Below are 226,539 nucleotides of genomic sequence, written 5' to 3'. Positions count from 1 at the left end.
GCAAGTGGGAGCGGCTCGCCGAGCGGCTGGGGAGCCCGACCAGCGTGCTCGAAGTCGGCTGCGGCTGGGGCTCGCTCGCGGCTTACCTTGCGCGCAGCGTTCCGCATGTGCAGGCGATCAGCATTTCGGACCAGCAGCTCGCCCATGCCCGCGCGCAGTGGCCCGATGTGGAATTCCGAAAGCAGGACTATCGCGATGTGACTGGCCAGTTCGACGGCGTGGTCAGCGTGGAGATGGTCGAAGCGCTGGGCCGCGAATACTGGCCAACCTTTCTCGACTGCATCGCGCGCGTGCTGCGCTCCGGTGGCCGCGCGGCGATCCAGTATATCGGCATCCGTGACGACATCTACGACGCCTACGCCGCCAGTGCCGACTTCATTCAGGCCTATGTCTTCCCTGGTGGGATGCTGCTGCGCACCAGCGAATTCCGCCGCCTTGCGGAAGAGCGCGGGCTGGCGTGGGACGATCAGGAGGACTTTGGCCTCGACTATGCCGAGACGCTGAAGGCATGGCGCGAAAGCTTCGACGCCGCCGTTGCCGAGGGGCGCCTGCCCGCCGGGTTCGACGAACGCTTCGTCCGCCTCTGGCGCTATTACCTGATGTATTGCGAGGGCGGCTTTCGCGGCGGCGGGATCGAGGTCAGTCAGGTCACGTTGGTGAAAAGATGAAGAGGGCGCTCGGCATTGCGCTGCTGGTGATCGCGCTGGCCGTGATTGCCGCGTATGCTTTGCTCACCCGCGAACAGCGCGCGGTGCTGCTCGACCCGCCGACCGATACCGACGTGCTGTTCTGGGATCAGGACACGCGCGACGCGATGTTCCGCGCGATGGACCAGTTTCCTTTCCTCGCCAAAAGCCATGTGGTCGCAGCGGGCGGAGAGGTACGGCCGCTGCCGAAAGGCGGGCCACTCGCCATCGATATCGATATGGCCGCGTTCGAGAAAAACCAGCGCAGCGCCGCCATCGTGATCCTCGTCGACGGCAAGCTGGTTTACGAAAGCTATGGCCTCGGCTTCGACGCGCAAGGCAAGTGGACGAGCTTTTCGGTCGCCAAGAGCCTCACCTCGACGCTGGTCGGCGCGGCCTTGCAGGATGGCGCGATCAAAAGCCTTGATGATCCGATCACCGACTATATCACTGACCTGAAGGGCTCGGCCTACGATGGCGTAACCATACGGCAGCTGCTGACGATGAGTTCGGGCGTGGCGTGGAACGAGGACTATACCGATTCCGCCTCCGACGTCGCCCGCTTCAACGCGCACAAGCCCGAAGGCAATATGGACGCGACTGTCTCTTATATGCGCACGCTGGGTCGCGCCGCGCCGCCGGGGGAGCGCTGGCACTACAACACCGGCGAGACCAATATGATAGGCGCGCTGGTGATGGCGGCCACGGGCAAGCCGCTGGCGGACTACATGTCGGAGAAGATCTGGCGGCCCTACGGGATGGAGGCCGATGCCTCGTGGTTGCTCAACTCTACGGGGCGCGAGATGGGCGGCTGCTGCTACCAGGCACGGACCCGCGATATGGCGCGGTTCGGGCAGTTCGTGCTCGATAACGGCATGGCGGGCGGCAAGCGCGTGGTGCCCGAAGGCTGGTTTGCCGAAGCGACCACCAAGCACTTCGAAACCGACCGCAATCGCGGCTACGGCTACCAGTGGTGGACCTATCCCGGCGGCGGCTTCGGTGCGAGCGGGATCTTCGGCCAGGGCATTTTCATCGATCCGGCGCGCAAACTGGTGATCGCCACCAATGCCGACTGGCCCGTCGCTAGCACCAGCGATGGCGTGATGGCCGAACGCACCCGCTTCTACGAGGCGGTGCAGTCCGCTGTGGATGCGCGGAAGGCGGGCGCTTCCCAATAAGGTGAACCGCCGGGTAGGACTGTTTTAACACGGCTTTGCTACGCGCATCGGCGTGACCTCATTTGACCCAATGCCGGAGTCCGCAGCGTGACCCCTGTCCTGCTCGTAATTGGAACCCGGCCTGAGGCCATCAAGATGCTGCCGGTGGTTCGCGCCCTGCGCGAAAGACCGGAGGTTGATCTGAAAGTCGTGACCACCGGCCAGCACCGCCAGATGCTCGATCAGGTCTTCGCGGTGTTTGGCGAGAAACCCGATATCGACCTCGACCTGATGACACCTGGCCAGACGCTGGGCGACATCACGGCGCGCGTGCTCAAGGAAATGGAGGGCCTGATCGCCGAGCATAAGCCTGGCCTCGTGCTGGTCCATGGCGATACCACCTCGGCGATGGCGGCAGCGCTCGCCGCCTTCTATGCCCGCGTTCCGGTCGGCCATGTCGAGGCGGGGCTGCGCAGCCATGATATTCACCGCCCATGGCCCGAGGAATATAACCGCATCTCCATCGACGCTGTGGCCCAGCTGCTCTGGTGCCCGACCGACATTTCGGCGCAGAATCTGCGGGGCGAACGCCCCATTGAGCGCGCCATCGAAGTCACCGGCAACAGCGGGATCGACGCGCTGCTTTATGTGGCCGAGCGGCTGACCGGCGACGAACTGGGCCAGCTTGGCCTCAAGCTCGATCCCGCCAAGAAGCTGGTGCTGGTCACTGGCCACCGCCGCGAGAGCTTTGGCGAGGGCTTTGCCCGCATATGCGATGCGCTCGCCGTGATTGCCGCGCGTGGCGATGCCGAAGTGGTCTATCCGGTCCACCTCAATCCGCAGGTCAAAGAGGTGGTCGAGGCGCGGCTGGGCGATACCGGCGCAGTGCATCTGATCCCGCCGGTCGACTATGTGCAGATGGTGGCCTTGATGAAAGCCGCGCACCTCGTGCTGACCGACAGCGGCGGCATTCAGGAGGAGGCCCCCGCGCTCGGGAAGCCCGTGCTGGTGATGCGTGATGTGACCGAGCGTCCCGAAGCCATTGCGACCGGCGTCGCCTCACTGGTCGGCACCGATGTCGATGTGATCGCGGGCGAGGTCGCCCGCCTGCTCGAAGATGAGACATATTACGCCAGCCGCGCCCGCGCGGTCTTTCCCTATGGCGACGGCACGGCGGCGCAGAAGATCGCCGCCTCGGTCGCGCAATTTGTGAGTTCTGACGCATGAAAGTCTGCACCGTTGGCCTCGGCTATATCGGCTTGCCCACCGCCGCCATGCTGGCGAGCCGTGGCCACGAGGTGATCGGCCTCGACGTCAAGCAGGACGTGGTCGACCTCATCAACGCTGGCCAGGCGCACTTTCAGGAGCCCGACCTTCAGATGCTGCTCAGCGCGGCGGTCGAGACCAAGCGACTACGCGCCACCACCACGCCCGAACCGGCTGAATATTTCATCATCGCCGTGCCCACGCCGATGGTCGATCAGGCCCCCGACATGAGCTTCGTGGAGAATGCCGCGCGCACGATTGCGCCGGTGCTGGCCAAGGGCAACGTGGTGATCCTCGAAAGCACCTCGCCGGTCGGCAGCACCGAGCGGCTGGCCGAGATTTTCGCCTCCGAACGCCCGGACCTCACCTTCCCGCGCTATCGCGATGAGGACGGCAGCGCTGATGTCGCCCTGTGCCACTGCCCAGAGCGTATCCTGCCCGGCCAGATGCTGCGTGAACTGGTTAGCAATGATCGCATCATCGGTGGCCTCACTATCGACTGCGCGAACAAGGCTGCGAGGCTTTACCAAAGCTTCGTCATGGGCACCTGTTACGTCACCGACAGCCGCGTGGCCGAATTGTGCAAACTCTCTGAAAATGCTTACCGCGATGTCAATATCGCCTTCGCCAACGAGCTTTCTATCATCTGCGACAAGCTCGGCACCGACGTGTGGCAAGTGCGCGAGCTGGCCAACCAGCACCCGCGCGTGAACATCCTGATGCCCGGCGCGGGCGTGGGCGGACACTGCATCGCGGTCGATCCGTGGTTCATCGTCGACAGTGCGCCCGAGGAAGCGCGGCTGATCCGCATGGCGCGCGAGGTCAACGACGACAAGCCGCACCGGGTGGTGGCGCAGGTCGAGCGGCTGGCCAACCGTTTTAAGGTGCCGACCATCGCCTGCTACGGCATCACCTACAAGCCGGACGTCGACGACGTGCGTGAAAGCCCGGCGCTGGAGATTGTTGAAGCGGTGGCAAGGCTGGAGGGGGCGCAGGTGCTGGTGGTGGAACCGAACCTGAGCGAGCTGCCGAACTCACTGGCAGACTTGCCCAATGTGAAGCTCGTGAGTGCCGATGAGGCGCGCGAGGAGGCCGATATCGTTACCTTCCTCGTCAGCCATCGCCAGTTCCAAAGGATGGATGCCGATAGCTTTCTGGCAAAGGCTATTGTCGACACCACCGGCATGTTCTCCACCCGCAAAGCCAAGGCGGTGGAGCGCGATTAGGCGGCCGACGCCGCCGCGAAGGCGGGCCAGAGCTTCCGGGTTGCTAAACGAAGGAGACAATGGCCCACCATCGCGGCGGCGGGGGCAGGTTCTTGGCGGCGCGCCTCAGGGGCGGCGCGGAATTTTCTCGCCGCGATAGCGCGCGAGGATCGTATCGTGGACGATAGTCGAGAGAAGATTAACGAAAGCACAACCGACTAGCGAATCCTCCCACCATATCACTTCGGCCTGCTGCGTTTCGAGGTCAGGCAGGCTGAGCCAGCACAGCGAGCCGGGGTGCATTCGGTTCACCGCCGTGGCCGAAAAGCCCGACAGCGAAATATCCTTCACTACGGTTTGAAACGAACGTGCGCCCGGCACGCGTAGCTGGGCCGGGATCATCAACTGCACCCGCTCGGCGCTGCGATCTTCCTGCGCGGCGAGATAGTAGATATCGGAGCGGTTCTGCAAACTCATGGGATAGATCCGGTTATGGTCGCGGCATGGATCGGCCCTAACGGCCAACCATCGCCCAGTATCTCGGCTATGCAGTTACATGAGTGTTACCAAAGGGGGTTAAGCCTCTGTTGACGCTCGTATCCGGTGCAAATTGGGGAAATCTTCACGCAACATATTTGCGATGAAGGTTCCGACCGCTTCGGGCGGCTTCACCGACTCGGGATCTTCACCTGGGTAGGCACGGGCGCGCATCGCGGTGCGCGTGGCACCCGGATCGAGCAGCGCCACCCGCGTTTCGGAGATGCGGGCGATTTCCTGACCATGGCACATCAGCAGGTTGTCGAAGGCGGCCTTGGTCGCGCCATAGGCACCCCAGAAGGCACGCGGCTCGGCCCCGACCGAGCTGGTCACGCCGATGACACGGCCTGCGTCGCTCCGCTTAAGCAGCGGATCGAAAGCCGACAGCAGCGCCTGCGTTGCCAGCACATTCAGCGTGAGCGCCTGGTTCAATTGCTTGCGGTCGATCTGCGTGACGGGCGTAAGCGTGGGCAGGGTCGCCGCATTGATAACGAGAACGTCGAGCTTGTCCCACCGCTGCGCCACCGCTTCGGCGAGGCGGGCGATGGAGTCGCTCTCGGTGAGATCCATTGGTGCGATGGTGGCGGCGCCGCCGGCGGAATGGATCGCATCTTCCACCGCCTCAAGGTCAGTGACCTTGCGGCCGGTGATCACCACATGCGCACCTTCGGCGGCGAGCGCCTTCGCCGTGGCCGCGCCGATCCCGCGCGAGGAGCCGGTGACGAGTGCGATCTTGCCTTCGAGCGAGCGGGGAGAGTTGTTGTCTGCCATCAGGCGACCTTTCCGACGGGAAGCGTCAGTTGTGCCGATTCACCGTTGCGGGCTTCCAGATCGGTGAGGCCGGTGGGGTACTCGCCGGTGAAACAGGCATCACAATATTGCGGGCACGCCTTGTCCCGTCCGGGCAGGCCCACGGCGCGGTAGAGCCCGTCAATCGAGACGAAGGCGAGGCTGTCGGCCTGGATGTGCTTGCACATGGCCTCGATATCCATCCGGCCTGCCAGCAGCTTCGAGCGTTCGGGCGTGTCGACGCCGTAGTAGCAGCCATAGCCGGTGGGCGGGCTGGCGACGCGGAAGTGCACTTCCTTCGCGCCCGCATCGCGCATCATCTGCACGATCTTGAGGCTGGTGGTGCCGCGCACGATCGAATCGTCGATCAGCACGATGGACTTGCCTTCCACCAGCGCCCGGTTGGCGTTGTGCTTGCGCTTCACGCTGGCGTGGCGCGCGCCGTCCGACGGCTGGATGAAGGTGCGCCCGACATAGTGCGAACGGATGATCCCCAACTCGAACGGGATGCCCGACTGCTGCGAATAGCCGATGGCAGCGGGAACGCCGCTATCGGGGACCGGCACGACGATGTCGGCCTCGCACGGCGATTCCTTGGCCAGCTCCATGCCGATGCTACGGCGGCTCTCGTAGACCGAGCGTTCGTTGAACACCGAATCGGGACGGCTGAAGTAGACATGCTCGAAGATGCAGGGGCGCGCCGGGTTGTTGCCGAAAGGGCGGTGCGAGCGGACCGAGCCATCGTGATCGACCTCGATCAGCTCGCCCGGCTCGACCTGGCGCACGAACTCGGCGCCGACCACATCGAGCGCGACCGTTTCGCTGGCGAAGACCGTGGCATCGCCCAGCTTGCCCATCACCAGCGGGCGGATGCCCAGCGGGTCGCGGCAGGCGGCCATGCCGCGCGGGGTCATCACGATCAGCGCATAGGCACCTTCGACCATGCGCAGCGCGTCGACCAGCTTATCGAGCATGGTGTGATAGCGGCTGGTGGCGACGAGGTGAATGATCACCTCGGTATCGGAAGTCGACTGAAAGATCGCTCCGTTCTTGACCAGGTCTTTCTTCAGCCGCATCGCGTTGGAAATATTGCCGTTGTGCGCCACGGCAAAGCCGCCGCTGGCAAGATCGGCGTAGAGCGGCTGCACGTTGCGCAGGCCCGATCCGCCGGTGGTGGAATAGCGCACGTGGCCAACGGCCATGTGGCCGGGCAGCTCGGCCAGCGATTCTTCGGTAGAGAAGTTCTCGGCGACGTGCCCGAGGCCGCGCCGGGTGTAGATTTCCGTGCCGTCGAAGGCGCTGATACCGACGGCCTCCTGGCCGCGATGTTGTAGGGCGTGGAGGCCGAGCGCGGTGGCGGCAGCGGCATCGGCAGCGCCGATAACGCCAAACACGCCGCATTCTTCGCGCAATTTGTCGCCGTCCGCGTCGTAGAAAGGATGCGTCGTGATCATGGGGTCCGTGGGGGTAGCTGCGGGCGCCCTCCCAATGGCGATATTACGGGAGGATTACAAGGGGCGCGGCGGGGTTTTGGTGCACAAGCGAAAGGCCCTAAGGCGCAATCCAGAGCCGCAGGCAATAGGCGACCGCGCCCAGCAGGGCCACGCTGCTCGCCCAGATCGCGGCCAGCCAGGCGAGTCGCCGCCACAAGGGGGCGCGGTCGGCAGGGATTTCCTCCGGCGCCATCAGTGGTAGCCTTCATCGGCCACCTTGCCGCGGAACACCCAGTAGGCCCAGCCGGTGTAGGCGATGATCAGCGGCATGGTGATCGCAACACCCACCAGCATGAAGACCTGGCTGCGCTCGGGCGCGGCGGCGTCCCAGATCGTGATTCCCGGCGGAACCACGTTGGGCCAGATCGTGAAGCCGAGGCCCGCCATGCCGAAGAAGAACAGCGCGATTGAAAGCCAGAACGGCTTGGAGTGGTGCGCCTTGAGGATCGCTCGCAGCAGAGAAATGGCGACGATCATCGTCAGGATCGGAACCGGGGCTGCATAATAGATCTCCGGCGCGGTCAGCCACCTTTCGGCATATTCGGCATTGAGCGCGACGTTATAGAGGCTCACCCCCGCCATCAGGATAAGCGTTGCCGCGCCGGCGGCGATGGCAAGCTTGCGGGCATGGGCCTGCGCCGGGCCATCGAGCTTCCAAATCAGCCAGGTGCTGCCCAAAAGCGCATAGCCTGCCACCACACCCAGCCCGGTCAGCAGCGTGTAGGGCGTAAACCAGTCGAACCAGCTTCCGGCATAGGCGCGGTCGACCACCTTGATGCCCTGCAGAATCGCGCCCAGCGTCATGCCTTGGCTCATCGCTGCAACCAGCGACCCACCGGTGAAAGCCTTGTCCCAAAAGGCGCGGTGGGCAGGATCGCGCCAGCGGTATTCGAAAGCCACGCCGCGGAACACGAGGCCCAGGAGCATCGCGATAATCAGCGGATAGGTTGCGGGCAGGATCACTGCATAGGCAAGCGGGAAGGCTGCAAACAAGCCGCCACCGCCGAGCACCAGCCAGGTCTCGTTACCATCCCAGACAGGCGCGATGGAGTTTATTGCGCGGTCGCGTTCCGGCCCCGGCGTGAAGGTGGGGAAGAGCACGCCGATGCCCAGATCGAAGCCGTCCATCACCACGTATGCAAACACGCCGAAGGCGATGATGAAGGCCCATACGGTGGTGAGATCGACATTAACGGCCATCGGTCGCCTCCTCGTGATCTTCGGGCAGGGCGGTAGGGTCGTTGGGGTTTTGCGTTGGCCCCGGCGTAATGCCAGCCGTTCTCACCGGCCCCTTCGCGGTGCTCTTCACACCCTTTTCACCCGTATGCGGCGGCTTCTGCATCAGCTTTAGAATGTACCACACGCCAAAGCCGAACACGGCAAAATAGACCAGTACAAAGGCGAGCAGACTGGCAGCAACTGCCGGCGCATCGAGTGGGCTCGCCGATTGCGCGGTGCGCAGCAGCCCATAGACGGTATAGGGCTGGCGGCCGACCTCAGTGGTGATCCACCCGGCGATTACCGCTACGAAGCCGGTCGGCCCCATCACGATGGCGGCGCGGTGCAGCAGCGGCCATTCATAGAGCTTGCCGCGCCAGCGCGCGAACAGGCTCCAGAAGCCGAGCAGCATCATGCCGGTGCCGATTGCGACCATGATGCGGAAAGCCCAGAACACCGGGAAAACCGGCGGCTGTTCATCATCGGGCACGGTGTCGAGACCGGCGAGCGGCGCATCGAGGCTGTGTTTGAGGATCAGGCTCGAAGCCTTCGGAATGCCGATGGCGTAGTCGAGGGTTTGCGTGGTGTCGTTGGGAATGCCGAACAGGTAGAACGGTGCCCCATCGGGGTGGCTCTCGTAGTGCCCCTCCATCGCCATCACCTTCGCCGGCTGATGCTCCAGCGTGTTGAGACCGTGCTGATCGCCGACGAAAATCTGCACCGGGGCGACCAGCGCAGCCATCCACATCGCCATCGAAAACATTTTGCGCGCGTGCTCGTTAGTCCTGTCTTTAAGCAGGTGCCATGCACCCACCCCGCCGACCACGAAGGCGGTGGTGAGATAGGCTGCGATCACTGTGTGGGCCAAGCGATAGGGAAAGCTCGGATTGAAGATAATATCGATCCAGCTCTCACCCGGCAGGAATTGGCCATTCGCGCCCATCTCGAAACCGGTAGGTGTGTGCATCCACGAGTTCACCGACAGGATCCAGAACGCCGAGACGAAGGTGCCTCCGGCCACCATCAGCGTGGCGAGGAAGTGGAGCTTCTTGCCCACCTTGTTCATGCCGAAAAGCATCACGCCAAGGAAGCCAGCCTCAAGGAAGAAGGCGGTGAGCACCTCGTAGGCCATCAGCGGCCCGATCACCGGCCCCGCCTTGTCGGAGAACACCGACCAGTTGGTGCCGAACTGGTAGGACATCACGATGCCTGAGACGACGCCCATGGCAAACGCGATGGCGAAGATCTTCAGCCAGTACTTGAACAGATCGAGATAGACGTGCCTGCCGGTCTTCAGCCACAGCCCTTCGAGCACTGCGAGATAGCTCGCCAGCCCAATCGAGAAAGCGGGGAAGATGAAGTGAAAGCTCACCGTAAAGGCAAACTGGATGCGCGCGAGGAGAAGCGCGTCTAGGCTATCGAACATGTGGCTCACCTTTTGTGAGTGAGAGCTGGATGCGGCCTAGGCCTTTCGTCCCAGTGAAACAATGGGACGTTCGCTTACGGTAAGTGATTATTTGAATGAGGGGTGATCGCTCGCGCCTTTCGCCAGCGATAGAAAGTTTGTTCTCCGAAATGCCTATGGCGCGGCAGCTCTGTGTAAGCGCGGCCCCATTGCAGGGTTGGAAACAGCCGCGCCAACAAGCTCGATGGTCCGTCAGTCCTGAAGTTGCGCGGCGATCGGCGAGAGGTCGTAGCCGGCATTGGCGGCGTTGCCGATCCGTTCGTCGACGGGAAGGCCATCGGGGTTGGCCAGCGTCTCCAGCGTCACGCAGCGCGTGCCCGAGCGGCAGTAGGCCAGCACCTTGCCCGGTGTTCCCCGGCGCACGGCGGCATAGGCTTCCACAGCGGGCCGGGTGAACTGGCCGCTTGCAATCGGGATGTGGTGATAGGCAAGTCCTGCCGCCTCTGCCGCGGCGCGCATGGTCGCGACATCGGGCTGGCCCGGCTCTTCGCCATCGGGGCGGTTGCAGATCACGGCGACGAAGCCCTGCTTGGCCAGTTCGGCCATATCCTCGGGCTCGATCTGCGGGGCAACGGCGACGTTATCGGAGACGGGGCGAATATCCATTATGCGTCCTTTTCGAACAGGCGAACCAGAACCATGCCGATGAGCATGGTCGCGACGAACACTGCCGCAGAAACGGGTTCGATTACCAGCGCTGCGATGCCCGGACCAGGGCACAGGCCAGCCAGACCCCAACCCACGCCGAACAATCCGGCCCCGATCACGAGGCGCGGGGTGATGTCGCGTACGCCGGGCAGGGTGAACACGTCAGCAAACAATGGGTGGATCATGCGCGGCTGGATCAGCCAGGCGATGGCCATCACCAGCACCGCGCCGCCCATCACGAACGCGAGCGTCGGGTCCCAGGTGCCGAACAGGTCGAGGAACCCCCGCACGCGGGCCGGGTCGGTCATGCCGCCCAGCGCGAGCCCCGCGCCGAACAGCACGCCCGAAAGCAGCGCCACGAGCGCCTCGGAGGTTACTTTTTGCCGCATGTGTTCATTCCCAGCAGACCATAAAGCGGGCAGATTGAGACGAGGCTCGTCACAACGAAGATGGCGGCGATCACACAGGCGCCAATGGCGAGCCCATCGGTGATCGTTCCGCTGACCGCAAGGCCTGCAAGCACCACGGCGACGATCAGGCGCTGGGTCTTGTCGAGCGATCCCATGTTCTTTGACATTGTCATCCCCCTTGTCAGATCAGGACATTCATGATCGCCACCGTGGCGATGCCAGTGGCCATGAAGGTGAGCGTCGCCACGATCGAGCGCGGCGACAGGCGCGACAGTCCGCAAACACCGTGGCCGCTAGTGCAGCCTGAGCCGAGCCGGGTGCCAATGCCAACCACAAGGCCGGCAACGGCGACCCAACGAAGCGACAGGAAGCTTGGCGTGAGCGGGCCGTTTAGCGCCATCACCACCTGCGCGCCCAGCGGCAGCCCGAGCACGAAGGCCCAGGCGGCCACACGCGGGAGCGAGCTGTTGGCGACTCCGGTGGCGCGAGCGAAAATGCCCGAGATACCGGCAATCCGACCGGACCCCAGCAGCAGCACCGCCGCCGCGAGCCCGATCAGCACGCCGCCAGCAAGTCCGGCAAGCGGCTCGGCATGAGGGAAGCCGGGCAACATCAGACGGCGTTCAGCGGAATCTTGAGGTAGGTAACCCCGTTGTCTTCCGCGGGCGGCATGTGGCCGGCGCGCATGTTTACCTGCACCGAGGGCAGGATCAGGCGCGGCATGTCGAGCGTGGCATCGCGCGATTCGCGCATCTCCACGAATTCGTCTTCGCTCACGCCGTCATTGGCATGAATATTGTCTTTTCGCTCGGCCCCCACGGTGGTTTCCCAGACGTAGTAGTCGCGCTCGGGTGGCTGATAGTCGTGACACATGAACAGGCGCGTCGCCTCGGGCAGTTCGAGAATGCGGCGTAGGCTGCGGAACAGCTGGCGCGCATCGCCGCCGGGGAAGTCTGCCCGGGCGGTGCCGTAGTCAGGCATGAACATGGTGTCGCCGACGAAGGCCGCGTCGCCCATCACATAGGCGATGCAGGCGGGCGTGTGGCCCGGCACATGCATAACGGTAACGGGTAACTTACCGATCTGGAACGTATCGCCATCGGCAAACAATTGGTCGAAGTCCGATCCGTCGCGCTGGAATTCGCTGCCAGCATTGAACAGCCTGCCGAACACGCCCTGCACGGTGACGATATGTTCGCCGATGGCGACCGTTCCGCCAAGCTTTTCCTTGAGATAGGGCGCTGCCGAAAGGTGGTCGGCATGGGCGTGCGTTTCGAGCAGCCAGGTGACGGTGAGATCGTGCTTTTTCACGAAGGCGATCAGCTGGTCTGCCGCTTCGACCTTGGTTCGGCCCGAGGCGGGATCGAAGTCTAGCACCGAGTCGATAATGGCTGACTCCCGCGTTTCCACATCCCACACGACATGGCTTGCGGTGTTGGTAACCTCATCGAAAAAGCTCGCGACTTCGGGGCGCGGGGCCTTGCCTGCGAGCACGGCTTCTACCTGCCTGGTGGCGGCGATAAGGGCCTGATCGGCGTTCTCCATGACCAGCTCCTCACTTAGTAAGATACACATATTATGTATATGTATTGCCTTTAGCCTGTCAAGTGATAGGAAGTGTCAATGAACGACGATCAGCTTTCGAATGGCCCATACTCGGGTTTGCGCATTGGCGACCTCGCGCCCGACTTCACCGCCCGCAGCACGGCAGGCCCGGTGCGCCTGGCCGACTTTCGGCAAAACTGGCTGATCCTGTTTTCGCACCCGGCGGACTTTACCCCGGTCTGCACCACCGAATTCGTCGCCCTGGCGCGCGGGGCGCACGACTTTGCCAAGCGCGATTGCGCGCTGATGGCGCTCTCGGTCGACAGCCTGTTCTCGCATTTCGCCTGGTTGCGGATGATCCGCGACCGGACCGGGGTGGAAGTGCGCTTCCCGATTATCGAAGACCCGACCATGGTGATCGCCCGCGCCTATGGCATGGTCGGCAAGGAGGATGCCGACAGCGGTACGGTGCGCACCACCTTCTTCATCGACCCGACCGGCACGATCCGCGCCATGACCTGCTATCCGGCCAATGTCGGTCGTTCGATCCCCGAGATGCTGCGCACGCTAGATGCCTTGCAGGCGGCGGGTGAAAAGCAGCTCGCTCCGGCCGATTGGCAACCGGGCGATGCCTTGCTCAACCCGGCCAGCGTGTCGCTCGACGAGGTGTTCGCCGCCGCCGAGCCGAGCGACTGGTTCCTGAAAGGGGGCGCGCAATGACCGAAGAAGAGCTTCCAGTCGAGGAACTGAAGGCGGTGGCCCACCCGGTGCGTTTGAAAATCCTCAAGATCCTGTGCGAGGGAGAACGCAATGTCGGCGAGATCGAGGAGATCGGCAGTATCGGCCAGCCGAGCCTCTCGCAGCAACTGGCGATCCTGCGGCAAGCCGGACTCGTTACCACCCGGCGCGAGGGCAAGATGGTGTTTTACGGTGTGGAGCGTGCAGCCTTCCGGCAGATTCTGGAATGCCTGACCAAGATTTGCGTCAAAGATGATGAGGCGGCTGCCACGCGCACGCCAACCCCGTCACCCGGCGCAGCGAATTTCGCGCGGCTCGCCTGAGCCTCAGTTTTCCTCAGCGCCGGCCAGCATCCCGCCGCCAAGCGCGATATAGAGACTGGCCGCGTTCTGGTCGGCCGCACGCTCGGTCGAGAGCAGCGTCTGGCGGGCCGAGAACAGGCTGCGCTCGGCATCGAGAACCTCGAGATATTCCGCCACGCCCTCACGATAACGCAGCCGTGCGATATGGGCGATCTGCTCCAGCGCCGCGATGTTGCGCTCCTGCGCGGCGATCTGTTCGGCAATCCAGCGGCGACCGGCCAAGGCATCGGCCACCTCCTGGAACGCGGTCTGCACCGCCTTGTCGTAGTTCGCGACCTCTTCGACTTCGGTCGCCTTGGCGAGGTCAAGGTTAGCCTCGCGTCCGCCATTGTCGAATATCGGCAGGCTGATGCTCGGCCCGAATGACCAGCCGAAACCAGACGAATCGAACAGGCCGGAAAGATCGGTCGAGGCGTAGCCGGCATTGCCGGTGAGGCTGATCGAGGGAAAGAAAGCGGCGCGCGCCGCGCCGATGTTCGCCCGCGCGGCGCGCAGTTCCTGCTCGGCTTGGACGATATCGGGCCGTGCCAGCAACAGGTCCGAAGGCAGACCGGCGCTGAGCCGTGCGGCGTTGACCTGTTCGGTCAGTTCGCGCCCCTCGGGAAGATCGCCGGGAATGCGCCCGCCCACCAGCACGCGCAATCGGTTGCGCAGAGTGGCGGCCGTTTGCCGTTCGCTGGCGAGTTGCTGTTCGGCAGTTGTCAGCAGCGAGCGCGCCTGCTCGCTAGGCAGGCCGGATTCGACGCCTGCCTCCAGCCGCAGTTGCTCGATCCGCAGCGCATCGCGGCGGCTTTCGGCGGTGGCTTCGGCCAATGCGATCTGCTGATCGGTTTCGGCGATCTCGAAGTAGGTGCTGGCAATATTGCCGATCAGCGAAAGATAGAACGCTCTCTGAGCTGCCTCGGTCGCCAGATAACGCGCCCGTGCGGCTTCGCTGAGGTTTGCCACGCGGCCCCAGAAATCCAGCTCGAAAGCGGGCACCGCCACGCCGAGCTGATAATTCGTTGCCTCGACGGCAGTCCTGCCGCCCTGTGCATCCGGCACCTGCGAGCGGCTTCTGGCCACGGAGCCGTTGGCATTGAGATTGGGGAGCCGTTCGGAATCCTGAATGCGATACTGCGCGCGGGCCTGGTCGATTCGCGCGGTGGCAGCGACCAGATCGCGATTGTTGGCAAGGCCCGACGCGATCAGCGTCTGCAGACGCGGGTCGACGAAGTAGTCCTGCCAGGCCAGCGTGCTGGCAACCAGCGTCCCATCGGGCCGCAGGTCTGCGTCCCACGCGGTGTCGCTCGCCGTGGCGAGATCGGGGCGCACATGGTCGGGCGCGAGATTTACGCAACCCGTGAGCGCGGTGCCCAAGAGGGCGAAGGTGATCAGGCGGCGCGTCATTGCGAGGTCTCCTCTGACGTGACGGGCGCGCCTGCCACCGCCGGTTGATGACGGCTGAGGTGCTTGCGCACCAACAGGTAGAGAACGGGGATGAGGAAGATGCCGATGGCCGTCGCCGCGATCATCCCGCCCATCACGCCGGTGCCCACTGCGGCGCGGCTGGCAGCACCAGCGCCCGAGGCGATCACCAGCGGCACCATGCCGGCGATAAAGGCCAGCGAGGTCATCAGGATCGGCCGCAGGCGCAGCCTTGCCGCTTCCTCGACCGCCTCCACGACGGATTTGCCCTGCTCCTCGCGCTCGATGGCGAATTCGACGATCAGGATCGCGTTTTTCGCGGCAAGGCCGATGATCGTGATGAGGCCCACGTTGAAATAGACGTCCGCTGAGAAACCGCGCAGCATCGAGAACAACACCGATCCCAGCACGCCTGCCGGAATGATCAGCAACACGGCAAAGGGCACGGCCCAGCTTTCGTAAAGCGCGGCTAGCAGCAGGAACACCACTAGCAGCGACAGACCCAGCAGGATACCGACCTGGCCCGCGCTCTGCTTCTCTTCGAAGCTGAGCCCGGTCCATTCATAGCTCATGCCCGCGGGCAGGCTCTTGGCGAGCTGCTCCATTTCGGCCAGCGCAGCACCGGACGAGCGACCCGGTGCGGCCTGCCCCGAAATCGTCATCGCAGGATAGCCGTTGTAGCGGGCAAGGCTTGGCGGCCCGGCGCTCCACTTGACCTGCGCAAAGCTGCTGAACGGGACCAGTCCGCCATTGGCGTTGGGCACGCGCAGCGCAAGGATGTCTTCCGGCGTCATGCGATAGTCGGCATCGGCTTGCACGATCACGCGCTGGATGCGGCCATCGCGCGGGAAGTCGTTGACGTAGAACGACCCGAAGTTGACCGCGAGCGCCGAGTTCACCGCATTGATTGACAGCCCTTGGGCGCGAGCCTGCACGCGATCGACGCTCACTTCCAGTTGCGGATTGTCGGCCTGTTCCTCGGGCCGGACGCCGGTGACGACGTCGCTTTGCATCGCTGCGCCGAGCAGCTGGTTGCGCGCTGCCTCGAGCTGGTCGCGGCCAAGTCCGGCGCGGTCCTCGATCTTCATCGTGAAGCCGCTGGCGTTGCCGAGCGACTGGATCGCAGGCCGCTGGATCACGAATACCGTTGCGTCAGGTATTCCGGCAAAGCGCTGCATCGTCCGCCCGGCAAGAGCCGAAGCGCTGTTTTCAGGTGCCGTGCGTTCGGACCAGTCCTTCAGACGAACGAACATCATCGCGTTGTTCTGGCCGCTGCCAAAGAAGCTGAACCCCTTCGCCGTGATGACCGTCGCGACTTCGGGCTGCTCGTCCCAATAAGCCTGCAGCTCGTCAAGCACCTCTTGCGTGCGCGCGGCCGTGGCGCCCGGCGGAGTTTGCACCACCGTCACGACGTCGCCCTGGTCTTCCTGGGGCAGGAAGGCGGTGGGCAGGCGCAGATAGAGAAAGGCAGTCACGGCACAGATAAGCACGAAGGCCATCAGCGCGCGAAACGGCTTCGACAGAATCTTGTCGTTTGTGCGGCCGTAGCGGCCCGTCATGCGCGAGAACCAGGTGTTGAACCCGTCGAAGAAGCCGTCGACCTTGGCTTTCACTTTGCCGAAACGCGTCGTCGGTGCCTCGGCATCGCTCTCGCGATCCTTGCGGTGGACCGGCTTGAGGAAGGTCGCGCACAGGGCCGGTGTCAGCGTGAGGGCGAGCACGGCGGAGAAGAAGATCGACGAGGCCAGCGTCACCGAGAACTGGCGGTAGATTCCGCCCACGGAGCCGCCGAAGAAGGCCATGGGTACGAACACCGCGATCAGCACCAGCGTGATACCGATGATCGCACCGGTAATTTCTTTCATGGCCTTCTGCGTGGCCTGCAAGGGCGGCAGGCCTTCTTCGGACATGATCCGCTCGACGTTTTCGATCACCACGATGGCATCGTCGACCAGAATACCGATCGCCAGCACCATGCCGAACAGCGTCAGCACGTTGATCGTGAAGCCGAACAACCACAGGCCAAGGCATGCGCCTGCCAGCGCGATAGGAACGACAAGCGCAGGGATGATGGTCGCGCGCCAGTTCTGCAGGAATATGAACATCACGAGGAAGACAAGCACCATCGCTTCGACCAGCGTGACGATAACTTCTTCTACCGAGAGTTCGATGAAGGGCGTGGTGTCGTAAGGAATCGTCGCCGCGACATCGTCGGGCAGCGTCTCTTCCAGCTCCTTTACCCGTTGCTTGACCGCAGCGGCGGTATCTAGCGCATTGGCGCCGGTGGCGAGCTGGACAGCCAGGCCTGCCGCCGGTGCGCCGCTCAGCGCGAAATCGCTGGCGTAGGTCTGGGCGCCCAGCTCCACGCGGGCGACATCGGCAAGCCGCACTGTGTTGCCGCCAGTTTCGGTGCGCAGGATGATCTGCTCGAACTCTTCCACCGTCGAGAGGCGGTCGTCGGTCACGATCGAGGCGGTGATCTTCTGCCCGTCGGTGAAGGGCTGGTCGCCGATGGCGCCGGCGCCGACCTGCGCGTTCTGCTCCTGAATGGCGGCCGTCACATCGCTCGGAGCGAGGCCGTAGGACGCGAGCTTCTGCGGGTCGAGCCAGATGCGCATGGCATAGGACGAGCCGAACTGGGTGATGTCACCCACACCGGGCACGCGGCGCAGTTCGTCGACGATATAACTCGAAGCAAGGTTGCCGAGTTCGAGCGATCCGGTCTCGCCGCTTTTCGAACTCAGCGCGACCACGAGCATGAAGCTGTTGCTGGCCTGCCGCACGCTCACGCCGATCTGGCGGACCTGCGCGGGCAGCCGCGATTCGACGCTGCTCAGCCGGTTCTGCACCTGCGTTTGGGCAATATCGATGTCGGTGCCCGGCGCGAAGGTGACATTGATGCTGGCGGACCCGTTCGATGAACTGGTGGCCGACATATATTGCAGGCCCTCGATCCCGTTGATTTCCTGTTCCAGGATCTGAGTAACGTTCTGCTCGACCGTGGCGGCATCCGCCCCGGTGTAGACCGCGCTAACCGTCAGCGAGGGCGGGGCGATGTCAGGATATTGCTCGATAGCGAGCGAGCGCAGAGCGAGCACGCCCGACAGCAGGATGCCGATTGCGAGCACCCATGAGAAGATGGGCCGCCTGATGAAGAAATCGGCCATGGATCAGTTCGCCCGCGATGCAGCCGGAGCCGCCGCCTTGGAAGAGGCAGCAGGCCTTGGGGAATCGGAGGGGACCGTCACCGGAGCGCCCGCTCGCAGCTTCTGGATATTGTTCGTTATCACCCGGTCACCGGCCTTGAGGCCATCCTTGACGATCCACTTGTCGTCGAACATCGCGCCGAGCGTGATCTGCCGCAGCTGAGCCGTGCCTTCCTTGTCGATCACGAACACGGTGCCACCCGTCTCGGTCATGCTAACAGCCACCTGCGGCACGGCAATTCCGTCGCTATAATAGCCTGCCTCCACCCGCACGCGCACGAACTGGCCGGGCAGCAAGATGCCTTCCGGATTGGCGAAGCGGGCGCGCAGCTCCACCGTGCCGGTGGCTTCGTTGACCGACTGGTCGAGAAAGTCGATCGTGCCGGGGATCGGATATTCCGACCCGTCGGGCAGAGTGAGAGTGACCGGTATGCTGCCACTATCGGACAGCGTGAGCGAGCCATCGGAGATCGAACGGCGGATAGAGAGCACTTCCTGCGCCGAGTTCGAGAACACCACATAGACCTGATCGATCTGTTCGATGGTGGTCAGCAAGGTCGCCTCGGTGGCGCTGACGAGTGCGCCTTCGGTCACCTGCGCGCGACCCGCGCGGCCCGATATGGGCGCGCGCACCGTGGTGTAGCCAAGCTGGAGCGAAGCCGCCTGCACCTGCGCGCGAATCTGCGCCACGTCGGCATCGGCGGCGCGAGAGGTGGCAACGGCGGCATCGAATTCCTGCCGGCTGATGGCGTTTTCCTCCACCAGCGGGCGATACCGTTCAACCACCGCGCGGGCGTTGGCGGCGGTTGCCTCGGCGCGTTGCAGGCTGGCCTGCGTCTGCGCGAGGCTGGCGCGCAGCTCGCGCGGATCGATCCGGAACAGCGGCTGGCCTTCGCGCACGTAGCTGCCGTCTTCGAGGAGCTGCGTTTCGAGAATGCCGGTGACGCGGGCGCGAACCTCCGACTTGCGCACAGCCGTTACGCGGCCGGGCAATTCGAGCACATTGGGAATCCGTTCGCCGGTAATCGTGACCGCCTCGACCGGAAGCGGCGGCGGGGCAGCCTGTTCCGCTTCGCCCCCGCAAGAGGACAGAAGAAGCAAGGGAATCACGATATTAAAGGCACGCATGAGGGAATCCGTTCTATTGTGCGGCGCAAAATTGTGTATTGCCTCTTACACATTCAAGCGGTGCATGATAGATTTTTTTATGCTGAAAGGTGTTCGGAGTGGATCGGAGCAAGCATTTGCAGGACCAAAGGCTCCAGGCGCGCCGCGTGGCAATGCTTGATGCAGCTGAGCAGCTGTTTGGCGAACAGGGGTTTGACGATACCACGCTGAGCGCAATCGTCGCGCGGTCCGGCGGCTCGTTGGCGACGCTCTATAAGTTGTTCGAAACCAAGGAGGGCTTGCTGGCGCAGGTGCTGCACCGGCGCCCTGATCAGGCGCGCGCGGTGATCGCCGAAGTGCGCGATCAGCGGTTGCCGTCAGCGCAGATGCTGCGCGAGATTCTGATGCGGCTGCGGGCGAAGGCTTTGAGCGAGGAGAATATCCGGCTTGTGCGCGCCATGGTGGCGCAATCGATCCGCGACGAGACGTTCTCGCAACAGTTCCGCGGCGAACATCTGGAGCGCGCGATTGCCGAAATGGCGGAAATTTTCGCCAAGCTTCAGGCCGCTGGGAAGGTTACGCCCGACGACGATCCCGAGGTCCTGGCAAGGATGTTTTTCTCGATGATCTCGTTCGACATATACACCGCCGTGGCGCGGTTCGAGATGTTCCACAAACGCACCAAGGAGCAGGTCGAGGCCGAGTTCGGGCTGTTCCTGCGCACTATCGGGCTGGAAGGCTCGGACTGAGGGAGCGGTGCGGCTGTCAGCTCCCCGGCTGTCTGCTATGGCGCTGTGACCAAGAACTGCACGGGCGAGGCGGTGCGGAGCGGGGTGGTCGGCCAGCGGTCGAAAGCCAGGGTGAGCCCACTTTTTTGCGATCTCCGCTTGGATCGCTGCTGCTACCTTAAGGTGACGTTCTAGAGAATTGTCAGTTCAGAACCGAAACGTAAGCCTCAATTATCCTTCGGTATTCGCCTCAAGCCAGGTCTCGCATAGTCTGTAAAACGCATAATCCTGAGTAAACCATTGCCGAAGATTGCGCTTTGCCTTTTCAGAAAGTGGAGGGGCTTCATCGTAATTGTTGGCATGAAGACGGCTGGCTGGCTCATCACTAGGCTTTTCTAACTGAGCGATTTTTAGAAAACGATCATAGTCCTCATCGAACCGCTCCTGCCTGATGATCCACATCGGGGGGCGCACCTCGAGCAGGTTGCCTTGTAGAAAGAACCAGTTAACCAGATTCTGGCCGGTGTGTCGGATAGAGATCATCGCTTGGGTAGCGGCGGTGCCCCTGTCGCTTGGATCGAACAAGGCTTCTGCCAAGTCGTTGGCGTGTGGAAAATCGCGAAACGCCACCTTCTCAAAGTCAGACCAGGGCACATCATAAACAGGCTGACCCTTGCGCTTTCGAGAATAAAAGCCAGAGTAAAAACGGCTGATCGGGTCTCGGATCGAAAAGAAATATGGCGCATCACGGGGTATATCCTTGAGGTATACATCGTGTTTGTGCACAACGATCTTATCAGAGTGCTGTTTGGCCAAGCGTTTTATCTGCGATCCAGCTGCCTTTCCGATATGTAGAAAGTGAAAGGCGTCGGCGCGATCGCTCTTATCTTGTTTTGATCGCTTGATTGTCTTGAAAATGCTCACTTCCGCACCCCACATCAGGAATGGCCAGATTGAGAGCAGCAAACGCGCAGATACGCAAGGACTGGTTGTCGCTTCGACTCGTGCCTTCCGCATCGCTGGCGTGGTGTTGTTTGCAATCTTCTCACGTAGTGCCGCCTCTTGGGTGATCGGCTTGGCCGAGTCCGGCGGCGCCAGCAGCGCAGAACGGAGCCTATCTGCCCCACGCGGGAGCTCCTGAATGGAATTCAGAGCGCATTGTTAGCTAAGACGTAAAATGGTCGGGGAGAGAGGATTCGAACCTCCGGCCCCTGCCTCCCGAAGACAGTGCTCTACCAGGCTGAGCTACTCCCCGACCGGAGCCAACAGACGTTGTGCTGTAAGGCAGGAGCGCGCCTATATGCAGGGCGCTCGCAGCACGCAAGGGCTTTGTTGCGAAATAGGCCGATAACTGTGTCGCCGGCTCATTCTCACACGGGTTCGGGGAGGTCGCTTGCATTCGTACCCCTATCCGGCGCAAGGAGTTCTCGGCACAGGCATCGCCCGCGACATTCGGCTTGTCCGTATCGCAGAGGCGTTATTTCAGGAGCGATCATGCGGGTTTTGATCACGGGCGCGGCTGGCTTTATCGGGGCCGAACTGGCCATGCGCCTGCTTGCACGCGGCGATGAGGTGATTGGCGTCGATAACTTCAACGACTACTATCAGGCCTCGCTCAAGTTCGACCGGCGCGATCGTTGGTTGGCCGCAGGCGAGGGCCGCGCCAAGTGCCTTACGCTCGACTTTGCCGATCACGACCAGCTCGAACGCGCTCTCGAAGGCGAACATTTCGACCGTGTTGTGCATCTGGGGGCACAGGCAGGGGTGCGCTATTCGATCGAGAATCCGCGCGCCTATGCTCAGTCGAACCTGGTCGGGCATCTCAACATGCTGGAAATTGCCCGTCATCGCCAGCTTGAGCATATGGTCTACGCAAGCTCATCGTCGGTCTATGGCGGGAACGACAAGCTTCCCTTCGCGGTGGAGGACCGGGTCGATCATCCGCTCAGCCTCTATGCCGCCACCAAGAAGGCCGACGAGCTGATGAGCGAGACCTACGCCCATCTTTACCGTTTGCCGCTTACCGGGCTGCGTTTCTTTACGGTCTATGGTCCCTGGGGCAGGCCTGACATGATGATGTGGATCTTCACCCGCAAAATCCTCGCGGGCGAGCCGATTCCTGTGTTCAATCACGGCGAGATGTTCCGCGACTTCACCTTTATCGACGATATCGTGACCGGCGTGGTGGCCAGCCTCGACAATCCGCCTTTCGATAATGGCGAGGCTAAGGCTGGCGGCAGCGTGAAGCCCCATGCGCTTTACAACATCGGCAACCACCGTAGCGAGCATCTTATGAAGGTGATCGGCCTGTTGGAGGATGCCTGCGGGCGCAAGGCCGAGATCGACATGCAGCCGATGCAAAAGGGCGATGTCGAGCGGACCTTTGCCGATATCGACGCCATCCGGGGCGATCTCGGCTACGAACCGACGACCAGCATCGAGGCCGGCGTGCCAGCCTTCGTGCAGTGGTTCCGCAACTATCACAAGATCTGACGCGAGGAACGTGCGATGAGCCACCCCGAGCAGCAATATCTCGATCTTATGCGCCGCATCTGGACCGAGGGCGACGAGCGGATCGACCGCACTGGCATCGGCACGCGTTCGGTATTCGGCCCGCAATTGCGGTTCGACCTCGGTGATGAGCGCGTTCCACTCCTGACAACCAAGCGGGTGTTCTGGAAGGCCGCGGCGCGCGAGATGCTGTGGTTCCTTACTGGCGAGACCAATATCCGCCCACTGCTCAAGCAGAAGGTGAGGATCTGGACCGACTGGCCCTTGGCGAAATACCGCAAGGCCACGGGCGACCAGGTCTCGCAGGAGGCGTTCGAGGCGCGGATCGTGGATGACGCCGAGTTTGCGGCCGAATGGGGCGATCTGGGGCCGGTCTATGGCAAGCAATGGGTCGACTGGCCGACCTACGACGCCCAAGGCGATGGTACCTATCGCGCAGGGCAGGGCATCAATCAGGTGGCGCAGCTTGTCGAGGGGCTGAAGACCAACCCAGGCGGCCGCCGCCATATCATCGAGGGCTGGAACGTTGCCGAGCTTGATGAGATGGCGCTGCCGCCGTGCCACAAGACCTATCAGTTCCACGTCGGGGCAGGGGGCACGCGGCTCAATTGCCAGCTTTACCAGCGCAGCTGCGACGTGGCGCTGGGCCTGCCGTTCAACCTGTTCGGCGCGGCGCTGCTCGCACGGATGGTGGCGCAGCAGGCGGGTCTGGAGCCGGGTGAACTGGTCTGGACCGGCGGGGATACACATCTGTATCTCAACCACGAGGAACTGATCGACGCGCAGCTGGCGCGTAAGCCCGAGGGCGAGCCGAAGCTGGCGATCCTGCGCCGTCCCGAATCTATCTTCGATTACCGAATCGAGGATTTCGAGGTTCGCGACTATGTGCCGCAGGGCCGTCTGACCGCGCCTGTCGCGGTGTAATTTCAAGGGTCTGCAAAAAGTCTGGAAATGTGCGTTGACAGCCCCGGATAGCTGGCTTAGAGGCGCGCTTCCCAAGAGGCGCTGCCGCCGCAAAATGCGCGGGTGTAGCTCAGTTGGTTAGAGTATCGGCCTGTCACGCCGAGGGTCGCGGGTTCGAGTCCCGTCACTCGCGCCACTTGGGACTTTCCTTCGCAAGAAGGGCTATGAGGGCGACCTTCGGGTCGCCCTTTTTGCGTTGCGCTCAAGGCTGGCCGAGAGCGGGTGCAATGCGTGACCTGCGCTGAAGCGCGGAACGACAGGTGAGAATGCGAGGTTTGTTCATCATGTCCGATCTAGGCTTATGGCAATGGCTCGCCGATAACAGCCAGGTGATCAGCATTCTGCTGAGCCTGCTTATGCTCGTCGTCTGGGCGACCTACTTGCAGCTCATTCTGGTCCAGTACCGCGCAACAAGGCGGTCTTCCATCCTGATTACCCGTGCAGCGGGGAAAGGTATCCGAAGCCGCTGCCTGATCACCAATATGAGCAGTCTGCCGATTTACGTCACAAGCCTGATCGGTAAGCTGCACATTGGTGAGCGGGAGATAGAATTGCCGCTCACCGACCTTCAGGAGCAGCCGGAGGATCTCGGCAGCGACCCGCGTTCGAGCATGGCCCAGGGAAGTCTAAACACCGGCGAATATATGAACATCGGCCATTTTGACGACATCATTCGGCGGATGCTGGATGCCAATGATGAGGGCCACGTCCAGGTTACCGACGTAGATCGGATCGAGCTGACTGTCGTCGCCTTTCATGGCTGGCGGGACTTGCCAGTCGGCGCGGTTCGCAACTTCAAGATCGAGCTAAGCAGTGGAGGCGTGCCCAAAATCCTGCCGCTTAGCCTCGCAACCGAGCAAATCAACCAACGTCATCTTCGGCGTCAATTGTCCAAAACATTGGAAGCCCACCTATAGCGGTTGGGGCGAGTTGCCGCTGACCTCTGCTACGCCGCAGATCGCGGCCTCTCAGCCCCAGCGCCCGGTTTCCATCCAGATCAGGAAGCGCTTGAGCGGCAGCAGCCACACTAGCCCGAGCACGATATAAACAGGCGTTTGCAGCAGCGCATTCCAGCTACCAATCAGCTCCGGCACATAGCGTGCCACCACCAGGCAGTAGAGCCCGATGGCAATGGTCAGGCCGATAACCCCCACGGGGATGCGCCAGGTCGGCTCTGTGCGCATCAGAACGGCCCGTAGATGCGGGTGGAGGTGACGATGGCCTTCAGCGGCATGTCGTGGTCCTCCACGGGCAGATTATCGACGCGCTGGATGTCCCAGGCCATGCCGATGGCCGTAGTGTCCGGGTGCGCAGCCAGCCAGCGGTCGTAGAAGCCGCCGCCTTGGCCGAGCCGGTCGCCATCGGCGGTGAAGCCTACCAGCGGCATGAAAAGCACCTCTGGCACGACCACAGGCGCATCCTCCGCGGGCTGGCGCAGGCCGAGCGGCCCGGCGATGAGATCACTTTCCTCATATGGGTCGGTGTGGGTGTGGAATGTCATCGGCGCGTCCAGCGTGGTTACGCGGGGGAGGGCGATTGGATGGCCGCGCTCGTGGAAGAACCGGATGTAGCCGCCAGCCGGCGCCTCGCCCGTATCGGCACGGTAAAGTCCGATGGTCGCGCCCTCAGGCACCATGTCTAGCACAGGGGCAGGCGGACGCGCGAAAACCAGCGCGGAGACTTCGCGCGGAAGCGCGGCGGCATGGTCCCGGCGGGCCTTACGCAGCTCTTTGCGCAGCGCGGCTTTCTGTTCGGCTATATTCGTCACAAAAGGGGCACCCGCATTATTACCTTTGTCCGCTCATCCTGAGTTTGTCGAAGGATCGTCCTTGCTCTTGCTCCTAGCGCATGAAGAAAAAGCGGCCCTTCGACAAGCTCAGGGCGAGCGGTTTCTGGATATCTTCCGCTGGAGGAGGTAGATCGAGTGGCGGAACCATCATGGGTCGTTTGCCGCGAAATCCTCTGACGCCTTCACGTCAGGTGGGCGCCGTATATCCGGAACCAGGGTTCCAGTAGGGACAGCTCCCTTGGATTGCTTATAGCCTCAGGGATGTTCATGGGCTCGTGCCGGACAGTCCCGCCAAAACCTATTTAGGAATGTTGCCCGGCATTCTCAAGCTGTCCGGCAAGCGCTTCGAGCCGCGCAGCGGTCGCTTCGTAATCTTGCGCCTGGGCTTCTTCGGCGGCGCGTGCACGTTCCGTCGCTTCCTGCGCCTCGTCCGCGAGCAGCAGCGCGGCATAGAGTAAGGTGCGCGCTTCAGGCTGGCCGGTGGTGTTGCCCATGCCGGCAATCTTGCCGTCGATCAGCGCGCCGAGTCGCTCCACATGGGCTTCCTCCCCGGCGTCGCAGGCGACGGTGTATTGCCGACCCGCGATAGCGATTGTCACGTTGCTCATTGATCGTTCCTCACCGCCGCAGAGGCATCATCGCTGGTGGATTGATCGTAGGTATCCGGGTCCAGACGCGTAATCAGCATGTCGAGCCCTGCCAGCGCTTCCTCGGCCTCTGCGCGCAACGCGTTGTAGCGCGCCTCAAGCTCCGGATCGCCTGACGTTTGCCGAGCGCCTGCCAATGCCCCCGCAGCAGCCTCGATCCGGGCAGCTGCGGCCTCGATCCGGGCTTTGGCCCGCGCGATGCGATCTCCTTGCATTAACTCTATATAGCGGCCAATTCCTGCGGCAGGCAAAGGTAGCCTGCGCAAATGTGTGAATAATCGGACTGTGCCGCGCCAGCACTTGCGGTCGATCGCTGGCCCTCCTGCGCTTGACGAGGGGCCTGTGTCTGCTCACACAGCCGCCATCCGATTCGGCCACCTTATACCTTACGGCCAGAACCAACCGGGGAACTAGCGAATGAGCGAAAAGGAAGTCAGCTTCACGGATATGGCCAATGCCATCCGCGCGCTGTCGATGGACGCGGTCGAGGCCGCCAATATTGGTCATCCGGGGATGCCGATGGGCATGGCCGACGTCGCGACCGTGCTCTATTCCGACTTCCTGAAATACGATCCGGCCGATCCGGCCTGGCCCGACCGCGACCGCTTCGTGCTGTCGGCGGGCCACGGCTCGATGCTGATCTATTCGCTGCTTTATCTTACCGGTTACGAATCGCCGACGCTGGAAGACATCAAGAACTTCCGCCAACTCGGCAGCCCCTGCGCTGGCCATCCGGAGAACTTCCTGATCGACGGCGTAGAATGCACGACCGGCCCGCTGGGGCAGGGCCTTGCCATGGGCGTGGGCATGGCCATTGCCGAGCGGCACCTTAACGCCAAGTTCGGTAACGAGGTGATCGATCACAAGACTTGGGTGCTGGCGGGCGACGGCTGCCTGATGGAAGGCATCAACCACGAGGCGATCGGTCTTGCCGGCCACCTCAAGCTCGGCCACCTCAACGTGCTGTGGGACGACAACAATGTCACCATCGACGGCAAGGTCGGCCTGTCGTCTTCGGAAGACGTGCTCGCCCGCTATCAGGCGACCGGATGGCACACCACCAGCTGCGACGGCCACGATCCGGCCGATATCAAGCGCGCGCTGGCCGAGGCTGCCGCCGATCCGCGTCCGTCGATCGTCGCCTGCAAGACCGTGATCGGCAAGGGCGCTCCCAACAAGCAGGGCACTTCCGGCATTCATGGCTCGCCGCTCGGCGCTGACGAGATCGCTGCCGCCCGTGTCGAGCTGAACTGGCCGCACGAGCCGTTTGTAATCCCTGAGGAAATCGTTTCGGCCTGGCGCAAGCTGGGTGCGCATGGCGCGGAGACGCGTCGTGCCTGGGAAGATCGCCTCGCACAGAGCGGTGAGAAAGATGCCTTGGTCGCGCAGCTCGCAAGCATTGACGACAAGGCTGCCCCGGCTTTGCAGGAGCATATCCGCGCGCTCGCTGCTGAGCCGCCCAAGGTCGCCAGCCGCAAGGCCAGCGAAATGGCGCTCGGCCCGCTGACGGAGAAGATCGAGCAGCTGATCGGCGGCTCGGCCGACCTTACCGGCTCGAACAACACCAAGACCAAGGCCACCACGCCGCTCACCGCTGAAGACTACGCCGGGCGCTACGTTTATTACGGCATTCGCGAGTTCGGCATGGCCGCGGCGATGAACGGCATGTTCCTGCATGGCGGCGTGGTGCCCTATGGCGGCACCTTCCTGATCTTCTCCGACTATGCGCGCAACGCGATCCGTCTGTCGGCGCTGCAGCAGGCCGGCGTGGTCTATGTGCTGACGCATGACAGCATTGGCCTGGGCGAAGACGGGCCGACTCATCAGCCGGTCGAGCAGGTCATGTCGCTGCGCCTGATCCCGAACCTCAACGTGTTCCGCCCCGCCGACGCCATCGAGACGGCCGAATGCTGGGCGCTCGCGCTGCAAACGCCAGGCACACCCTCGGTGCTGGCACTCTCGCGTCAAAACCTGCCGCCGGTGCGCGGCGAGGGCGATGCCGAGTGGACGCCGGAGAGCAACCGTTCGGCCAAGGGCGCTTACCGCCTCAAGGGCGCCGAGGCTGCGCGCAAGGTGGTGCTGATCGCGACCGGTTCGGAAGTTTCCGTGGCGCTCGACACCGCCAAGGCGCTCGAAGAGCAGGGCATCGGTGCCGACGTGGTCAGCGCGCCGTGTCTCGACCTGTTCGGCGCGCAGGACGCTGCCTATCAGGACGAACTGCTGCCCGCCGATGCGCTGATCGTCTCGGTCGAGGCAGGCGTGACGCAGGGCTGGGAGCGCTTTACCGGGCGTAATGGTCTCAACATCGGGCTCGATCGCTTCGGCGCGTCGGCTCCGGCGGCCACTCTGTTTGAACACTTCGGTTTCAGCGCGGACAAGATCGTCCCGCAGATCATCAACAAATTGAACGCATAAGCAGGAGTTCTTACCATGGCGACTAAGGTATCGATCAACGGTTTCGGACGTATCGGACGCCTCGTGGCGCGCGCCATTCTCGAGCGCGACGATCACGATCTCGAACTGGTTGCAATCAACGACTTGTCGGACACCAATGCCAATGCTTTGCTGTTCGGCTTCGACAGCACCCATGGCCGTTTCCCCGGCACCGTTTCCGTCGATGGCGACAAGCTGGTCGTGAACGGCAAGTCCATCGCCGTCACCTCCGAGCGCGATCCGGGTAAGCTTCCGCACAAGGACATGGGCATCGATATCGTGCTGGAATGCACGGGCTTCTTCCAGAGCCACGATGCCGCCAAGCCGCACCTCGATGCAGGCGCCAAGCGTGTGCTGATCTCGGCCCCGGCCACGGGCGTTTCGGCCACCGTCGTTTACGGCGTGAACCACGATGTGCTGACCGCCGACGACATTATCGTTTCGAATGCGAGCTGCACCACCAACTGCCTCTCGCCGGTTGCCAAGGTGCTGAACGACCTCGTCGGGATCGAGCGCGGTTTCATGACCACGATCCACAGCTACACCAACGATCAGCGTATGCTCGATCAGATCCACAAGGATCTGCGCCGTGCCCGTGGCGGTGCGCAGAACATGATCCCGACCACCACCGGCGCTGCCCGTGCGGTCGGCCTCGTGCTGCCGGAGCTGAAGGGCAAGCTCGATGGCTCGTCGGTGCGCGTGCCGACGCCGAACGTCAGCCTCGTCGATCTCGTCTTCACCCCGGGCCGCGACACCACTGCCGAGGAACTGAATGAAGCGCTGAAGGCTGCTGCCGAAGGCGCGATGAAGGGCGTGCTCGACTATACGGATCAGCCGCTGGTCAGCTCGGACTTCAACCATCACCCGGCCAGCTCGACCGTCGACAGCTTGGAAACCTCGGTGATGGAAGGCAAGCTTGCCCGCGTGGTGAGCTGGTACGACAATGAATGGGGCTTCTCGAACCGCATGATCGATACCGCCGGTGTGATGGCGAAGTTCCTGTAAATAACGCCCGCTCGTCCTGAGCCTGTCGAAGGACTGCTTTTCTTCGGCACAGAGTTGCAAAGGAAGGGCGCCCCTTCGACAAGCTCAGGGTGAGCGGAGTATTTATGTCTGATTTCAAAACCCTCGACGACCTTCCTGATGATCTTTCTGGCCAGCGCGCACTGGTGCGGGTCGATCTCAACCTGCCGATGGCGGATGGGCTGGCCACCGATCTTACCCGCGCCCGTGCGGTCGCGCCGACGATTCTCGAACTGGCCGATCGCGGCGCCAAGGTGCTGCTGCTCGCCCACTTCGGCCGCCCCAAGGGCCAGCGCAATTCGACCATGTCGATGAGCATGGTGCAGGGCGCAATCGAGGATGTGCTCGGGCGCGAGGTGATGTTCATCCCCGAGGTCGCCGGACCGGTGGTGGAGCAGGCCGTCGATATCCTCGGCAACGGCGATATCGGGATGCTGGAAAACACCCGCTTCTGGCCGGGTGAAGAGGCGAACGATGCCGACTTCGCCAAGGCCATCGCCGCTAATGGCGACTTCTACGTCAACGATGCTTTTTCCGCCGCGCACCGCGCCCATGCCAGCACCGAGGGTCTCTCGCATCTGCTGCCTGCCTATGCCGGTCGCTCGATGCAGAAGGAACTGGAAGCGCTTGATGCCGCGCTGGGCAACCCCGAGCCGCCGGTGGCGGCGGTGGTCGGCGGGGCCAAGGTCAGCTCGAAGCTGGCCGTGCTCGAAAACCTCTCAGCCAAGGTGCAGCACCTGATTATCGGCGGCGGCATGGCCAACACCTTCCTCGCCGCCAAGGGCGTCGATGTCGGCAAGAGCCTTTGCGAGCATGATCTGGTCGATACCGCCACTGCGATCATGGCAGCGGCAGACCGGTCTGGCTGCACCATCCATCTGCCTTATGACGTGGCCGTGGCGAAGGAATTTGCCGCCAATCCCGAGAGCTTCCGCATCTGCAACGTGCACGAGGTCAGTGCCGACGAAATGATCCTCGATGTCGGCCCGCAGGCGGTCGAGGCGCTGGGCGATGTGCTCAAGACCTGCCGTACGCTGGTCTGGAACGGCCCGTTGGGGGCGTTCGAGATGGAGCCGTTCGACGCAGCCACCGTCACCCTTGCGCGCACTGCGGCTGCTTTGACGCAGGAAGGCTCGCTCATTTCGGTGGCAGGCGGCGGCGATACCGTCGCGGCCATGGCCCATGCCGGGGTTACCGAGCAAGTGACTTACATCTCGACGGCGGGCGGCGCATTCCTTGAATGGATGGAAGGCAAGGAATTGCCCGGCGTCTCGGCGCTCCAACGCGGCTGAATGCGCGTTTGATCGGCTCCGCCAATGTGTCCCGTCGTCAGACGGGGCGTAAGGAGGTCATATGCCCTGTTGTGCAGGCGCGAAATGCGCCATAACAGGCCTGTGCCAATTACTTGAGGAGAAGTAGGCACTATGAATACCGATCAGATCACGCAGAAGATTGCTGCCGGGCAGGGCTTTATCGCCGCGCTCGACCAGTCGGGCGGCTCCACCCCCAAGGCGTTGCGCGCCTATGGCGTGGCCGACGAGGAATGGAATGGCGACGACGAGATGTTCGCCAAGATCCACGAAATGCGTTCGCGCATCATCTCGAGCCCGGCTTTCACCGGCGACAAAATTCTCGGCGCGATCCTGTTCGAAAAAACGATGGACGGCGAAGTTGGCGGCAAGCCCACGCCCACCGCGCTGCTCGACAAGGGCGTCGCCCCGTTCATCAAGATCGACAAGGGTCTCGAAGACGAGGCGAATGGCGTCCAGCTGATGAAGCCGATGCCCGAGCTCGATGCGCTGCTTACCCGTGCGAAGGCGCTCGGCGTCTATGGCACCAAGGAACGCTCGGTGATCAACGCCGCCAATCCCGAGGGCATTGCCGCGATCGTCGCGCAACAGTTCGCCGTGGGAGAGCAGGTGATCGCGCATGGTATGATGCCGATCCTTGAACCGGAATACACCATCACTGCGGATGACCGCGAGGCGGGTGAGGACATTCTCAAGGCCGAGATCCTCAAGCAGCTCGATGCGATGGACGATGGCAAACAGGTGATGTTGAAGCTTTCGATCCCCGCCAAGGCCAACCAGTACAAGGAGCTGGTCGACCACCCCAAGGTGCTCAAGGTCGTGGCGCTTTCGGGCGGCTTCACCCGTGACGAAGCCTGCGAGGAGCTGGCCAAGAACACCGGCATGATCGCGAGCTTCAGCCGAGCATTGCTCGGAGACCTGCGCGCGCAGATGAGCGACGCCGAGTTCGACGCCGCTCTGGGCGAGGCGATCGGCTCGATCTGCGAGGCGTCTGTCGCGAGCTGATTACTCGGCCAGTTCGAATGTGAAACGGTAGTCGCGCGCGGCGAGGGTGGTGTTGGTCATCCTCGCCGGCGTGACGCTCGACAGCAGCACCGGGTAGCCGAAGGCCTGCGCTGGTTCGCCCAATTTCAGGTCGATCGTGCTGGTGGTGTTGCCGTCGCTCAGACGCGTGGTGACTTTGGCGTCCCCTGCGCGGATGCACCGCGCGTTCATCGGGCAGCGGCTGTCCTCCACAACAGCAAGCGGGGTGGCGACCAGCGGGCGGACCGCTACGCTCTCGTTAAGCGCGACGGCGCTGCCTGCTGGCAACACGGGCGTGCTGGCCTGGGGGATGATCGTGCAGCCACTCAGGGCGGTGGCGAGGGCGATTGGCGTCAGAAGAGTCTTCAAGGTCATTTGCCTGTCGCTGCCCGATTGCTAATGGCCTGAGGATGAACGCACCAACACCCAGCTGCTCGCTCTATCTGATTTCGCCGCTTGACGTGGGGGGCGATTTTCCCGCCCGGCTCGAGCGCGCGCTCGAAGCAGGCCCCGTCGCGGCCTTCCAGTTCCGGGTGAAGGATCTCGACCAGCACGAGGCCGCGCGTCTTGCCGCGCCGTTGCAGGAAATCTGCCGCGCGCGCGATGTCGCCTTTGTGGTCAACGACTTGGTGGCGCTGGCCAAGCGGATCAAGGCCGATGGCGTGCATCTGGGGCAGAGCGACGGCGATCCGCGCGAGGCGCGCGAGGAACTGGGGCGCGAGGTGCAGATCGGCGTGACCTGCCACGCCAGCCGTCACCTCGCGATGGAAGCGGGAGATGCGGGAGCCGACTATGTCGCCTTCGGGGCCTTCTTCCCCAGCACCACCAAGCAGAGTGAGCACAAGCCCGATCTCGACCTCTTGCGCTGGTGGTCGAACCTGTTCGAGATCCCCTGCGTTGCCATTGGCGGGATCACGCCCGACAATGCGCCCGCCCTGATCGAGGCGGGAGCCGATTTTCTTGCCGTCTCGGGCGCGGTCTGGAACGGTGACGAGGTTGCGGCAGTTAAGGCCTTCGCCAAGCTGCTGACGTGAGTCGCCGCTGGCGGATCGGACTGCTCGGGGCAGTCGGCCTCGTTCTGGTCTGGCTTGCCTTGGTGCTGGGCTGGATCTGGCACGGTTTGCGAGAGAAGGCCATCCTCACGGAAGAGGCCTCACGCACGAAAATGGAAAACCTCGTCTTCGCGCAGCCGGGTAATATGGGGCGAGGCGGTGGGACAGTGCTGCTTGTCACCGATCCGCTGCATATGCGCCGCGCGCTGACCATGGCGCGCTGACCATGGCGCGCTGACCATGGCGCGCGATTTGGGCTACGAAGCGCAGCCCGCGCCGACACCGCTCACTCGCTATCGCTCGCTCGGCACCAAGCTGCCATTCGCCCTGCGTGAGCTGTGGCTCATGCATCAGTACTGGCTGATCGGCGAGTAGGCTCAGCGCCCTCGTCGGATGCAGCGGAGCTTACCTGGGGTGCCATCATCATCGAGCAGGCGCAGGAAGTTGCGGCTTATCATGCGGTAGGCATCGCCGTGGCGTGGGCCGCTGGTCATGCGCACCACGTCGCCGCGGCGCAGGTAGGTGCCGCCGCCTTGAGGGCTCGAATAGCGCGAGGCGCTGATGATCGTGAAGTTCGCTTCGGGTTGCGCGATGCCCGCCGCGCCGCGTACGTCGCCGGGCAGCTCGCAGACATAGGTCCCGCGCTCCATCGTGCCGATCCCGTTCTGCGCCAAGGCAGGACCAGCGAGCATGGCCGAGGCCAGCGCCAGCGTGATAAAGGTTCTGTGCATGGGTGGCCCCTTACGCGATTGGCGCTGAACCTTAGCTTGACGGGCCATCAATCGAACATCCAGCCGCGTTCGCCGTGGCTGGTCTGGTCGAGACCTTCGACTTCCTCTTCCGCGCTCACCCGCATCGGAATGAACAGCGAAACCGCCAGCGCGATGAGGGCGGTGACAATCGCCGAGAACAGCGCCACCGCTCCCACGGCAGCAACCTGCACCGCGAGCATCCGCGCCATGCCCATACCTTCGGCATAGCCGGTGCCGCCGAGATCGACCGACAGGAACAGCGCCAGCAGAACCGAGCCCAGCATTCCGCCCACGCCGTGGACTGCGAAGACGTCGAGCGAATCGTCGATCCGGAGGCGGTTTTTGACCAGCGTGATGGCCCAGAAGCAAACGATTGCGCCCAGCGCGCCGAACAGGATCGCGGCGCCCGGCGAGACGAATCCGGCGGCAGGCGTGATCGTCGCCAGCCCGGCGATAGCGCCGGTGGCGAAGCCCACTGTGGTCGGCTTGCCGAACTTGATCTTCTCGATCAGCACCCACATCAGCGCGGCCACGGCGGCAGCGGTATGCGTGGCGATGATGGCGCTTGCCGCATCGTCGGTAGCGGTAAGGGCCGAGCCGCCGTTAAAGCCGAACCAGCCGACCCACAGCAGCATCGCGCCGAGCATCGTCATGCCGGGAGCATGAGGCAGCAGCGAGGCGGTGGGAAAGCCCTGCCGCCGCCCGAGCAGCAGAGCCACGATCAGCGCGGAGACGCCGGCCGTGGTGTGCACCACAATGCCGCCCGCAAAGTCGAGCGCGCCGAGGTGGGCGAGCCAGCCGCCACCCCAGATCCAGTGCGCCACAGGGGCATAGACCAGTAGACCCCATATCGCGGTGAAAGCCATGACCCAGCCGAATCGCGCGCGGTCCACCCATGCGCCCACCATCAGCGCCGGAGTAATCGCGGCAAAGGTCATCTGGAACAGCACGAAGGTGCTTTCAGGGATGGTGAGTCCGCTGCGCACAGGGCCGAGACTGATCAACATCCATGCGCGGCCATTGCCCAGCACGCCGCCGGTGGTCTCACCAAAGGCCAGCGTGTAGCCAACGATCACCCACAGCACCGATGCAAGACCCGCCACGGCGGCCACCTGAATGAGCACCGAGAGGAAGTTCTTGGCGCGCACCAGCCCGCCGTAAAACAGGCCGAGGCCGGGCAGACACATCAGCAGCACCAGCGCCGAGCAGACGAGAATCCATGCCGTATCGCCGCTATCGCCGGCGGCGGGTACAAGGTCTTGCGCCAAGGCGGCGTCAGAAGCGGCGGCGAGCCACAGACCGGCGGCTAGTTTGCGAAACATGCGATTTTCTTCCCCTGCAATCCGCCCCGGCACGCTGCGCCGTGGGCGGTTCTCTCCCGTGGACGCGCCTGTTAGAGCACAAAGGCCGTTGCGGGCAAGATCGCGTAGCCTGTTGCACCGATTGTGCGCAGGCGACTATCACGTGGCCATGTTTTCCAGGCAGATCATTTCGGTCGTTGGCGCCGTCGCTTGTGCGTTCGGTGCAGGGTTCTCGGGCACCCAGGCCTACGCGCAAACCAGCGAGACGCCCTATTGGGCCAGCATCTCGGTCAGCAAGGTTTACATGCGCGTCGGCCCGAGCATGAATTACCCGATCGAATGGGTCTATCAGCGCGAAGGGCTGCCGGTGAAGGTGCTGCGCGTGAACGAGGGCTGGCGCTATGTCGAAGATCCCGATGGGATGCGCGGATGGATGGCGGCGCGCCTGCTCACCCGGTCGCGCGGGGCAATCGTGATCGGCGAGGACGCAGCGGACATAAGGGGTGAGGGCAGTGCTTCCGCACCTTTGCTTTGGCATGTCGAGCCGGGCGTAGTCGGCATGTTGGGTGAGTGCGCAGATGGCTGGTGCGAGTTTTCGGCGCGCGGGCACAAGGGATTTGTCGAGGCCGAACGGCTATGGGGAGATGGCGAGCCCTGAGCGCGACCACCTTTCAGCCAAAGAAAAGGGCGGCACCAGGGCCGCCCTTTTGGTTTTTTGCGATGGGTCTTTCGCTCAGTCGTCGCCAGCGGTGACCGCGTCTTCAGCCGGAGCCGGGCGCACGGTCGAAACGTTGCCTTCCTCCGAAGTGGTCTCCATCGAGCCGTCTTCCTGCACCGGGCCATCGGTGAAACAGGTGTGGCCGTCGACCCCTTCCACCACGAAGCAGGTCTCGCCGTCCTGCATGAAGATGGTGCCGCCCGTGGGCGTGCCATCTGCGGCGATGCGCGAGAAGGTCATGCCGGGATGGATAGTGATCGTATCGACGTCGCCATTGGAATGCTCGACCGAATAGGTGCCAGGAGCCACGGCTTCGAAGCCCGGCTCCTCGCCCGTCAGCATATCGCCGCTGTCGCTGGCAGTGGCTTCCGGTGCATCGGCGGGCGCTTCGGCCTCACTACAGGCGGCCAGTGCAAGCACCGCGGCGGCGGCGAAAACAGTATACTTCATATCCATGCTCCCTCTGTTGAGCGGGACATTCGTTGATTATGTCCGACGGGTCAACGGATAACCCGTCAGACCAGTTCCACCGCAATTGCCGTGCCTTCACCGCCACCGATGCACAGGGCCGCAATACCGCGCTTCTTGCCCTGCTGCTTCAGCGCATTGATAAGGGTGACGATGATGCGCGCGCCGCTGGCGCCGATCGGGTGGCCGAGAGCCGTGCCGCCGCCGTTGACGTTGATCTTGTCGTGCGCGATGCCGATGTCCTTCATCGCGAACATCGCGACGCAGGCGAAGGCCTCGTTCACTTCCCACAGATCGACATCGTCGACGCTCCAGCCTGACTGTTCGAGCACCTTGTTGATCGCCCCCACCGGCGCAGTGGTGAAGGCAGCAGGGTCCTGTGCATGGGCGGCGGTGGCGATCACCGTGGCGACCGGAGTAAGGCCCTTCTCATCGGCCACGCTCTTGCGGGTCAGCACCAGCGCTGCTGCGCCATCGGAGATCGAGGATGAGGTGGCGGCGGTGATCGTGCCGTCCTTGGCGAAGGCGGGGCGCAGCTGCGGAATCTTGTCAGGGCGGCCGTTGCCGGGGCCTTCATCGGTGTCGACTGTCACCTCGCCCTTGCGGGTGGTGTAGGTGACCGGAACGATCTCATCGGCAAAGGCCCCGTTGGCGATGGCCGCATTGGCGCGTTCGAGCGAAGTGATCGAGTAGTTGTCCATATCCTCGCGCGAGAGCTGATATTCGTTCGCCATCTCCTGGGCATAGGCACCCATGGCGGTGCCTGCCTTGTAGGCATCTTCCAGTCCATCAAGGAACATATGGTCATAGGCGGTATCATGGCCGAGGCGCGCGCCGCTGCGGTGCTTCTTCAGCAGATAGGGGGCATTCGTCATGCTCTCCATACCGCCCGCCACGATCACGTTGGCCCCGCCTGCGGCAAGCGCTTCGGAGCCCATGATGACGGTCTGCATACCGCTGCCGCATACCTTGTTGACGGTGGTGGCCTGCGCCGAAAGCGGCAGCCCGGCCTTCAGCGCCGCCTGGCGCGCCGGAGCCTGACCGAGCCCTGCCGGCAGCACGCAGCCCATGTAAACCCGGTCCACATCCTCGCCCGCAACGCCGGCCCGTTCCATCGCCGCCTTGACTGCGGTGGCGCCCAGATCGGTGGCAGCTACCTCGGCGAGGGCGCCCTGCATCCCGCCCATCGGGGTACGGGCATAGGACAGGATAACGATAGGATCGGCGGAATTGAAAGTGGCCATTGGACGGTCGCTCCGTTGAGGTAAAATGCGAAAGGTGACTGGCGTTACGGTGTCGTACTAACGCCATGCCACATGGGGGCCAAGCGCCATGCTCGCAATGACTTCTCGGGTCGCCGAACCTTGAGAACGATTCGCATCATGCTGCTTTGCGACAAGAAACGCACAGGAAGGCCTGAAATCTGGGCCTGGGGTGCCTTGCGCTTGGCCCGACCATTGCCTAGACGCGCTCAAATCGTCGCGCCGAACAACCGAGTCCGTAACCTATGGCTACACCCATTGATCTGACCGAATATCTGCCGATCCTCATCTTCCTGGGAATCGCGGTGGTTCTGTCTGCTGCCTTCGTCTTTTTGCCCATGGGCGTGGCCCGGCTGACCGGGGCGCACAAGCCGACCGCGGCCAAGCTCAGCGAATACGAATGCGGCTTTCCCGCCTTTGAGGATCCACGCAGCCAGTTCGACGTGCGCTTCTATCTGGTCGCGATCCTGTTCATCATTTTCGATCTTGAGGCGGCCTTCCTGTTTCCGTGGGCGGTCAGCCTCGATCTCACCGGCTGGCCGGGTTGGATCACCATGATGGTGTTCCTCGGCGAATTGGCGATTGGCCTGGCCTATGCCTGGAAGAAAGGAGCTCTCGAATGGGAGTGAACGAAACTCTGGCTCCGGCGGCGCAGGGCGGTGAAGTCCGTCAGCCCGATCAGGACTATTTCAACGCCCTTTCCACCGAGGTGAACGACAAGGGCTTCCTTGTCACCAGCACCGAAGATCTGTTCCAGTGGGCGCGCACGGGTTCGCTGTGGTGGATGACCTTCGGGCTCGCGTGCTGCGCGGTGGAGATGATCCACGTGAACATGCCGCGCTATGACATGGAGCGGTTCGGCGTCGCCCCGCGCGCTTCGCCGCGCCAGTCGGACGTGATGATTGTGGCGGGCACCTTGTGCAACAAGATGGCCCCGGCGCTGCGCCGCGTGTACGACCAGATGTCGAACCCGAAATATGTGATTTCGATGGGCAGCTGCGCCAATGGCGGCGGCTACTATCACTACAGCTATTCGGTGGTCCGCGGGTGCGACCGCATCGTGCCGGTCGACATCTATATCCCCGGCTGCCCGCCGACAGCCGAGGCTCTGCTTTACGGCGTGATGCAATTGCAGCGGAAGATCCGCCGCTCCGGGACGATCGAGCGTTAAGATGGCTGCTGTCCTCCACTCCGCCCCGCGCATTGCCTCGAACGAGGGTGTGCTCGACACGCTGACCACCGCGCTTGGCGACAAGGTCGTTGCCGGCAAGGAAGAGCATGGCGAAGTAGTGCTCACGATTGCCCGCGGCGAAATCGAGAACGCGCTGCGTGCCTTGCGCGACGACCATGCATACCAGCAGCTGATGGAAATCGCCGGGGCCGACTATCCGGGCCGCGCCGAGCGGTTCGAAATCGTCTACATGCTGCTGAGCCTCACGAAGAACCACCGCATCATGGTGAAGGTTCAGGCCGCCGAGGATACCCCGGTGCCGACCGTCACCACGCTGTGGCCGGTCGCAGGCTGGCTCGAACGCGAGGTGTTCGACATGTACGGCGTGCTGTTCGAGGGCAACACCGACCTGCGCCGCATCCTCACCGACTATGGCTTCGAAGGTCATCCCTTCCGCAAGGACTTCCCGCTGACGGGCTATCAGGAGCTGCGCTATTCCGAAGAGGAAGGACGCGTGGTGTATGAGCCGGTCGAGCTGGCGCAGGACTTCCGCAGCTTCGATTTCATGAGCCCTTGGGAAGGGGCGGAATATATCCTCCCCGGCGACGAGAAAGCGAGCGAGACTCCCGCTCCGCCGCCGGTCAATGAACCCAAGACGACCGAGAGCGCCAAGGATACAGGCGCTGGCGAGAAGGCGGACAAGAAGGCTGCCAACGGCACCCCTGCCGATCCGCCTGCCGAGGTTGTCAGCGAGAAGGGCGATGCCGATGCCCCCGAGCCGACCGAGGATCGGCCTGACCGTGCGCCGCGCGAAGGCGGGGCGTCCGACACCAAGCCGGCGACCGAAGTGGACGACGACAAATGAGCGGCCTGCAACTGGAAACCTCGCCCACCACCGGTGACGAGGAAATCACCAACTACACGATCAACTTCGGCCCGCAGCACCCTGCCGCGCACGGCGTGCTGCGCATGGTGATGGAGCTCGACGGCGAAATCATCGAGCGGATCGACCCGCACGTTGGCCTTCTGCATCGCGGCACCGAGAAGCTGATCGAGTACAAGACCTACCTCCAGGCTCTGCCTTATTTCGACCGGCTCGACTATTGCTCGCCGCTCGCGATGGAGCACTCCTACGTGCTGGCGATCGAGAAGCTGCTCAATCTCGAAGTGCCTCTGCGCGGGCAGTATCTGCGCGTAATGTTCGCGGAGCTGACGCGCATCTGCAATCACATGCTCAACATGGGCAGCCACGTGATGGACGTCGGCGCGATGACGCCGAACCTGTGGATGTTCGAGCTGCGCGAAGACTGCCTCAACTTCTTCGAGCGGGCTTCTGGTGCGCGGATGCACTCGGCGTGGTTCCGCCCCGGCGGTGTGCATCAGGATGTTCCGCTCAAGCTGCTGACCGACATTGCCGACTGGTGCGACAACCGTCTGCCCGAGCTGTTCGGCGATGCGATGAGCCTTGTCACTGACAACCGCATTTTCAAGCAGCGCAACGTCGATATTGCCGTCGTGAGCCAGGAAGATGCGATCGCATGGGGCTTCTCCGGCCCGATGATCCGGGCTGCCGGCATTCCGTGGGATCTGCGCAAGAGCCAGCCTTACGACGTCTATGACCGGATGGAGTTCGACATTCCCGTCGGCACCAATTCGGACTGCTATGACCGCTTCATGGTGCGGATGCAGGAAGTCTATCAGTCCGCGCGCATCATCAAGCAGTGCGTGGCCGAGATGCCCGAAGGCCCGGTGGCCAGCACCGACCGCAAGATCGTTCCGCCGAAGCGCGGCGAGATGAAACAGTCGATGGAAGCGCTGATCCACCACTTCAAGCTCTACACCGAAGGCTTCCACGTGCCAGCCGGTGAAGTCTACGTGGCGACCGAAAGCCCGAAGGGCGAATTCGGCGTCTATCTGGTGAGCGACGGCTCGAACAAGCCCTACCGCTGCAAGATCCGCCCGACCGCGTTCAGCCACCTTCAGGCGATGGACTTCATGTGCAAGGGCCACATGCTGCCGGACGCGACCGCCATCCTCGGCGCAATCGACGTGGTGTTCGGGGAGTGCGACCGGTGAGCAATCTAGCAACCGCCGAAAAGATGATCGCGGCCTACAATGCGCAGGAGGTCGACACTTACGTCTCGTATATGACCGACGACGCCTGCGAAGCGAACTATCGCGGTGCTGTGGTGCGCGAAGGCAAAGAAGGCACCCGCTCCGGGCTCGCCGCCGCTTTTGCCAAGTGGCCGCAGAACCATGCCGAAATCGTCGAGAAGCAGGCCATCGGCGACTTCGTGATCTTCCGCGAACACGTCACGCGCGGCCCGGCTTCCGATGGCTCGGAGCTGGTCGAGCCGTTCGACGTGGTTGCCGTGTACAGCTTCGAGGGCGACAAGTGCTCCCGCGTGGAGTTCATCCGCTGATGCTGCGCGAGATCATCATCCTCATTGCCGCGCTGGCGGGTTTTGCCGCTGCGGTTGCGGGCTATCTTGCCGTGTTCCATGGCGAGGCACCGCTCAAGGAAACCCTGTCGACCGCCTTTGCGGCGGTGATCGGCCTCTATGCGGGCCGCTATCTGGAACGGAGGCTGGCCGATGGCCGCGCGTAAGATCGCCCCTGATACGCCCGAACTGCGCGAGCGCTGGGGCAGCTGGACCTTCAACGAAGAGACCAAGGCCAAGGCCGACAAGGCCATCGCCCGTTACCCTGAGGGTCGCCAGCGCTCGGCCACGATGCCGCTGCTCGATCTCGCCCAGCGTCAGGTCGGCGCCGAGACGAACACGCAAGGCTGGCTGCCGCTGCCGGTGATTGAATACGTCGCCGCCTATCTCGATCAGCCGGTGATCCGCGTACTCGAAGTCGCGACCTTCTACACGATGTATAACCTCGAGCCGGTGGGCAAATACCACGTGCAGGTCTGCGGCACGACGCCGTGTATGCTGCGCGGCTCGGACGAGATCATTGCCACCTGCAAGAAGCGCGGGATGACAGCGGGGCACGTCTCGGACGATGGCCTCTGGTCGTTCACCGAGGTCGAGTGCATGGGCAACTGCGCCACCGCGCCGATGGTCCAGATCAACGACGACAACTACGAAGACCTGACCGCCGAGCGGATGGACGCCGTGCTCGATGCGCTGGCCAAGGGCGAGCAGCCCAAGACCGGCACGCAGGAGCCGGGCCGCCACACCAGCGAGCCTGCCGGCGCGCTGTCGAGCCTCAAAGAGATGGTCGAGGAAAACCACGACTATCGGGGTGAGTGGTAAGATGGATCAGATCCTGCCCATCGTCATTGCGCTCATCCTGGTGGCGATCGCGTGGAAGGTGCTCACGGGCATCGTCAAGACGGTGGCGCTGGTGGTCATTCTGGCACTCGCCGCAGTATTTGTATTCGGAGGACTGGGCGCATGAGCCTGGCTGACAAAGATCGCATCTTCACCAACGTCTACGGCTTCCAGGACTGGGGCCTGAAGGCGGCGCAGGCGCGCGGGGACTGGGATGATACGAAGAAGCTGATGGAAGTCGGGCAAGACGCCATCATCGACGAGATCAAGGCCTCGGGCCTGCGCGGCCGGGGCGGGGCGGGCTTCCCCACTGGCATGAAGTGGAGCTTTATGCCGAAGGAAAGCAAGGACGGTCGTCCAAGCTTCCTTGTAATCAATGCCGACGAATCCGAGCCCGGCTCGTGCAAGGATCGCGAGATCATCCGCCACGATCCGCACAAGCTGATCGAAGGCGCTTTGGTCGCCGGTTTCGCCATGCGCGCGCGGGCTGCCTATATTTACATTCGCGGCGAATATATCCGCGAGGCGGAAACGCTGTTTGCCGCCGTCGAGCAAGCCTATGACGCTGGCCTGCTGGGCAAGAACGCCGCCGGTTCGGGCTACGACTTCGACGTTTACGTCCATCGCGGCGCGGGGGCCTACATCTGCGGCGAAGAGACCGCGATGATCGAGAGCCTCGAAGGCAAGAAGGGCCAGCCGCGTCTCAAGCCGCCGTTCCCGGCGGGTGCGGGTCTCTATGGCTGCCCGACCACGGTCAACAACGTGGAATCGATCGCGGTGGTGCCGACGATCCTGCGGCGCGGGGCCTCGTGGTTCTCGTCCTTCGGGCGCGAGAACAACAAGGGCACCAAGCTGTTCCAGATTTCGGGGCATGTGAACAAGCCCTGCGTCGTCGAAGAGGCGATGAGCATCACCTTCGAGGAGCTGATCGAGAAGCACTGCGGCGGCATTCGCGGCGGGTGGGACAACCTGCTGGCGGTGATTCCCGGCGGTTCTTCGGTGCCATTGGTGCCGGGCGAGCAGATCCGCAATGCCTTCATGGATTTCGACGGGCTGAAAGAGCTTGGCTCCGGCCTCGGCACGGCGGGCGTGATCGTAATGGACAAGAGCACCGACGTGGTGCGCGCGATCAGCCGCATCAGCTACTTCTACAAGCACGAGAGCTGCGGCCAGTGCACCCCCTGCCGCGAAGGCACCGGGTGGATGTGGCGCGTTATGAAGCGGCTTGAGACCGGCGATGCATCGGTCGAAGAGATCGACATGCTGCAACAGGTCACCAAACAGGTGGAAGGCCACACGATCTGCGCCTTGGGCGACGCCGCCGCCTGGCCGATCCAGGGCCTGATCCGCCACTTCCGCCCCGAAATCGAGCGCCGCATCACCGAGCGTGCTGGCGCTATGCAAGAGGCAGCAGAGTAATGCCGAAAGTCACCGTAGACGGACAGGAAATCGAGGTTCCCGCTGGCGCCACCGTGCTCCAGGCGTGCGAGCTGGCGGGCAAGGAAATCCCGCGTTTCTGCTATCACGAACGTCTCTCTATCGCGGGCAACTGCCGCATGTGCCTCGTCGAGGTGAAGCCGGGGCCACCCAAGCCGCAGGCCTCGTGTGCGCTGCCCGCCACCGATGGCCAGGAAATCCGCACCGATAGCGAGATGGTCAAGAAGGCGCGCGAAGGGGTGATGGAGTTCCTCCTCATCAACCACCCGCTCGACTGCCCGATCTGCGATCAGGGCGGCGAGTGCGACTTGCAGGACCAGTCGGTAGCCTATGGCCGCGGCGGTTCGCGTTATCACGAGAGCAAGCGCGCGGTGACGGCCAAGAACATGGGCCCGCTGATCAAGACGATCATGACCCGCTGCATTCACTGCACCCGCTGCGTGCGCTTCTCGGAAGAGATCGCCGGCGTGGACGAGATCGGCGCGCTCTATCGCGGCGAGGACATGCAGATCACGACCTATCTCGAACAGGCTGCAAAGCACGAGATGAGCGCCAATGTGATCGACCTGTGCCCGGTCGGTGCGCTTACCAGCAGGCCCTATGCCTACGAAGCGCGCCCGTGGGAGCTGAAGAAGACGCTCAGCATCGACGTGTCCGACGCGATTGGCGCGAATATCCGGCTCGACAGCCGTGGCCGCGAAGTGCTGCGCGCGCTGCCGCGCGTGAACGACGATGTGAACGAAGAGTGGATCAGCGACAAAGCGCGCTATCAGGTCGATGGCCTGACCCGCCGCCGCCTCGACAAGGTGTGGGTGCGCAAGGACGCCAAGCTGGCACAGGCAAGCTGGGCCGAGGCGTTCGACACCATCGCTGCCGCCAAGCCCGGTGCGTCGATTGCCGCCGTCGCGGGCGATCTGCTCGATTGCGAGACGATGTTCGCGGCCAAGGCGCTGCTGAAGGCTTCGGGGTCGGACCTGATCGAGAGCCGTCAGACCGGCATGGATTATGACTGCGCGAACCTCGCTGCGATCAATTTCAATTCGACGCTGGCCGGGATCGAGACCGCCGATGCGGTGCTGATCATCGGTGCGAACCTGCGCTGGGAAGCGCCGCTGGTGAATGTGCGGCTGCGCAAGGCGGCCAAGCGCGGGGCCAAGGTCTTCGTGGTCGGGCCCGAATGGGAAACCACCTATCCGGCGACCTTCCTCGGCGCCGACGCCTCGGCGCTGGGCAATCTGCCCGCTGAGCTGACCGACGCGTTCAAGGCGGCCGAGCGTCCCGCTGTGATCTTGGGTGCGGGTGGCTTTGCCGCTGGTGCCCATGCCAAGGCGTTGAGCCTCGCGCACGAACTGGGCTGCATGAAAGACGGCTGGAACGGCTTCAACGCGCTCCACACCGCGGCGGCTCGGATGGGTGCGGTGATGCTCGGATTTGCGCAAAAGGGCGGCATCGCCGATCTGGTCGCGGCCAAACCCAAGGTGCTGCTGGCGCTGGGTGCGGACGAGGTCGACTTCACCAAGTTCGATGGCAGCCTCAAGGTCTATGTCGGTCACCATGGCGACAAGGGCGCTCATGCCGCCGACATCATCCTGCCGGCCTCGGCCTTCTCGGAGAAGGCGGGCACTTACGTGAATACCGAGGGCCGTGTGCAGATGGCTGACAAGGCCGTCTTCGCACCGGGTGACGCGCGCGAGGACTGGACGATCCTGCGCGCCCTGGCCGATGCGCTGGGCGTGACGGTCGGGTTCGACAGCTTCGACCAGCTGCGCGCCGCCATGATCGCCGAAGTGCCCGCGCTGGGCGAGGAAGGGCTCGCCGACTATGGCGCGCTTGCCGCTTCGGTTGCGGGCAATACCTCGCCCTCGGGCCAGATCCCGAGCCCGATCAAGGATTTCTACCTCACCAACCCGATCGCGCGCGCCAGCGTGGTGATGCAGCAATGTTCGAACGAACTACTGCTGGGTGATGCCCTGAAGGAGGCCGCGGAATGACCGCCACTTTCATCGAATGGGGCATGGACGCGGGCTGGGCGATGATCGTCGCCGCCATCATCGGCTCGCTGCTGATTGCGCTGCCGCTGATGCTGGCCGTGGCCATGATCATTTACGTCGACCGCAAGGTCTGGGCTTCGATCAACCTCCGGCGTGGTCCGAACGTGGTCGGCCCCTTCGGCCTGCTGCAAAGCTTCGCCGACGGCCTCAAGGTTATGCTGCAGGAAACCATCATTCCGGCGGCCGCCAACAAGGGCATCTTCCTGATCGCGCCGATTGTCACCTTCACCGTGGCGCTGGCCGCCTGGGCGGTGATCCCGTTCGATGCGGGTGTGGTGCTGGCCGATATCAATGTCGGGCTGCTCTATATCCTCGCGATCAGTTCGCTGTCGGTTTACGGCGTGGTGATGAGTGGCTGGGCGTCGAACTCTAAGTATCCGTTCTTCTCCGCCATGCGCGCCTCGGCGCAGATGATTTCGTATGAAGTCTCGATCGGCTTCATCCTCGTCTGCGTGGTGCTTTATGCCGGATCGTTCAACCTTTCGGCCATTGTCATGGCGCAGAAGGGGCACGGCCTCGGGATCATCAACGGCTACTGGTTCAACCTGCTGCTGTTCCCGATCTGGGTGATGTTCTTCATCTCGGCTCTGGCCGAAACGCAGCGCGTGCCGTTCGACCTTACCGAGGCGGAATCAGAGCTGGTGGCAGGCTATCAGACCGAATATTCGTCGATGAGCTTCGCGCTGTTCTGGCTTGGCGAGTATGCCAATATCCTGCTGATGTGCTCGTTGAACACGCTGCTGTTCTGGGGCGGGTGGCTGCCGCCGCTCGATATTCCGGTGTTGTATTATGTGCCCGGCATCATCTGGTTCCTGCTGAAGACGTTCTTCTTCTTCTTCATGTTCAGCTGGGTGATGGCGACGGTGCCGCGCTACCGGTATGACCAGCTTATGCGGCTGGGCTGGAAGGTGTTCCTGCCGCTGAGCCTGTTCTTCATCGTCGCCATCTCGGGCTGGCTGATGTTTACGCGATATGGAGGTGCGGCATGACCGCTGCCCAGCTCATCAAGAGCTTCACCCTGTGGGAATTCGTAAAGGCCCACATGCTGACGCTGAAGTACTTCTTCAAACCGAAGGTGACGATCAACTACCCCTTCGAGAAGAATCCGCTCAGCCCGCGTTTTCGCGGCGAGCATGCGCTGCGCCGCTATCCCAACGGCGAAGAGCGTTGCATCGCCTGCAAGCTGTGCGAGGCGGTGTGCCCGGCGCAGGCCATCACCATCGAGGCCGAACCGCGTGACGATGGCAGCCGCCGCACCACGCGCTACGACATCGACATGACCAAGTGCATCTACTGCGGCTTCTGTCAGGAAGCCTGCCCAGTAGACGCCATCGTCGAGGGGCCGAACTTCGAATACGCGACCGAAACGCGCGAAGAACTGCTTTACGACAAGGCAAAATTGCTGGCGAACGGGGACAAGTGGGAGCGGGCCATCGCCGCGAACCTTGAAGCCGACGCGCCCTACCGCTAACCGCGCGACCAGACTGACGGGGCACCATGCTACAGATCATCGCCTTTTACCTGTTCGCCGCGCTGGTGATCGCCAGCGGAGCGATGACTATAATGTCGCGCAACCCGGTTCATTCGGTGTTGTGGCTGATTCTCGCTTTCTTCAACGCGGCGGGGCTGATGGTGCTCGTGGGCGCCGAATTCATCGCCATGCTGCTGGTGATCGTTTACGTCGGTGCGGTCGCGGTGCTGTTCTTGTTCGTCGTGATGATGCTGAATATCGACTTTGCCGAACTGCGCGCCGGGTTCGTGAAGAATGCGCCGCTTGGCCTGGTCATCGCGCTGGTGTTGGTGTGCGAGCTGGTGCTCGGCCTCGGCGCCTACCGCGCCGGTATCATCGAGCTGGGTACGCCGTCGGGCGAAGTCCTGCTGGGTGAGACCAACATCGCCCAGATCGGCGAGCTGCTCTATGGCCGCTACCTGTTCCTGTTCGAGAGCGCGGGCATTATCCTGCTGGTCGCAATGATTGGCGCGATTGTGCTGACCCACCGTGAGCAGCGCAGTGTGCGCGGGCATCAGAACATTGCCAAGCAGAATGCGCGCCGTCCTGAAGAGGCAACCGAATTGAAGCAGCCCGGTATCGGGCAGGGGGTCGAACTGTGATCGGCATCGAACACTACATCGTCGTCAGCTCGATCCTGTTCGTGCTGGGCGTTCTGGGGATTTTCCTCAACCGCAAGAACATCATCGTGATCCTGATGGCGATCGAGCTGATCCTTCTCAGCGTGAACATCAACCTGGTGGCGTTCAGCGCCTTCCTGGGCGACCTTACCGGGCAGATCTTCGCCATGTTCGTGCTCACCGTTGCGGCGGGCGAGGCGGCCATCGGCCTTGCCATTCTCGTTATTTACTTCCGTTCGCGCGGCACGATCGCGGTGGACGATGTCAACCGGATGAAGGGATAGACCTTTGCAGACCTCCATCCTGATAATTGTGTTTGCGCCCTTGCTGGCGGCGATCATCGCCGGGCTGGGCAACCGCAAGCTCGGCAACATGCCCGCCAAGGTGATTACAACCGGCGGCTTGTTCCTGTCGTGCGCACTGAGCTGGCCGATCTTCCTTCAGTTCCTCGGCGGTGATGTCGCGGCGACCGTGGTGCCGGTGCTCAAGTGGGTGCAGTCGGGCTCGATGAGCTTCGACTGGGTACTGCGGGTCGATACGCTGACCGCAATCATGCTGGTCGTGATCACCAGCGTTTCGGCGCTGGTTCACCTCTACAGCTGGGGCTACATGTCCGACGACCCGGACCAGCCGCGCTTCTTCGCCTACCTGTCGCTGTTCACCTTTGCGATGCTGATGCTGGTGACCGCGAACAACCTGGTGCAGATGTTCTTCGGTTGGGAAGGCGTGGGCCTCGCCTCGTACCTGCTGATCGGCTTCTGGTTCCAGAAGCCCTCCGCCGGAGCCGCCGCGATCAAGGCCTTCGTGGTCAATCGCGTTGGCGACCTTGGCTTCATGCTCGGCATCTTCGGCACCTTTCTGGTTTTTCAGACCACGTCGATCCCCGAGATTCTCGCCGCCTCGCCTGAGATGGCAGGCAGCACGATCACCTTCCTCGGCGCGCGCTGGGATACGATGACGATCCTGTGCCTGCTGCTGTTCGTCGGCGCGATGGGCAAGTCGGCGCAGCTCGGTCTGCACACCTGGCTGCCCGACGCGATGGAAGGCCCCACCCCGGTTTCCGCGCTGATCCACGCCGCCACCATGGTGACGGCAGGCGTGTTCATGGTTTGCCGCCTGTCGCCGATGTTCGAGGCCGCACCTGCCGCGCTCACCGTGGTGACGATCGTTGGCGGCGCGACCTGCTTCTTCGCGGCCACCATCGGCACCACGCAGTGGGACATCAAGCGCGTGATCGCCTATTCGACCTGCTCGCAGCTCGGCTACATGTTCTTCGCCGCCGGCGTCGGCGCCTATGGCGCAGCTATGTTCCACCTGTTCACGCACGCGTTCTTCAAGGCGCTGCTCTTCCTGGGTGCCGGCTCGGTGATCCACGCGATGCATCACGAGCAGGACATGCGCTATTACGGCGGTCTGCGTAAGCACATCCCGATCACCTTCTACGCCATGCTTGCGGGCACGCTCGCGATAACGGGCCTGGGTGTATATCATCTCGGGGCGGGCTTTGCGGGCTTCTGGTCGAAGGACGCGATTCTCGAGGCGGCCTATGCTTCGGGTACCTCGGCCGGCAATGCCGCCTTCTGGCTCGGCACGGTCGCTGCGCTGCTTACCAGCTTCTACTCATGGCGCCTGATGTTCCTCACCTTCTGGGGCAAGCCGCGCTGGATCGAGAGCGAGCACATCCAGCACACGGTCCACAAGACGCCGGAACAGGCAGGCGCGGACACCACCGGCGGCTACCATCCGCATGAGAGCCCGTGGGTCATGCTGACCCCGTTGGTCGTGCTCAGTGTGGGCGCGGTGCTGGCCGGGCAGGTGTTCCACGATGCCTTCCTTAACGAAGAAGGTTTTTGGAACGGTGCGATCTATTACAACGAGCATCTGATGCACGCGATGCATGAGGTTCCGACGCTGGTGAAATATGCGGCGTTCATCGTGATGGCTCTTGGGCTTCTGGCTGCCTGGTATGCCTATATTCGCAAGCCGTCAGTGCCTGCGGCGGTGGCCCAGCAGCTCGGCCCGATCTATCGCTTCGTCTACCGCAAGTGGATGTTCGACGAGCTTTACAACTCCGTGTTTGTGAAGCCTGCTTTCTGGCTCGGCCGCCTGTTCTGGAAGGCTGGCGATGAAGGCACGATCAACCGCTTCGGCCCCGATGGTGCGGCATGGCTTGTCATGCGCGGCTCGGGCCTCGCTGCCCGCGTGCAGTCGGGCTATCTCACCAGCTACGCGCTGATCATGCTGCTCGGCCTTGTTGCCGCCATCACCTGGGTGTTGTTCTGATGGGGGGCTTTCCGATCCTTTCCGCCATGCTGCTGGTTCCGCTCGTCGGTGCCATCGCCTGCCTGTTCTCCGAGGCGAAGACCGCCCGGGTGATCGCGCTTATCGCCACGCTGGTCGACCTTGCCCTCGGCATCGTACTGTGGATGAACTTCGACGTGGGCGGCGCCCAGTGGCAATTCACCGAGCGCGCTTCGCTGTTTGCTGGCTTCGACTATGCACTCGGTATCGACGGCATTGCGCTGATGCTGATCATGCTCAGCGTGTTCCTGATGCCGGTTTGCATCGGGGCGAGCTGGGACTCGATCACCAAGCGCGTGGGCGAATACATGTCGGCCTTCCTGCTGATGGAAGTGCTGATGATCGGCGTCTTCGCGGCGCAGGACATCCTGCTGTTCTATATTTTCTTCGAAGCTGGCCTGATCCCGATGTACCTCATCATCGGCATCTGGGGCGGCGACAACCGCATCTACGCTTCGTACAAGTTCTTCCTCTATACGCTACTCGGCTCGGTGGTGATGCTGATCGCGATGCTATGGATGGTGATCGAGGCAGGCACTTCGAGCGTGCCCGCGCTGATGGTCTACGACTTCCCGCCTGAGGCGCAGACCTGGCTGTGGCTGGCCTTCTTCGCCAGCTTCGCGGTGAAGATGCCGATGTGGCCGGTCCACACTTGGTTGCCCGACGCGCACGTGCAGGCCCCCACCGCCGGTTCGGTGATCCTGGCGGGCGTGCTGCTCAAGCTCGGCGGCTACGGCATGATCCGGTTCAGCCTGCCGATGTTCCCCGAGGCTAGCGCGCAGTTTATGTGGCTGGTGCTGGGCCTCTCGATGGTGGCCGTGGTGGTCACCAGCTTGATCGCGCTGGTGCAGCGCGACATGAAGAAGCTGATCGCCTATTCTTCGGTCGCGCACATGGGCATCGTGACGGCGGGCCTGTTCGCCTTCAACACCCAGGGGCTCGAGGGCGCCATGGTGATGATGCTGAGCCACGGCCTCGTTTCGGGCGCGCTGTTCCTGTGTGTGGGCGTGATCTACGATCGGCTGCATACCCGTGAGATTTCGCGCTACGGCGGCATCGCGATCAACATGCCGGCCTATGCCGCCGTGTTTCTGTTCTTCACCATGGCCTCAATCGGCCTGCCGGGCACCAGCGGCTTCGTCGCCGAGTTCCTGAGCCTTGCGGGGGTTTACCAGATTTCGAGCTGGGCCGCCTTCGTGTGCACCACCGGCATCATTCTGGGCGCTGCCTACATGCTTTACCTTTACCGCCGCGTCGCTTTTGGCCCGCAGGTCAACGCCGACGCCGCTGCCATGCCCGACCTTTCGATGCGCGAATACCTCCTGCTGGTTCCGATCGCGCTCGCCGCGCTGTGGATGGGCGTTTATCCGGAGAGCTTCCTCGCCCCGATGCGGCAGGATATCGCCGTGCTCGACGCGCGCCTTTCGCGCGCCGCGCCTGAGAGCGATGCTCACTTCGTGATGGGGGAGGGCACGCCTGCCCAAGAAGCCCATGCTGAAGGGGAGGCCCACTGATGGAACTCTCGAACTCGCTCGGCCTCGTCCTGCCCGAACTGATCCTGTCGCTGTCGGGCCTGATCATGCTGCTGTTCGCCGCCTGGGGCGGTGACCGGCTCTCCAGCGCCATTTCGATTGCCTGCTGCGTGGCGCTGGGTGCTGCCTTCGCGCTGGTCGCGCCTTCGGTCTGCGCCGGTGCTTCCGGGCCCGACACAATCGCCTTCTTCGGTCAGTTCCGTGCCGACGCCTATGCTGGCATGGCCAAACTGATGATCTATGCCGCTAGCGGTGCCGCCCTGATCGTCGCTCCGCGCTACTTCGACCGGCTCGGCGAGATGCGCGCCGAATATCCGGTGCTGGTGCTGTTTGCCGCGCTCGGCATGAGCATCATGGTTTCGGCCAGCGACCTTCTCACGCTGTACATCGGCCTCGAACTGAACTCGCTGTCGGCCTATGTGCTGGCAAGCTTCCTGCGCACTAACGAGAAGTCGGCCGAAGCGGGTCTCAAGTATTTCGTGCTGGGCGCGCTCGCCTCGGGCATCCTGCTGTTCGGCATGAGCCTGACCTACGGCTTTACCGGCGGCACCAGCTTCGCTGCGATCCAGGCTGCGGCGGCTGCGGGCGAGATGAGCACGGGTATGCTGTTCGGCCTGATATTCGTTCTGGCGGGCCTCGCCTTCAAGATCAGCGCGGTGCCGTTCCATATGTGGACGCCCGACGTCTACGAAGGCGCGCCGACCCCGGTGACGGCGTTCTTCGCCAGCGCGCCCAAGGTGGCGGCGGTGGCTTTGCTTGGCCGGGTCGCGGTCGAAGCCTTCGGTTCGCAGGCTGACGCTTGGCGGCAGGTTGTGATCTTCGCTGCGCTCGCTTCGATTGTGGTCGGTGCGCTGGGCGCAATCGGTCAGCAGAACCTCAAGCGTCTGCTTGCCTATTCCTCGATCAACAATGTCGGCTTCCTCCTGATCGGCCTTGCCGCCGCGACGCAGGCCGGGCTCGCGGCGATGCTCGTCTACCTCGCGATTTACGTCGTGATGACCGTTGGCAGCTTTGCCGCGCTGTTGCTGCTGCGTGATGCAGAGGGCAACCAGCTCGAAACCTTTGCCGACATTGCCGGTCTTTCCACTACCCGCCCGGCGCTGGCCTGGTGCCTGCTGCTGATTATGTTCTCGCTTGCTGGCATCCCGCCGTTGATGGGCTTCTGGGGCAAGCTGGTGGTGTTCTGGGCGGCGGTGGAGGCTGACCTGCTGGCGCTCGCCGTGCTCGGCATGGCCGCCTCCGTGATCGGCGCGTTCTACTACCTCAAGTTCGTGAAGGTGATGTTCTTTGACGAGGCCGCCGACCGGGTGACAGGTGAAGCCGACAAGGCGAACTGGGTGTTGCTGGCGATCTGTGCAGTGCTCATCTCGCCGATAGGCTATCTGCTCACCGGATGGCTTGTCTCCATCGCCAACACGGCCGCAGGATCGCTGCCGCTGGCAGGCTAGGGCGCTGGTGCAAATCGACACCATCGGCGAAACCGGCAGCACCAACGCCGATCTCGCCGCGCACCTTGCCCGCGGGGACACGCTGGCCGAGGGTTACTGGCTCGTCGCTGACCGCCAGACGTCCGGACGCGGTCGGCAAGGGCGGCAGTGGCGCGATACGCCCGGCAACTTCATGGGTTCGACCGTCGTCGAGCTGCGCGAAGGCGACCCCCCGCCGATGCAGCTCAGCATGGTTGCCGCACTGGCGCTGCTGGAGACCGTGCTGCAACGTCTGGCTGATCCCTCGCGGGTGCGTCTCAAGTGGCCGAACGATGTGCTGCTCGACGGTGCTAAGTTCTGCGGCATCTTGCTGGAACGGGTGAAGGACCATGCTGTGATTGGCATGGGTGTGAACCTTGTGGCAGCGCCGCCGATTGAGGGCCGCGAGACGCGTGCTTTATCGGCGCTGGGCCCCGCTCCGCAACGCGACGCCTTCGCGCGCGACCTGGCCGCCGCTTTCGCCAGCGAAGTCTCCCACTGGAGGGCGCATGGCGGAGACGATCTGCGCAGCCGCTGGCTGGCCGCCGCGCATCCGCTCGGCACCGCGCTTTCGGTTCACGATGAGCACGGCGCCGTGATCTCGGGCCAGTTCGCAGGCCTCGCCGAAGACTTTGCGCTGATCCTTCGCTTGGACGACGGCAGCCAACGTGTCATTCACGCAGGCGACGTGACCGAGGAGAAAGCCTGATGCTGCTGGCGATTGATGTTGGCAACACCAATGTCGTGTTCGCGCTGGTCGAATATGGCGAGCGCGGGCACAAGATCCGCACTCGCTGGCGCATCGCCACCGAGCCGCGCCGCACGGCCGACGAATATGCCGTCTGGTTGGTGCAGCTTATGGCGATAGAGGGCATTGACCGTTCGCAGGTGAGCGCTGTCATGATCGGTTCGGTCGTGCCACGCGCAGACCATAACCTTACCGTGCTGGCGCAGAAGTACTTTGGCGTCGAGCCGATGTTCGCCGGGCAGGGAAAGGCCGCCTGGCAGTTCGAGATCGACGTCGAACAGCCCAGTTCGCTCGGCGCTGACCGGGCACTCAATTGCATCGCGGCACACGCGCTGATCGGCGGTGATCTGATCGTGGTCGACTTCGGCACTGCGACCAAGTTCGAGGTGGTCGATTTCAACGGCGCTTATAAGGGCGGCATCATAGCGCCGGGCATCAATCTCTCGCTCGACGCGCTGGTCGGCAAGACCGCCAAGCTCCCGCGCATTGCCATCGCCGCGCCGCCAACCGACGGCGTGATCGGGCGCAACACCGAGAGCCAGATGCAGATCGGCGTCTATTGGGGCTATGTCGCGATGATGGAGGGCCTCATCGGGCGCATGAAGGAAGAGATCGGGCGGCCCGTGAAGGTGCTGGCCACCGGCGGGCTCGCCGTACTGTTCGACGAACACACCCAGGTATTCGACATGATCGAGCCCGAGCTCACGCTCCACGGGCTCGCCATTCTCGCAAAGCAGGCAAAGGCCGCATGAAAAAAGATTATACCCCCGAAGACGAACTGCTGTTCCTCGCGCTTGGCGGCTCGGGCGAGATCGGGATGAACCTCAATCTCTACGGTTGCCGCGGCAAGTGGCTGATGGTCGACCTCGGCATGAGCTTCGGCGCGGCCGAATATCCGGGCACCGAGCTGATGTTCCCCGATCCCGATTTCATCGAGGACCGGCTCGACGACCTTATCGGCATCGTGCTCACCCACGCGCACGAGGACCATATCGGCGCGATCCCCTATTTCGCCGCCGATTTCGGCGTGCCGCTTTATGCCACGCCCTTCACCGCCGACCTGATCCTGCGCAAGCTGGAGGAGGCGGGGCTGGTCGATGCGGTCGAGCTGAACGTGATCCCCGACGATCACGGCTCGATCAAACTCGATCCTTTCACCATCACTTACATCCCGCTCGCGCACTCGATTGCCGAGGGCAACGCGCTGCTGATTGAGACCCCGTTCGGCCACGTGTTCCACACCGGCGACTGGAAGCTCGACGACGAGCCGCAGATCGGTACGCCCGCCACCGAGGCCGAGCTGACCGATATCGGCAACGAAGGCGTGCTGGCGCTGGTCTGCGATTCGACCAACGTGTTCAACGATGCCACCTCTGGATCGGAAGGCGAGGTCTATCGCGGGCTGCTGGAGGAGGTCTCGCTCCATCGCGGCAAGCGGGTGCTGGTCACCACCTTTGCTTCCAACGTGGCGCGGTTGCAGACACTGGGCGCGATTGCCGAGCAGAGCGAACGGCGGCTCTGCGTGGCGGGGCGCTCGCTTGATCGGATTATCGAGGTCGCGCAGGACAACGGCTATCTCGAAGACCTGGCCGAACTGGTCGATTTCGACACCGCCATGGGCTTGCCGCGCGGCGAAGTGCTGATCCTCGCCACCGGCGGGCAGGGCGAACCGCGCGCTGCGCTCGCCCGGATCGCGGAGGACAACCACCCGCTGCAACTTGTGTCGGGCGACGTGGTGCTGTTCTCCAGCCGTCAGATCCCGGGTAACGAGCTGGCGATTGGCCGCGTGCAGAACATGCTTGCCGAGCGCGGCATCACCATGGTTACCGACCGCCAGAGCGAAATCCATGTCTCGGGCCACCCCGGGCGGCCCGACCTGAAAGCGCTATATGGCTGGTTGCGGCCCGACATTCTTGTGCCTGTCCACGGCGAGATCCGCCACATGCAGGAGCAGGCGCGGTTCGGCAAAAGCTGCGGGATCGAACACAATGTGTTCCAGAAGAACGGCGATATTGTCCGCCTGGCACCCGGCGCGCCGGGCAAGATCGGTGAGATTCACACCGGGCGTCTGGTGCTCGATGGCGACATCATCGTTCCCGCCGATGGCGACGCGGTCACCATGCGCCGCCGCCTTGCGCGCGATGGTATCCTGATCGTGGTGCTTGGCCAGCGTGACGACGTTCGTGTGGAGGGGATCGGCTTGCCGCTCGATGAGGACTACCCCGCCTTCGTGGCCGAGGCGCGAGCCGATGTGCTTGCTGCCATCGGCAAGCTGCGCGGTCCTGAGCGCAAGAGTGAGGACGCCATCGCCGAGGCTGCGCGTCTTGCCGCGCGCCGCTGTGCGCAGCGCTGGTCGGGCAAGAAACCGCAAACCCGGGTGATCCTCGCCAAATCAGCGGAAGCCTGACATGCAATTGACCTCGATAATCGCGATCTATGGCCTGTTCTGGGTGATGAGCGCCTTCCTCATGCTGCCGTTTGGTGTGAAAACAGCCGATGAGGCAGGTATCGAGAAGGTGCCCGGCCAGGCCGACAGCGCACCGGCGAACTTCAGGGGGTGGAGAGTCGTCTGGCGCGCGACCATTCTTGCCGCCGTTCTATGCGGATTGTTCGTCGCCAATTACGTTCAGGAATGGGTGGTACTGGAAGACATCAACCTGTTCGGCCAACCGCCCGAATAGGCTGATGCCGCCTGAGCCGCGTCAGTCGCGCAGGCGGTCGATGGCCTGCGCGAGCATGACGTAGAGCTTGCCTACATCCGATGACAGCAGCGTCACCGCCACGGCATTGCCGTCGCGGGTGGAAAGCACGTTGCGCAGCATCGCCTCGAAATCGTGGATGTAGCGGTTGACCGTTTCGCGGAACTCGCTGTCATCGACATAGATCGCGTGGACCGAGCGCGCCTCCTGCTTGTCGAGCAGGCGCACGGCGCGGCGGGTGAAAATGCCGCGATCACCGCGCAGATATTGCGCCCACTGCGTATCGGCGACCTCGTCTTCGAAAGCGCGCGAGATGTCGATGGCCGAGGAGTTGAGCGCCTCGGTGATGGCGGCCATGCGGCGGGTAAAATCGTGATCGACCCGCTCCTCGGCCTTTTCGCGGGCGGTGGCGACGCGCTGTTCGAGATTGCCCGTCAGTTCGTTGACGGCCGCCAGCTGATTGCGCAGTTCGCGTGCGCTTTGCCGGCTGATCTCGCTCGCGCGTTGGGCAGAGCTTTCCAGCTCGGCAATGGTTGATTGCGCCTCGCGGCCAAGCGCTTCGGCGATGACGGCATTGCTGTCGCGGGCGATGGTGTCGGCCACTTCGCGAATGGCCTCGTTCTGATCGGTACGCAGGCTTTCCACTGCCGCTTGCGAGCTGGCGGTGAGCGCTGCGATAGCATCCTGCAACTCGCCGCGGGTCTGCTCCGCCAATGCCTTCGAGCGCTCGGCCACTTCGGCAAGCTGCGCTTCGAGCTTTTGCAGCACGTCGACCGCGCCATTGCCGTCGGTCTTTGCCGTTTCGACATGGCCTGCAACCACGGCACCGCGTTGCTCGGCATCTTTCAACAGTGCGGCCAGCCGCTCAGCATGACCGTGGAAGCCGGTCAGCCGCTCCTGAGCTGAGACGATGGCGCCGCTCAGTTCGCCCTCGGCGTGGATCTTGCCGGCTTGCAGCAGCTCGAGCAAGCGCACGCTCTCGCCGGTCAGATCGTCGACGGCTCTGCTGTTATCGTCGAGCGTCTGCCTGCTGGCGTGAAGGCGTCCTTCCAGCTGCTCGATCGAACTGGCAATGTCGGCATTCGTTTCGCTGAAGCGGGCACCCAGGCTGGCGATGTCGGTATCGATGGCCGCCAACCGCGCGGCGAGGCTTTCGCCGCGCTGCGCCAGCTGCTCCACATGGGCGAGGTGGGCTTCCTGGCGGTTGCCGATCTGCTCGTCGAATTGGGCCAGTCGATTCTCGAGCGCAGCGAGCGCCTCGCGCTCGCGGCGGTTCGATTCCTCCTGGCGCTGAGCAAGCTCGGCCTCGAAACTGGTGATGCCCTGGGCGAGCGAGGCATCCATCCGCGCGGCTTCATCGGCCAGGGCGGCGAGGCGGGTCCGGGCATTAGCGATCGCGCCTTCATCGGTTGCCGATACCCGTTCGATCGCGTCGGAAAGGCGGACTTCCATCGCTTCGATCATCTCACCCAGTTCCTGCCCGGCCTGTTCGCGGCTCTCGCGCATGTGGGCGAGGATGGTGTCGCATTCGTTGGAGAGCGTGTTCACCCGCTCCCGGATTTTTGCGATGGAGCGTTCCTCGATCTCGATCAGCTTGGCGTTGCGCTCGTCAAGGAAGGTCACGAGCTTTTCGGCCCGGGCTTCGGTCTCGGTCAGTGCCTCCCTGTCTCGCTCCACGATCTGGCGCTGGAAATCGGCGCTCTGGCGGTTGATTTCGGCAAAGGTCGACAGCGCGGTGCTGCCCAACTCGCTGGACTGCAGCTCGAACTCGGCGAGGGTTTCGGCCACGCGCGCAGTGATTTTCTCGACATGGGCCTCTCCGGCTGCGCCGTGCTCCTCCAGCTGCTTCATTGCAGTGACGAGGCTTTCCAGCTGACGGTCGGCGGCGTTGCCGACGCTGCCTATCTGGTTGGTCATGTCCCGCGCCGAATTTGCGAGGACGGGCAACTGATCGCGCAGCCGTTCCATGTTGGCGACGGCGCTATCGCTGACCACGCCAATCCGGTCGACCTTGTCGCCATTGGTGGAAATCAGGGCCTGCAAGGTCTCCGCACTGCCCGAGAGCCGCTCGGTAGCCACGCGGCCGAGCGATTCCAGATCGCGCGATTGCGAGGCGATGAAATCACGCGCGAGGCTGAGTTCGCGATTGATGACCGTGAGCCGCTGTTCGAGCGCCGAGCTCTCCTCCGCCAGCGTCCGCGCGGTATCGGCGAAGCGGCGTTGCTGAGCCCGCCCCGTGCGCATCAGCGCCTGCCACAAGAGAGCCAGCAGCAGCACCGGCACCATCAGCTCGAACAGGCTCGATACCCAGTCCGAAGGCGCTGTTGCCGCGGTAAGACTTTCGCGCCGGGCCCAGATGAAGAACCCGATCCAGCCCGCCATCAGCAGACCGAACAGCGCGGTCAGCATCCGGTCGCGAGAGGATGGACCGGACATGTCCTCTTCCACCCACGCTTCCTCGTACTCAGGCTCACGCTCATGTGCAGCCTCGCCAGTCTCGGGCTCGTGGCCAGCGGTGATGCTGTCATCAGCCGTGTTTGCCGAACTGTCGGTCATGTCAGTATCGCCTAGCACGAGGACTCGTTTCCGGTTTGTCATCGCGTGAATTTATCACACCCGACCCGCGGAGAAACCCCGACTTAACTCCTGATCCCCATATTAAAGGGAATGGCTTACGAATCAGGCAGTTTTGAAGCGGCTATTGCGGCTGCCTCCGGGCAGGACGCCGAATTGCGTGCGCAGATTCTCGCCGGCTTTGTCGAAAGTGTGGTGATGCAGATCGATCTGCTCGGCCGGGCCAGATGCGATGGCAACTGGGAGGTCGCCGCGCATCGCCTGAGAGGGCTGGGCGCCAGCTTCCACGACGGCGAGCTGGTGGCACTGGCCGAAAGGGCGCTCGACAGCGCTCCGAGCGACCCGGTGGCCGTGCGTCATCTTATGGATTACTCGGCCCGGCTCACTGCCAAGATCTAAGCATTCGGGGCGCTTGGCAGGGCGAGGGCAAGCGCCTAGCTAGGCGCCGATGAATTGCCCTGAGTCCTGTTGAATGCGCGCTGCTCTTATTATCATGCAACCCGTCGGGGCCGAGCCCGCACCAGATGTGCTTGGGCGCAGCCTTGCCCTGCGTCAGCTCGATTTTGCCCGCCATTGCCAGTGCGACGTGCTGTTGCTGCTTGCGCGCGGTGTCACCGCCGAGGCCAACGAATTGCGCCACGCGGCAGAGGACGCCGGTATGCGCGTGCAACTGCTTGGCGCAGCCGATGCGCTGTCGGGCGTGGTCCAGCCGGGTGACAGCCTGCTGGTGATGCAGGAAGATCTGCTGCCCTTCTGCCATGAGGCGTCTTCGGCGCTGGCAGAGGGCAATTGTGTGGTCATTCTCGACGCCGGGGCGGGAACGCGCGCCGGATTCGAGCGGATCGATATCGACCGGGCCTGGGGCGGCGCGCTGACGATCGACGGCGCGGCGCTACGCCGCCTGTCCGGTCTAGGCGAGGGTTTTGCCCCCGCCTCCGCGCTTTTGCGAGCAGCTCTGCAACAGGGCGTCCGCCAGCAACGGCTCGACACGGGCACGCTGCGCAGCGGCGAGTGGCAACTGGTCGCGAACGATGAAGATGCCGTGCGGGTCGAGCAGTTGTGGCTCGATCATATGCTGGAACGGCCTGGCTTGGTGCGGCCGACAGCCTGGCTCGCCCATCGCTTGTTGAAACCCTTTGCCGCGAGGCTTGCGAGTCGCCCGTCGACCCGGGGCTGGATCGCTGGGTTGACGGTGCTGGTGCTGCTCGCGGCGCTGGCTGCGGTGTACATGGGCTATGTCGCGGCCGGTCTTGGCGGCATTCTTGTGGCCACGCTGCTGCCAGAGATCACACGTCAGCTGGCGCAGGTTAGCGCTACGCCCTCTGCGCCGGCGCGCAACTGGCCCTGGGTTGGCTGGCTGGTCGACGCCGCATTGGTGGGCGCGCTGGCGCTCTCGGTGGAGGCACCGTGGTATCGCATGGCCTTCGCTCCCTTGGTGGCGGGCGCAGCGCTGTTCCTGCTTGACCGAGCGAGCGGGCCGAAATGGCTGACGCTGGCGCGCGATCGCGGCATTGTGGTTGCGGTGGCGATGGTTGCAAGCGTGCTGCTGCCTGCGGAAGTGGCGGCGATGCTGCTGGCCGCATTGCTGATGATCTTCCTGCTAATCGTCCGAGCCCGCGAACGCGAATAACGCAGAATTAACAAAAACCGCATAAGGCCGGTGTAATGAGCGGAAGTTCACCCGACACGCCGTCCATCGATCAGGTCGAGGACGTGATGCGCTTCGAACTGTCGCGCGGCGATGCCTTGCTGGCATCCGCGCGGCCCGTGCTTGCGCATCTGCTGAACAGTGGCGACCATCTTCAGTTCAGCGACGAGATCATCGCGCGTGTTCGCGGCATGGCAAGCCACGCCGCGAGGCAGCTGCTCGATGCCGTGGGCGAAGCTGATGATAGGCTTGATCGTGACGATCTGCTTGCCAGCAACCGTGAGGCGCTGACCGAGACGATCCTGGCCGATAGCGGCTTTCTCTCGCACGCCCACGCCCTAGCGCTGGAAGTGCAGTGGGCGGACACGCTCCACCAGCGCTGCGGGCTCGACCCCGTGTTGACGCCGTTCCTTCAAGAGCTGGCCGCCTCAACCGATTCAGAAATCGCGGGCGCCGCCATGCATGTGCTGGCGGCTCAGGCCCGGTTCGTGCAGCAGCAGCGGCGCATGGAGCTGACGCTTGGCGAATTGCCGGGCGGCCTGTTTCATCGCGTGCTGCTGGCCATGCGCAGCTGCGCCGATGTGCCTGAAGGTGCGGGACAACAAGCGGAAGCACGCCTGCGACGCGCCTTCGACGAAGGGGGCAGCCGTGCCGGGCAGATGGCCCGCCTGCTGCTCGCGCTTGGTCACCGGGCCGAGCGGGCGCTGGCGATCGACCATGCCGGCCTCGCGCTGTTCGTCAGCGCGTTGGCAATGGCCTCGGGCCAGAGCCGTGACCTTGCGACCCATGCGCTGGGCGAAAACCAGCTTGCCCGTTTTGCTCTTGCCTTACGCGCAGCGGGCCTGCCGCAAGGCGCGGTGGAAGCCCAGTTCTTGCTGCTCCATCCCGAAATTACCTTGCCGCCCGGTTTCGACGGGCTGAGCGTAGAACGCGCCGCCGCCTTGCTTGCTTCGGGGCAGGTTCAGGGCGAGGACTGAGACCATGCCCGGCAGCGCTACCCTGCAGACCTTTGCCCGAACCGATGGCGCAGACCGCCTGATCGCGGCGCAGGAGCCATTGGCGGGCCTGCACGCGCGCTGCGGTGGCGAGCTGCCCGGCGAAATTGTCGCCCCGGCCTTGCGCGAGGTGGTTCACATGGCACGCGAATATGGCCTCAGGCTGGCGCGGCGCCTGCGCATGTCCGATGACCGCGAGGTATTCAGCATGTGGGTCGAGGTTGAGCCTGACGGCGAGGGCTGTCACGTCGCCATCTCGAACTGGCGCAGCGAAGGGCGACCGCCTGCCAGCGTCAATTGCGACGAGCACCGGATCGCGATGGCGCGCCATATGGCCGGGCTCAGCGCCCGGCTCGGGCCGAAGCAGGATTTGCTTGTGGTCGAGAGCCACGATGCGCAGCTTGCCGCGCTGGCCCAGGCGATGACCAAAGGGATCGGCCGACCCTGGACCGATTTTGTCACGCTGGAGGGCAATGTCCATCAGCAACCGCTGCACTGGCGGCTGCTTGACGGAGCGCGGTTGCGCGTCGCTGGCTTGCCGCAGGTGTGGACCGCGCACATTGTCCCGCTTGGCGGCGGCGAGCCGGGCAGTGGCGGCTTCGAGTTACTGCTGGTCTCCGATGCGCCGGCACCTGCCGCAGCGAAGACGAAGCCCGCTGCGCCGTTGCGCCAGAGCGGGATCGACCGCAAGATCGCACCGGTGCTGCGCCAGCCGGTTTCGCGCATCATCGCCAATGCCGAGACGATCCGCTCGCAGCTCTCCGGCCCGCTGGCAGACGAATATACCAACTATGCAGCCGACATCACGGCAGCGGGCGAGCATCTGCTGGCGCTGATCGAAGATTTGACCACGCTCGAACTGATCGAGGATGAGAACTTCTCTCCCGCGCCCGATCAGATCGACCTTGCGGATGTGGCGCGCCGTGCTGCGGGGATTCTCGGGATGCGTGCGCGCGAGCGCGCGATTTCGGTCGATGCGCCGAGACACGGCGAGGCGGCTCCTGCCATCGGCGAATTTCGGCGCGTGCTGCAGATTCTCCTGAACCTGCTCGGCAATGCGATCCGGTATTCGCCCGAAGGGTCGTCGATCTGGCTGCGCGTCGAAAGCGAAGATGGCGTGGCCACCATCACCGTCGCAGATCAGGGCGAGGGATTGAGCGCAGAGGAGGCCGACCGCGTCTTCACCAAGTTCGAGCGGCTCGGCCGCAGCGGCGACGGCGGATCGGGGCTCGGCCTCTATATCTCGCGCCGTCTGGCCGAGGCGATGGGTGGGGCCCTGACAGTCGAAAGCGCGAAGGGGCAGGGTTCCCGCTTCACGCTTTCGTTACCGGCGGACCAAGCCGCCACGTCCTGATTATGGCGAGCGCCGTAGCGCCCGCCATAACCGATTAGCGCTTTTCGACCGGCACGTAGTCGCGCTGCGTCGGCCCGGTGTAGAGCTGACGCGGACGGCCGATCTTCTGGCCGGGGTCGGAGATCATCTCGTTCCACTGCGCCACCCAGCCCACGGTGCGGGCGAGCGCGAAGAGCGCGGTGAACATGGTGGTCGGGAAGCCGATCGCGCTGAGGATGATGCCCGAGTAGAAGTCGACGTTCGGAAACAGCTTCTTCTCGGCGAAGTAGTCGTCCGACAGCGCCAGCTCTTCCAGACGCAGCGCGGTTTCGAACACCGGATCGGTGACCTTGAGCGCATCGAACACCTCGCGCACGGTCTTCTGCATGACCGTCGCGCGCGGGTCGTAGTTCTTGTACACGCGGTGGCCGAAGCCCATCAGGCGGAACGGATCGTTCTTGTCCTTCGCACGCTCGATATAGTGCGGGATGCGGTCGGGCGTGCCGATTTCCTTCAGCATGTTGAGCGCGGCTTCGTTCGCGCCGCCATGCGCGGGGCCCCACAGGCAGGCGATGCCAGCCGCGATGCAGGCAAACGGGTTCGCGCCCGAGGAACCGGCGAGACGCACGGTGCTGGTCGAGGCGTTCTGCTCGTGGTCGGCATGGAGGATAAAGATCCGGTCCATCGCCTTTTCGACCGCCGGGATCACCTCGTATTCCTCGGCCGGAACGCCGAAGGTCATCTTGAGGAAATTGCCGGTGTAGCTCAGCGAGTTGTCGGGATAGAGGAACGGCTGCCCGACCGAATACTTATAAGCCATGGCGGCGATCGTCGGCATCTTGGCGATCAGGCGATGGCTCGAAATCCGCCGGTGAACCGGATCGGAGATGTCGGTGCTGTCGTGGTAGAACGCCGAGAGCGCGCCCACCACGCCGCACATGATGGCCATCGGGTGCGCGTCGCGGCGAAAACCCCGATAGAAGGTCATCAGCTGCTCGTGCAGCATGGTGTGGTGGGTGATGGTGTCTTCGAAGGTGTCCAACTCGTTCTTGCTCGGCAGTTCACCGTTCAGCAGCAGGTAGGAGACCTCCATGAAGCTGGAATGCTCGGCCAGTTGCCCGATCGGATAGCCCCGATGCAGCAAAACGCCTTCTTCGCCGTCGATGAACGTCAGCGCGCTTTCGCAGCTGGCGGTCGAGGTGAAGCCGGGATCGTAGGTGAAGGCACCCGTTGTGCCATAGAGCTTGCGAATATCGACGACGTCGGGTCCGCAGCTTCCCTGCAGCACCGGAAGTTCGAGCGAGTTGCCGCCGAGTTCGAGGTTCGCTTGCTTGTCCGCCAAAGCTTTTACTCCTGTGTTAATAGTTGTGTCCCTGCCGTCAGGAGAGCGCCTGCGCGTCGATCCGCGCGAGGCTTTCTTCCCTGCCGAGCAGGACCAGCACATCGAAAATTCCGGGCGAAGTCGTCTGCCCAGTCAAAGCTGCGCGCAAGGGCTGCGCGAGCTTGCCGAGGCCGAGGCCCAAGTCTTCTGCGTAGGCCTTGAGATTGGCCTCCAGAGCCTCGGTTGTCCAGTCCTTCTCGGCGCGCAAACGCTGCGAAATTGTCGCCAGACGGCCGCGCGCTTCGTCGTCGAGAAGTTGTGTCGCTTTTTCGGTCAGTTCGAGCGGGCGCTGCACGAACAGGAAGCGCGCGCCATCGGCCAGCTCGCCCAGATCGCGCGCCCGCGTCTTGAGCACAGGCATGGCTTCGGTCAGCAGATTTTCGTTAGCCTCAGGCCCGATACGAGCCGCCACCAGCTTGGCAAGGCGGGCATCGTCAGCCTCGCGAATGAAGTTGCCATTCATATTGGCGAGCTTCTTCATGTCGAACCGGCTCGGCCCCTTGTTCACGCCCGAAAGATCGAACAGCGCGATGGCCTCCTCGCGGGTAAACTCTTCCTTGTCACCGTGGCCCCAACCAAGGCGAAGGAGGTAGTTGAACAGCGTTTCCGGCAGGATGCCCAGATCGTCGCGATAGGCATCGACCCCGAGCGCACCGTGCCGCTTGGAAAGCTTAGCCCCGTCGTTGCCGTGGATCAGCGGGATATGGGCATAGACGGGCTCGTCCCAGCCGTCCTCAATCCCCTGCATCGCCCGGATCAGCTGAATCTGGCGAAAGGCATTGTTGAGGTGATCGTCGCCGCGGATGATGTGGGTGACGCCCATGTCGACATCGTCGACCACCACGGCCAGCATATAGGTCGGCGTGCCATCGGCGCGCAGGAGGATGAAGTCATCGATCTCCTTGTTGGCGACCTTGACGCGGCCCTGCACGGCATCTTCGATCACGGTGTCGCCGCCGGTATCTGCCTTGAGGCGGATCACGAAAGGCGCCCCCTCGGGCGCCTCGGAGGGATCGCGGTCGCGCCAGCGGCCATCATAGCGCATTGGCTGCTTGTTCGCCCGCTGCTGCTCGCGCATTTCGGCAAGTTCTTCGGGCGAAGCGAAGCACTTGTAGGCCTTGCCCGCTTCGAGCAGCTTCATCGCCACTTCGGCATGGCGCGGCGCGCGTTCGGACTGGAACACCGGCTCGCCGTCGAACTCCAGGCCGAGCCAGTTCAGGCCGTCAAAGATGACATCGATGGCTTCCTGGGTGCTGCGCTGCTTGTCGGTATCCTCGATTCTCAGCAAGGCCTTGCCGCCGCAATGGCGGGCGTAAAGCCACGAGAACAGCCCGGTGCGGGCGTTGCCGATATGGAGAAAACCAGTCGGGCTGGGCGCGAAGCGGGTGACGACCGGACGGTCTGCCGAGCTGCCTGCGCTTGCCATATTCACGTAATCCTGTCCTAATCTCATTGATGGCCACACATTCGGCACCGCTGGTCCCGCTGGGAGACGATACCGGTAATGCTGCGACGCAGCAGCCGCATTGGCTGAGCCGTGTCTCTTTGTCCAGTCTTGGCGACGGGGCCGAGGAATTCCTTGCCGATGCCGGCTTTGATCGCGGACCGTGGTTGGCGGTGGCCTTTGCCGGGGGCGTGGCCGCCTGGTTCGTGCTGCCAGGGCCTGCCGCCTGGATTGGCGCGATGGCGGCAGGGTCCATGGCGGCGCTGGGAGCGCTTGCCGCATGGCGCGGGCGCGAGGACCGGGCGCAGCTTTTGCTCGCGATTGTCACTGTCGGTCTGCTGATCGCGGCCGGGGTGGCGACGGGGTGGGCGCGCTCGGCATTGGTCGGGACGGAGGCGTTCGAACGCCCGCTGTCGGCCGACCTCGAGGGGCGGGTGCTCGAAAGGATCGAACAACCGGCGGACGAACGGGTGCGGCTTGTGCTCGCCATCCGCGATCCCGACACAGGCGAACCCGCCAAGGTGCGCATCAACGTGCCGCTTGCCGACGACGACCCGGCCTATCGCGAAGGCGCTCTGATCGCCTTCACGGCGCGACTGATGCCGCCAGCCTCGCCGATGTTGCCCGGCGGCTACGACTTTGCGCGCAGCGCCTGGTTCACCGGCTATGCAGCCACCGGCAGCGTGCAGGGTGACATCGCGCTGGTTCAACCGGCAACCGGCGGAGAGGGCTGGCTGGCCGAAGTGCAGCGACGCCTCTCGGCCCATGTGCGTGGGCAGCTTGGCGGAGCCTCGGGCACCATCGCTGCCGCCTTTGCCAGCGGCGATCGCGGCGCAATTGGCGCGGCCGACGAGATTGCGATGCGCGATGCCGGGCTTACCCATCTGCTTTCGATCAGCGGGCTTCACGTCAGCGCTGTGATCGCGGGGACTTACTTGCTCGCTATTCGCCTGCTGGCGCTGTGGCCCTGGCTGACCTTGCGGATGCGACTGCCGGTTGGCGCGGCCGCGCTCGCAGCGTTGGCGGGGGTCGGTTACACGCTGCTGACCGGCGCTCAGGTCCCCACGGTTCGCAGCTGCGTGGCCGCATTGCTGGTGCTGGGCGCGCTGGCCTTGGGCCGGGCGCCGCTGTCGCTGCGGATGGTGGCGGTGGCGGCGGTGATCGTGCTTCTGCTGTGGCCCGAATCCATAGTCGGGCCCAGTTTTCAGATGAGCTTTGCCGCCGTGATCGCGATTGTCGCGCTGCACAATTGCGGCTGGGCCAAGGCCTTCCTCGCCCCGCGCGAGGAGCCACGCCTGACGCGGCTCGGGCGGCAGACCGCGATGTTGCTCATCACCGGCTTCGTCATCGAACTGGCGCTGATGCCGATTGTGCTGTTCCACTTCCATCGCGCCGGGGTCTACGGCGCGCTGGCCAATGTGATCGCTATTCCGCTCGTCACCTTCATCTCCATGCCGCTCATCGCGCTGGCTCTCGTGCTCGACCTGATCGGGGCGGGGGCGCCCGTGTGGTGGCTGGCCGGCCAGTCGCTCGACCTCATGCTTGCCATCGCCCACTTCACCGCCGCTCAGCCCGGTGCGGTGAAGCTGTTTCCGCATCCCGGTGCCTGGACCATGGCACTGTTTGTCGCAGGCGGGCTTTGGCTCGCTCTTTGGCAGGGCCGGGCGCGCGCCTGGGGTCTTGCGCCGGTGGCGCTTGCGACCGTGCTGATGCTCGCCACGCCCGTTCCCGACGTACTCGTTTCGAGCGACGGGCGACATGTGGGCATCACCACCGCCGACCGGCGGCTCATCATGCTGCGCGACACCGACAGCGCCTATACCCGCGACAACCTGATGCAACTGGCCGGGGTCGAGGCGGAGCCGGTGGCGCTGGCTGACTGGCCCGGCGCACGGTGCAGCCCCGAGTTCTGCTCGGTCACGCTGGAACGCGCAGGGCGGGCCTGGCATTTCCTGCTCGCGCGCAGCGACCTCATCGTGGAGGAGCGGGCGCTGGCTGCGGCATGCCAGCGAGCCGATATCGTCGTCGCCGACAGGTGGTTGCCGCGCTCATGCCGGCCGCGCTGGCTCAAGGCCGACCGGCGGATGCTCGCGGCAAGTGGTGGCCTTGCCATCCTGCTCGATCCGCCAGAAGTCACCACAGTGGCGCAGGGGCAGGGCGAACACGGCTGGTGGCGCGGCGAGGCCGAGGATTGATCGGCCCGCCAGCGCCACCAACCTGGTCAATTAGTGGTAACGCCGCAGGAGCCCGGCGAGCTTGCCCTGCACTTCGACTTCGGTATCGGCATAGACCTGCGGTTGCAAAGCCGAGTTTGCCGGATCGAGCCGGATCTTGCCGCCATCGTGGTGCAAGTATTTGAGGGTTGCCTCTTCACCGCGAATAAGCGCGACCACGATCTCGCCATCGCGCGCGGTGTTGGTCTTCTTCACGAGAGCGAAGTCGCCATCGAAGATGCCCGCCTCGATCATCGAGTCGCCCGAGACCTCCAGCGCATAGTGATCGCCCGAACCTAGTAGCGCGACGGGGACAGGCAGACTGCGGCTATCCTCCAGCGCTTCGATCGGTTGCCCCGCGGCGATCTTGCCGTGGAGCGGAATTTCGATGACGTCGTTTGCCGGAGCGGGTGCGGCAGCGGGCGGTGTGGTCGCCTTGGCCACAGCATCCTTGGCGGCGCGACCGGCAGCCATGTTCTCAGGCATCTTCACCACTTCGAGCGCACGCGCACGGTTGGCGAGACGCTGGATGAAGCCGCGCTCCTCCAGAGCCGAGATCAGTCGGTGTACGCCCGACTTGCTCTTGAGGTCGAGCGCTTCCTTCATCTCTTCGAAGCTGGGCGAAATGCCCGTTTCCTCAAGCCGGTGGTGGATGAATAGCAAAAGCTCGTGCTGTTTCGCGGTCAACATGGGCCACTCCGTCAAACAGTCCCAAATCGGGAACCAATGCGGAACATCTATGGAACGATTGCGGCCAAGTCAAGTCCATCCGCCACCGCTAAGCAGATAGACGGGCACCATGTCGCCCGCCATTGCCTCGTCCGCATGGGCAGGGCGCGCGATCAGCGCTTCGCTCGCGGCTAGTGCGCGCAGCGCCGAGGAGTCCTGCTGCCCGAGTAGCGTCACGCCGCCATCCCCCATCCGCGCGCGCACGAACTCGGCGCGGCCGCCGGTAGCGGGCAGGGCATCGCGTGTGGGTAGCGTAATCGCTCGCGGCAGGGGCTGTGCCGCGCCCGCCAACCGCCGTAGCAGCGGGAGCAGGAACAGGTAGGCTGTGACCATGCTCGAGACCGGATTGCCCGGCAGTCCGACCACGAACTGCGCCCCCTTGCGCGCGATTAGCAGCGGCTTGCCGGGCTTCATCGCGATCCGCCAGAAGGCGATCTCGGCGCCCCATTCCTCCAGCGCGGGCCTGACGAGGTCGTGGTCGCCCACCGAGGCTCCGCCGCTGGTGACGAGCACATCGGCCTCGCCTGCCTGAGCCAGTGCGGCGCGCATCGCCTCCATCGTATCGGGCACCGGCCCAAGCCGGTCGATCCCGCTGACCAGTCCCTTGCACATCGCGGCGAGCATCGCGCCGTTGCTAGCCGGGATCTGGTGCGGTTCGACGGCTTCCGGGTCGGCGGCCAGTTCGTCGCCGCTGTCGAGCACGGCAATGCGGGGCAGACGGCCCACGTCGAGCGCGCCATGTCCGCCGGCCAGCGCCAGCGCCACGGCGGCGGGCGTGAGCCTTGTGCCAGCGTCCAGCAGAGCCTTGCCTTGCGCGAAGTCGAGCCCCTTGCGGCGTATGTGGCGCGGCGTGGCGGCGTCGTCGCCGGTCAGACTCAGCGCGTCGCCCTCGCGCTCTGCGTTCTCTTGCAGCAACACTGCGGCCTCGCCCGGTGGCATCAGCGCGCCGGTCGAGATGCGGATCGCTTCACCAGGTGCCAGCGCCCGCCCGAACGGATGGCCCGCCGCGCTTTCGCCCACCACCTGCCACGGCCCGGACAGCTCGTCGGCACGCACGGCATAGCCATCCATCGCCGAGAGGTCCGCCGGGGGCTGGGTGCGGCGCGCCAGCAGCGGCTCGGCCAGGTACCGTCCCGCAGCCGCGTCGGTCGGCACGCGCTCGCTGCCAAGCGGCGCGGCCATGGCGAGCAGGCGGGCCTGTGCTTCCTCGTGCGGGATGGGCGGGGGCAGGCTCATTCGGCGCGCCAGTCGCCGCTCTTGCCGCCTGTTTTGGCGAGCAGGCGGACCTGTTCGATCACCATGCCCTTCTCCAGCGCCTTGGCCATGTCGTAGATCGTCAGCAGCGCCATCGAAGCGGCGGTCAGCGCCTCCATCTCCACCCCGGTTTTGCCGGTGAGAGCGGCGCGCGCGGTGACGCGGATTGCGCTGTCCTCGAAGGCGAAGTCCACGCTTACGGTATCGAGCGCGAGCGGGTGGCACAGTGGGATCAGTTCGCCCGTACGTTTGGCCGCCATGATCCCGGCGATGCGGGCTGCGGCGAGTACGTCGCCCTTGGGGCCGGAGCCTTCGCGCACGGCCTGCAAGGTGGCAGGCTGCATGGCGATGCGGCCTTCGGCAGTGGCGCTGCGCTGGCTTGGTGTCTTATGGCCGACATCGACCATGCGCGCTGCGCCGGTCTCGTCGAGATGGGTGAGCTTGCTCATCGGATGGCGGTCTCCGTCGGTGTTGCGTTCGCTGCAAGGTGGTACAGGTGTGACACTGTCCTGAAGAGAATTTCCCGGCCGCGCGCAAGGGCGCTGCGAAGCGCGGTTTTGCACTGGTTCTGTGTCATCAGAGTCATGCCGCTCTGATGGCACAGGCGCGGCCTGTAGGACAGGGGCCAGTAGGAAGAGGCCTTTAGGAGAGTGGCGGCTTTTGCAGCTTCGCTCTGTCGGACCTTGCCGACAGCAGGGCGATGCTCGCTAAATCGCGCGTGCGATCATATAGCCGGCAGCGCCGACAAGCAGCCAGGTGGTGACTGTCAGCCCGCCAAGGATCACCAGACGCGTGCGATAGCCGAGCTTTTCGACGTGCGGCTCGGGATAGACCGGTTGTTCCAGCTGCGGACGCGAAAGCGGTGGAGCGGCAAGCAGAGCAGCGCTCACCGCTCCTTGGCTGATCGGCTCCAGAAACTCGGTGCCATACTCGTTTTCGGCATCGCCCCGAGCAATGCGGACGACGATTGCCGAAACCGTACCGGCCTGCGGAAGCGCGACCTCGAGGTATTCGCCCAGTTCGAGATTTGCTGTCGAGCTGATGCGCATACCGGTCTGCGACAGATCGAGAATCGACACAGGCGTGGTGCCCGGCCGTTCGGTCGCATCGAAGCTGAGAGTGAAGGTCCGCCGGCTGGCGTTTCTTCGATCAAGTAACGGCGCCGGTAGTGACAGGGCGGCAACTCTGGGCAGCATGATGGACCTCCATCACCGCCATCGACTATTTTGATTGAGAAGCGGTAAAGGACCGTATGTAGGCGATTGCGCTAGTCTGTACCGGCAAAACTTAGCTATGCGCCGCCAAGCCGCTAAAACAGCCGCACTCCGTTCGCCAATGGTTTGTCAGGTGCGAACAGCACGACCTCGCCATCGGCATCGGGAAAGCCGAGCACTAGGACCTCGCTCATCATCGGGCCGATCTGGCGCGGCGGGAAGTTCACTACGGCGGCGACCTGCCGACCGACCAGCTCTTCGCAGGTGTAATTCACGGTGATCTGGGCCGAGCTTTTCTTCTCGCCAACGACTGGGCCGAAATCGAGCGCCAGAATGTAAGCGGGTTTGCGTGCCTTTTCGAAAGGCTCGGCGGCGATGATCGTGCCCACACGGATGTCGACAGCGAGGAATTGGTCGAAGCCTATCTGCTCGGCGATCGGGGCATCGGCGTCGTGCAGCAGGTGCATTGCGTTATCCCTCGAGCAATTTGCGGGTTGCCGCCGTCACGTCATCCTGCCGCATCAGGCTTTCGCCGACGAGGAAGCAGCGCACGCCCGATTTGGCGAGCCGCTGGCAGTCGGCATGATCTCGGATGCCGCTTTCTCCCACCAGCAGAGCGCCTTCGGGCGCCAGCGCCGCAAGTCGCTCGGTGTTGGCAAGATCGGTGGTGAAGGTCTTGAGGTTGCGGTTGTTGACCCCGATCAGGCGCGATGTGAGGTGCTTTGCTGCACGCTCCATCTCGGCCTCGTCGTGGACTTCGACCAGCACGTCCATCTGGTGTGCCAGGGCGGACTGCTCGATTTCGGCCATCATCGCATCTTCCAGCGCGGCGACGATGATGAGGATCGCGTCAGCCCCGATGCTGCGCGCCTCGGTCACCTGCCAGGGATCGACCATGAAATCCTTGCGCAATACCGGCAGATCGCAGGCCGCACGGGCTTGCTTGAGATAGTCCTCGTGGCCCTGAAAATAGGGCGCGTCGGTCAGCACCGAAAGGCAGGCCGCGCCGCCAGCGGCATAGTCGCGCGCATGGGTGGCGGGGTGGAAGTCCTCGCGGATGAGGCCTTTCGACGGGCTTGCCTTCTTGACCTCCGCGATAAGGCCGAAACCGCTTTCGGCCTTGGTGCGCAGGGCCTTTTCGAACCCGCGCGGGGCCGTTTGCTCAGCGGCGGCTTCGTCCAGTGTGGCAAGGCTCGTCGACGCCTTACGGGCGGCGACTTCCTCGCGCTTGGTGGCGCAGATTTCCTGTAACTTGTCCAAAACCAGTCTCCGGCTCGGCCTAACCTTTGCTCGCGGCAATCCAGCAGTCGAGCAGCGCCTTGGCCAGCCCCTTGTCGATCGCCTCGGCAGCCTCTTCCACGCCATCGCGCAGGGTCGTCACCTCACCCGCCACCACCAGCGCGGCAGCGGCATTAAGCAGCACCGCATCGCGATAGGCACCCTTTTCGCCTTGCAGCAGGCGCGCGAGTGCCGCAGCATTATGGTCTGGGTCGCCGCCCCGGATCGCGTCGAGCGAGTGGCGCGGCAGGCCGGCATCCTCGGGCGTGATGACATCGCCAAAGCCTTCGATGCCAAGCGTCGCCACGCGGGTCGGCCCGGCGATGGAAAGCTCGTCGAGCCCTTCGAGCCCCGAAACGATCATGACCTTGTCCATACCCAGCAGCTTCATCGCATCGCGATAGATCGGCACATAGTCGGGCCGGGCAATGCCGATCAGCTGGCGCTGCACGCCCGCCGGGTTTGCGATGGGACCGATCAGGTTGAAGATCGTGCGCCGACCCAGCTTCTTGCGGATCGGCATCACGTATTTCATGGCGGGGTGATAGGTTTGCGCGAACAGAAAGGCGATGCCGATCTCGCCCAGTGTCAGTTCGGCATGGAGGCCCGCGCCGTCCAGATCGAGGCCCAGTGCTTCCAGCGTATCAGCGGTGCCCGCCTTCGAGCTGGCCGCCCGGTTGCCGTGCTTGGCAACCGGCACCTCGCAGGCGGCAAGCACGATGGCGACGGTGGTCGAGATATTGAGTGAATGCTGCCCGTCGCCGCCCGTGCCGCAAACGTCGATGGCATTGGCGGGCGCTTTGACGCGCAGCATGGTCTCGCGCATGGCCTGCGCGGCGCCGGCGATTTCCTCTGCCGTTTCGTTGCGCTGGGTCAGCTCGATCAGGATCGAGGCGATCTCATCGTCGCCCAACTCGCCGTTCAGCATCCGCGTGAACAGCGCGTGGCTTTCGGACATCGTCATGCTCATGACAGCGCTTTCGGTTCCAGTCCGGTGATGCGCAGGAAGTTCGCCAACAGCGCGTGGCCGTGTTCGGTGGCGATGCTTTCGGGGTGGAACTGCACCCCGTGAATCGGCAGGCTCTCGTGGCGAAAGCCCATCACTGCCGCGCCATCGATCCCCGGCGTCTCGCTGGTGGCGTTGACCACCAGACACTCCGGAATGTCTTCGACGATCAGCGAGTGATAGCGGGTGGCGGTGTAAGGCGAGGGCAAGCCCGCGAACAGACCAGTGCCGTCGTGTGTGACCGCGCTGGTCTTGCCGTGCATCAGGCCGCCGCGCGTCACCATGCCGCCGAAGTGCTGACCGATCGACTGGTGGCCAAGGCACACACCCATCAGCGGCCGCTCGGCATCAGCGCAGGCCGCGACCAGATCGAGCGAAATGCCCGCTTCATTCGGTGTGCAGGGGCCGGGCGAGATCAGGATGCCCTTGGCTCCTGTCGCCAGCGCCTCGGCAGCGGTGAGCGCGTCGTTACGCACCACTTCGACCTTCGCCCCGAGCTCCATCACATAGTGGACGAGGTTGAAGGTGAAGCTGTCGTAGTTGTCGACAACGAGGATGTCGGGCTGGCTCATGGTTGTGCTCTTGCCTTGTTTTTCACCACGATCAAGGGGCCGAGCGGGGCACGTTTGTCCATGCGGCCCGCCACCGGGTCCCACAGGCTCGACACCGTGCCGTCGAGGAACAGCGCGTTCGGGGTCTTCAGCCGGTCGCGATAGAGGCGCGCAATTACCCCGAAGCTGATCGGGCCTTGCGAGATGACGAAGTGCGCGCGGCCCTGCTTGTCAACGCCGACCGCGTTGCGCAGAAGGCGGCTGGGGCCGTTCTCGGTGATCTCGGGGTGGATCTCGCCGTCGATCACCAGCATCGGGCCGCTCTGGGTGCCAAACTGTGGGCGTTCAAGCACGGTGCTGTAGAACTTTTCGGTGTCGAGAACCTGCCAGGTGGAGCCGCTGCCGAAGAACACGCCGTTGGGCTTGAGGTGGAAGTTGCCCCCGCCATTGGCGCGGTTCAGCTCTTTCAGCCGTTCGCCATCTTTCACGAAATAACCGACCGGCATCCCCGCATCGTCGAACATGCCGCCGTTCATGGCGAATGCGACATCGGCTTGCGGGTTTGCCTTGCGGTAGGATGCGAAAGAACGGAATGGCGCGCCGCCGGCCGGGCTGAGCGCGGTGGCGATGCTGTGCTCCGCAGGATCAGCGATACAGTCGACGAAGCGCTGCTCTTCGAAGGTGATGACCTCGCAGGCATCGAACGCCGCGGCTGACGAGGATGCGGAGGGAGAGGCCGCGCCGCCATCCTCGCTCCCGCCATCGAGCGCGATGCGCACGACCGGTTCGCCGCCTTGCGGTGCGTCGCCGCAGCCTGCCAGCAGCAGGAGCGCGGCCAGCAGCGGTGCGCGGGTCACTGGCCGAAGCCCGGTTCGCTTGCCACCCGCACCGCCTCGCGCGCGGCGGCGATCAATGCGCCCGCCTTGTGGCGGCACTCGGCAGCCTCATAGGCCGGATCGCTGTCAGCCACGATCCCTGCGCCCGCCTGTACGTTCATCACCCCGTCCTTGATGACGGCGGTGCGCAGCACGATGCAGCTATCGACTGAGCCATCGGGCGCGAAATAGCCGACGCCGCCGGCGTAAGGCCCGCGTGTTTCGGGTTCGAGTTCGGCGATCACCTGACAGGCGCGAATCTTCGGCGCGCCCGAGACGGTGCCTGCCGGGAAGCCTGCGAACATTGCGTCGATAGCGTCGTGATCGGGCGAAAGCTTGCCCACCACGTTCGAGACGATGTGCATCACATGGCTGTAACGCTCGACGATAGAGCGTGCCGTGACGCGAACCGAATCCGCCGCCGCCACCCGGCCCACGTCATTCCGTCCGAGGTCGAGCAACATCAGGTGCTCGGCGCATTCCTTGGGGTCGGCGAGCAGGCTTTGCTCGTTCGCCACATCCTCCTCAGGCGTCTTGCCGCGCGGACGGGTCCCGGCGATGGGCCGGATTGTCACCTCACCATCGCGCACTCGCACGAGAATTTCGGGGCTAGACCCGACCACGGCGAAACCGGGCAGGTCGAGGAAATAGAGGAATGGCGAGGGGTTCACCCGCCTTAGCGAGCGATAGAGTGCAATCGGCGGCACCGGCAGCGGGCAGGTGAAGCGCTGCGCCAGCACTACCTGGAAGATGTCGCCCGCCGAAATGTACTCCTTCGCGGCCAGAACGATCCGCTCGTACTCGGCCTCGTCCATCACCGGCTCGAGGTCTAGATCGGGGGGCACGGCCAGCTGCGGCGAGGGCGGCACTGCGCCCGAAAGCTGACGTAGCGCCTCGTCGATCCGTTCGCCTGCGCGTTCGATAAGCATGTCGGGCTCGCCCGCGCCCGCCCATAGCGGAGCAATCACGAACAGCGCGTCGGTCAGCGAATCGAACACCAGCACCAAAGTGGGGCGGGCAAACAGCATGTCGGGCAGGGCGAGTTCGCTCTGCGGCGCGCGCGGGAGCTTCTCGACCAGGCCGATGGTCTCGTAACCGAAATAGCCGACCACGCAGGCGAGCGCAGGCGGCAGCTCGGCAGGCACGTCGATCCGGCAGCTCGCCACCAGCGCGCGCAGCTCGCTGAGCGCATCGCCATCGAGCGGAGCGAAGGCCTCGCGGTCGTGCTGCCACTTGCGGTTGATCTCGGCGCTCGGCCCCGTGGCGCGGAACATCAGGTCAGGGTCGAGCCCGAGCAGCGAATAGCGCCCGCGCACTTCGCCGCCCTCGACCGACTCGAGCAGGAAATCACCCCGGCCCGGTTCGATCAGCTTCAGCGCGGCGCCAATCGGCGTCTCGGTATCGGCCACGATCCGGCGCCAGACGAGCGCGTTCTGGCCAGCGGAAAGGCTGGCTCGTGCCTGCGCAGCGTTGAGCGGCTGTGCGCCCAAGTTAGCCTCCTCTTACTGCTGGTTCTGGCCGGTGAGCTGCGCAATCACAGCATCGACCGCCGACTGGTTGGTCTCGACTTCCAGGCCCTGCTGGATCGCACGGACCAGCTGCTCGGTATATTCCTCGCCCGCACTGCGCGAGAGCTGCTGGCGGGTTGCACCCACGAGCGGATCGTCCGCGGCGACTTCGGGTGTGGTGATCTCGTCGAGAGACACCACGAACCAGGCCGATGAGGGCGCCTGCTCGACGCGCTTCGTTGTGCCTTCGGCCATCGAGAAGAACAGCATCGTGGTGGGCGTGACTTGCTGCTGCTGCGCCAACTCGCGACGGTTAAGCGTCACGTTCTGCGGCTGAGGCAGATTCTTGGTCTCGGCGGCGACGGCTGCGGCCAGCGTGGAGCCACCCTCAACACGCTTGAGGATCCGGCCCGCAGCCTCGCCAGCTGCCTTCATGCCGGTGTCGCGGCGCCAGGAGAGCGTCACGTCGTCGCGGATTTCCGCCAACGGGGCGGGGGCCGATGCGGTGATTTCGCTGACTTCGAACAGCACCAGACTTTCGCCGGCGACGGTTTCGGCCAGCTGCGGATCGGCTTCATCGACATCGAACGCCAGTTCGAGAACGGGCGCCAGCGCGATCGGAGCCTCTTCGCCTGTTCCGTAGATCCGGCCATCGGCGGTGAGCGGCTGGGTGGACGTCAGCTCCAGCTTATATTCGTCGGCCATGTCCGACAGGCTGCGACCATCGGCAAAGCCATCGTCGAACGCCTCTGCCGCAGCGATGAAAGCCTGGCGGCGCTGCTCGGTCCTGAGTTGCTCGGTGATTTCGCTGCTTACCTGAGCCAGCGCTTTGCCGGGCCGATTGGTGACCTCGTTTACGCGCACGACATACCAGCCGAGCGGACCCTGCGCCGGCGCGGAAAGCGCGCCCTGACGGGCCGCAAAGGCGGCATTAGCCACGGCCTGCGAGGTGCGCGAGGCGAGCGCCTCCTTGCTCAGTTCTTCGACCTTGGTTGCGGCGAGCCCCTTGGCCCGCGCCGCTGCTTCCAGCGATGCACCGCCGGAGACTTCGTTGACCAGCGCCTGCGCGGCTGCCTGCGTCGGCACGACGAGCTGGGTCAGCCCGCGCATTTCCAGGGCGGCATACTGATTCTTGTCGCGCTCGTAACGGGCGGCGATTTGCGCCTGCGTGGGGGCGGGAAGCGTGCCGAGCGCGCTGTCGTCGAACACGGCATAGCGCAGCACGCGCCGTTCGGGACGGATGAAGCGCGACTGGTTTAGTGTGTAGAAGGCCTGCAACTGTTCGTCGCTCGGATCGCCTTCGGGGGCGAAGGCGGCCGCAGGAATCGGAGCGATCGCGCCGCTGCGGCTCTCGCCCAGAAGCTGTGCGTAACGCTGCGCGAGCGCTGTCGGCATACGCGAGGCGAGCGCGGCCGGGGTCACCAGCTGGCGCGCCATCAGGCCCATGGCCAGATCCTCGCGCACCGCGCTTTCGCTCAGGCCCCGCTGGGTGAGCGCGCCGCGGAAGGCATCTTCGGAAAACTTCCCGTCGACCCCGCGGAAGGCCGGGATCGAAACGATCTCGCTGTCGACCAATCGGTCACCTGCACGCAGGCCCAGTTTTTCGGCGAACTCGGCAATGCTCCAGCGGCTGATCATGCGCTGAAGCACGTTCGCCACGCCGCCTTCGGCTGCAAAGCTCTGAATTGTGAGAGTCGGATTCTGCTGGCGCAGCTGCTCGACCTCGTTGCTCACACTGGTGGAAAGGTCCGCCGTGCTGATTCGCCGGTCGCCGACCCGAGCAACCCGATCGCCGCCCGATACGCCGCCGAACACGCCGGTGCTCGACACGTCCATGCTGGCAAAGGCCAGGGCGATCAGGCCAAGAAAGCCCAGTGTCACCACCACGCCGACCTTGGACTTGAAGAAATTACGGAAGAAAGTGAGCATGAAGCAGCTTTATCTGTCGCCTGCGATCCAAGGGATCTGTTGGGAATTGGTCGCGCCCCCCGCTTGAGGGCACACTGGCTGCGCCTTATCCCGGCTGCGACCCGCCCGCAACAGCCAGTGTGCGGATTGTCGTCGGGGGAAAAAGCGGCTTTGACAAGCTCGCCGCGTCTGACTAGCCGCTTTGATCTTGATGGCGATGCAGCTGCTATAGCCGCCACGCTCGACACACACAGATTACAGGAATTTCAATGGCCCAGCGCCCCTACATCGTTGGAAACTGGAAGATGCACGGCACGCGTGCCATGCTCTCCGAAGCCCGCGCAATCGATCGCGCCGCCGAACGGATGGTTAAGGTCGAGGTCGCGCTGGCCCCGCCGTTCACACTTATCCACGCCACCCGCAAAGAGGCCGAGCTGATCGGCGTCGGCGCGCAGGACTGCCACACTGCCGAAGGCGGGGCACATACCGGCGATATCTCGGCTGCCATGCTCAAGGATGCCGGGGCCGGATTCGTGATCGTCGGCCACTCCGAACGTCGCGCCGATCATGGCGAGACCGATGAGATGGTGCGCAGCAAGGCCGATGCCGCCATCGCGGCAAACATGAACGCGATCGTCTGCGTCGGCGAGACCGAGGCTCAGCGTGACGCGGGCGAGGCCGAGGCCGTTGTGACCGCCCAGCTCGCCGCCTCTTTGCCCGGCGGTGAGCAGACGGCCGAACGGCTTACCGTCGCTTATGAGCCGGTATGGGCGATCGGCACCGGTCGCACGCCGACGGTGGACGATGTCAGCGCGATGCACCGGGCTATCCGCGCCAAGCTGGTGGAACTGCTGGGCGAAGCGGGCGAGACCGTGCGCATCCTCTATGGCGGCTCGGTCAAGCCCGACAACGCGTCGGAGCTGCTCTCTGCCGACGAGGTTGGCGGGGCGCTCGTGGGCGGCGCAAGCCTGACTGCCGAGAGCTTTCTCGGCATCATCATCGCCGCCGCTGAAGCGCAGGACAGCTAAGGCGCGAACAGGGCAGGGCGGCGCGGTCGGGGCCGGTGACTTGTGCAAACGGGTCGAAACGCCTAGATCGCCCGCTTTGATACAGGCGCGAAGGCGCTCAGCAGCAAAGAAGTCATAATGGGTCTTTTCCTCTTCCTCACCGTCGTGCAGGCGCTTGTCGCCTTCGTGCTCGTGATCCTCGTGCTGATGCAGCGGTCTGAAGGCGGCGGGCTCGGCATGGGCGGCGGCGGCAGCCCCGGCGGCGTGATGAGCGCGCGCGGTGCGGCCGATTTCCTCACCCGTGCCACCAAATGGGCTGCGGTGCTGTTCGTGGCGTTGGCCATCGTGCTGGCGGCGGTGGCGGTCGATGCCTCGGGCACGCGCTCGATCGACGATTCGCTTGATCGTTCGGTGACCGAGCCTGCTGGCGGCGCGGCAGAGGGCGTTCCCTCGGCTCCGTCGGCGAATGAGCAGGCCCCTGCTCAGGCTCCGGCCGACGATCCGCTGGCAGGCGTCAGCGAATAACAATCTTCATTTGACGTGGTTATCCCCCGCAGGCTCGGCCTGACGGGGGATTATTGCAAGCTTTGCGCTTGCGTCGAATCCACGAGGCAGCTTAAGGCCCACCTCCCATGGCGCGGTACATTTTCATCACCGGCGGCGTGGTCTCCTCGCTCGGAAAAGGTCTCATGGCGGCAAGCCTTGCCGCCCTTTTGCAGGCGCGTGGCTACAAGGTCCGCATTCGCAAGTTCGATCCCTACCTGAACGTCGATCCGGGGACCATGAGCCCCTATCAGCACGGCGAGGTCTATGTGACCGACGACGGGGCCGAAACCGACCTCGATCTCGGACATTATGAACGCTACACCGGCGTCTCGGCGCGGCAGAGCGACAACATTACCTCGGGCCGCGTCTATCGCGACATCATCGCAAAGGAACGCCGGGGCGACTATCTCGGCGCCACGGTGCAGGTGATCCCGCACGTGACCGACGCGATCAAGGAATTCGCGCTCGCCGATCAGGAAGATCTCGACTTCGTGCTGTGCGAAATCGGCGGCACCGTCGGCGATATCGAGAGCCTGCCGTTCATCGAAACCATCCGCCAGCTCCGCAACGAGCTGGAACCCGATCAGTCGTGCCTCATTCACGTGACGCTGGTGCCCTATGTCTCTGCTGCGGGCGAGCTGAAGACCAAGCCCACGCAGCACTCGGTGCGCGAGCTGACCAGCCTTGGCGTGCAACCCAACCTGCTGCTGTGCCGCTGCGAACACCCGCTGCCCGAAACCGAACGCGCGAAGATCGCGCTGTTCTGCAATGTGCGCAAGGAAGCGGTGATCCAGGCGCTGGATGCCTCCAGCATCTATGCCGTGCCCTTGCAGTATCACCGCGAGGGGCTGGACGAAGAGGTGCTGCGTCACTTCGGGATGCTGTCCAAGTCGCCGCAACCCAATCTGGCGGTATGGGACGATATCATCGACCGCTACGAACATCCCGAGGGCGAAGTGACCATCGGCGTGGTTGGCAAGTATGTCGGTCTGCCCGATGCCTACAAGAGCCTCAACGAGGCGCTGGTGCATGGCGGCATGGCCAACCGGGTGAAGGTCAACATCCGCTGGATCGACGCCGAGGTGTTCGAACTCGACGATGCCGACATCGCCGCCCAGTTGGAGCCGCTGCACGGCATTCTCGTGCCTGGCGGCTTTGGCGAGCGCGGCAGCGAGGGCAAGATCGCCAGCGTCCGCTTCGCGCGCGAGCGCAAGGTGCCGTTCTTCGGCATCTGCCTCGGGATGCAGATGGCTTGCATCGAAGGCGCACGCAACACAGCCGGTATCGCCACCGCCTCTTCCACCGAATTTGGCGAGACCGACGAACCTGTCGTGGGAATCATCACCGAGTGGATGAGCAAGGAGGGCCTGCAACAGCGCAGCGCCGCGACCGATCTGGGCGGCACCATGCGGCTTGGCGCTTTTGATGCGGTGCTGGCCGGCAACAGCCATGTCTCGCGCATCTATGGCGGCGAGACCGAGATTTCCGAGCGCCACCGCCACCGTTACGAAGTCAACTCGGCTTACAAAGAACGGCTGGAAGATGGCGGCCTGATCTTTTCAGGCATGAGCCCGGATGGATTGCTGCCCGAGATCGTGGAGCGGCCCGATCATCCATGGTTCGTGGGTGTGCAGTTCCACCCGGAACTCAAGAGCAAGCCGTTTGACCCGCATCCGTTGTTCGCAGGGTTTATAGCCGCCGCGCTGGAGCAGTCCCGCCTCGTTTAATTGTCTGGGTAATACAGTCTATTATCGTAGAAATCGGGCTTGATTGTCGGTCATAGTCAGGCATATTTCTGCGAACCCGCGAATCCACGTTAAGCGCAACCGATGCAATCGGCCTGGCGCAACAAGCTTGCCGCTCGAACATTCGCCCTACTGCGACCCGGGGTGCGTGTTTTTTTGGGGGGGTGAGTCGGCCATCAAGCCGAGGGGGCGGGTGCCCATGAACCCGCCCCCAAACTTTTCAAGCTATCAGATCAGCTGAAGATCAGGCCGCGTCGGCGGACTTATCGCCTTCGCTGTTGTCGCTGACCACTTCGAGCGTGTTTCCACCGATAGCGATCTTTTTGGGCTTCATCGCCTCGGGCACTTCGCGCACCAGATCGATCACCAGCAGGCCATCGGCGAGGTCGGCATTGTCGACTCGCACATAGTCGGCCAGCTCGAAGCGGCGCTCGAACCCGCGGTTGGCGATGCCGATGTGCAGCATGTCGCCTTCGGCGTGCTCGGCGCGCTTGCGGCCCTGCACGACGAGCAGGTTCTGCTGCGCGGTAATGTCGAGATCCTCTCGCTTGAACCCGGCCACGGCCACGGTGATGCGATAGGCGTCTTCGCTGCGACGCTCGATATTGAACGGGGGATAGTTGTCGCCGCCAGCGTTGCGGGCGTTGTTCTCCAGCAGGTCGAACAGGCGGTCGAATCCGACGGTGGAGCGGCGATAGGGGGTAAGATCGAAACGATTCATGTGAAACAAATCCTCTTTTGAGCAATTTGACTATGTGCGGGCCCGGTTGCGGCGCCCCCAGCAAAAAAATAGGGTCGGCCAAACCGCTTTCAAGAGGAAGCGCGCCACCAGAAAGGATCAGAGACGATGAGTACGCCGCGCGTGGAAATCTATACCAAGGCTTATTGCGGCTACTGCCACCGCGCCAAGCGCCTGCTCGACAGCAAGGGCGTCGACTACGAAGAGTATGACATCACGATGGGCGGCGAGAAGCGGCAGGAAATGCTGAACCGCAAGCCGGATGCGAGCACGGTGCCGCAGATATTCATCGACGATAAGGCCATCGGCGGTTCTGACGATCTCGCTGCGCTTGAATCGGCGGGCAAGCTCGACGCGATGCTCGGACTTTAGGCTGACACGTGAGCGCCCCCACCTCCATCGCGGTCTTGCAGATGACCACCGGGATCGATCCCGATTCCAATGCGCGCAGCATAGCGGCAGGCATGGAGCGCGCGGCGGGGGAGGGGGCTTCCATGCTCTTCACGCCAGAAATGGCGCTGCTGCTCGATCGCAACCGTAAGCGGGCGGCCGAGCATGTCGTGCCCGAGGCGAATAACCGGCAGCTTGCGCGTCTGCGCGACTGCGCGGCGCGGTATGGTATCTGGCTGGCGCTGGGCTCACTGCCCGTGCAGCGGCTGGAGGATGAGCGCTGGGCCAATCGCAGCCTCGTGATCGACGACAGGGGCGAGATCCGTGCCCGCTACGACAAGATCCATATGTTCGATGTGTCCCTGTCGAGTGGCGAGAGCTGGCGCGAATCGGCGCAATATGCCCCCGGCGAGAAGGTGGTGGTTGTGCCCGATACGCCGGTGGGCCGACTTGGTCTCGCGGTCTGCTACGATATCCGCTTTCCCGCGCTGTTCGAGGCTCTGGGCCGCGAGAAGTGCGACTGTATCGCGATTCCCGCTGCATTTACCGTTCCGACCGGTGACGCCCACTGGCATCTGATGCAACGCGCCCGAGCGGTCGAGGCCAGCGCCTATGTCGTGGCGGCGGCGCAGGTGGGCGAGCACGCGGACGGGCGCAGCACCTATGGCCACTCGCTGGTGGTCGATCCTTGGGGTGAGGTGGTGCTCGACATGGGCGCAAGCGCGCAGGATCAGCCCGGCCTCGCCAGGATCGACCCTGTGCGCATCACCGAGGTGCGCGCGCAGCTGCCCAGCCTTGCCAATCGGCGCGATCTGCCTAGATGACAATCTGATGATAGTGTTCGAACTCAGCTGTGATTTGGGCCACGCCTTCGAGGGGTGGTTCCGCTCGTCAGATGACTTTACCGCGCAGCAGGACAAGGGCTTGCTGTGCTGCCCGCAATGCGGATCGAGCGCGATCGCGAAAGCGCCGATGGCGCCAGCCGTGCCGCGCAAGGGTAACCAGTTCGTAGAACGGTCACTCTCCGCCGAACCTCAGGCGCCTGCCGAGCCGCAAGCGCCGGTCGCCAACGCGCCGATGCCGCCCAAGGTCGCAGCAGCGCTGGAGCATCTGGCCAAGGCCCAGGCCGAGGCGCTTAAGAACAGCACCTGGGTCGGCAAGGGCTTTGCCGAGCAATCGCGTGCGATGCACTATGGTGAGCGCGAACAGGCGGCGATCCATGGTGAAGCCAGCATCGAGGAAGCACGCGAGCTGATGGAGGAAGGTGTGCCGGTTGCACCTTTGCCGCTGCCCATTGCCCCGCCAGAGGAATTGAACTGAGCGTCAAGGTTCGGCAGCACGTTGATCGTGCTGCTGCTGCCCCGGCCTGTGTTGGGTTTAGGAATCGAGCCCGCAGGCCTGTGCCGCTGCGCGGCTTCGGCTCCGAACGAGGGGCGAACCTGACGGGGACAAACCAATAGGCGCCCCCCCTTGCGGGATGCCGCCCATTGGTGCGCCCGACAGGATTCGAACCTGTGGCCCCCGGATTAGGAATCCGATGCTCTATCCTGCTGAGCTACGGGCGCACGCCAGGTGCGCTTTAATCGCAGCGCTGGAAACGCACAACCACCTTGCCGATCTGCTGGTTCGATTCAAGATAGGCATTGGCTTCCGAAAGGGCTTCGAGACCATCGAAGATCTTGGCGATAACTGGTTGTAAATGGCCGCTTGCCAGACCCTTTTCGATCCGCTTTCTCGCGCGATCAAAGCGTTCCGAGTGGTTCCAGATCTCGCTTGCAACCCAGCCCCGCATTGAACAGCCCTTGAATGCCATCGGCCAGTGAGGATAGGGCGTGGGTTCGCCAGATAAGCCGCCGTAAACGAACAGAATTCCGCGCGGAGCGAGCGCGCGTGCCAGCGTGTCGACATAGGGCCCACCCACCGGATCGAACGCGCAGCGTGCCCCTTCGCCGCCGGTGATGTCCATCGCGCGCTCGACGAGGTCTTCCTCTTCGGTTGCGATCACGTGCTGCGCGCCCAGCGCCTCGAGCGCCTCGGCCTTGGCGCTGGTGCGGGTGGCGGCGATGGAGACGCCGCCGGCCCAGTTGGCGAGCTGGATCGCTGCTAGGCCCACACTGGATGAGGCAGCCGGGATGATCGCCGCCTCGCCCACACCGAGCTCGGCCACCTCGATTATCGCGGAGGCCGTCATGTATTGCATCCAGATCGCGGCCGCCTGCTCGTCGCTCAGGCCTTCGGGCGCGGGAAGGAGGATGCGCGCGGGCACGATCGCCTCGTCGGCCCAGATGCCGTAGTCGCCCTGCGAAATCATCGGCAGCACGCAAACGCGCTGGCCGACGGCATAGTCGCTCACGCCTTCGCCGAGAGCGGTGATCGTGCCCACGCCCTCGTAGCCGATCCGGCTCGGGAGCTTGGGCTGCACCGGGTATTTGCCCGCGCGGTACATCGCCTCGGCCCGGTTAACCCCGACCGCCGAGACAGCCAGGCGCACTTCGCCGGGGCCGGGCGCGCCCAGTGGCAGGTCTTCGATAATGAGCTGTTCCGGGCCGCCGGTGGCGTGAAAACGAACGGTGCGGGTCATGGTTCTCTCCTTTGGAGGGCAGGGTGCAGGAGCAGTGGAGCAAAGAAAAGGGGCCGCCTCCGGTTGGAAGCGGCCCCTGATCTTGTGGCGGTCGGCTGGATTAGAACTTTACGTTCGCACCGAGGTAGAAGCGACGGCCAATCGTGTCGTAGGCGCCGGGCGCGAACGAACCGCCCTGAAGCTGACCGGGAGGCGGATTAGTGTTCCGGCCCGACAGTGGCGGCTCCTCGCCAAACAGATTTTCAACACCGAAACGGATCGTAAGGTTGTCAGCCACCGCGGCGCTGCCGTTGAGGTTGAACAGGTTGTATGATTCGGTCACGCCCTGGATCGTTGTGTTCGGGAACTGCGCCGAGGTCGCCGAATCAATGCTCGGCAGGTGGCTCCACTGGAGGGCCAAGCGATAACCATCGATGCTGTACCCGAGCGTGGTGAACGCGCGATACTCGTAGGTATTGCCATTCAGACCGTTGTTGTTCGGACCCTGCGTGCCGACATAGTCGATACGATCATCGATCGGCAGCTCGTTCGCTTCCATGCTGATGATGTAGTTAAACAGAGTGCTGAAAGTAACCGTACCGGGGCCAGCATCCATCGCCCAGTCAAGCGCGATATCGATGCCGCTGGTCTGGAACGAGCCCGAGTTCTGATACGTCCGGAACACGTCATCAAGTCCGCCGGTCTGGTTCCGGTTGGCGCGCTGACAGGCGACGGCGTTCGGATCGAGGCCGGGGTTAAGGGCCGGATCGAAGCACTGACGCTGGACGATATCCACCGTCGTCAGACCGATCGCGTCAGTCAGCTCGATGTTATAGTAGTCGACCGCCAGACGCAGGCGCGAGAGTGCAGGCGACGTGAAGGGCGACTGAATTACCGCACCGGCGGTCCAGGTATCGGCCTTTTCCGGACGAAGGTTGGCGTTACCCTCAGTAGTCGGGAAGGTGAAGGCAGGGCCCGCACCTTGCGTGTTGGGGTTTGCCACCAGTGCGGCCAGCTCATCCCGGTTCGTTGCACCCAGCAGGTTGCGATAGTCAGTGCCGTAGAAGATGTCGTCGGACGTCGCGGAGCCCGATGCTTCCATGAGCGCGCCGCACAGTGCGATTGCGTCGGTGAAGTTTGCATTCACGTCAGGGTTGGCGGAGAAGCCGTTCGGGTTATTGATCGAGCAAACGTCGCCGCCCGGCGCCACCGCGAAGGTCTGCTCCGGAGCCAAGAAAAGCTCGGCAATGTTAGGCGCACGCTCAGCACGGTTGTAACCGCCACGGAAACGGAGCCAATCGGTCACTTCCCACTCACCCAGCACCTTGTACGTGTAGCTGGTACCGGTCGTCGAGTAGTCAGAGAGACGACCGCCGAGTTCGAGGTTGAACTGCTGGATGCCCGGAATATCCGAAAGGATCGGGATCAAGAGTTCACCGTAAACCTCGCGAACCTCAATGTAGCCTTCCGAGTCGCCGCTGGGATAGATACCCAGCGCCTGATCGTTGAACGAACGCCCTTGCGTGGTGAGGTTATCGTTGATGAACTCGTAATCCGTCTCACGATAGCTCACGCCGGTTGCCATGCGAACCTCGCCAGCGGGCAGCTCGAATAATGCACCCTGCAGGTTCGTTTCGACAATCGTCTGGCGGACGGTCGACTTGTTCTGCAGTCGCGCGCCGATGGCATCAAAGCAATCCTGCGTGATTGTCTCGGGAGCGAAGAAGTTCAAGCCCGAGGTGCAGGAAGCCGAAGCACCGCCGAAGCCGCCGAATTCTTCGTTACCGGTGGTGGAGAAGCCTTCCCCGAAATTCGGGCCGCCAATGATCGTACGCATGCGTTCAAGCGAGGCCACACCGCTCAGAACAGCCGACACCTGCGTTTCGCCGTGCTGGACGAAGGCTTCGTAGGTCCAGTCGTTCAACGGCAGATTGCCGCGAATACCGGCGGTGAGGTTGATCGTATGCACGTCAGTGTCGCTGGTGCGGTTAAAGGGCAGCAGCGCACGCAGCTCGAACGGCGCGTCCGCATCGGGACGGCTGTCGAGGATCGTGAGAAGATCGTCAGGAATGACGTCGCGGTTGATAGTCGGATCGATTCGCGCCGCCCAGCCGCCGGTCAAAGGGCCCGGCTCCTGCACGGTCTGCGTTTCCGTCTTCGAGAAAAAGCCTGTCGCGAAAACGCTCAGCCAGTCGTTAACCTCGTAATCGCCGTTGGCGTAGAGGTTGTAGCGGGTCAGCGGGAAGACCAGATAATTGAACTGGTTGTTATAACCAAGCTGACCGTTAGCCTGCCGGAAGAACTCGGTGCCATCCAGCAGGCCGTCCGCTCCCGAGGTGCCCGGAATGCCGAAAGCATCGCCAAGGCCCGAGAAGGTGTTTCCGTCATAGTCTGAGTAGATCACCGTACCGAACACCGGTCCAGGTGCAAAGGTGGCGCCATCGATGACTGAGTTAACAGCTCCTGCATCCGGAAAGTTGCCGCCGAAGCCGATGTTCACGCCTGCGTAAGGTGCAAAGAAGGCAGTGCCGCCGATGGTGGGGTCTGACCACAGGTCATTATAGTAATCGCGATCGCGCTGCAGTGCGCTTTCGCGAGTGTTCATTGAGAAGGCAATCGAGACGTTGCCCCGGCCATCTTCGAAGTCTGCTCCCATGATGCCGGAAAGCTGGTATTCGAAATTATCGCCCTGCTCGGTGATACCCATCTGGCCGTCGAGCTCGAGACCCTCGAAGTTGCTCTTCAAGATGAAGTTGGTCACACCGGCAACGGCATCAGCGCCGTATGTCGAAGATGCACCACCCGAAATGATTTCGACGCGCTCGATCGCGGCGGACGGGATGGTATTGATATCGACGATGCCGGTGGCGTTCGACGGAGTGGCTCGGCGACCGTCGACCAGCACCAGCGTACGGTTGGCGCCGATGCCGCGAAGTGCGACGGCTGCGGCGCCGGGGGTGTTGCTGGCGTTAGGCTGGATGTCGCCGCCGCCGGTGGTCGGCGTGCGGTTATTTACGGCCGTGAACTGCGGCAGCTTGTTAAGGTTTTGTTCGATTGCTGCGGTGCCTGAATCTTCGAGCAGTCCCTCATCTACGGTCACGATGGGGCTGTTCGCTTCGAAGTCACGGCGAACAATGCGCGAACCGGTCACAACGATACGGTCGCTCTGCGCGCTTGCGGCGGTTGGGGCGCTATCCTGCGCCAAAGCGGGGCTGGCTGTAAGCAGTACGCCAGTGCCGCTTGCCATGAGTGCAGCCTTGAAGACTGCCTTCTTATTGAACCTTGTCACTTCGTGCTCCCTTCACAAAGATTGCGGATCGGGCACATCCGATCGCGCAAACCAAATTATCGTTCTCCGGTGCGGCTCTCACGCGCTGCAAGCACAGCGAGTGGCGGTGGTGCAGCATCCGCGCCGGATGAATTTCGTTCATGGGGGGAGAGGCGAGGGTCACTCGCCGACTGGCAATAGCTATCGCTGAAGCGCGAACACGCCATACATCCTCCCATGTGCCGGAACTTGACTCTGTCCCGATCTCAGCCTGGGTTCATATTCAGGGAAATTGATAGTGTCTATACCAGTGTGACATCAGCGCCTTGAAAAGCGGCTTTGCCTAAGCTGGCTTTGCACGCGAGCGTGGCCTCCGTGCGTCGGCTCGTTAAGGTTGATCTGCCACCTTGCTCTAAATAAGGCTATGTATAACAATCATATAATGCCCAAGTTAGTGATGTTCGGGCCAGAACTGTTGCGCAGATGCATCGCCTTGATGAAAGATCAACGGGCCCGCTCATGATTGTTGATCATGTCCGCCGGTGCGGGCGCCAAGGAGGAGCGGGGCTGCGCGGTTGATCAAGTCCGCCGCAGCCTTCCGGGCGCGATGGAGACTTAACGAAAAGCGACAATCGGTAGTGAGTGCGCTTTTCTTTTGCTCTGCCTTGCGCAATACCCGCCCTTCACGGGCAACGCGGATGGCCATTCGGCATCGGCAAGCAATCCGGGGGATGAGTGGAAGAAGGCAAGCAAGGCTGGCGTCGCGTACTCACCGATCTGGCGCGTAACTGGTATCTGGCCGGAGGCGAAGGCTCTGCCGAACCTGCCGGGGATGACGCGCTTGTGCTCGCCAAGTCGCTGGGCCCGCTGGCCGAAGAGGCGATTCAGATCGTGGAGGCCTATGCGCTTGGCGCCCGCGCCTTGGGCGGAAACGCCTCTGGCACGCTTCCGCCGGGGTTCGAGACGCGGTTGGCGATCATTCTCAACGGCCTGATCCCGCAGGCCGAAGAACAATCGGTGGAGCCTGCCGTCACCGACGATCCCCCGCCGGTGTTCCAGAGCGAACTGTGGCAACTGCTGACCAAGGTCCGCGAAAGTGCCGAACTCTCCTATGCGCGCGAGATTGCTCTGGTCGAGCTTGACCGGCGGATATTGCTGCTGCTGGGCAATGTCGGGCCGCTGGTTCCGGCCGAACTTTCGAACGGGGCAGGGGTCGACAAAGCGCAGGTCAGCCGGTCGGTCAAGCGTCTGCTCGAGATCAAGATGGTCGAGCGCACGCAGATCCGCTCGCCTGTCAGCCTTACTCGCAAGGGCAAGACGCTGGCCGATCGCCTTTCGCGGCTGGCCGAACTGCGCAACCGTGAGCTGACGGTCGATATTCCCGATAGCGAGCTGGCCGATTTCCGGCGCGTGGTGGAAAAGTTGCTGGAACGCGCGGTCTCGCTTTACGAACAGGAGCGGGCGCTGGCGAACGACGAGCCCAATGCGCCGAGCCGTTTCCCGGTTGTGGCGCAGGACGAACCGGGCAAACCTTTGGTGCTCGACCGGACTCGCATAATCTCGCCGCTGATGACGCTCTCGGCCTATTTCAGCCGTTCGGCGGCGCTGATCTTCAAGCGCCGAACCGGCCTTTCGAACTTCGAGACCTGGGTGCTGAACGAGATCGGGCGCGATCAGCCGATCGAGTGGAACACGCTGGTCGAGCGGCTCGACCGCGATCACAGCCAGGCCGGGCGCACGATCAACAGTTTAATCGAGCGCGCTCTGGTCGACCGGCAGGGGCGTCCGGGGCGGCGGCACGGGCGTTTCACCCTCACGTCGGAGGGCGAGCGCATATATGAGATCATTCAGGACGCCAGCCGCCAGCGCAGTTCCTACCTGATGGCTCCCCTCAGCGGCGACGAGCGCGACCGCTTTCTGGCCACCTTTGGCAAGGTTCACCGCAATGCTGCTGTACAGCTTGAGCGCGAACGGGCCTTCGAGGAAATGGGGCACCGCTAGCCGCTAGCCGCTAGCAGCGCCCCACCTTGGGGCCGGGTCAGCGAATGCGGCGAACGCGCACGGCCATCTGGTTATCGAACACCATCAGGAAGCTGCCCAGAGCAGCGCGGTCGATGGTGACAACCGAACCTTCGCGTGGCGGGCGATAGGAGTTCGGCACGCCTTCGGAGAACTGCCACTCGGCGCCGTCTTCCAACGTGAGGCGATAGATCCCCGGTTGCAGCATTCTCACTGCGGTAACGCTGGTCGTCAGCTCGTCGGGTTCGTTCGACTGGGTGCTGGCAAAGCGTTCGGGCGTGCGCACGTCTTCGCTGCCGAATCCGGTTACCGCGCTACCACGCGTAGGGGCGGGAGCAGTGTCTTGCGGAGCCACCGCCCGGGTGGGCGCGGCGGCTTGGGCGGGGACAGAGCCCGACTGACGCACGTTGTTGTCATAGCAGGCAAGGCGGGCGCCGGTGTCGTCGATACGCGCGCACTGGCGCAAAATCTCGAGCACGATCGCATCGTCGACCTGCGCTTGCGCCGCTTGGGGCAGGGCCGCCAGCGGCAGGGTCAGGCCCGCGGCCAGGGCGGCTAGGCGATAGGCTTTCATGCTTTCAAAACTCCCTCTCTTTGGCTTCATCCATGACGCGGAGCAGCCAGCCGCGCAAGGGGCTTGGGCTGATCCCGGTGCCCTTGGCAGGAGGCTCGGTCAAAGGCATCCACGCAAAAATTCGCACGGCTGATGATTTGCTGCTTGAATCGCTTGGATTCGTGTGATTCAAGGGGCCATGATCATATCTCCCCGTAAACCTGATACCGGCAAAGTGAATGTCGGCGAGCGCTTGGCCAGTGCCTTTGCGCTGGTCGTGTTGCTGTTGATCGGGGCGCTGGCGCTGTTCGGCCCGGCGGGCGTTGTCGCCTGGGGCGAGGATGCGGCGCTGCTGGAAGCGCATGGCAAGCGCATCGCCGAGTTGCGCGAAACCAAGTCTGCGCTGGAGAATCGGGTGCGCTTGCTCGATCCCGACAATGTCGATCCCGATCTCGGGTCTGAATTGGTCCGCCACAACCTTGGTGTGATGCACCCCGATGAGTATGTCATCGAGCTGGATATGCCGGACAAGACGGCGAAGAAATAACCAATCTGGTTTTGTGGTGCGGAATTTGTACCCATATAGGCAATTCTCTCCGCGACCACATTGCGTGCTCTGGAAATAGCAGCCATAGGCCGATTTCAGATGCGCGCGCTAACAGCGCCGCCCCGCGTAACAGAGGAAACCCTGAGCCTTGGCCAAATCCCCCAGCGCCCGTTCCGCCTCGTCCAAGCGCAGCCCTGCGCCCAAGGCGAGCGCCGCCGAAAGCAACACCTCACTCGACTTGCTGCAAAAAGAGTTTGAGAAGGACAAGCGGTTTAAGGCCGATGTCGATACCCTGCTTCACCTTTACGAGCAGATGTTGCTTATCCGCCGCTTCGAAGAAAAAGCCGGCCAGCTTTATGGTCTCGGCCTGATCGGCGGCTTCTGCCATCTCTATATCGGTCAGGAAGCTGTTGCTATCGGCCTGCAAAGCGCGGCCGAACCGGGCAAGGATTCGGTCATCACCGGCTATCGCGACCATGGTCACATGCTCGCCTACGGCATCGACCCCAATGTCATCATGGCCGAACTGACCGGCCGGCAAGCTGGCATCAGTCACGGTAAGGGCGGCTCGATGCATATGTTCAGCACCGAGCACAAGTTCTTCGGCGGCCACGGCATCGTCGGCGCGCAGGTGTCGCTGGGTGGTGGCCTCGCTTTTGCCCATAAGTACAACGAGGACGGCGGCCTGTGCATCGCTTATTTCGGCGATGGCGCGGCCAACCAGGGGCAGGTGTACGAGACGATGAACATGGCAGCCCTGTGGGATCTGCCGATCGTCTTCGTGGTCGAAAACAACCAGTATGCGATGGGCACGGCGGTCAAGCGCAGCTCGGCCGAGGTCGAGTTCTACAAGCGCGGCGCGGCCTTCCGCATCCCTGGCATGGACGTTGACGGCATGGACGTGCTCGAAGTGCGTCAAGCCGCCGAGGTTGCCTTCAAATATGTGCGTGAGGGCAATGGCCCGGTGCTGATCGAGTGCAACACCTATCGCTATCGCGGACATTCGATGTCCGACCCGGCCAAGTACCGCACCCGCGAGGAAGTGCAGGACATGCGCGAGAAGCACGACCCGATCGAGCGCGCCAAGGCGGATCTGCTCGAACTGGGCGTCGAAGAGGACAAGTTGAAAGAGATGGACAAGGCCATTCGCGCGCGCATCGGCGAGGCGGCAGACTTTGCGGAGAATTCGCCGCAGCCCGAGCCGAGCGAACTCTACACCGATGTTCTGGTGGAGGAGTATTGAGCCATGGCGATTGAACTGAAGATGCCCGCGCTCTCGCCCACCATGGAGGAAGGCACGCTGGCCAAGTGGCTGGTGAAAGAAGGCGACACGGTAAGCTCGGGCGACGTGCTTGCCGAGATCGAGACCGACAAGGCGACGATGGAATTCGAATCCATCGACGAAGGCACGGTCGGCAAAATCCTCGTGGCCGAAGGCACCGAAGAGGTGAAGGTCGGCACCGTGATCGCGATCCTCGCTGCCGAGGGTGAAGACGTCTCCGACGCCGAACCTGCGCCGACGCCGTCTCCCGCTCCTGCCGAGAGCGAAGACAAGGCCGAAGAACCCGCCAACCCGCTTCCGGTCTCATCCCCCGAGGCCAAGCCGCGCAAGGACGACCCGGAAATTCCCGCCGGCACCAATATGGTCACACTCACCGTGCGCGAAGCGCTGCGCGATGCCATGGCCGAGGAAATGCGCCGCGACGACCGCGTGTTCGTGATGGGCGAGGAAGTCGCCGAATATCAGGGCGCCTACAAGGTTACGCAGGGCTTGCTCGACGAGTTCGGCGCCAAGCGCGTGATCGACACCCCAATCACCGAATATGGCTTTGCCGGCATCGGCACGGGTGCCGCGATGGGCGGCCTGCGCCCGGTGGTGGAGTTCATGACCTTCAACTTCGCGATGCAGGCGATTGACCACCTGATCAACTCGGCGGCCAAGACCAACTACATGTCGGGCGGCCAGATGCGTTGCCCGGTGGTGTTTCGCGGCCCCAACGGCGCGGCCAGCCGCGTTGCCGCGCAGCACAGCCAGAACTACGCCCCCTGGTACGCCAGTGTGCCGGGCCTGGTGGTGATCGCGCCCTATGATGCGTCCGACTGCAAAGGCCTGCTGAAGGCCGCGATCCGATCAGAAGATCCCGTGATCTTTCTCGAAAACGAGCTGGTCTACGGTGAGAAGTTCGAGGTTGCCCAGCTTGACGACCACGTCCTGCCCATCGGCAAGGCGCGCATTATGCGTGAAGGCGCCGACGTCACCATCGTCAGCTATTCGATTGCCGTTGGCATTGCGCTCAAGGCTGCCGATGAGCTGGCGGGCGAGGGCATCGACGCCGAGGTTATCGACCTGCGCACGATCCGTCCGCTCGACAAGCAGGCCGTGCTCGAAAGCCTCGCCAAGACCAACCGCGTGGTGATTGCCGAAGAAGGCTGGCCGACCTGTTCGGTCGCCTCCGAGATCGTCGCACTGTGCATGGAGGAGGGCTTCGACCACCTCGATGCGCCGGTCACCCGCGTGTGCAACGAGGATGTGCCGCTGCCCTATGCCTCCAACCTCGAAAAGCTTGCGCTGATCGACAAGGACAAGGTGATCGCGGCGGTAAAGAAGGTCTGTTACCGCTGACCAGTCTGGCGGCGCCTGGCCTGAAGGTCAGGCGCCGCAGTTTGCGATTGGATCGGGAGCGTTGGCGTTGCGCTGCTTCACTCCCGAAAGGTCGCGGTTGTTGCGCACATTGAACGCGGCAATGGCCACGATCGGTTGGGAAGCATCGAACAGATCGACCGCGATCGGTTGATAGGTCATGGCCACCTCCACGAACATCACGGCTTCGCCCCTGAACGCGTAGATCTCCTCGCCAGGCGGGCCCATACCCTCCATATTGGAAAACTCGCCGTCGCCTTCCTTGCCATAGCTTGAAGGATGATCGAGATCGCCCATGCAGCGCTGCCAGTGGATGTATTGCTGGTCTTCGCTCTCTTCGAGCACTTCGAGGCTCGACAGGATGATGCGGCCATTGTCTAGCAGCGCGAACCTCTCGCCCGCCTGAATGTCCGCGCCGATGAAGATGTCGTTGATATCGCTCTCATAAATTGACACCTCGCCTAATAGCGAGTTCTCGCCGACACGGCTGGCGTTATCGGCCACCAGCACCGCAATCTGGTTGACGCGCATTTGCGTAATGGCGCGGTTGGCAGCCTCGGCACCAAACAGTCCGATCGACAGCAGCAGCGGCGCAGAGAGCGCAAATTCGAGCATTGCGGTGGCGCGTGTGTCGCGCAGCAGCCTGCGCCAAAAGACGAAGAGGGTCAGTCGCATCGCCGCGCCACCGCGATGATCTCCTGATCGTCGTAAGGCTGGTTGCGCAGCACGCTCGAGGCTTCGAATTCCACCCTATCGGAAAAGCCGAACAGCTTGCTGATCCCGAAAGCGCGCGGATAGCCGACCGTCACCTTGTAGAGCACGACATCGCGTGCCCCGCCCAGGCCTTCCTTGCCGCGATCCTCGTCCCACACGCCGTTGCCGTTGGCGTCTTCGAACTGTTCGCCATTGTCGCAGATGCCGTTGCCATCGACGTCGGTGAAATCTTCGGCCTGGGCGACATCGGAGAAGGTGGCGTAGGACTTGCGCGAGAAATCGACGTCCGCGCGCGGAGCAATCAGTTTAACTGCCCGCTCCACCCTCTCGTCGATCGCAGCCTTGCCCTTGCCCGCATTCTCGATGGACGAATCGCGGGCAGCCCTCTGGATCGTGCCTTGCAGCTGGGCCTGCGTGTACATGTTGTAGCCGATCTCGAACAGGCCGAGCAGCATGGCCACCAATACCGGCGCGATCAGCGCAAATTCCACCAGCGCAGCGCCATTTTCGTTGCGGCCAAGAGAGAGGGGCGAGCGCATCACTGAATGATCCGCAATTCGCTAACGTTCTTGGCGATGGCGCCGAAGGCCGTGTTCAGTTCGGCAGCGTCGGCGGCTTCGAAATAGCGGCCCCGCCCAGCACAATCGCGCATGATCTGGTTGAGTTCTACCCCGAAGCCGATCACCCACACGGTCACGCCGCGCTTCTTCACTTCCGAGCAAGCGAAGGCAAAGCGCTTCTCGATGGTTTCTACGAGAGAATATCTGGAAGAGGGCGACCAGCGGCGCTGATCGACCGGCTCGAAGCCATAGGTTCCATAGCTTATATCGAGCGCCGATGTTTCTCCGTCGGTCAGGAAGATCAAATTGCGGCTGGTTGGCGAAACGGCAGAAACGTCACGATTCTCCGCCGCGAACAGACCGGTCGGCGAGATCATCCGTCCGCCCCAGATCATGCCGATATCGTGATAGGTGCTGCCATCGGCGTAAAGCGTATTAAGATAGTCGTTAAGTTCGCTTCCGCTCATGGTGGAGAGCTTAGCGGCGGGGGCGGGGCAGGCGTCCGTCCCCATAAGGCGGGGCGAGACGTATTCGCTGGAGGTTTTTACTGGGTCGGCGGTGAAGTTGCCCCGTCCATTATATTCCTTTGCGCGCCCGTAGATCAGGTCGGGATACATCGGGCGCCACTTGGTAATGGCGGACGCGCCGAATTCGACTGTTGAACTGTGGCCGTTGTTGTTAGCGTGGACACGCACCGACAGATCCTCGCCGACGTTTATGCCGAGTGCCGCCGGATTGTCTGTTGGTACGAGATCGATATCGAGATCGAGCGCTTTCTTCAGATCGACGTTGTCATAGTCGTCGATTTCGTAGGTCTGTCGCTCTTCCATGCAACCTTCGGTTTCGCTGCGCCAGTTGCTGACATCGTGTTCGAAGCGGTCGTAGGTCCATTTTCCGCGCCGATCCCAGCTCGGTTCGGTCACGGCGTTGTAGGTGTCCTTGTAGTTGCGGTAGGCTGTCTTCACGACGGTGCATGTTCCACCGTCCTGCGTGACTTCGTACGAATCACCGTCGCGTGTCCGCTCATAGGTCTTGGTGGTGCGGGTGCCGGTGGGCGGGCCAACAACGAGTTCACTGGTTTCGTCGGTCTGGCGTGTGGAACCGCTCACAGTATCGCTTGGCTTGCTGGTGCAGCGGTAGTTGCCCCAGTAATCCTTGGTCGCAGAGTAGGTCTCTTGGCTGGTTTTTGTGATGCTGCCGGAAATCGGGCTGCTGGCGGTGTAGAAGGTGGTGTAGGTGATGCCGCCCTTCTCTTTCATCTGCCGCGACTGGTATCCCCAAACGTCCACGACCCAGTCGTCATGGAGGATGCCGCCCACATTGACGTTGGTCGCATAAGGCAGGAAGCCATAGCGGATGCGCGAACCTGATTGGGCCGTGGCCTGAAGCTGCTGGTGGAAGCTGCGGATGGTCTCCTTCAGCACTTCGAGCCGCGACTGGCTATCGCCCGGATTGCTGGTCGCCATCGAGCCGGTAACGTCGAGCACCATCATCACATCGGTGTTCGCAGAGTTGAGCTGAGCGCTGCATTCCACGCGCACATCCATGCTGTCTTCGCCGAACGCGGCCATCAAGGTCGTCGGAGTTTGGGCGCTGGCAACGCCGGTGATGGAAAAGTCTTCCTCCAATGACATCTCGAAGCTGCGCCCTGTCGTGCCGTATGCGCCAGAGGTGAAATTGGTGCGGAAGAAGCGGTCGCCGATTTCGGCCGTCTGGCTTGGCATTTCGCCCGAGGTAACGCTTTCGGTGCCCAGCCGTTTGCGTGCTGCCAGCACGCCGGCATCGCACGCCTGTTGCAGCCGGGCCTGAACAAGATAGCCACGCCCGATATCGAGGCCGCCACCAACCATCCCGACCAGCGGCAGAAGCGCGGCGGCAATGATCATAAGCGCATTGCCCGCCTGGTCGTGAACCAGACGGCGCAGAAAGGGCGCTCGGCCGCGCGTTTGGCTCAAGGCTACCGCCATGGCGATCTGGATAGTGAAGGTCGCTTCACATATCCTTTTCTCTCGTGGTTAGGCGAAAGATATCAGCGCACTGCATCAAATCACGTGGCCGTGGTTAACCCCTTGGAAATGAAAGGCGCCGCGTTCGTGAAGCCTAATCATTTTGTGAAGAGCACGCGCGTGGCCATGCAACGTTCGTCATGGCTCGCCAGCCGCCGCAAATGGCGGCGCTTTACGAAATTCTAAGGAAGATTTTGCATCTTGGCGACTGGAGATAGCTCGCCATGGCCAGACCGCATGACCAGATTTCGGACGACCCGTCGTTCGCGCATCGGCGTCGATCGCTTTTGCGTGACTGCTCCGGCGCGGCAGCTGTCGAATTTGCCATCGTCGGCACGGCTTTCATCGCCTTGTTGATGGCCACGCTGCATCTGATGATGATCTATCTCGCGCAGCAGATGCTGGAGACCGCTGCCGAGAGCGCTTCGCGCCTGTTCCTGACCGGCTATGCGCAGACATCGATCCTGTCGAACGGACACGTCGGCATGGACAGCGCCGACTTCAAGAACGCTATTTGCAATGGCGCCAGCGGCATCACTGCCAGTGGCAATGTTTTCACAACAGATCCGCTTCTGCCCCCCATGCTGAAATGCTCGCGTCTGACGGTCAATGTCAGCAGGGCCTCGGCCTATAGCGCCAGCGCAGCCGACCGCCCCACTTTCACTTACGACAGTAGCGGCAATATTGTTTCGACCGGCACCGGCTACAATTACGCGGCTGCCGGGGCGGGCCAGAACCAGATCGTCGCGGTGCAGTTGATCTATCTCTGGCCGACCGGCACCGGGGCGCTCGGCAGCAGCCTGATCAACGAGCCGAACAACAACCGGATGCTGACCGCCACTTCGGTGTTCACCACCGAGGATTACTCGTGCGCCGCAGGGCAGTCGACGTGCTGAGGCGGCTGCTATCCTGCACGCGCGGCGTGGCCCTCGTAGAGTTTGCCTATGCCTTGCCGCTGATGCTGTTGCTCTATTTTGGAGCGATGACCGTTTCCGAGCTGATCGCGGTCAATCGCAAGGTGACGGTGGCGACGCGCTCGCTTGCCGATCTGGTCAGCCGCACAATCTCGCCTGCGATCATCTACAACGACCCGAATGCAGTCGGCGCGAACAACCTCTTGAGCGCGAGCGCGGTGGCGATGGCGCCTTACAAGCTGGATGCGGCAACCCAGCAGATCTCACTGCTGCGAGTATGCGATGCAACGCGCGCCTACGTCGTGTGGACAAGGGCGCGCACCCAGAACGCCGATGGCACCACAGGTTCGGCAATCGCTTCCACCGATATTGCCGGAACCTTGCCGAATGCCGAGACGCAGCCGGAAGACGCAATTGTGGCGATCCCCGGTAATATGGTTTCGCCCAACATGATCCCGGTTTCGCCCGACGGCTCGAACGTTTGCGACAACCTCGACCCGGGCACGAGCAGCGCCACCCAAGTGGGAACCGCCGGCGCATATCTCTACCGCGGGACCGTGACCTACACCTACACCCCGCCGATCGACTTCCTCTCGTGGGGCGCCACCGACCTGTCCGACACGATCTACATGGCCCCGCGGCTTTACTAGGAACCGGCTGATGTTTGCTCGCCACACCAGCAAGACCATCTCCGGATTCTTCCGGCGTCTGAAGTCCGATTGCAGCGGCAATGTGCTGATGATTTTCGGCTTTGCTGTGATCCCGCTGACCTTCGTGGCCGGATTCGGGATCGACTATGGCCGGGCGATGCGGTTGCAGACCCACCTCAACGCGGCGGCCGACGCGGCCGCCCTGGCGGCGGTTTCGCCGACGATGATGTTCGAATCGAATGACGCCTCGAAGGCGGCGGCGAACAAGATGTTCAATTCGCAGGCGGCGGAGATGTCGGGTCATCGCGGTTTGGTTTATGACACGGAAATCGACAACATCACCACAGGCAGCGGCAGCACGCTCGGCTTCTTGCGCAAGGCGACGGTGACCTACACCGTCGAATCGGTCAATTTCTTTGGCGGCATACTTGGGGCCGATACGCTTACTGTCTCCGGCTCGGCGGCGGCGAGCGCGGCCCAGCCGCCGAATGTCGATTTCTATCTGGCGATGGACAATTCGCCATCGATGCTGCTGCCTGCGACCAGCGATGGCATTTCCAAGGTGATTGCGGCGACGAAAAACGAACACAACGCGAATGGTTGCGCCTATGCCTGCCACGCGCAGATACCGCACAGTGATCGTATCTGGATAGAGGATACCGCCGGGCGCGATGTGTTGCTCTCGACCAGCTACTATAATGCTGGTTCGTCGAAAAAGGGCTGGTGGTATCGCTGGGATGCCAATTCTAATCCCAAACAGCTCTATGACAACAACGGCAACCCGATGAATGAAGGGCCTACGATCAGCTCCGGAACCGAGCGGGAGATCAAGCAGGGCTCCTATACTTGCGGCTGGTTCTGGAAACAATGTTACTATGATATTTATGTCGACACTACGGCGGTCAAGACAACGACCGTCCACTACTCGCTCGTCGATAGCACAAGCGGGCCGGTAGAGATCAGACGTAACGTCACCACCAAGATCGATGCATCCCAGCTTATCACCAATACGTACACCGGGGTGACAACCCCAGGGGAGACTTTCATCGGGAAGCCTACTACCACCTCAAGTATTTACGATTACGGCTACTGGGCCGATGGTTTCTGGCTTACGCACAATTACGGCAAAATCTACGGTAGCCCGGCGCGCATTCCGTTGCGCAAGGATGCGATGGTGTCGGCAGCCACGCAGCTGATCCCGTTCGCCGCCAATCAGGCCGCCAATTATCACGTCACTTACCGGATGCAGATGTTCTCGTTCGACTGGACACGGCCGGGCAAGAGCACGCCGGTACGACAGCTCACCGGCTTGACCGACATATCATCCTACAACAACGGGTTCTCAGTCGAAACGGTGTTCCCGGCGGATGACTACTGGTACAAGAACAGTATGCCCACGAGCAGCCTCAATGTCGGCGACCGGACGACCGAAATGCTGAACATGCTCAATTACATGAACAGCAATATTCCCAATGCCGGCAATGGCGCGCCCGGCAACACGCCGCAGAAAATTTTGTTCCTCATCACCGATGGGATGCTCGATCAACCCGATGGCGGGCGCGTGATGGGGCCGATGCGCGACGACGCCAACAAGGAACTGGCCAAGTGTAGCGCGCTGAAGGCGCGCGGGATCAAGATTGCGATCCTCTATACCCAATACCTGCCCGAGTCGCTGGTTGGCGACGGCTGGTCGCAAACCAACGTCGCCCCTTGGCTGCCGCCGCCGCCGGCACCCTATCCGGCGGGCAATGCTGGCAGTTCCGACAAGATCCTCACCGCGCTGGAAAAGTGCGCTTCGCCCGGCAACAACGGCGCCCCGCTGGTGCAAACTGTGACCTCGGACGACGATATCGGCGCGGCCTTGCGCACGCTGTTCTCAACCACGTTGCAGACGGCGCGCCTGATCAAGTAAGGTCGGCACGCTCGCGAACGGGCTTGCATTCCTTCTCTGCGGTTGGGAATGACCGGCGCGATGTCCCACGATCTGCTCGAAACCTTGCCTCTGCCGCAGCGACTGGCACTGTCTTACGCCCCTGCCAGCGCGCGGGCCGCCACGCTTGCGCTGCTCGCGCTCGATACCCGGCTGGCTGGCGTGGTGCTGGGCGGGGGCGAACCGATGCTGGCGCAGATCAAGCTCGCCTGGTGGCGCGATCGGCTCGGTGAGCCTTGCGACAAGTGGCCGAAGGGCGAACCGCTACTGGCCGCATTGGAAAAGGATTTGGGCGACGGGCGCGGCCTTGTCGCTTTGGTCGACGGCTGGGAAAGCTTGCTGGGAGAGCAATTTGACGTGCAGGAGTTTGCCGCAGGACGTGCAGCGCTGTGGGAAGCCCTCGCGCGTAGGCTGGGGGCTGACGCGAGGCACGTATCACCCCCGGCGCGAACCTGGGCCCTGACCGATCTGGCGTTGGGAATGCCGCCGGGCGACGAGCGGACGACCATTATGCGTGCTGCCGAGGCGCAGAAGCAAAGGCAGCGCCTGCCGCGCGCCTTGCGTCCCTTGGCGGTGCTTGAAACGCTGGCCCGCCGGGCGCTGTCGGGCAACCGCGATGCACTGCTTGATGGGCCTGGAGCAATGTTGCTGGCAATGAGGGTTGGAATTTCCGGACTCTAAGGTATTTGGCGTAAGTCTCTGGGTCGCTTTGGGAGACGGCGATGAATCGCCTGATATTGGGTGCGGTGAGCGCGCTGTTACTGGTGAGTGTGGGTCTGTTCTGGATACAGGGCAGGGCTGAGGTTGAGCGGGCCGCGCCGCCACCCGATCCCGAAGCGCTGGCGCAGGAAGGCCGCGACCCCGATGCTTTGCCGAGCGCCGACGTCGCCGACCTGGTCGGCCCCGAGCCGCCCGAAGCGAGCGAACTTACGCGCGAACAGCGCCGTTTCTTCCGCTACGATCGCAACCGCGATCTGAAGATCACACGTCAGGAAATGCTTTCGAGCAGGACCGACGCCTTCCGCAAGCTCGATGTCGACGGCAACAACCTGCTCACCTTTGAGGAGTGGGCGATCACCACCGCCACGCGGTTCGATGAGATGGATGCCGATGGCAACCGCGAGCTGACCGCGGACGAATTCGCCACCAGCGCGCCGAAGCCGCGGCCCAAACCGCGATGTGACTGTTGAGCGACGTTGGGCTACGCGGGCACTCGTTCCAGATCCGCCAGCCATTCGCCGAAATCGGCCTTGGCGCGGTCGGTATAGGCTTCCTTCCGGCGCTTCTTGTGAACTTCGTGCAAGGGCGGGAACAGGCCGAAGTTGATGTTCATCGGCTGGTAGCTTGAAGCCTCCGCGTCGCCCGTGATGTGCGAGAGGAGCGCGCCCAGCGCCGAGGTGGGCGGGGGCGGCGTCCAGTTGGTGCCCGCCAGTTCGGCCGCCGCCATCATCCCCGCGACCAGCCCCACGGCCGAGCTTTCGACATAGCCCTCGCAGCCGGTTACTTGCCCCGCAAAGCGGATATGCGGCGCGCTTTTCAAGCGAAGCTGCCGGTCAAGCAGCTCGGGCGAGTTGATGAAGGTGTTGCGATGCATTCCGCCCAGCCGCGCGAACTCGGCGTTCTCTAAGCCCGGAATGGTGCGGAACAGTTCCACCTGCGCGCCATATTTCATCTTGGTCTGGAAGCCGACCATGTTCCATAAGGTGCCGAGCTTGTTATCCTGCCGCAGTTGCACGACCGCATAGGGCCAGCGGCCCTGCGGGTGCTCCTCGTTAGTGTCATAAGGATTATCCAGCCCCACGCCCTTCATCGGGCCATAGCGCAGCGTTTCCACCCCGCGCTCGGCCATGACCTCGATTGGCATGCAACCGTCGAAATAGGGGGTGTCGGCCTCCCATTCCTTGAATTCGCCCTTTTCGGCATCGAGCAGGCCCTGGTGAAAGGCGAGGTATTGCTCTTTCGTCATCGGGCAATTGATATAGTCGCCGTCCTCGTTCGAGGCCTCGGTGCGTTTGTTCCAGCGGCTCTGAATCCAGCACTTCGACATGTCGATCGAATCGCGGTGCACGATGGGGGCAATGGCATCGAAGAAGGCGAGCCTGTCTTCGCCGGTGGCTTGCACGATGGAACTCGCCAGTTCGGCGGCGGTGAGCGGCCCGGTGGCGACGATGGTGAGGCCGCTCTCGGGCAGGGCCTCGACCTTCTCGCGCACGATTTCGATATTGGGATGTTCGCTCAGCACGCGTTCGACCGCGGCGGAGAAAACGTCGCGGTCCACGGCCATGGCACTGCCCGCCGGAACGCGTGCCTTTTCGCCCGCTCGCATGACCAGCGAATCCAGCCTCCGCATCTCGTGATGCAACAGGCCGACTGCGTTCTTGGTGTCGTCGTCTGAGCGGAACGAGTTGGAGCAAACCAGTTCGGCCAGCCCCTCGGTTTCGTGCGCGGCGGTCTTGCCGCCGCCGCCGCGCATTTCCGAGAGGCGAACCTTTACGCCGCGCTGGGCAAGCTGAAACGCAGCTTCCGATCCGGCGAGGCCGCCGCCGATGATATGTACCTGATGTGTCATGGGAGGCCAGATAGGCGTTTCGAGTGCTGGCGCAAATAGCTGCGCGCGGCTAACTGAGCCTATGCCCAAACGCGCGCTTGCCCAGAAACGCCCTTTCCTGCTGCTTTCCATCGCTGCGGCGCTGGCGTTTCACTATCTTCGCGTGAGCGAATTGCCCGAACTGTATCTCGTGCCTTTGAAGGGCAGCGCGGTGGGCTTGCTGGCGGTCTATGCCTTCGTCCGCCATGCGAGCGCGGATGCCCGGCTCTACGTATGGGCGCTTGGAGCCGCCGCGTTTGGCGATATGGCGATGGAGATCGATCTGACGGTGGGCGGCCTGCTGTTCTTTCTCCATCATGTATTGGCGATGGGGCTGTTTCTCAAACACCGCCGCCCCGCGATGGGGATCCACAGCTGGATTTGCGGCGTAACGCTGATCTGCGTGCCGCTTGCGGGCTATCTGCTGCCTTACGATCCCGATGCAAAGCTGGAAACCGCGCTCTATGCGCTGTCGCTTGGGGCAATGGCGGCAAGCGCCTGGGCGAGCGACTTTGCCCGCTTCCGGGTGGGGGCGGGCGCCATGCTGTTTGTCGTAAGCGATCTAATCCTTTTTGCCGAAATGGGGCCCCTGTCGGGCACACAATGGCCGCAGCTGCTCGTTTGGCCGCTCTATTACCTTGGCATGTTCCTGATGTGCACCGGCGTTATCCAGACGATGAGAAAGCGCGATCCGCAGTTGCGTGTGGTGAAGTAGGGGGCGGTATACCTTCCCCGCTCGCGTCACCTTGGATCAAGTTCGGGCTGGCGAGAGCAGGGTTACTTTTCGCAACCGACTCTGGGTTACTTTCTGTAACTAGGGTTACCTTCCGTAACCCGTCGGCAGGCACGCGGAGTTACCTTTCGTAACCCCGCGCACGTAAGTGACTGATGCGAAGGCCTATTCCTCGCCGTCGTCACGCTCTTCCTGCGGCCCGACCTCATCGTCGCCGTCGCGCCGGTCGATCATTTCCTCGATCACAGCCTCTTCCGCGAGGTTCTCGGGCGCTTCTTCCTCGTCGATTTTTACTGCCGATACAACATGCTCGTTCTTATCGACATCGAACAGGCGCACACCGGCACTGTTGCGGCCGATGATGCGCATGGTGTCGAGGCCGATGCGAATGAGCTTCGCCTTGTCGGTCACCAGCATCAGCTGATCGGCGCGGGTAGCGGTGAAGCTCGCCACCACGGGGCCGTTGCGCTTGATGTTGTCGATATTGGTGATGCCCATGCCGCCACGGCCCGACTGGCGATATTCGTAGCTAGAGCTGATCTTGCCGTAGCCATTGGCGCAGACGGTGAGGATAAACTGTTCGTCCGCCGCCATGGCCTCGTGTTCGGGCGAGAGCCGGGCCGCGTCCTCGTCCGCCTTCCAGGGGGCCACGCGCAGGTAAGCGTCGCGCTCGTCAGGCGTTGCCGAACCGGCACCAAGGATTGACAGCGAGACGACCTCGTCGCCCGACTCCTTGAACTTCATGCCGCGCACACCGGTCGAGGTGCGCGACACGAATTCGCGCACATCCTCGCCCGAGAAGCGGATTGCCTTGCCCATCCTGGTGGCCAGCATCACGTCGTCGCCCGGTTCGAGCAGCTGGACGCCGATCAGCCGATCCGTGCTGCCATCTTCGAACTTCATCGCGAACTTGCCGTTCGAGGGAATGTTGGTGAAGGCATCCATCGAATTGCGGCGCACATTGCCTTGCGCGGTAGCGAAGACCACGTTGAGCGCGCCCCAGCTGTCCTCGTCTTCGGGCAGCGGCAGCACCTGCGCGATGGTCTCGTCCTTCTCCAGCGGGAGCAGGTTGATAATCGGCCGCCCGCGCGTGTTTGCCGCGCCCTCGGGAAGCTTCCATACCTTGATGCGGTAAACCTTGCCGTGGGTGGAGAAGAACAGCACCGGATTATGCGTGGAGGTGACGAACATGGTCGACACCGCATCGGCATCCTTCGTGCTCATGCCCGCGCGGCCCTTGCCGCCACGGTTCTGCGCACGGAAGGTGGAGAGCGGGGTGCGCTTGATATAGCCGTCGAGCGTCACCGTCACGACCATCTCGTCGCGTTCGATCAGATCTTCGTCGTCAAGTCCGGCCCAGCCGGGGGCGATCTCGCTCTGGCGCGGGGTGGCGAACTGGTCGCGCACTTCCTGCAATTCGGCGCGCATCACGCCGTAAAGCTTCACCCGGTCGGCAAGGATCGAAAGGTAATATTCGATCTTGTCGGCCAGCTCCTGCAACTCGCCGCCCAGCTCCTCGCGGCCCAGCGCAGTGAGGCGGTGCAGGCGCAGGTCGAGGATCGCTTTCACCTGCCGCTCGCTCAACTGGTAGGTGCCGCCGCTTTCGTCCTCGCTCGGGTCGATGGCTTCGACAAGGCGGATATATTGCGCGATGTCGCCGATCGGCCACTTCTTCTCAAGCAGCTTGCCACGCGCCTCGGTCGGGTTCTTCGAGCCCCGGATCATCGCCACCACCTCGTCGAGGTTGGAGACGGCGACCACCAGGCCAAGCAAAACGTGCGCCCGGTCACGCGCCTTGTTCAGTTCGAACTTGGTGCGGCGGGTGATCACTTCCTCGCGGAAGGAAATGAACGCCTGAATGAAATCGCGCAGCGTCAGCGTTTCGGGGCGACCGCCGCGGATCGCCAGCATATTGGCGGGAAAGCTCGCCTGCGCCGGGGTGTGCCGCCACAGCTGGTTGAGCACCACGTCGGCGGTGGCATCGCGCTTGAGGTCGATCACCACGCGCACGCCGCCCCGGTTGGAGCTTTCGTCGCGGATATCGGAAATGCCTTCGATCCGCTTTTCCTTGGCGGCGTCGGCAATTTTCTCGACCAGGCTGGCCTTGCCGACCTGATAGGGTATCGAGGTCAGCACGATCGACTGGCGATCACCGCGCGAGGTTTCGATCTCGTGGCGGCAACGCATCAGAATCGAGCCGCGCCCGGTAGTATAGGCCTGCCGCGCGCCCGCCTTGCCGAGAATCAGCGGCGCTGTCGGGAAATCAGGCCCCGGAATGATCTCGTGGAGCTGATCAGAGGTGATTCCCGGATCATCCATATAGGCGAAACAGCCGTCGATCACTTCGCCCAGGTTGTGCGGCGGAATGTTCGTGGCCATGCCGACCGCGATGCCGCCCGCGCCGTTGACGAGCAGGTTCGGGAACCGCGCCGGCAGCACCGAAGGTTCCTTGCGGCTGCCATCGTAGTTATCGACGAAGTCGACCGTGTCCTTGTCGAGATCGTCGAGCAGCGCATTGGCCACGCGCGCAAGGCGGCTCTCGGTGTAACGCATGGCAGCTGGCGGATCGGGGTCCATCGAGCCGAAGTTGCCCTGACCATCGACCAGCGGAACGCGCAGGGACCAGGGCTGCACCATGCGTGCCAGCGCGTCATAAATCGCGCTGTCGCCGTGGGGGTGATATTTACCCATGACGTCGCCGACGATGTTGGCCGACTTGCGATAGGGCCGCCCGGCGACATAGCCGCCTTCCTGCGCGGCATAGAGGATGCGCCGGTGGACAGGCTTCAGGCCGTCGCGCACATCGGGAAGTGCGCGGCTCACGATCACGCTCATCGCGTAATCGAGATAGCTCGTCTTCATTTCATCGACGATGTCGATCCGCTCGAACTCGGGCGGAGACATCGGGTTGGGGTTAGGGGTGTCCTCGTCGCTCACTGCGATGGATATTCCGTTGTTGTTCTGGTTGCCACCGGACTAGGCCATAGGGCGCCAGACTGCCAGTTACGGGTGGCCCCAGCGGGCGAAAGCACGTGCTTTTTCCACATTTGTCCGCGCTCGTGTCGTCAATAAGCTGCAAAGAACGTTCAAATGCAGTTCACCGGCCCTCGTTTAGGAGCGATTTGCAATCTCGGGCATTCCTATGCAGTACGCACAACCGGGAGCGACGATGGCCCCCACGGCCTTTGTTTCGCCACTTCAGGAGAGATTATCAATGATTCACAAGTTCGCCTTTAGCCGCTTCACTTCGCGCGCCGCGATGGCGCTGGCTTTGGCCGGTGGCGCGATGTTCGCCACTACGGCGCAGGCGCAAGACTATTCGCGCAGTTTCCGCGAGGCCTATGCCCCGGTTGCTGAAGCTACCAGCGGCGAGAATGCCGACTGGGCCGCCGCCCGCGACCAGTTCGATGGCGTGCTTGCCGCGATTGAGAACGACGATGACCGCAACGCTGCCGGCAACATGGCGCTGATGATCGGCAACAACCTCAACGATCCGACCTGGCAGCGCCGCGGCCTCGAACTGATGCTCGAAAGCGGCAAGGTCGAGCCGGAGCGTATCGGCCAGTTCCAGTTCTTCGTCGGCAACCTTGCCTATAACGCCAAGGACTATGAAGCCGCGCGCACCGCGCTGCAGGCAGCTCTGGCGGCTGGCTACACCGAAAACGATCCGCAGGGCCTCATCATCGAGACCTATCTGCAGGAAGACAACGTGCCGGCTGCGGTCAGCTACATCGAGGAATTGCAGCCGCAGTTCGCCGCTGAAGGCCGCACGATCCCCGTTAGCTGGATCGAACGCACGCTTGGCGCGGCATACAGCAACGACATGTACGACGAATCGATTGCCCTTTCGAAGGCGCTCGTGAAGGCCGATCCGAGCAAGGACGGCTGGCTCAAATCTCTTCAGGTTGTAGGAGCGATCCGTCAGCTCGATCCGCAGGTTGAACTCGATCTGCTGCGCCTGATGCGCGAGACCGACGCACTGTCGAACCGTGCCGAGTACATTCGTTACATCGAGGCGCTCGATCCGCGCATCATGTCGAACGAGGTGCTGCCGGTGATGACCGAGGCGGTCGATGCAGGCCTGATCGACACTGGTGACAATTACTACGTCGAAGTGAAGTCGATCGCCGATGCGCGCGCTTCCGCAGACCGCAGCAACACTGATGCGACGTTCTCCGAAGGGCAGAGCGGCGATGCGCTCGATGCGATGGGCTCGGCGAACGTGATGTGGTCGATCGGTGACTATGCCCGCGCCGAGACGCTCTATCAGGCCGCTGCCGACAAGGGTGGCGACGTGAACGAGGCGATGACCCGCAAGGGCATGGCGCAGGTGATGCAAGGCAAGTACGACGAAGCCGTTGCGACCCTCGGCCAGGTGACTGGCGCGCGTAAGCCCGTGGCCGACATGTGGGTTCTCTACGCTGAGCAGAAGGCCGGCTAAGCACTGCCGCCGGAAGGCACAAACAATAACGGCGCGGGAGCTTGGGTTCCCGCGCCGTTTTTTTTGCTTATTCCGTCCTAATCAGACGTTGAACTTGAACATCATCACGTCGCCGTCTTGCACGACATAGTCCTTGCCTTCCTGCCGCAGCTTGCCAGCGTCACGCGCGCCGCTTTCGCCGCCCAGCGTGATGTAGTCGTCGAAAGCGATGGTTTCGGCGCGGATGAAGCCGCGTTCGAAATCGGTGTGAATTTCGCCAGCGGCTTGCGGGGCGCGGGCGCCATCGTGGAAGGTCCAGGCGCGCGCTTCCTTGGGGCCCACGGTGAAGAATGTCTTCAGGCCCAGCAATTCGTAACCGGCGCGGATCACGCGGGCGAGGCCTGATTCCTCCAGCCCCAGCTCGGCAAGGAACTCGGCGCGGTCTTCGGGCTCCATCGCCACGATTTCGCTTTCGATGGCGGCCGAGACCACCACCGCCTGCGCGCCTTCGGCGGCCGCCTTCTCGAACACCTTCGCCGATAGCTCGTTGCCCGTCGCCGCATCGCCTTCGCCCACGTTGCATACGTAAAGCACTGGCTTGGCGGTGAGCAGCTGCGCCTGTTCGAAAAGCCGCTCTTCGTCGTCGCCATTCGGCTCGGTGAGGCGGGCGGGCTTGCCGTCGCGCAGCAGTTCTAGTGCCTGCCCTAGCACCGAGGCGAGCGCCTTAGCTTCCTTGTCGCCTGCCGTCGCGCGGCGTTTGGCATTGTCGACGCGTTTTTCGAGGCTTTCGAGGTCCGACAGCATCAGCTCGGTTTCCACGACCTCGGCATCGGCCAGTGGATCGACCTTGTTGGCGACGTGCTGGATGTCGTCATCCTCGAAGCACCGCAACACGTGGACGATGGCATCGACCTCGCGAATATTGCCGAGGAACTGGTTGCCCAGACCTTCGCCTGCGCTGGCGCCCTTCACAAGGCCCGCAATGTCGACGAACGAAAGCTGGGTGTGAATGACCTTGGCGCTCTTCGAAATCGCGGCCAGCTTATCGAGCCGCGGATCGGGCACGGCGACTTGACCCACGTTCGGCTCGATGGTGCAGAACGGGTAGTTCGCAGCCTGCGCGGCCTGCGTTTCGGTGAGAGCGTTGAACAGGGTCGACTTGCCGACGTTGGGCAGGCCGACGATCCCGCATTTGAAGCCCATGGGGCTGATCCTTCGTATTGGGGCGCCGCAACCGGCGCGGATGACAGGCCGTGGCCCTTAGCCGCGCACGGGCCGCTTGGCCAGCTTCGGGATGGAACGGGGCCGGGCATCTTTCATCGATTCTTTCCGCTTTTCGGCTAGAAAGCGTGGTCATGATGACCAATCGCCCTTTTGCCGCCCTGAGCATGGCCCTGCTGCTTGCTGCTTGCGACGCACCCGAAGCCGAGCAGAAGGTAGACGCCGCAGCGGCATTCGCCGAGCAGGACTACTTCGCCGCTCGCGATGCGGCGCAGCAGGCGCTGCGCGACAATCCCGAGGATGCCGAGGCACTTGAGATCCTGGCTCGCACGCAGATCGCGATGGGGCAGGGCGGCGATGCGCTACTCACCTTGGATCGGCTCGCGAACCTCAAGGCAAGCCTGCCGGATGAAACCCTGCTGCGCGCAGAAGCGCGGCTTCAGGCGGGCGACACGCGCGAAGCGTTAGAAATGCTTGCGAACGAGCAAAGCGCTGAGGCGTGGCGTCTGCGCGCGCTGGCGGCGGGCCAGGGCGGCGACGAGGCGCAGATGCTGGCCGACTTCGCGAAAGGGCGCGCGGCCGCGGGCGACAAGTTCAAGCTGATCGTGGCCGAAGCCTCCTATTATCTGGAGCAGGGCGATGCCGAAGCGGCGCGTCCGCTAGTCGCTCAGGCGCAGAAACAGGCGCCGGAGCGGGTCGAAACCCTGTTTGTCACCGCGCGGCTGGCACAGCTCGATGAGGACAGCGAACTGGCCTCGCGCGCCTATCTGGGCATTCTTGAGATTACGCCGCTCGACCGGCCTGCGTTGCTTGGCGCGATTACCGCGATGGGTAATCTGGGCCGCATCGACCTGCTGCGCCCGCTGGTGGCGCGCGGGATCGAAGCCTATCCGAACGATGTCGAGTTCATCTTTCTCGATGCGCGGGTGAAGGCCGAGGACGGCGAATGGGAAGCGGTGCGCGATGAGCTGCAGAAGCACGAAAGCGCGATTGCCGGCCATCCCGATGCCCGCGGCCTTTATGGCAAGGCGTTGCTCGAGCTGGGGCAAGGCGAGCTGGCCCGGGCGCAGCTGGCGCCGGTTTTCCGGGTAGTCCCCGATGATCCCGATCTGCGTCGCAGCTATGCCAAGGCCTTGCTTGATACCGGAGACAGGGAGGAGGCGCGCCGTGTGATCGAACCGCTGGCGAACGGTCCCGACGGCACGGCCGAGGATCGGTCCTTGCTCGCCAGTGCGCGCTGACCCTGCGTTTTCCGTACGGCAAAACAACATCGGCCCGCTCTCCTGCATCCTTCCGTCGGTGACGGTGCGGATGCCGGAGGCGGGCCGATGCCTACCGGAGATCTTGAAGGGCGATCAGGCCCTGTAGGGGATTAGCCCTTGTTGCGGCGGCGACGGGCGAAGCCGATGCCGATGGCCGCAGCGCCGAACAGGCCGAGCGCGCCCGGAGCCGGCACCGGGGTGCCGCCCGACGAACTGCTCGACGAACCGCCGGTGCTCGTGGAGGTCGAGCTGCCCGAAGTCGACGAACCGCTGCTGCTGGAGCTGGAGCTGGAGCTGCTGCTCGAGCTGGTGCTGCTGCTCGACGAGCTGCTGTGGCCGCAGCCGTGGTAGTGCTTGTGACCCCAGCCGCCCCAGCCCCAGGTGGCGTGAGCGGGCGCCGAAGCGACCAGCGCGCTGAGAGCGAGAGCGACGGCGGTGGCAGTAGTCTTGATCTTCATTTTCGTTTCCCCCCTTGGGTGTAAATCCTTGCTGCCGGATACAACGCAATCACCGTGCCAATCGCAGATTTCTGCGGATTACGCTGGTTAACGCAAAATTATGCATATCGCAGGTGTAAAAAGTTCCGACGACATCGGGGCTGCTAACCTTGCTGGCGCAGCGCCACATCGTTCATGAACCTGGCGTCGTCGCCCGCTGCCAGCCAATCGGCCTCGGCCGCGACGGCGCCGAGCATGTCGGCAAGCTCATCCTGCTCGGCCTTGGCGTAGTTGCCCAGAACATAGCCGTGAACGCGGTCCTTGTGGCCGGGATGGCCGATGCCAAGCCGCACGCGGCGAAACTCTGCCCCGCAATGCTGGTCGATCGAGCGCAGGCCGTTGTGCCCGGCATGGCCGCCGCCCTGCTTTACCTTGACCTTGAACGGAGCCAGATCCAGCTCGTCATGCCAGACGGTGAGCTGCTCGGGCGCGAGCTTGTAGAAGCGCATGGCCTCGCCCACGGAGCGGCCGCTTTCGTTCATGAAGGTGGCGGGTTTGAGCAGCAGGATCTTCTCGTTGCCGATCCGCCCTTCCTGCAACCAGCCAGAGAACTTCTTCTGCACCGGCCCGAAGCCGTGCATGTCGGCAATGACGTCCACCGCCATAAAGCCGACGTTATGCCGGTTCATCGCATATTGCGGACCGGGATTTCCAAGGCCAACCCAAAGCTGCATAGCGCTGCGCCCTTAATCGAAATGCCCTTAAATGCAAATTGCGGGGGCAAAGCAAAGCGCCGGACCTCTCGCGAGGCCCGGCGCTTGCTGTGGGTCCCGAAAAGGGGGGCAGGATTACTCCTCGCCTTCCTTCTCTTCGCTCTCTTCTTCGCCATCTTCAGAGGCGGCTTCGTTGGTCGCACGCTTGAGGGCCGAAGGGGCCACCACGGTGGCGATGGTGAAGTCGCGATCGGTGATCGCGCTTTCCGCGCCATCGGGCAGTTTCACATGGCTGATGTGGATCGAATCGCCGACTTCGAGGCCGGTCACGTCGATTTCGATCTCGGACGGGATCTTGCTGGCTTCGCACAGCAGCTGGAGCTCGTGGCGAACCATGTTGAGCACCGCGCCCTTCTTCAGGCCGGGGCTGGCTTCCTCGTTGATGAAGACCACCGGAATCGCGACTTCGATCTTCGCGTCCTTGGCAAGACGCAGGAAGTCGGCGTGAAGCGGACGGTCGCTCACCGGATGCAGCGCCACATCCTTGGGCAGCGTGCGGACGGTCTTGCCGTCAACCTCGAGCATCACGATCGAGTTCATGAAGTGGCCCGTGCCAAGCTGGCGCGAGAGCAACTTTTCCTCGATGTGGATCGGAGTGGGTTCTTCGTTGCCGCCATAAATGACAGCGGGTACACGGCCTTCGCGACGCAGCGCACGGGAGGCTCCCTTGCCAGCCCGTTCGCGCAGCTCGGCCGGCAGGTTCAGAGCTTCGCTCATGAGGAATGCCTTTCGGTTGCGTTGAGTTATCTTCCCGCCACGCCTCCAGGGATGACCATGACCGGAAGCGCGCGCCTATAACGCGAATGGCCGCAAAAGCAACTACTGTATACGGCTCACACGCATTCCGCGCGCCTCCAACAGCGCGGGCAGGCCCTGTTCGCCGAGCATATGCGCAGCGCCCACGGCCACGAACGGCTTGCGGCCTTCTTGGATCAGCGGCGCGATCTGTCCGGCCCAGGCCTGATTGCGCTGCTCTAGCAGAGCCGCACGCAGCCCCGGTTCGGTCAGCATCCCCGTCATCGCCAAATGCGATAGAGCCTCAAGATCGCCGCTGAGCCAGGCCGCGCGCATCGCGGCTTCGTCCTTGGCGCTGTCGTCGTCCATCACCGCGCGCAGTAGCGCTTTCTGATCGGCTGGCGAAAGCGCGTCGAAAATGCCGAACTGCGCCACGTAGCTTTCCAGCCCGACCACCGGCTTGCTCCCCGCCAGAAGGGCACGGTCCACGCCGTTCTCGCCCCTATCCTCGGCCGAGGCGCTGGCGATCCGGAGCGCGGCGGCCCAGTCCTCGATATCGGGGGGGAGGATGGCATCGTTGTCGCCGATTTTCCCATCGAGCCGCTGGTTGAAGGCACGGTCCTGGCGGGCGCGAAACGGGCCGAGGCCGGGGGTATAGGCGAGGCTCGCGAAAGCCTCTGTTGCTGCCTGCGCATCGCCGAGGTCGGCGATTTCGACCACCAACAGGCCGGATTCGTCGAAGGCGTTATCAAGCGCGGCGCTGTGCCAGCGGGCATCGTCGGGCAGCGCGTGGATGGTGCCGAACAGCCAGGCCTTCTGGCCGCCTTGCGCAGTCACTTCCCACAAGGCGGGGGCAGGGTCGCCGGGCGCGATCCGCTCGGGTTCGGATTCCAGCAGGTCGCACGCGGCCAGCCCGAAGGCTAGCAGCAGCGCGGAAAGCAAGGCGCGGATCAATGGACCCGCTCGACCTTGTATCCACGTTTGCTGAGCTGCTCCTGCACGCTGCCGTCTCCTGCCAGATGGCCCGCGCCAACGGCGATGAACACGGTGCCCGGTTGGGCAAGCCGGTGCTCGATCCAGCCGGCCCAGTTCGTGTTGCGGTCGGTCAGCAAACGCTGGTGAAGCGCCGGATCTTCGAGCCCCTCGTTCATCTTGGCGGCAAGCCCCACCGCATCGCCGACCACCCACAGGTCGATCAGCTCGCGCAGGGACTTCGCCGCCTCGGGCACGGCATCCACCGTCGCGTCGAGGAAGGTCAGCTGGGCGGAAACGGGCATGTCATCGAACAGCGCCACCTGCTCATCAAGCGTTTCGAGCGCGTCCTTGCGCTTGTTCGCGCCCGCGCGGGTGAGCGTCATGTCGACCCCCGCCGCCGGATCGATCCCCGCCTGGACCAGCGGCAGGACCGACAGGTTCATTGCCGCATACCACGGCTCGACCGGGTCAAGCGCGCCCGGTGGCAGGCCAAGGTCGATCATGGCCTGCTCGTATTCCTTGCGGTCTTCGGGCGTCATCATCTCGCGCAGGTTCTGCCCGTCAGCCAGCATGGCCGACCCGGTGAGCGCCTGGGTGAGGGCGAGCTGGTCGTCCATGGCGATTTCGGTGACGAGTTCGTCGGACTCTTCGAACGCGGCGGCGATATGCCCGTCGTACCAGTCGACATCGCTGGGCAGCGCGTGAACCGTACCGAACAGGTAGATCGTGGTGTCCGCCTCGGCGAGCTTCCACAAGGCGGGCCCGTGTGTAGGACGTTCAGCCGTAACCTGCGGATCAGCATCGGCCACAGCGCAGCCGCTTGTGAGCATAAGGGCGAGGGCGCCAGCGGCGCGGGCTAGGGACTTGAGGATCTGCATGGGGCGATTGTATCCAGACTGTCCCGCGCGAGATAGGGGGTTGGGGGCTGGGTTTCCAGTGGGGCAGCGGGTCGATTGGGGTCAGCCTGTTCCGCCATCGAAAATGTCTTCGATGGGCATTGCGAACGGGCGGGGTATGCGGAAGGCAGGCGGCAGTGAGGGATTGTGCTTGCCAGTTTCGATGCCGTTGACCGTCTGCCGCGAAACCTCCAGCCGACTGGTCAATTCGGTCGCGCCCAGTCGCGCTCCGCGCGCAGCAGCTTCAATGGGTCCTTCATACCCGCATACTCAGCCATTTGAGATGAAAGCCCAAGAAAAAGGCAAAGATTGTAACCAGACCTTCTGTCTGCGCGGGCAAGTCGAGCAAGATGGCCATCGCACAAAGGTCGAGGCGAGCCGTTTCGGTGTGATCGCACTTTATGCCGAGTGCAATCCTCGATCTTCCATGCCAGAAACGACATAGTCGACCAACGCCGGGCTCGGATCGAGAAACATCGACTTGTCGATCAGACCGCCCTCTCCGCGATTACACAGAACGACAGATTGATTCTGAAAAAATCCGTGCTGACGAAAGTCCTTCCAACCAATCCAGCTGGCGCTGATTTCAGATTCGTCAACTAGCCACATCTTGCCAATATTTGTACTCCACTTTGCATCCAACCCACGCCTCAGAAGGAAATCGTAAAGGGCTAAAGCTTCGTTAAAAGCAAATTCTGGATAATTTATAATCTCATCAAAAACAATCACAACTCCTTCTGAAAGAAATTCACCTATAGCATTGAAGACGGTTAACGTCGATGAATATATATCGCAATCAATATGCACTAGGCCAACTCTATTTCTTATATCGTTGCCGTGTCTCTCAATGAAAACAGGCAGAGTTTTCTCGAAATACCCCACTTGCAAATTTACATTTCTGCGCACCTTTGGAAGGTGATCGACACTGAAATCCTGTTGCCAGTCGCTTCTTCCATCAACGGGAAATCCGCAGAAGCTATCAAATGCATAAACCGTTGCATTCGGAAGCATTCGAGCCAATAAGTTCGTCGACCTCCCTTTATAAACGCCGAACTCCAAAACAACGTCTTTATGACGCCCAAACTTCTGAGCCTCCGTCATTAATATTTCACGCCAAGGCTTGTTGCCGGTAATCCCTACCTTTCTCAGAAATTTTGTAAGAAAATCAATCCTCTGATGTGCGATGCCCTCTGACCCGAAAGTCGACTGCATAGCCAAGAGAAATTTACAAAACTCACGGGGCTGATATTGATTTCCTTCTGCGTCAAAATCCTGTGCGACTCCCACTACACGCCCCCGTAAGTTCAATTTTTCTCGTGCGGTTTCCGAGCCACTGACTAACCAGTGGGCAGGTAATCGCGTTCATCATCCATACTTCAGATTGGGTATATTTCCACCACAACAGGCTCAAAGATTTCCAACCACCTTCGGCGACTGCTGTGTTCCCTTTCCGTGCGGCCGGTGTGGCGACACCGAGATTAAGCTCCTTCAAGCTGCCTCAGCTTGTCTCGCTCCGCCATCAGCTTAGCTGTTTTGCGACGTAAAGCTGCCAATTGAAGTAAGCAGCCCCACCTCACTCAATCCGCTCCACCCGCAACCCCCGCGCCTCAAGCATAGCCAGCACCGAGCGCGGCCCCTCGAAATGCCCCGCGCCCACCGCCACCAGCACGGTGCCCGGCCGCTCAAGCCGCGCATCCAGCCATCCGGCCCAGGCGCGATTCCGGCGCGCCAGCAGAACATTGTCGAACGCCGCCGCGAGCTTGCCGTGGCCGAGCCCGAGGTCGAACTCCTTGCCGACCACGCCGCGCGCCCAATCGTGCTCCATCTGAAACGTCTCGGGCTCGTAAAGAAAGGCCCCGGCACCGTCATAGTTCTTGGGCGACTTCCCGTTCCAATGCGCAAGGTCGGCCTCCAGCTCGCCGATTAGGGCTCGCTCGTCGATGCGCATCAGGCTGAGCAGCACCGCGCCGTGGTCCTCGATCGAACCGACCGGCTTGCCCGCCGCCATGAACTCGGCTTCGAGCACGCTCTCCACCCCCAATTCCGGTCGCGAGAGGCCCGGCTCGCCGCCGGTGGTATAGCCAAGCCCCATGGCCATCAGCGGCAGGGGCAGCACGTCGACCTCGTCGAACCATGCGCCCGAGCTTTCGATCAGCGCGCGCCATTTGCCGCGCACCGCAGGCGCAAGCTGCTGCGAGGTGGGCGCGCGTGCCTCCCCGATCTTGCCATATTTGCTCTCGTAGGCGGCGAGGCTGGTCATCGCATCCTCGCTGCTGCTTTCGAGCACCAGTTCGTCGGCCTCATCCACAATCGCATCGAATGGCGGGCTGCGCCAGCGGAAGCCCGGCGGTAGCAAATGAATGGTGCCGAACAGGTAGATCGTGGTGTCCTCGTCGGCCACTCGCCAGATTGCAGGGGCGGGGGCATAGTCCTGCTCCAGCGCTGACGGCTCCTTCGCGCGCACCAGGCTTGCCGCGAGCGCTCCGCAGACGAGCAGCAGGGCGGCCAGTCGGGCCAGCAGAGAAAGTGTGCGCGGCATGGATATGCGAGGGAACTGCAACAGTCCCGGCCTGTCAAGTGCGCGGGCTTGGCTCGCCCATTGACGCCCCCGCGCGCATGAGCCATGCGCCGCTGCCATGATGCCCGAGACCGCGCGCAACCCGCAGACCAGCTTTCAGGACATGATCCTGACGCTGCACGACTTCTGGAGCCGGAATGGCTGCCTGATCCTCCAGCCTTACGACATGCGCATGGGCGCGGGCACGTTCAATCCCGCCACCACCCTGCGCGCGCTCGGGCCGGAGCCGTGGAACGCCGCCTATGTCCAGCCGTGCCGCCGCCCGACCGATGGCCGCTATGGCGAGAACCCGAACCGGCTTCAGCACTACTATCAGTATCAGGTGATCCTGAAGCCGAGCCCAGCGAACATTCAGGAGCTGTACCTCGAAAGCCTCAAGCTGATCGGGATCGACCCGCTGGCGCACGATATCCGCTTCGTGGAGGACGACTGGGAATCGCCGACGCTGGGCGCCTGGGGGCTGGGCTGGGAGGTCTGGTGCGACGGGATGGAAGTGACCCAGTTCACCTATTTCCAACAGATGGGCGGGTTCGACTGCAAACCCGTCGCAGGCGAGCTGACCTACGGGCTTGAGCGGCTGGCGATGTATATTCAGGGTGTCGACAACGTTTACGATCTGAACTTCGACGGGCGCGGCGTGAGCTATGGCGACGTGTTTCTCGAAAACGAGAAGCAGATGTCGAAGTGGAACTTCGAGGTCGCCGAGACCGAGGCTCTATTCGACCTGTTCGAGAAGGCCGAGGCCGAGTGCAAGCTGAGCCTTGAAAACAACGTCCCCATCGCGGCTTACGAGCAGGCGATCGAGGCGAGCCATGTGTTCAACCTGTTGCAGGCGCGCGGCGTGATCTCGGTGCAGGAACGTGCCAGCTACATGGGCCGCGTGCGCGATCTCGCGCGCGGGTCTTGCGAGAAATATGCCGAGAAACTGATGCCCGAATGGCAGGCAAAATATCCGGAGTGGTCGCTGTGATGGTCCTTGCTCTCCATCCGCTCAGCCTGAGCCTGTCGAAGGCCACGCGCGACGACAGCCCCGTGCGTGTGCTTCGACAAGCTCAGCAAGAGCGGGCTTTTGTGCGGGAGGCCGCGCATGTCTGATTTCCTTCTCGAACTGCGCTGCGAGGAAATTCCCGCCCGGATGCAGGCAGGCGCGCGCGCTGAGCTGCAAAAACTGTTCGCCCGCGAGATGGACGCCGCCGGCGTGTCGGTGGGCGAGGTGCAGGTTTTCTCGACCCCGCGCCGTCTAGCGCTGATCGCTACGGGCCTGCCGCAGGCGACCGAGGCGGTGTGCGAGGAGGCCAAGGGCCCGCCGGTCGGCGCGCCCGATGCTGCCGTAGACGGCTTCTGCAACAAGAACGGCGTGACCCGCGACCAGCTCGAAGAGCGCGACGTGAAGGGCCGCGCGACGTGGTTCGCTGTGATCGAAAAGCCGGGCCGTGCGACCAGCGAGGTGCTGGCCGCTGCGATCCCGGCGATCATCCGCGATTTCTCGTGGCCCAAGTCGATGCGCTGGGGCGCTGACTCGCTCTCCACCGAGAGTTTGCGCTGGGTGCGCCCGCTGTCGGGCATCGTCGCGCTGTTGGATGATGAGCTGGTGGCATGCGAAGTGGGCGGGATCGCCTCTGGCCGTGTGACGCGCGGGCACCGTTTCCATTCTTCGGGAGACATCGAAATTGCGAACGCGGATGACTATGCCGCCAAGCTGCGCGCTGCCCATGTGATCGTCGACCACGAGGAGCGGCAGAACATCATCCGCGAGGGTGCCGCCAAGGCTGCTGCCGAGGCGGGCCTGACGCTGGTCGCCGACGAGGGGCTGGTGGTGGAGAACGCAGGGCTGACCGAATGGCCGGTGCCCTTGCTTGGCCGGTTCGACGAGGCGTTTCTCGATGTTCCGCCCGAGGTCATCCAGCTCACGGCGCGGGTGAACCAGAAGTATTTTGTTTGCGAAGACAGCGCGGGCAAGCTCGCCAATGCCTTCGTCTGCACCGCCAATATCGTCGCCTCCGACGGCGGCGCGGCGATTGTCGATGGCAACCGCAAGGTGCTGGCGGCGCGCTTGAGCGATGCGCGGTTCTTCTGGGAGCTCGACCAGAAGACGCCGCTTGCGGTTCATGCAGAAAAGCTGGCGCGGATTACCTTCCACGAGAAGCTGGGCACCGTAGCCGACAAGGTCGAGCGCGTGGCGAAGCTGGCGGAATGGCTTGCCACCGAGGGGGTAGTGTCCAATTGCGATCCGGCGCTGGCGAGGCAGGCAGCCGAGCTGTGCAAGGCCGATCTGGTCACCGAGATGGTCGGCGAGTTCCCCGAGTTGCAGGGCCTGATGGGCGGTTACTACGCCGAGAAGGAAGGCCAGCAGCCGGAAGTGGCTGACGCGATCCGCGATCATTACAAGCCGGTCGGCCAGGGCGATGAGGTGCCGACTGCGCCGGTGACGGTTGCGGTTAGTCTGGCGGATAAGCTGGATACTCTTTTTGCATTCTTCGGCATCAATGAGCTTCCCACCGGCTCAAAAGACCCGTTTGCCCTTCGCCGCGCTGCGATCGCCGTTATCCGGCTGATCGAGAGAAACTCCATGCGCGTCCTCGTCAGCGAGATTGCGCGGTTATGGAAAGGCGATGGGACTGTCGGCTCGGGCCTTCAGGTGGAAGCCTTCCTGCATGATCGGCTGGGCGTCATGATGCGTGATGGCGGCGTTCGTTATGACGTCGTTCAGGCGTCGACCGATCTTGGCACGCGACTGGACGGCGACATTTGGCGCGTCAGACGCCGTGCGCAGGCCTTGCAAGAGTTCATGACGACCGAAGACGGCACCAACCTGCTCGCCGGCTACAAGCGCGCGGCCAACATCCTCAAGAAGGAAGACTGGCACGGCATCGAGGGCGAGATCGCGCAAACTGGTGAGGAAGATCCGCTCGCGCTGGTCGACGATCCCGACATGAAGGCGGTGATCGACGCCAAGATGAGCGAACGCCACGCATCGGAGCTTTCCTACACTCCCGAAAAGGCCGAAAAGGCGCTGATCGACGCGCTCGATGCAGCCGAGCCGAAGGCTTCGCAGGCCATCGCCGCAGAGGATTTCGGCGCCGCCATGGCCGCGCTAGCCAGCCTGCGTGCGCCGATCGATGCCTTTTTCGAGGAAGTGACCGTAAATGACACAGACGGCACAAAACGCTCCGCGCGGCTTGACTTGCTTGCGCGATTCCGTGTTGCAGTGCACAACGTGGCCGATTTCTCCCGCATCGAAGGATAGGCGCACTTTGGTTCGCTTGGGTGTCAGCTTCGGCATTGTGGGGTAAGTCGTACGAATTCAGGGGGATGAGAGGCGGTTTGGGCATCGTCACGATGTCAACTTTGTCATCTTCGAGTTGAGGAAACCGATAGAGCACATGAACACGGTCTACACTTTCGGCGGCAGCGCCAGCCATTCCGATCCGCGTCAGAAGGACAAGACGATCACCGGCGGCAAGGGCGCGAACCTTGCCGAGATGGCCGGGATCGGCCTGCCGGTGCCCCCCGGCTTTACCATCACCACCGAAGAATGCGTGCGCTACCTCGCCGAGGGCGCGGACTTCTCGGCTGACCTGCGCGCCGAAGTCGCCGCCGCGCTCGCCCATATCGAGAAAGCGGTCGGCAAGAGCTTCGGCGATGCCTCCGACCCGCTGCTGGTTTCGGTCCGTTCCGGCGCGCGGGTGTCGATGCCGGGCATGATGGACACCGTGCTCAACCTCGGCCTCAATGCCGAGACGGTGGAGGGCCTCGCCGCCGCCAGCGGTGACGAGCGGTTCGCCTGGGACAGCTATCGCCGCTTCATCCAGATGTACTCCGACGTGGTGCTGGGTCTCGACCATGGCCTGTTCGAGGAAGCGCTCGAAATCGCCAAGGAAGACAACGGCTACTTCGCCGATACCGAGATGAGCGCCGACGACTGGCGCAAGGTCGTGGCCGAATATACGAAGATCGTCGAGCGCGAGCAGGGCAAGCCGTTCCCGCAGGACGTGAACGAGCAACTGTGGGGCGCAATCGCCGCCGTGTTCGACAGCTGGGATTCGGACCGTGCAAAGGTCTATCGCCGCCTTAACGGCATTCCGGGCGATTGGGGCACGGCGGTCAACGTGCAGGCGATGGTGTTCGGCAACATGGGCGAGACCAGCGCCACCGGCGTCGCCTTCACCCGCGATCCCAGCACCGGCGAGAACGCCTATTATGGCGAGTTCCTGGTCAACGCGCAGGGCGAGGACGTGGTGGCGGGCATTCGCACCCCGCAGTACCTCACCAAGGCCGCGCGCGAGAAGGCGGGCGCCCAGTCACCGAGCATGGAAGAGATCATGCCCGAGGCTTATGGCGAACTGGCCCGCGTGTTCGACCTGCTCGAAACGCATTACAGGGACATGCAGGACATCGAGTTCACCGTGCAGCAGGGCAAGCTGTGGATGCTGCAAACCCGCTCGGGCAAGCGCACCGCCAAGGCGGCGCTGCGTATGGCGGTAGAGATGGTCGACGAGGGCCTGATCGACGAGAAGACCGCGATCCTGCGGGTCGATCCGATGGCGCTCGATCAGCTCCTTCACCCGACGCTCGATCCAGATGCGCCGCGCGACGTGCTCTCGAAAGTCGGCCTGCCTGCCTCTCCCGGTGCGGCCTCGGGCCAGATCGTGCTCGATTCGGACAAGGCCGAGAAGCTTGCCGAACATGGTATCGCGGTGATCCTGGTGCGTGTGGAAACCAGCCCTGAGGACATTCACGGGATGCACGCGGCACGCGGCATTCTCACCGCACGCGGCGGCATGACCAGCCACGCCGCCGTGGTAGCACGCGGGATGGGCCGAGCATGCGTTTCCGGCGCGTCGGACGTTTCGATCCGGCTGGCCGATCGCACCCTGCGCATCGGCGGCACCGAGCTGAAGGAGGGCGATGTGATCACGCTCGACGGCAGCACCGGCGAGGTGATGCTGGGCGAAGTGCCCACGCTCGAACCTGAGCTGGCGGGCGATTTCGGCATTCTGATGGACTGGGCGGACAAGCACCGCCGCATGAAGGTGCGTACCAATGCCGAAACACCGGCTGATTGTCGCACCGCGCGTGGCTTCGGGGCCGAGGGGATCGGTCTGTGCCGCACCGAACATATGTTCTTCGATGCCGACCGCATCCTGCACGTGCGCGCAATGATCCTCGCCGATGACGAGGCTGGTCGGCGTGCGGCGCTTAAAAACCTGCTGCCTGCACAGCGAGCCGATTTTACCGAGATATTCCAGACCATGGCGGGGCTGCCCTGCACGATCCGTCTGCTCGATCCGCCGCTGCACGAATTCCTGCCGCAAGGCGATGCCGAGTTCGCCGATCTGGCCGACAAGCTGGGCGTGAGTGAGGATCATCTGCGCCGCCGAGCAGGCGAGCTGCACGAGTTCAACCCGATGCTTGGCCATCGTGGTTGCCGCCTCGGCATCACCTTTCCCGAAATCTACGAAATGCAGGCGCGGGCGATCTTCGAGGCAGCCTGCGACGTCACTGCCGAGGGCGGCGATCCGGTCGTGCCCGAGGTGATGATCCCGCTGGTGGCGACCAGGCGAGAGCTGCAGATCCTGCGCAAGCTGGTCGTCGACGTCGCCGCGCAGGTCTTCGCCGAGAAGGGCCGCACGCTCGACTATCTGGTCGGCACCATGATCGAGCTGCCGCGCGCCGCGCTGATGGCGGGCGAGATCGCCGAGGAAGCGACCTTCTTCAGCTTCGGCACCAACGACCTCACCCAGACCACGCTCGGTGTCAGCCGCGACGATGCCGCGCGCTTCCTGGCGCCCTATGTCGAGAAGGGCATCTATGCCCGCGACCCCTTCGTCAGCCTCGATGTTGATGGCGTGGGCCAGCTGGTGAGCCTCGCCGCCGAGCGCGGCCGCGCGACCCGGCCCGACATCAAGCTCGGCATCTGCGGCGAGCATGGCGGTGATCCGGCCTCGATCGCGTTCTGCGAAGAGACCGGCCTCGATTACGTCAGCGCCTCGCCCTACCGCGTGCCGATCGCGCGGCTGGCGGCGGCGCAGGCGGCGCTGAAGTAAGCCTTATTTGCGGAACCCGCTGAGCGTCAGAATTTCGAACTCTTCGGTCCGGCGCTCGGCTCCGCCCATGAAGGTGGTGGCCGCCAGCGCGGCCTTATCCCGGCTGAGCCTGGGCACCGGCGAGGCCAACGCGCGGCTGAGGCCTTGGGCCCGCAGGTCGCGCAGAAGCTGGCCAAAGCTGCGGTAGCTTACCGAGAGCGGGCGCGAATCGACCACCGGGCTGGCATAGCCGCAGCGTGTCATGAGCTGCCCGCCCGCGCGCACATCGACCATCGGGTGCATATGCGCAGCGGGCCGCTCGCCATCTGCGGCGAGCATGGCTTCGCGCAGGGTGGGAAGGCTGCCCGCGCCGGGAAAGCTGGCGATCATCAAGCCGCCAGGCGAGAGCGCAGCGCGCAGATGGATCAGTGCGCCAGGCAGATCGTTCACCGTGTCGAACGTGCCGAAGCTGGCGATGAGGTCGAACCCGCCGACCGGGAAGGGGGCCTCTTCGTCGAACCCCTCCTCCGGGTGAACAGAGACTACTTCGCAGGCAGGCGGCAATTGCGGCGCAAGTGTGCCCGACCATTCGCCTATCAGCAGGACGCGGGCAGGCACGTGGCGCAGGAAAGCGAGGCGTTCGACTACGTCGTCGACCATATCCTCGAGCAGGAAGCGGGCTTCATCGCCCTGAAACTGCATGGCGCGCATCCGGCGGCGGATGGCGAGGCGGCGGGCGGGTGAGAAGATCGTCGGTACGGGGGCAGTCATGGCGCTTGCCTACAGCCACCTTGGCGCGCAGCATAGGTGCGATGACTGTAGCGCAGGCTCTTGCTCCACTGGTTGATCTGATCTGGCCGCCGCGCTGCCCGCTGTGCGGGGAGGGGATCGGGGCGCAGACCGGGCTGTGTACGCCCTGCTGGTCGAAACTCGAATTTCCGCAAGCCGAGGACGGGGTTCTTGCTGCCGTGACTTACAACGATCCTGCGCGTGAGCTGGTGCTTGCGTTCAAGCGGGGCGGCAGGATTGCGCTCGCGCCGGTGCTGGCCCGGATGATGGCGGCGCGCCTCGGCCAGCTGGAGGGCGGCTGGCTCGCTGTGCCGGTTCCTCTCCACCGCTGGCGGCTGTGGCAGCGCGGCTATAACCAGTCGGCGCTGCTTGCGAGCGAGCTGGCGGGGCTGACCGGCGCGCGGCTGGTGGTCGATGCGCTGGTGCGACGCAAGCATACGCCGAGTCTCGGCAGGCTGGGTAGCGTGGCCCGTGCTCAGGTGCTTGAAGGGGCCATCGCGGCAAACTCCTCGCGATTGGCGCAGATGGCGGGGGCGAATGTTTTGCTGGTCGACGATGTGCTCACCAGTGGTGCGACGACGCGGGCGTGCAGTGCGGCGCTGAAAGCGGCAGGCGCGGCGCAGGTTCAGGTGGTCTGCTTCGCGCGGGTCGCGCTCGACTAGCGAACAAAAACGCCCGGAGGCGGTGCCCCCGGGCGTTAGCGTGACGAATTTTCTAGAAGCTCGCGCTGCTCCCCCCTCAAGGCGCGCGCCGCTTCTAACCCTCATGAACTGGCGGTTACCGCCGAATTCCCCCCATTTCCCTGGCCATGGCCTGAAATGAAGACGGCCCGTCCAAGCCGCATGAGCATGATTCCACTTGCGGGCCTCGTGCGAAACACTCATCGCACCGCAGCAAGGATTTTGCCTAACGGCTGTGTTCATCCTGCAACAAACGTATGCATGAAGCGTCCCAAAAGCGCGCAATTCGGAGGAAATGATCATCTCGAAGAATGATTTGGATCGCGAGAGCGGCAGAGCATTCCTGCCACGGTTCGATGCGCAGGGTCTTGCAGGCGCGATTGTGCAGGACGAGACCACGGGTGAAGTGCTGATGTTTGCCTTCATGGACCAGGAGGCGCTCGACGCCACTCGCGCCACGGGCTTTGCGCATTTCCATTCGCGCAGCCGCGGCAAGCTGTGGAAGAAGGGCGAGACCTCTGGCCATTTGCTCGAGGTCAAGGCGATGTTGGTCGATTGCGATCAGGATGCCTTTGTGTTGAAGGTGCGCCCGCACGGCCCCGCCTGCCATACTGGCGAGCGCAGCTGTTTTTACCGTCAGCTCGGCCCCGAAGGCCTGAGCCGGCTGGACTGAACCGAGCTCGGAGAAATTGAGTGACCCCTTACTATCCGCCCGTGCGCGATACCCTGTTCGTGATCGAGGACGTGCTCGAATTCGAGAAATATCGCGGCATCGAAGCGTTCTCGCTGGTCGATGCGGAAACGATGGAAGCGGTGGTGAGCGAGGCAGGCAAGTTCTGCGCCGAGGTCATCGCGCCGCTGAACCAGAATGCCGACGCACAAGGCTGCACCAGGCATGAGGACGGCTCGGTCACTACGCCTGATGGCTTCAAGGAAGCCTACGAATCGCTGGTCGAGGCGGGGTGGGGCACGCTAGCTCAGCCCGAGGAATTCGGCGGGCAGGGTATGCCGCATGTGCTCAACTCGGTGTTCGAAGAATATATGAACGGCGCCTGCGCCGGGTTCACGATGTTCTCCGGCATTATGCAGGGCGCGGTGGCGACCGTGAACAGCGCAGGCAGCGACGAGTTGAAAGCCGCCTATCTGCCGAAGATGGTTGCGGGTGAATGGCTTGCCACCATGGCGCTTACAGAAGCCCACGCCGGGACCGACCTTGGCCTGATGCGCACCCGCGCCGAGAAGCAGGAAGACGGCAGCTATACCATCACCGGCGAGAAAGTGTTTATCTCCGGCGGCGAGCATGACCTGACCGACAACATCATCCACCTCGTGCTGGCCCGCGTGCCAGATGCGCCGGTGGGAACGCGCGGGATCTCGCTGTTCCTGGTGCCCAAGCTGCTCGACGATGGTTCGCGCAACGGCGTGAGCTGCGGTTCGATCGAGCACAAGATGGGCCTGCATGGCTCTGCCACCTGCGTGATGAATTTCGACGGCGCTAAGGGCTGGCTTTTGGGTGAGGAGAACATGGGGCTGGCCGCGATGTTCATCATGATGAATGCCGCGCGGCTGGGCGTGGGCACGCAGGGGCTCGGCCATGCCGAGAACTCGTATCAGAAGGCAGCGGCCTACGCGCTTGACCGCAAGCAGGGGCGTGGGTTGGCCGAGCGCGACAAGTCGGCTGCGGCCGATAGTCTGATCGTCCACCCCGATGTGCGCCGGATGCTGATGGACGCGCGCGCCTTTGCCGAGGGTTTCCGCGCACTGGTGCTATGGACCGCGCTTCACCTCGACCTTGCACACCATGCCGAGAGCGAGGAAGAGCGTAAGCAGGCCGATGCCATTGTCTCGTTCATGACGCCGGTGTTGAAGGGCTTCGGCACCGATCGCGGGTTCGAGGTCGCTGTGAACATGCAGCAGGTTTACGGCGGGCACGGCTACGTCACCGAATGGGGCATGGAGCAGATCGTGCGCGATGCGCGTATCGCCATGATCTACGAAGGTGCAAACGGGGTCCAGGCTCTAGACCTTGCCGGTCGCAAGACGGCCAAAGACGGCGGCGCGGTGGCCATGGCCTTCCTCGCGCAGATAGCTGCCGACTGTGATGCGGCGGGTGACGAACTGTCGTTCATCGCCGATCCGCTGGGCAAGGCCGTCCACCATGGTGAGGCGGCGGCCAAGATGCTGGTGGAGCAGGGCGCATCGAATCCGCAGGACATGGCGGGCGCGTCCTACGCCTGGATGCAGCTGGTAGGCGTGCTCGCAATCGGCTGGATGTGGCTGAAGCAAGCCAAGATCGCTCAGGCGAAACTCGCTGCGGGTGAGGGCGATGAGGGCTTCCTGAAGGCCAAGCTGGTGACCGCGGAGTTCTATGCCGAACAGCAGCTGCCGCTCTGCACCGCGCTGCGCCATCGGGTGAAGGCTGGCGCAGGGGCGATGCTGGCGATCGAGCCTGAGCAGTTTTTGCGGAGCTAACCTCTTAATTCGTCGATCAGTGCGCGACACGGGGCTGGGCTTCCTTGGCGCTCAGGTAATAGCCCAGGCCCGCATCAAGTGCGGGCCGACGCGTTTCTTTATCCCAGCACCTCGTCGAATAGCGAATGCATCGCCGCCCAGCTTTGGCGGTCGGCGCTCTCATCGTAGGCGGTAGCCGGGTTGTCTGTCGGTGCGGGGTTGGTGAAACCGTGCTTCACGCCCGAATAGGAATGAAAGTGCCAGTTGGCTCCGGCCTCGTCCATTTCCTCCCAGAACGCTATAACCTGACTGCGTGGCACCATCGGGTCGGCATCGCCGTGGCAGACGAGAATGCGCGCGCGCACGTCGCCTTTTTCTGCCGGATGGTCGGTGCCGAGCAGGCCATGAAAGCTTACCGCCGCGAACAGCGGTGCTCCTTCGCGAGCCAGTTCCAGCGCGGCCTGACCGCCCATGCAAAACCCGATTGCACCGACGGGCGAACCGGAAGCTTCGGGCAGCTGCACGAGCGCGCGCAGATTGGCGCGCAGGCGTTGGCGGTAAAGCTCCACCGTGCTGCGCACTTCCATCGCCAGATCCCGCGCGGCGGCAAAATCGTCCGGCATCTGGCCGTAGAAATCCGCCACCAAGGCGACATAGCCCGCCTCAGCCAAAGCCTGCGCCTTGGTCTCGACCGACGGGGTGATGTTCATGATCGTCGGCAGCACCAGCACGGCGGCGCGTGCCCGGCCTTGCGGGCGTGCTACGTGGCCGGTCAGCGCGGTGTCTCCATCGTTGAAACAGATGGGGGCGAGCATAAGGCGACGCTCCTATTCGGTGGGCAGGAAGTCGGGCACAGAGAGGTAGCGCTCGCCGGTGTCGTAGTTGAAGCCGAGCACGCGGGTGCCCGGTTCGCATTCCTTCAGTTTCTCCGCAATCGCCGCCAGCGTGGCCCCGGAGGAGATGCCGACCAGCAACCCTTCCTCGGCAGCAGAGCGGCGCGCCATTTCCTTCGCCGCCTCGGCATCGACCTTGATCACCCCGTCAATCGCCTGGGTGTGCAGGTTGCCAGGGATGAAGCCCGCGCCAATGCCCTGAATCGGATGCGGACCGGGCTGCCCGCCCGAGATAACCGGCGACAGTTCCGGTTCCACGGCGAAGGCCTTGAGGTCGGCCCAGTGCTTCTTCAGCGCTTCGGCGCAGCCGGTGAGGTGGCCGCCCGTGCCAACGCCCGTAATCATGAGCTGCGGCGGCGCATCGGCGAAGTCGGCGAGGATTTCCTTGGCGGTGGTCTCGACGTGGACCGAAACGTTGGCCGGGTTCTCGAACTGCTGCGGCATCCACGCGCCATCTGTTTCGCTAACCAGTTCCTCGGCGCGCGCGATAGCGCCCTTCATGCCCTTTTCCTTGGCCGTAAGATCGAAGCTCGCGCCATAGGCGAGCATCAGACGGCGACGCTCGATGCTCATGCTCTCGGGCATGACCAGCACCAGCTTGTAGCCCTTGACCGCCGCGACCATGGCCAGGCCGACGCCGGTGTTGCCGCTGGTCGGCTCGATGATGGTGCCGCCGGGCTTCAATGCGCCGGACTCTTCGGCGGCTTCGATCATAGCAAGCGCAATGCGATCCTTGATCGAACCGCCCGGATTGCCGCGCTCGCTCTTGATCCATACCTCATGGTCGGGGAACAGGCGAGACAGGCGGATGTGCGGGGTGTTGCCAATGGCGCCCAGGACGTTGTCGAATTTCATGCGCTTTTCCTCTCAGCTATTGCTTTGCGCGAGTCACGATCAGTCTAGCAGATCGCGCGGCGGATCGAAGGTCTTCGTGTTGCGCAGAACCGGGAACAGTTTGGTCCATGCCGCAACGGTGGCAATGGCCCCGGCGCCGCCGACCACCACTGCGGCTACGGGGCCGATCAGGAAGGCGAGGCTGCCGGAAAAGAAATCGCCGAACTCGTTGGAGGCAGAGATAGTCATCTGCGATACGGCCGAAACGCGGCCGCGCTTTTCATCCGGTGTATGAAGCTGAATCAGCGACTGGCGGATATAGACGCTGAACATGTCGGCAGCGCCCACGATCACCAGCATGGCAAGGCTCAGCGGCATCCAGCGTGAGAGGCCGAAAACGATGGTCGCCCCGCCAAAGGCCGCCACCGCGAGCAGCATCTTGAGGCCGACGTTGTTCTTGAGCGGGCGAAAGGAAAACCACAGCGCAACGATTGCCGCGCCGATGGCGGGCGCCATAGCCAGCTGCGATAGTCCGCGCGAGCCAACTTGCAGAATGTCGCGCGCAAACACCGGAAACAGCGCGGTTGCGCCCGCCAAGAATACCGCGAACAGGTCCAGCGTGATCGAGCCGAGCACCATCTTGTTGTGGACGACATAGGCCAGCCCTTCGCGCACCTGCTGGAGCGGTCGCCCGGTCGAGCGCGCCGGTTGCGGCACCTTGCCGATCAGCGACAGCAGCAGAATGGTGAGCACGAACAGCCCTGCCGAGGCGGCATAGGGTATCCATTCTCCCGACACATAGAGATAGCCGCCCAGCGCTGGGCCGATGATCATCCCGCTCTGCCAGCTGATCGACGAGAGCGCGATGGCGTTGGGCAGGATTTGTTTGGGAACCAGATTGGGCGCGAGCGACGACAGCGCCGGTCCGGAAAAGGCACGTGCCACACCCAGCAGCACGGCCACGGTGAAGATGATCCACAGCTCGATATGGCCGCGATAGGTCGCAAAAGCGAGCGCCACAGCGCAGAGCAACTGCAGGCCCACGGTGATCCGCGCCAGGCTGCGCCGATCGAATCGGTCGGCGGCGAGGCCAGAAAAAGGCGTGAGCACGAACAGCGGCACGAACTGGAGCAGGCCGATCATCGCTAGCTGGCCCGATGCATCGCCCACGCTCATCCCATCGGCACGGGCGATATTGTAGGTTTGCCAGCCGATGATCAGCATCATCGAATATTGCGACAGCGTCATGCACAGGCGCGCGGCCCAGAACACGCGATAGTTGTGGATGCGAAACGGGTGGTTGGGGATGGCGGTTGCGGTGCTCACACAGAGCGCAATGGCAGGGCGCGAAGACCTTGCCAAGACAATCGCTTTATGCGGACTGACAGCTTATCTTCGCAGCCGCGCGCGGCATGATTTCACACGCGCCTGCGCAGAGCGGGGTTGGGCTGCAATTCCTTGATCAGCTTAGAGAAATCATCCAAACGGATGAGTCGCTCGAACTGGAATCCGGCGCGGTTGTCCTTGCACCAGATGCAATAGGCCTCGATCCGCCCGATCACCGGCAGGCGCACGATCAGGCGATCGCCGCGTGCGACGTCGCTTGCGCCCTCATCGATCATGAAACCGTGGGACGAAATATTGGCAATATGGAGCTTGAGTTCGCCTTCACGAAGGGACTCGGCAACCAGCGAATAGCTCACTGGGTGCCGCGTCGAGCGACGCATATCGGTGGCACTCAGCTGTGCGCCAGATGCCATGATGCGATTCCCTTCATTGTTGCAGCTGGAACCGGTTTTCGCAGACAATGTTGGAGAAAGTCTTAATCGCCACCACCGCGAAGTATCGCGTGGCGCTTTTTGCCAAGGCTAAGGCGCGCCTCCGCTCCTGGTTGCAGAGCGATCAGCTGACCGGGGTCGGACAGCACCACATCGTTCAGCTTCACAGCGTTTTCAGCGATCTTGCGCTTGGCCTCGCCGCCCGATGCGGTGAACCCGAGCGCGGTCAGCACCGCGCCCACGCGCATCCCCTCGGCAGGCAGGTCGAGGCTGGGCAGGTCTGCACCCATGCCGCCTCCGGCGAAGGTTTGCTCGGCGGTGGCACGGGCGGTTTTCGCTGCATCCTCGCCGCGCACCAGCTTCGTCACCTCATCGGCGAGAACCACCTTGGCATCGTTGATTTCGCTGCCTCCGAGCGCTTCGAGCCGGGCCACTTCGTCAAGCGGAAGATCGGTGAACAGGCGCAGAAACTTGCCCACGTCGCGATCGTCGACATTGCGCCAGTATTGCCAGAAATCGTAGGCGGGCAGCTGATCTTCATTCAGCCAGACAGCACCGGCCGCGGTCTTGCCCATCTTCGCCCCGTCCGCCGTAGTCAGCAGCGGAGTGGTAAGCCCGAACAGCTCGGCCCCGTCCATGCGGCGTCCCAGCTCCATGCCATTGACGATATTGCCCCACTGGTCGGAGCCGCCCATCTGCAATCGCACGTCCATTTCTCGCGAGAGATGGCGGAAATCATAGCCTTGTAGGATCATGTAGTTGAATTCGAGGAAGGTCATCGGCTGCTCGCGTTCGAGCCGCAGCTTGACCGAATCGAAGGTAAGCATCCGGTTGACGGTGAAGTGCGTGCCCACTTCCTGCAGCAGCTCGATATAGCCGAGCTGGCCGAGCCAGTCCTGATTGTTGACCATCACCGCATCGGTCGGCCCGTCACCGAAAGTCAGCAGCTTGTCGAACACGGTGAAGATGCCGCGGATATTGGCTTCGATGGTCTCGTTCGACAGCATCTTGCGGCTTTCGTCGCGCCCGGTTGGGTCTCCGATGCGCGTAGTTCCGCCGCCCATCAGCACGATCGGCTTGTGGCCGGTCTGCTGCAAACGGCGCAGCATCATGATCTGCACGAGGCTGCCAATGTGCAGCGAGGGGGCGGTGGCATCAAAACCGATGTAGCCGGGAACGACTTGGCGCGCGGCAAGGGCGTCCAGTCCCGCTGCATCCGTCATCTGGTGGACATAGCCGCGTTCGTCTAGCACGCGCAGCAAATCGGATTTGTAGCTCGTCATCGTTCCCTCGTTTTGGCGGTGACGGCGCTTAGCACGAGGACCCCTGCTTGCAAACGTACCAACTTGTTTCCCACCCCTCGCATCCCCCTCTTGCCGTGGCCCGTGTCGAAGCCCGGATGATCTCTGCCAGCGATAACTGGCTGAGGGTCCGCTGGCGTGTCGACGGGGTGTCGAAGATGATCGTCCCGCCATTTGCCGGCAAGGGCAGGGCCGACAACCTGTGGCAGAGCACCTGCTTTGAGCTGTTTATGCAGCCCGATGGCGCGAGCGGCTATTCGGAATTTAACCTCTCGCCGTCCGAGCGCTGGGCGGCCTACGACTTCACCGGTGTGCGCGAAGGGATGACCGAGCGCCGGTTCGAACGCGAGCCGACCTGCACCATGCGGATGGGCACGGCGATGGCGATCTTCGATGCCGAACTGCCGCGCGCGCAGATGCCCGATCCGCCTTGTTCGATGGGTTTTGCCGCCGTGATCGAGGAGCAGGGCGGGGTGAAGAGTTACTGGGCGCTTGCACACGGCAATTCCGAGCAGCCCGACTTTCACGATCCTGCTTGCTTCACGGCGGAGTTTGCGCGAACCCGCGCTGCATGACTTTCGGTATCGACCGCCTCCTCGCCGACGCTGCGCTGCGCGCTCCGCTGGAAGGCAAGCGTGTCTCGCTTGTTGCGCACCCGGCCAGTGTCACCGCTGACCTCACCCACAGCCTCGATGCGCTGATTGCGGCGGGGGTGAATGTGACCAGCGCCTTCGGCCCGCAACACGGGCTGAAGGGCGACAAGCAGGACAACATGGTGGAGACCGAGGACGAGATCGACCCCGTCCTCGGCATCCCCGTGTTCAGCCTCTATGGCGAGGTGCGGCGGCCCACCGCGGCGATGATGGACACGGCTGACGTGTTCCTGTTCGACTTGCAGGACCTCGGCTGCCGTATTTACACCTTTGTCACTACGCTGCTCTATCTTCTCGAAGAGGCGGCGAAGTCGGACAAGAGCGTGTGGGTGCTTGACCGGCCCAATCCGGCGGGCCGTCCGGTCGAGGGAACGCTGCTCGCGCCGGGGCAGGAGAGCTTCGTCGGTGCAGCGCCGATGCCGATGCGGCACGGGCTGACCATGGGCGAGATGGGGCACTGGTTCGTGCGCCACTTCGATCTCGATGTGGACTACCGCGTGATCGCGATGGAAGGCTGGGAGCCGGACGCCGCGCCGGGCTACGGCTGGCCGAAGGATCGCATCTGGATCAACCCGAGCCCCAATGCCGCGAGCCTCAACATGGCCCGAGCCTATGCCGGAACGGTGATGATCGAGGGCGCGACGCTCTCCGAGGGGCGGGGCACCACGCGCCCGCTCGAAGTGTTGTTCGGCGCGCCCGATGTCGACGCCAAGGCCGTGCTGGCCGAAATGCGCGCGTTCGCGCCCGAGTGGCGGGCGGGTTGCGCTTTGCGCGAGTGCTGGTTCACCCCGACATTCCACAAGCACGTGGGCGAGCTGTGCCACGGGCTGATGATCCACGCCGAGGGTCGGTTCTACGACCATCAGGCCTTCCGCCCTTGGCGCTTGCAGGCGCTGGCCTTCAAGGCGATCCGGCGGCTCTATCCCGATTACGAAATCTGGCGCGATTTCCCCTATGAATACGAGCTGGAGCGGCTCGCTATCGATGTGATCAACGGCGGCCCGGCCTTGCGCGAATGGGTCGACGATGCGGCGTCCGAAGCGGGCGACCTCGAACGGCTCGCCGCGATTGACGAAGCGCAATGGCGCGAGGACGTGCGGGGCATAATGCTCTACTGATACGATCACCGCATGAGGGAGAGAGATCATGCTGACCTATTATAGCTTCGGGCCCGGGGCCAATTCGCTCAAACCGATGCTTGCGCTCTATGAGAAAAGGCTGGAGTTCGAGCACAAGCTGCTCAATCCGGCGAAGTTCGAGCATCACGAAGAATGGTACAAGGCGATCAACCCGCGCGGGCAGGTGCCTGCGCTTGATGATGGCGGCAGGATCGTCACCGAAAGCACGGTGATCTGCGAATATCTCGAAGACGCGCACCCCACCGCGCTGAAGCTGCGCCCCGACGACCATTTCGACCGCGCGCAGATGCGGATCTGGACCAAGTGGGTCGATGAATATTTCTGCTGGTGCGTGTCGACCATCGGCTGGTCGCGGCACGTCAGCAAAATGGTGGAGAAGCTGTCGGACGCCGAATTCGACGAGGTAGTCGCCCGTATCCCGGTGCCCGAACAGCAGCTGAAGTGGCGCCGCGCGCGCGAGGGTTTTCCGCAGGAGATGCTTGACGAGGAAATGCGGAAGATCGGTGTGTCGGTGCGCAAGCTCGACGATCACCTTGCCGATCACGAGTGGCTGGCAGGCGGGACGTATTCGCTGGCCGACATCTGCAACTTCTCGATCGCGAACGGGATGCAGTTCGGTTTTGCCGAGCTGGTGAACAAGGACGATACTCCGCACCTCGTCCGCTGGATCGAGCAGATCAACGCGCGGCCTGCGGTGAAGCAGGTTTTCGCGGAGGTGCCAAGGGAGTTCTAGCCGTCCTTCAGCGGGCGGGGTTTCGCTACCAGCGTCACCAGCACGAAGCTGATATACATCAGCAGATACCAACTCCCCAGCTTGGCCGGGCTGACCATCTGCCAGCCGTCGTGCTGGTCGGGGTAGGTCCATGCATTGGCGAAGGTGGCCATGTTCTCGGCGAACCAGATGAACAGCGCCACGAGCAGCCAGCCGACCAGCAGCGGCATCCAACGCGGTTCGCGCCAGCAGGTGAAGTAGATCCGCGTGCGCCAGAACAGCACCGCGATGGCCGCGAACAGCAGATAGCGCATATCGGGCAGATAGTGGTGTGCGAAGAAGTTGACGTAAATCGCGACCGCCAGGAGCCAGGTTAGCCGTGCGCGCGGGTAGGCGGAAAAGCGGAAGTCGAAGATGCGCCAAACGCGGGCGATATAGCTGCCGACCGAGGCGTACATAAACCCTGAGAACAGCGGCACCCCGCCGACCCGCAGCAGCGCCGCCTCGGGATAGACCCATGACCCGGCGGCGGTCTTGAACACCTCAATTGCCGTGCCAATCACGTGAAAGGCGAGGATGACCTTCGCCTCATCGAGTGTTTCCAGCCGCAATGCCAGCATCGCAAGCTGGATCGCCAGTGCGGCAATGGTGAGGAAGTCGTAGCGGTTTAGCGCCGCGTCGTCAGGGTAGAACAGGTGTGTCGTCAGCAGCAGCGCCAGGATAAGCCCGCCGAACAGGCAGGCCCAGGCCTGCTTGAATCCGAACAGCGCGAATTCATAGAGCCAGCTGGCGGGGCCGGGTGGAGGCGCGAATTGTTCGAGCTGCGCGCGAACCTGCGCGAACCGGGTGTGTCGCAATGGCGTGGTCATCGCGCGCGGAAGGATCAGGCGTCGATCATCTCGCGATCAATCTCGCCCGCGCGGTTCTGGATGAAGTTGAAGCGGTGCTCCGGGTTGCGGCCCATCAGCTGGTCGACCAGTTCCTTCACCGCGAAGCGCTGTTCGTTCTGCTCGGGCAGCGTGATCCGCACGAGGCTGCGCGTCTCCGGGGCCATCGTCGTTTCGCGCAATTGGCCGGGATTCATCTCGCCCAGACCCTTGAAGCGGCTCACCTCGACCTTCTTGCCCTTGAACGGCCCGTTCTCGATTTCCAGGCGGTGCTCGTCGTCATGAGCATAGATGCTCTGCTTGTTCGCGGTCAGGCGATAGAGGGGCGGCTGGGCGAGGTAGAGGTGGCCGCGCCGCACCAGCTCGGGCATCTCCTGAAAGAAGAACGTCATCAGCAAGGTGGCAATATGCGCGCCGTCGACATCGGCGTCGGTCATGATGATGATCCGGTCGTAGCGCAGCTGTTCGGGGTCGCAGTCCTTGCGCGTGCCGCAGCCGAGTGCCAGCGCGAGATCGGCGATTTCGGAGTTGGCGCGGATCTTGTCGGCGCTGGCGCTGGCGACGTTCAAAATCTTGCCGCGGATCGGCAGGATCGCCTGCGTCTTGCGGTTGCGCGCCTGCTTGGCGCTGCCGCCCGCGCTGTCGCCTTCGACGATGAACAGCTCGGTCTCGCCTTCACCGTCGCCCGAACAATCGGTGAGCTTGCCGGGCAGACGCAGCTTCTTCGCATTGGTGGCCGTCTTGCGCTTGATCTCGCGTTCCTGCTTGCGGCGCAGGCGCTCGTCCATCCGCTCCATCACCGCGCCCAGCAGCGCGCGGCCCCGGTCCATGTTGTCGGACAGGAACATGTCGAAGTGATCGCGCACCGCGTTCTCGACCAGCCGCGCGGCTTCGGGCGAGGTCAGGCGGTCCTTGGTCTGGCTCTGGAACTGCGGGTCGCGGATAAACACCGAGAGCATGATTTCCGAGCCGGTCATCACGTCGTCGGCGGTGATGTCCTTGGCCTTTTTCTGGCTGATCAGCTCGCCAAACGCGCGCAGGCCCTTGGTGAGCGCTGCGCGCAGGCCTTGCTCGTGCGTGCCGCCATCGGGGGTGGGCACGGTGTTGCAATACCAGCTCGTCGAACCGTCCGACCACAAGGGCCAGGCAATCGCCCATTCGACGCGGCCTTGCGACACGCCTTCCTCGTTCTCGGGAAAGTCCTGGTTGCCGGCGAAGAAATCGGTGGTCACGCATTCGCGAGTGCCCACCTCTTCCTTGAGGTGATCGGCAAGGCCACCGGGGAACTGGAACACGGCCTCAGCCGGAACATCGTCGTTTGTCAGCGCGTCTGCGCATTTCCAGCGGATTTCGACGCCCGCGAACAGATAAGCCTTCGACCGGGCCAGCTTGAACAGGCGCTTGGCGGAGAACTTGCGTTCGCCGAAAATCTCGGGGTCGGGAATGAAGGTGACCGAAGTACCGCGCCGGTTGGGCGTATCGCCGATCTTGGCGATGGGGCCCTGCGGCACGCCCTTCGAAAACTCCTGCGCATGGACCTCGCGGTTGCGCGCTACTTCCACGCGTGTGAGCACCGAAAGGGCATTGACCACCGAGACGCCGACGCCGTGCAGGCCGCCCGAGGTGGCATAGGCCTTGCCCGAGAACTTGCCGCCCGAGTGCAGCGTAGTGAGGATCACCTCCAGCGTCGACTTGCCGGGGAATTTGGGGTGCTCGTCGATCGGCATCCCGCGCCCGTTGTCGGTGATGGTGAGCTTGCCGGCGGTGCCGGGCGGGCCTTCTTCCAACACCATCTCGATGCGGTTGGCGTGACCGGCCACGGCCTCGTCCATTGAGTTGTCGAGCACCTCTGCGGCGAGGTGATGCAGCGCGCGGTCGTCGGTGCCGCCGATATACATGCCGGGGCGGCGGCGTACAGGCTCCAGCCCCTCCAGCACCTCGATGGAGGAGGAATCGTAGTCGCCGCCGGTGGCCGGGGCATTGTCGAACAGGTTGTCGCTCATAAGAGCGGACTATAGGGCCTGACGATTCCCGGCCACAAGCGGCTTAGGGCAGTTTTCCGACTTCAGAAGCGCGTGGGGGCGGGATCGGCGACCGAGAAGGTGCCATTGCCGACCTGGCGCACTTCCATCGCCCGCTCACCCGAGCCGGTGCCGAGGAAGCGGAACGCGCCATCGAGACCGATGAAGCCGCCTTCGTCGGTCAGACGCTCCGTGGGGAAGCGAGTGCCGGGTTGCCAATCGCGCGCGATGCGCAGCGACAGCAGCACCGCATCGTAGCCGAGCGTGGAGATGCGATAGGGCTGCGCGCCGAAGCGGCTCTCGTAGCTTTGCGCGAACTGGCGATAGCGCTCGTCGGGCACGGCGGAGAACCATGCGCCGCGCATTTCCGCGTCTTGCGTGAGGTCGATTTCGCCCGCCCACAGTTCGGTGCCGATCAGCGAGGGCAGGGCCTCGCCAACATCTTTCAGCTCGCCTGCGGCCATGATCGCGAGGCGCGCGCCATCGCCGATCAACACGGTGTCGTAGCTGCCGCGCTCACGCAGGCGGCCCGCCGCGCTGATGATCGAGCGGTTGCCGCGGTCGAACCGTTCGAGCGCCACGAGCCGGGCATTGCGCGATTCGAGCGTAAGGCGCAACGCGGCCAGCACCCGGTCGCCATATTCACCCGCTGGCACAAGAGCGGCGAAGTTGCGAGCGCCCTGGTCGATGGCGAAGTTGGCGGATCGCTCCACCGACTGTTCTGGCGCGTGGCCCATCACGAACACGTCGGGCCGGGCGACTGAGAGGTCGTTCGAAAAGGTAATCAGAGGCACACTGGCCGGACGCGCCAGCGCCAGCACCGCACCGACATTGTCGCGCAGCAGCGGGCCGAGGATCAGCTTGTTGCCATCGGCCAGCGCGCGGCGGGCGGCAGCTTCGGCTCCGCCGGCGGTGTCATAGGTGGTGATGCGCAGGCCGTCGGCGCTGGTATCGAGCAGGGCCATGGTGGTGGCATTGGCAATCGACTGGCCGACTTCGCCGTTGGCACCTGACAGCGGCACCAGCAGAGCCACGCGGTTGCGCGCTTCGTCGTCGGGCAGGGCTTCTGCATCGGGCAGACCGGCGTTCGGGCCATCGACCGGCGGAGCGGTATCGACCGGCCCGCCGCCCGGGATCACCTGACAGGCCGCCAGTGTGAGCGTAGCCATGGCCACCGCAAGACTGCGCTTCAAATACCCAAACATTGCTTGTCGTCTCCGCCAATTCTGGTCATGACCGCGCCTGTGATCGACTCTGTGACAGACGCGATAAGTGATAAACCCGATGCTTTAGCTGCGGGGCTGTATATTGTCGCCACCCCGATTGGCAATCTTGGCGACATTACTTTGCGCGCCATCCGCGTGCTGACCGCGTGCGAGCTGATTGCCTGCGAGGATACGCGAATTACCGGCAAGTTGTTGAACCACCTCGGTATTGCGAAGAAGATGTGGCGCTATGATGACCATAGCGAGGCGGGCACGCGGGCCGGACTAATCGAGCGGATGCGCGCAGGGTCTGTGGCGCTGGTGTCGGACGCGGGGATGCCGCTGGTGTCCGATCCGGGCTACCGTCTTGTCGAGGATGCGAGGGCGGCAGGGGTGCCCGTGACGGTGGTGCCGGGGCCGAGCGCGCCGCTCACCGCGCTGGCGCTGTCGGGTATGCCGAACGACCGGTTTCTGTTCGCAGGGTTCCTGCCAGCGAAGGACAAGGCGCGCGGCGAAGTGCTGGCAGAGCTGGCCCCGGTGCAGACCACGCTGATTTTCTTCGAGACCGCGCCGCGACTGGGGAAAAGTCTCGCCGCGATTGCCGAGACCCTGCCGGGGCGCGAAGTGGCCGTCGCGCGCGAATTGACCAAATTCTATGAGGAATGCCAGCGCGGGAGCGCCGAAGAGGTCCTCGCCCATTTCGAGGCGCACCCGCCCAAGGGCGAGATTGTGTTGCTGGTCGGCCCGCCGGTCGAAGTCGAACCGAGCGCCGACGACGCCGACACCATGCTGCGCGAGCTTTTGAAGACCGAGAAACCCTCGCGCGCGGCGGGCGAGGTGGCGAAGGCTACCGGGCTCGACCGCAAGGCGCTGTACGCCCGTGCCATTGAATTGAAAGGCGCATGAAGCGCCAGCTGGCAGAGGCGCGCGGCCGCAAGGCCGAGGATGAGGCGGCGCAGTTTCTTGAGGCGGAGGGATACGAAATCCTCGCGCGCCGGGTGAAGGTGAAGGTGGGCGAGATCGATCTCGTTGCCCGCGCGCCTGGAGTGGTCGTCTTCGCTGAGGTGAAGTTTCGGCGCACCGTGGCCGATCTCGACCTTGCTATCGACGAGCGCCGTCTCGCGCGGGTCGCGGCGGCTGTGGAGGCGGTTGCGCATGACTATGCCAGCGGCGGCGAAGACATCCGGATCGACGTTATCCTCCTTGCACCGGGCGCTGAGCCTCGCCACATCGTCAACGCCTGGATGCCTTGAGGGCGGTCCGGTCGAACCCACCCGCTCATCCTGAGCTTGCCGAAGGATAGGCGCCACCTTAACCCAGCCATGGGGCCGATGTCGTGGGCATTCTTCGACAGGCTCTGCATGAGCGGCGCTGGAAATGAAGCCGGAGTAAAGTCATGTCCTTGCGTGTAGCCGTCCAGATGGACCCGCTCGAAACAATCAACATCGCCGGCGATTCGAGCTTTGCGCTGATGCTCTCGGCGCAGGCGCGCGGGCACGAGGTGTTTCATTACGATGTGGCCACGCTTGGCTACGACGAAGGGCGGATCATCGCCTGGGGCCACCCGGTGACGCTGCGCAATGAGGTGGGCAACCACTTTGAGAAAGGCGAAAAGCGCCGCCTCGATCTCGCCGAAGATATCGACGTAATCCTGATGCGGCAGGATCCGCCGTTTCATCTCGGCTATATCAGTGCCGCGCTGCTGCTCGATCGGCTTAAGGGCCAGACGCTCGTTTCGAACGACCCGCGCGAGGTGATCAACGCGCCCGAAAAAATGTTCGTGCTCGACTATGCGCGCTTCATGCCGCCAACGCTGGTCACCCGCCAGCTTGAAGATGTGCGGGCCTTTATGGGCAGGCATGGCTCTGTGGTGGTGAAGCCGCTGCACGGCAACGGCGGAAAGGCAATCTTCAAGCTCGACGCCGAGGGCACCAATCTTTCCGCGCTGTTCGAGGTGTTCAACCAGACCTGGCCCGAGCCGCATATGGTCCAGCCGTTCCTCCCCAGCGTGGCGCAGGGCGACAAACGCATCGTGCTGGTCGACGGCGAATATGCCGGCGCGATCAACCGCAAGCCGGGCGAGGGCGAGTTCCGCAGCAACCTCGCGCAGGGCGGCTCCGCCGAGGCGACCGGGCTGACCGCGCGCGAGGAAGAAATCTGCGCCGCGATGGGGCCGGAGCTGAAACGGCGCGGCCTCGTGTTCGTCGGGATCGACGTGATCGGCGGCGAATATCTCACCGAGATCAACGTCACCAGTCCGACCGGCATCGTCGCCATCGACAAGTTCAACGGCACTGACACGGCTGGCCGCATCTGGGACGCGCTCGAACGTCGCCACGCGGAGATGCAGGGGCAGGCCTGAGAACTTCCGCGCCTCTCGCGCATTGCTGAGCCATGGCAGAAATCATCATCCGGGCAATCGAGCAGGGAGGCTATCTCGGCATCTTCCTGCTGATGGCGCTTGAGAACATTGTGCCCCCTGTCCCTTCCGAGGTGATCATGGGCGTGGGCGGGGTGCTGGTGCAGCGCGGGACGATGGAGTTCTGGCCGCTGCTGCTCATCGGCACGGCGGGCACCTTAGCGGGCAACTGGTTCTGGTTCTGGATCGGCGAAACCTTCGCGCGAAATCGGCTTGAACCTTTTGTGGAGCGCTGGGGCCGTTGGCTGACGATGGAGTGGGAGGACGTCGAGAAGGCGCAATCCTATTTCAAGAAGCATGGCCATTGGGTGGTTTTCGTCCTGCGCTTCTCGCCATTCCTGCGCACGATCATCTCGCTGCCCGCCGGCCTCGCGCATATGCCGAAGTGGAAGTTTGCCGTCTTCACCTTCGCCGGCTCGCTTGTGTGGAACGCGCTGCTGATCAAGGGCGGCGAGTGGCTTGGGCACTGGCTGGCCGATTCGCAGGAATGGCTCGGCTATATTCTGCTGGGCTGCATCGCGGTTATGCTGGTTGGGTATGTGTACCGTGTGCTGACCTGGAAACCGCGCGCAGAGCGTTAATCGCGTTCCCTTGGATGGGCGGCACGGTAGGTTTCCAGCATCTGCGCCGCATCGACTCGCGTATAAATCTGCGTTGAGCCGAGGCTGGCGTGGCCGAGCAACTCTTGCAGGCTGCGCAGGTCCGCTCCAGCGCTGAGCAGGTGCGTCGCGAACGAATGGCGAAGTGCATGGGGCGTGGCGCTGGCGGGCAGACCCAATGCCTTGCGCGCCCGCGCCATGGCCTTCTGGACCATGCCCTGCGACAGCGGACCGCCCTTCGCCCCGCGAAACAACGGCTCCTTTGCAGCGAGCGGGTAGGGGCAGGCCTTGGCATAGGCGTCCACAGCATCTCGCACTACGGGCAGAAGCGGGACCAACCGCTGCTTCGCTCCCTTGCCGGTGATCGTCACCGTTTCACCGAGCGGGAGCATGTCCCCAGTCAGCGACAGCGCCTCGGCAATGCGCATCCCTGCGCCGTACATCAGCAGCAGCACGGCCGCGTCGCGCAGGCCGGTCCATTCGTCTTTCGCATCCGCGGCGACCATATCGGCGATATTGGAAACGTCGTCGGGCGTGATGGGGCGGGGCAGACCCTTCTTCAGCCTTGGCCCGCGCATACGGGGGGCATCACCGGGTTCGCCGCCGGACTGTTCGCGGGCAAAGGCAATCAGCGCTTTGAGCGCCGACAGCTCGCGCGCTGCCGAGGCATTGCCGATCCCCTCTGCCCGGCGCGCGGCGAGGTGCGCGCGCAGCGCGCGCGCCTCCAGCGCTCCGACATCCTCCCAACCTTTGACATCGCGATCGCGCAGCAACCGCTCCGCCGCCGCGACATAGGCGCGCACCGTATGCGGTGAGCGGCGGCGGGCAAGCGCAAGATGGTCGCGCCATTGTTCGAGCAGGTCGTGCCGCGTCATGCCGCGACCAGCGCCGCCGATACGATCTCGCCCAGCACTGCGTCGAGCACGCCCATGCCTTCGGGCGTAATGGTGATCCGATCGCCGTGCTGACTCAGCAGACCAAGCTTACGGCAGCGCGCCACCGCATCGGGATCGACCAGCGCATCGGGCGCGAAGCCGAACCGCGCGGTGAGGGTTGCCAAGTCCACTCCCTCGGCCAGCCGCAGCCCCATCAAGAGCGCCTCGCTCGCCTGCTCACTGACGCCGAGCGCGCGCTCTTCCTGCGTGCCGTGGCCGTTGCGCTCGATGGCGGCGAGCCAGTTTTCGGGCTTCTTGTGGCGGGTGGTGGCAAAGCCGCCGCGCCGTCCGTGCGCACCGGGGCCGATCCCGACATAGTCGCGATAGCGCCAATAGGTGAGGTTGTGGCGGCTCTCCTCGCCGGGTCGGGCGTGGTTGCTGATCTCGTAGGCGGGCAGACCCGCGCCGCGCATAGCCTCTTGCGTGAAGGCGAAGAGGTCCGCGGCGTGGTCGTCGTCAAGCGGAGTGAACTCGCCGCGCCGGACCATGCTTTCAAACCGCGTGCCCGGCTCGATGGTCAGTTGGTACAGCGACATATGCGTGGTGCCGAAGGTGAGCGCTTTTGCCAGCTCCTCGCGCCAGAAGGTGAGTGTGTGTTCGGGGCGGGCATAGATCAAATCGAACGATACCCGGTCGAATACTCTCTGCGCGATGGCGAGCGCCTCGAGACTTTCCGCTACATTGTGCAGCCGTCCAAGGAAGCGCAGCATCCGGTCGTCGAGCGCTTGCAGACCAAGCGAGGCGCGGTTCACACCCGCAGCGGCGATGCCGGCAAATTTCTCCGCCTCGACCGACGAGGGGTTGGCCTCCAGAGTGATCTCGATGTTGTCGGCAAAGCCCCAAAGCCGCTCGGCCTCATCCAGCAGAGCTGCCACCAGTGTGGGCGGCATCAACGAGGGTGTGCCGCCACCGAAGAAGATCGAGGTGAGTTTATCGCCACCAGCAAGCTCAGCCTCGTGGCGCATGTCGGCGAGCAGGGCCTTGCGCCAAAGCTCCACGTCCACGCTATCGCGCACATGCGAGTTGAAGTCGCAATAGGGGCACTTGGCGAGGCAGAAAGGCCAGTGAATGTAAAGTGCGCGCGCCATGCGCAGCCTTTTAGCTGCCGAACTGGTCCGCGACCAGCTTGGCGAAGGCATCGGCGCGGTGGCTGACCTTGTGCTTTTCCTCCGGCGGGATCTCGGCGAAGGTCAGCGCGCTGCCGCTTGGCACGAACACCGGGTCGTAGCCAAAGCCCATTTCGCCGCGCGGAGGCCATGTCAGCGCGCCATCCACACGGCCTTCGTACACGGTGTTTTCACCCTCGGGCCAGGCGATGGCGAGCACACAGGAGAACCACGCATCGCGCGGCGTGTCTGGCCCGAGCGCTTGCAAGCAGCCCTCGACCTTGCCCATCGCCATATACCAGTCGCGCCCTGGTTCACCCTCGAACCACTGCCTTTGCGCCCAGTCGGCAGTATAAACCCCCGGCTTGCCATCCAGCGCCGCGACCGACATTCCGCTATCGTCCGCCAATGCGGGCAGGCCAGAGGCCTTGGCGGCGGCCTCGGCCTTGATCAGCGCGTTTTCGATGAAGGTGGTGCCCGTCTCCGCCGGCTCTGGCAGGCCGAGCGCGCCAGCCGAGATGCACTCCAGCCCATAGGGCGCGAGCAGAGCCGAAATTTCCTTCAGCTTGCCTGCGTTATGGGTGGCAATAACAAGCTTTCCGCCGCCGAGTTTCCGGGTCATTTCCTGAGCTTCCATGGTTGCGTGAGCCCCGAGACGATGAGCCGCTCGCGGACAAAGTCGATTATCTCGGACGAAAGATCGCGTTTGGGCAGGATATGTGCCATCGCCCGGTTGGGGAACACGGCGAAGATCGTCTCAGCCTCGTCCCAGCGCGCGGCTTCGCACCATTTAAGCCGCCAGTTGCCGCTTTCTTGCGTGAAAGTGATCGCCTCATCATCGCATGCGATGGTCGTCCTTTCACGCAAGGCAGCGCTTTCGCGGTAAACCTTGCGCACGTGGTATGGCATGGTGACAAAGTGCCATAGGGCCCAGATGAGCAACCAGCCCGCCACCGCTCCACCGGCAGCGCCCAAAGCGACCGGGCCGGACAGGACACCGGTCAGCCGGAGCACCCCGATGCCTGGCAAAACCACGCCCACGAATATGGCCATTCGCCGGATATTGCGACGAATATACAGTCGCTGGAAAGCCAAATAGTCGCTTTCCAGAATCTGCATCTCGCCGCACAATTGATTCAACGACCCGTCGCCTTATCCTGCGCCTTGAAGATCTCGCTGCAGCCCATCTGCGCGAGGCGCAGCAGGCGCATGAGAGCCTCCTCGTCATAAGTCGCGCCTTCGGCGGTGGCCTGCACCTCTGCGATGCGGCCGCCTTCGATCAGCACGAAGTTAGCGTCGGCATCCGCGCTCGAGTCCTCGTCGTAGTCGAGATCGAGCACCGGGGTGCCTTCATAAATCCCGCAGGAGACGGCAGCGATCTTGCCGGTGATCGGGTCTTCCTTGATCTCGCCCGCTTCCATCAGTTTGTCGACTGCCATGCGCATGGCCACCCAGGCGCCCGAAATCGAGGCTGTGCGGGTTCCGCCATCGGCCTGAATCACGTCGCAATCGAGCGTGATCTGGCGTTCGCCGAGCTTCTTCATGTCGACCACGGCGCGCAATGAGCGACCGATCAGGCGCTGAATTTCCTGCGTGCGGCCTGACTGCTTGCCGCGTGCGGCCTCGCGGCTGCCACGCGTGTGGGTGGCGCGGGGGAGCATCGAATATTCGCCAGTGACCCAGCCTTCGCCTTTGCCGCGCAGCCACGGCGGCAGCGATTTTTCGACGCTGGCGGTGCAGATCACTTTAGTATCGCCGAAGCCGATCAGCACAGAGCCCTCGGCGTGGCGGGTGAAGCCGCTTTCAATGGTGATGGCGCGCATTTCGTCAGGCGCACGGCCGGAAGGTCGCATGAATTTCTCCGCTTGGAATCACGATTTGGATGTGCGGGCCCTAGCGACTAGATAAGACACTGTCATGGTTTCTCCGCCGATCACCGAACTGACCACCCGCGCGCGCGACATCTTCCGGCTCGTGGTCGAGGGCTATCTCGAAAGCGGGCAGCCGGTCGGTTCGAAAGCGCTGGCCGGATCGGGCGCAATCGACCTGTCACCGGCTTCGATCCGCTCGGTACTCAGCGATCTTGAACAGCTCGGCCTGCTGGCCGCTCCGCACACCAGCGCCGGGCGCCTGCCAACCGAGCAGGGCTTGCGCCTGTTCGTCGACGGCATCATGCAGATGGCTGAGCCTTCGCCGGAAGAGCGCGCGGTGATCGAGCAGCAGATGCGCGAACCCGGCCCGATCGAACAGGCGCTGGAGGCGACCAGCGCGCTACTCTCCAATCTTTCCGGCGCAGCGGGCATGGTGATGGTGCCGCAGCGCGAAAGCCGGATCGCGCAGATCAGCCTTGTTCCTCTCGATGAAAGGCGCGCGCTGGTGGTGCTGGTCGGTACCGACGGCCACGTCGAAAATCGCGTTCTGGAATTGCCACAAGGCGTGTCCACGGGCGACCTTCAGCAGGCGACCAACTATGTCACTGCACGGTTGGCCGGACGCACTTTGGCCGAGGCATCGCGCGATATGCGGGCGGAAATCGCATCGGGTCGCAGTGCGCTTGACGAGGCGGGGCAACGGCTGGTCGAGGCGGGGCTGGCGGTGTGGAGCGAGGATGCCGCCGCGCGACCGGTGCTGATCGTGCGCGGGCAGGCCAAGCTGCTCGACGAGAGCGCGCTGACCGATATCGAGCGCGTTCGCTCGCTGATCGACGACCTCGAAAACAAGCAGCAGGTGGCGCAGCTTCTCGACAGCGCGCGAGAGGCCGAATCGGCACGTATATTCATCGGTGCGGAGAACCGGCTCTTTTCTCTGTCGGGGTCTTCTGTCATTGCCGCACCCTATCGCAACAGCGAGGGCAAGGTGGTCGGCGTGCTCGGCGTGATCGGGCCGACGCGGTTGAATTACGCGAGAGTGGTTCCCATGGTGGACTTTACCGCCCGCTCGCTGGGCCGAAGACTTGGATAATTGGACGATAAAACGGTGATGGAAAACACAAACGAACCTCGCGACGAAGCCGCCGAAAAGGAACTGGCAGGGGTTCCCGAAGAGCTGCTCGACAATGACGAGGACGCTTCCGGCGAAGATACCGCCGCGCAGAAGATCGCCCAGCTCGAAGCCGAGCTTGAGACAGCCAAGCAGGATGTCCTCTATTCCCGCGCGGATACGCAGAATGTGCGCCGCCGGCTGGAGAAAGACGTCGCCGACGCGCGCAACTATGCCGCCAGCGGCTTTGCCCGCGACATCCTATCGGTGGCCGACAACCTCGCCCGCGCAATCCAGTCGGTGCCCGGAGAACTGCGCGAGGACGACAAGTTCAAAGGGCTTGTCGCCGGAATTGAAGCCACCCAGCGCGAGCTGGACAAGGTGTTCAGCCAGCATGGCATCACGCGCATTGCCGCGATGGGTATGCCGCTTGACCCGAACCAGCATCAGGCGATGATGGAAGTGCCGAGCCATGCCGAACCGGGCACGATCGTGCAGGAAATGCAGGCTGGCTACATGATCAAGGATCGTCTGCTGCGCCCGGCCATGGTCGGCGTGGCCAAGAAGGCCGACTGACGCCGACCTTCGCCGCACGGTGCTTCGCTATTGGCGAGGAATCGTGCGCGGATCGCGCTGTGCCGATTTGGCGGGCGGAACCTTTGATCGGCCTTTCCGTAGGTAATTCACAGTTACCCATCGGAGGACCACATGAAAAATCGGATCGCAACATTCTCGGCTGCCATCGTCGCATCGCTGTCTTTGGCGGCTTGTGCGGATAACTATGCAGTTGAGGGCGGCCTGGCTGGCGCTGCTGCGGGTGCCGGAATCGGTGCCGCCACCGGCGGCGATGTGGCTACGGGCGCAGCCATCGGTGCTGCCGCTGGTGCCGCAGGTGGTTCGCTAATCAAGAAGGACGGCAAGTGCTACCGGGTGGATTCGCGTGGTCGCGAATACGAGGTGCGTTGCAACTAAGCTTATCGGAGGCCCGGCGCATTCAGTTGTCGCCGGGCCTTCTTTGTTCTGGAGCTTTTCGACCGACGCGCGCTTTGTCGCGGTGATTATCATGCCATGGCGAATGGCAATATAGCGCGATAAATTTCCAAAGCTGGTGCGCCGGGCACCTTCCCGCCTTCGCGCAGCATAAAGGCGTGTTGCACAATCATTGCCTGCTGCTCGATGCCATAGCGATCAAGCTTCCATCCTGGCTTGATCGTATAGTCGTATCGGCACCACGGGTGGCGGTTGAGCACCAGATACCATTCCCCCTTGGTCTGGCTCTGCCAGACATGGGTCATCTCATGAATGAACAGGGCCTGCCGCGCGAGCGAGGCTGAGCCAAAGTCGTCGCAATAGACGTTGCCGAGCGGGTGAAAGTGGAGATGGCCGCGCGGTGCCATTGTTACCTTGCGCGGTTGAAACGGGAAGAATTTGCGCCGCCGGATCGTCACCCGCGCCGTATCTATCGCATCAGCGAAAACCGACTTGGTAAGCGCCACCTCCCCGGGGGTCAGCGGCCGTTCGCCGCCGACAGGGCAGGGGAGCGGCGCTGCCTGCATCGTTTGAATTACATGCCTTCCATCGCAGAATGGTCCATGTCGGCCATGCCCGGTGCCATCAGCTTGGCCGGGAAGCTCACCTTGTCACCGTTGACGAATATCAGCGTCACCTCCGTTTCGCCTCCGGGAGCAAGGTCGTCGCTGAGGTCGAAGGCCATCACGTGCTTGCCGCCCGGCTCGAACGCGACTTCGGCGCCCGCTTCGATCGGGAGCTGAAACAGCTCCTGCATATCCATTTGCTTGTTCCATTCGCTGGTCTCGTGGAGCTGCGCGCTGGCCGCTCCTGCCACATCGACCGCGCGGATCGTCACCGGCTTCTCGCTGACATTGCGGATCGTGAAGTAGATCGCCGCCGGATTGCCCTTCACTGCGGGAAGCGACATGCGGCCATCGGTCACCGAAATTCCTGCTGGCGCCTCGGGCGAGGTGGTTTCGGCAACATCGTCGCCGCTGCCCGAACAGGCGGCCGTACCCAGCGCGAGGGTGATGGCGGCGAGCGTAGCGGCGAAGGTCTTGTTGGTCATGGCATTCCTCATCTGAGACAGGTCGGCTTTCTAGTCACGCACCTCCCTTGTGCCAAGCAAAAGCGCGCCTATATCGCGCTTCGCAACACACCTTTTAACGAGCTGCCGAAGCGGACTTGCCGCCTTGCGGGGGACCCGAAAGCGCAGCGTCAGACCTGAAGGAAGAGAACGGGAAATATGAGCAAGATTATCGGCATCGACCTTGGCACGACCAACAGCTGCGTAGCGGTGATGGAAGGGGGCAAGCCCAAGGTTATCGAGAATTCCGAAGGCGCACGCACCACGCCGTCGATCGTGGCCTTCACCAAGGATGGTGAGCGTCTGATCGGCCAGCCGGCCAAGCGCCAGGCGGTGACCAACCCCGACAACACTCTGTTCGCGATCAAGCGGCTGATCGGCCGCCGGTTCGAGGATCCCACCACCAAGAAGGACATGGACCTCGTCCCCTACAACATCGTCTCGGGCAAGAACGGCGATGCCTGGGTGAATGCTGGCGGCGAAGACTATTCGCCCTCGCAGATTTCGGCCTTCATCCTGCAGAAGATGAAGGAAACCGCCGAAAGCTATCTCGGTGAGACCGTCACCAAGGCTGTGATCACCGTGCCCGCCTACTTCAACGACGCGCAGCGTCAGGCGACCAAGGACGCCGGGCAAATTGCGGGCCTCGAAGTCGAGCGCATCATCAACGAGCCGACTTCTGCCGCGCTTGCCTATGGCATGGACAAAGACGACGGCAAGACCATCGCCGTCTATGACCTTGGCGGTGGCACCTTCGACATCTCGATCCTCGAGATTGGCGACGGCGTGTTCGAAGTGAAGTCGACCAACGGCGACACCTTCCTCGGTGGTGAAGACTTCGACAACGCGCTGGTCGAATATCTGGCCGACGAGTTCAAGAAGAAGGAGAACATGGATCTCCGTTCGGACAAGCTCGCGCTGCAGCGCCTGAAGGAAGCCGCTGAAAAGGCCAAGATCGAGCTTTCCAGCTCGCAGTCGACCGAAGTCAATCTGCCCTTCATCACCGCGCGCATGGAAGGTGGCTCGTCCACCCCGCTGCACCTGGTCGAGACGCTGACCCGTTCGAAGCTCGAGCAGCTCGTCGGCGACCTGATCAAGCGCACTCTCGCGCCGTGCAAGAAGGCGATGGAAGACGCTGGTGTTTCGAAGGATCAGGTCGATGAGGTGATCCTCGTCGGCGGTATGACCCGGATGCCCAAGGTGCGCGAAGTCGTCGAAGATTTCTTCGGCTCCAAGCCGCACACCGGCGTGAACCCCGACGAAGTCGTGGCCATGGGCGCCGCCATTCAGGCTGGCGTGCTTCAGGGCGACGTGAAGGACGTGCTCCTGCTCGACGTGACCCCGCTGTCGCTCGGCATCGAGACGCTGGGCGGTGTGTTCACCCGCATGATCGACCGCAACACCACGATCCCGACCAAGAAGGCGCAGGTTTACTCGACCGCTGAGGACAATCAGCAGGCGGTGACGATCCGCGTGTTCCAGGGCGAGCGCGAGATGGCGGCGGACAACAAGCTGCTCGGCCAGTTCGACCTCGTCGGCATTCCGCCCGCTCCGCGCGGTGTGCCGCAGGTGGAAGTGACCTTCGATATCGACGCCAACGGCATCGTGAACGTCAGCGCGAAGGACAAGGGCACCGGCAAGGAACAGCAGATCCGCATTCAGGCCTCGGGCGGCCTTTCGGATTCCGACATCGAACAGATGGTGCAGGATGCCGAAAAGTTCGCTGACGAGGACAAGAAGCGGCGCGAATCCGCCGAGGTGCGCAACAACACCGACAGCCTCATCCACGCGACCGAGAAGCAGCTCGAAGAGCATGGCGACAAGGTCGATGCTGGTCTCAAGTCGCAGATCGAAGCGGCCGTGGCGGAAGCCAAGACCGCGCTCGAAGGTGATGATCTCGAGGCGATGAAGGCCAAGAGCCAGGCGCTGACCGATGTTGCCATGAAGATGGGCCAGCAGATCTACGAGGCCGAGCAGGCCAATGCCGGTGCTGCCCAGGCCGATGCGGCAGCGGCTGCTGCGGAAGGTGAGTCTGCGGACGACGAGGTGGTCGACGCCGAGTTCTCCGAAGTGGACGACGAAAAGAAGGGCTGAGCCCCCGATTGAAAATCCGGGCCGTTGCCGCTGCCGCAGCTTTCGCTGCGCATGGCGCGGCGCGGCCCGGACTTTTACGGAGAAGCTGAATGTCCTCTACAGAAGTTGATTTTTACGAGCTGCTCGGCGTCGAGCGGACCGCGGACGGCGCGACGATCAAGTCCGCCTATCGCAAGCTCGCGATGAAGTATCATCCGGATCGCAATCCCGGCTGCGCCGATAGCGAGGCCCGGTTCAAGGCGATCAGCGTCGCCTACGATTGCCTGAAAGACCCGCAGAAACGCGCGGCTTACGACCAGTATGGCCACGAAGCGTTCACGCAGGGCATGGCTGGCGGGCGCGGCGGCGGCCAGCACGCCGATTTCGGCGACCTTGGCGATATTTTCGAGACCATTTTCGGCAGCGCCTTCGGTGGCGGTGCCGGGCGCGCACGCCCTCGTCGCGGTGCCGACCTGCGTTATGACATGCAGATCTCGCTCGACGATGCATTTCATGGCAAGAATTCGGAGATAGAAGTCGAAGTCGCTGCTTCGTGCGACACCTGCGAGGGAACCGGCGCGACGCCCGGCACTTCGGCGAAGCGCTGCGGCACTTGCGGCGGCCACGGCAAGGTGCGCGCGCAGCAGGGCCTGTTCGTGATCGAACGGCCATGCCCCGCGTGCCACGGGCGCGGCGAGGTTCTCGAAAGCCCCTGTGCAGATTGCCGCGGCGAAGGCCGGGTCGACAAGCTCAGCAAGCTGACGGTGGAAATCCCGCCGGGGGTCGACAATGGCACGCGTATCCGCCTCACCGGCAAGGGCGAGGCGGGGCCCCATGGTTCGCCTGCCGGCGACCTTTATATCTTCATTCACGTGCAGCAGCACCCGGTGTTCCAGCGCGAGGGCACGACGCTTGCCACGCGCGTGCCGATCAGCTTCACCGCCGCGGCGCTTGGCGACACTATCGAAATTCCCGGGCTCGACGGAAAGTCGCACGAGATCGACATTCCGGCAGGCATCCAGTCGGGCCATCAGCTGCGCAAACGCGGCGCGGGGATGCCGGTGCTTCAGGGTCGCGGTCGCGGCGATCTCGTTGTCGAGGTTGTCGTTGAAACGCCGACGAAGCTGACAGGGCGCCAGAAAGAACTGCTGGCCGAGTTCCGCGAGACCGAGACCGGGGAGGAATGTCCGGAAAGTCGAGGGTTCTTCGACCGATTGAAGGATGCGTTTTCAAGTTAGCCTAAAGTTTCCGTTCGCCCTGAGGGGGCGTTGAATCCGCAGGTTGAAGTGTGCCGTCTCGAAGCGCTTCCGCGGCGCTTCGAGACGGGCTCTGACTGCGCTTTCACCCTCATCAGCACGAACAGATATGGGCAAGATCAGTTGGGCAAGCCTGCCTCGATCTCGGCGCGCAGACCCTCCACCAGCTTGGCATCGCACAGCCCCCGCTCGATTTCCTCGTCACAGATGGCCAGGAACAGTTCGCGCTTGAAACGAGTGATCTCGTCTGTCGCAAGCCCCTCGGGGAGGGTGGAGCAGACGAGGTCGACCATTCGTTCGGCTCCGTGAAGGCGGCCCCACATATAGTCGTTCTCGCGATAGGCGCGGCTGAAGAAGCCACCGAAGTTGAAGAATTCGATCCCCCGCAGCGTCGCGCTGGTGCCGCCAGGGCGGATCGAGCGTGCGTCTTCGGGGCTGATCCGGTCGACCTTTACGGGGTCGAATTCGGTCAACCCTTCGTTGCGCAGCAGCGGCAGGGTCGCGACATCGTAGAACGGGAAGCCGAGATAGGCCATCAGCACGCGGCGACGCAGGTTGGGCGACATCGCCTCCAGCGCATCGGCCAGGATCTGTTCGGCGGCAAGGTCTGTGGCTGGAAGGTCGCGTGCGGTGGCGAGCCAGTCGAGCGCTTCGCCCGGATCATCCATTGCCTTTTCGGCGATTGCGGCAAAGCCCGGCCCGAGTGTTTCGGCGCTCTCGTGCTCGAAATAAAGCGATAGCGCGCGGTAAACCGCGTCGCGTGCTTCTTCGAGCCCGTCATCTTCAAACTCCGGGTCCGCTTCCCAATCGCGCGACAGCCGCCGGGCGATCAGCCGCAGGCGGCGAATGCGGAAGGCGAGATCATGCGAGCGCAGAAAGGTGATCGCGTCTTGCGATGCGCCCGTGCCCTTCTCCGCCGCTAAAGACGCAAGGCCCCTGCGCTCCAGCTCGTTGCGTATCCGGGCGTTCAGGTCCTCGATATCGTTGCTCCCCGGCTCGCCAAGCCCTGCGCTGAGCAGGCGCGCGAGCTGTTCAACCACCAGCGCCATCTTGGCCTGGGCGTAGGACTGGAAAGCATAGCCGGCCTGTTCGGCAGCCGCTTGCTGCGCCTTGGCGCGCCAGCTGGCGAGCCGCTTGGGCGTGGGCCGGTCGAGAAACAGCGTGCGGCCGAACAGCCTGTCGACCACCGCCTCGATCTCGGGGCGGAGCGTATGCACCATGTGCCGCAACCGCGCCGCCTCGCGCGACTGGCGTTCGAGGTGTTCGAGATTGTCGCGGATCGGCTGCTCGCGGGGGATCGTGGAAAGCGAACCGAAGATGGCGGAAAAGAACCCAACCGGCTGCGCAATGTCGTTTTGCAGCGCCCTCACGCGGTCAGGGCGCGGATCGATATAGGCGATGCGGCGATCGACCTCGCGCTGTGCCGGGCGGGCCGGAAGGGCATTGATCGCGCTGCGGAACGGCGCATTCACCAGCACCGAACCGTCGATTAAAGAGACTTCTTCGCTGGTGCCCTGATCGAGGTGGCTGGGCATGACCCGGCGCAGGAAGGCTTCGCGTCCGGGCCAGCCACGCTCGCCTGCGGTGTCCTCCACCATGGCATCGATCTCGGCTAGACGCAGCGGGGGAAAAGCGCCGGGGAAGCTCGCGGTGGCCCGGGCCGCGAAGGTCAGCTCGCAGCGCTCGGCAAGGTTATGCCCTGGTGCCGATGGGGTGCGCTTGCGGAACCCGATCGGCATTCGATGTTCGCTTTCCTCGACCACCGGCGGGCTGTTCATGCGCAGCAGCTCGCGGTGGCCGCGAAAGTCGGTTGCGGTCACCACCAGGTCAATCGGATGGCCGGGCGGAAGCAGCGGTTTGCTTGCCGGAGCTGCCGCCATCGCCGCCAGTGCATCGTTAATCAGGCGCGAGAAATGCGGGCCGGAGAAGGGCGGGGCAAACCAGCGGCCGCGCACCAGATGCGAAACCTTGCGCCGCACCTCTGCCCGCGTCTCCGGGGCGACGCTTTCGCTCACCGCGCTGTCGGGTTGGCGCAGCATATAGAGCACGGCGGGCATGAACCAGAACTTGGCCGCCTTCGACCACGGGCGCGCCTCGGGCGCGATCAGCTCCTCCACATCGGCATTTTCGAGCCACAGCTCGGTCAGCGGTTCGAGGCTTTGGCCCGAATGGATCGCCTGGGCGAGAAACACCGCATTGATCCCGCCTGCGCTGGCCCCGGTGAGAATATCGGGCAGTACCCTCAGCCGAAGGCCGTACTCGCTCTCGATATGGCCGAACCAGCGCTGCCACACGGCCTCGACCGGGCCAGATGCGGGCTCGTGCCCATGATAGGCGCCACTGGCGCGGGCGAGCTTCCACAGCTCTTTCGTAACGCCGTGCATGTAAACTGCGAGGCTCACCCCGCCATAGCATACCAGCGCGATCCGCAGTTCTTTCTGCCGCATGACACGGTACCTGCCAGATGGTGCGGGAATTGGCTAGGAGTGCTTGCGTTCCGCTTTCGTTCCGGTTAGCGAATGCACATGGCAAAGCCGAAGAAGCGTTATGTGTGTTCCGAATGCGGCAGTGTGTCGACGCGCTGGCAGGGCCAGTGCCCCGATTGCGCCGAGTGGAACACGCTGGTGGAAGAAGTGGGCGAGACGAAGTTTGCCGCCCGGCACGATCTTTCGGGCGGCGGGCGCACGATCCTCTTCGAAACGCTCGACGCGCCGACCGCGCCTTTGGAGCGCCGGACCACCGGGCTCGCCGAATTCGACCGGGCGCTGGGCGGCGGGATCGTTCCCGGCAGCGCAATCCTGATGGGCGGCGAGCCGGGCATCGGCAAGTCGACGCTGCTGCTGCAAGCCGCTGCGCGGATTGCCAAGGCAGGCGGAGAAGTCGTCTATATCAGCGGCGAAGAAGCGACCGGGCAGATCCGGATGCGCGCCTCGCGCCTCGGCGTTTCGGACAGCCCGCTGCGGCTCGCGGCGGCGACCTCGGTGCGCGATATTCTCACTACGCTGGGGCATGGCGCGCCGCCGCAGCTGCTGATCGTCGATTCGATCCAGACCATGCATTCGGACCAGATCGAGGGCGCGCCTGGCACCGTCAGCCAGGTTCGCGCCTCGGCATTTGAGCTGATCCGCTATGCCAAGGAGCAGGGCTGTTGCCTCGTGCTGGTGGGCCATGTGACGAAGGACGGCTCCATCGCCGGGCCGCGTGTTCTCGAACACATGGTCGATACCGTGATGAGCTTCGAGGGTGAGCGCAGCCATCAGTACCGCATCCTCAGATGCCTGAAGAACCGCTTCGGCGCGGTCGACGAGATCGGTGTGTTCGCGATGGAGAGCGAGGGGCTGGCCGAGGTCGCCAATCCCTCTACGCTGTTCCTGTCTGGCCGAGAGGAAGCGATTGCGGGCAGTGCGGTGTTCCCTGCGATAGAGGGCACGCGACCGGTGCTGGTCGAGATTCAGGCACTGATCGTGCGGCTCCAATCGGGCGCTACGCCCCGGCGCGCAGTGGTGGGCTGGGATTCGGGGCGACTGGCGATGCTGCTGGCGGTGCTCGAATCGCGCTGCGGGCTGAGCTTCTCCACCGCCGAGGTCTATCTGAACGTGGCGGGTGGCTACCGGCTCACCGATCCGGCGGCCGATCTTGCCGTGGCCGCCGCGCTTGTCTCCGCGCTGGCCGACAAGCCGCTCGCCGCCGACAGCCTGTGGTTAGGCGAGCTTTCGCTTTCGGGCGACGTGCGCCCTGTTGCTCACGGCGCCTTGCGCTTGAAAGAAGCGGAGAAACTGGGTTTCCGCCGCGCCACCGGGCCTGAAATGACCGGGCGCGGAAAGAGTACGCTCGCCTATGGCGCAATCGCCAGTGTCAACGCGCTCGTTGACCGGGTGGTGGGCGCGGCCTAGATTTCAGCCGATGGTCGGGTTCGACATAATTGTTCTGGTGATCGTGGGGCTCTGCGCGATCGGTGGCTTCCTGCGCGGCTTCGTTCAGGAAGTGCTGTCGCTTGGTGCATGGGCGGCGGCGATCCTTGCGATCCATTTCCTCCACCCTGACCTCACCGCAGCGATCTATGCCTTTATTGGCTCGCCCACCACCTCTGCGATTCTCGCCTTTGCCCTGCTGCTGCTGGTGCCGCTCGTGGTGATAAAGTTCAGCGCCAACTGGCTGGGGAAGAGATCGCGCGCATCGGTGCTTGGCCCGCTTGATCGGGTGCTGGGTTTCGGATTCGGCGGCCTGAAAGGCGTGGTGATCACGGTCATCGCCTTTTCGCTGCTGGTGCTTGGCTACGATATGGTTTGGGGCACCAAGGGGAGGCCGCTTTGGCTGATCGAGGCGCGTAGTTACCAATTCGTCGATGCTTCATCCAAGGCGCTGGTGGAGATCATCGCCGAGCGGCGCGCGCGCCTGACAGACGGCGAAGCCGAGACAGACCTGTGAGCGCGGCGAAGCTCTACACCCCCGACCTGCTCGCCGCTACGCTGGAACTGGTGCAATACCCGCCGCTCGAAAACGCGCTGCTGCGGGGCGAGGCGCGCTCGCCAACCTGCGGCTCCACCCTTGCCATTGACCTGTCGCTGGCGAAGGATAGCACTATTGATCGCATCGGCCTGACCGTGCGCGCCTGCGCGGTGGGGCAGGCTTCGGCAGCTGTGTTCGTGCGTCATGCGGCGGGGCGCAGCGAGGCAGACATTGTCGCTGTTGCTGACCGCTTTTCGGCCTGGCTGGACGACGAGGCGCCGATGCCCGACTGGCCTGATATTGCTCTGATCGCGCCAGCTCAGGCCTATCCGGCGCGCCATGGTGCAATGCTGCTTCCCTGGAAAGCGGCGATGGCAGCCCTTTCTCCTCGCCCCGGTGCGCGCTAAGCCTGCCTGAGGACAGGGAAAAGAGGGGAATCCGATGGCTATCAGCGCCGCTGCCGCGCATCATGAGCCGAGCAAGAGTGAAATTCGCATGGTCATCGCCGCTTCGAGCGCCGGGACCGTGTTCGAGTGGTACGATTTCTTCATCTACGGCACGCTTGCGGCTCTGATCGGCAAGGCCTTCTTCCCCTCCGACAATGAGACGCTGTCGACCTTGCTGGTGTGGGCCGGGTTTGCCGTGGGCTTCGGTTTCCGCCCGCTTGGGGCGATCCTGTTCGGCTTTCTTGGTGACCGGCTCGGGCGCAAATACACATTTCTCGTGACGGTCACCCTGATGGGCATCGCAACCGCCGGGGTGGGCCTGGTGCCGAGTGCCGACAGCATCGGGCTTGCCGCGCCGGCCATCGTCTTGCTGCTGCGCATTGCGCAAGGGCTGGCGCTGGGCGGCGAATATGGCGGTGCGGCGGTCTATGTCGCTGAACATGCGCCGCCCGACAAGCGCGGGCTGTACACCAGCTTTATTCAGGCCTCCGTGGTCGGCGGCTTCGTGTTGTCGATCCTGGTCGTGATCCTGTGCCGCTTCCTGATCCCGGCTGACGACTTCGCGGCATGGGGGTGGCGCCTGCCGTTCATCCTCTCGCTGGCGCTACTGGCAATTTCCTTGTGGATGCGCCTCAAGCTGTCGGAAAGCCCGGTGTTCGAAGAGATGAAGGCCGCAGGCGAGATTTCGGGCAATCCGTTTGTCCAGTCATTCACCTATCCCGGAAATCACAAGCGTATCTTCGTGGCGCTGTTCGGCGTCACAGGCATTCTAACCACGGTCTGGTATACGGCCTATTTCTCCTCGATGTCGTTTCTGCGGGGGCCGATGCGTCTGGACGAAAGCGTCGTGGAGCTGCTGATGCTGGCCACAGGGCTGGTCTCGATGGCGTTCTATGTGCTGGTCGGCAAATGGTCGGACAGGGTGGGGCGCAAATTGCCGATCGTGCTCGGCGCGGCGCTGACGCTGGTGCTGCTTTTCCCGTTTTACTGGGGGCTTGGCGCTCTGGCCAATCCCGGGCTTGCCAGTTCCGCGCGCGCGGCGCCGGTGGTGGTGATGGGCGAAGGCTGTACCTACGATCCCTTCTCCGACCGGCAGGAGACCGAGTGTGGCCGCCTGCTGGCCGACCTGACCTCGCTCGGCGTCAGCTACGATGTGCGCGATCCCAATGGCGCGGCACGGATCGCTATCGGCGGCGAGGAGCCGCAGATCGCCATGGCGGATGAAGCCACGCGCAAGGCGTCGGTGCAGGCAGCGCTCGAGGCACGGGGCTATAGCTTTGCGGTACAGACCCCGCCGCTTGCCAACCTGCTCGCCATTGCTGTGCTCCTGCTCGGGCTTGGCGCGCTTTCGGCGTTGACCTTCGGATCGGTGGCCGCGGTGCTTACGGAGATGTTTCCGCCCCAGATCCGCTATTCCTCGCTTTCGATACCCTACCATATCGGCGCGGGCTATCTCGGCGGTTTCCTGCCGTTGATCGCCGCCTATATCGTTGCCACCACGGGCAACGCCTATGCCGGGCTGTGGTATACGATTGCGGTGGTGGGTTTCGGATTGCTGGTTGCCCTGTGGGGCCTTAAGGGCGGCCCACCGCGTGACTTTGCCGATGACCATTCCTGAACCACCGCCCGCCACCCTTCGCCTGAAAGTCGACTATGAGGCGCTGGCCGCCAACTGGCGCGCGCTTGACCGCCTGTCTGGCAGGGCGGCAGCGGGCGCGGCCGTGAAGGCCGATGCCTACGGGCTGGGCGTGGCGAAGGTTGTGCCGACATTGCTGGATGAGGGCGCGCGGCAGTTCTTCGTTGCGCATTGGAGCGAGGTCGCACCGGTGCTGGCGGCGGGCGCTTTGCCCGAGCAGATCGCCGTGCTGCACGGGGTGAACACGCCTGCCGATGCGGCTTACGCTGTTGCGACCGGAGTGCGTCCGGTGATTAACTCGCTGCGTCAGGCGGCGCTTTGGCGCGAGGCGGGCGGCGGCGCGTGCCATTTGATGATCGATACCGGCATGAACCGGCTCGGCCTTCCGCCATCCGAGATCGGTGGCCCAGCCATCGGCGCGCTCGATATCGATATTGTCCTGTCGCACCTTGCCTCAGCCGAAGACGACACCGACCAGAGCGCGCGGCAACTCGCCCTGTTCGAAGAGGTACGCGCCGGGGTCACGGCTCGCCGTGCGAGCCTCGCCAACAGCGCCGGGATTGCGCTCGGCAGCGGGTTCCATTTCGATCTCACCCGTCCCGGTCTTGCGCTCTATGGCGGGGTGCCCTGCGCGGCGCTGGCGGGCGATCTGGCGCAGGTAGCCTATCTGCAAGCGATGGTAATGCAGGTCCGTTCGGTGCCTCAAGGCGGGCTTATCGGTTATAACGCCGCGTTCCGCGCGCCGCACCCCATGCGTACGGCCACGCTGTCGCTCGGTTATGCCGACGGCATTCTGCGCTGCTGGGGCGAGGGCGGGGCACTGTCGCACGAGGGGCGCACGCTTAAGATCATCGGGCGGGTCTCGATGGACATGATCGTGGCCGATTGCACCGACATTCCCGACCTTGCCGAGGGCGACTTCTGCGACTTGCCGTATAACCTTGTGGCGGCGGCCAAAACCACCGGCCTGTCGCAATACGAATTGCTGACTCTGCTTGGCGATCGTTTTGCACGCTAAAAATATAGCTGCACAATTGCCAGCCTCATGCTGCAAGTGCTAAAGCTGGTGCGCCGCACAATGGGATGCAGGTCGCTAAAAGGATTGTCGCCCGATGGCAGATGAATCGAATACCGCCGATGACACGATCATCATCAAGAAGTACGCCAACCGGCGGCTCTACAACACCAAGTCGTCGAGCTACATCACGCTTGACGATCTGGCCAAGATGACGCGCAACGGTGTCGATTTTCAGGTGCTCGATGCCAAGACGGGCTCCGACATCACCCATTCGATTCTCACCCAGATCATCATGGACGAGGAAAGCCAGGGCGAGCAGCATATGCTTCCCGTGAGCTTCCTGCGCCAGTTGATCGGGATGTATGGCAACTCGATGCAGGCGATGATGCCGAGCTATCTGGAGGCCTCGATGGAGACCTTCCGCGCCAATCAGGCCAAGCTGCAGGAAACCTTCAGCGCCAGCGTGGGCCCGCAGGCCTTCGCCAAGCTGGCCGAGAACAACATAGCCATGTTCGAAGCCGCTACGCGCGCCTTTATGCCCAAGCCGGGTGAAGAAAAGCCCGCCGACGCCGATGCCTCGGACGATGATCTTGATGCGCTGAAGGCGCAGATGGCGGCAATGCAGGCCAAGCTCGACAAGCTGGGCGAATAGGCGGCGCGTCACGCAGGCACTCGACTTGGCGAGGCTTCCTCGCCATGGGGGCGGGATTGATTCTCACCCAGCCTGCGGGACTTTTCAGATATGTCAGCCATTCGCCACGCCCTTAACACCAAGCGCGAAGACGACTTTGCGGCCTGGTATCAAGAGGTCATTTCCGCTGCCGACATGGCCGAGGAATCGGGCGTGCGCGGGTGCATGGTGATCAAGCCCTGGGGCTACGGCATCTGGGAGCGCATCCAGCGCCTGATGGACGACCGGATCAAGGCCGCGGGCGTCCAGAACTGCTATTTCCCGATCTTCATTCCACTGGCGAACTTCACCCGTGAGGCCGAGCACGTCGAGGGCTTTGCCAAGGAAATGGCGGTGGTCACACACCATCGCCTGATTTCTGATGGCAAGGGTGGGCTGATCCCCGATCCCGCGGCCAAGCTCGAAGAACCGCTGGTGGTACGCCCGACTTCGGAAACGATCATAGGCGATGCGATGGCGCGCTGGATTCAGAGCTGGCGCGACCTGCCGATGCTCACCAACCAGTGGGCCAACGTGGTGCGCTGGGAAATGCGCACGCGCATGTTTCTGCGCACCAGCGAGTTCCTGTGGCAGGAGGGCCATACCGCGCATGAGGGCCGCGAGGATGCGCTGACCGAAACGCATCGTGCGCTCGAAATGTACCGTGCCTGCGCCGAGGACGATTTGGCGATGCCAGTGGTCGCGGGCGAAAAGCCTGAGAACGAGCGTTTCCCCGGCGCGGTCGAGACCTGGTCGATCGAGGCGATGATGCAGGACGGCAAGGCGCTGCAAGCGGGCACCAGCCACTATCTCGGCACAAATTTCGCCCATGCTGCGGGCATCAAGTATCAGGATCGCGAGGGCACCGAGACGCTGTGCCACACCACCAGCTGGGGCGTTTCCACCCGGCTTGTGGGCGGTGTCATCATGACCCACGGCGACGACGATGGCCTGCGCGTGCCGCCGAAGATCGCGCCGCAGCAGATCGTGATCCTGCCGATGCTGCGCGACAAGCCCGAGGACGAGCCGCTGCTCGCCTATTGTGAGGAAGTGCGCGCGGCGCTGGCCGGGCTTTCGGCGCTGGGTGAGCCTGTGCGTGTGTTGCTCGACAAGCGTCCGGGCAAGGCGGCGGCCAAGCGGTGGGACTGGGTCCGCAAGGGCGCGCCGGTGATCATCGAGGTTGGCTCGCGCGATATGGAGGGCGGCAAGCTCGCCGTGCTGCGGCGTGATGCGATCTGGAACATGGAAACGGGCAAGAGTGCGTTTACCTATCCCCAGCGTGAGGATTTTGTCGCCGGGGCCGCTGGGCTGCTGGCCGAGATCCAGAGCGCGCTCTATGCGGAAGCGGCCGCGCGGCGCGATGCGAACATCACCCGCGGCGTGACCTCGATGGACGAAGTCGCCGCACACTTTGCCGACAATGTGGTCTATCCGGGCTGGCTCGAAGTGCAGTGGGCGAAGCCGACCGGCGCAGCGCTCAAGACGGTGGTCGAACAGTTGAAGGCGCTGAAGCTCACCTTACGCAACGTGCCGCGTGATGCAGAGGCCGCGGACGGCACCTGCATCTTCACCGGCGAACCGGCGGTCGAGCGGGTGCTGGTGGCACGGGCTTACTAAGGCCAGCCAACAAGGCCCGCTCAGGGCGAGCGGGGACGGGTAGGGTTAGTCCACCAGCCCCTTCGCCAGTTCCTCACGATAGGCGTCCAAACTCACGTCGCGCCCAAGAAAATCGCGCACCAGCTCAGCGGCAGGCTTCGTGCCGCCCTGATCGAGCACCGCGCGGCGATAGTCAGCCGCCGTCTGCGGATTGCGCAGGCCCTCGGCGGTGAAGCGGGTGAACAGATCGTCCGCGATCACCTTCGACCAGCGGTAGGTATAATAGATCGCCGAATAGCCATCGAGGTGGCTGAACGCGTCTTGGAACTGGACGTAGTCCGGCATCGGGATCATCGCATATTCATTCGTCCAGCCGCGCGTCGCCGCGCCCAGATCCTCCGGCACCGGCTGCATGTGGAACTGCAGCGAGACATTGGTGTAGCCGAGCTGCCCCATGTCGCCGAGCCCTTCATTGAAGTAGCGCGCCGCGTTCATCTTATCGACCAGCTCGCGCGGGATCGTTTTGCCCTCGGCATTGCGGGCGAAGGTCGCCAGCGTGTCGTAGTCGTAGACCCAGTTCTCCAGCATCTGCGACGGAGCCTCGACAAAGTCCCACTCGGTGGAAATGCCCGCTTGGCCGAACCACTGCTGCGTACCGCCGAACATGCCGTGGAGCATATGGCCGAACTCGTGCAGCAGGGTGGTGACGTCGCCATGCTCCATCAGGCCGGTGTCGTGCATCCCCTTGGGCAGGTTCTGCACCAGCGCGCCGACCGGCACCTGGTCCGCGTCGCCTGGCACACCCGGATAGATCGGGATCATGTTGGCGTGGGTATATTTGCCCGGGCGCGGATGGTTGTCGAAGTAGAACCGCCCGATCACAGTGCCATCGGCGTCGGCCATCTCATAGGTCTCTACGTCCTCGTGCCAGACGGGCGTATCCCAGTGCGAGATGGTGACGCCGAACAGATCTTCGGTCAGCTTGAGCACCCCGTCGCGAACCAGATCATATGTGAAATACTGGCGCGCTTGCTGCGGATCGTAGGAATAGAAATACTCCTGCGCTTTAGGAGCCAGCCAACCGCTTTCCCAATAGCGAATTTCCTCCGCGCCGGGGCGATACTGCTGCAACACTTCGACGTTGCGGGCATAATCGCGCTCGGCCACCGGGCGGGCGATGGCGGCCATATTGGCAATCAGCGTTTCGACCTTCTCGGGCGTGTCGAGCATCTTATCCTCAAGCACGAGCGCCGCATAGTTGGGCCGGCCGAGCAGCTCGGCCAGCTCCTGCCGCAGGGTGAACATCCGCTTGAGCAGTGGATCGTTCTGCGGGTAAGCGCGCTGGGCATAGACCTCAGAGAAGCGGCGGCGCAACTCGTCACTGTTGGCATAGCGCATGACCGGGCGATAGTCGGGGTAGGCGGTGGTGAGTGTGACGAGGCCGTCCCCGCCCGCCGGGTGCGCGGCGAGGAAGTCGGCGGGCAGGCCCTCCAGCTCCTCGGGCGTGGCGGTGATTGTGCGCTGGTCCTCGGCGATGTTGCGCGCGAATTCGGTCGAGATCTGCGACAGCTCCTCGTTGATCGCCTGCGCCCGCGCGCGGCCTGCATCGTCAAGCGCTACGCCAGCGCGCTGATAGGCGGCGAGCACATCGTCCAGCAGCGCACGCGCCAGTTCGTCCGCACTTTCAGCGGGGATCGCAGCAAGCTTGTCGTAGATCGGCCGCGACAGGTTCAGCTCGCTGTCGATGGTGGAGAGGCGCACCTGGCACTCGGCACCGGCATTGCGCAGTTCGCTCGTGGCCATCACCTGCTGGTAGAGTGTGAACTCACCTTGCCCGGCATTGATCAGCGCCTTCATCTGATCATAGGCGACCAGCGTCGTTTCGACCGAAGCGGGCGCGGTGCCCTGTTCCAGCGCGGCGCGGCGGGCTTCGATCGCCGCCATATAGTGATCGCACTTGGCCTCAATCTGAGCCGGATCGGTGGCGGCGGTGAGGACGCTGCCCATGATCGCGCGCGTTTCGCTCGCGCTGGCAGGGGCGGTGAGGGAGGTGGTGGCAATGGCTAGGGTCATGACGGCAGACTTCATAGTGGGCCCCGATCTGGTGAAAAGCGCGAATACGGTTGCAATGGAAACCTTGCCCAGGCCCGTCAAGTGTGGGAGGCCTGCGGCACCGGGGTTTTCAGGAGGCTATCGACCGATGCGCTATTTCGCTTTGCTGGCGGCTTTGCTGGCGGCTCCGGCCATGGGGCAGGTCTCGCAAGAGCGCCTGCTCAGCGATGTCGAAACCATGGTAAGCTTCGGCACGCGCCACACGCTGTCCGACCCGGACGGCGAAACGCGTGGGATCGGCGCGGCCCGGCGCTGGGGAAGGGCGCAGTTCGAGGAGGCCAGCGCGGCCTGCGGCGGCTGCCTCGAAATCTTAGAGCCGGAGCGGGTTTTCACCGGCAGGCGCATCCCCGATGGCGTGCTCATCCGCGACGTGGTGGCGATCCAGCGCGGCAGCGAGCGGCCCGGTGAGGTCGTGATCATCATGGGCCATATCGACAGCCGCGCCTCCGACGTGATGGACGCGGTCAGCGATGCGCCCGGCGCCAACGACAACGCCAGCGGCAGCGCTTTGGTGCTGGAGGCGGCGCGGGTGCTGAGTCAGCAGCGATACCCCGGCACCATCGTCTATGCGCTGCTCTCGGGCGAGGAACAGGGGCTTTATGGCGGGCAGCTGCTGGCCGACTACGCGAAAGAGCAGGGATGGATGGTGAAGGCGGCGTTCAACAACGATATCGTCGGCGGTTCCTGCGGATCGGACGGGGTCTGCGACAATGCCCATGTGCGGGTGTTCTCGGAAGGGTTGCGCGCCGATGCCAGCGAGCAGGACGCGGCCCGGATGCGCTCGCTCGGAGGGCAGGACGACAGCCCCAGCCGCAACGTGTCGCGCTGGCTGGACGGGCTGGCGGATGATTTCGTGGGTGGCCTCGACGTGCGGCAGGTTTTTCGCGCTGACCGCATGGGGCGCGGCGGCGATCACCTGCCGTTCCTCGCGCTGGGCTTTCCCGCCGTGCGCTTCACGGTCGCCATCGAAGATTACGAACACCAGCATCAGGATGTGCGGGCGGAAAACGGCGTGACCTATGGCGACACCGTTGACGAAATGGACTTTCCCTATCTCGCCCGCGTCACCGACCTCAATATCCGCGCCGCCGACCGGCTGGCCCGAGCGCCGATGCCGCCGGTGGTGACGGCTGACGGGCTGGTGCGGCCCGACGTGCTGCTCGAATGGGAGCCGGTGGCGGGGGCGGCGCTCTATCGCATCTGGCGCCGCGCGACTGACCAGCGCGACTGGCAATGGCGGATGGACCTTCCCGCTGACCCGGCAGCCGACCTCAATTCCGTGGTGCTCGCACCAGACCGAGGCGATGACTGGATCTTCGGCGTAAGCGCGGTCTCGGCAGACGGTGCGGAAAGCCCGGTCTCCAGCGCGGTGCCGGGCGGTCAGTTCGCGCCGCTGCCGGTGGAACAGTAATCTCGCTTTCCGCTCGCCCTGAGCCCTTCGACAGGCTCAGGAGAGCCTTGTCGAAGGGCCGCCCTTCCTTCACAGCGGTCACAAAGACACCCACGTGGGCTTCGAAAAGCTCAGCCCGAACGGATATTTGATGTGAACAAGAAGCCCTTCAAGCGCCGCGCCGGCCTGCCCAGCAAGGAGCAGGTCATGGAATTTATCCGCTCGTCCGAAGTGCCGGTGGGCAAGCGCGAGATTGCCAAGCACTTCCGCCTGACCGCGCAAGACAAGATCCTGCTCAAGGCACTGCTCAAGGATATGGCCGAAGAAGGCCTGATCGACGGCAAGAAGAGCGCCTATCACCGCATGGGCGGTGTGCCCAAGGTGACGGTGCTGCGCGTGGTCGATATCGAGGGCGGCGAGGCCATCGCCATTCCCGACACCTGGCAGCCAGACGATAGCGCGCCGCCGCCGCGCTTGCGGGTGCTGGAGAAAAAGGGCCGCTTCGCCGCGCTGCGCAAGGGCGACCGGGTGCTGGCGCGCACCGAGGAGGCGGGACGCGGAATGGTCGCGCACCCGATGAAGAAGCTGCCCGCGCGCGAGGATTCGCTGCTCGGGGTGATCGAGCTAGACAACGCGGGCGGTGTCTGGCTCGCGCCGGTGGACAAGCGCATCCGCAATTCCACGCGTGTTTCGGATCGTGGCGAGGCCGAAGAGGGCCAACTGGTGCTGGCCGAGCCGGTCGGGCGCGGCGCGCGCTCTACGGCGAAGGTGGTCGAGGTGCTGGGCGATCCGCTCGCGCCGCGCAGCTATTCGCTGATCGCGATCCACAAGCACGGCATCCCGAACATTTTCCCCGAGGAGACGCTGGCTGAGGCGCAGGCGGCGGCCAAGATCCCGCTCAGCGAGGACAAGCGCGAAGACCTGCGGCACTTGCCCATCGTCGCCATCGACCCCGGCGACGCGCGCGACCACGACGATGCGATATGGGCCGAGCCCGACGATAAGGGCGGCTTCCGCGCCGTGGTCGCGATCGCCGACGTGTCGTTTTATGTCCGCCCCGGCGGCGAGCTGGACCGCGAGGCGAGGAAGCGCGGCAACTCGGTCTATTTCCCCGACCGGGTGGTGCCGATGCTGCCCGAGGTGCTCTCGGCTGACGTATGTTCGCTCAAGGAGGGCGTGGATCGCGCTTCGATGGTGTGCCACCTGACGATCGGCGCTGACGGCAAGATTACCGACTGGCGCTTCACCCGCGCCCTGGTGCGCATTTCCGAGGTGATCGCTTACGAAGACGCTCAGGCGCGAATTGACGAGGGCAAGGCGGGTGAGAACCTTCAGCACCTGTGGGCCGCGTGGAAGCTGCTCGCGGCGGCGCGCGATGTGCGTGATCCGCTCGAACTTGACTTGCCCGAGCGTCGTGTAGTGCTCGACGAGAAAGGCCGCATTGCCGATATCGCCGTGCGCGAGCGGCTCGATGCGCACCGGGTGGTCGAGGACTTCATGATCTCGGCCAACGTTGCCGCCGCCAAGGCGCTGGAAAGCAAGGCCTCGCCAGTGGTTTACCGCGTCCACGAGGCACCTACCCGTGACAAGCTGATCGCCCTGCGCGACTATTTCGATAGCATCGGCAAGAAGCTCGCGCTGGGGCAGGTGATTACGCCGGGCCTGTTCAACCGGATGCTCAAGGACATTTCCGATCCGGGCGAAAAGGCGCTGGTGATGGAGGCCGTGCTGCGCAGCCAGACCCAGGCCTATTACGGCCCGAAGAACGCCGGCCATTTCGGTCTCGCGCTCGGCTCCTACGCCCACTTCACCTCACCGATCCGCCGCTATTCCGACCTGTTGGTCCACCGCGCGCTGGTCGATACCTTCGGCCTCGAGCAGCCTGCACCCAAAGGCGCGATCCCCGACAAATCGGGCCTTGCCGAGCAGGACCGCACCGATCTTTCGAAGATCACCGACGCCATCTCGCAGACCGAGCGCCGCGCGATGGAAGCCGAGCGCGACACTATCGACCGTTATGTCGCGGCATGGTTGTCAGGCAAGGTCGGCGAGGTGTTCCGCACCCGGATCACGGGCGTGCAGAAGTTCGGCTTCTTCGCCACCATCGTCGATCTTGGCGGGGACGGGCTGGTGCCGGTATCGACACTAGGCCGCGAATATTTCTCGCACGACGAAGGCGGCCACCGGCTGGTCGGCGAGGGCAGCGGCACAGTCTATGCCGTGGGCGACATGCTCGAACTGCGGCTGGCCGAAGCCAATCCGCTGACTGGCGCGCTCAAGTTCGAGCTGCCGGAGGGCGGCTATGGCGGCAAGCGGGTCGAGCCGCGCGGCAAGCGGCCCGAAAAGAAGGTGCGGCCCAAGCGTGATAAGCAGGGAAAGCACCAGGTCGGCCAGCGCGGGCGGCCGGGCAATATCCGGCATCAGGGGCGCGGCAAGAAAAAGTGACTTCGCGGGCGGAGCGCCCGCTCAGCTCAGCCGTTCAAGATCCTCGGCACTCATTCCGCCGGGCACGATGAACAGCGGGCAGGGCAGGCTGCCCGATTTCGCGGTGAAGTGCGTGACCAGCGGTCCGGGAGGGCCTTCCGCCGCCGCGCCCAGCACCAGCGCGGCGATCTCGGGATGCTCGGATAGGTAGTCCGAAATCACGCCTTCCTCGTTTACGCGCACGGCGATCTGCGGCATCTTGCCCATCTCGTCCATCAGTTCGCCCGCCGCGCTGGAAGCCAGCACCTCGGCCCGGTCGCGCGCTTCTTCCTCGATCGTCGCTTGCACCCCGCCAAAGGCGTTAAAACCCTGTTTGGGTACGAGCGCGAGGATTTGCACGAGGCCGCCCGTCTTCGCCGCGCGTCGCGCCGCAAAGTGCAGTGATACTCGCGATTCTTCGGTTTCATCGACGATTGCCAGATAGACGCGCATGGTAGTGGTTCTCTCGCTCCCCTGTCAGCGAATATCGAACCAAATCGGTGTTTGTGCAAGATGCGATGGTGCTGACCGGCTCTGCCCCTTGCTTGGCGGGCGCAAATTGGCCAGAGGGGGACAGCGACCAAATCCAGCAGGGAAACGCTCAAGACCATGCCGATTGCGATCAAGATGCCCGCCCTTTCGCCCACGATGGAAGAAGGGACGCTTGCCAAATGGCTAGTGAAGGTGGGTGACAGCGTCTCCGCCGGTGACATCATGGCCGAAATCGAAACTGACAAGGCGACGATGGAATTCGAAGCCGTGGATGAGGGCGTGATTGCCCATATCCAGGTGGATGAAGGTGCCGAGGGTGTGAAGGTCGGCACGATCATCGCCACGCTCGCCGAAGAAGGCGAGGATGCCGGTTCGGTCGAGCCGATGGGTGATGGCTCTGCCGCACCCGCTCCAACGCCCGCCCCCTCCGCCGAAGAGGCTCCCGCCCCCTCGCCAGCACCTGCCGCCGCACCAGCGCCGGCCTCGGCTCCTGCTCCGTCAGGTGATCGACTAATCGCCTCGCCGCTGGCGCGCCGTATTGCCGAGCAGAAGGGCGTCGATCTGGCGAACGTGAAGGGCTCCGGCCCCAACGGCCGCATTGTGAAGGCTGACGTCGAGAACGCGAAGCCGGGCGAAGCTGCGGCCCCGGCGGCCTCCGCACCGGCTGCTTCTCCTGCGCCCACGCCGGCCCCCGCGGCCGCGCAAGATTTCGGCATCCCGCACGAGGTCGAAAAGCTCTCCAACATGCGCAAGACGATTGCGCGTCGCCTCACCGAGAGCAAGCAGACCGTTCCGCACATCTATCTCACCGTGGACATTCAGCTCGACAAGCTGCTCAAGCTGCGCGGCGAGCTGAACCAGGCGCTCGAACCGCAGGGCGTGAAGCTCTCGGTCAACGACATGCTGATCAAAGCGCTTGCCAAGTCGCTCGAAGCGGTGCCGGTATGCAACGTGCAGTTCGCGGGCGACAGCCTGCTTAAGTTCGAGCGCGCCGATATCTCGGTGGCGGTCTCGATCCCCAATGGCCTTATCACTCCGATCATCAAGGATGCGGGTGCCAAGGCAATGAGCAAGATCAGCACCGAGATGAAAGATCTCGCCACCCGTGCGAAGGAAGGCAAGCTCCAGCCTGAGGAATATCAGGGCGGCACCGCCAGCCTTTCGAACATGGGCATGTTCGGGATCAAGCAGTTCGAGGCGGTGATCAATCCCCCACAGGCAATGATCATGGCCATCGGCGCGGGCGAAAAGCGCCCCTATATCGTCGACGATGCGCTGGGCGTCGCTACCGTGATGAGCGCCACCGGCAGCTTCGACCACCGCGCCATCGACGGTGCGGACGGCGCGCAGCTGATGAAGGTGTTCAAGGAGCTGGTTGAGAATCCGCTGGGTCTGGTGGCTTGATCGCGATGACCCCGCGCTCCGCATCCATTGCGGCGGCGGCTTTGCTGTTGACCGCTTGCAACGCCGACGGCGCGCCTGCCGATGACGGGGGCCAGTCGCCTGCGCCCGAGAGAAGCGAGAGTGCTAGCCCGGCCCCCACCGCCGCCGCCGGAGAACCTGCGCAGGCTGCCATATGGGGCACTTGGGAAGTTACCCAAGCGCGCCTCAGCGATCCCGACGGTGCGGTGCAGGCCTATGGCGATGCCGAGTTGGCCGCGCTGGCGGGCCTTCGACTGGAGTTTACCTCCGCATCGGCGCGCTGGATCAACCCTCAGGTCGACGGCGGAGAATCTGAGTATTCCGCCTTTCGTATGGCCTGCGACGATCCCCGGGTCGAACCCGGCGACGCCACTGACAAACTTGTGATTACCTGTGGCGATGGCAGAGCTTTCGGCCCTCCTGTAGACGCTGCCGCGGATCAGCCGCAGCTGACGGGCGATAATCGCCTGACACTGCGCTGGTTCGATGGCATCACGCTCGAGCTACGGCGCGCGTCATGACCGAAGCTGAAATCCACGCCGGACGCGATCCCGCCATCCGCGTCACCGCCATGCCGCGTGACACCAATGCCTATGGCGATATTTTCGGCGGCTGGCTGGTCTCGATCATGGACAATGCCGCGGGGCTCGCCGCCGCGCGCCATTCGAAGGGCCGGGCGGTTACCGTGGCGATGGACGGGATGCAGTTCCTCCAGCCGGTCAAGGTCGGTTGCGAGGTCTCGGTCTATGCCGAGATCGAGAAAGTAGGTCGCAGTTCGATGGTGATCGCTGTCGAGGCTTGGCGGCGTGAGCGGCATACCGAAGAGGCCTGCAAAGTGACGCAGGCAAAGTTTACTTTCGTGGCGGTGGACGACGAAGGCCGTCCGCGCCTGATCAAGGGTTGAACAAGCCCCGTTCGTCCTGAGCTTGTCGAAGGAATGTATTGGTCGCGGGCGGGGCGTCGAAGGAACAGGGCGGGGCTTAGACAAGCTCGGCCCGAACGGATTAGAGGTTAGGTTATGGCTGACAGCAAGTACGACGTTATCGTTCTGGGTTCGGGTCCGGGCGGCTATGTGGCCGCCATTCGCGCCTCGCAGTTGGGCCTGAAGACCGCCATTGTCGAACGCGAGCTGCTCGGCGGGATCTGCCTCAACTGGGGCTGCATTCCCACCAAGGCGCTGCTGCGCTCGGCCGAAATCCTGCACTATGCCCAGCACGCCAAAGATTATGGACTGAAAATCGCCGGTGCCATCGAGGCTGATCTTGAAGCGGTGGTGAAGCGCAGCCGGGGCGTTGCCAAGCAGCTCAATCAGGGCGTCACGCACCTGATGAAGAAGAACAAGATCACCGTCCACATGGGCGAGGGCACCCTCAAGAGCGCCACCTCGATCGAGGTGAAGGGCGAGAAGGGCACCGAGACGATCAGCGCCAAGCACGTGATCGTCGCCACCGGCGCACGGGCGCGCGAGCTGCCCTTCGCTCCGGTCGACGGCAAGCGCGTGTGGACCTATCGGCACGCGATGACGCCCAAGGAAATGCCGACTAAGCTGCTCGTCATGGGCTCGGGTGCAATTGGCGTCGAGTTCGCTAGTTTTTACAACGACATGGGCGTCGATGTGACCGTGGTCGAGATGCTCGACCGGATCATGCCGGTGGAGGACAAGGACGTCTCCACTTTCATGACCAAGGCGCTCACCAAGCAGGGCATGACGATCCTCACCGAGGCGGCTGTGCAGGAAGTGAAGGCCTCCGATAAAGAGGTGAAGGTCACGATCAAGGACAAGGCCGGCAAAGTCACTACCGAGACCTACAGCCACGTGATCTCGGCGGTCGGCATCGTGCCCAACACCGAGAACATCGGCGTGGAGAAATATGCCGATCTCGATCGCGGGTTCATCCAGATCGACGATCTTGGTCGCACCAAGACCAAGGGTCTATGGGCGATTGGCGACTGCACCCCCGGTCCTTGGCTGGCGCACAAGGCAAGCCACGAGGGCGTGACCGCCGCCGAGGCCATCGCGCAGGAACTGGGCAACAAGGATGTCCACCCGCACGGGCTCGATCGCAACAATATCCCCGGCTGCACCTACTGTCACCCGCAGGTGGCGTCGGTCGGCATGACGGAGGCCAAGGCCAAGGAAGCTGGCTACAAAGTAAAGGTCGGCAACTTCCCCTTCATCGGCAACGGCAAGGCGATTGCGCTGGGCGAACCCGAGGGCTTCGTAAAGACGGTGTTCGATGCGGCAACCGGCGAGCTGCTGGGTGCGCATATGGTGGGCGCCGAAGTTACCGAGATGATCCAGGGCTATGTTGTCGGCAAGACGCTCGAAACCACCGAGGCAGAGCTGATGCAGGCAGTGTTCCCGCATCCGACAATCTCCGAATCGATGCACGAAAGCGTGCTCGCTGCTTATGGGCGGGTGGTCCACGTTTGATCTGGATAGGCCTCAGGCGCCTGAGGCAATAAAGCGGAAAGTGTGGCAGCGAGTTCGGAACGAAGTCCAAACACGGAGCCAATAACCTCAAGCAACGGAGTGGTAGGCCGCAAGAGAATGGCGGACAGGGTGGGATTCGAACCCACGGAGGACTTGCATCCTCGCCGGTTTTCAAGACCGGTGCATTCAACCGCTCTGCCACCTGTCCGTGGAGCCGGTCGGGGCGAGCTAGCGGCAATTTAGACGAATGTCATCAGGCCTGTTGAAAATGCTTGAGGCGGGCCGTTTGGACAAGGTCAACTTGTTGGTGACACCCTTTTGCCCTTTGGCTATCCAAGGGGGAAGGGGCCAGGTCGCTCCGTGAGGTTTTCAGCGCATCAAAGTGCGTAGAGAGAGGATTATACCCACCATGGTTCGCAAGATTTCCGCATTCCTTTTCGCCAGCGCAGCCTTGGCCGTGGCTTCGCCCGCCGCTGCGCAAGGTGGGTGTGACCGTGCCGTGCTGCAAGGCATCGCCGATGATTGGGTCGAGGGCATCGAGCAAGGCACGATGATGACGATGAAGCTCGGCGAGTGGGTCGATTATAACGAGAACGGCAAACGTTCCTCGCTCGGCAGCTTCCTCTATCCCGAGCGTGAGGTCGACTGGCATATGGCCCTGCTCGATACCACGCAGTGCAAAGTGTATGTAGAAAGCGTGATGCTCGATGAAGAGCGGCCAATCGTTGCGGCAACGCAGATCGGCAACGGCTTCTTCGGCGTAGGCCCCTTCGACAACATCGTGACCGACGAGGGCGACTGGCTGTTCGATGCCCAGGCCACCTACGAATATGCCCGCCGCGAGGACTGGAGCGAAATTCCTGAGGCCGACCGCAACACGCGCGAAGAGCTGATTGCCGCCGCCAATGCCTATCTCGATCTGTTCAACGACCCAAGCGTCGAGGTGCCCTGGGGTATGCCCTGCGCGCGGCTTGAGGGGGGCACCTACACCGGCACCGGTGCCGCCACTGATAGCTGCGATGTGGGCGTGCCTTCGGGGGTAGAGCTGACCAATCGCCGCTTTGTGGTCGACGAGGCGAAGGGCGCGGTAAACGTGTTCCTCGATTTCGGCGAGAACGGCAGGCCCGATAGCCACACCTTCCGCATTGAGGATGGTAAGATCCGCTACGTTCACACCGCGACCTACTGCGCGGAAGAAAACTGCGGCTTTAAGCCTTTCGCCGAGATGCTTGCAGAAAACCCCGGAATGCAGCCGCCCTACGCGGACTGATGGGCGTTTTGCGACGAATTGGGCAGGTAAGGGCAATTAGCCGTTTGCCCAGCCTGCCCGGCAGCCTACAATCCCCACCATGACAATCAGATTGCTTGCTTCGGTCGCCGTATTTTCGCTCCTCGCCTCGCTCGGAAGCGCTGCTTCCGCCCAGCAGGAGACTTTTAACGCCTATCTCGAGAGCGTAGGGCAGAAGGCGCGTTCGGAAGGCGTGCGTGACAGCACGATTTCCAACGTGTTCGCCGGGTTGACCCCGAACGAGCGTGTTATGGCGCTCGATCGCGATAACGTCTCGTCGAGCGGCAGCGGCACCAGCACCGGCTTTCCCTCGATGGCGAACTATATCGCGCGCCACAATTCGCAGTCGCGGATCGACGGCGGGCGCTCGGCCTACCGCTCGCTCGGGGCGCTGGCTAGCGAGGTGGAGCGCGAATACGGCGTTCCTGCGCAGTATCTGGTGGCCATCTGGGGCCATGAGACGGCCTATGGCGCGGTGAAAGGCTCGTTCGACTTGCCGCGTTCGTTGGCTACCCTGGCCTGGGAAGGGCGCCGCCGCGACCTGTTCGAGCGCGAGCTGATCGACGTGCTCAAGATTGCCGATGCCGGCATTCCACGGTCAAGCCTTGTCGGCAGCTGGGCTGGAGCCTTCGGCAATCCGCAGTTTCTGCCGAGCGTTTATCTTCGCCTTGCACGCGATGGCGATGGAGACGGAGTGCGCGATATCTGGAATTCGCGCGCCGATACGCTTCATTCGATTGCCAACTATTTCCGCGATGCGGGCTGGCGGGCAGGGCAGCCCTGGGCCGTGCGCGCCTATGTTCCCAATTCGGCGGATCGGAGTGGTATCGAAAGCGACACCGCCTCGCCAGTTTGCCCGCGCGTTCATAGCCGCCACAGCCGCTGGTTGACCGTGCGCGAGTGGAAAGAGCGCGGGATCACTCCGGCAGCGCCGATCGGAGACGATGTGCTAACAGCGCTGTTCGAGCCCGATGGTCCGTCGGCTCCGGGATATCTCTTAACGCAGAATTATAGGGTTATCCTCGAATATAACTGCTCGAATTACTACGCAATGAGTGTGGGGTTGCTTGCAGATGAGATTATTCGATGACAGGCGCACCCGCCTGCTGGTGGGGCTGACTGCCGCCAGCGCACTTGCCATGTTGGGCGGGTGCTCCGCGATAGGCGGCGGCCCCGGTCCGGTTGCGAAAAGCGCCGTTGCCGCAAAGAACGGGCCGCAGGCCGACTATCCGGTGCTCGTAGGCGAGCCTTATACTATCGACGGCATCACCTTCACGCCCAACGATGTGCTCAATTACGACGAGGTCGGCTACCTTGCCGCCGCGGATGACTTGACCGGGATTACCGCTGCGCACCATACGCTGCCGGTGCCTAGCTACATCGAGGTTACTTCGCTCGACACAGGTCGCACGATCCTGGCTCGTGTCGAACAGCGAGGCCCGATGACTTCGACAAGACTGCTAGCGCTGTCGCCCGCTGCCATGTCCCAGCTTGGTGCCGGTGCCGATTTGCCGGTGCGTGTGCGCCGAGTCAATCCGCCTGAGGAGCAGCGCGCGGAGCTGCGAGCGGGCGGCGAGGCGCCCTTGCGGATGGATACGCCGATGTCGCTCGTCGCTGTGCTCAAGCGCCAATTGCCCGCAGCTCCTGCAACGCTCGCATCTGTCGAAGCGGCGCCGGAAGCCGTTCAACCTGAGCCGGAGCCGGCCTCCGAGTATGTAAACACCGCCGTCGCGCAGAGCGAGCCGGAAACGCCTGCCGCCGCACCCGCTCCGCCAGCAACCGGTGTTTTCTTGGTCCAGGTTGCAGCATTTGCCAATCCCGACAACGCGGAACGCGCCGCCCAAGCGCTCGATGGCACTGTCTCGCAGTCAGGCCGGTACTACAGCGTTCGCACGGGGCCTTTCACAAGCCGTGCAGAAGCGGAAGGCTCGCTCGCCAAGGTGCGGGCTGCGGGCTATAGCGACGCACGAATCTTCACCAACGACTGAGCGGCGACCAAGCGCGTCCGCCGCCAGGCAATGCGGAGTGGGCGTGATAAAAGTTAAGGTCTGGCTTGTTGTCCTTGCCGTCGGCATGTCGCTGACGGCGCCTGTCCGCGCCCAGCCAGCCACGCCCGCGCCGGTGCCCGACGAGATTCCGGTCGCACTGCTGGTCGATCTGTGGACGGGGCAGCAGCTCTATGCGCGTGAGCCGCACCGGCGTTTCGTGCCTGCGTCCGTCACCAAGGTTATGACCGCCTATACCGCCTTCAAGCTGGTGGGTGAGGGCAAGCTTAAGCTCGATCGGCACTTCCTTTATACCCAGGCGCTGGAAGACGAATGGTATGCCGAAGGCTCGAACATGTTCCTGCGCGCGGGCGAGCGGCCTACCATCGGCCAGCTTTTGCTCGGTATCACCACCGTTTCGGGCAATGACGCGAGCATGGCGATTGCCGAAGCGGCCACCGGCTCGACCGGGGCCTGGCTTGATCTGATGAACGAAAATGCCGCTGCGCTCGGCATGAACGACAGCCATTTCGGCTCGCCCAACGGCTATCCCGATGGCGGCAAGACCTACACCACCGCTGACGATCTAGTGAAGTTGGGGCAGGCGGTCACGCAGGACTATCCCGCGCTGTTTCATCGCTTCTTCGGTCACCGCCGGCTGAAATGGGGCGATATCACGCAGGCCAACCACGATCCGATTACCGGACAGGTGGAGGGCGGAGACGGTCTCAAGACCGGCTACACCTCGGAAGCGGGCTATACACTGATTGGAACGGCGGCGCGTGGCGGGCGCAGGCTTATCGTGGTCCTTGCAGGCTCCCCTACCGCGCGTATGCGCGATGCGGCCGGGCGAAACCTCATCGACTGGGGGTTTCGCGAGTTTTCGCCGACGCGCTTGTTCGCCGCCGGGTCCGAGATGGGGCGGGCGCAGGTTCAGGACGGCACGAAGCGATCGGTCGGCCTTGCGCTCGACAAAGACTTTGCAGCCGCCCTCCCGGCCGATCCGGCCAGCAAGATGGGTCTAACCATATCTTACCGCGGCCCCGTGGAAGCGCCGATTGCGAAGGGTGACACGGTCGCGCGGCTGCAATTGCGCAACGCGAACGGGACGGTGGTGGTCGACGCTCCGTTGCTGGCCACCGAGGCCGTGCCCAAGGCCGGTCTGTTGCGGCGTATCGGCAATGCCTTTGCCAAGTGGTTCGGCTGATGCGCGGCCGGTTCATCACGCTTGAGGGCGGGGAGGGCGTCGGAAAATCGACGCAGGCACGTATGCTCGCCGAAGCGCTGCAGGCGGCCGGACACAACCCGCTGCTTACCCGCGAGCCCGGTGGCACGCCCGGCGCCGAAGCCATCCGCGCGTTGCTGCTTGACCCGGCGCAGCACTTCAGCCCGGCCAGCGAGACCTTGCTGTTCGCCGCAGCCCGCGCCGACCACGTATCGCAAGCCATCGAGCCGGCACTGGCTGCGGGCCGGTGGGTGGTGTGCGACCGTTTTCTCGATTCCACCCGCGCCTATCAGGGTGGCGAAGGGGGTATGACCGACACGGAAATCTGCACCCTCCACGCCGTTGGTTCACGCGGCCTTCTGCCAGACCTCACCTTGCTGCTGAGCGCCGCACCCGAGCAGGTCGCCGAACGCCTTGCGGCGCGCGATGGTGATAGCAGCGACCGGATCGGCGGTCGCCCGGCTGACTATCACCGTGCGGTTGCGAGTCGCTTCGCCGCGCTGGCTTCGATGGAACCCGAGCGCTTCCGCGTGATTGCAGCCACCGGTACGCCCGAGGAAGTCCACACGCGGATTATGACCGTGGTCGAGAGGCTAGCGTGAGTTATATCGGCCACGAGGAAGCCTGGGCAGAGTGGCGCCGCGCGCTCTCAGGCAGCCGGATGCATCACGGTTGGATTCTCTCTGGACGGCGCGGAGTGGGCAAGTCGGCCTTCGCGCTGGCCGCTGCGCGCGAACTGGTGGCCGAACCGGGCGTGCCGCAACCTGCTGGCGAGCACCCGGACGTGCTTTACGTCACCCATCCGCCGAAGGATGACAAGGAAGCGCGCAAGAAGGCCGACGGAAAGCCGTTTGAGCTGGCGCGCAACATCAAGATCGACCAGATCCGCGCGCTGCAACAGCGGCTCAACACCCGCCCGAGCCTCGGGAGCCGCCGCGCGGTCATCATCGACCCTGCTGACGACATGGAGGCACCTACCGCGAACGCGCTGCTCAAGAGCCTTGAGGAACCGCCGGTCGGCACGTTCTTCCTGCTGATCGCGCACCGTCTCAGCCGCTTGCTGCCGACCATCCGCTCGCGCTGCCGGGTGCTGCGCTTTCCTGAGGTCGGGCCTGAGGACATGGACGCAGTACTCGCCCGCGAGGCTCCGCAGGCCGATGCCGCCATGCGCGCCGCCGCGATTGCCGCCGCGGGTGGCTCGCCGGGAGTGGCGATCGATTTCGTCGAGCTCGACCTTGGCGCCATTCACCAGCTCATGCAGCGCATCCTCGCCGAGGGTGACCGAGACTTCGCGCTGCGCGGCAAGCTCGCCGCCGCGATGGGCGCGCGGCCCGATCGCCAGCGCCAGCAAGCTGCCATCGAACTGGCGCGCGCGGTTGTGGCGGAGCACATGCACCATGTGAGCCGGACGGAAATCCCCGCGCTGGTGACAGCGCACAGCGAGCTTGTGCGTCTGGCAGGCGAAGTTCCGACCTACAATTTCGACCCAGGCCTGCTGGTAATGGAGATCGGCACCTTGCTCAGCCAGTTCGCCGCTTCTAGAGCATCGACCAATGGCTGATCCCTTCTATCTCACCACCGCGATTCACTATCCCAACGGCAAGCCGCACATCGGCCACGCCTATGAGACGATTGCCTCCGACGTGCTGGCGCGTTTCCATCGCCAGATGGGGCGCGAGGTCCGCTTCCAGACCGGCACCGACGAGCATGGCCTCAAGATGGCGCAGAAGGCGCGTGATCTCGGGCAGACACCGCGGGAACTTGCTGACGAAATGTCCGGGTATTTCCGTAGCCTGTTTGACGATCTTGACATCTCGTATGATCGCTTCTTCCGCACGACGGAAGACGATCACCACCGCGCCAGCCAGGCGATCTGGCAAGCGATGGAGGCCAATGGTGACCTTTACCTCGACCGGTACGAGGGGTGGTACTCGGTCCGTGACGAAGCCTATTACGACGAAAGCGAACTGACCGACGGCGAGGGCGGGGAAAAGCTCTCACCGCAGGGCACACCGGTGGAATGGACCGTAGAGGAGAGCTGGTTTTTCAAGCTATCGGCCTACGGAGAGAAGCTGCTCGCGCTTTACAACGAAAACCCCGATTTCATCCGCCCGGAAAGCCGCCGCAACGAGGTGATGCGGTTTGTGGAAGGCGGCTTGCGGGATCTCTCGGTGAGCCGCACCAGTTTCGACTGGGGTGTGAAGGTGCCCGGCTCGGACGAGCACGTGATGTATGTGTGGGTGGATGCGCTCACAAACTATCTCACCGGTGTTGGCTACCCCGATGATTGTGAAGAATTTTCCAAGTTCTGGCCTGCCGATCTGCATCTGATTGGCAAGGACATCACTCGCTTCCACACGGTGTACTGGCCCGCCTTCTTGATGAGCGCCGGAATCGAACTGCCCAAACAGGTGTTCGCCCATGGCTTCCTGCTCAACCGCGGGGTCAAGGAATCGAAGTCGCTTGGCAATGTTACCGATCCGGGTGAGCTGGCGAACCTCTATGGCGTTGATACGCTGCGCTATTTCCTGCTGCGTGAGTTCAGCTTCGGACAGGATGGCGGGTGGTCGCGCGAAGCGATTGTAAACCGCAACAATTCCGAACTGGCGAACAGCTTCGGCAATCTCGCTCAGCGGACGCTGAGCCAGGTGTTCAAAAACTGCGACGGCGCGTTGCCGCCGGTCAACGGCCTTAGCGAGGCGGACGAGGCATTGCTCGCCCTAGTTGCGCGAGTGGTGGGCGAGGAGATGCCCGCGCACTACACCGACCTTGCCTTCTCACAGGCGCTTGAGGCCTGGATGGGCGCGGTCTTTGCCTGCAACGCCTATATCGACGCCGAGGCACCGTGGGCGTTGAAGAAGACCGACTTCGCCCGGATGGAGACCGTATTGGCCGTGCTCTACCAGTGCATCGCGCAATTGGCGGTCGCAGTGGTGCCGGTCATGCCAGGCTCGATGGGCCGCTTGCTCGATGCGATGGGGGTGGGCGAGGATCTGCGTACCTTTGCCGCCATCGGTTCCGATTGGTATGCGCCGCTGGCTGGCAGTGAATTTCGCCTTACCAAGCCCGAGGGGCAATTCCCACGCCTCGACATGCCGCAAGCCGAGGACGCAGAAGCGTGAGCACTGCCGCCGCCGCTTTGATCGACAGCCATTGTCATCTGAATTACAAGGGCTTGGTCGAACAACAGGATGCGGTGTTGAGCCGCGCCCGTGCGGCGGGTATTGCTGGTTTCCTGAATATCTCCACTCGCCAGAGCGAGTGGCAGGACGTTGTCGGGACCGCCGAACGCGAGCCAGATGTCTGGGCCACGGTTGGCATCCACCCGCACGAGGCCGACCAACATGCCGATCTTGGCCGTGAGGTTCTGCTTGAAGCGACCCGCCATCCGCGTGTGATCGGGATCGGCGAAAGCGGGCTCGACTACTATTACGACAAATCGGATCGCGAGGTGCAGCAGGCGCTGTTCCGGATGCACATCGGCGTCGCGCGTGAGACCGGCCTGCCGTTGGTGATCCACACCCGCGATGCCGATGACGACACCGCCGCGATCCTGATCGAGGAAATGGGGCAGGGGGCCTTCCCCGCGCTGATCCACTGCTTCACCGCCTCGCCCGAATTTGGCCGCAAGGTTTTGGAGCTCGGCCTGACCATCTCGATCTCGGGCATCGTGACGTTCAAGAATGCCAGAGAGCTACAGGAATTCGTGAAAGAAGTTCCAGAAGAACGGCTTTTGGTGGAGACCGACAGCCCGTTCCTCGCGCCGGTCCCGCATCGCGGCAAACCGTGCGAGCCCGGCTTCGTTCGCAACACCGCGCAATTTGTGGCCGATCTGCGCGGCGAAGATGTTTCCGACCTCGCCGCGAGCACGAGCGCCAACTTTTTCCGCCTGTTCTCTAAGGCCGCGCCATGAAATTGGTGATGCTGGGTTCTGGTACGTCGACCGGCGTCCCGCGCGTGGGCAACAATTGGGGCGAGTGCGACCCGGGCGAACCAAAAAACCGCCGCACCCGCGTGTCCATCGTGGTCGAGAGCGAGGAGGGCAACCGCCTTCTCGTCGACACCTCGACCGATCTGCGCCAGCAGTTGCTCGCCAATGGGATTGATCGGCTCGACGGCGTGTTCTGGACCCACGATCATGCCGATCACTGCCACGGCATCGATGATCTGCGGCCGCTTAGATATGGCCGCGCGGCGGCTATTCCGGGTTTCGCATCCCAGGAATGTGCGCGCAGGCTGCGCCGGAGGTTCGACTATGTGTTCGCAGGGCAGCACGGCTATCCAACCATCGTCGAGTTGAACACGCTCGACACACTGCGCATCCATGCCGGATTCAAGGTTGGCTCGGTGGAAATGCCGCATGGACCCACGATGAGTACCGGATATCGCTTCGACGCGGACGGAAAATCAATCGCTTACACGACGGACTTCAGTGAAATTACGGATAAAATGCTTTCGCTGTTTGCGGGCGTAGACATCCTCGTATGCGATTGCTTGCGCCGCGCGCCGCATCCCACGCATTGCCATCTCGATATGGCGCTGGACTTCGGCAAACGCATTGGCGCTGGCAAGACGGTCCTGACGCATCTCGATTTCAGCATGGATTATCAGAGCCTGTGCGCCGAAGTTCCGGCCGGTGTGCTGGTCGGTTACGATGGGCTCGAGCTGCTGGCATGAGCGAAGGAAGCGTTCTTCAGATCGTTGTGCTTGTCGGTTGGCTGGCGCTGGTGGTGACGGGATACCGCAACTGGCGCGTCAGCCGCGGGAAGACGCTGGCGATGGCTTTGGTGTGGCTGGTGATCTTCGGCATTGCGGCCCTGATTTTCGGAGCCATTAGCTAAGCTCCTGCCGCGCTAAGACCAGCGGTTATTTAACATAATATATATTATCAGTTTCTAGTTAATCAGGAAGAGGGCCCGTGTCAGAGCAACTCACCCGCCTCCTCACGATCATGGCCACCTTGCGCGACCCCGAGCGCGGCTGCGACTGGGACAAGGTCCAGACCTTTGCCACGATCGCACCGTATACGATTGAGGAAGCCTACGAGGTCGCCGACGCCATCGAGCGGCAGAGCATGGTCGATTTGCGCAGCGAACTTGGCGACTTGCTGTTCCAGGTCGTGTTCCACGCGCGCATGGCCGAGGAAGCCGGTCACTTCGCCTTCGATGATGTCGCCCGCGCCATTTCCGACAAGATGGAAGCGCGCCACCCGCACATCTTCGGCGACGAAGGCGGCGCAATGGACAACACGCGTTGGGAAGACATCAAGGCCGCCGAGCGCCAGTCCGAAGGCGCAACTAGCGCGCTCGACGGCGTAGCACGCGCGCTGCCGGCTTTAATGCGGGCCGAGAAGTTGCAGAAGCGCGCAGCCCGTGTCGGATTTGAATGGCCCGACGTTAGCGGTCCGAAGGAAAAGCTCGCCGAGGAACTGGACGAACTCGACGCTGCCGAAACAGAGGACGAACGTCTGCTTGAAGCGGGCGACGTGCTATTTGCGGCGGTAAATATCGTGCGGCGTTATGGCGTCGATGCCGAACAGGCGCTTAAAGCCACCAACGCCAAGTTCGAGCGGCGCTTTCTCGCTATGGAAGCAATGTCTGCCGCCGAAGGAGCCGACTTTGCCGCCCTTCCGCTCGATGAGCAGGAGGAATACTGGCAGCGCGCCAAGCGAGCAGAGCTTAACATGAAGTCTAAGGATTAGTCCGTAAGTGCTTCGAACCGGCCGAATTCTTTCTCGGTCAACCGAACGCGGACTCTCCGCATTGGTCCATCTGCACTCTCGCCGCCGTCCGCATCTTCCAGCACCTCGCCATGGGCATGGAGCCAGGCGATTCGCTGACCGTCAGAAGCCGGCAGCGCTAGTTCATGAAGACGCGCACCTTCGGTGAGAACCTGGCCTAGGTGTGTGAGGAGGTCATCGACGCCCTGCCCGGTGATCGCCGAAATTGGCAGGATGTTCTTATCGTTTGCTGCAAGGGCTTCGAGTTCCGACCGCCGTTCTTCGTCGATCAGATCCCATTTGTTCCATACCTCGACGATGGGCATGTCGCTTTCGCCCCCCTCCCCGTCGATGACGTCGAGTTCGGTCAGCACGTCTAGGACGTGCCGCTTCTGCGCGGCACTGTCGGGATTGGCCATATCGCGCACATGGAGCACGATATCGGCAGCCGTCACTTCTTCGAGCGTCGCGCGGAAGGCCGCGACCAGCTGGGTCGGCAGATCGGAGATGAAGCCCACGGTGTCGGACAGGATCGCCTTTTCCACCCCCGGTAAGCCGATCGCGCGCATGGTTGGATCAAGCGTGGCGAACAACATGTCCTCGGCCATCACGCCTGCGCCGGTCAGCCGATTGAACAGTGTCGATTTGCCAGCATTGGTGTAGCCGACCAGGGCCACCACCGGCCACGGAGCCCTGCCCCGGCGCTTGCGATGCAGTTCGCGTGTCTTGCGGACCTGTTCGAGCTCGCGACGCAGTTTGGCCATGCGATCGCGGATCATGCGGCGGTCAGCCTCGATCTGCGTTTCGCCAGGGCCGCCGAGGAAGCCGAAACCGCCGCGTTGGCGTTCGAGGTGAGTCCAGCTGCGCACCAAGCGGCTCTGCTGGTAATCGAGGTGCGCGAGTTCGACTTGCAACCGCCCTTCGGCCGTCGCCGCGCGTTCGCCGAAGATTTCGAGGATTAGCCCGGTGCGGTCGATTACCTTGTGCTTAAGCTTTTCCTCAAGATTGCGCTGCTGGATTGGCGTCAGCGCGCCATCGACGACGACAAGATCCGCTTCGTACAGCTCGCAATCGGTTGCGATGCGCTGTACCTGGCCTTCGCCGAACAGCGTGTTCGGGCGAATCTCGCGGATAGGGATGATGGCCGCATCGGCAACCACCAGCCCGATCGCCAACGCCAAGCCTTTGGCTTCTTCCAGACGCGCTTCAGGATCAGCGCCAGAGCGGTCGCGCCGGATGTCGGGGCATACGACAAGGGCCCGTGCACCACGGGTGACCTCGCCAGCAATCTCATCGTTTTCGAAAATGGGCTCTACCTAGTCCTCGTCACCATCGTCGTCGAAGTCACCGGACAGATCGACCGGGCTCGCGGGTTGAATGGTGGAAACTGCATGCTTGTAAGCCAGCTGTACATAGCCTTCACGCTCGAGCATCATGCAAAACAGATCGAATGATGCGATACGGCCCTGAAGCATCACACCGTTAACGAGGAACATGGTGACCTGAACGCCCGCTTCACGCACGCGGGTGAGGAACACGTCCTGCAACAGACGCTGCTTGCGGTTGCCCTCGGCGCTAGAGAATTGCTCGGCATCGACCGGGTCGCCCGGCATGATTGTCGAAATCGCGTGCTTGTAAACAAGCTGCGACTGGCCATCGCGGCGCAGCAGAATAGAGAAATTGTCGAACCACGTGACGATGCCCTGCAACTTCACACCTTTGACCAGAAACATGGTCACCGGCATTTTCTCGCGACGCAGGTGGTTTAGGAACTGGTCCTGCAAGTTGCCGTTACCGTTGCCCTTGGCAGGCGCAGGTGTGGCTGTGCGAGCAGGCTTTTCCACCTTCGGTTCAGGTACCGGATCCTTGCGGACGCGTGCGGAAAGTGTGCCCTTGGTCATTCTTATGACTCCATCGTCTTTATGGTTTTGGCAACTGGTTAGGCGGCAGGCCGTTCCAGATACATTCTGGTGAGACCACATTTCTCTATATGGTCGCACCGGTAACTTGTGTTCGCAAATGCAGCATTGAAACCGCGGTTGCAACAAACTTTGTGATTACTCTGCCCCGTTTCCGTCGCGCTCGGTCATTCCGAGCAACTTCAATTTACGATGCAGCGCTGAGCGCTCCATCCCGATGAAACTCGCGGTGCGCGAAATATTTCCCGAGAATCTCCGGATTTGGATGCGCAGGTATTCGCGCTCGAAGCTTTCGCGCGCCTCCCGCAGCGGAACGCCCATCAAGGCGGCAATCCCGCCCCCGCCCTCGCCCGTAGAGCCGGTGACTTCGGGCGGCAGCATGTCGGCGCTGATGGTCGAGAACTTTTCGCGCGGGGCGAGTATCACTGTGCGCTCGATCACATTGCGCAGCTGGCGCACGTTGCCTGGCCAGTCATAGGCCTGCAGCGCGGCATTGGCCTCATCCTCGATGGAGCCGGGCTGAAGGCCCTGTTCGCGCGCATAGCGGGTGAAGAAGTGATCGGCGAGCGCGGGAATGTCCTCCCGCCGTTCGGAGAGCGCCGGGATCGCAATCGGCACCACGTTGAGGCGATAGAAAAGATCCTCGCGAAAGCGGTTCTCGGAAATCTCGGTTTCAAGGTCGCGCGCGGTCGATGAAACGACGCGGACGTCAACACCGATCTGCCGGTTGCCGCCCACGCGCACGAAGCTCTGGTCGGTCAGTACCCGTAAGATTCGCGCCTGCGAGCTTCCGGGCATGTCGGCAATCTCGTCGAGATGCAGCGTGCCCTCGTGGGCGAGTTCCAGCAGGCCTGGCCGCACCAGCTTGCCATCGACTTCCTCGCCAAACAGTTCCTGTTCGAAGCGCTCGGGCGTGATGCGCGCGCAGTTGACCGAAACGAAAGACTTGTCCGCACGCGGGCTCCATGCGTGGAGCAGGCGCGCGGCAACTTCCTTGCCCGATCCGGCCGGGCCGCTGACCAATACCCGGCTGCCGGTCCCCGCGACGCGTTTCAATGTCGCTCGCAGCTGATTGATGACTGAGGAATTGCCGGTAAACTCCTCCACCGACGCGACATCCTCACGCAGCCGTGCGTTTTCGCGTCGCAGGCGCTCGGTCTCGGTGGCGCGGGCCACCAGATGCAGCAGCCGTTCGGCCTCGAACGGTTTCTCGATGAAGTCCATTGCCCCGCGGCTCACGGCGGCAACGGCGGTGTCTATGTTGCCATGGCCCGAAAACACAATCACTGGCAGATCGGGTTCGCGCGCCTTGATCGCCTCCAGCACTTCGAGCCCGTCCATGGGGCTGCCGTGCAGCCAGACGTCGAGCAGCACCAGGCTCGGGCGGCTTTCGTCGATCATCGCCAGCGCGCTCACGCTGTCGCCGGCGGTACGGCTGTCGTAGCCTTCGTCGCTCAGCACACCAGCCACCAGATCGCGGATGTCGCGTTCGTCGTCGACCACGAGGATATCGAGGGCCATTTCAGATTACTCCGCTGCTAATCATTCCGCCGCCCCGTTGTCAGGGCTGCGGTCGGGCGCGGCCGGATCGACCGCAAAACGCAAGGTGGCCTTCGCTCCGCCGTCGGGCAGATTGGCAAAACTCAGATCGCCGCCATGTTCCTCGACGATCTTCTTCACGATCGCGAGGCCGAGCCCCGTGCCCTTCTCGCGCGTGGTCACATAAGGTTCGATGATGTTGTCGCGCCCCTGCGGCAGGCCGATGCCATTATCGCACACGTCGATCTGGAGCGTTCGGCCATGGAGGCTGACTTCGACATCGACACGCCCACGCCAGTCCAACGGAGCATCGCGGCGGCGCGCCTCTATCGCTTCGGAGGCGTTCTTGAGCACATTTGTCATGGCCTGACCGAACTGATGCCGGTCGCATGCGATGTGCGGGATATCGCCCGAGGCGGAGAAACCATAGCTGATTTCAGGGTGCCCCACTTCCTGCAAGAACAGCGCCTGCCGGGAGAGATCAAGCGGGTCTTCGGGGCGGAACACGGGCTTGGGCAGCCGGGCGAAGCTGGAGAACTCGTCGACCATCTTGCGCAGGTCACCCACTTGCCGGATGATCGTGCCGGTCAGTTCGTCGAACAGCGCGGTGTCCTCCACGATCTGGCGACCATAGCGGCGCTTGAGCCGTTCGGTAGCGAGTTGGATCGGGGTGAGCGGGTTCTTGATTTCGTGCGCGATGCGTCGCGCTACGTCAGACCAGGCCGCCTGCCGCTGGTCGAGCAGTTGGCGAGTGATATCCTCAAAGGTAATCACGGGACCACCCGCCGAGCGGGTCAGCTTTACGGCCAGCGTCAGCAACTCGTTGTCGCGACTGATCTGGAGGATGCCGCTATCCTTGCCGCTTTCTACCAGTTCGGCGAACTGCGGGGCGACATCAGCCAACGCGGCGCCGATGGGAGGCTCCCCCTCCCCGCTTAGCAGAAGCTCCTGCGCAGACTGGTTCATCAGCAACACCTTGCCCGCCGGATCGACCGAAATGATCCCGGCGGTGATGGACTGCAGCACGGCTTCGATAAACGTGCGCCGTTCGTCGAGCTGGTGGTTGGCGCCGATCAAGGCGTCGGTCTGGCGCTCGATCTGCTGGCTCATGCGGTTAAAGGCACGGTTGAGCAGACCGATCTCGTCCGGTCCGGTGCGTCCATCGACGCGGATGGCATAGTTGCCGCTGCCGATCTCGCGCGCGGCGGAGGCGAGTTCGGCCAGCGGCTTCACCTGCCGGTCGGCAAAGCGCAAGGCCGCCCACACGGCAATGCCCACCAGCGCCAGCGACATCGCAAACAGCGCCAGATTGTAGCGTAGCTGCAACGAGCGCATCCGGGCGATCAGCGCGTCATAATCGCTCACCACATTCTCGGCGCGGGTATAGAGCGCCATCACATCGGGATCGGAGTTGCGCGCGGCGTAGAGATAGACACCAAGATCGGCATCAAGCACGCTCACCGCCTCGACCCGCTCGGGCGTGGCATTAATCACTACCTGCTCGCCGCTTTGCAGCCGTTCTATCGTCTCCGGAGTAACGCGGATGCGGTCAGGATCGTCTTGCGGGTCGACAATCGCGGCAGTGCGCAAGGTGCCATCGGGAGCGAGTTGCAGGATCGCGCTTTCGTTCAGCTCACGATAGTAGACCTGAAGCCCGAAGAACTCCTCGAATTCGGGGCTGGTGACGGAATTTTCCTCAAGGAAGTACCTGAGGTCGACCGCCATGGCCGTGGTGTTGTTGCCGACGTCGAGCTGGTTTTCGTTATAGAAGCCTTCCGCCACCCGGTTTGCGTTTTCCATGATCCCGCGCGAATCGCTCGAAAACCAGAACTCGACGCCCGACTGAAACAGCAGGCTCGCAAACACGGCCACGATGAGCGTGGGGATCGCCGCGACCAGCGAGAAGAAGAACACCATGTTGACATGCAGGCGCGCGGTGGTGCCGCCAGCCCGCCGGATTGCGATGCGGCGACCCCAGAGGACCACCAGCGTCAACGCGGGGATGAGCGTGCCCACCAGCAGGATCGCTGCTTCGACCGAGGGGACCAGTTCGTCGGGGTCCGAGCGGCCGGTAAGGTAGAACCAGGCCGCGCCAAGCATCGCCACCAGCGAGACCGCTGCCAGCACTTCGAGCCAAAGAAACAGGTTCATCCGCCGCGCCGCGATCTGCGTGCGCCGCCACCAACGCGGAGAACGCCGACCGGCGCTTTCTTCTTGGCGGGAGGAGCTTACAGAGTTCACGTTGCAATCGTACAACACTGCTGTTGCCGGTGAGCAAGCTCTTTTTTGTGCAGTGCGGCTAGCCTTGCGAATAGCGTTCTGGATCGATGTCCAGCTCACCCAGACGTTTGCGCAGAGTGTTACGATTGATTCCAAGCAGTTGCGCAGCCTTGAGCTGGTTGCCTCCGGTTCGGCGCAAAGCGTGGCGCATCAAGGGGCGTTCGAATTGCGCCAGCGCCTCATGGTAGAGCACGCCCTCGCCAAACTGCTCCTGCGCGAGCCAGCGTTCGACGGTCGAAGCAAAGTCGGCAGGCTGTTCCGCCCCGGCCGGGTCGTTGTCGTCGACCAGCAGTTCCTTGATGGTGGCTGCGTCGATCTCGTCCTGCCGGGCGAGCAAGGCGGCGCGATAGACAAAGTTCTGCAGCTCGCGCACGTTGCCGCGCCATGGCTGCCGCGCCAGCAGCGCGGCCGCCTCGCGCGAGAGGCCGCGCCTAGGCAGGCCCTCGTCTGCCGCGCGGGAAAGGAAATGGCGGGCCAGCGGCTCGATATCGTCCATGCGGTCGCGCAACGGAGGCAGGCGGATCGGGACCACGTTGAGCCGGTAAAACAGGTCTTCGCGGAACGTGCCCGCAGCGATCATCGGCGCGAGATCACGGTTAGTGGCGGCGACGATGCGGACATCCACCGCGATTTCCTCACTGCCGCCGACTCGCCGAATCCGTCCCGATTGCAACGCGCGCAGCAGGCGGGTCTGCGCTTCGGCGGGCATATCGCCAATTTCGTCGAGAAACAGCGTGCCTCCGTGCGCTTGCTCGAACTTGCCTACACTGCGCGCGGTCGCGCCGGTGAAAGCGCCTTTCTCGTGTCCGAACAGCTCGCTTTCGATCAGCTCGCGCGGAATGGCGGCGGCGTTTAGTGCGACGAACGGACCGCTCTTGCGCTTGCCAAGCTGGTGGATTGCTTCGGCCACCAGTTCCTTGCCAGTGCCACTTTCGCCCAGCACCAGTACCGACAGATCGTTTCCGAGCAGGCGTGAGATCAGTCGGTAGACCTCCTGCATCGCCGGGCTGCGTCCGATCAGCGGCAGGCCGTCGCCCGGCTCTTCGCCCTCGGTGTCGCTTGCCTTGCGGTTTGCCACCGCCTGGGACGCCGCACGGACCAGTTCGTCGAGATCGAACGGCTTGGGGAAATACTCGAAGGCCCCGCCACTGGTCGCGCGCACGGCAGTGTCGAGCGTGTTCTGCGCCGACAGGATGATGACCGGCATATCGGGATAGGCCTCGCGCACTGCTCCGAGCGTGGCGATCCCATCGCCGTCGGTCAGCATCACGTCGGTAAGCATCACACCATAGGCATTGCCCACAAGCAGCCGGTCGCGTTCGGCAATGCTGTCGCAAGAATCGACCGCAAACCCTTCGTCTTCCATCGCACTGCGGATCACGGTGGCGATGGCGTTATCGTCTTCGACCAACAGGGCCTTGCGGTTCATGCAGTCTTCTCCGGTTTCGCCATCGGCAGATGGATCCGGAAGTGGGTCCACCCATCCGTTTCGTCGCGTTCATGAGTGATGCGGCCATCCATGTCGCGCACCAACTTCTGCACCAGCGCGAGACCAAGGCCCTGTCCGTTGGGCTTGCTGGAGACGAAGGGCTCGAAAATATGATCGCGCAGGCTCGCATCGATCCCCGGTCCGTTGTCGCTCACGGTGATCTCGATGGGGAGTTTGATCGAGCGGCCCAGCCGCATGACGTTCATCACCAGCCCGCTGACAAAGCGCGTGCGGACCATGATCTGCGGATCGTCGGCCGAGGCGCAGGCATCGCAGGCATTGGCCATCAGGTTGACCAGCACCTGCACCAGTGCGCCCTCATTGGCCATCACCGGCGGCAGTGAGGGGTCGAACTCTTCACGCCAGGTGACCGAAAGGTCGGTGGCGATCTCGACGGTCTCGTATGCGCGGTGGATTGCGGTGTGCAGGTTTACCGGCCCGATCGGCTCGGCACGCTCGCGCCCCAGCCGCTGCATCCGGTCGATCAGTGCGGCGATCCGGTCGACCTCATCGGCGATGAGGCGGGTCCATGCCAGTTCCCCCTCCTTCGCCTTGCGCCCGAGCAACTGCGCAGCCCCGCGAATGGCGGCCAGCGGGTTTTTGATCTCGTGCGCAAGAACGGCCGGCCCACGCAGGTTGGAGCGGCGTTCCTCGTCGTCAAGCAATTCGCCCTGCCCCTTCTCGGACAGCGTAACAACGCGCCAGCCGGGATGAACCGGCATTGGCGACACCGTGAGATTCGTGCGGATTCGCGCATCGCCGAGCTTGAGTTCAAGACCGCGTACGATCAGCTGCGTTTCCCCTTTGCGCAGCTTATCGACGAGGTGCTTCTGTTCGAAATTCACAATGTCGAGCAGGCTTCGGCCCATAAGACGGCGGGCGCTGATCCCGATCATGCTTTCAGCGGCCGGATTGGCCTCCACGATTGCAAGATCGGGGCCGACCAGCAGCAAGGCAAAGCTCACCCCGGCGATCTGGTCGCGCGCATCGGGGCGCGTAGCGGACTGGGGGCCGGAGCTATCGCTCACGCGGCCCTTCGGTGCAGGAAGGGATCGTAAAACTCGGCAAGGTCCGCCAGCACCTGGCGCGGATCGTCGACGAAGTTCACCTTGTTACGGAACTCAGCAGAGCCGTGCATTCCCTTGGTATACCATCCCAGATGCTTGCGCGCGATCTTCACGCCCACATCCTCGCCATAGTGATCGAGCATCATGAGATAGTGCTCGACCACGAGGCGATATTGCTCGTCGAAGCTGGGCGTCTCGCGTTTTTCTCCGGTCTGCCACCAGTGCATGACCTGACCCAGCAGCCAGGGTCTGCCATAGGCGCCCCGCCCGATCATGATGCCATCGGCGCCCGACTGATCGAGCGCCTTGGCTGCATCGTCGATGGTGCAGATGTCGCCATTGGCAATCACGGGGATCGTCACCGCGTCCTTCACCTTGCGGATGAATGCCCAGTCGGCGCTGCCCTTGTACATCTGGTTGCGGGTGCGGCCATGCACGGTGATCAGCTGTACGCCGAGATCCTGCGCTATGCGCCCCAGTTCGGGCGCGTTGAGGCTTGCGTGATCCCAGCCCATGCGCATCTTCACGGTGACGGGCACCTTCACCGCCTTCACCGTCGCTTCCATCAGCTTGATCGCCAGCGGCACCTCGCGCATCAGAGCGCTGCCCGCGTACTGGCCCACCACCTTGCGAACTGGGCAGCCGAAATTGATGTCGATGATCGCTGCGCCATTGCCCTCTTGCAATTTGGCCGCCTCGGCCATGCTGGCGGGGTCGCAGCCGACCAGCTGCATCGAGACCGGCTCTTCCGTCGCGTGCCAGGCCGCCTTCTGTACCGACTGACGCGTTTCGCGGATGGCCGCCTCGCTGGCGATCATCTCGGTGACATTCAGGCCCGAGCCATACCGGCGCACAATACGGCGGAACGGCAGGTCGGTCACGCCGGTCATCGGCGCGAGCACGACAGGGCAGCCGACCTCGACGGGGCCGACCATGATCGGCTTCAAGGCCGGTGGAGGGGGCAATGTGCTCATGCTGGAAGGTGTGCCTAAAATATGGGCAGGCGCATAGTGGATTGCGAGCGGCGCGGCAAGCCGCTAGCCCGCGCCCGGCCTGACATGACCCATTCGCCTACCCCTCCCCCGCCCGGATGCGCCGCCGTGATCGTTGCCGCTGGCAAAGGCCTGCGTGCGGATCAGCCGCTTCCCAAGCAGTTCGCCCCGTGGCGCGGCAAGCCAGTGTTGCGACACGCGGCTGACGCGCTGGCAACTGCTGGAGTGGCGCCCATCGCCGTGGTGATTCCGGAGGGCGCAGATGTTCTGGCCGCCGGGATTCTGGCCGGGATCGCGGATATTCTTCTCGTGACAGGCGGCACCACGCGGCAGGAAAGCGTTGCGCTCGGTCTAGAGGCTCTCGCTCCGCACAATCCGCAAGCCGTCTTGATACACGATGCAGCCCGCCCCGATTGCCCGCCCGAGGTAATTGCGCGCCTGACCGATGCTCTGGCCCTGTATCCCGGCGCGATTCCGGTGCTGCCGGTGGTCGATTCAATGATCCTTGCGCACGAAGGGTTGATGCACGCAGACGCCAAGCGTGAGCAATTGCGCCGTGTGCAGACCCCCCAGGCTTTCCGCTTCGCCGATATTCTCGGCGCGCATCGGGCTTGGGAGGGCGAGCCTGACGCCGGTGACGATGCGCAGGTGTTGCGCGCGCATGCGGGCGAAGTGGCGCTGGTCGATGGCGACGAGCGTCTTGCCAAGCTCACCTTCAAGGAGGATTTCGTGGATCATCAAGCAAACGCCTTGCCGCCGGTTCGCACGGGCATGGGCTATGACGTCCACCGTCTGACCTCGGGTGAAGAACTGTGGTTGTGCGGGGTGAAGATCGCCCACGACAAGGGGTTGGCGGGCCACTCAGACGCCGACGTAGCGATTCATGCGCTGGTCGATGCGATCCTCGGCGCGGTGGCGGCCGGGGATATCGGCCAGCACTTCCCGCCATCCGACCCGCAGTGGAAAGGTGCCTCGTCCGACCGTTTTCTTGTTCACGCGGTAAAACTGGCGCAGCAGCGCGGCTATGGTATCGGCAATGTCGACGTGACCATCGTCTGCGAGGCGCCGAAGATTGGGCCACACCGCGAGGCGATGCGGGCGCGGCTGGCCGAGCTGCTGGGCGTTGCGCAGGATTTTGTTGCCGTGAAAGCAACCACCACCGAAAGACTGGGCTTTGCCGGACGCGGCGAAGGTATCGCCGCGCAGGCGATTGCCACTATGGTCCGGCTGTGAAAGGATCAGGAAGATGAGTTTCGCGAAGTCCTCTGCGTTGGCGGTCGCCGCCCTCGCGCTTGCAGCCCAGCCGGCAATGGCACAGGCGCAGCGTGATTGCATAAGCGAGGCTGAAGTCAGCGCCTTGATAATCTATGCGGTTCCCCATGCCATGCGCGGCGTGCGTAACCGATGCGGAGCAAGCCTTGCCGCCGATGGCTTTCTCGCCACTCGCGGGGCGCAGTTTTCCCAACGTTATGCTGCTTTGGCAGATGCGAATTGGCCCAGCGCCTTTCGCGCGCTCACCCGCATGACAGCAGATGGTGAAGGCGCAGCCAAAGGTAAGCTCCAGCTCGACCAACTGCCGCCCGAACTCGTGCGCCCGCTGGTTGACGAGATGATTGCGCAGATGGTTGGGGGAGAAGTTGCCCAGGCCGATTGCGGCAGGATCGAACGCGCTGCAGAGGTGTTCGCACCGCTCGATCCCGCCGAGCTGGGAGAGATCGCTGCCGTTTTCCTGAGCCTGGCCGGCGTCGATAAACCCAAGATCTGTGCGGTGAATTGATTATGCCAGAGACCGTTCTCCCCAAGCAAATCGCCGATCTGGCCAAGCGGGTTATCGCCGAGAATGCCGCTGCCGGGCGCAAGGTCGTGCTGGCCGAAAGCTGCACTGGAGGGCTCGTCTGCGCCGCGCTCACCGAGGTGCCCGGCTCCTCCGCCGTGCTTGAGCGCGGCTACGTCACCTATTCAAACACGGCGAAGACCGAAGATCTCGGCGTTTCTCAAGACATCATCGATGCCTTTGGCGCGGTGTCCGTGGCCTGCGTCTACGCCATGGCGCAAGGCGCGCTGGAACGCAGCGATGGGGCGGACGTCGCGGTTGCGATCAGCGGGATCGCCGGGCCGGAAGGCGGATCGGCGACCAAGCCGGTCGGCACTGTGGTGTTCGCGTGTATGGTGCGCGGAGAAGAGCAGCCCACTGCGGAAGAGCGCCTGTTCGATGAACACACCCGCGCCGGGGTGCGCTATCAGGCGACGCTGTGCGCGTTGGAGCTGTTGCTGCCGTAAAGCTCGGCGGCGCGCGCTTCGAAGGCGGTCACCATCTTGCGGAACGCCCGGTCGACATACTGACCGGCGAGCGCCTCAAACATGCGGTTCTTGAACGCGAAGTCGACGCTGAAGTCGATCTCGCAACCGTCTTCGCCCCTGTCGTGAAACAGCCAGCAGTTATCGAGGTCGCGCATCGGCCCGTCGACATAGTGAACCTCAATCCGGTTCGGCCGGTCGAGCGTGACGCGCGAGGTGAATTTCTCGCGCAGCGCCTTAAAGCCGACCAGCATGTCGGCGGTCATCCCCTCTTCGGTGCGATCACGCACTCGCGTTGCCACGACCCAAGGCAGGAACTTGCTGTAGTTGCCGACGTCCGCGACGAGGTCGAACATCTGCTCTGCGCTGTAGGGCAGCGCGCGGGTCTCACGAATGGACGGCATCAGCTGCTCTTCTGCGCCTGCTTGGCCAGCTTCGCCTCACGCGCGGCGCGCATTTCGGCAAAATCTTCGCCCGCGTGATAGCTTGAGCGCGTAAGCGGGCTGGAGGCGACCTGTAGAAAACCTTTGGCCCGTGCGATCGAGCCATAGGCGTTGAACGTTTTGGGTTCGACGAACTCGATAACCGACGTGTGCTTCGGCGTCGGCTGAAGATACTGTCCCATGGTGAGGAAATCGACCTCGGCAGAGCGCATATCGTCCATCACCTGATGCACTTCGAGCCGCTGCTCGCCCAAACCGAGCATGATGCCCGACTTGGTGAAGATCATCGGATCGTGCCGCTTAACCTCTTCAAGCAATCGCAGCGAGGCATAGTAGCGCGCGCCGGGGCGGATCGTCGGGTAAAGCCGAGGCACCGTTTCGAGGTTGTGGTTGTAGACATCTGGCCCGGCGGCGCAGATCGCCTCCACGCTTGCACGCATTTTACCCCGGAAATCGGGCGTGAGAATCTCGATAGTGGTGTTCGGTGTCTCGCGGCGTAGCGCCTCGATCACCTTCACAAACTGCCCTGCCCCGCCATCGGGCAGATCGTCGCGGTCGACGCTGGTGATGACGATGTGCTCGAGCCCCATTTCGGCGGCGGCGGTGGCGACATGCTCGGGTTCGAGCGGGTCGACCATGCGCGGCATCCCGGTCTTCACGTTGCAAAACGCGCAGGCGCGGGTGCAGACATCGCCCAGAATCATGACTGTGGCGTGCTTTTTCGTCCAGCACTCGCCGATGTTCGGACAGGCTGCTTCTTCGCAGACCGTGTTAAGGCCGAGATCGCGCATCAGTTTGCGCGTCTCGTTATAGCCTTTGGACACGGGAGCCTTGACGCGAATCCAATCGGGCTTGCGTCGTCTTTCGGGGTTCGGTGCGGCGGAAAGGTCGTTCATCACGCCCCCACTTAAGCAAGCCTCTTGCCATAGGCAATGCCGCTGGGGCACAGGATTGCCGCATGACCAAACTCACGCCCGATTTTGCCGCTCTCCTCGATGGCTACACACGTTTCCGCCAGAACGGCTATGTTGAAAGTCGCGAGCGCTGGGAGGCGCTGCGTGAAGGGCAAGAGCCCAAGGTGATGATTATCGCCTGTTCCGACAGCCGGGTTGATCCGACGCAGATTTTCGACGTTTCGCCGGGCGAGATTTTCGTCGTGCGCAATGTCGCTGCGCTTGTCCCCCCGTTCGAGACGACGCCGGGCCAGCACGGTGTTTCGGCCGCGCTAGAATTTGCGGTGCAGTTCCTTAAAGTAACCGAGGTGTTGGTGATGGGCCACGGCATGTGCGGCGGTTGCAACGCCGCGCTGACGCAGGCCTTGCACGGCAACCGGCTTGGCGAAGGTGGCTTTGTCGCCTCGTGGATTTCAATGCTCGATCCGGTGCGCGATTCGATTGTCGCGGAGCATGGGACCAGCGGGCGCCACGCCGAACGGGCAATGGAACACGAAGCGGTCAAGGTGAGCCTCGCCAACCTGCGGACGTTTCCGTGCGTGCAGGAAAAGGAGCCGACCGGCGAGCTGACGCTGCGCGGAGCTTACTTCTCGATCAACGAAGGCGTTCTCCATCTACTTGATGAAGCGGAAGGAAAGTTCAAGCCTGCTTGAGCTTGATCGCGCTTGCCTTTGCGGCGAGCCAAGGCCATCTGGGCCTCATGCCTGAAGCAGCACTGAAAAATATCGCCCTGTTGATCGACGCCGACAATGCCAGCCACGCCGGGATTGATCCTGTGCTTACGGTTCTGGCCGAAATGGGGCAGGTCAACATTCGCCGCGCCTATGGCAACTGGGCCAAGCCTGCGCTTTCCAAGTGGAGCAAGATTACGCACCGCTTTGGCCTGCAGCCGATGCAGCAGTTCGACCTTACCAAGGGCAAGAACGCCACCGACATGGCGATGACGATCGACGCCATCGACCTGCTCTATCGCGGCAAGGTCGACGGGTTCGGGATCATGAGTTCGGACAGCGACTTCACTCCGCTCGTCACGCGGCTGCGGCAGGACGGGCTGATCGTCTATGGCTTCGGCAGCGAGAAAGCGCCCGAGGCCTTCCGCACCGCCTGCACCCGTTACATCGATGTCGACCGCCTGATCCGCACTGCCGCCAAGGAGGATGACGACCGTTCCGAGCAGGGACCGGAAAGCGAGGCGCTCGATGACGACCTGATCGAACTGCTGGGCAGCGCATGGAAGGCCGCCAGCCGGGACGAGAACGGTTTCGCGCGTCTGCAGGAGGTCGGCCAGATCGCCGGCAACCGGTCAAGCTTCGACGTGCGCAACCATGGCTACAAAAAGCTCGCAGATCTGGTTCGCGCCAAGAGCGACCGCTTCAAACTCGAGAAGCGGGATAACGGTCAGCTTTATGTGAAGCGGCTACGCTGAGGCACCATTTGGCTCGTCGAGCGTAGGTTCCTCAAGTTACAGGGGAACTCATGATGGTCGACAAATCCGAAAAATTCGAATGGCTCGTGCGCGTCGGCTATTTCAGTCGGGCGATACTTTATGCAGTGCTTGGTCTGATCGCGCTCACCAGTGCGGGGCAGATCAGCCGGGGCACTGAAGGAATCTTCGCAGCGGTCGAAAACTTTGCGTTCGGACAGTTTATACTCTGGATCATGGTTGTGGGCCTGTGCGCCTATGCGCTGTTCCGCCTTGCCTCCACGTTTTTCGATATCGAGCACAATGGCAGTGATACAAAAGGGTGGGCCAAGCGCATCGGTCACGCTGGAAGCGCCATCGGCCATTTCGCGCTGGCCTGGACCGCCTATGAATTCGCCACCGGGCCTGGCTCTGGCGGCGGGGGCGCGCAGGATGCTGCAGCCGGACTCATGAGCATGAGCTTCGGCCCCACCCTGCTTGGATTGTTGGGCATTGCCTTTGGCCTTACCGCGCTGTTCCAGCTGAAGAAGGCTATCTCCGGCGAATTCATGCACCGGGTAAGCTCGCGCGCGCCTTCGGCCACGCGTTGGCTCGGTGGCCTGGGTTATGGCGCTAGGGCGGTGGTTTACGGCGTGATCGGGTGGTCTCTCGCCAAGGTCGGCTTCATGTCTGGCGGAAGCGATCAGGTGAAGACGCTGGGCGACGCCGTTGCCAGCCTTGCCGACGAGGGCGCTGTTTTCACGATTACCGCGTTGGGGCTGCTGATGTTCGGCCTCTTTAGCCTGGTGCTGGCGCGCTACCGCATCATTCCAGAGCTGGATCTCGACCGTAAGGTGCCGGAGTTCCGGGCCTAAACGGTCAGGAGCCGCAGCTTACCGTTCCGCTGCCGGTGTAGACAATTCGGTCCCACCGGTCGCGGAGCCATATGGTGCCTTGATAGAGGGTGCTTTCGCTGGCGTTGGGATCTTCGCGGCCCTCTCCCTCAATTTCCAGGCGGAGAGAGAATTGCCTGCCATTGTAAAGAGAGCCGGTGCGGTTCGCCAACTGGCGCGCGCCGGGATCGGCGGCAAAGCGGATCATCTCGTCCTCTATCTTCATGTAGGCGTCAGCCTCGCGCGCTATGACGCGAGCGCCCATGCTCGTGCCCGGCGCGTAGGCACAGGAGGCCCCGAACAGGTCTTCCTTCTCGATATCCGGATATAGAATTGCTTGGGGGATCACCTCCTCGATGGGCGGCGGCGCTTCGTTGGCGGCGCGCACCATCTGGACCACCTTTTGATCCTGCGCGGCCTTTTCCTCCGGGCTCTGCTCATCAGAGCAACTGGCCAAGGCAACGGCCAGACCTATCAGCAAAGCGGTGCGCATCAGTGTCTCCCGAAAAGCTTTTCGACATCGGCCAGCGACAGGCGGACCCAGGTGGGACGCCCGTGGTTGCACTGACCTGAACGCGGAGTCGCCTCCATTTCGCGCAGCAATGCGTTCATCTCGGCGACGTTCAATATCCGCCCTGCCCTTACCGAACCGTGGCAGGCCATGGTTGCCAAGACGTGTTCGATCCGTTCACCAAGTAGCAGCGCGCCTCCATTTGCAGCGATGTCGTCGGCGATGTCGCTGAGGAGTTTGGCGGGGTCGGCCTTCTTTAGCGAGGCGGGCATTGCGCGCACCAGCATAGCACCGGGTCCGAACCGCTCGACCGCAAGGCCCAGCTTGGCAAGATCGTCAGCGCAATCCTCGATCCGATCGCAGGCGGGTTCGTCAAGCTCGACCACCTCGGGCATCAGCAGTGCCTGACTGGCGGCAACCTTGTCGCCCACGCCAGCGGCGCGCAACCGTTCGAGAACGATCCGCTCGTGGGCGGCGTGCTGGTCGACGAGGATCAGGCCTTCCGCCGATTCGGCGACGATGTAGGTACCCGCCACCTGACCGCGCGCAATCCCGAGCGGATAGTCGGCGTCTTCTTTAGCTATCGGTTCGGCAGCTTCGGCGCGGCCTTGCGGTGCGTCGAGCACTGGGGCAGATCCACCGAACATCGCTGGCCGTTCGGCAACTGTCGAAGCCAAAAAAGAGGGGGAAGGCGCGGACCAGTCCCGCCCGGTGAAGAGCGAGTGCAGCGCGGGCGCTGGACTCGTCGGCTCAGCCTGCCAGCGGCCCATCGCCTCGGCATCGGGTGCCTGGGCGCTGCGCCGGTCGCCGGTCGCCAGAGCTTGCCTCAGCCCGGAGACAATGAAGCCGCGAATACCGGTCGAATCGCGAAAGCGGACCTCGGTCTTGGCCGGGTGGACGTTCACATCGACATCTTCCGGAGGCAGGTCGAGGAACAGCGCCAGCACCGCGTGCCGGTCACGCGCGAGCATATCGGCGTAGGCTCCGCGAACGGCCCCGGTGAGCAGCCGGTCTTTCACCGGGCGGCCGTTGACGAACAAATATTGGTGATCGGCCACACCGCGATTGTAAGTCGGCAGACCCGCGATTCCCGACAGGCGTATGTCGCCGCGCTCGAAGTCTATCGCTACGCCGTTCTCCTTCAGCTCGCGCGCGACGATCTGGGCGACCCGATTTTCGGTCCCCTCCCTTCCCTGAACCGAGAAGATGCGCCGTCCGCCGTGTTCGAAGGTGAAGGCGATGTCGGGCCGCGCCATGGCGAGGCGGCGCATAACCTCGTGACAGGCGCCGTATTCGCTCCGCGCAGTACGCAGGAACTTGCGCCGGGCCGGAACCTTGCCGAACAGATTTTCCATCCGCACCCGCGTTCCCGGCGGGAGGGCGGCAGGCTCATCGGCGATCACTGCGCCATGATCGACCACCCGGCGCCACCCCTGATCGTTGCCTTGCGGACGGCTTTCCAGCGTCAGCCGCGCCACGCTGGCAATCGACGGCAAGGCTTCCCCCCGGAAACCGAGCGTGGCGACCTGTTCGATGGCTTCATCGGGAAGTTTCGAGGTGGCATGTCGCTCCAACGCCAGCGACATTTCCTCAGGCGTCATCCCGCAGCCATCGTCTGTCACCTCGATCGAGCCGAGCCCGCCGTCCGCGATGGCGACGAGCACCCGCGAGGCCCCCGCGTCTATGGCATTCTCGACCAGTTCCTTAAGCGCGGATGCGGGTCGCTCGACCACCTCGCCGGCGGCGATCCTGTTGACGAGGTGTTCGGGAAGACGACGTATTTTCGACATTGCGCCACCCGTCTAAACCCAAGCTGCGGGCAATTCGAGCCAAGACGGGGCAAAACTACGATGTTCTCTACAAAATTTTTGGCCTTTGCCGCCGAGCCGCGCTAAGGAGCGCCACTTCCACCACCCGGTCGGCTGACTGCTCCAGTGAGTCTGGGCCGCCTGCCACTTATCGCATGGATAGCTTGATGAGTTCGTTCCTCTCCAAAATGTTCAAATTCGGTTCCCAGAACATGGCCATCGACCTCGGCACGGCCAATACGCTGGTCTATGTCCAGGACCGCGGAATCGTGCTCAACGAGCCGTCGGTGGTGGCAATCGAGACGCTGAACGGCGTGAAGCGCGTGAAGGCAGTCGGTGAAGACGCCAAGATGATGATGGGCAAGACCCCGGATTCGATCGAGGCCATCCGACCGCTGCGTGACGGCGTGATTGCCGACATCGAAATCGCGGAAGAGATGATCAAGCACTTCATCCGCAAGGTCCACGGCAAGCGCACGCTGCTCCGTTACCCGGAAATCGTGATCTGCGTGCCCTCGGGCTCGACTTCGGTTGAACGCCGCGCGATTCGCGATGCCGCCAGCAATGCCGGTGCTTCGGAAGTTTTCCTCATTCTCGAACCGATGGCTGCTGCTATCGGCGCCGATATGCCGGTGACCGAGCCGGTCGGCTCGATGGTGGTCGATATCGGCGGCGGCACCACCGAGGTCGCCGTTCTGTCGCTGCGCGGTCTTGCCTACACCACCTCGGTCCGCACCGGCGGTGACAAGATGGATGAAGCCATCGTCTCTTACGTCCGCCGACACCACAACCTGCTGATCGGCGATGCCACGGCGGAGCGGATCAAGAAGGATTATGGCGTTGCCATCGTCCCTAAGGACGGTGTGGGCGAAACGATCGTGCTTAAGGGTCGCGACCTCGTGAACGGTGTGCCCAAGGAAATCCAGATTAACCAGGCGCACATCGCCGAAGCGCTGTCCGAACCGATCGGCGCTATCGTTGAGGGTGTGCGCATCGCGCTTGAAAACACCGCGCCTGAACTCGCAGCCGACATTGTCGACCAGGGTATAGTGCTTACCGGTGGCGGCGCGCTGATCCGCAGCCTGGACGAGCACATCCGCGACGAGACCGGCTTGCCCGTCTCGGTGGCGGAAGATCCGTTGTCGTGCGTGGCGCTGGGAACTGGTCGGGCTATGGAAGACCCGATGTACCGCGGCGTATTGATGACCGCCTAAGGGCGGCTGAAACAAGGAGAGCGCGCGGGCCATGGCACCGCCGGCGGCACAGCGCAGCGGCACCAATCGCAGGGCGCAATTCGGCGTCTTCGCGGGCTATTTGCTTGCGTCGGCGGGCGCTGCGCTTGGCGCGCTGCTTCTCATCGTATCGCTGGTCAGGCCCGAAGCCTTCGCCGGTCTGCGGACTATGGCGAGCGATGTCACTGCGTCTGTGGGCGAAGCAGGCGCGGCCGGGCGCGTGGGCACCAGCAACTTCTTCGATGCCATCGCCGGTTACTATGAAGCCGGCAGCAAAAACGCGCAGATGAAGGAAGAGATTGCCATCGCGCGGGTGAAGCTGGCCGAGGCGCGCGCTCTGGAACAAGAGAACGAGCAGCTCAAGGCAGTGCTGGGCCTCGCGCAGGACGAGCGCGAGCCGGTTGCCATTGCTCGCCTGATCGGATCGACTTCGGTCAGCGCGCGGCGCTTTGCCTACCTTTCCGCCGGGCGTGCGGACGGGGTGAAGGTCGGGATGCCGGTAACCTCGCCGATGGGCCTGGTGGGGCGCGTGCTCGAAGTCGGGCGCACCAGTTCGCGGGTGTTGTTGCTGACCGACAGCGAATCGATCGTGCCCGTGCGCCGAGCTACCGATAACGTGGTCGCCTTTGCCGAGGGGCGCGCCGACGGTTCCTTGCGGCTGCGGCTGATTTCGCTTGGCATCAACCCGCTTGAGATTGGTGATGTGTTTGTAACCTCCGGAGCAGGCGGCATGTTTCGCCCCGGTGTGGCCGTCGCCATGGTGACCGAACTCAACGACGATGGCGCCATTGCCCGCCTGCTGAGCAATCCGGCGGCAACCGATGTGGTGCTGGTGGAACCGGTGTGGCAGCCAGAGGCGGTCGCGATGCTGGAACGTCCGCCGTCAGGCCCGACCGAGGAAGGCATCGAAGAGGTTGCGGCCGAACTGCCCGATCCTCCCGCCTCTCCTCCGCTCCCACCCTCCCCTTCGCCAACCGGATCGGCTGCGCCGGACGAATGATGGAAAAGCTCAACCCGACCGCGCGCAGGGATCTGTTCGGAAGCAAGATCAACCGTGATCACTCGTCTGCGCTCGTTTATGGGGTGCCCTGGCTTTCGATCATCCTGGCTTCGCTGGTGCCGATGTGGCCTGTGATTGCCCCGGCGCCTGTCGTGCCGCCGCTGGCCTTTATGTTTCTGCTTGCCTGGCGTCTGCTGCGGCCCGGAGTATTGCCGCTGTGGGCGGGTTTTCCGCTTGGCCTGTGTGACGATCTTCTGTCCGGTCAGCCGCTTGGCAGCAGCATCCTGCTGTTCTCGCTAACGCTGATCGCGCTCGATCTGTTCGAGCTGCGCTTCCCCTGGCGCGGCTTCTGGCAGGACTGGATTGTCGCGGCGGTGCTGATCATGCTGTTCCTGCTGTTGTCGGGGGTGTTTTCCGCAGCGAGGCTCGATCTGCTGCATTTCTGGTTGCTGGCGCCGCAGGCCTTGCTCTCCTTGGTGCTCTTTCCCATTATTGTAGGTGTCGTGGCGATATTGGATCGCCTGCGCCTGCTCCGCGTGAGGCGGATCGATTGAGCTATGGAACAGAGACTTAGCAGCAACTCCCTAAAGGAGACGTTCGACCGCCGCAGCTTCGTTGTTGGCGCGGTTCAGGGCGGCGTGGGGCTGCTGCTGGCGGCGCGCATGGGCTATATCGCCGTGGCCGAAAACGAGAAATACGAGATGGAGGCGGAGAGCAACCGCGTCAATCTCTCGCTCATTCCGCCGCGTCGTGGCTGGATTCTCGACCGCAACGGTTCGCCGCTTGCCTCCAACCGCAGCGACTTTCGTGTCGATATTATTCCCGAACGCCTGCACGACCGGGAAGCGACGGTCGACCTGCTCTCGAAGGTACTGGCCTTCGACGATCTTGAGCGCAAGGATCTGGTCGAGCGCATCGAGAATGCATCGAGCTATCAGGTTGTGCCGGTGGCAAGCGGGCTGGACTTCGAGAAATATGCCGCGCTTACCGTGCGCTTACCCGAGCTACCGGGTGTGCTCCCGCAGCAATCCTATGCCCGTTATTACCCGACTGGCAGTTCGGTAGGCCACCTGATCGGTTATGTCGGTGCCCCCAGCCGGGAGGAATACGAGGAGGAGCCGCAGCCGCTGCTGCTCACGCCCGGCTTCAAGATGGGCAAGGACGGGATCGAGAAACAGTTCGAGCAGGAATTGCGCGGCGTGCCCGGGGCACGGCGCGTGGAAGTCACCGCGACGGGCCGCCGCGTGCGCGACCTCGAAACGCGTGAGGATATACCTGGCGATCCCATCCGGCTGACCATCGATGGACCGCTGCAGGACTATGCCGCCCGCCGCATCGGGCTCGAATCCGGCTCGGTGGTGGTGATCGACTGCCTGACCGGTGACCTGATGTGCATGGCCTCCATGCCTAGCTTCGATCCCAACAGCTTTTCCGACGGGATCGGGCGTGTCGAATATTCGATGCTGAGCGAGAACGACCGGGTGCCCTTGCGCAACAAGGTTCTCCAAGGGCTCTATCCGCCGGGATCGACCGTAAAGCCGATGGTCGCGATGGCTTTTCTCGAAGCGGGTCTCTCACCTGATGCCAGCGTCAATTGTAGCGGTGGCCTGCGTGTCGGCAACAGGGTATTCCACTGCTGGAACCGGCGTGGGCACGGCAGCGTCGATATGGCGAAGGGCATTTATCAAAGCTGCGACGTCTATTTTTATTATTTCGCCCAGCAGCTCGGAATGAACGTAATCTCCGACATGGCGCGCCGCTGCGGGCTGGGTCAGGAGTTCCCGCTGCCGGTCACCAGTCAGTTCTACGGGACTGTGCCCGATCCCGAGTGGAAGCTGAAAAAATATGGCCGCGAGTGGCAGGCCTTCGATACGGTGAATGCGACCATCGGTCAGGGCTACATGCTGTTCAATCCGCTGCAACTGGCTGTCTATTCAGCGCGCATCGCCACCGGTAGGACCGTGATGCCGCGTCTGATCCTCGACGGTAAAACTCCGAAGTTCGGCAGCATGAATTTCCATGGCGACCACGTACAGGTCATCCAGAATGCGATGAGCGACGTGATCAATGGCCCTGGCACCGCTGGCCGCGCCAGGCTTCCGGTCGACGATATTTTGATGGCCGGCAAGACGGGAACGGCGCAGGTTGTCTCGCTTAGCCTCTCAAACGGTAAGGCCGGGCCTTGGAAGTATCGTGACCATGGCCTTTTCATCTGCTTCGCCCCATTCAACAATCCGCGCTATGCTTGCGCCGTGGTTATCGAACACGGCGGCGGCTCGGGCTCCGCCTATCCCATTGCCCGCGACGTCATGACCTTTCTGTTCGATCCGGCCAAGGCGCTCGATGCGCTGCACGGGTTCGAGAAGCAGTGGGGCGGTACGGCGCAAAAGCGGCTTGAACAGTCCTATGCGGCCTATGCCGCTGCCGCCGGCGTCGATCTGCCCCCTGCCCCTGCCCCGATACAGCTGGCAGAGAAGGTCGATGCCGAGGCGCGCGCAGCGATTTCGGAACCTGCAACACCCGTTACCGACGCTCTCACACCGCGCGAAGATCCTGTCGCAAGCGCCAATGGCAACCTGACGTGAGACGCGCGGTAACCCTGCCGGCTCCGCTGGCACAGATTCCGTGGCAGGTCATTCTGCCCATAGCCTTGCTCGTCGCCTTCGGAGGCGCCGTGCTATACTCGGCAGCGGGCGGATCGATGTCGCCCTACGCCAGTTCGCACCTGCTGCGCTTTGCGGTAACGCTGACGATGGCGTTGGTGATGTCGTTTTTCCCGCTCGATCTGGCCAAGATGGCGGCGGTGCCGATCTATGCTGCGGTGGTGCTGTTGCTGATGCTTGTGGAAGCGTTGGGGGCCATTGGCGGAGGAAGCCAGCGCTGGCTGAACCTCGGCTTCATGGTTTTGCAACCCTCAGAACTGATGAAGCCAGCGATCGTGCTGGTGCTGGCGTGGTTCTATCATGGCTTGCCGGTCGGTCTGATCGGTACCTGGCGCGCTGTCGTTCCCGCAGCGGGGTTAATCGGCCTGCCGATGCTGCTGGTGCTGTTGCAACCCGATCTGGGCACCGCGCTGGCCATCGCCTTTGGCGGCGCAGTGGTGATGTACATGGCAGGCCTGCCCGGCAAGTGGTTTGCGGGCGGCGCGTTGGCAGCCATGGTGGCCATTCCGGTGGCCTATTTCTTCGGACTGAAGGATTATCAGCGGCGGCGCGTGACCACGTTCCTCGATCCGGAGAGTGATCCGCTTGGCGCCGGCTACCACATAACCCAATCGAAGATTGCGATCGGTTCCGGAGGGCTGTTCGGCAAAGGCTTCGGCAACGGTTCGCAAAGCTCGCTGGACTATCTGCCCGAGCCGCACACCGATTTTGTCTTCGCGACCATGGCCGAAGAGTGGGGACTAATCGGTGGCCTTTTCGTGCTGCTGATTTTTGGCCTCGTGCTGCGCTGGGGGCTGACCGTGGCCCGCGATGCCGAAGATCGCTTTTCGCGCCTTTTGGCGGGCGGCATGGTGGCGACGATCTTCTTCTACGCTGCGGTCAATCTGATGATGGTGATGGGCATGGCGCCAGTGGTTGGAATCCCCTTGCCATTTATGAGCCATGGCGGTTCGTCGATGCTCACCAACATGATTTGCGTGGGCACGCTGATGATGGTGAGCCGGTGGAACAAGCAGCCGCGCGGAAACTTTTAGGCGAGCTTGAAGAAACCTCTTTTCAACCGCGAGACAATCGTTATTAGACGCCTCTCCGCGATTCGCGGTGACCGGAAAAAGCCGGTGTGGACGCATAGCTCAGTTGGTAGAGCAGCTGACTCTTAATCAGCGGGTCCTAGGTTCGAGCCCTAGTGCGTCCACCATTTTTCTTCTTAAAAGACAAACTCTTGCAGAGTGTGATCTGGCGTGACTCGTTGCGATGGGTGTCATGTTGTAGCCTGTAGCTCATATGCCAGAGTTGGTGGCCACTGATAACAAGGCTGGCTTGCCCGCGACTAGCTGATGACATCAAGCACAAAGCAGGGACGAAGCTCCGGCCGGGAACCTTGCAAGAGCTATCTGAGCATCCGTCGTCGCCACCGGTATCGGTAGATCTGAATGCGCGCCTAACTCCAGAGCAAGATGATCAGTCGCAGCATGTTCAACTAAGCCAGTTACACGATATTGCATGGGTACTGGCCATCGATCCATTCGGCCAGCAAAGAACATCCGCAAACGTTTGGGGCGTCGATCAGCGAACGCACGGATCACCGAGCGAAAAATGTTGCTTGCGATTGTGGAGTAACACTAAGGCCAGCATCTTGTTCATAAGGTTCGAGCATCTTGCATAACGTGAAATCGAAGCATGGCCTGCGTGATTCTCTCAGTCGCGGTTCGCTTATCGGCCTGCTTGTCGGTGTCGGGTTTTTCCTCGCCGCCGCCTATGCTGCATCCACCAATATCCTCGGTATGCAGGAAAACGAGGCGCGCATCCGCAACACCCACGAGGTGCTCACCACGCTCGATGCCCTGCTGATCGCGGCGCTTGATACGGAAACCGGCCAGCGCGGCTTCGTTCTTACTGGCGACGACAAATACCTCGAACCTTATCACCAGGGTGTCGCCGCCGCGCAGACCAGCCTGTCTGAGCTAGAAACGCTGACCCAATACAGCACTGTTCAGCGCCGAAGCCTTCGCTCGCTGCGCGCCGCGGTCGATACCAAATTTCGTTTTGCGGAAAGGGCGATCCGGATCCGGCGTGAGGCAGGAATGGCGGCAGCGGTCGACTTGACCGACAGCGATCGCGGCAAGCTCGCAATGGACGCGATCCGTCAGCAGATGGCGCGGATGACTCGCGAAGAGGTCGTGGAACGCGAGGAGCGCGTCGCCGAACTGGCGGCGGCGTCCCGCCGCGCGATCGTCAGCGCCCTGGTCACCAGCCTGATCGGGATCGTCCTTACCGTAGCGATCTATATCATCCTGGCGCGCACCAATCGTACTCGAGACCGCCAGCGGTGGCTGCAGTCCGCTCAGGTTGAATTGAGCGAGGCAATGCGAGGCGAGAAGTCGGTGCATGAAGTGGGTGCCGCAGTGCTCTCGTTCCTTGCCGAAAGAAGCGGCGCTAATGGCGGCGCGCTTTTCAAGGGCGAGCATGGCATATTCAGGCGCGTGGCAATGCTCGGCGTGGCGGACGCCTCCTCCGTGCCGGAAAAGTTCGGGCTGAACGAAGGCCTCCTCGGCAAAGTCGCGACCGATGCGCGCGCAACCACTCTTGCAGAAATTCCCGCCGGTTATCTCAAGATCGGATCCGCGTTGGGGAGCGACGCCCCGCGAAACCTCGTGGTGGCCCCCATGTTCAACGAGGGTGACGTGAATGCGGTGGTCGAGCTCGGCTTCTTCGACGAAGTGGACGAAAGAACGCTCGAACTGCTCGACACCGTTTCCGGCTCGATCGGCATTGCGCTTCGCTCTGCACGCTTCCGCGAGCGACTGCAGGAGGCACTTGAGGAAACCCAGCAGCAGGCCGGCGAATTGCAGGCCCAAAGCGAGGAACTGCGGGTTTCCAACGAGGAACTTGAAGAGCAAGGCAACGCGCTGAAGGAATCCCAGGCACGGCTCGAACTTCAGCAGGTCGAACTCGAACAGACCAACAGCCAGCTCGAAGAGCAGGCGGAGACGCTCGAAGGCCAACGCGACGAGCTGAAACGCGCGACAGCCTCGCTACAGCTCAAGGCGCGCGAGTTGGAGCAGGCGAGCCAGTACAAATCGGATTTCCTGGCGAACATGAGCCACGAATTGCGCACGCCGCTCAATTCGCTGCTGATCCTGTCGAAGCTTCTCGGCGACAATCCGGATGGCAACCTGAATGCCGATCAGGTCAAGTTCGCCCGCACGATTGAATCTTCCGGTAACGACCTTCTGACTCTCATCAACGATATCCTCGACCTTTCGAAGATCGAGGCGGGTCACGTGGAAATCGACGCCGCAGCGGTCGCGACCGAGCGCCTCGCGACAGATCTGCGCAAGGTGTTCGAGCCGCTGGCGCAGCAGCGCGGTCTGGAGCTGGCTCTGACCATACAGCCAGATGCGCCCGGTTCGATCGAAACCGATCGCCTGAGGCTGGAGCAGGTTTTGAAGAACCTTCTCTCGAACGCGATAAAGTTCACGGAGGAGGGCAGCGTTGCGCTGACCATCTCACAAGGTGAAGACGATACGGTCGACTTCGCAGTGGCCGACACCGGCATTGGCATCGATGAAGCCCAGCGCGAGGCGATCTTCGAAGCCTTCCGGCAGGCTGACGGCACGATCAGTCGCAGGTTTGGCGGGACAGGTCTCGGCTTGTCCATTTCGCGCGAGCTGGTCCGTTTGCTGGGCGGAACCATTCGGCTGGAAAGTGAGCCGGGCAAGGGTAGCACCTTCGTGGTGACGGTGCCGACGAGCTATGATCCTGCCAAAGTTGCGCCGCGACAGGTCGCGCCCTCTGGCGAAGAGCCGGCACAGGCAGGGAAAGCACCTGCGCGCCCGTCGGGCCAGATGCAGTCGGGCAAGTCGAAGCCAGCCAAGGCCAGCGCGGCCGCCGTCGAAGATGACCGAAAGGCCCTGACGGAAGGCAAGCGTCTGCTGCTGGTAATCGAGGATGACGCCACCTTTGCTGGCATCGTGTGCGACCTTTCCCGCGAACTGGGTTTCCAGTGTATCGTCACCGGAACAGCGCAGGAAGCGATAGAGCTTGCTCGCGAATACAAGCCGAGCGCAATCGTGCTTGATATCGGCTTGCCGGACCAGTCCGGCCTTACCGTGCTCGACCAGCTCAAGCATGAGGAAGAGACGCGGCACATTCCGATCCATGTGATCTCAGGTTCTGACCAGAGCCAGACTGCGCTGGCGCTTGGTGCAGTCGGCTTTTTGGAAAAGCCGGCCCCGCGCGAACGCCTCGCTGCCGTGCTTTCGGGGTTGCAGGAGAAACTCGCGTCGAGCGTGCGACGGGTGCTGATCGTGGAAGACGACGAGGTCCAGCGCGATGCGGTCGGCAAATTGCTCAGCTCGCAAGACGTTGAAACCGTCGGGGTCGGTACCGCTGCCGAATGCCTGGAGGAACTGCGCAGTGGTCAGTACGACTGCATGGTTCTCGACCTGTCCCTGCCCGATGCTTCCGGTTTCTCGCTGCTTGAAACGTTGAGCGAAGATGAGGGCGGGCCCTTCCCGCCGGTCATCGTATATACGGGCCGCGATCTGTCGTCGGATGAAGAACAGCGCCTCCGCCGCTATTCCAGTTCGATCATCATAAAGGGTGCGAAGTCGCCCGAACGGTTGCTGGACGAGGTATCGCTGTTTCTGCACCGGGTTGTGTCAGACCTGCCGCCAGAGCAGCGCCAGATGATCGAGAAGGCGCGCCACCGCGATGCGGCGCTCGAAGGCAGGCGCATCCTCATCGTCGAGGACGACGTGCGCAACGTTTACTCGCTCACCAGCGTGCTTGAACCGCGCGGCGCATCAACGCGGATCGCGCGGAACGGCCAAGAAGCGCTCGACGCACTCGCCGAAGCGGTCGACGACCCCGCGAAGGCCATCGATCTCGTGCTGATGGACGTGATGATGCCCGTGATGGATGGCCTCGCCGCCGCCCGTAAGATCCGGGTCGATCCGCACTGGAAAAAGCTGCCGATAGTCATGCTCACGGCCAAGGCAATGCCCGACGATCAGCAGAAGTGCATCGATGCGGGCGCCAACGATTACATGGCCAAGCCGATCGACGTGGATAAGCTGCTGTCGCTGGTGCGCGTATGGATGCCGAGGTAGTGAGCGAGAGCATCGAGGATATCGAAATTCAGCTGCTGCTGGATGCGCTCTATCGCCACTATCATTACGATTTCCGCCACTATGCCCGCGCGTCGATCAAGCGCCGCCTGCTGCAGGCGCGAACGCAACTGGGCTATGACAGCATATCCGCCATCCAGTCGGCGGTCCTTCACGACGAGACGATCCTGCCGCGCCTGCTGAACTTCCTTACCGTGCAGGTAAGCGAGATGTTCCGCGACCCTTCTTATTTCCGCGCTTTGCGCGAGAAGGTGGTGCCACATCTGCGCACCTACCCCTCGCTCAAGGTCTGGGTTGCAGGGTGTAGCCACGGCGAGGAACTCTATTCGCTATCGATTCTGTTTGCTGAAGAAGGGCTTGCCGACCGCACGATGTTCTACGCGACGGACATCAATCCGGCAGCGCTGCGTGCGGCGCAGGCGGGTGTCTACCCGCTCGACCGCATTCGCCTCTTTACGGAGAACCACCGCCTCTCGGGCGGGCACTCGTCGCTATCCGACCATTACACCGCGAACTACGACCGGGCCGTGTTCGACAAGTCGCTGCGGAAGCGCACCGTCTTTTCCGATCATAGCCTGGTGACGGACGCCGCCTTTGGCGAGATGCATCTGATTTCCTGCCGCAACGTGCTCATCTATTTCGATCGCGAATTGCAGGACCGGGTCGTCGGCCTGTTCGGAGAATCGCTCGTGCGTGGCGGCTTCCTGGGCATTGGTTCGAAAGAGAGCCTGCGCTTTTCCGCCCACGCCAATCAGTTTGCCGATTTCGTGCGTACCGAACGGATATACCGGAGAAACGCGCGATGAGCGTGCGGGCTGTCGTAATCGGTACGTCGGCAGGCGGGGTGCAGGCCCTGTCGCATGTGCTTCCGGCCTTGCCGGCCGACTTTCCGGCGCCGGTGCTGGTCGTCGTCCATGTCCCGCCCCGGCGAAAAAATGCGCTGGTCGCGCTGTTTGCAAACAAATGCCAGCTCGCGGTAAAGGAAGCCGAGGACAAGGAGCCGCTTGCACCCGGCACGATCTATTTCGCGCCGCCCGATTATCACCTGCTGGTAGAGACCAGCGGCACGATTGCCCTGTCGTCCGACGAGGCAGTCAACTACTCTCGCCCGGCAATCGACGTCCTGTTCGAAAGCGCAGCGGATGCCTTTGGCCCGGGCACTGTCGGGATCGTTATGACGGGGGCGAACTATGATGGTGCGCAGGGCTTGCGGGCCGTGTGTGCGGCTGGGGGGCACGGCATCGTGCAGACCCCGGCAACGGCCGAAGTTGCGACCATGCCTGAAGCTGCCCTAGCCGCGTGCCCCGATGCACAGGCGATGCGGCTCGAAGAAATCGAACATGCTTTGGAGGCGATGCTCGCGCGATGACCCACAACGTGAAGTTCCTGTTGGTCGATGACCTGGAGGAAAATCTCCTCGCGCTTGACGCTCTGCTGGCACGCGAGGGTCTTGAACTGCACAAGGCGCGCAGCGGCGAGGATGCGCTCGAACTGATGCTTGGCAACGAGTATGCCCTCGCCCTGCTTGACGTGCAGATGCCCGGCATGGATGGCTTCGAGCTGGCTGAAATCATGCGCGCGAACGAGCGTTCGCGGCACATTCCGATCATATTTCTCACCGCCGGAAGCGGAGACGCGACGCGCAAGTTTCGCGGGTATGAAGCCGGTGCCGTCGATTTCATTCAAAAGCCGATCGAAGCCGATATCCTCCGATCGAAATCAAAGGTCTTTTTTGATCTATATGTTCAGCGCCAGCAGATCACTTCGCAGCGTGACGAACTTGCCACTCTGACGGCGGCGCTGCAGGCCGCCGACCAGCAGAAAAACCGCTTCCTTGGCGTGCTCGCCCATGAATTGCGCAATCCGCTGGCAGTATTGCTGGCCGGCCTGAATTTCCTCGAGCGGCCGAGAGAGGGTCTCGACCTCGCCACCGTGCGTGAATCGATGCGAAGGCATCTCAGTCACATGACACGGCTCGTCGATGATCTGCTCGACATCAATCGTATTGAGCACGGCAAGATATCGCTGCGGAAGGAAATGGTGCTTTTGAGCGACATTTTGCCGCCAGCCCTTGAGATTGCCGGGCCGGCGATTGAGGCGAGCGGACATGAACTTCAGGTCGAAGTCCCTGATGATCCGGTTACTCTGAATGTCGATCCGGCGCGCTTTATCCAGATCATTGGCAACATTGTCAGCAACGCGGCACGGTATACGCCAAATGGCGGAAAGATCACCGTGGTCGTGTCGACGCAAGGTGATAAAGTGAGCATCACCGTGGCCGATAACGGCGTCGGAATACCGGCCGAACAGCAATCAATCATCTTCGAAATGTTTGAACAATCGGACAATGGCCGCGGGTTTATTGGAGACGGGTTGGGGATTGGTCTCGCCTTGGTCAAACAGCTTGTCGAACTGCATGGTGGCGAAATCCACCTGGTCAAGAGCGCGCCTGGCGAAGGAAGCACATTCGAAGTGCAGTTGCCGCTGGTGCAATAGCTCTCGCGGCACTTCGTTACCGCGATCGATTGTTGAAGCCAAACATCTCGTTGTTCGATGCAAAATTGGCGGTTCCGTTTGCCGCAGCCCTCCTGTAGTCCCGGCGCAAACTGGGAGAGGAGAGTAGAACCCATGTCGATCCTTGCTGGCCGTGTGGTCGTCGTCACCGGAGCGAGTTCGGGTATCGGGGAGGCTTGCGCGATTGAGTTCGTCAACCGTGGCGCGAAGGTGGTGCTGGCCGCGCGCCGGGTCGAACGCCTAAAAGGGCTCGTCGAGAAAATCGAAGCCATGGGCGGCGAGGCCCTCGCCGTTGCAACCGATGTTACCGATGAAGATGCCGTCGCCAACCTGTTCGCGCAGGCGGTGGCGAAGTTCGGCACCGTCGATGTGCTGATCAACAATGCCGGTATCGCCGAGAACACTCCCGTCCACGAAACCAGCCTCGAGCAGTGGTCGCAGGTCATCAACACCAACCTCACCAGCGCCTTTCTGTGCGCCAAACATGCCTGGCCGATCTTCCTCAAGGGCGGGCACGGGCGCATCGTCAATGTCGGATCGATCTCGGCCAAGGTGCCGCGGTCGGAGTGCCCTTCGTACACCGCCAGCAAATTCGGCCTTGCGGGGCTTACCCATGCTCTCGCGGTTGACGGGCGCGACCAGAACATTGCGGTGTCGATCTTCCATCCCGGCATCGTGGCAACCGAGATCATGCCTGGCTCGGTCAAGCTGCCCGAAAACTTCGCGGCAACACCCGAGGAAGCTGCTGGCATCATCGTCCACATGTGCGACATGCCCGATCACCTCAATTTCTATGAGGCGCTGATGGTGCAGAACAAGCTGCCCTTCCTCGGACGCGGCTGACACCTGCGATGTCGGCGGACCTTGCCTGCTGGAACATTGCCGATCTGCGCCGCAAGGCCGAAGCACGCCTTCCGCGCGGCGTTTGGGAGTATCTCGAACGCGGGGTGGAGGATGAGACGGGAATGGGGCGCAATAGGGCCGCGCTCGATGCGCTGACCTTCGTGCCGCGGGTTGCGCGCAATGTGGAGCAGATAGATCTCTCGGCCAGTCTGCTGGGAGAGCAAAGCGCCCTGCCCTTCGCCATCGGCCCGACCGGTGCCGCGGGGCTGATCCACTACAACGGCGATATCGCACTGGCGCGTGCGGCGCGCGCGGCGGGCATTCCGTTTACTATCTCCAGCGCCAGCACGCTCAATCTCGAACAGATCGTGGCCGAAGCCGGCCGCGTCTGCTTTCAGCTCTATCTCTGGGAAAACCGGGAGCTGTCGTTCGACGTGGTGCGCCGTGCGCAAGCCGCCGGCTGCGATACGCTGTTCGTTACGCTTGATCTGCCGGTTCCGCCCAACCGCGAATATCTGAGCCGAAACGGCTTTGGCATCCCCTTCAAACCCAACCGACAGAACGTGGCCGATGTGCTCATGCATCCGCGCTGGCTGCTGGGTGTGATCGGGCAATACATGCTGCGCGAGGGCAAGCTGCCGCAACAGGCGAACCTGCCTCCGCATCTGCGTCATTCGATCGGTAAGGGCGGAATGCCCGGCGCGCAGTTCAAGCAGGATAACCTCGATTGGGACGGGATCGCCGAGCTGCGCGATATGTGGCGCGGCAAGATGGTCGTGAAGGGGGTGCTGCATCCAGACGATGCGGTATTGGCGGCGCGGTATGGCCTGGATGCTGTGATCGTCTCCAACCACGGCGGGCGGGCGCTGGACTATTCGATTGCTGCCATTGATGCACTGCCTGCCGTGCTCGATGCTGCGGGTGAGCGGCTCGATGTGTGGTATGATAGCGGCATTCGGCGCGGCAGCGACATCGCTAAGGCGCTGGCTTTAGGGGCAAAAGGCGTGCTGATCGGCCGCGCGACGCTCTATGGCCTTGCCGCAGGCGGTGAAGTCGGGGTGGCGCGCGCTATCGCTTTGCTGGAGCAAGAGCTGCGGCGTACCATGGCCTATCTGGGCGTCACCAGCATTGAGGGGCTTGATCGTTCGGTATTCAGCCCAGCGCGAGTTTGATAAGAGACCACGTAGCTCGATCAATGGTTGATCACATCGAATGTGATGCCTATCAAAGCGTCACATTGTAATGTGATTTGAGAAAGCGCCATGTCCGATCTAGTTCTTTCCAAGGTTTTCGCCCTTATCGGGGAAGGCAAAATGACCCGCGCGGGGCTCGCCCGTGCTGCCGGTCTTCATGCCAACACGCTGCGCGATTGCACCGAGCCGGGGTGGAACCCAACCGCCGAGACGCTCGGCAAGCTCGAACGCTTCCTGTCGGAGAATGACGACAGCCCGGTGCTGGTCGGGATCGAGGAGCTGATCGAGGAAGCGCGCAACGGACGCATGTTCATCCTGGTCGACGACGAGGATCGCGAGAACGAAGGCGATCTGGTGATCCCCGCCCAGATGGCTACGCCCGATGCGATCAACTTCATGGCCACCCATGGCCGCGGATTGATCTGTCTGGCCCTGTCCAAAACGCGTGTCGATTCGCTTGGGCTTGAACTGATGAGCCGAAAGAACCGCACTCGGCACGAGACCGCCTTTACCGTCGCCATCGAGGCGCGCGAGGGCGTCACCACCGGGATCAGCGCCGCCGACCGCGCCCGCACCGTCTCCGTCGCGATCGACGCTTCCAAGGGGCCGGACGATATCGTCACCCCCGGCCACGTGTTTCCGCTGGTGGCGCGCGAGGGCGGCGTTCTGGTGCGCGCCGGCCATACCGAGGCCGCGGTGGACATTTCGCGGCTCGCCGGGCTCAACCCCAGCGGTGTGATCTGCGAGATCATGAACGAAGACGGGACCATGGCCCGCTTCGACCAGCTGCTCGCCTTTGCCCGCAAGCATCGGTTGAAGATCGGCACGATCCGCGATCTCATCGCCTACCGTCGCCAGAACGACAATCTCGTCGAGAAGCGCGAAGAGGCCCGTTTCGCTTCGGCTTGGGGCGACGACTGGCGCGCGATCAGCATGTGGAACAAGGCGACCAAGAACGAAACCTTGGCGCTGGTCAAAGGGCATATCGATCCCGAGAAACCGACGCTGGTGCGGATGCACGCGCTGTCGGTATTCGACGATGTCTTTGCGCATAAAGGCGAACGCTCGGGCCTGCTCGAAGGCGCGATGCGGGCCATTGCCGAGGAAGGTGCGGGCGTTGTGGTGGTGATCAACAGGCCCTCCCCCGAATTCGCCTCGCGCGCGATCCGTTCGCTTGAAGACCGCCCGCGCGAGACGGAGGAAGAGCAACGCGACTACGGCGTCGGCGCGCAGATCCTTACCGAGCTTGGCGTGCGCGACATGATCCTGCTCACCAACACCTCGCATTCGCTGGTCGGCCTTGATGGCTATGGCCTGTCGATTGTCGGGGAACGTCCCATTGCCTGCGGAGTCGAATGACCATGGCCCGTTTCCTTATTGTCGAAGCCCGCTTTTATGAGCACCTCAATGACCTCTTGATCGCGGGCGCGCGCACCGCGCTGGAAGACGCCGGACACAGTGTGGACGTGCTCACCGTTCCGGGCGCGCTTGAGGTGCCGGGTGCGATTGCGCTTGCTGCTGAAAGTGGCCGCTACGACGGCTTTGTCGCCATCGGCGTGGTGATCCGGGGCGAGACCTATCACTTCGAAATCGTCGCCGGCGAAAGTGCGCGCGCGATCATGGCGCTGACCATGGACGCGGTCGCGATCGGCAACGGTATTCTCACCGTGGAGAACGAGCAGCAGGCGCTGGTGCGTGCTGATCCGGCGCAGAAGAACAAGGGCGGCGAGGCGGCAGTGGCGGCCATGCGTCTGCTTGAATTGCAGGAGCAGTTCCAGTGAGCAACCATCCTTCTTTCGGCGGTTTGCCAATCGTGCTGGGCGGCAATGTGTTCGGCTTCACCGCCGATGAGGACACCAGCTTTGCCGTGCTCGACCGGTTCTATGAAGCTGGCGGGCGGATGATCGATACGGCGCAGGGTTACTCGGTATGGGTGCCAGGCCATGTCGGCGGCGAGAGCGAGGCGGTGATCGGCAAGTGGCTCAACGCACGCGGAGTGCGTTCCGACATGCTGATCGCCACCAAGACCGGCATGAACGGTGATCCGGGCGATCTCGATCCGGCCAAGGTCCGCAGCGAGCTGGAGAAAAGCCTCGACCGGCTGCAGACCGACTATGTCGATCTCTACTACGCGCACCGCGATGAAGAGCAGACCCCGCAGGCCGAAACTGCCGCCGGGTTCGGCGAACTGGTTGCCGAGGGAAAGGTGCGCGAACTGGGCGCATCGAATTACTCGGCCGCACGCTTGCGCTCGCTGAACGAGGCCGCCGAAGCTGCGGGAGCCGCGCGGTTCACCGTGTTGCAGAACGAGTACAACCTCGTTGTTCGCAATGGCTTCGATGCCGAACTTCAGACCTATTGTGAAGAGGCGGGGATTGCACACTATCCGTGGTTCGGTCTTGCCGCCGGTTTTCTCACAGGAAAGTATCGCACGCGCGAAGATCTTGAGCAGAGCAGCCGCGGATCAAGTATCGAGCGATTTTTCGACAAGGGTTTGAAGGTGCTCCCGGCGCTCGACGAAGTGGCCGCAGAAACTGGTGACAGCCTTGGCGCGGTTGCGCTCGCCTGGCTGGCTGCGCAGCCTGGCATCACCGCGCCCATTGCCAGTGCGAGCAAGCCAGAACAGCTCGATCTGCACTTCGAGGCAGTCAATCTGACGCTGAGCGAAAGCCAGATTGCGAAGCTCACCGACGCGGGTGCCTGAAACGGTTTAGTGGTCCCCAGAACGCGGGTACAATTGGTTCAATCGCGCGATCTTGCGGGCGCTGGCCGTTGGCCAACGGGTACGCCAGTTCTCGCAATATCATGTTCTGCAAAAATCACATCGTGATGTGATTTCACGGTCCGACACAATTCAGAGTTCGGCTGATCGGGAACCACCCGGCACCCATCAGCGCTCTGGCCTGTATGAACGGACCTCTCGAATGGATCGCCGCCATCGGCACGATGCTCGCCGCTGGCCTGATCGCTGCCGACCTGGGCCGACGCGCAACAGGCTACGGCTTCATCCTGTTCTGTCTGGTGTCGATTACCTGGGTCATCTCGGGGCTGACCTCCGACGCGCTGCCGATCGCGGCGATGAATGCCATCTTGCTGATCATCAACGCATGGGGCGTGTGGCAATATCTGCTCAGCCGCAAGAACCGCAAGGTGATGGAGCGGATGGAGCCGATCGAGAAAGAGATCGAGCATGAGGTCGAGGCCGAGCAGGAGCCTTAGCGTCGCCCCCTGCCCGGCCCGCCGATCTGTTTAGCCGCCCAGACGCCCGAAGCAGCCCTTGCCCGCATAGCGCGCGCCGCTGCCCAGCTCTTCCTCGATACGGATCAGCTGGTTGTACTTCGCCAGCCGGTCCGAACGGGCGAGCGAGCCGGTCTTGATCTGGCCGCAGTTGGTGGCGACCGCCAGGTCGGCAATCGTCGCATCTTCGGTTTCGCCCGAGCGGTGGCTCATCACGTTGGTGTAGCCGGCACGGTGCGCGATCTCGACCGCTTCCAGCGTTTCGGTCAGCGAGCCGATCTGGTTCACCTTCACCAGCATCGAGTTGGCGAGGCCCTGCTCGATGCCCATGGACAGGCGCTTGGGGTTGGTCACGAACAGGTCGTCACCCACCAGCTGGACCTTGTCGCCGATCATGTCGGTCAGCGCCTTCCAGCCTTCGAAGTCGTCTTCGGCCATGCCGTCCTCGATCGACTTGATCGGATAGTCGGCGCACAGCTTGGCCAGATATTCGGCCATTTCCTGCGAATTCAGCGACAGCTGCTCGCCCGCCAGATCATAACGGCCATCGGAGAAGAACTCGGTCGATGCGCAGTCGAGCGCCAGCATGATGTCTTCGCCCGGCTTGAACCCGGCTTTCTCGATCGAGGCCATGATGAAATCGAGTGCATCGCGCGTGCCAGCCAGGTTCGGGGCAAAGCCGCCCTCGTCGCCGACCGAGGTCGACAGACCCTTCTCGGCCAGGCCCTTCTTCAGCGTGTGGAAGATTTCCGCGCCCCAGCGTACGCCCTCGGCCAGCGTTTCCGCGCCAACCGGCATCACCATGAATTCCTGCACGTCGATCGGGTTGTCGGCATGTTCGCCGCCATTGACGATGTTCATCATCGGCGTCGGCAGCACATGGGCCGATACGCCGCCGACATAGGAATAGAGCGGCAGACCGCGCGCATTGGCGGCAGCCTTGGCGGCTGCGAGGCTGACGCCTAGGATGGCGTTCGCACCCAGACGCGCCTTGTTGGCGGTGCCGTCCAGCTCGATCATCGCATAGTCGAGATCGCGCTGATCTTCCGCGTCGAGACCGAGCAGCGCATCGGCGATCTCGGTGTTCACGGCTTCAACCGCCTTCAGCACGCCCTTGCCCAGATAGCGGCCCTTCTCGCCATCGCGCAGTTCCACCGCCTCGTGCGCGCCGGTCGAGGCGCCCGAAGGCACCGCCGCGCGGCCGAAGCTGCCGTCTTCGAGCAGGATGTCGACCTCGACCGTGGGGTTGCCCCGGCTGTCGAGGATTTCGCGGCCATGGATGTCGATAATGGCGGTCATTGCAAGGCGCTCCAAATGGTTATGCGTGACGTGGTTTTGCGCCTCCTATGCGGCGGAACATTCAAGGGCAAGCCGCGTTGGAGTCTTGAAAGTGGGTGTATTATCTTCACGATACCCCTGTGTAAGAATTCGTGCGCACCGGAAGTCATGTCCGGAGCACTTCGCAAGAAAGGGAATACCATGGCTCCTACTCAGAAGACCGAAGCTCCCAAGCCTGCCACCGCCACTGCTGTGACCGCCCCCGAGCCGACCTCGACCGCGGGAACTGAAGAGGCGAAGTCGCGCTTCAATGCCGCTATCGGCGAAGCCAAGGCCGGCGCTGCCGCTCTTAAGGGTGAAGCCAGCGCACGCGGGCATGACATGGCCGACGATGCGATGGCCCGGGCAGGCGATCTTGCCGTTGAAGGAAAGACCAAGGCTAGCGATGCGCTCGTCAGCCTTTCGAAGCTGGTGGACGAGAACGCCGCCATGATCGACGAGAAGTTCGGCGCCAAATATGGAGACTACGCTCGCCGCGCTTCGGGTTACCTCACCGACTCTGCCAAGACGCTGAATGAGAAGAGCTACGAGGAACTGAGCGAGGATGCGCGTGAGGCTATTCGCAAGAGCCCCGCGACCGCAGTCGGCATTGCCGCCATCGCCGGTTTCATGGTTTCGCGTCTGTTCCGTCGCTAACGCGTGGCAACCAATACGCCTGACCCAACCGCAGTGCCCGGCCCCGATCCTGAGGATCAGCCGGGACAAAGGCAAAAAGGCTCGCCGGGCTCTGCTCCCGACGAGCCTTTTGTGCGCACTCTGGCCGAGGATATGGGGGCGCTCGCCAGCGATGCGCTCAACTATTTCGACGCCGAGTTCGCGTTCCAGAAAACCCGCGCGCGCCTGGCTGGCAATCGACTGGTTACGGCGATTGCCTTGGGCATCGTCGCTATCGTGCTCGTCCTGCTCGCGGCAGTCGGGCTGACCATTGGTCTGCTGATCGCGCTTATCCCGATCGTAACGGCCTGGGGTGCGACGGCTATTGTCGTGCTCGTGCTGCTGCTGCTTGCGTGGTTGTGCGTGCGCGGTGCGCGGCGCGCGCTTGGCTCGATCAAAAGCGCCTTCGCCCAAGGCGATGGCGCGCTGGAGGATAGCCCCCATGTCTGATCTCGAACGCCAGCTGCGCGAAGACCGGATGCTGCGCGATGCCGCGCGGGCGCTGGTTCTTGCCGATGTTGCGCATCTCAAGCGCGAGGTGGACCACGAAGCACATTCCGGCCCGGATTTGACAACTCGCGCCCACGACCTCGGTGACGATGCGCGCGACTATCTGTCCGGTCACAAGGTTCAGGTCGGCGGGGTGGTCGCAGCGCTTATTGCGGCAATTGCCTTGTGGCTGTTGCGCGAGCCATTGGCTGCCATCGTGCGTGATCTTTTTGACGATGACGATGAAGATGATGCCGCTGAAACGGAACAAGCTGGCGGGGATGATCGTTCGGTAAATGAACAGAAACTTCCAGCGGAGACACAAGCATGAGCGATGATAAACGCGCTGCCCTTAAAGAGCGGATTGAAGCAGGCCAGGATAGCGAGGCCACGCGTCGCGCCAAGAAACTGGGTGACAGTGCCAAGGCAGGTGCGGTCGAAGCGAAAGACAAGTTCACGGCCTTTGCCAAGGAGCACCCGGTCACCACTGTTGCTGGCGGTGTCGTCGCCGGGGTGATGATCGCGAGTCTGTTCAAGACGCCGCGCCGCGCCGCTGCGCGCACGGGTGCGAAGGCTGCTGGCCTTGCTGCATTGGGTAGCGAGATGGCCATGGGTTTCCTCGCCGAACTGCGCGACGACGCCGGACATGCCGGGAAAGAGGGCAAGCGCAAGCTGGCCGACCTTGCCGACAGCGCTAACGACAAGGCACGGCGCGCCCGCCGCGATGCAAAGTATCGCGCTAGGAATGCCGGTGACGATGCGCGGATTGCCGGGCGTGAGGTCGGCAAGTCGATCATGCGGGCGTTCAAGATACACTAGGCATCAACGCGAGGCGATTTGCGACCTTGCACCATTCGAGCCAGACGATAGAGCGGGGAGAAATTTTCTCCTCAATCAGAAAGGCTGTGCTTCATGCCCTCGTCCGAACAACTTCTGCATCTCGTAATCGGTGGGCGGGTAAAAGATCCCCGCTCAGTCGAGTTCCAGGATCTGAAGGACATCCACGTCGTCGGCTTCTTTCCCGACTTCACCAGTGCGCAGGAAGCCTGGCGCGGTTGGGCGCAGCGCACGGTTGACGATGCGGAAATGAAATATGTGATCGTGCATCTGCACAAGCTGTTCGAACCCTCGCTCGACGGCGAATGACCCAAACGAAAAGGCCCGGATCAGCGTCCGGGCCTTTTTGGTATCAGATGAATTCGATCTTCTCGATCAGATAGAACTTTTCGCCCGAGGGCACGGTCACTTCGACCTCGTCGCCCTTCGATTTGCCGATCAGCGCCCGGGCCAGCGGGCTTTCGTAAGAGATGCGGCCCTGCTTGGCATCGCTCTCCGCCATGCCGACGATCTGGTAGGTCGAGGCCTTGTCGTCCTCGTCGAGCACGGTGACGGTCGCGCCGAACACCACCCGGTCGCCCGAAAGCGTGGTCGGGTCGATGATCTGGGCGCGGCTGACCTTGTCCTCGATATCTGAAATTTGCGCTTCGACCTGCCCCTGCCGCTCTTTCGCGGCATGGTATTCGGCGTTTTCCGACAGATCGCCGTGGGCGCGGGCTTCCTCGATCGCATCGACAATACGCGGACGCTCATCCCGCAAAGCCTTCAAATCTGCGGTCAGCTTTTCGTAGCCTTCCGCCAGCATCGGCACCTTTTCCATCGTATTCCCTGTCCAGTCCGCCCTCGCCCGTCAAAGCGGCTCCCTCCGTCCGGATGACGGAACAGAGAACCTGCCTTGTTGGGGAGAGCTTAAATTTGTCTAGGCGCTATAATAGTCCTGCAACGATCGCACTTCAAGATCAGCGACTTTTACGGAGACAATCGCCTGCGCTGCCGCCACCGAAGCGGCTGCCGTGGTGTAGTAAGGCACCTTCATCTCCAGCGCAGAAGCGCGGATCGATTGGCTGTCCTTGTGGCTCTGCCAGCCTTCGGTGGTGTTGAACACCAGCGCGACCTCGCCATCGACGATCCGGTCGACGATATGCGGGCGGCCCTGCGCCACCTTGTTGACCAGCTCGACCTTGAGGCCCTGCTCGGCAAGGTAGGTTTGCGTTCCGCCGGTGGCGATCACCGAGAAGCCCGCTTCGATCAGCGCCTTCACCGGGCCCACGATTTGCGGCTTGTCGCTATCCTTCACCGAGACGAACACGGTGCCGCTTTCGGGCAGGCTCGAGCCCTGGCCGATCTGCGACTTGGTGAAGGCGGTGACGAAATCGCGGTCGATCCCCATCACCTCGCCGGTGGACTTCATTTCCGGGGTCAGCACCGGGTCCGAGCCGGGGAAGCGCGCGAAGGGGAACACCGCTTCCTTCACCGCAACATAGTCCAGCTCGCGCTTGATCGGCGGCAGGTCGGCCAGCTTCTCGCCCGCCATCACGCGCGCGGCGATCTTGGCGATCTGCGATCCGGTGGCCTTGGCGACGAAGGGCACGGTGCGGCTTGCGCGCGGGTTCACCTCGATCAGATAGACCTCGCCATCCTTGACCGCGAACTGCACGTTCATCAGCCCGAGCACGCCAAGGCCATTGGCCAATGCCACCGCCTGACGCTCCATCTCGTCGATGATGTCCTGCGGCAGGCTGTAGGGCGGCAAGCTGCAGGCGCTGTCGCCAGAATGGACGCCGGCCTCTTCGATATGCTGCATCACACCCGCGACCACGACCTGCTGGCCGTCGCACAGCGCGTCGACATCGCACTCGATGGCATCGCGCAGGTACTGGTCGACCAGTACCGGACTATCGCCGGAAACCTGCACGGCGGTGGCGATATAGTTTTCAAGCTGCTCGTCGGAGTCGACGATCTCCATCGCGCGCCCGCCGAGCACGTAGCTGGGCCGCAACAACACCGGGTAACCGATGCGGTGCGCCACGGCGAGCGCCTCGTCCCGGCTGTGGGCGATGCCATTGTCGGGCTGCTTGAGCTTGAGCTTGTTGACCAGCTTGGCGAAGCGTTCACGGTCTTCGGCAAGGTCGATAGCATCGGGCGTGGTGCCGAGGATGGGGATGCCCGCCTTCTCCAGCGCACCGGCGAGCTTGAGCGGGGTTTGCCCGCCGAACTGCACGATCACGCCCTTGAGCGTGCCCTTGGTCTGCTCCACCCGCAGGATTTCCAGCACGTCCTCGGCGGTGAGCGGCTCGAAATAGAGCCGGTCGGAGGTGTCGTAGTCGGTCGAGACGGTTTCCGGATTGCAGTTGACCATGATCGTTTCATAGCCCGCCTCGGCCAGCGCGAAGCAGGCATGGACGCAGCAATAGTCGAACTCGATGCCCTGCCCGATCCGGTTCGGCCCGCCGCCCAGGATCACCACCTTTTCGCGGTCGGTAGGCATGGCCTCGTCCTCGGGCGTGCCGAAGCTGGGGGCCTCGTAGGTCGAATACATGTAAGGCGTGATCGCCTCGAATTCGGCGGCGCAGCTGTCGATGCGTTTGAACACCGGGAACACGCCGAGCTTGTGGCGCAGCGCGCGCACCTCGTCCTCGCTGGTAGCCCCGGCCATCGCGCGCAGCGTATCGTGAAGCAGGCCTGAGCGCTTGGCCTGCGTTTCGGCCATGCCGCCCGCGACATTGACCGAACGCACGGCCAGCGTGGCGAGCCGCTTGTCGGAAAAGCCCATCGCTTTCAAAGCGCGCAGGCCCTCTGCGTCGTTCGGCAGGCCATCGGTCGCAATCGCCTTCTCGGCGGCGATGATTTCCTCGATGTGACGCAGGAACCAGCGATCATAATGCGTGATCGCGTGGATCTCCTCCACGGTGAAACCTTCGCGGAACGCCTGTGCGACATAGAGCAGCCGCTCGGGCGTGGCGCGGCTCAGCGCGGCGGTGATGACATCGCGGCTCGCACCCTCGATCTCGGTCACGCGGTTGAACCCGTCGAGCCCGGTTTCGAGCCCGCGCAGCGCCTTCTGCATCGATTCCTTGATGTTGCGCCCGATGGCCATCACCTCGCCGACCGACTTCATCGCGGTGGACAGCAGAGGCTCGGCACCCTTGAACTTCTCGAAGGCGAAGCGCGGGATCTTGGTCACGACATAGTCGATAGTCGGCTCAAAGCTGGCGGGCGTCGCGCCGGTGATTTCGTTGGTGATCTCGTCGAGCGTGTAGCCCACGGCCAGCTTCGCGGCGACGCGGGCAATCGGGAAGCCGGTGGCCTTCGAGGCCAGCGCCGAGCTGCGCGACACGCGCGGGTTCATCTCGATCACGATCAGGCGGCCGTCGTCGGGGTTCACGGCAAACTGCACGTTCGAGCCGCCCGTCTCCACGCCGATCTCGCGCAGCACCGCGATGCTGGCGTTGCGCATGATCTGGTATTCCTTGTCGGTCAGCGTCAGCGCCGGGGCAACGGTGATGCTGTCGCCGGTGTGGACGCCCATCGGATCAACGTTCTCGATCGCGCAGATGATGATCGCGTTATCCTTGCGGTCGCGCACCACCTCCATCTCGTATTCTTTCCAGCCGAGCAGCGATTCCTCGATGAGGACTTCGGTGGTCGGGCTGGCATCGAGACCGGACTTCACGATCTTCTCGAATTCGGCCTTGTTGTAAGCCACGCCGCCGCCAGTGCCGCCCATGGTGAAGCTGGGGCGGATGATCGAGGGCAAGCCGGTACGTTCGAGCACGGCATAAGCTTCTTCGAGCGAATGCGCTGTGCCCGAGCGGGCGCTTTCGAGGCCGATCTTGTCCATCGCCTCGCGGAAGCGCTGACGGTTTTCGGCCTTGTCGATGGCATCGGCCCTTGCACCGATCATCTCCACGCCGTGCTCTGCCAGCACGCCCATCTCTTCCAGCTTCAGCGCGCAGTTGAGCGCGGTCTGTCCACCCATGGTGGGCAGCAGCGCGTCGGGCTTTTCCTTGGCGATGATCTTGGCGACGATCTCGGGCGTGATCGGCTCGACATAGGTGGCATCGGCCATGTCCGGGTCGGTCATGATCGTAGCCGGGTTCGAGTTGACCAGGATGACGCGGTAGCCATCCTCCTTCAGCGCCTTGATGGCCTGGGTGCCGGAGTAGTCGAACTCGCAGGCCTGGCCGATGATGATCGGGCCGGCACCGATGACGAGGATCGAGGAGATGTCAGTACGTTTGGGCATCAGGAGAGGATTTCCGTTAGGCTGTCGAGCGAAGGGGCGGCGGCGGGATCGGCCTCAGCAGGCGGCGCAAGTGCGAGCACGAAGCTGGTGTGGCGATCCACATATTGAAAGAAGTTCTGGCGGGCGACCTGCCCGTCGCGGAGAAACTGGCAAGTTTCGCGAATATTCACGAGTTCGGTCCCGGTGCGCACGGCGATATAGCTGCGCACTTCATAGCGCAGCGGATCGCGGCGACGGCCGAGCACATCGAAGCGGCTGATGGTGCCGTCTCCGTTGTAGCGGGTGTCGATCTCGGTGAAATCTCCGAGAGAGCCCTGCTTGTTTTCGGCTTGGTAGATGCCGGCGTGGTCGTCCCAGGTGGCGCGCATCGGCGCGCGCTCGGCTGCGGCGCGGCACTCCATGCGCCCGCCGATGGCCTGCTCGTTCTTGGTGAACTGGAGTGGGCGCCAGAACCTGACGACCGACCTGTTGCCGTCATCGGCCGAGAGCAGTTCCACCCCGCCCTCGCCTGTGAAGAGCACGCCTTCGATGAGGGTGATGGCCTGCGGGGCGATGTCTTGGGCGGCGGCGGGGGTGGTGATGAGTGTTAGTGCGGCGAGCGCCGTACCCCCACCCCCAACCCCTCCCCACGGGGAGGGGAGTTTGCTTGGCGAGGAGTTTGCCGATAGCTTAAGCCCCTTCCCTTGAGGGAAGGGGTTGGGGATGGGTGTGCCAAGGTGGCTAAGAAGCGTCTGACCAGCCTTGCGCGCGACCTTCGCAACAACCCGACCGAAGCCGAGCAGCGCCTGTGGTCGCGCCTGCGCGCCAGCCAGCTCTGCGGCGCGAAATTCACCCGTCAGTTGTCGATCGGCGACTTCATCGCCGACTTCGCCTGCCGCTCGCTGCGCATCGCCGTCGAGTGCGACGGCGCGCAGCACAGCACCAGCGCCGATGCAGGACGCACTCGCGTCATCGAGGCGCATGGCTACCGTGTACTGCGCTTCTGGAATCACGAGATTCTCGTCAACACCGAGGGGGTGCTGCAAGTGATCGCGGA

222 protein-coding genes, 5 tRNA genes and 1 pseudogene (2 of these 228 cut by a window edge) are annotated in these 226,539 nt (G+C 63.2%); 134 read left to right on the top strand and 94 right to left on the bottom strand.

Translation table 11 applies throughout. The annotated features are described in order from the left end of the window. The 4 genes from E0473_RS03180 to wecC form a co-directional block, all read left to right on the top strand. A protein-coding gene (locus E0473_RS03180) for an SAM-dependent methyltransferase (RefSeq protein WP_137679389.1) crosses the window boundary here: on the top strand, positions 1-668 show its 3' portion. It extends 565 nt beyond the left edge of the window; 668 of the gene's 1,233 nt are visible here — the last part of the coding sequence; the start codon falls outside the window, past its left edge; it ends in the stop codon at positions 666-668. Beyond that, on the top strand, positions 665-1,864 hold the full coding sequence (locus E0473_RS03175; protein WP_137679388.1) for a serine hydrolase domain-containing protein: 1,200 nt from the start codon (positions 665-667) through the stop codon (positions 1,862-1,864). Before E0473_RS03180 ends, E0473_RS03175 begins: the two co-directional genes overlap by 4 nt. Before the next feature lie 87 nt (positions 1,865-1,951). Then, positions 1,952-3,070, top strand: a complete 1,119-nt coding sequence (gene wecB, locus E0473_RS03170; protein WP_137679387.1) for a non-hydrolyzing UDP-N-acetylglucosamine 2-epimerase — start codon at positions 1,952-1,954, stop codon at positions 3,068-3,070. Then, positions 3,067-4,335, top strand: coding sequence for a UDP-N-acetyl-D-mannosamine dehydrogenase (wecC, locus tag E0473_RS03165; RefSeq protein WP_137679386.1), 1,269 nt, complete (start codon positions 3,067-3,069; stop codon positions 4,333-4,335). Before wecB ends, wecC begins: the two co-directional genes overlap by 4 nt. 105 nt (positions 4,336-4,440) lie before the next feature. On the opposite strand, the gene E0473_RS03160 is transcribed toward wecC, so the two are convergent. The 11 genes from E0473_RS03160 to E0473_RS03110 all read right to left on the bottom strand — a co-directional run bounded on the left by E0473_RS03160 (position 4,441) and on the right by E0473_RS03110 (position 12,419). After that, the gene (locus tag E0473_RS03160) at positions 4,441-4,791 is read right to left on the bottom strand and encodes a PilZ domain-containing protein (protein ID WP_137679385.1); all 351 of its coding nucleotides are present in this window, start codon (positions 4,789-4,791) and stop codon (positions 4,441-4,443) included. Positions 4,792-4,890: 99 nt separating this feature from the next. Next, positions 4,891-5,622 carry an SDR family NAD(P)-dependent oxidoreductase gene (locus E0473_RS03155; RefSeq protein WP_137679384.1) on the bottom strand — a complete coding sequence of 244 codons (732 nt, stop codon included), beginning with the start codon at positions 5,620-5,622 and terminating at the stop codon, positions 4,891-4,893. Next, positions 5,622-7,094, bottom strand: coding sequence for an amidophosphoribosyltransferase (gene purF / locus E0473_RS03150; protein ID WP_137679383.1), 1,473 nt, complete (start codon positions 7,092-7,094; stop codon positions 5,622-5,624). The genes E0473_RS03155 and purF overlap by 1 nt, the downstream gene beginning before the upstream one ends. 97 nt (positions 7,095-7,191) lie before the next feature. Further along, the gene (locus tag E0473_RS03145; RefSeq protein WP_137679382.1) at positions 7,192-7,326 is read right to left on the bottom strand and encodes a DUF2474 domain-containing protein; all 135 of its coding nucleotides are present in this window, start codon (positions 7,324-7,326) and stop codon (positions 7,192-7,194) included. Then, positions 7,326-8,333 (bottom strand): cytochrome d ubiquinol oxidase subunit II, encoded by a 1,008-nt coding sequence (cydB, locus tag E0473_RS03140; RefSeq protein WP_137679381.1) that lies wholly within the window; start codon positions 8,331-8,333, stop codon positions 7,326-7,328. The genes E0473_RS03145 and cydB overlap by 1 nt, the downstream gene beginning before the upstream one ends. Further along, positions 8,323-9,777, bottom strand: coding sequence for a cytochrome ubiquinol oxidase subunit I (locus tag E0473_RS03135; RefSeq protein ID WP_137679380.1), 1,455 nt, complete (start codon positions 9,775-9,777; stop codon positions 8,323-8,325). The genes cydB and E0473_RS03135 overlap by 11 nt, the downstream gene beginning before the upstream one ends. Before the next feature lie 231 nt (positions 9,778-10,008). Then, positions 10,009-10,422 carry a protein tyrosine phosphatase family protein gene (locus E0473_RS03130; protein ID WP_137679379.1) on the bottom strand — a complete coding sequence of 138 codons (414 nt, stop codon included), beginning with the start codon at positions 10,420-10,422 and terminating at the stop codon, positions 10,009-10,011. Continuing rightward, positions 10,422-10,853 carry a DUF6691 family protein gene (locus tag E0473_RS03125; protein WP_137679378.1) on the bottom strand — a complete coding sequence of 144 codons (432 nt, stop codon included), beginning with the start codon at positions 10,851-10,853 and terminating at the stop codon, positions 10,422-10,424. The genes E0473_RS03130 and E0473_RS03125 overlap by 1 nt, the downstream gene beginning before the upstream one ends. Next, positions 10,838-11,041, bottom strand: a complete 204-nt coding sequence (locus E0473_RS03120; protein WP_137679377.1) for a YgaP family membrane protein — start codon at positions 11,039-11,041, stop codon at positions 10,838-10,840. Before E0473_RS03120 ends, E0473_RS03125 begins: the two co-directional genes overlap by 16 nt. Before the next feature lie 14 nt (positions 11,042-11,055). Then, the gene (locus E0473_RS03115) at positions 11,056-11,487 is read right to left on the bottom strand and encodes a YeeE/YedE family protein (protein WP_170308111.1); all 432 of its coding nucleotides are present in this window, start codon (positions 11,485-11,487) and stop codon (positions 11,056-11,058) included. Continuing rightward, a complete protein-coding gene (locus E0473_RS03110) occupies positions 11,487-12,419 on the bottom strand; it encodes an MBL fold metallo-hydrolase (protein WP_137679375.1) in 933 nt (310 codons plus the stop codon). The genes E0473_RS03115 and E0473_RS03110 overlap by 1 nt, the downstream gene beginning before the upstream one ends. Before the next feature lie 78 nt (positions 12,420-12,497). On the opposite strand from E0473_RS03110, the gene E0473_RS03105 reads away from it, so the two are divergent. Further along, on the top strand, positions 12,498-13,139 hold the full coding sequence (locus tag E0473_RS03105; RefSeq protein ID WP_137679374.1) for a peroxiredoxin: 642 nt from the start codon (positions 12,498-12,500) through the stop codon (positions 13,137-13,139). Next, complete coding sequence (locus tag E0473_RS03100; RefSeq protein WP_137679373.1) at positions 13,136-13,480, top strand: ArsR/SmtB family transcription factor; 345 nt, start codon at positions 13,136-13,138, stop codon at positions 13,478-13,480. Before E0473_RS03105 ends, E0473_RS03100 begins: the two co-directional genes overlap by 4 nt. Before the next feature lie 3 nt (positions 13,481-13,483). Here the strand turns inward: E0473_RS03100 and E0473_RS03095 are convergent, their stop codons facing one another. The 3 genes from E0473_RS03095 to E0473_RS03085 are packed head-to-tail and all read right to left on the bottom strand — an operon-like array spanning position 13,484 to position 19,260. Next, positions 13,484-14,908, bottom strand: coding sequence for an efflux transporter outer membrane subunit (locus E0473_RS03095; protein ID WP_137679372.1), 1,425 nt, complete (start codon positions 14,906-14,908; stop codon positions 13,484-13,486). Beyond that, positions 14,905-18,093 (bottom strand): multidrug efflux RND transporter permease subunit, encoded by a 3,189-nt coding sequence (locus E0473_RS03090; protein ID WP_137679371.1) that lies wholly within the window; start codon positions 18,091-18,093, stop codon positions 14,905-14,907. Before E0473_RS03090 ends, E0473_RS03095 begins: the two co-directional genes overlap by 4 nt. 3 nt (positions 18,094-18,096) lie before the next feature. Then, positions 18,097-19,260, bottom strand: coding sequence for an efflux RND transporter periplasmic adaptor subunit (locus E0473_RS03085; RefSeq protein WP_137679370.1), 1,164 nt, complete (start codon positions 19,258-19,260; stop codon positions 18,097-18,099). Positions 19,261-19,412: 152 nt separating this feature from the next. Here E0473_RS03085 and E0473_RS03080 point away from each other — a divergent pair, with 152 nt between their 5' ends. Beyond that, positions 19,413-19,988: a TetR/AcrR family transcriptional regulator gene (locus tag E0473_RS03080; protein WP_137679369.1), complete on the top strand. Its 576-nt coding sequence runs from the start codon at positions 19,413-19,415 to the stop codon at positions 19,986-19,988. A gap of 210 nt (positions 19,989-20,198) precedes the next feature. Here the strand turns inward: E0473_RS03080 and E0473_RS03075 are convergent, their stop codons facing one another. Both E0473_RS03075 and E0473_RS03070 read right to left on the bottom strand, forming a co-directional pair. Then, positions 20,199-20,891 carry a hypothetical protein gene (locus tag E0473_RS03075; RefSeq protein ID WP_137679368.1) on the bottom strand — a complete coding sequence of 231 codons (693 nt, stop codon included), beginning with the start codon at positions 20,889-20,891 and terminating at the stop codon, positions 20,199-20,201. A gap of 254 nt (positions 20,892-21,145) precedes the next feature. Beyond that, positions 21,146-21,222: transfer RNA gene (locus E0473_RS03070), tRNA-Pro, on the bottom strand. Between the two features lie 239 nt (positions 21,223-21,461). Between E0473_RS03070 and E0473_RS03065 the strand changes: the two genes are divergently transcribed. From E0473_RS03065 to E0473_RS03050, 4 genes are all read left to right on the top strand, one after another. Beyond that, positions 21,462-22,460, top strand: a complete 999-nt coding sequence (locus E0473_RS03065; RefSeq protein WP_137679367.1) for a GDP-mannose 4,6-dehydratase — start codon at positions 21,462-21,464, stop codon at positions 22,458-22,460. A 15-nt stretch (positions 22,461-22,475) separates the two neighbouring features. Then, positions 22,476-23,402, top strand: a complete 927-nt coding sequence (gene thyA / locus E0473_RS03060) for a thymidylate synthase (protein WP_137679366.1) — start codon at positions 22,476-22,478, stop codon at positions 23,400-23,402. Between the two features lie 98 nt (positions 23,403-23,500). Further along, positions 23,501-23,577: transfer RNA gene (locus E0473_RS03055), tRNA-Asp, on the top strand. A 148-nt stretch (positions 23,578-23,725) separates the two neighbouring features. Further along, entirely contained in the window at positions 23,726-24,358 is a 633-nt protein-coding gene (locus E0473_RS03050) for a hypothetical protein (RefSeq protein ID WP_206663412.1), read from the top strand. A 51-nt stretch (positions 24,359-24,409) separates the two neighbouring features. Here E0473_RS03050 and E0473_RS03045 read toward each other — a convergent pair whose 3' ends face one another. From E0473_RS03045 to E0473_RS03030, 4 genes are all read right to left on the bottom strand, one after another. Beyond that, positions 24,410-24,625, bottom strand: coding sequence for a DUF2842 domain-containing protein (locus E0473_RS03045; protein ID WP_137679365.1), 216 nt, complete (start codon positions 24,623-24,625; stop codon positions 24,410-24,412). Next, the gene (locus tag E0473_RS03040) at positions 24,625-25,209 is read right to left on the bottom strand and encodes a 5-formyltetrahydrofolate cyclo-ligase (RefSeq protein ID WP_137679364.1); all 585 of its coding nucleotides are present in this window, start codon (positions 25,207-25,209) and stop codon (positions 24,625-24,627) included. The genes E0473_RS03045 and E0473_RS03040 overlap by 1 nt, the downstream gene beginning before the upstream one ends. Positions 25,210-25,532: 323 nt before the next feature. Next, positions 25,533-25,838 carry a cell division protein ZapA gene (locus E0473_RS03035; RefSeq protein ID WP_137679363.1) on the bottom strand — a complete coding sequence of 102 codons (306 nt, stop codon included), beginning with the start codon at positions 25,836-25,838 and terminating at the stop codon, positions 25,533-25,535. After that, on the bottom strand, positions 25,835-26,092 hold the full coding sequence (locus E0473_RS03030) for a hypothetical protein (protein ID WP_137679362.1): 258 nt from the start codon (positions 26,090-26,092) through the stop codon (positions 25,835-25,837). The genes E0473_RS03035 and E0473_RS03030 overlap by 4 nt, the downstream gene beginning before the upstream one ends. Before the next feature lie 202 nt (positions 26,093-26,294). Between E0473_RS03030 and tkt the strand changes: the two genes are divergently transcribed. The 4 genes from tkt (at position 26,295) to E0473_RS03010 (ending at position 31,648) form a co-directional block, all read left to right on the top strand. After that, positions 26,295-28,292 (top strand): transketolase, encoded by a 1,998-nt coding sequence (gene tkt / locus E0473_RS03025; RefSeq protein WP_137679361.1) that lies wholly within the window; start codon positions 26,295-26,297, stop codon positions 28,290-28,292. Positions 28,293-28,307: 15 nt separating this feature from the next. Next, complete coding sequence (gene gap, locus E0473_RS03020) at positions 28,308-29,315, top strand: type I glyceraldehyde-3-phosphate dehydrogenase (RefSeq protein ID WP_137679360.1); 1,008 nt, start codon at positions 28,308-28,310, stop codon at positions 29,313-29,315. Positions 29,316-29,419: 104 nt separating this feature from the next. Further along, entirely contained in the window at positions 29,420-30,625 is a 1,206-nt protein-coding gene (locus tag E0473_RS03015; RefSeq protein WP_137679359.1) for a phosphoglycerate kinase, read from the top strand. Positions 30,626-30,757: 132 nt separating this feature from the next. Then, a complete protein-coding gene (locus E0473_RS03010) occupies positions 30,758-31,648 on the top strand; it encodes a fructose bisphosphate aldolase (RefSeq protein ID WP_137679358.1) in 891 nt (296 codons plus the stop codon). On the opposite strand, the gene E0473_RS03005 is transcribed toward E0473_RS03010, so the two are convergent. Continuing rightward, a complete protein-coding gene (locus E0473_RS03005) occupies positions 31,649-32,041 on the bottom strand; it encodes a hypothetical protein (protein WP_137679357.1) in 393 nt (130 codons plus the stop codon). A gap of 35 nt (positions 32,042-32,076) precedes the next feature. On the opposite strand from E0473_RS03005, the gene thiE reads away from it, so the two are divergent. Genes thiE through E0473_RS15700 form a run of 3 tightly spaced genes read left to right on the top strand, consistent with a single transcriptional unit; the run spans position 32,077 to position 33,093 of the window. After that, positions 32,077-32,700 (top strand): thiamine phosphate synthase, encoded by a 624-nt coding sequence (gene thiE / locus E0473_RS03000; RefSeq protein WP_137679356.1) that lies wholly within the window; start codon positions 32,077-32,079, stop codon positions 32,698-32,700. Beyond that, positions 32,697-32,942, top strand: a complete 246-nt coding sequence (locus E0473_RS02995) for a YdcF family protein (protein WP_137679355.1) — start codon at positions 32,697-32,699, stop codon at positions 32,940-32,942. Before thiE ends, E0473_RS02995 begins: the two co-directional genes overlap by 4 nt. A gap of 16 nt (positions 32,943-32,958) precedes the next feature. Beyond that, complete coding sequence (locus tag E0473_RS15700; protein WP_277751500.1) at positions 32,959-33,093, top strand: hypothetical protein; 135 nt, start codon at positions 32,959-32,961, stop codon at positions 33,091-33,093. A 2-nt stretch (positions 33,094-33,095) separates the two neighbouring features. Here the strand turns inward: E0473_RS15700 and E0473_RS02990 are convergent, their stop codons facing one another. After that, complete coding sequence (locus E0473_RS02990) at positions 33,096-33,449, bottom strand: elongation factor P (protein ID WP_137679354.1); 354 nt, start codon at positions 33,447-33,449, stop codon at positions 33,096-33,098. A gap of 47 nt (positions 33,450-33,496) precedes the next feature. Then, positions 33,497-34,792, bottom strand: a complete 1,296-nt coding sequence (locus E0473_RS02985; protein WP_137679353.1) for an ammonium transporter — start codon at positions 34,790-34,792, stop codon at positions 33,497-33,499. A 148-nt stretch (positions 34,793-34,940) separates the two neighbouring features. Here E0473_RS02985 and E0473_RS02980 point away from each other — a divergent pair, with 148 nt between their 5' ends. Further along, a complete protein-coding gene (locus tag E0473_RS02980; RefSeq protein ID WP_137680032.1) occupies positions 34,941-35,429 on the top strand; it encodes an SH3 domain-containing protein in 489 nt (162 codons plus the stop codon). 75 nt (positions 35,430-35,504) lie between these two features. On the opposite strand, the gene E0473_RS02975 is transcribed toward E0473_RS02980, so the two are convergent. Both E0473_RS02975 and E0473_RS02970 read right to left on the bottom strand, forming a co-directional pair. Further along, positions 35,505-35,939, bottom strand: coding sequence for a hypothetical protein (locus E0473_RS02975; protein WP_137679352.1), 435 nt, complete (start codon positions 35,937-35,939; stop codon positions 35,505-35,507). A gap of 65 nt (positions 35,940-36,004) precedes the next feature. Beyond that, a complete protein-coding gene (locus E0473_RS02970; RefSeq protein ID WP_137679351.1) occupies positions 36,005-37,201 on the bottom strand; it encodes a thiolase family protein in 1,197 nt (398 codons plus the stop codon). A 263-nt stretch (positions 37,202-37,464) separates the two neighbouring features. Here E0473_RS02970 and ndhC point away from each other — a divergent pair, with 263 nt between their 5' ends. From ndhC to E0473_RS02870, 21 genes are read left to right on the top strand one after another with little or no spacing between them, the layout of a single operon-like run. Continuing rightward, entirely contained in the window at positions 37,465-37,848 is a 384-nt protein-coding gene (ndhC, locus tag E0473_RS02965; RefSeq protein WP_137679350.1) for an NADH-quinone oxidoreductase subunit A, read from the top strand. After that, positions 37,839-38,390, top strand: a complete 552-nt coding sequence (locus E0473_RS02960) for a NuoB/complex I 20 kDa subunit family protein (protein ID WP_137679349.1) — start codon at positions 37,839-37,841, stop codon at positions 38,388-38,390. The genes ndhC and E0473_RS02960 overlap by 10 nt, the downstream gene beginning before the upstream one ends. A 1-nt stretch (position 38,391) precedes the next feature. Further along, on the top strand, positions 38,392-39,255 hold the full coding sequence (locus E0473_RS02955; protein ID WP_137679348.1) for an NADH-quinone oxidoreductase subunit C: 864 nt from the start codon (positions 38,392-38,394) through the stop codon (positions 39,253-39,255). Continuing rightward, on the top strand, positions 39,252-40,466 hold the full coding sequence (locus E0473_RS02950; RefSeq protein WP_137679347.1) for an NADH-quinone oxidoreductase subunit D: 1,215 nt from the start codon (positions 39,252-39,254) through the stop codon (positions 40,464-40,466). The genes E0473_RS02955 and E0473_RS02950 overlap by 4 nt, the downstream gene beginning before the upstream one ends. After that, positions 40,463-40,813, top strand: coding sequence for a nuclear transport factor 2 family protein (locus E0473_RS02945; protein ID WP_137679346.1), 351 nt, complete (start codon positions 40,463-40,465; stop codon positions 40,811-40,813). Before E0473_RS02950 ends, E0473_RS02945 begins: the two co-directional genes overlap by 4 nt. After that, the gene (locus tag E0473_RS02940) at positions 40,813-40,998 is read left to right on the top strand and encodes a hypothetical protein (protein ID WP_137679345.1); all 186 of its coding nucleotides are present in this window, start codon (positions 40,813-40,815) and stop codon (positions 40,996-40,998) included. The genes E0473_RS02945 and E0473_RS02940 overlap by 1 nt, the downstream gene beginning before the upstream one ends. Next, positions 40,985-41,653 (top strand): complex I 24 kDa subunit family protein, encoded by a 669-nt coding sequence (locus E0473_RS02935; RefSeq protein ID WP_137679344.1) that lies wholly within the window; start codon positions 40,985-40,987, stop codon positions 41,651-41,653. The genes E0473_RS02940 and E0473_RS02935 overlap by 14 nt, the downstream gene beginning before the upstream one ends. 1 nt (position 41,654) lies before the next feature. Next, positions 41,655-41,798, top strand: a complete 144-nt coding sequence (locus tag E0473_RS15485; protein ID WP_162848935.1) for a hypothetical protein — start codon at positions 41,655-41,657, stop codon at positions 41,796-41,798. Further along, a complete protein-coding gene (gene nuoF / locus E0473_RS02930; RefSeq protein ID WP_137679343.1) occupies positions 41,795-43,090 on the top strand; it encodes an NADH-quinone oxidoreductase subunit NuoF in 1,296 nt (431 codons plus the stop codon). Before E0473_RS15485 ends, nuoF begins: the two co-directional genes overlap by 4 nt. Continuing rightward, complete coding sequence (nuoG, locus tag E0473_RS02925; protein ID WP_137679342.1) at positions 43,090-45,099, top strand: NADH-quinone oxidoreductase subunit NuoG; 2,010 nt, start codon at positions 43,090-43,092, stop codon at positions 45,097-45,099. The genes nuoF and nuoG overlap by 1 nt, the downstream gene beginning before the upstream one ends. Next, positions 45,096-46,148, top strand: a complete 1,053-nt coding sequence (nuoH, locus tag E0473_RS02920; protein WP_137679341.1) for an NADH-quinone oxidoreductase subunit NuoH — start codon at positions 45,096-45,098, stop codon at positions 46,146-46,148. The genes nuoG and nuoH overlap by 4 nt, the downstream gene beginning before the upstream one ends. Beyond that, on the top strand, positions 46,145-46,630 hold the full coding sequence (gene nuoI, locus E0473_RS02915; RefSeq protein WP_136693013.1) for an NADH-quinone oxidoreductase subunit NuoI: 486 nt from the start codon (positions 46,145-46,147) through the stop codon (positions 46,628-46,630). The genes nuoH and nuoI overlap by 4 nt, the downstream gene beginning before the upstream one ends. Before the next feature lie 26 nt (positions 46,631-46,656). Then, entirely contained in the window at positions 46,657-47,271 is a 615-nt protein-coding gene (locus tag E0473_RS02910; protein WP_137679340.1) for an NADH-quinone oxidoreductase subunit J, read from the top strand. Next, positions 47,268-47,573, top strand: coding sequence for an NADH-quinone oxidoreductase subunit NuoK (gene nuoK / locus E0473_RS02905; protein WP_119592284.1), 306 nt, complete (start codon positions 47,268-47,270; stop codon positions 47,571-47,573). Before E0473_RS02910 ends, nuoK begins: the two co-directional genes overlap by 4 nt. A 4-nt stretch (positions 47,574-47,577) precedes the next feature. Continuing rightward, positions 47,578-49,572: an NADH-quinone oxidoreductase subunit L gene (nuoL, locus tag E0473_RS02900; protein ID WP_137679339.1), complete on the top strand. Its 1,995-nt coding sequence runs from the start codon at positions 47,578-47,580 to the stop codon at positions 49,570-49,572. Further along, a complete protein-coding gene (locus E0473_RS02895) occupies positions 49,572-51,104 on the top strand; it encodes an NADH-quinone oxidoreductase subunit M (protein WP_137679338.1) in 1,533 nt (510 codons plus the stop codon). Before nuoL ends, E0473_RS02895 begins: the two co-directional genes overlap by 1 nt. Next, positions 51,104-52,570: an NADH-quinone oxidoreductase subunit NuoN gene (gene nuoN / locus E0473_RS02890; RefSeq protein ID WP_137679337.1), complete on the top strand. Its 1,467-nt coding sequence runs from the start codon at positions 51,104-51,106 to the stop codon at positions 52,568-52,570. Before E0473_RS02895 ends, nuoN begins: the two co-directional genes overlap by 1 nt. Before the next feature lie 7 nt (positions 52,571-52,577). Then, complete coding sequence (locus E0473_RS02885) at positions 52,578-53,297, top strand: biotin--[acetyl-CoA-carboxylase] ligase (RefSeq protein WP_137679336.1); 720 nt, start codon at positions 52,578-52,580, stop codon at positions 53,295-53,297. After that, a complete protein-coding gene (locus E0473_RS02880) occupies positions 53,297-54,088 on the top strand; it encodes a type III pantothenate kinase (RefSeq protein WP_137679335.1) in 792 nt (263 codons plus the stop codon). The genes E0473_RS02885 and E0473_RS02880 overlap by 1 nt, the downstream gene beginning before the upstream one ends. Continuing rightward, positions 54,085-55,743, top strand: a complete 1,659-nt coding sequence (locus E0473_RS02875) for a ribonuclease J (protein WP_137679334.1) — start codon at positions 54,085-54,087, stop codon at positions 55,741-55,743. The genes E0473_RS02880 and E0473_RS02875 overlap by 4 nt, the downstream gene beginning before the upstream one ends. Position 55,744: 1 nt before the next feature. Next, positions 55,745-56,017, top strand: coding sequence for a DUF1467 family protein (locus E0473_RS02870; RefSeq protein WP_137679333.1), 273 nt, complete (start codon positions 55,745-55,747; stop codon positions 56,015-56,017). A gap of 21 nt (positions 56,018-56,038) precedes the next feature. Here E0473_RS02870 and E0473_RS02865 read toward each other — a convergent pair whose 3' ends face one another. After that, positions 56,039-58,591, bottom strand: a complete 2,553-nt coding sequence (locus tag E0473_RS02865) for a coiled-coil domain-containing protein (protein WP_137679332.1) — start codon at positions 58,589-58,591, stop codon at positions 56,039-56,041. 111 nt (positions 58,592-58,702) lie between these two features. Between E0473_RS02865 and E0473_RS02860 the strand changes: the two genes are divergently transcribed. From E0473_RS02860 to E0473_RS02845, 4 genes are all read left to right on the top strand, one after another. Beyond that, a complete protein-coding gene (locus E0473_RS02860; RefSeq protein ID WP_137679331.1) occupies positions 58,703-59,008 on the top strand; it encodes an Hpt domain-containing protein in 306 nt (101 codons plus the stop codon). A 73-nt stretch (positions 59,009-59,081) separates the two neighbouring features. Then, a complete protein-coding gene (locus tag E0473_RS02855) occupies positions 59,082-60,239 on the top strand; it encodes a hypothetical protein (RefSeq protein ID WP_137679330.1) in 1,158 nt (385 codons plus the stop codon). A 35-nt stretch (positions 60,240-60,274) separates the two neighbouring features. Further along, positions 60,275-61,234, top strand: a complete 960-nt coding sequence (locus E0473_RS02850; protein ID WP_137679329.1) for a hypothetical protein — start codon at positions 60,275-60,277, stop codon at positions 61,232-61,234. A 4-nt stretch (positions 61,235-61,238) separates the two neighbouring features. Then, positions 61,239-62,606 (top strand): sensor histidine kinase, encoded by a 1,368-nt coding sequence (locus E0473_RS02845; protein WP_137679328.1) that lies wholly within the window; start codon positions 61,239-61,241, stop codon positions 62,604-62,606. Positions 62,607-62,640: 34 nt separating this feature from the next. Here the strand turns inward: E0473_RS02845 and E0473_RS02840 are convergent, their stop codons facing one another. Together E0473_RS02840 and gltX are read right to left on the bottom strand one after the other, a co-directional pair. After that, the gene (locus tag E0473_RS02840; protein WP_137679327.1) at positions 62,641-63,927 is read right to left on the bottom strand and encodes a citrate synthase; all 1,287 of its coding nucleotides are present in this window, start codon (positions 63,925-63,927) and stop codon (positions 62,641-62,643) included. 37 nt (positions 63,928-63,964) lie between these two features. Beyond that, the gene (gltX, locus tag E0473_RS02835) at positions 63,965-65,392 is read right to left on the bottom strand and encodes a glutamate--tRNA ligase (RefSeq protein WP_137679326.1); all 1,428 of its coding nucleotides are present in this window, start codon (positions 65,390-65,392) and stop codon (positions 63,965-63,967) included. A 29-nt stretch (positions 65,393-65,421) separates the two neighbouring features. Between gltX and E0473_RS02830 the strand changes: the two genes are divergently transcribed. Beyond that, positions 65,422-67,605 (top strand): ComEC/Rec2 family competence protein, encoded by a 2,184-nt coding sequence (locus E0473_RS02830; RefSeq protein ID WP_137679325.1) that lies wholly within the window; start codon positions 65,422-65,424, stop codon positions 67,603-67,605. A 30-nt stretch (positions 67,606-67,635) separates the two neighbouring features. Here E0473_RS02830 and lexA read toward each other — a convergent pair whose 3' ends face one another. The 11 genes from lexA to E0473_RS02775 form a co-directional block, all read right to left on the bottom strand. After that, entirely contained in the window at positions 67,636-68,313 is a 678-nt protein-coding gene (gene lexA / locus E0473_RS02825; protein WP_137679324.1) for a transcriptional repressor LexA, read from the bottom strand. A gap of 69 nt (positions 68,314-68,382) precedes the next feature. Next, positions 68,383-69,588, bottom strand: a complete 1,206-nt coding sequence (locus tag E0473_RS02820) for a molybdopterin molybdotransferase MoeA (RefSeq protein ID WP_137679323.1) — start codon at positions 69,586-69,588, stop codon at positions 68,383-68,385. Next, a complete protein-coding gene (gene moaC / locus E0473_RS02815) occupies positions 69,585-70,055 on the bottom strand; it encodes a cyclic pyranopterin monophosphate synthase MoaC (protein WP_137679322.1) in 471 nt (156 codons plus the stop codon). Before moaC ends, E0473_RS02820 begins: the two co-directional genes overlap by 4 nt. 258 nt (positions 70,056-70,313) lie before the next feature. Then, positions 70,314-70,802, bottom strand: a complete 489-nt coding sequence (locus tag E0473_RS02810) for a PilZ domain-containing protein (protein WP_137679321.1) — start codon at positions 70,800-70,802, stop codon at positions 70,314-70,316. 113 nt (positions 70,803-70,915) lie between these two features. Then, complete coding sequence (locus E0473_RS02805) at positions 70,916-71,287, bottom strand: tRNA-binding protein (RefSeq protein ID WP_137679320.1); 372 nt, start codon at positions 71,285-71,287, stop codon at positions 70,916-70,918. A 4-nt stretch (positions 71,288-71,291) separates the two neighbouring features. Beyond that, positions 71,292-72,080, bottom strand: coding sequence for an indole-3-glycerol phosphate synthase TrpC (gene trpC / locus E0473_RS02800; protein ID WP_241657307.1), 789 nt, complete (start codon positions 72,078-72,080; stop codon positions 71,292-71,294). A gap of 19 nt (positions 72,081-72,099) precedes the next feature. Beyond that, positions 72,100-73,068: an anthranilate phosphoribosyltransferase gene (trpD, locus tag E0473_RS02795; protein ID WP_137679318.1), complete on the bottom strand. Its 969-nt coding sequence runs from the start codon at positions 73,066-73,068 to the stop codon at positions 72,100-72,102. Further along, the gene (locus E0473_RS02790) at positions 73,065-73,676 is read right to left on the bottom strand and encodes an anthranilate synthase component II (RefSeq protein WP_137679317.1); all 612 of its coding nucleotides are present in this window, start codon (positions 73,674-73,676) and stop codon (positions 73,065-73,067) included. The genes trpD and E0473_RS02790 overlap by 4 nt, the downstream gene beginning before the upstream one ends. Next, a complete protein-coding gene (locus E0473_RS02785; RefSeq protein ID WP_137679316.1) occupies positions 73,673-74,512 on the bottom strand; it encodes a phosphodiester glycosidase family protein in 840 nt (279 codons plus the stop codon). Before E0473_RS02785 ends, E0473_RS02790 begins: the two co-directional genes overlap by 4 nt. Then, the gene (gene trpE / locus E0473_RS02780; RefSeq protein ID WP_137679315.1) at positions 74,509-76,020 is read right to left on the bottom strand and encodes an anthranilate synthase component I; all 1,512 of its coding nucleotides are present in this window, start codon (positions 76,018-76,020) and stop codon (positions 74,509-74,511) included. The genes E0473_RS02785 and trpE overlap by 4 nt, the downstream gene beginning before the upstream one ends. A gap of 12 nt (positions 76,021-76,032) precedes the next feature. Continuing rightward, a complete protein-coding gene (locus E0473_RS02775) occupies positions 76,033-77,967 on the bottom strand; it encodes a peptidylprolyl isomerase (RefSeq protein ID WP_137679314.1) in 1,935 nt (644 codons plus the stop codon). A 248-nt stretch (positions 77,968-78,215) separates the two neighbouring features. On the opposite strand from E0473_RS02775, the gene tpiA reads away from it, so the two are divergent. The 3 genes from tpiA to E0473_RS02760 all read left to right on the top strand — a co-directional run bounded on the left by tpiA (position 78,216) and on the right by E0473_RS02760 (position 81,226). Continuing rightward, on the top strand, positions 78,216-78,974 hold the full coding sequence (gene tpiA / locus E0473_RS02770) for a triose-phosphate isomerase (RefSeq protein ID WP_137679313.1): 759 nt from the start codon (positions 78,216-78,218) through the stop codon (positions 78,972-78,974). A gap of 117 nt (positions 78,975-79,091) precedes the next feature. Beyond that, entirely contained in the window at positions 79,092-79,478 is a 387-nt protein-coding gene (gene secG / locus E0473_RS02765; RefSeq protein ID WP_137679312.1) for a preprotein translocase subunit SecG, read from the top strand. Positions 79,479-79,585: 107 nt separating this feature from the next. Continuing rightward, positions 79,586-81,226 (top strand): CTP synthase, encoded by a 1,641-nt coding sequence (locus E0473_RS02760; RefSeq protein WP_137679311.1) that lies wholly within the window; start codon positions 79,586-79,588, stop codon positions 81,224-81,226. Positions 81,227-81,488: 262 nt separating this feature from the next. Here E0473_RS02760 and E0473_RS02755 read toward each other — a convergent pair whose 3' ends face one another. Beyond that, a complete protein-coding gene (locus tag E0473_RS02755) occupies positions 81,489-81,965 on the bottom strand; it encodes an Hsp20 family protein (protein ID WP_137679310.1) in 477 nt (158 codons plus the stop codon). A gap of 126 nt (positions 81,966-82,091) precedes the next feature. Between E0473_RS02755 and grxC the strand changes: the two genes are divergently transcribed. Genes grxC through E0473_RS02740 form a run of 3 tightly spaced genes read left to right on the top strand, consistent with a single transcriptional unit; the run spans position 82,092 to position 83,693 of the window. Further along, positions 82,092-82,355, top strand: coding sequence for a glutaredoxin 3 (gene grxC, locus E0473_RS02750; RefSeq protein ID WP_137679309.1), 264 nt, complete (start codon positions 82,092-82,094; stop codon positions 82,353-82,355). A gap of 41 nt (positions 82,356-82,396) precedes the next feature. Beyond that, positions 82,397-83,197, top strand: coding sequence for a carbon-nitrogen hydrolase family protein (locus E0473_RS02745; RefSeq protein ID WP_137680031.1), 801 nt, complete (start codon positions 82,397-82,399; stop codon positions 83,195-83,197). A gap of 7 nt (positions 83,198-83,204) precedes the next feature. Further along, positions 83,205-83,693 (top strand): DUF1178 family protein, encoded by a 489-nt coding sequence (locus tag E0473_RS02740; protein WP_137679308.1) that lies wholly within the window; start codon positions 83,205-83,207, stop codon positions 83,691-83,693. Between the two features lie 168 nt (positions 83,694-83,861). Here the strand turns inward: E0473_RS02740 and E0473_RS02735 are convergent. The 4 genes from E0473_RS02735 to E0473_RS02720 form a co-directional block, all read right to left on the bottom strand. Continuing rightward, positions 83,862-83,938, bottom strand: a tRNA-Arg gene (locus tag E0473_RS02735). A 14-nt stretch (positions 83,939-83,952) separates the two neighbouring features. Beyond that, complete coding sequence (locus E0473_RS02730; protein ID WP_137679307.1) at positions 83,953-84,954, bottom strand: zinc-dependent alcohol dehydrogenase family protein; 1,002 nt, start codon at positions 84,952-84,954, stop codon at positions 83,953-83,955. A gap of 100 nt (positions 84,955-85,054) precedes the next feature. Further along, positions 85,055-88,138 (bottom strand): TonB-dependent receptor domain-containing protein, encoded by a 3,084-nt coding sequence (locus E0473_RS02725; RefSeq protein ID WP_241657306.1) that lies wholly within the window; start codon positions 88,136-88,138, stop codon positions 85,055-85,057. A 580-nt stretch (positions 88,139-88,718) separates the two neighbouring features. After that, entirely contained in the window at positions 88,719-88,907 is a 189-nt protein-coding gene (locus E0473_RS02720) for a hypothetical protein (RefSeq protein ID WP_137679305.1), read from the bottom strand. Positions 88,908-88,936: 29 nt separating this feature from the next. On the opposite strand from E0473_RS02720, the gene E0473_RS02715 reads away from it, so the two are divergent. Further along, on the top strand, positions 88,937-90,202 hold the full coding sequence (locus tag E0473_RS02715; protein ID WP_137679304.1) for a MarR family winged helix-turn-helix transcriptional regulator: 1,266 nt from the start codon (positions 88,937-88,939) through the stop codon (positions 90,200-90,202). 37 nt (positions 90,203-90,239) lie between these two features. Here E0473_RS02715 and E0473_RS02710 read toward each other — a convergent pair whose 3' ends face one another. Beyond that, a complete protein-coding gene (locus E0473_RS02710; RefSeq protein ID WP_137679303.1) occupies positions 90,240-90,794 on the bottom strand; it encodes a hypothetical protein in 555 nt (184 codons plus the stop codon). Positions 90,795-90,972: 178 nt separating this feature from the next. On the opposite strand from E0473_RS02710, the gene E0473_RS02705 reads away from it, so the two are divergent. The 3 genes from E0473_RS02705 (at position 90,973) to E0473_RS02695 (ending at position 93,943) form a co-directional block, all read left to right on the top strand. Then, positions 90,973-91,320 carry an FtsB family cell division protein gene (locus E0473_RS02705; RefSeq protein WP_241657305.1) on the top strand — a complete coding sequence of 116 codons (348 nt, stop codon included), beginning with the start codon at positions 90,973-90,975 and terminating at the stop codon, positions 91,318-91,320. Positions 91,321-91,468: 148 nt separating this feature from the next. Then, positions 91,469-92,563, top strand: coding sequence for a pyruvate dehydrogenase (acetyl-transferring) E1 component subunit alpha (gene pdhA, locus E0473_RS02700; protein WP_137679302.1), 1,095 nt, complete (start codon positions 91,469-91,471; stop codon positions 92,561-92,563). 3 nt (positions 92,564-92,566) lie between these two features. Then, positions 92,567-93,943, top strand: coding sequence for a pyruvate dehydrogenase complex E1 component subunit beta (locus E0473_RS02695; RefSeq protein ID WP_137679301.1), 1,377 nt, complete (start codon positions 92,567-92,569; stop codon positions 93,941-93,943). Between the two features lie 27 nt (positions 93,944-93,970). Here the strand turns inward: E0473_RS02695 and E0473_RS02690 are convergent, their stop codons facing one another. Genes E0473_RS02690 through E0473_RS02680 form a run of 3 tightly spaced genes read right to left on the bottom strand, consistent with a single transcriptional unit; the run spans position 93,971 to position 97,085 of the window. Further along, the gene (locus E0473_RS02690; RefSeq protein WP_137679300.1) at positions 93,971-94,636 is read right to left on the bottom strand and encodes a TadE/TadG family type IV pilus assembly protein; all 666 of its coding nucleotides are present in this window, start codon (positions 94,634-94,636) and stop codon (positions 93,971-93,973) included. Then, positions 94,627-95,214 (bottom strand): TadE/TadG family type IV pilus assembly protein, encoded by a 588-nt coding sequence (locus tag E0473_RS02685; RefSeq protein ID WP_137679299.1) that lies wholly within the window; start codon positions 95,212-95,214, stop codon positions 94,627-94,629. Before E0473_RS02685 ends, E0473_RS02690 begins: the two co-directional genes overlap by 10 nt. Next, positions 95,214-97,085, bottom strand: coding sequence for a pilus assembly protein TadG-related protein (locus E0473_RS02680; protein WP_421721778.1), 1,872 nt, complete (start codon positions 97,083-97,085; stop codon positions 95,214-95,216). Before E0473_RS02680 ends, E0473_RS02685 begins: the two co-directional genes overlap by 1 nt. Between E0473_RS02680 and E0473_RS15355 the strand changes: the two genes are divergently transcribed. From E0473_RS15355 to E0473_RS02655, 6 genes are read left to right on the top strand one after another with little or no spacing between them, the layout of a single operon-like run. Beyond that, entirely contained in the window at positions 97,029-97,427 is a 399-nt protein-coding gene (locus E0473_RS15355) for a hypothetical protein (RefSeq protein ID WP_162536213.1), read from the top strand. The genes E0473_RS02680 and E0473_RS15355 overlap by 57 nt on opposite strands. 38 nt (positions 97,428-97,465) lie before the next feature. Beyond that, positions 97,466-98,137, top strand: coding sequence for a TadE/TadG family type IV pilus assembly protein (locus E0473_RS02675; RefSeq protein WP_137679297.1), 672 nt, complete (start codon positions 97,466-97,468; stop codon positions 98,135-98,137). After that, positions 98,110-98,805, top strand: a complete 696-nt coding sequence (locus E0473_RS02670) for a TadE/TadG family type IV pilus assembly protein (RefSeq protein WP_137679296.1) — start codon at positions 98,110-98,112, stop codon at positions 98,803-98,805. Before E0473_RS02675 ends, E0473_RS02670 begins: the two co-directional genes overlap by 28 nt. Before the next feature lie 10 nt (positions 98,806-98,815). After that, positions 98,816-100,717 carry a TadE/TadG family type IV pilus assembly protein gene (locus E0473_RS02665; RefSeq protein ID WP_137679295.1) on the top strand — a complete coding sequence of 634 codons (1,902 nt, stop codon included), beginning with the start codon at positions 98,816-98,818 and terminating at the stop codon, positions 100,715-100,717. 60 nt (positions 100,718-100,777) lie between these two features. Further along, entirely contained in the window at positions 100,778-101,416 is a 639-nt protein-coding gene (locus E0473_RS02660) for a putative GNAT family N-acetyltransferase (RefSeq protein ID WP_137679294.1), read from the top strand. Positions 101,417-101,457: 41 nt separating this feature from the next. Continuing rightward, positions 101,458-101,925, top strand: coding sequence for an EF-hand domain-containing protein (locus E0473_RS02655; RefSeq protein WP_137679293.1), 468 nt, complete (start codon positions 101,458-101,460; stop codon positions 101,923-101,925). Between the two features lie 11 nt (positions 101,926-101,936). Here E0473_RS02655 and trmFO read toward each other — a convergent pair whose 3' ends face one another. Continuing rightward, positions 101,937-103,304 (bottom strand): methylenetetrahydrofolate--tRNA-(uracil(54)-C(5))-methyltransferase (FADH(2)-oxidizing) TrmFO, encoded by a 1,368-nt coding sequence (trmFO, locus tag E0473_RS02650; protein ID WP_137679292.1) that lies wholly within the window; start codon positions 103,302-103,304, stop codon positions 101,937-101,939. Positions 103,305-103,365: 61 nt separating this feature from the next. On the opposite strand from trmFO, the gene E0473_RS02645 reads away from it, so the two are divergent. Then, the gene (locus tag E0473_RS02645) at positions 103,366-104,037 is read left to right on the top strand and encodes a lysoplasmalogenase family protein (protein ID WP_137679291.1); all 672 of its coding nucleotides are present in this window, start codon (positions 103,366-103,368) and stop codon (positions 104,035-104,037) included. A 183-nt stretch (positions 104,038-104,220) separates the two neighbouring features. On the opposite strand, the gene gyrA is transcribed toward E0473_RS02645, so the two are convergent. Then, a complete protein-coding gene (gyrA, locus tag E0473_RS02640) occupies positions 104,221-106,992 on the bottom strand; it encodes a DNA gyrase subunit A (RefSeq protein ID WP_421721762.1) in 2,772 nt (923 codons plus the stop codon). Between the two features lie 277 nt (positions 106,993-107,269). Between gyrA and E0473_RS02635 the strand changes: the two genes are divergently transcribed. Then, positions 107,270-108,496 (top strand): tetratricopeptide repeat protein, encoded by a 1,227-nt coding sequence (locus E0473_RS02635; protein ID WP_137679290.1) that lies wholly within the window; start codon positions 107,270-107,272, stop codon positions 108,494-108,496. Positions 108,497-108,577: 81 nt separating this feature from the next. On the opposite strand, the gene ychF is transcribed toward E0473_RS02635, so the two are convergent. Beyond that, positions 108,578-109,678, bottom strand: coding sequence for a redox-regulated ATPase YchF (gene ychF, locus E0473_RS02630; protein ID WP_137679289.1), 1,101 nt, complete (start codon positions 109,676-109,678; stop codon positions 108,578-108,580). A 152-nt stretch (positions 109,679-109,830) separates the two neighbouring features. Here ychF and E0473_RS02625 point away from each other — a divergent pair, with 152 nt between their 5' ends. Further along, positions 109,831-110,937 carry a tetratricopeptide repeat protein gene (locus tag E0473_RS02625; RefSeq protein ID WP_161981492.1) on the top strand — a complete coding sequence of 369 codons (1,107 nt, stop codon included), beginning with the start codon at positions 109,831-109,833 and terminating at the stop codon, positions 110,935-110,937. A 131-nt stretch (positions 110,938-111,068) separates the two neighbouring features. Here E0473_RS02625 and E0473_RS02620 read toward each other — a convergent pair whose 3' ends face one another. The 8 genes and pseudogenes from E0473_RS02620 to E0473_RS02585 form a co-directional block, all read right to left on the bottom strand. Continuing rightward, complete coding sequence (locus tag E0473_RS02620) at positions 111,069-111,416, bottom strand: PEP-CTERM sorting domain-containing protein (protein ID WP_137679287.1); 348 nt, start codon at positions 111,414-111,416, stop codon at positions 111,069-111,071. 143 nt (positions 111,417-111,559) lie between these two features. Next, positions 111,560-112,129, bottom strand: coding sequence for an aminoacyl-tRNA hydrolase (gene pth, locus E0473_RS02615; RefSeq protein WP_137679286.1), 570 nt, complete (start codon positions 112,127-112,129; stop codon positions 111,560-111,562). Between the two features lie 114 nt (positions 112,130-112,243). Further along, positions 112,244-112,885, bottom strand: coding sequence for a 50S ribosomal protein L25/general stress protein Ctc (locus tag E0473_RS02610; RefSeq protein ID WP_137679285.1), 642 nt, complete (start codon positions 112,883-112,885; stop codon positions 112,244-112,246). A 102-nt stretch (positions 112,886-112,987) separates the two neighbouring features. Next, entirely contained in the window at positions 112,988-113,857 is an 870-nt protein-coding gene (locus tag E0473_RS02605) for a TraB/GumN family protein (protein ID WP_161981490.1), read from the bottom strand. After that, a complete protein-coding gene (locus tag E0473_RS02600) occupies positions 113,854-114,756 on the bottom strand; it encodes a TraB/GumN family protein (protein ID WP_137679283.1) in 903 nt (300 codons plus the stop codon). Before E0473_RS02600 ends, E0473_RS02605 begins: the two co-directional genes overlap by 4 nt. Positions 114,757-114,837: 81 nt before the next feature. Beyond that, a pseudogene (locus E0473_RS02595) lies at positions 114,838-115,034 on the bottom strand (helix-turn-helix transcriptional regulator). Positions 115,035-115,173: 139 nt separating this feature from the next. After that, entirely contained in the window at positions 115,174-116,061 is an 888-nt protein-coding gene (locus E0473_RS02590; protein WP_137679282.1) for a class I SAM-dependent methyltransferase, read from the bottom strand. Between the two features lie 286 nt (positions 116,062-116,347). Further along, positions 116,348-117,313 carry a TraB/GumN family protein gene (locus E0473_RS02585; RefSeq protein WP_161981488.1) on the bottom strand — a complete coding sequence of 322 codons (966 nt, stop codon included), beginning with the start codon at positions 117,311-117,313 and terminating at the stop codon, positions 116,348-116,350. 97 nt (positions 117,314-117,410) lie between these two features. Between E0473_RS02585 and E0473_RS02580 the strand changes: the two genes are divergently transcribed. From E0473_RS02580 to ppdK, 3 genes are all read left to right on the top strand, one after another. Beyond that, a complete protein-coding gene (locus E0473_RS02580) occupies positions 117,411-118,322 on the top strand; it encodes a glycine--tRNA ligase subunit alpha (protein ID WP_241657302.1) in 912 nt (303 codons plus the stop codon). Positions 118,323-118,439: 117 nt separating this feature from the next. After that, positions 118,440-120,599: a glycine--tRNA ligase subunit beta gene (glyS, locus tag E0473_RS02575; protein ID WP_137679280.1), complete on the top strand. Its 2,160-nt coding sequence runs from the start codon at positions 118,440-118,442 to the stop codon at positions 120,597-120,599. Positions 120,600-120,735: 136 nt separating this feature from the next. Further along, positions 120,736-123,399 carry a pyruvate, phosphate dikinase gene (gene ppdK / locus E0473_RS02570; protein WP_137679279.1) on the top strand — a complete coding sequence of 888 codons (2,664 nt, stop codon included), beginning with the start codon at positions 120,736-120,738 and terminating at the stop codon, positions 123,397-123,399. Between the two features lie 3 nt (positions 123,400-123,402). Here ppdK and E0473_RS02565 read toward each other — a convergent pair whose 3' ends face one another. Further along, complete coding sequence (locus E0473_RS02565) at positions 123,403-124,149, bottom strand: methyltransferase domain-containing protein (RefSeq protein ID WP_241657301.1); 747 nt, start codon at positions 124,147-124,149, stop codon at positions 123,403-123,405. Between the two features lie 41 nt (positions 124,150-124,190). On the opposite strand from E0473_RS02565, the gene E0473_RS02560 reads away from it, so the two are divergent. The 3 genes from E0473_RS02560 (at position 124,191) to E0473_RS02550 (ending at position 127,319) form a co-directional block, all read left to right on the top strand. After that, positions 124,191-124,829 (top strand): ComF family protein, encoded by a 639-nt coding sequence (locus E0473_RS02560; RefSeq protein ID WP_137679278.1) that lies wholly within the window; start codon positions 124,191-124,193, stop codon positions 124,827-124,829. A 313-nt stretch (positions 124,830-125,142) separates the two neighbouring features. Further along, complete coding sequence (gene hisI, locus E0473_RS02555) at positions 125,143-125,520, top strand: phosphoribosyl-AMP cyclohydrolase (RefSeq protein ID WP_137679277.1); 378 nt, start codon at positions 125,143-125,145, stop codon at positions 125,518-125,520. Between the two features lie 20 nt (positions 125,521-125,540). Beyond that, positions 125,541-127,319 (top strand): acyl-CoA dehydrogenase C-terminal domain-containing protein, encoded by a 1,779-nt coding sequence (locus E0473_RS02550; protein ID WP_137679276.1) that lies wholly within the window; start codon positions 125,541-125,543, stop codon positions 127,317-127,319. A 98-nt stretch (positions 127,320-127,417) separates the two neighbouring features. Here E0473_RS02550 and E0473_RS02545 read toward each other — a convergent pair whose 3' ends face one another. The 5 genes from E0473_RS02545 to tyrS form a co-directional block, all read right to left on the bottom strand. After that, the gene (locus E0473_RS02545; RefSeq protein WP_137679275.1) at positions 127,418-128,113 is read right to left on the bottom strand and encodes a dienelactone hydrolase family protein; all 696 of its coding nucleotides are present in this window, start codon (positions 128,111-128,113) and stop codon (positions 127,418-127,420) included. A gap of 12 nt (positions 128,114-128,125) precedes the next feature. Next, positions 128,126-129,046: a cysteine synthase A gene (cysK, locus tag E0473_RS02540; protein WP_137679274.1), complete on the bottom strand. Its 921-nt coding sequence runs from the start codon at positions 129,044-129,046 to the stop codon at positions 128,126-128,128. A gap of 39 nt (positions 129,047-129,085) precedes the next feature. Further along, a complete protein-coding gene (locus E0473_RS02535) occupies positions 129,086-130,351 on the bottom strand; it encodes an MFS transporter (RefSeq protein WP_137679273.1) in 1,266 nt (421 codons plus the stop codon). Positions 130,352-130,443: 92 nt separating this feature from the next. Then, positions 130,444-130,785 carry a PilZ domain-containing protein gene (locus tag E0473_RS02530; protein ID WP_137679272.1) on the bottom strand — a complete coding sequence of 114 codons (342 nt, stop codon included), beginning with the start codon at positions 130,783-130,785 and terminating at the stop codon, positions 130,444-130,446. 62 nt (positions 130,786-130,847) lie between these two features. Continuing rightward, positions 130,848-132,086: a tyrosine--tRNA ligase gene (gene tyrS / locus E0473_RS02525; RefSeq protein ID WP_137679271.1), complete on the bottom strand. Its 1,239-nt coding sequence runs from the start codon at positions 132,084-132,086 to the stop codon at positions 130,848-130,850. A 95-nt stretch (positions 132,087-132,181) separates the two neighbouring features. On the opposite strand from tyrS, the gene E0473_RS02520 reads away from it, so the two are divergent. From E0473_RS02520 to E0473_RS02510, 3 genes are read left to right on the top strand one after another with little or no spacing between them, the layout of a single operon-like run. Continuing rightward, complete coding sequence (locus E0473_RS02520; RefSeq protein WP_241657300.1) at positions 132,182-132,679, top strand: DOMON-like domain-containing protein; 498 nt, start codon at positions 132,182-132,184, stop codon at positions 132,677-132,679. Continuing rightward, complete coding sequence (locus tag E0473_RS02515) at positions 132,676-133,875, top strand: exo-beta-N-acetylmuramidase NamZ family protein (protein ID WP_137679269.1); 1,200 nt, start codon at positions 132,676-132,678, stop codon at positions 133,873-133,875. The genes E0473_RS02520 and E0473_RS02515 overlap by 4 nt, the downstream gene beginning before the upstream one ends. A gap of 28 nt (positions 133,876-133,903) precedes the next feature. Further along, entirely contained in the window at positions 133,904-134,629 is a 726-nt protein-coding gene (locus tag E0473_RS02510) for a glutathione S-transferase family protein (protein ID WP_137679268.1), read from the top strand. Here E0473_RS02510 and E0473_RS02505 read toward each other — a convergent pair. From E0473_RS02505 to E0473_RS02495, 3 genes are all read right to left on the bottom strand, one after another. Continuing rightward, on the bottom strand, positions 134,626-135,477 hold the full coding sequence (locus E0473_RS02505; protein ID WP_137679267.1) for a DUF817 domain-containing protein: 852 nt from the start codon (positions 135,475-135,477) through the stop codon (positions 134,626-134,628). The genes E0473_RS02510 and E0473_RS02505 overlap by 4 nt on opposite strands. A 14-nt stretch (positions 135,478-135,491) precedes the next feature. Beyond that, positions 135,492-137,498 (bottom strand): DNA topoisomerase IV subunit B, encoded by a 2,007-nt coding sequence (parE, locus tag E0473_RS02500; RefSeq protein WP_137679266.1) that lies wholly within the window; start codon positions 137,496-137,498, stop codon positions 135,492-135,494. A gap of 62 nt (positions 137,499-137,560) precedes the next feature. Continuing rightward, the gene (locus tag E0473_RS02495) at positions 137,561-138,685 is read right to left on the bottom strand and encodes a penicillin-binding protein activator (protein ID WP_241657299.1); all 1,125 of its coding nucleotides are present in this window, start codon (positions 138,683-138,685) and stop codon (positions 137,561-137,563) included. A gap of 63 nt (positions 138,686-138,748) precedes the next feature. Here E0473_RS02495 and rsmI point away from each other — a divergent pair, with 63 nt between their 5' ends. From rsmI to E0473_RS02475, 4 genes are all read left to right on the top strand, one after another. Next, the gene (gene rsmI / locus E0473_RS02490) at positions 138,749-139,627 is read left to right on the top strand and encodes a 16S rRNA (cytidine(1402)-2'-O)-methyltransferase (RefSeq protein WP_137679264.1); all 879 of its coding nucleotides are present in this window, start codon (positions 138,749-138,751) and stop codon (positions 139,625-139,627) included. Next, positions 139,624-139,974: a YraN family protein gene (locus tag E0473_RS02485; RefSeq protein ID WP_137679263.1), complete on the top strand. Its 351-nt coding sequence runs from the start codon at positions 139,624-139,626 to the stop codon at positions 139,972-139,974. The genes rsmI and E0473_RS02485 overlap by 4 nt, the downstream gene beginning before the upstream one ends. A gap of 143 nt (positions 139,975-140,117) precedes the next feature. Further along, positions 140,118-141,083, top strand: coding sequence for a glutathione synthase (gshB, locus tag E0473_RS02480; protein WP_137679262.1), 966 nt, complete (start codon positions 140,118-140,120; stop codon positions 141,081-141,083). Between the two features lie 32 nt (positions 141,084-141,115). Beyond that, entirely contained in the window at positions 141,116-141,721 is a 606-nt protein-coding gene (locus E0473_RS02475; RefSeq protein ID WP_137679261.1) for a DedA family protein, read from the top strand. Here E0473_RS02475 and E0473_RS02470 read toward each other — a convergent pair. From E0473_RS02470 to rph, 5 genes are all read right to left on the bottom strand, one after another. Then, a complete protein-coding gene (locus E0473_RS02470) occupies positions 141,718-142,614 on the bottom strand; it encodes a tyrosine recombinase XerC (RefSeq protein WP_137679260.1) in 897 nt (298 codons plus the stop codon). The genes E0473_RS02475 and E0473_RS02470 overlap by 4 nt on opposite strands. Beyond that, positions 142,611-143,762, bottom strand: a complete 1,152-nt coding sequence (gene hemW / locus E0473_RS02465; RefSeq protein ID WP_137679259.1) for a radical SAM family heme chaperone HemW — start codon at positions 143,760-143,762, stop codon at positions 142,611-142,613. The genes E0473_RS02470 and hemW overlap by 4 nt, the downstream gene beginning before the upstream one ends. A 10-nt stretch (positions 143,763-143,772) precedes the next feature. Then, complete coding sequence (rdgB, locus tag E0473_RS02460; RefSeq protein WP_137679258.1) at positions 143,773-144,402, bottom strand: RdgB/HAM1 family non-canonical purine NTP pyrophosphatase; 630 nt, start codon at positions 144,400-144,402, stop codon at positions 143,773-143,775. Beyond that, positions 144,399-144,833: a YcxB family protein gene (locus E0473_RS02455; protein ID WP_161981486.1), complete on the bottom strand. Its 435-nt coding sequence runs from the start codon at positions 144,831-144,833 to the stop codon at positions 144,399-144,401. Before E0473_RS02455 ends, rdgB begins: the two co-directional genes overlap by 4 nt. 83 nt (positions 144,834-144,916) lie before the next feature. After that, positions 144,917-145,633 (bottom strand): ribonuclease PH, encoded by a 717-nt coding sequence (gene rph / locus E0473_RS02450; RefSeq protein ID WP_137679256.1) that lies wholly within the window; start codon positions 145,631-145,633, stop codon positions 144,917-144,919. Positions 145,634-145,697: 64 nt separating this feature from the next. Between rph and hrcA the strand changes: the two genes are divergently transcribed. From hrcA to E0473_RS02435, 3 genes are all read left to right on the top strand, one after another. Next, the gene (gene hrcA, locus E0473_RS02445) at positions 145,698-146,741 is read left to right on the top strand and encodes a heat-inducible transcriptional repressor HrcA (protein ID WP_137679255.1); all 1,044 of its coding nucleotides are present in this window, start codon (positions 145,698-145,700) and stop codon (positions 146,739-146,741) included. Positions 146,742-146,759: 18 nt separating this feature from the next. Further along, positions 146,760-147,335, top strand: coding sequence for a nucleotide exchange factor GrpE (grpE, locus tag E0473_RS02440; protein WP_137680026.1), 576 nt, complete (start codon positions 146,760-146,762; stop codon positions 147,333-147,335). A 132-nt stretch (positions 147,336-147,467) separates the two neighbouring features. After that, a complete protein-coding gene (locus E0473_RS02435) occupies positions 147,468-147,731 on the top strand; it encodes a YMGG-like glycine zipper-containing protein (RefSeq protein WP_137679254.1) in 264 nt (87 codons plus the stop codon). Between the two features lie 89 nt (positions 147,732-147,820). Here the strand turns inward: E0473_RS02435 and E0473_RS02430 are convergent, their stop codons facing one another. Both E0473_RS02430 and E0473_RS02425 read right to left on the bottom strand, forming a co-directional pair. Continuing rightward, positions 147,821-148,315: a vgr related protein gene (locus E0473_RS02430; protein WP_137679253.1), complete on the bottom strand. Its 495-nt coding sequence runs from the start codon at positions 148,313-148,315 to the stop codon at positions 147,821-147,823. An 8-nt stretch (positions 148,316-148,323) separates the two neighbouring features. Beyond that, the gene (locus E0473_RS02425; RefSeq protein ID WP_161981484.1) at positions 148,324-148,839 is read right to left on the bottom strand and encodes a copper chaperone PCu(A)C; all 516 of its coding nucleotides are present in this window, start codon (positions 148,837-148,839) and stop codon (positions 148,324-148,326) included. Between the two features lie 177 nt (positions 148,840-149,016). Between E0473_RS02425 and dnaK the strand changes: the two genes are divergently transcribed. Then, positions 149,017-150,951 carry a molecular chaperone DnaK gene (gene dnaK / locus E0473_RS02420; protein ID WP_137679251.1) on the top strand — a complete coding sequence of 645 codons (1,935 nt, stop codon included), beginning with the start codon at positions 149,017-149,019 and terminating at the stop codon, positions 150,949-150,951. An 89-nt stretch (positions 150,952-151,040) separates the two neighbouring features. Then, a complete protein-coding gene (dnaJ, locus tag E0473_RS02415; RefSeq protein WP_137679250.1) occupies positions 151,041-152,168 on the top strand; it encodes a molecular chaperone DnaJ in 1,128 nt (375 codons plus the stop codon). A gap of 137 nt (positions 152,169-152,305) precedes the next feature. Here dnaJ and E0473_RS02410 read toward each other — a convergent pair whose 3' ends face one another. Beyond that, entirely contained in the window at positions 152,306-154,633 is a 2,328-nt protein-coding gene (locus tag E0473_RS02410; protein ID WP_137679249.1) for a patatin-like protein, read from the bottom strand. Between the two features lie 78 nt (positions 154,634-154,711). On the opposite strand from E0473_RS02410, the gene radA reads away from it, so the two are divergent. The 7 genes from radA (at position 154,712) to E0473_RS02375 (ending at position 162,022) form a co-directional block, all read left to right on the top strand. Then, positions 154,712-156,079 carry a DNA repair protein RadA gene (gene radA / locus E0473_RS02405; protein WP_137679248.1) on the top strand — a complete coding sequence of 456 codons (1,368 nt, stop codon included), beginning with the start codon at positions 154,712-154,714 and terminating at the stop codon, positions 156,077-156,079. A gap of 10 nt (positions 156,080-156,089) precedes the next feature. Continuing rightward, positions 156,090-156,614: a CvpA family protein gene (locus E0473_RS02400; RefSeq protein WP_137679247.1), complete on the top strand. Its 525-nt coding sequence runs from the start codon at positions 156,090-156,092 to the stop codon at positions 156,612-156,614. Further along, positions 156,611-157,042 carry an iron-sulfur cluster assembly scaffold protein gene (locus E0473_RS02395; protein ID WP_170308110.1) on the top strand — a complete coding sequence of 144 codons (432 nt, stop codon included), beginning with the start codon at positions 156,611-156,613 and terminating at the stop codon, positions 157,040-157,042. Before E0473_RS02400 ends, E0473_RS02395 begins: the two co-directional genes overlap by 4 nt. Positions 157,043-157,076: 34 nt before the next feature. Then, positions 157,077-158,699, top strand: a complete 1,623-nt coding sequence (locus E0473_RS02390; protein ID WP_137679246.1) for an MFS transporter — start codon at positions 157,077-157,079, stop codon at positions 158,697-158,699. Beyond that, a complete protein-coding gene (gene alr, locus E0473_RS02385; protein WP_137679245.1) occupies positions 158,686-159,735 on the top strand; it encodes an alanine racemase in 1,050 nt (349 codons plus the stop codon). The genes E0473_RS02390 and alr overlap by 14 nt, the downstream gene beginning before the upstream one ends. Before the next feature lie 94 nt (positions 159,736-159,829). Further along, positions 159,830-160,387 (top strand): polyhydroxyalkanoate synthesis repressor PhaR, encoded by a 558-nt coding sequence (gene phaR, locus E0473_RS02380; protein WP_137679244.1) that lies wholly within the window; start codon positions 159,830-159,832, stop codon positions 160,385-160,387. 90 nt (positions 160,388-160,477) lie between these two features. Further along, on the top strand, positions 160,478-162,022 hold the full coding sequence (locus E0473_RS02375; protein ID WP_137679243.1) for an aminoacyl--tRNA ligase-related protein: 1,545 nt from the start codon (positions 160,478-160,480) through the stop codon (positions 162,020-162,022). 45 nt (positions 162,023-162,067) lie between these two features. On the opposite strand, the gene E0473_RS02370 is transcribed toward E0473_RS02375, so the two are convergent. Next, complete coding sequence (locus tag E0473_RS02370) at positions 162,068-164,089, bottom strand: M3 family metallopeptidase (protein WP_137679242.1); 2,022 nt, start codon at positions 164,087-164,089, stop codon at positions 162,068-162,070. Positions 164,090-164,201: 112 nt separating this feature from the next. Here E0473_RS02370 and E0473_RS02365 point away from each other — a divergent pair, with 112 nt between their 5' ends. Then, positions 164,202-165,524: a M28 family peptidase gene (locus tag E0473_RS02365; protein WP_137679241.1), complete on the top strand. Its 1,323-nt coding sequence runs from the start codon at positions 164,202-164,204 to the stop codon at positions 165,522-165,524. A 123-nt stretch (positions 165,525-165,647) separates the two neighbouring features. After that, positions 165,648-167,948, top strand: a complete 2,301-nt coding sequence (rnr, locus tag E0473_RS02360; protein ID WP_421721777.1) for a ribonuclease R — start codon at positions 165,648-165,650, stop codon at positions 167,946-167,948. 21 nt (positions 167,949-167,969) lie between these two features. Here the strand turns inward: rnr and E0473_RS02355 are convergent, their stop codons facing one another. Further along, a complete protein-coding gene (locus tag E0473_RS02355; RefSeq protein ID WP_137679240.1) occupies positions 167,970-168,419 on the bottom strand; it encodes a universal stress protein in 450 nt (149 codons plus the stop codon). Positions 168,420-168,575: 156 nt separating this feature from the next. Between E0473_RS02355 and E0473_RS02350 the strand changes: the two genes are divergently transcribed. From E0473_RS02350 to lpdA, 4 genes are all read left to right on the top strand, one after another. Further along, a complete protein-coding gene (locus E0473_RS02350) occupies positions 168,576-169,862 on the top strand; it encodes a pyruvate dehydrogenase complex dihydrolipoamide acetyltransferase (protein ID WP_137679239.1) in 1,287 nt (428 codons plus the stop codon). Between the two features lie 5 nt (positions 169,863-169,867). Continuing rightward, complete coding sequence (locus E0473_RS02345; protein WP_137679238.1) at positions 169,868-170,401, top strand: hypothetical protein; 534 nt, start codon at positions 169,868-169,870, stop codon at positions 170,399-170,401. Continuing rightward, the gene (locus E0473_RS02340; protein ID WP_137679237.1) at positions 170,398-170,784 is read left to right on the top strand and encodes an acyl-CoA thioesterase; all 387 of its coding nucleotides are present in this window, start codon (positions 170,398-170,400) and stop codon (positions 170,782-170,784) included. Before E0473_RS02345 ends, E0473_RS02340 begins: the two co-directional genes overlap by 4 nt. A gap of 114 nt (positions 170,785-170,898) precedes the next feature. Next, positions 170,899-172,314 carry a dihydrolipoyl dehydrogenase gene (gene lpdA, locus E0473_RS02335; protein ID WP_137679236.1) on the top strand — a complete coding sequence of 472 codons (1,416 nt, stop codon included), beginning with the start codon at positions 170,899-170,901 and terminating at the stop codon, positions 172,312-172,314. A gap of 118 nt (positions 172,315-172,432) precedes the next feature. On the opposite strand, the gene E0473_RS02330 is transcribed toward lpdA, so the two are convergent. Continuing rightward, positions 172,433-172,522, bottom strand: a tRNA-Ser gene (locus E0473_RS02330). 201 nt (positions 172,523-172,723) lie between these two features. On the opposite strand from E0473_RS02330, the gene E0473_RS02325 reads away from it, so the two are divergent. The 11 genes from E0473_RS02325 to mazG all read left to right on the top strand — a co-directional run bounded on the left by E0473_RS02325 (position 172,724) and on the right by mazG (position 182,513). Then, the gene (locus E0473_RS02325; protein ID WP_137679235.1) at positions 172,724-173,584 is read left to right on the top strand and encodes a DUF8021 domain-containing protein; all 861 of its coding nucleotides are present in this window, start codon (positions 172,724-172,726) and stop codon (positions 173,582-173,584) included. A 79-nt stretch (positions 173,585-173,663) separates the two neighbouring features. Further along, on the top strand, positions 173,664-174,692 hold the full coding sequence (locus E0473_RS02320; protein WP_137679234.1) for a lytic murein transglycosylase: 1,029 nt from the start codon (positions 173,664-173,666) through the stop codon (positions 174,690-174,692). Next, positions 174,676-175,590, top strand: a complete 915-nt coding sequence (locus E0473_RS02315; RefSeq protein WP_241657298.1) for an SPOR domain-containing protein — start codon at positions 174,676-174,678, stop codon at positions 175,588-175,590. The genes E0473_RS02320 and E0473_RS02315 overlap by 17 nt, the downstream gene beginning before the upstream one ends. Positions 175,591-175,675: 85 nt before the next feature. After that, positions 175,676-176,794 (top strand): D-alanyl-D-alanine carboxypeptidase family protein, encoded by a 1,119-nt coding sequence (locus tag E0473_RS02310; RefSeq protein ID WP_241657297.1) that lies wholly within the window; start codon positions 175,676-175,678, stop codon positions 176,792-176,794. Beyond that, on the top strand, positions 176,791-177,414 hold the full coding sequence (tmk, locus tag E0473_RS02305) for a dTMP kinase (RefSeq protein WP_137680021.1): 624 nt from the start codon (positions 176,791-176,793) through the stop codon (positions 177,412-177,414). The genes E0473_RS02310 and tmk overlap by 4 nt, the downstream gene beginning before the upstream one ends. Then, a complete protein-coding gene (locus tag E0473_RS02300) occupies positions 177,411-178,373 on the top strand; it encodes a DNA polymerase III subunit delta' (protein WP_137679233.1) in 963 nt (320 codons plus the stop codon). The genes tmk and E0473_RS02300 overlap by 4 nt, the downstream gene beginning before the upstream one ends. Further along, positions 178,366-179,934: a methionine--tRNA ligase gene (metG, locus tag E0473_RS02295; RefSeq protein ID WP_137679232.1), complete on the top strand. Its 1,569-nt coding sequence runs from the start codon at positions 178,366-178,368 to the stop codon at positions 179,932-179,934. The genes E0473_RS02300 and metG overlap by 8 nt, the downstream gene beginning before the upstream one ends. Beyond that, positions 179,931-180,725, top strand: a complete 795-nt coding sequence (locus E0473_RS02290; protein WP_241657296.1) for a TatD family hydrolase — start codon at positions 179,931-179,933, stop codon at positions 180,723-180,725. The genes metG and E0473_RS02290 overlap by 4 nt, the downstream gene beginning before the upstream one ends. Continuing rightward, positions 180,722-181,489, top strand: coding sequence for an MBL fold metallo-hydrolase (locus E0473_RS02285; RefSeq protein ID WP_137679231.1), 768 nt, complete (start codon positions 180,722-180,724; stop codon positions 181,487-181,489). Before E0473_RS02290 ends, E0473_RS02285 begins: the two co-directional genes overlap by 4 nt. Continuing rightward, a complete protein-coding gene (locus E0473_RS15350; RefSeq protein WP_161981482.1) occupies positions 181,486-181,653 on the top strand; it encodes a hypothetical protein in 168 nt (55 codons plus the stop codon). Before E0473_RS02285 ends, E0473_RS15350 begins: the two co-directional genes overlap by 4 nt. Before the next feature lie 77 nt (positions 181,654-181,730). Beyond that, positions 181,731-182,513 carry a nucleoside triphosphate pyrophosphohydrolase gene (mazG, locus tag E0473_RS02280; protein WP_137679230.1) on the top strand — a complete coding sequence of 261 codons (783 nt, stop codon included), beginning with the start codon at positions 181,731-181,733 and terminating at the stop codon, positions 182,511-182,513. Here mazG and hflX read toward each other — a convergent pair. The 7 genes from hflX to dusB all read right to left on the bottom strand — a co-directional run bounded on the left by hflX (position 182,510) and on the right by dusB (position 191,799). After that, positions 182,510-183,838, bottom strand: coding sequence for a GTPase HflX (gene hflX / locus E0473_RS02275; protein ID WP_137679229.1), 1,329 nt, complete (start codon positions 183,836-183,838; stop codon positions 182,510-182,512). The two genes, mazG and hflX, sit on opposite strands and share 4 nt — an antisense overlap. A 9-nt stretch (positions 183,839-183,847) precedes the next feature. Then, entirely contained in the window at positions 183,848-184,432 is a 585-nt protein-coding gene (hfq, locus tag E0473_RS02270; RefSeq protein ID WP_137679228.1) for an RNA chaperone Hfq, read from the bottom strand. A 156-nt stretch (positions 184,433-184,588) separates the two neighbouring features. Next, positions 184,589-185,971: a nitrogen assimilation response regulator NtrX gene (gene ntrX, locus E0473_RS02265; RefSeq protein ID WP_137679227.1), complete on the bottom strand. Its 1,383-nt coding sequence runs from the start codon at positions 185,969-185,971 to the stop codon at positions 184,589-184,591. Between the two features lie 21 nt (positions 185,972-185,992). Next, a complete protein-coding gene (locus tag E0473_RS02260; RefSeq protein ID WP_137679226.1) occupies positions 185,993-188,140 on the bottom strand; it encodes a sensor histidine kinase in 2,148 nt (715 codons plus the stop codon). Positions 188,141-188,288: 148 nt separating this feature from the next. Continuing rightward, positions 188,289-189,698 (bottom strand): nitrogen regulation protein NR(I), encoded by a 1,410-nt coding sequence (gene ntrC, locus E0473_RS02255; protein WP_137679225.1) that lies wholly within the window; start codon positions 189,696-189,698, stop codon positions 188,289-188,291. Then, positions 189,695-190,786 carry a two-component system sensor histidine kinase NtrB gene (locus E0473_RS02250; protein WP_137679224.1) on the bottom strand — a complete coding sequence of 364 codons (1,092 nt, stop codon included), beginning with the start codon at positions 190,784-190,786 and terminating at the stop codon, positions 189,695-189,697. The genes ntrC and E0473_RS02250 overlap by 4 nt, the downstream gene beginning before the upstream one ends. Next, on the bottom strand, positions 190,783-191,799 hold the full coding sequence (dusB, locus tag E0473_RS02245; RefSeq protein WP_137679223.1) for a tRNA dihydrouridine synthase DusB: 1,017 nt from the start codon (positions 191,797-191,799) through the stop codon (positions 190,783-190,785). Before dusB ends, E0473_RS02250 begins: the two co-directional genes overlap by 4 nt. A gap of 84 nt (positions 191,800-191,883) precedes the next feature. Here dusB and E0473_RS02240 point away from each other — a divergent pair, with 84 nt between their 5' ends. The 3 genes from E0473_RS02240 to E0473_RS02230 are packed head-to-tail and all read left to right on the top strand — an operon-like array spanning position 191,884 to position 194,097. Next, positions 191,884-193,050: a bifunctional 2-C-methyl-D-erythritol 4-phosphate cytidylyltransferase/2-C-methyl-D-erythritol 2,4-cyclodiphosphate synthase gene (locus E0473_RS02240; RefSeq protein WP_137679222.1), complete on the top strand. Its 1,167-nt coding sequence runs from the start codon at positions 191,884-191,886 to the stop codon at positions 193,048-193,050. After that, positions 192,992-193,594 carry a hypothetical protein gene (locus E0473_RS02235; protein ID WP_162536212.1) on the top strand — a complete coding sequence of 201 codons (603 nt, stop codon included), beginning with the start codon at positions 192,992-192,994 and terminating at the stop codon, positions 193,592-193,594. The genes E0473_RS02240 and E0473_RS02235 overlap by 59 nt, the downstream gene beginning before the upstream one ends. A 2-nt stretch (positions 193,595-193,596) precedes the next feature. Further along, positions 193,597-194,097, top strand: coding sequence for a CinA family protein (locus E0473_RS02230; RefSeq protein WP_137679220.1), 501 nt, complete (start codon positions 193,597-193,599; stop codon positions 194,095-194,097). Here E0473_RS02230 and E0473_RS02225 read toward each other — a convergent pair. Both E0473_RS02225 and lipA read right to left on the bottom strand, forming a co-directional pair. Beyond that, positions 194,058-194,519, bottom strand: coding sequence for a type II toxin-antitoxin system RatA family toxin (locus E0473_RS02225; protein WP_137679219.1), 462 nt, complete (start codon positions 194,517-194,519; stop codon positions 194,058-194,060). The genes E0473_RS02230 and E0473_RS02225 overlap by 40 nt on opposite strands. Continuing rightward, complete coding sequence (gene lipA / locus E0473_RS02220) at positions 194,519-195,454, bottom strand: lipoyl synthase (protein WP_137679218.1); 936 nt, start codon at positions 195,452-195,454, stop codon at positions 194,519-194,521. The genes E0473_RS02225 and lipA overlap by 1 nt, the downstream gene beginning before the upstream one ends. 62 nt (positions 195,455-195,516) lie before the next feature. Here lipA and E0473_RS02215 point away from each other — a divergent pair, with 62 nt between their 5' ends. From E0473_RS02215 to E0473_RS02205, 3 genes are read left to right on the top strand one after another with little or no spacing between them, the layout of a single operon-like run. Then, entirely contained in the window at positions 195,517-196,164 is a 648-nt protein-coding gene (locus E0473_RS02215) for a carbonic anhydrase (protein ID WP_137679217.1), read from the top strand. A gap of 47 nt (positions 196,165-196,211) precedes the next feature. Next, entirely contained in the window at positions 196,212-196,937 is a 726-nt protein-coding gene (locus E0473_RS02210; RefSeq protein ID WP_137679216.1) for an NYN domain-containing protein, read from the top strand. A 50-nt stretch (positions 196,938-196,987) separates the two neighbouring features. Beyond that, positions 196,988-197,788, top strand: a complete 801-nt coding sequence (locus E0473_RS02205; RefSeq protein ID WP_241657295.1) for a DUF1206 domain-containing protein — start codon at positions 196,988-196,990, stop codon at positions 197,786-197,788. A 4-nt stretch (positions 197,789-197,792) separates the two neighbouring features. On the opposite strand, the gene E0473_RS02200 is transcribed toward E0473_RS02205, so the two are convergent. Further along, positions 197,793-198,299, bottom strand: coding sequence for a hypothetical protein (locus E0473_RS02200; RefSeq protein ID WP_137679215.1), 507 nt, complete (start codon positions 198,297-198,299; stop codon positions 197,793-197,795). Next, on the bottom strand, positions 198,299-200,107 hold the full coding sequence (mutL, locus tag E0473_RS02195; RefSeq protein ID WP_137679214.1) for a DNA mismatch repair endonuclease MutL: 1,809 nt from the start codon (positions 200,105-200,107) through the stop codon (positions 198,299-198,301). The genes E0473_RS02200 and mutL overlap by 1 nt, the downstream gene beginning before the upstream one ends. Positions 200,108-200,292: 185 nt before the next feature. On the opposite strand from mutL, the gene E0473_RS02190 reads away from it, so the two are divergent. From E0473_RS02190 to E0473_RS02115, 16 genes are all read left to right on the top strand, one after another. Then, on the top strand, positions 200,293-201,339 hold the full coding sequence (locus E0473_RS02190; protein ID WP_119594701.1) for a rod shape-determining protein: 1,047 nt from the start codon (positions 200,293-200,295) through the stop codon (positions 201,337-201,339). A 31-nt stretch (positions 201,340-201,370) separates the two neighbouring features. Next, entirely contained in the window at positions 201,371-202,357 is a 987-nt protein-coding gene (mreC, locus tag E0473_RS02185; protein ID WP_137679213.1) for a rod shape-determining protein MreC, read from the top strand. After that, on the top strand, positions 202,354-202,911 hold the full coding sequence (gene mreD / locus E0473_RS02180) for a rod shape-determining protein MreD (RefSeq protein ID WP_241657294.1): 558 nt from the start codon (positions 202,354-202,356) through the stop codon (positions 202,909-202,911). The genes mreC and mreD overlap by 4 nt, the downstream gene beginning before the upstream one ends. Before the next feature lie 3 nt (positions 202,912-202,914). Continuing rightward, a complete protein-coding gene (mrdA, locus tag E0473_RS02175) occupies positions 202,915-204,942 on the top strand; it encodes a penicillin-binding protein 2 (RefSeq protein ID WP_137679212.1) in 2,028 nt (675 codons plus the stop codon). Next, complete coding sequence (gene rodA / locus E0473_RS02170) at positions 204,939-206,054, top strand: rod shape-determining protein RodA (RefSeq protein ID WP_137679211.1); 1,116 nt, start codon at positions 204,939-204,941, stop codon at positions 206,052-206,054. The genes mrdA and rodA overlap by 4 nt, the downstream gene beginning before the upstream one ends. Before the next feature lie 88 nt (positions 206,055-206,142). Further along, positions 206,143-206,218, top strand: a tRNA-Lys gene (locus E0473_RS02165). A 586-nt stretch (positions 206,219-206,804) separates the two neighbouring features. Next, positions 206,805-210,134, top strand: a complete 3,330-nt coding sequence (locus E0473_RS02160) for a response regulator (RefSeq protein ID WP_137680017.1) — start codon at positions 206,805-206,807, stop codon at positions 210,132-210,134. Continuing rightward, a complete protein-coding gene (locus E0473_RS02155; RefSeq protein ID WP_137679210.1) occupies positions 210,119-210,958 on the top strand; it encodes a CheR family methyltransferase in 840 nt (279 codons plus the stop codon). Before E0473_RS02160 ends, E0473_RS02155 begins: the two co-directional genes overlap by 16 nt. Beyond that, positions 210,955-211,521: a chemotaxis protein CheB gene (locus E0473_RS02150; RefSeq protein ID WP_137679209.1), complete on the top strand. Its 567-nt coding sequence runs from the start codon at positions 210,955-210,957 to the stop codon at positions 211,519-211,521. The genes E0473_RS02155 and E0473_RS02150 overlap by 4 nt, the downstream gene beginning before the upstream one ends. Next, on the top strand, positions 211,518-212,648 hold the full coding sequence (locus tag E0473_RS02145) for a hybrid sensor histidine kinase/response regulator (protein WP_137679208.1): 1,131 nt from the start codon (positions 211,518-211,520) through the stop codon (positions 212,646-212,648). The genes E0473_RS02150 and E0473_RS02145 overlap by 4 nt, the downstream gene beginning before the upstream one ends. A gap of 132 nt (positions 212,649-212,780) precedes the next feature. Continuing rightward, positions 212,781-213,509 (top strand): SDR family oxidoreductase, encoded by a 729-nt coding sequence (locus E0473_RS02140; protein ID WP_137679207.1) that lies wholly within the window; start codon positions 212,781-212,783, stop codon positions 213,507-213,509. Between the two features lie 8 nt (positions 213,510-213,517). Next, positions 213,518-214,681, top strand: coding sequence for an alpha-hydroxy acid oxidase (locus E0473_RS02135; RefSeq protein WP_137679206.1), 1,164 nt, complete (start codon positions 213,518-213,520; stop codon positions 214,679-214,681). 90 nt (positions 214,682-214,771) lie between these two features. After that, positions 214,772-216,061, top strand: a complete 1,290-nt coding sequence (gene ribB / locus E0473_RS02130; RefSeq protein ID WP_137679205.1) for a 3,4-dihydroxy-2-butanone-4-phosphate synthase — start codon at positions 214,772-214,774, stop codon at positions 216,059-216,061. A 2-nt stretch (positions 216,062-216,063) separates the two neighbouring features. Further along, on the top strand, positions 216,064-216,483 hold the full coding sequence (gene ribH / locus E0473_RS02125; protein WP_137680016.1) for a 6,7-dimethyl-8-ribityllumazine synthase: 420 nt from the start codon (positions 216,064-216,066) through the stop codon (positions 216,481-216,483). Continuing rightward, positions 216,480-217,406 carry an aldo/keto reductase gene (locus E0473_RS02120; protein ID WP_137679204.1) on the top strand — a complete coding sequence of 309 codons (927 nt, stop codon included), beginning with the start codon at positions 216,480-216,482 and terminating at the stop codon, positions 217,404-217,406. The genes ribH and E0473_RS02120 overlap by 4 nt, the downstream gene beginning before the upstream one ends. 203 nt (positions 217,407-217,609) lie before the next feature. Further along, positions 217,610-217,921: a hypothetical protein gene (locus tag E0473_RS02115; protein WP_137679203.1), complete on the top strand. Its 312-nt coding sequence runs from the start codon at positions 217,610-217,612 to the stop codon at positions 217,919-217,921. Between the two features lie 30 nt (positions 217,922-217,951). On the opposite strand, the gene eno is transcribed toward E0473_RS02115, so the two are convergent. Further along, positions 217,952-219,238 carry a phosphopyruvate hydratase gene (eno, locus tag E0473_RS02110; protein ID WP_137679202.1) on the bottom strand — a complete coding sequence of 429 codons (1,287 nt, stop codon included), beginning with the start codon at positions 219,236-219,238 and terminating at the stop codon, positions 217,952-217,954. 180 nt (positions 219,239-219,418) lie between these two features. Here eno and E0473_RS02105 point away from each other — a divergent pair, with 180 nt between their 5' ends. The 5 genes from E0473_RS02105 (at position 219,419) to E0473_RS02085 (ending at position 221,566) form a co-directional block, all read left to right on the top strand. Continuing rightward, positions 219,419-219,913 carry a hypothetical protein gene (locus E0473_RS02105; RefSeq protein ID WP_241657293.1) on the top strand — a complete coding sequence of 165 codons (495 nt, stop codon included), beginning with the start codon at positions 219,419-219,421 and terminating at the stop codon, positions 219,911-219,913. A gap of 3 nt (positions 219,914-219,916) precedes the next feature. Next, a complete protein-coding gene (locus tag E0473_RS02100) occupies positions 219,917-220,381 on the top strand; it encodes a phage holin family protein (protein WP_137679201.1) in 465 nt (154 codons plus the stop codon). Then, on the top strand, positions 220,374-220,751 hold the full coding sequence (locus tag E0473_RS02095; RefSeq protein ID WP_137679200.1) for a hypothetical protein: 378 nt from the start codon (positions 220,374-220,376) through the stop codon (positions 220,749-220,751). Before E0473_RS02100 ends, E0473_RS02095 begins: the two co-directional genes overlap by 8 nt. After that, on the top strand, positions 220,748-221,239 hold the full coding sequence (locus tag E0473_RS02090) for a hypothetical protein (RefSeq protein ID WP_137679199.1): 492 nt from the start codon (positions 220,748-220,750) through the stop codon (positions 221,237-221,239). Before E0473_RS02095 ends, E0473_RS02090 begins: the two co-directional genes overlap by 4 nt. Positions 221,240-221,332: 93 nt before the next feature. Beyond that, positions 221,333-221,566 (top strand): DUF4170 domain-containing protein, encoded by a 234-nt coding sequence (locus tag E0473_RS02085; RefSeq protein WP_137679198.1) that lies wholly within the window; start codon positions 221,333-221,335, stop codon positions 221,564-221,566. A gap of 43 nt (positions 221,567-221,609) precedes the next feature. Here the strand turns inward: E0473_RS02085 and greA are convergent, their stop codons facing one another. The 3 genes from greA to E0473_RS02070 form a co-directional block, all read right to left on the bottom strand. Continuing rightward, on the bottom strand, positions 221,610-222,077 hold the full coding sequence (greA, locus tag E0473_RS02080) for a transcription elongation factor GreA (RefSeq protein WP_137679197.1): 468 nt from the start codon (positions 222,075-222,077) through the stop codon (positions 221,610-221,612). A gap of 99 nt (positions 222,078-222,176) precedes the next feature. Beyond that, positions 222,177-225,503 carry a carbamoyl-phosphate synthase large subunit gene (gene carB, locus E0473_RS02075; RefSeq protein WP_137679196.1) on the bottom strand — a complete coding sequence of 1,109 codons (3,327 nt, stop codon included), beginning with the start codon at positions 225,501-225,503 and terminating at the stop codon, positions 222,177-222,179. Then, positions 225,503-226,024 (bottom strand): hypothetical protein, encoded by a 522-nt coding sequence (locus E0473_RS02070; RefSeq protein WP_137679195.1) that lies wholly within the window; start codon positions 226,022-226,024, stop codon positions 225,503-225,505. The genes carB and E0473_RS02070 overlap by 1 nt, the downstream gene beginning before the upstream one ends. Before the next feature lie 195 nt (positions 226,025-226,219). Here E0473_RS02070 and E0473_RS02065 point away from each other — a divergent pair, with 195 nt between their 5' ends. Beyond that, positions 226,220-226,539 carry the 5' portion of an endonuclease domain-containing protein gene (locus tag E0473_RS02065; protein ID WP_241657292.1) on the top strand. The gene runs 40 nt beyond the window's last position, so the window shows 320 of its 360 coding nt (coding positions 1-320); it begins with the start codon at positions 226,220-226,222; its stop codon lies beyond the right edge, outside the window.

The sequence above is a fragment of the Aurantiacibacter suaedae genome, from assembly GCF_005434915.1.
In the GTDB taxonomy this organism is placed as follows: domain Bacteria; phylum Pseudomonadota; class Alphaproteobacteria; order Sphingomonadales; family Sphingomonadaceae; genus Alteraurantiacibacter; species Alteraurantiacibacter suaedae.
Note: the sequence above shows the minus strand (reverse complement) of the source record. Positions and strands in the feature narration are given on the sequence as shown.

Coding starts and splice junctions, on each gene's coding strand:
- E0473_RS03175 (WP_137679388.1), top strand. CDS start 665: ATGAAGAGGGCGCTCGGCATTGCGCTGCTGGTGATCGCGCTGGCCGTG.
- wecC (WP_137679386.1), top strand. CDS start 3,067: ATGAAAGTCTGCACCGTTGGCCTCGGCTATATCGGCTTGCCCACCGCC.
- E0473_RS03160 (WP_137679385.1), bottom strand. CDS start 4,791: ATGAGTTTGCAGAACCGCTCCGATATCTACTATCTCGCCGCGCAGGAA.
- E0473_RS03155 (WP_137679384.1), bottom strand. CDS start 5,622: ATGGCAGACAACAACTCTCCCCGCTCGCTCGAAGGCAAGATCGCACTC.
- purF (WP_137679383.1), bottom strand. CDS start 7,094: ATGATCACGACGCATCCTTTCTACGACGCGGACGGCGACAAATTGCGC.
- E0473_RS03145 (WP_137679382.1), bottom strand. CDS start 7,326: ATGGCGCCGGAGGAAATCCCTGCCGACCGCGCCCCCTTGTGGCGGCGA.
- cydB (WP_137679381.1), bottom strand. CDS start 8,333: ATGGCCGTTAATGTCGATCTCACCACCGTATGGGCCTTCATCATCGCC.
- E0473_RS03135 (WP_137679380.1), bottom strand. CDS start 9,777: ATGTTCGATAGCCTAGACGCGCTTCTCCTCGCGCGCATCCAGTTTGCC.
- E0473_RS03130 (WP_137679379.1), bottom strand. CDS start 10,422: ATGGATATTCGCCCCGTCTCCGATAACGTCGCCGTTGCCCCGCAGATC.
- E0473_RS03125 (WP_137679378.1), bottom strand. CDS start 10,853: ATGCGGCAAAAAGTAACCTCCGAGGCGCTCGTGGCGCTGCTTTCGGGC.
- E0473_RS03120 (WP_137679377.1), bottom strand. CDS start 11,041: ATGTCAAAGAACATGGGATCGCTCGACAAGACCCAGCGCCTGATCGTC.
- E0473_RS03115 (WP_170308111.1), bottom strand. CDS start 11,487: ATGTTGCCCGGCTTCCCTCATGCCGAGCCGCTTGCCGGACTTGCTGGC.
- E0473_RS03110 (WP_137679375.1), bottom strand. CDS start 12,419: ATGGAGAACGCCGATCAGGCCCTTATCGCCGCCACCAGGCAGGTAGAA.
- E0473_RS03105 (WP_137679374.1), top strand. CDS start 12,498: ATGAACGACGATCAGCTTTCGAATGGCCCATACTCGGGTTTGCGCATT.
- E0473_RS03100 (WP_137679373.1), top strand. CDS start 13,136: ATGACCGAAGAAGAGCTTCCAGTCGAGGAACTGAAGGCGGTGGCCCAC.
- E0473_RS03095 (WP_137679372.1), bottom strand. CDS start 14,908: ATGACGCGCCGCCTGATCACCTTCGCCCTCTTGGGCACCGCGCTCACG.
- E0473_RS03090 (WP_137679371.1), bottom strand. CDS start 18,093: ATGGCCGATTTCTTCATCAGGCGGCCCATCTTCTCATGGGTGCTCGCA.
- E0473_RS03085 (WP_137679370.1), bottom strand. CDS start 19,260: ATGCGTGCCTTTAATATCGTGATTCCCTTGCTTCTTCTGTCCTCTTGC.
- E0473_RS03080 (WP_137679369.1), top strand. CDS start 19,413: ATGCTTGATGCAGCTGAGCAGCTGTTTGGCGAACAGGGGTTTGACGAT.
- E0473_RS03065 (WP_137679367.1), top strand. CDS start 21,462: ATGCGGGTTTTGATCACGGGCGCGGCTGGCTTTATCGGGGCCGAACTG.
- thyA (WP_137679366.1), top strand. CDS start 22,476: ATGAGCCACCCCGAGCAGCAATATCTCGATCTTATGCGCCGCATCTGG.
- E0473_RS03050 (WP_206663412.1), top strand. CDS start 23,726: ATGTCCGATCTAGGCTTATGGCAATGGCTCGCCGATAACAGCCAGGTG.
- E0473_RS03045 (WP_137679365.1), bottom strand. CDS start 24,625: ATGCGCACAGAGCCGACCTGGCGCATCCCCGTGGGGGTTATCGGCCTG.
- E0473_RS03035 (WP_137679363.1), bottom strand. CDS start 25,838: ATGAGCAACGTGACAATCGCTATCGCGGGTCGGCAATACACCGTCGCC.
- E0473_RS03030 (WP_137679362.1), bottom strand. CDS start 26,092: ATGCAAGGAGATCGCATCGCGCGGGCCAAAGCCCGGATCGAGGCCGCA.
- tkt (WP_137679361.1), top strand. CDS start 26,295: ATGAGCGAAAAGGAAGTCAGCTTCACGGATATGGCCAATGCCATCCGC.
- gap (WP_137679360.1), top strand. CDS start 28,308: ATGGCGACTAAGGTATCGATCAACGGTTTCGGACGTATCGGACGCCTC.
- E0473_RS03015 (WP_137679359.1), top strand. CDS start 29,420: ATGTCTGATTTCAAAACCCTCGACGACCTTCCTGATGATCTTTCTGGC.
- E0473_RS03010 (WP_137679358.1), top strand. CDS start 30,758: ATGAATACCGATCAGATCACGCAGAAGATTGCTGCCGGGCAGGGCTTT.
- E0473_RS03005 (WP_137679357.1), bottom strand. CDS start 32,041: ATGACCTTGAAGACTCTTCTGACGCCAATCGCCCTCGCCACCGCCCTG.
- thiE (WP_137679356.1), top strand. CDS start 32,077: ATGAACGCACCAACACCCAGCTGCTCGCTCTATCTGATTTCGCCGCTT.
- E0473_RS15700 (WP_277751500.1), top strand. CDS start 32,959: ATGGCGCGCGATTTGGGCTACGAAGCGCAGCCCGCGCCGACACCGCTC.
- E0473_RS02990 (WP_137679354.1), bottom strand. CDS start 33,449: ATGCACAGAACCTTTATCACGCTGGCGCTGGCCTCGGCCATGCTCGCT.
- E0473_RS02985 (WP_137679353.1), bottom strand. CDS start 34,792: ATGTTTCGCAAACTAGCCGCCGGTCTGTGGCTCGCCGCCGCTTCTGAC.
- E0473_RS02980 (WP_137680032.1), top strand. CDS start 34,941: ATGTTTTCCAGGCAGATCATTTCGGTCGTTGGCGCCGTCGCTTGTGCG.
- E0473_RS02975 (WP_137679352.1), bottom strand. CDS start 35,939: ATGAAGTATACTGTTTTCGCCGCCGCCGCGGTGCTTGCACTGGCCGCC.
- E0473_RS02970 (WP_137679351.1), bottom strand. CDS start 37,201: ATGGCCACTTTCAATTCCGCCGATCCTATCGTTATCCTGTCCTATGCC.
- ndhC (WP_137679350.1), top strand. CDS start 37,465: ATGGCTACACCCATTGATCTGACCGAATATCTGCCGATCCTCATCTTC.
- E0473_RS02960 (WP_137679349.1), top strand. CDS start 37,839: ATGGGAGTGAACGAAACTCTGGCTCCGGCGGCGCAGGGCGGTGAAGTC.
- E0473_RS02955 (WP_137679348.1), top strand. CDS start 38,392: ATGGCTGCTGTCCTCCACTCCGCCCCGCGCATTGCCTCGAACGAGGGT.
- E0473_RS02950 (WP_137679347.1), top strand. CDS start 39,252: ATGAGCGGCCTGCAACTGGAAACCTCGCCCACCACCGGTGACGAGGAA.
- E0473_RS02940 (WP_137679345.1), top strand. CDS start 40,813: ATGCTGCGCGAGATCATCATCCTCATTGCCGCGCTGGCGGGTTTTGCC.
- E0473_RS02935 (WP_137679344.1), top strand. CDS start 40,985: ATGGCCGCGCGTAAGATCGCCCCTGATACGCCCGAACTGCGCGAGCGC.
- E0473_RS15485 (WP_162848935.1), top strand. CDS start 41,655: ATGGATCAGATCCTGCCCATCGTCATTGCGCTCATCCTGGTGGCGATC.
- nuoF (WP_137679343.1), top strand. CDS start 41,795: ATGAGCCTGGCTGACAAAGATCGCATCTTCACCAACGTCTACGGCTTC.
- nuoG (WP_137679342.1), top strand. CDS start 43,090: ATGCCGAAAGTCACCGTAGACGGACAGGAAATCGAGGTTCCCGCTGGC.
- nuoH (WP_137679341.1), top strand. CDS start 45,096: ATGACCGCCACTTTCATCGAATGGGGCATGGACGCGGGCTGGGCGATG.
- nuoI (WP_136693013.1), top strand. CDS start 46,145: ATGACCGCTGCCCAGCTCATCAAGAGCTTCACCCTGTGGGAATTCGTA.
- E0473_RS02910 (WP_137679340.1), top strand. CDS start 46,657: ATGCTACAGATCATCGCCTTTTACCTGTTCGCCGCGCTGGTGATCGCC.
- E0473_RS02895 (WP_137679338.1), top strand. CDS start 49,572: ATGGGGGGCTTTCCGATCCTTTCCGCCATGCTGCTGGTTCCGCTCGTC.
- nuoN (WP_137679337.1), top strand. CDS start 51,104: ATGGAACTCTCGAACTCGCTCGGCCTCGTCCTGCCCGAACTGATCCTG.
- E0473_RS02880 (WP_137679335.1), top strand. CDS start 53,297: ATGCTGCTGGCGATTGATGTTGGCAACACCAATGTCGTGTTCGCGCTG.
- E0473_RS02875 (WP_137679334.1), top strand. CDS start 54,085: ATGAAAAAAGATTATACCCCCGAAGACGAACTGCTGTTCCTCGCGCTT.
- E0473_RS02870 (WP_137679333.1), top strand. CDS start 55,745: ATGCAATTGACCTCGATAATCGCGATCTATGGCCTGTTCTGGGTGATG.
- E0473_RS02865 (WP_137679332.1), bottom strand. CDS start 58,591: ATGACCGACAGTTCGGCAAACACGGCTGATGACAGCATCACCGCTGGC.
- E0473_RS02860 (WP_137679331.1), top strand. CDS start 58,703: ATGGCTTACGAATCAGGCAGTTTTGAAGCGGCTATTGCGGCTGCCTCC.
- E0473_RS02855 (WP_137679330.1), top strand. CDS start 59,082: ATGCGCGCTGCTCTTATTATCATGCAACCCGTCGGGGCCGAGCCCGCA.
- E0473_RS02850 (WP_137679329.1), top strand. CDS start 60,275: ATGAGCGGAAGTTCACCCGACACGCCGTCCATCGATCAGGTCGAGGAC.
- E0473_RS02845 (WP_137679328.1), top strand. CDS start 61,239: ATGCCCGGCAGCGCTACCCTGCAGACCTTTGCCCGAACCGATGGCGCA.
- gltX (WP_137679326.1), bottom strand. CDS start 65,392: ATGGCAAGCGCAGGCAGCTCGGCAGACCGTCCGGTCGTCACCCGCTTC.
- E0473_RS02830 (WP_137679325.1), top strand. CDS start 65,422: ATGGCCACACATTCGGCACCGCTGGTCCCGCTGGGAGACGATACCGGT.
- lexA (WP_137679324.1), bottom strand. CDS start 68,313: ATGTTGACCGCGAAACAGCACGAGCTTTTGCTATTCATCCACCACCGG.
- E0473_RS02820 (WP_137679323.1), bottom strand. CDS start 69,588: ATGAGCCTGCCCCCGCCCATCCCGCACGAGGAAGCACAGGCCCGCCTG.
- moaC (WP_137679322.1), bottom strand. CDS start 70,055: ATGAGCAAGCTCACCCATCTCGACGAGACCGGCGCAGCGCGCATGGTC.
- E0473_RS02810 (WP_137679321.1), bottom strand. CDS start 70,802: ATGCTGCCCAGAGTTGCCGCCCTGTCACTACCGGCGCCGTTACTTGAT.
- E0473_RS02805 (WP_137679320.1), bottom strand. CDS start 71,287: ATGCACCTGCTGCACGACGCCGATGCCCCGATCGCCGAGCAGATAGGC.
- trpD (WP_137679318.1), bottom strand. CDS start 73,068: ATGAGCATGACGATGTCCGAAAGCCACGCGCTGTTCACGCGGATGCTG.
- E0473_RS02790 (WP_137679317.1), bottom strand. CDS start 73,676: ATGAGCCAGCCCGACATCCTCGTTGTCGACAACTACGACAGCTTCACC.
- E0473_RS02775 (WP_137679314.1), bottom strand. CDS start 77,967: ATGCTCACTTTCTTCCGTAATTTCTTCAAGTCCAAGGTCGGCGTGGTG.
- tpiA (WP_137679313.1), top strand. CDS start 78,216: ATGGCCCAGCGCCCCTACATCGTTGGAAACTGGAAGATGCACGGCACG.
- secG (WP_137679312.1), top strand. CDS start 79,092: ATGGGTCTTTTCCTCTTCCTCACCGTCGTGCAGGCGCTTGTCGCCTTC.
- E0473_RS02760 (WP_137679311.1), top strand. CDS start 79,586: ATGGCGCGGTACATTTTCATCACCGGCGGCGTGGTCTCCTCGCTCGGA.
- E0473_RS02755 (WP_137679310.1), bottom strand. CDS start 81,965: ATGAATCGTTTCGATCTTACCCCCTATCGCCGCTCCACCGTCGGATTC.
- grxC (WP_137679309.1), top strand. CDS start 82,092: ATGAGTACGCCGCGCGTGGAAATCTATACCAAGGCTTATTGCGGCTAC.
- E0473_RS02745 (WP_137680031.1), top strand. CDS start 82,397: ATGACCACCGGGATCGATCCCGATTCCAATGCGCGCAGCATAGCGGCA.
- E0473_RS02740 (WP_137679308.1), top strand. CDS start 83,205: ATGATAGTGTTCGAACTCAGCTGTGATTTGGGCCACGCCTTCGAGGGG.
- E0473_RS02730 (WP_137679307.1), bottom strand. CDS start 84,954: ATGACCCGCACCGTTCGTTTTCACGCCACCGGCGGCCCGGAACAGCTC.
- E0473_RS02720 (WP_137679305.1), bottom strand. CDS start 88,907: ATGGCCATCCGCGTTGCCCGTGAAGGGCGGGTATTGCGCAAGGCAGAG.
- E0473_RS02710 (WP_137679303.1), bottom strand. CDS start 90,794: ATGAAAGCCTATCGCCTAGCCGCCCTGGCCGCGGGCCTGACCCTGCCG.
- E0473_RS02705 (WP_241657305.1), top strand. CDS start 90,973: ATGATCATATCTCCCCGTAAACCTGATACCGGCAAAGTGAATGTCGGC.
- E0473_RS02695 (WP_137679301.1), top strand. CDS start 92,567: ATGGCGATTGAACTGAAGATGCCCGCGCTCTCGCCCACCATGGAGGAA.
- E0473_RS02690 (WP_137679300.1), bottom strand. CDS start 94,636: ATGCGACTGACCCTCTTCGTCTTTTGGCGCAGGCTGCTGCGCGACACA.
- E0473_RS02685 (WP_137679299.1), bottom strand. CDS start 95,214: ATGCGCTCGCCCCTCTCTCTTGGCCGCAACGAAAATGGCGCTGCGCTG.
- E0473_RS02680 (WP_421721778.1), bottom strand. CDS start 97,085: ATGGTTGGTGGCGGCCTCGATATCGGGCGTGGCTATCTTGTTCAGGCC.
- E0473_RS02675 (WP_137679297.1), top strand. CDS start 97,466: ATGGCCAGACCGCATGACCAGATTTCGGACGACCCGTCGTTCGCGCAT.
- E0473_RS02665 (WP_137679295.1), top strand. CDS start 98,816: ATGTTTGCTCGCCACACCAGCAAGACCATCTCCGGATTCTTCCGGCGT.
- E0473_RS02660 (WP_137679294.1), top strand. CDS start 100,778: ATGTCCCACGATCTGCTCGAAACCTTGCCTCTGCCGCAGCGACTGGCA.
- E0473_RS02655 (WP_137679293.1), top strand. CDS start 101,458: ATGAATCGCCTGATATTGGGTGCGGTGAGCGCGCTGTTACTGGTGAGT.
- trmFO (WP_137679292.1), bottom strand. CDS start 103,304: ATGACACATCAGGTACATATCATCGGCGGCGGCCTCGCCGGATCGGAA.
- E0473_RS02645 (WP_137679291.1), top strand. CDS start 103,366: ATGCCCAAACGCGCGCTTGCCCAGAAACGCCCTTTCCTGCTGCTTTCC.
- E0473_RS02635 (WP_137679290.1), top strand. CDS start 107,270: ATGATTCACAAGTTCGCCTTTAGCCGCTTCACTTCGCGCGCCGCGATG.
- ychF (WP_137679289.1), bottom strand. CDS start 109,678: ATGGGCTTCAAATGCGGGATCGTCGGCCTGCCCAACGTCGGCAAGTCG.
- E0473_RS02625 (WP_161981492.1), top strand. CDS start 109,831: ATGATGACCAATCGCCCTTTTGCCGCCCTGAGCATGGCCCTGCTGCTT.
- E0473_RS02620 (WP_137679287.1), bottom strand. CDS start 111,416: ATGAAGATCAAGACTACTGCCACCGCCGTCGCTCTCGCTCTCAGCGCG.
- pth (WP_137679286.1), bottom strand. CDS start 112,129: ATGCAGCTTTGGGTTGGCCTTGGAAATCCCGGTCCGCAATATGCGATG.
- E0473_RS02610 (WP_137679285.1), bottom strand. CDS start 112,885: ATGAGCGAAGCTCTGAACCTGCCGGCCGAGCTGCGCGAACGGGCTGGC.
- E0473_RS02600 (WP_137679283.1), bottom strand. CDS start 114,756: ATGCAGATCCTCAAGTCCCTAGCCCGCGCCGCTGGCGCCCTCGCCCTT.
- E0473_RS02585 (WP_161981488.1), bottom strand. CDS start 117,313: ATGCCGCGCACACTTTCTCTGCTGGCCCGACTGGCCGCCCTGCTGCTC.
- E0473_RS02580 (WP_241657302.1), top strand. CDS start 117,411: ATGATGCCCGAGACCGCGCGCAACCCGCAGACCAGCTTTCAGGACATG.
- glyS (WP_137679280.1), top strand. CDS start 118,440: ATGTCTGATTTCCTTCTCGAACTGCGCTGCGAGGAAATTCCCGCCCGG.
- ppdK (WP_137679279.1), top strand. CDS start 120,736: ATGAACACGGTCTACACTTTCGGCGGCAGCGCCAGCCATTCCGATCCG.
- E0473_RS02565 (WP_241657301.1), bottom strand. CDS start 124,149: ATGACTGCCCCCGTACCGACGATCTTCTCACCCGCCCGCCGCCTCGCC.
- E0473_RS02560 (WP_137679278.1), top strand. CDS start 124,191: ATGACTGTAGCGCAGGCTCTTGCTCCACTGGTTGATCTGATCTGGCCG.
- hisI (WP_137679277.1), top strand. CDS start 125,143: ATGATCATCTCGAAGAATGATTTGGATCGCGAGAGCGGCAGAGCATTC.
- E0473_RS02545 (WP_137679275.1), bottom strand. CDS start 128,113: ATGCTCGCCCCCATCTGTTTCAACGATGGAGACACCGCGCTGACCGGC.
- cysK (WP_137679274.1), bottom strand. CDS start 129,046: ATGAAATTCGACAACGTCCTGGGCGCCATTGGCAACACCCCGCACATC.
- E0473_RS02530 (WP_137679272.1), bottom strand. CDS start 130,785: ATGGCATCTGGCGCACAGCTGAGTGCCACCGATATGCGTCGCTCGACG.
- tyrS (WP_137679271.1), bottom strand. CDS start 132,086: ATGACGAGCTACAAATCCGATTTGCTGCGCGTGCTAGACGAACGCGGC.
- E0473_RS02515 (WP_137679269.1), top strand. CDS start 132,676: ATGACTTTCGGTATCGACCGCCTCCTCGCCGACGCTGCGCTGCGCGCT.
- E0473_RS02510 (WP_137679268.1), top strand. CDS start 133,904: ATGCTGACCTATTATAGCTTCGGGCCCGGGGCCAATTCGCTCAAACCG.
- E0473_RS02505 (WP_137679267.1), bottom strand. CDS start 135,477: ATGACCACGCCATTGCGACACACCCGGTTCGCGCAGGTTCGCGCGCAG.
- parE (WP_137679266.1), bottom strand. CDS start 137,498: ATGAGCGACAACCTGTTCGACAATGCCCCGGCCACCGGCGGCGACTAC.
- E0473_RS02495 (WP_241657299.1), bottom strand. CDS start 138,685: ATGGCTACGCTCACACTGGCGGCCTGTCAGGTGATCCCGGGCGGCGGG.
- rsmI (WP_137679264.1), top strand. CDS start 138,749: ATGACCGCGCCTGTGATCGACTCTGTGACAGACGCGATAAGTGATAAA.
- E0473_RS02485 (WP_137679263.1), top strand. CDS start 139,624: ATGAAGCGCCAGCTGGCAGAGGCGCGCGGCCGCAAGGCCGAGGATGAG.
- gshB (WP_137679262.1), top strand. CDS start 140,118: ATGTCCTTGCGTGTAGCCGTCCAGATGGACCCGCTCGAAACAATCAAC.
- E0473_RS02475 (WP_137679261.1), top strand. CDS start 141,116: ATGGCAGAAATCATCATCCGGGCAATCGAGCAGGGAGGCTATCTCGGC.
- E0473_RS02470 (WP_137679260.1), bottom strand. CDS start 142,614: ATGACGCGGCACGACCTGCTCGAACAATGGCGCGACCATCTTGCGCTT.
- hemW (WP_137679259.1), bottom strand. CDS start 143,762: ATGGCGCGCGCACTTTACATTCACTGGCCTTTCTGCCTCGCCAAGTGC.
- rdgB (WP_137679258.1), bottom strand. CDS start 144,402: ATGACCCGGAAACTCGGCGGCGGAAAGCTTGTTATTGCCACCCATAAC.
- E0473_RS02455 (WP_161981486.1), bottom strand. CDS start 144,833: ATGGCCATATTCGTGGGCGTGGTTTTGCCAGGCATCGGGGTGCTCCGG.
- rph (WP_137679256.1), bottom strand. CDS start 145,633: ATGCGACCTTCCGGCCGTGCGCCTGACGAAATGCGCGCCATCACCATT.
- hrcA (WP_137679255.1), top strand. CDS start 145,698: ATGGTTTCTCCGCCGATCACCGAACTGACCACCCGCGCGCGCGACATC.
- grpE (WP_137680026.1), top strand. CDS start 146,760: ATGGAAAACACAAACGAACCTCGCGACGAAGCCGCCGAAAAGGAACTG.
- E0473_RS02435 (WP_137679254.1), top strand. CDS start 147,468: ATGAAAAATCGGATCGCAACATTCTCGGCTGCCATCGTCGCATCGCTG.
- E0473_RS02430 (WP_137679253.1), bottom strand. CDS start 148,315: ATGCAGGCAGCGCCGCTCCCCTGCCCTGTCGGCGGCGAACGGCCGCTG.
- E0473_RS02425 (WP_161981484.1), bottom strand. CDS start 148,839: ATGACCAACAAGACCTTCGCCGCTACGCTCGCCGCCATCACCCTCGCG.
- dnaK (WP_137679251.1), top strand. CDS start 149,017: ATGAGCAAGATTATCGGCATCGACCTTGGCACGACCAACAGCTGCGTA.
- dnaJ (WP_137679250.1), top strand. CDS start 151,041: ATGTCCTCTACAGAAGTTGATTTTTACGAGCTGCTCGGCGTCGAGCGG.
- E0473_RS02410 (WP_137679249.1), bottom strand. CDS start 154,633: ATGCGGCAGAAAGAACTGCGGATCGCGCTGGTATGCTATGGCGGGGTG.
- radA (WP_137679248.1), top strand. CDS start 154,712: ATGGCAAAGCCGAAGAAGCGTTATGTGTGTTCCGAATGCGGCAGTGTG.
- E0473_RS02400 (WP_137679247.1), top strand. CDS start 156,090: ATGGTCGGGTTCGACATAATTGTTCTGGTGATCGTGGGGCTCTGCGCG.
- E0473_RS02390 (WP_137679246.1), top strand. CDS start 157,077: ATGGCTATCAGCGCCGCTGCCGCGCATCATGAGCCGAGCAAGAGTGAA.
- alr (WP_137679245.1), top strand. CDS start 158,686: ATGACCATTCCTGAACCACCGCCCGCCACCCTTCGCCTGAAAGTCGAC.
- phaR (WP_137679244.1), top strand. CDS start 159,830: ATGGCAGATGAATCGAATACCGCCGATGACACGATCATCATCAAGAAG.
- E0473_RS02375 (WP_137679243.1), top strand. CDS start 160,478: ATGTCAGCCATTCGCCACGCCCTTAACACCAAGCGCGAAGACGACTTT.
- E0473_RS02370 (WP_137679242.1), bottom strand. CDS start 164,089: ATGAAGTCTGCCGTCATGACCCTAGCCATTGCCACCACCTCCCTCACC.
- E0473_RS02365 (WP_137679241.1), top strand. CDS start 164,202: ATGCGCTATTTCGCTTTGCTGGCGGCTTTGCTGGCGGCTCCGGCCATG.
- E0473_RS02355 (WP_137679240.1), bottom strand. CDS start 168,419: ATGCGCGTCTATCTGGCAATCGTCGATGAAACCGAAGAATCGCGAGTA.
- E0473_RS02350 (WP_137679239.1), top strand. CDS start 168,576: ATGCCGATTGCGATCAAGATGCCCGCCCTTTCGCCCACGATGGAAGAA.
- E0473_RS02345 (WP_137679238.1), top strand. CDS start 169,868: ATGACCCCGCGCTCCGCATCCATTGCGGCGGCGGCTTTGCTGTTGACC.
- E0473_RS02340 (WP_137679237.1), top strand. CDS start 170,398: ATGACCGAAGCTGAAATCCACGCCGGACGCGATCCCGCCATCCGCGTC.
- lpdA (WP_137679236.1), top strand. CDS start 170,899: ATGGCTGACAGCAAGTACGACGTTATCGTTCTGGGTTCGGGTCCGGGC.
- E0473_RS02325 (WP_137679235.1), top strand. CDS start 172,724: ATGGTTCGCAAGATTTCCGCATTCCTTTTCGCCAGCGCAGCCTTGGCC.
- E0473_RS02320 (WP_137679234.1), top strand. CDS start 173,664: ATGACAATCAGATTGCTTGCTTCGGTCGCCGTATTTTCGCTCCTCGCC.
- E0473_RS02315 (WP_241657298.1), top strand. CDS start 174,676: ATGAGATTATTCGATGACAGGCGCACCCGCCTGCTGGTGGGGCTGACT.
- E0473_RS02310 (WP_241657297.1), top strand. CDS start 175,676: ATGTCGCTGACGGCGCCTGTCCGCGCCCAGCCAGCCACGCCCGCGCCG.
- metG (WP_137679232.1), top strand. CDS start 178,366: ATGGCTGATCCCTTCTATCTCACCACCGCGATTCACTATCCCAACGGC.
- E0473_RS02285 (WP_137679231.1), top strand. CDS start 180,722: ATGAAATTGGTGATGCTGGGTTCTGGTACGTCGACCGGCGTCCCGCGC.
- E0473_RS15350 (WP_161981482.1), top strand. CDS start 181,486: ATGAGCGAAGGAAGCGTTCTTCAGATCGTTGTGCTTGTCGGTTGGCTG.
- hfq (WP_137679228.1), bottom strand. CDS start 184,432: ATGACCAAGGGCACACTTTCCGCACGCGTCCGCAAGGATCCGGTACCT.
- ntrX (WP_137679227.1), bottom strand. CDS start 185,971: ATGGCCCTCGATATCCTCGTGGTCGACGACGAACGCGACATCCGCGAT.
- E0473_RS02260 (WP_137679226.1), bottom strand. CDS start 188,140: ATGAACCTGTTTCTTTGGCTCGAAGTGCTGGCAGCGGTCTCGCTGGTG.
- ntrC (WP_137679225.1), bottom strand. CDS start 189,698: ATGAACCGCAAGGCCCTGTTGGTCGAAGACGATAACGCCATCGCCACC.
- dusB (WP_137679223.1), bottom strand. CDS start 191,799: ATGAGCACATTGCCCCCTCCACCGGCCTTGAAGCCGATCATGGTCGGC.
- E0473_RS02240 (WP_137679222.1), top strand. CDS start 191,884: ATGACCCATTCGCCTACCCCTCCCCCGCCCGGATGCGCCGCCGTGATC.
- E0473_RS02230 (WP_137679220.1), top strand. CDS start 193,597: ATGCCAGAGACCGTTCTCCCCAAGCAAATCGCCGATCTGGCCAAGCGG.
- E0473_RS02225 (WP_137679219.1), bottom strand. CDS start 194,519: ATGCCGTCCATTCGTGAGACCCGCGCGCTGCCCTACAGCGCAGAGCAG.
- lipA (WP_137679218.1), bottom strand. CDS start 195,454: ATGAACGACCTTTCCGCCGCACCGAACCCCGAAAGACGACGCAAGCCC.
- E0473_RS02215 (WP_137679217.1), top strand. CDS start 195,517: ATGACCAAACTCACGCCCGATTTTGCCGCTCTCCTCGATGGCTACACA.
- E0473_RS02210 (WP_137679216.1), top strand. CDS start 196,212: ATGCCTGAAGCAGCACTGAAAAATATCGCCCTGTTGATCGACGCCGAC.
- E0473_RS02205 (WP_241657295.1), top strand. CDS start 196,988: ATGATGGTCGACAAATCCGAAAAATTCGAATGGCTCGTGCGCGTCGGC.
- E0473_RS02200 (WP_137679215.1), bottom strand. CDS start 198,299: ATGCGCACCGCTTTGCTGATAGGTCTGGCCGTTGCCTTGGCCAGTTGC.
- mutL (WP_137679214.1), bottom strand. CDS start 200,107: ATGTCGAAAATACGTCGTCTTCCCGAACACCTCGTCAACAGGATCGCC.
- E0473_RS02190 (WP_119594701.1), top strand. CDS start 200,293: ATGAGTTCGTTCCTCTCCAAAATGTTCAAATTCGGTTCCCAGAACATG.
- mreC (WP_137679213.1), top strand. CDS start 201,371: ATGGCACCGCCGGCGGCACAGCGCAGCGGCACCAATCGCAGGGCGCAA.
- mreD (WP_241657294.1), top strand. CDS start 202,354: ATGATGGAAAAGCTCAACCCGACCGCGCGCAGGGATCTGTTCGGAAGC.
- mrdA (WP_137679212.1), top strand. CDS start 202,915: ATGGAACAGAGACTTAGCAGCAACTCCCTAAAGGAGACGTTCGACCGC.
- E0473_RS02160 (WP_137680017.1), top strand. CDS start 206,805: ATGCAGGAAAACGAGGCGCGCATCCGCAACACCCACGAGGTGCTCACC.
- E0473_RS02155 (WP_137679210.1), top strand. CDS start 210,119: ATGGATGCCGAGGTAGTGAGCGAGAGCATCGAGGATATCGAAATTCAG.
- E0473_RS02150 (WP_137679209.1), top strand. CDS start 210,955: ATGAGCGTGCGGGCTGTCGTAATCGGTACGTCGGCAGGCGGGGTGCAG.
- E0473_RS02145 (WP_137679208.1), top strand. CDS start 211,518: ATGACCCACAACGTGAAGTTCCTGTTGGTCGATGACCTGGAGGAAAAT.
- E0473_RS02140 (WP_137679207.1), top strand. CDS start 212,781: ATGTCGATCCTTGCTGGCCGTGTGGTCGTCGTCACCGGAGCGAGTTCG.
- E0473_RS02135 (WP_137679206.1), top strand. CDS start 213,518: ATGTCGGCGGACCTTGCCTGCTGGAACATTGCCGATCTGCGCCGCAAG.
- ribB (WP_137679205.1), top strand. CDS start 214,772: ATGTCCGATCTAGTTCTTTCCAAGGTTTTCGCCCTTATCGGGGAAGGC.
- ribH (WP_137680016.1), top strand. CDS start 216,064: ATGGCCCGTTTCCTTATTGTCGAAGCCCGCTTTTATGAGCACCTCAAT.
- E0473_RS02115 (WP_137679203.1), top strand. CDS start 217,610: ATGAACGGACCTCTCGAATGGATCGCCGCCATCGGCACGATGCTCGCC.
- eno (WP_137679202.1), bottom strand. CDS start 219,238: ATGACCGCCATTATCGACATCCATGGCCGCGAAATCCTCGACAGCCGG.
- E0473_RS02105 (WP_241657293.1), top strand. CDS start 219,419: ATGGCTCCTACTCAGAAGACCGAAGCTCCCAAGCCTGCCACCGCCACT.
- E0473_RS02095 (WP_137679200.1), top strand. CDS start 220,374: ATGTCTGATCTCGAACGCCAGCTGCGCGAAGACCGGATGCTGCGCGAT.
- E0473_RS02090 (WP_137679199.1), top strand. CDS start 220,748: ATGAGCGATGATAAACGCGCTGCCCTTAAAGAGCGGATTGAAGCAGGC.
- E0473_RS02085 (WP_137679198.1), top strand. CDS start 221,333: ATGCCCTCGTCCGAACAACTTCTGCATCTCGTAATCGGTGGGCGGGTA.
- greA (WP_137679197.1), bottom strand. CDS start 222,077: ATGGAAAAGGTGCCGATGCTGGCGGAAGGCTACGAAAAGCTGACCGCA.
- carB (WP_137679196.1), bottom strand. CDS start 225,503: ATGCCCAAACGTACTGACATCTCCTCGATCCTCGTCATCGGTGCCGGC.